This is a genomic window from Phaeobacter sp. QD34_24, assembly GCF_028890115.1.
Lineage (GTDB): Bacteria > Pseudomonadota > Alphaproteobacteria > Rhodobacterales > Rhodobacteraceae > Phycobacter.
This window is the reverse complement of the sequence record NZ_JARCJD010000001.1, coordinates 56,009-284,300: the sequence shown is the minus strand read 5'-3', so window position 1 is coordinate 284,300 and position 228,292 is coordinate 56,009. Positions and strand designations below refer to the sequence as shown.

The following is a 228,292-nucleotide window of genomic DNA, read 5'->3' as shown; positions in this document are numbered from 1 at the left end:
TGGATGAAGATAGCGACCGCCCCGTGGCCACCGCCTCGGGCGCCTTTACAGTGGAGAAAGGGTTTTGAAACGATCCCGTCCCGAACCCGTTCAAGTGGTCAAGCAACGCCGGGATGCCGCCCTTGCGGCCCTGGTCGAGTCTGTTCCCTATATCCGCTTCCTGAACATCACCTTCGACCGGCGCGGGGATGAGCTGACCTCGGTGCTGCATTTCGACGACAAGCTGATCGGAAACCCGTTTTTGCCGGCCATTCACGGCGGGGTCACGGCAGCCTTTCTTGAGGTGACCTCGGTGATCACGCTGAACTGGTCGCACCTGTGGCCAAAGATCGAATCCGGGGAACTCGACCCCGAGGATCTGGCGGCCGGGAAAATCCCGCGCCAGCCCAAGACCATCGACTTCACCGTGGATTACCTGCGCTCTGGCCTGCCGCGCGATGCCTATGCGCGCGCAACCGTGAACCGGGCCGGGCGCCGCTATGCCTCGGTGCATGTGGAGGCCTGGCAGGATCACAAGGACCGTCTGTTCGCCCAGGCCACCGGACATTTCCTGATCCCGCAGGACCCGGCGTCCAAGGCCTGATCTGGGGGAGCCCATGAGCGGAGCCGCCGAGGCGCCCATCACCCACGCAAGGGTGCTGAAGATCGCCGTTCCCATCGTGCTGTCGAATGTGACCGTGCCGATCCTGGGGGCGGTCGATACCGGTGTTGTCGGCCAGATGGGGCAGGCGGCCCCCATCGGCGCTGTCGGCATCGGCGCCGTGATCCTGGCGACGGTCTATTGGATCTTCGGCTTTCTGCGCATGGGAACCACCGGCCTTGCCGCCCAGGCGCGCGGCGCCGGGGATATGGCCGAGACTGGCGCATTGCTGATGCGAGGGCTGATCCTGGCCGGTCTGGCGGGCGCGGTCTTCATCCTGTTTCAATCGGCGCTGTTCTGGGGCGCCTTTGCCCTGGCCCCGGCCAGCGCCGAGGTCGAAACGCTGGCGCGGGACTACCTGACCATCCGCATCTGGGGGGCGCCCGCGACCATTGCGCTTTATGCCATCACCGGCTGGCTGATCGCTATGGAGCGCACCCGGGGCGTGTTCATCCTGCAGATCTGGATGAACGGGCTCAATATCCTGTTGGATCTGTGGTTCGTCTTGGGCCTTGGCTGGGGTGTGGAAGGCGTTGCGGCCGCGACCCTGATCGCCGAATGGAGCGGGCTTGCCCTGGGCCTGTGGCTGTGCCGCGATGCCTTTGGCGGCAATCAATGGCGGGATTGGGCGCGGGTGTTCGACCCCGTGCGCCTGCGCCGCATGTTGCAGGTCAATGGCGACATCATGGTGCGTTCCGTCTTGCTGACCGGATCCTTCACCACCTTTCTGTTCATCGGTGCGGACCTTGGCGATGTGCAGCTGGCGGCCAATCAGGTGCTGTTGCAGTTCCTGGAGATCACCGCCTTTGCCCTGGATGGCTTTGCCTTTTCGGCCGAGGCGTTGGTGGGCGGTGCCGTGGGCGCAAAAAGCCGCGCGCATATGCGTCGGGCGGCCTGGATGGCCTCCTCTTGGGCCATCGGTGCCGCCGGTCTTCTGTCGCTGGGGTTCTACATTGGGGGCGGCATGATCATCGACCTGATGACCACCTCGCCCGAGGTGCGCGCGGCGGCGCGATTGTTCCTTATATGGGCGGCGCTGGCGCCGATTCTGAGCGTCGCCAGCTACATGCTGGACGGGGTCTATATCGGCGCCACATGGACGCGGGACATGCGCATCGCGATGATCCAGTCGGTGACGCTCTATGTGATCTCGCTGCTGGTACTGGTGCCGCTCTTTGGCAATCACGGGCTTTGGGCGGCGCTGATGGTGCTGAATATGGCGCGCGCGGTGACACTGGCGCGGCGCTATCCCCGCTTGGAAGCGGGAATAGCTGCATAAGCCCCCTTAGAGCAGGGTTTCTATCGCCTCGGTCGGTCGCCCAATCACCGCACGCGTGTCTTTGATGGCGATGGGGCGTTCGATCAGGATCGGATGGTCTGCCATCGCCGCGAACAGAACCGGGGCGCTGCTGTCCTTGGTCAGGCCCAGCTCCTTGAAGGTCTTCTCGCCGCGGCGCATCATATCGATCACTGGTACGCCCAGGGCCGCGTGGACCGCCTTGATCTCGTCGAAGTTAGGCGCGTCTTTCAGGTATAGCCGAACCTGCACCTCTGCACCGCGCTCTTCCAATAGGGCCAGGCCCGCGCGGGATTTCGAACAGCGGGGATTGTGCCAATAGGTGATCACAGCCAGTCCTTTCTCTTGCTGCCGACGGCCTGTGCGACGGTGTCGAACCCATCGCGGTCCAGAAGCTGATCCAGCCCATGGGCAATCTCGCCGGCCAGCGACAACCCGCCATAGACCATCGCGGTATAAAGCTGCACCGCCGAGGCGCCCGCGCAGATCTTGGCATAGGCCTGTTCTGCGGTTGAAATACCGCCAACGCCGATCAGCGGCACCCGATCCTGCAACAGATCCGAAAGCTGCGCCAGAACGCGGGTGGAGCGGTCAAACAGCGGCGCGCCGGACAGGCCACCGGCCTCCCCCTTGTGGGCACTTTTCAGCCCCTCGCGCGACAGGGTGGTATTGGTGGCGATCACCGCGTCGATCCCGCTTTCCAGGGCGACGGCGGCGATATCCTCGATCCCTTCGCGGTCCAGGTCAGGGGCGATCTTCAGGAAGACGGGCACGCGGCGCTCCAGGTCATCACGGGTGTCAATCACCCCCGCCAGCAGCGCGGATAGCGCCGCCTTGCCCTGCAGATCCCTCAGTTTCTCGGTATTGGGGGAGGAGACATTGACGGTGGCGAAATCCAGATGCGCGCCGCAATGGGCCAGAACCCGGGCAAAATCGGCGGCGCGGTCGTCGCTGTCCTTGTTGGCGCCTAGGTTCAGCCCAATCACAGCATCGCGCGGACGCTGTGCCAGCCGTGCGCCGATCGCTTCCATGCCTTCATTGTTGAAGCCAAAGCGGTTGATGGCGGCGCGATCCTCAGTCAGGCGGAACAGGCGCGGTTTCGGGTTGCCGGGCTGCGGGCGGGGCGTTGCGGCGCCCACTTCGATAAAGCCAAACCCGGCGCGTGACAGGGGGCGCAGCGCTTCGGCATTCTTGTCGAACCCGGCGGCCAAGCCAACGGGATTGGGAAGAGCGATCCCCGCCAGGGTAGTTTTCAGGCGGGATGAGGTCACCGGGCCGGGCGTCGGCGTCAGACCCGCCTGCAGTGCCTTGATCGACAGCCCGTGGGCCACCTCGGGGTCGACGCGATGCAGGGCGGCGAGGGCCAGTTTTTCCGTCAGCTTCATCCGAAGGTCGCTCCGCCTTGTGCCGGGCTGGTGCGGATCAGGCGCGAGGTCGCGACCGCGGCCTGCCGGTGCACCACCGCCTTGCGGTAATCGGGATCCGTGACCATTTCCAGAAACGCATGGGCGGTCGGGTAGCGGGCGATGAACATCTCGTCCCAGGTCTCATCCGCGGGGCCGATCAGCGTTGTCTGCCAATTGCCGCGCCAGATGATGCTGGCGCCGAGGCGGGCGATGATCGGTCCGGTTTCGCGGCCATAGTTGGCGTAGGCCTGCGCCCCTGTCAGGCCCGCTTCAGCCAAGGCATGATCAGCCGGGTAGGCGGCCTGGTCGCGGAACTTCACCAGATTCAGCATCTCGATGGGCTGATCGCGATCCAGCGCCTTGAAGGCCTCGAATTGGGCCCGCTCCGGGTCAATATAGTGGCTCATGTCATCTCCTGTGGGAACTGATGCAGGCCCTCCACCAGCGGCAGCGGTTTGCTCCAGACGACCTCATCCAGCGTCATTTCACGGTAAAGGTGCGGGAACTTTGCGCCGCCGCGGGAGACCTCCCATTTCAGCGCATCGCCCAGGGCATCCGCATCCAGCGCCAGAAGGACTAGCCCCTCGGCGCCGGCGAAATGCTTGGCTGCAGTCTCGGCTGCCTGCTCTGCGGTGGAGAAATGAATATAGCCATCGGTGAGATCGATCGGCGCGCCACGGGTCTTGCCCGAAGCCTGGAATGCGGACCATTCGTCCGCCCGGAAGATTTTGTAGATCAGCATTTCTGTCTGATGCCCCGCGGGCCCGGTGGAATCAAGCCCGGAATATGGGCGCCCCATGCAGAGGCTGCCCTTAGGAAACCCGGTCTGGTTGTTATTCCCCTTTGACTGGCGTGCCATTTGGTCGCACCATTAGCCATACTAATACATCAGGGAGTTCCTTTCATGATTTCACGTTTTCTAGGCAGCATCGCGGTGCTGGGTCTGACTGCGGGCATGGCTGCGGCGGATTACAAGCTGACCATCCTGCACACCAACGACTTTCATTCCCGGTTTGAGCCGATCAGCAAGTATGACAGCGGCTGCCGCGAGGGGGACAATGCAGAGGGCAAGTGCTTTGGCGGTTCTGCCCGTCTGGTGAGCGCGATTGCCGAGGCACGCAGCCGCACCAACAATTCGATCCTGGTGGATGGCGGCGACCAGTTCCAGGGCTCGCTGTTCTATACCTATTACAAGGGCAAGGCCGCGGCCGAAATGATGAACAAGATGGGCTATGACGGCATGACGGTCGGCAACCATGAGTTCGACGATGGCCCCGAGGTTCTCCGCGGTTTCATGGATGCGGTGGGTTTTCCGGTGCTGATGTCCAATGCCGATGTCAGCCAGGAGCCCGCGCTTGCCGATGTTCTGAAGAAATCCACCGTGATCGAGCGCGGCGGAGAGAGGATCGGCCTGATCGGCCTCACCCCGGAAGATACCCATGAACTGGCCAGCCCCGGCAAGAACATCACCTTCTCCGATCCGGTTGCCGCCGTGCAGGCCGAGGTGGACCGGCTGACCGCCGAGGGCGTGAACAAGATCATCGTACTGAGCCACTCCGGCTATGGCGTGGATCAGCAGGTCGCCGCCCAGACCAGCGGCGTGGATGTGATCGTCGGCGGCCATACCAACACCTACCTGTCGAATGTATCCGACCGGGCGGCGGGTCCGTACCCGACCATGGTGAATGGCGTCGCCATCGTGCAGGCCTATGCCTATGGCAAGTTCCTGGGCGAGTTGAACGTGACCTTCGATGATGCGGGCAACCTTGTGGAGGCCTCGGGCGAGCCGCTGATCATGGATGGCAATGTGGTCGAGGATGAAGCCACCGTGGCCCGTATCGCCGAACTGGCACAGCCCCTGGACGAGATCCGCAACAAGGTGGTGGCCGAAGCCGCCGCCGCGGTTGAGGGCGACCGCACCATCTGCCGCGTTCAGGAATGCCAGATGGGCAACCTCGTGGCCGATGCGATGCTGGCCCGGGTCAAGGACCAGGGCGTTCAGATCGCCATCGCCAACTCGGGCGGGATTCGTGCCAGCCTTGAGCCGGGCGAGGTCACGATGGGTGAAGTGCTGACGATTCTGCCGTTCCAGAATACCCTTTCAACTTTTGAAATCAGCGGTCAGGATCTGATTGCGGCGCTCGAAAACGGTGTCAGCCAGGTGGAAGAGGTCAAGGGCCGCTTCCCACAGGTGGCCGGTCTGAAGTTCACCTGGGACGCGTCGGTGGCGCCGAACGAAGGCCGGGTCCAGGAGGTTCTGGTTGACATGGGCGACGGGTTCACGCCGGTCGATCCGGCGAAGACCTATCTTGTTGTGACCAACAACTACGTGCGCAATGGCGGCGATGGCTACAAGGTCTTCGCGGGTGATGACAAGAACGCCTATGACTACGGGCCGGACCTTGCGGATGTGCTGGCGGAGTATCTGGCAGCGCAGGGTCCCTACACCCCCTATACCGACGGGCGTATCGCGCAGAAATAAGCGGATCGTTCAAGAACACGCTACGCGCGGCACCCGTGCCGCGCGTTTCTCGTTGCCACCCGCTATCGTGCCGTTGCATCGGAGCGGGGGAATGGGCGCAAGAGAGTAGGGCCAGGGGCATGAGGCGGTGAATCTGGTAGGCCCGGCAGGATTCGAACCTGCAACCAAAGCGTTATGAGCGCTCTGCTCTAACCGTTGAGCTACAGGCCCGCCATTAGGTTTGGTTAGGCAATGGGTCGGCAGAGGTCAAGCGGTGATTTATGACGCTGTGCCAAGCCGATGAGGCCCCGAGGGGCAGCCGGTCGAACTGGGCGTGCGCAGAGGTCGCGCAATCCCTTGTTCCCTTCCGAAGCGCCTTGCGTTAAAGGCTGCGCAACACTTCCAAAGGAGCCAGGCGATGAGTAGCGGCAAGAACGGTTTGACCTATGCGGATGCAGGTGTGGACATCGATGCGGGCAATGCATTGGTGGACCGGATCAAACCGGCGGCAAAACGCACCAACCGTCCCGGTGTGATGAGCGGCCTGGGCGGCTTTGGCGCGCTCTTTGATCTCAAGGCGGCCGGATACAGCGATCCCATCCTGGTTGGCGCCACCGATGGCGTCGGCACCAAGCTGCGCATTGCCATCGACACCGGCGTGGTGGATGGCGTCGGCATCGACCTGGTCGCCATGTGCGTGAACGACCTAGTGTGCCAGGGCGCCGAGCCGCTGTTTTTCCTCGACTATTTCGCCACCGGCAAGCTGGAGACCGAAACTGCGGCCCGCATTATCGAAGGCATTGCCGAGGGCTGTGTGCGCTCTGGCTGCGCGCTGATCGGTGGTGAGACCGCCGAAATGCCCGGCATGTACCCCGAGGGCGATTTCGATCTGGCCGGTTTCGCGGTTGGCGCGATGGAGCGGGGCACGGCCTTGCCCGAGGGCGTCGCGGAGGGCGATGTGCTTCTGGGGCTGGCCTCGGATGGCGTGCATTCCAACGGTTATTCTCTGGTGCGCAAGCTGGTCGAACTCTCCGGCCTGGGCTGGGAGGCTGACTGTCCGTTCTCTGATGGGACACTGGGCGAGGCGCTGCTGACACCGACTCGCCTTTATGTGAAACAGTGCCTGGCCGCGGTGCGGGCAGGGGGCGTTCATGCGCTGGCCCATATCACCGGCGGCGGGTTGACCGAGAACCTGCCGCGCGTCCTGCCCGAGGGGCTGGGCGCCGATATCGATCTCGACAGCTGGGATCTGCCACCCGTGTTCAAGTGGATGGCGGAAACTGGCGGTATCGCCGAGGCTGAGATGCTGAAGACCTTCAACTGCGGCATCGGCATGATCCTGTCGGTTTCTGCCGACCAGGCCGATGCCCTGACCGAGGTGCTGCAAGACGAAGGTGAGACCGTGACGCGCCTTGGTACTGTGACCGCGGGCGCAGGCATGCGCTATTCGGGCAAGCTGCTGTGAGCCACAAGAAGGTTGCCATCCTGATTTCGGGCGGCGGCTCCAACATGGTGTCGCTGGTCGAGAGCATGACCGGGGATCACCCGGCCCGTCCCTGTCTGGTCCTGTCCAACAATGCCGATGCGGGCGGGCTGAAAAAGGCTGCAGCCGCGGGAATTGCGACCGCGGTTGTGGATCATCGCCCCTTCAAGGGCGATCGCGAGGCCTTCGAGTCGGAGCTGGTGAAGCCGATCCTTGAGGCGGGCGCCGATATCGTCTGCCTGGCGGGGTTCATGCGGGTGCTGACGGCGGGGTTCGTGTCGCAGTTTCAGGGCCGGATGCTGAATATCCACCCCTCCCTGCTGCCCAAATACAAAGGGCTGCACACCCATGCGCGGGCGCTGGAGGCTGGCGACGCGGAACATGGCTGCACGGTTCACGAGGTGACGCCTGCGCTGGATGATGGTCCCATCTTGGGCCAGGCGCGGGTGCCGATCCTGGCGGGGGACACGCCTGACGATCTGGCGGCGCGGGTGCTGGTCAAGGAACACCTGCTTTATCCGGCGGTGCTGCGTCGTTACGCAGCTGGCGACCGCACGCCGATCCTGATGGACTGATCCGCCGGGCATCAATTGCATTGCCCGATGCAAGGGCGTATCACCATCTGAAACGCCCGAAAGAACAAGAAAAGCCGCGACCGATGAAAACACTCACCACCACCGAAGAATTGACCGCCTTTTGTCAGGAGGCCGCCAATCACCCCTATGTGACGGTGGATACCGAGTTTCTGCGCGAGCGGACCTATTATTCCAAACTCTGCCTGATTCAGCTGGCCTTTGCCGGCAATGGGCAGGACGATGCGGTGCTGGTGGATCCCCTGGTTGAGGGCTTGTCGCTGGAGCCTCTTTACGAGCTGTTTCGCAACGAGGACGTGGTCAAGGTGTTCCATGCGGCCCGGCAGGATCTTGAGATCTTCTGGGTCGATGCGGGCGTCTTCCCCAAGCCGCTGTTTGACACGCAGGTGGCGGCCATGGTCTGCGGCTTTGGCGAGCAGGTGGGCTATGAGACCCTGGTGCGCAAGATCGTCAAGCAGGGCGTCGACAAGACCTCGCGCTTTACCGATTGGTCGCGCCGTCCTCTGAGTGATGCACAAAAGACCTATGCGCTGGCGGATGTGACCCACCTGCGCCGAATCTATGAACATCTGGCCGCAGAGCTGGACCGCTCGGGGCGCAGCCATTGGGTGGCAGAGGAACTGCAGGTGCTGACCGATCCCGCCACCTATGACATTCGCCCCGAAGAGGCCTGGCGCCGGGTCAAGACCCGCACGACTTCGGGTAAATTCCTGGCAGTGGTCCGGGAGTTGGCCGCCTTTCGCGAAGATCACGCGCAGCGCAACAACGTGCCGCGCAACCGGGTATTCAAGGATGATGCGCTGGTCGAACTGGCCTCGACCAAGCCGCGCACCGGCGCCGATCTGGGCGGCTCGCGCCTGCTGTTGCGCGAGGCCCGCAAGGGCGCCATTGCCGAGGGAATTCTGGAGGCGGTGGCGCGGGGCATCAATTGCCCGCCCGAACAACACCCCAAGCCCGACCGCAGCCGCGAGAAGCTGCAGGTCAACCCGGCTCTGGCGGATCTGCTGCGGGTATTGTTGAAGGCAAAAACCGAAAGCTCCGGGGTGGCAGCCAAGCTGATTGCCCCCAGCGCCGATCTGGACGCCATTGCCGGTGGGCAGCGCGATGTTCCGGCTCTGAGCGGGTGGCGGCGCGAAGTCTTTGGCGCAGATGCGCTGCGCCTGTGCGAGGGAGAGATCGCCCTGGCCGCGCAGGGGCAGAGCGTGAAGGTTGTCACGCTCTGATAATGGGGTCTCGTCGCGGTCACTTGTGGCCGCCGACGATGGTCTGATGCAATGTAACGCGCGACCGCGTCACTCTGCGCCAAAAGTCCAGAGGGTTTTGCCAAGAAATTCGCGTTCTGGCCACGCTTAGCGGCGGCGGCTTTCGCGGGCGTTGGTTGCACCGTTCACGCGGATCAGACGGACGCCGGCCAAGTCGCTGTTGGAATGGCTGGCCGCGGCGCGCAGCGTGCGGCTGAAGGTACTTCCTGCAGGGGTGCCTGCGATCGGATAGACAACCCGGAAATCATATTCCAGCACCGAAGGATCATCGTTTTCAACGGGGCGAAGCTCAACATCGAAGGCGCCCTGACGCGCGGCAACGCCAGTGGCGTAGATGATCGCGCCCGTGGGGGTCCTTTCGATCCTTAGCTCGCTCACCTCGGCAACCAGAGTGCTGCGATCCTCGGCCTTGGGTTTGTCGAAAATACCCAGACGGGTTTTTTGGGGGATCAGCGGATTGGCATCGCTTGAACTGGGCGCCTCTACCGTCCTGGAAGAGCCGAACCAGTTCGAAGGGTTGATGCGGGAATCACGCCAGCCGCCGCAGCCTGCCAGAACGATTGCACCGGCCAAGAGTAGTGAAAGGGGTTTGCGCATGATGTCCGCCCGTTTGAATTCTCCCTGTTTGTGGTTACCCCATTGCTGTCCCGTTGAAAAGCGGTTGAAAAGGCTCTTCGGGCGGCATAGGTGCTGAGCTGCCCGAAGAGCAACCAGACAGGGGTATCGTATCCATGGCCAGTCCCGCATTCGAAGAGATCGTCGAGGATTTCGAATTCCTGGAGGATTGGGAAGATCGCTATCGCCATGTGATTGACCAGGGCAAGGCAATGGCGCCGCTGGATGAGGCCTTCAAGGTGCCTGCCACCAAGGTTGACGGCTGCGCCAGCCAGGTCTGGCTGCATCCCAAGATCGAGGGCGGTGTCTTTCATTTCGATGGCGAGAGCGATGCGATGATCGTGCGCGGGCTGATCGCGGTGCTGCGCGCGCTTTACAACGGGTTGACGCTGGCAGAGGTACTGGCGGTGGATGCAAAATCCGAACTGGGGCGGTTGGGTCTGAACGATCACCTGTCGGCGCAGAGGTCAAACGGCCTGCGCGCCATGATCGAACGCATTCGAGAAACCGCCGCCGAGGCGCAGACTTGAGCCCCTCAAGGGCCAAGCTCTCCACTACCGCATATCTGTGCACGGTTAGCCCAAAAGACAGGCGGCAGGGGGCTCCCGCGCCTGAAAGCGCGCTGTCGCACGCAGTACAGCCTTGGGCCGGGCGCTGCGCAGGGCGCAGCGCGGTTGCGCCAGTTCGACCGGTGGACCTAGGCCGTGGCGCCTTCACCCGCCCAACGGGTGAGCGTGGTTTCAAGCTCCCCGTAGCCCGTATGACGATGCACGAAATCGAGCCCCATGCGCGCGGCGCAGTCCTGGGCCTTGGCCAGCAGGGCGGGATCGTTCACCTGTGACTGGTAGACAATAGTGGTGTAATTGCCAAAGATCATGTCGCGCAGCTCGGGGGCGCGGTCGAGGCCCATGGGGCGCCAGACAAAGGCGTCGAACTGCTTGACCAGGAAATCGGTCAGGTAGAAGGCGGTGATCTCTCCTGCCTCGGCCTGGGCGGCAAAGCGATCATTGCCTTCGAAGAAGGCATAGCAATGCGGGCCGGGCACCAGTTCGACGTTAAGCCTTTCGCAGAGCCGCGCCAGCGCGCCGCCGGTGCCGCAATCGGCATAGACCACGTAGATCCTGTCGTAGCTCTGGCGATGCTTGAGAACGGCATCCTCGACCGCATCGACGATCTGGTCGGGATAGAGATGCAGCTTGGCGGGCAGGCAGGTCAGATCCATGTGATCCAGACCGTTTTTTTCCTTGATGTCCAGAATTTCCCGGGCCAGGGCGCCGCAGCCGATCAACAGGATCCGGCCGGTCTTCTTCTCTGGTGCAGCGAGGCCCTGTTCCGCTAGAGAGGAGGTGTCCAGGCTGCGCCCGGAGGGGGGGACGAAGGCAGCCCGCTCTGTCAGGCGGGCTGCGCGTCCTTTGCGTGCCAAATCAGGCGCTCATCTGGTTGTGCTTGCGCGCCACGTACTCTTTGGCGGTCTCCACCGCGACGGCCGCATCGCGGCAATAGGCGTCCGCCCCGATGGCCTTGCCGAACTCTTCGTTCAGCGGTGCGCCACCGACCAGAACGATATAGTCGTCGCGTTTGCCCTGTTCGATCATCGTGTCGATCACCACCTTCATATAGGGCATTGTGGTGGTCAGCAGTGCCGACATGCCAAGGATGTCCGGCTTGTGCTCTTCCAGGGCCTCCAGGTAGCTTTCGACCGGGTTGTTGATGCCCAGATCCACCACCTCGAAACCGGCGCCTTCCATCATCATCGACACCAGGTTCTTGCCGATATCGTGGATGTCGCCCTTCACCGTGCCGATCACCATGGAGCCCATGCGTGGTGCGCCCGTCTCGGCCAGAAGCGGTTTCAGGATGGCCATGCCGCCCTTCATCGCGTTGGCAGCCAGCAGCACCTCGGGCACGAACAGGATGCCATCGCGGAAATCGGCGCCGACGATGGTCATGCCGCCGACCAATGCCTCGGTCAGGATCTTGTAGGGGGCCCAGCCGCGCTCCAGCAGGATATTCACACCCTCCTCGATCTCTTCCTTCATTCCATCGTAGAGATCGTCGAACATCTGCTGAACGAGTTCTTCGTCGTCCAGTTCCGCCAGGATGATTTCGTCTTCTTCGTCCGACATGACTCTGTTCCTTGACTGGCGGGGTAACCCCGGCTTGACCTTCTTTCCCGACTAATGGGCCAGAATGCCGCAGCGACACTGCATTATTTGCGACATTGCCTTTCGCTGAACCGACCTCTGGGCAGAAAACATGGCAGGGATAGGTGAATAAATCGCGAGGATTGTCCAAAAACGCCATGGGCGTTCTTTATTTGTTCCGATTGCTGTGGCATCCATGGGGAATGCAAAACCGTTCCGATCTTTCTCTTCTGCGCCTGAAAGCCCGCGCCAGCCTCAGCAACGCGGCGGGGCGGTTTGATCTGGCGCGCGCCGCGATTGATGACGGTTGGGAGCAGGAGGAGGCGCCAGGCTCCATTGCCACGGATCTGCGTCATGAGCAGGTCAAATCCCTGATCAGCTACAATCGCTCGCCGGATCTGCCCTTTGATCGCTCGATCAATCCCTACAGAGGCTGTGAACATGGCTGCATCTATTGTTTTGCCCGCCCAAGCCATGCCTATCTGGGCCTGTCGCCGGGGCTTGATTTCGAAACCCGTCTGATTGCCCGCCCCAATGCGGCGGCGGTTCTGCGGGCAGAACTGTCTGCAAAACGCTATACCGTGGCCCCGCTGGCCATCGGCACCAATACCGATCCCTATCAGCCCTGTGAGCGCGATCTGGAAATCACCCGCAACTGTCTGAAGGTCCTAAGCGATTTCAAACACCCGGTGGCCATCGTGACCAAGGGCGCATTGATCGAACGGGACATCGATATCCTTTCGCCGATGGCAGAGCAGGGATTGGTGCGGGTGGGGATCTCCGTCACCACGCTGGATCCGGAGCTGTCCCGTCGGATGGAGCCGCGCGCGCCTGCGCCTGCCCGGCGCCTTGCCGTGATCCGAAGGCTGGCAGAGGCGGGTATACCGGTGCGCATCATGACCTCCCCGATCGTTCCGGGGCTGACCGATCACGAGGTCGAGGCGCTGCTGGCGGCCGGAGCCGAGGCAGGCGCGGATGCAGCCAGCTGGATCATGCTGCGCCTGCCGCGCGAGGTTTCCAGCCTGTGGCAAGAGTGGCTGGAAGAACATGAACCGAACCGGGCGGAAAAGGTCATGGCGCGCCTGCGCGAGATGCATGGCGGGCGCGACTACGATCCCAGTTGGGGGCACCGGATGCGGGGCAGTGGCGAATATGCGGCGATGATCGGGCGCAGGTTTCGCACCGCTTGCAAACGCTTGGGGTTGAACGAAAAATCCCCCGCGCTGCGCTGCGATCTGTTTGAGAGGCCGCCGCAGCCGGGGGATCAATTGGCTTTGTTCTGAGCGATAGGCCGGGTGCGCCTATCCCCGGCGACGCCCCCGGCGGCTGCGGCGTTCCCCTGCTGCAGCGTCTTCACCGGTGCCATCGCTGGCCGAGGTGAAGGGGCCGAGAACCTCGACGATGCGGTCCAGGGTGGGGCGTTCGCCCCTGGGGCGGCTGTCGAGGGCGTCCCGCATATGCCGCAGGTGGTCGGGCATGGTGCCGCAGCAGCCGCCGATGATCTTGGCGCCGCAATCGCGCGCCATCACCGCGTATTCGCCCATCAGCTCTGGCGTGCCGTCATAGTGAATATGGCCATCCACATATTTCGGAATGCCCGCATTGCCCTTTGAGATGATTGGGCGCTCGGTGCCCTGGGCGACAAAGCCAAGGACCGTGCGCAGGATGTCCGACGCACCGGTGCCGCAATTGGCGCCAAAGGCCAGCGGCGCGTTGTCGAACTCTTCCACAAGCTTCGCCAGATCGGCAGAGGTGACGCCCATCATGGTGCGCCCGGCGGTGTCAAAGCTCATGGTGCCGCACCAGGGCATATCGGCGAGTTTGAAGGCCTCGGCGGCGGCGCGGAATTCTTCGGGGGCAGAGATGGTCTCAAGCCAGAGCACATCGGCGCCGCCTTCCTTCAGGGCATCGGCCTGTTCGTGGAACATCTCCACCGCCAGCTCGTGCGAGAGTTCACCCACGGGCTGCAGGATTTCGCCTGTAGGGCCGACGGAGCCCGCCACGGCGATCTTGCGCCCGGCCTTGTCGACCACCTCGCGGCCCAATTCGGCGGCGATGCGGTTCAGCTCCCGCACGCGGGTCTGGGCATCGTGCAGCTTGAGGCGCGCGGCGGTGCCGCCAAAGGAGTTGGTCAGGAACAGATCGCTGCCCGCATTGACCGAGCCCTGATACAGGGCCATGATCTTTTGCGGCTCATCGGTGTTCCACAGCTCGGGCGCATCGCCCGATTGCAGGCCCATGTTGAACAGGTTGGTGCCCGTGGCGCCATCGGCCAGCAGAACATCCTTGTCTTGCAGTAGCTGGGTAAAGCTGTCGGTCATTGCTCATCCGTCCGGTCACTGGTGTGCCACCGACAGGTCTGCCTTGTCGGTACTCGAATGGCTCCTCCTGTCACGGAGCGCCGTTCAGGGCAATTGCTTTTTGTTCAACGTCATCATGAATGCGAGCGCCCGAAAGTCTCTCTGCCACCCCGGCAAAACCGCTGGCGGCTGGCTGTTCCTCATGGGCAGAGACAGCGGGGGAGACGGGGCGCACCGGATCGGGCCGGTGCACCAGGCGCAGGATCTCGGCCAGGGACAGGGCCATCTGCCCCCAGGATGGCGCTGCGATATAGCGCGGCTCCCAGGTCGGGGCGAAGCAGGATTTGAAGCGGCGCAGGCCACGGTCGAACCGATGGGCCCAGCGGTGATCCGGGACAGCGGCCAGGGACAGGCGCGGCACTTCGGCGGCGGCTGCTGCGGCGATGGCGGCTCGTACCAGGGCGTGGCTGGTTCCATCGGGGGCATCGGGGCGGATACGGATCAGGTCCAGGCACCATTCGCCGTCGCTGTGATGCAGGCTGATGAAGCCCTCCAGGCGTCCATCCTTCCAGGCCAGGAAGATGTGCTGATGGGTCAGATAGCCGGGTTCGAAGCGGCCCATGGTGGTGCCATAGGCCTTGCCATGGGAGGTTTGCCAGGCGTGATCGATTTCCGCCATCTGGTCGATGGGCAGCGAGGCGGCGGCGGGCAGGGCGGTGACACCGGCCTTTTCCGCATGGCGCAGCTTGCGGCGCAACTGGCGGTGGGAGGAGCCGCTTTCGCTAAAGCTTGGCGGGCAAACAACGGCCTCTGCCGCCAGGCGCAGCACCTTCCAGCGTGCACGGCGGGCTTCGGTGCCGATGCGGGCGCTGCATTTGTAAAAGCAGACCGAGGCATTGCGCTGGCGGCCATAGGTGGCGAACGGGGCAAAGACTTCGCCGGTTTGACCCGACAACAGGTCGAAGAAGGCGATCGTGGATTGCGGGCTGTCCAGAACCGCCAGCTGGTTGAGGCCAAGCGCCTGAACATGGCCACCGTTCTGGCGGATGATCGCGGCCTCGGAGCAGGGGCGCCCTGCCGGGATCGCAGCTGCGGGGCGCTGTTGCGCGCCCAGAAGCGCTGCGTCCTCGGGCTGCGCGTTCTGCGCATCCGTGCGGCGCGGCAGCAGCATCATGGTGCAGGCCAGCGCCGCCGGCAGCGCGTAGTAGACAAGACGAAAGGCGATCAGGGCCGCCAGAAGGGCGCCGGTATCGGTTCCGGGCAGCAGGGCGCAGACCGTCAGCTCCAAGGGACCGGCACCGCCGGGCGCCGACGACAGGATCGCGGCACCAAGGGCGATGAAATAGACGGTTACAAGGGTGCTCCAGGCGACATCCACCGCGTCCGGCAGCAAGAGCCAAAGCGCGGAGCCGGCGGCCACCACATCCAGCGCCGTCCAGCCCAACAGCGCGGCCATGGCGATCAGCGAGGGCCAGCGCAGCTGCAGCCGGCCGATCCTGAGCGCCGGAAACAAGAAACTGGCCGCAACAGCCGCCAGAAAACCGCTCAGCAGTGCGATGCCCAGCCAGCCGGTGCCGGGCAAAACGGGCACGATCAGCAGCGCAGCCCCGCTGATGGCGGCGAGCGTCAGCATGAAGGTGAAGCCGACCAGGGCGGTGATCTGGGCCGCTTGTACCGGCTTCAGCCCCGGCATGAGGCGCCACCGGGCATAGGCGCCGGTGATCAGGCCAAATCCGGTTGCCTGGGAAAAGGCGATGGCGGCCATCCCGGCGCGCTGCGCACGCGGGCTGTCCAGACCTGTCCGCAGATGGCGATGGGCCACCGAGTCATAGCGCCCCAGCGCCCAGAAGCTGATGGCGGTGGCAAGGCAGGCTGCAGCCCATTTCCAGCCGGGCAGGGCGGCCAGCGTGGCCCCCAGATCCGCAAGCGAGGGCAGCCCGATACGGGCATCCAGCGCCCAGAGGCACAGCAGCGCCATCGCCACAGGCGCGGTCCACCGGAAGGCGGTACGGACCGATCCGGAAAGAGTGCGGTGTGAGTTGATCATCTGTGTCCCTGTTCAGGCGCCGCGCGGGCGTTGGGAGCACAGTAGCAAGAGGGGGTTCTTCTTCGGTTAACAGGTTTGGTAAAATCCCCCGGATCGCAATGCTGGCCCGGGCCTTTGGACGCGACACTTGCGACAAGGCCTCGGGCCAGAAGTCCAGTCCCCCGCAGCCCGCGCCCTAGGCGGCGCAGGCTGCGGGAGGAAAGCCGACTGTTAGCCCGCGTCTGCCAGGACCTGATCCTTGGCCGCCTGCAGCAGCTCTGCCATCTTGCGGCGGATGTCATCGGCGCTGACCTGACCCTCCAGATCGGCGGCGACCTTGCGCACCACATCCTCGTGGCCAGCCTCTTCGAAATCTGCGGTTACAACGGTCTTTGCGTAGGCTTCGGCCTCGCTTCCGGATTTGCCCAGCTTTTCTGCGGCCCAAAGGCCCAACAGCTTGTTGCAGCGGGCCTGAACCCTGAACTGCACCTCCTCGTCATGGGCGAATTTTGCTTCGAAAGCCTGTTCACGGTCGTCAAAAGTGGTCATTTGTCTCTCCCGTTTTGAATTCTCTGCAATTTACCATATGTGCACTCTATGACAGTTCCGCAATGGATCCGAGTCCGCAACGGACCCTCGGGCGATGTCGGCTGAGGAGGCTATTCACCCTGCAGTGCCAAGGCATCTAGACATCCCGGACAAGGACCAGGAAAGGCGCGACGTGCTTGGCTACAAGAGGGGCTTTGCGGCAAGCGCTGCCTCCTGTGACCGCGCGCCGCGCTTGCGGCGCAATGTCGCTTGCACTATGAGGGCGGCAAGAAAGCGGGAGGGATTCCCGTCACGCAGCCCCGAAAGGTCTCTCATGGCACGGCGCAAGAAGATTTACGAAGGTAAGGCCAAGACGTTGTTCGAAGGGCCCGAACCCGGCACCATCGTGCAGTATTTCAAGGACGATGCCACCGCGTTCAATGCCGAGAAACGCGATGTGATCGAGGGCAAGGGGGTGTTGAACAACATCCTGAGCGAATTCTTCATGCAAGGCTTGGGGCAGATCGGCGTTCCGACCCACTTCCTCAAGCGCCTCAACATGCGGGAACAACTGGTTCGCAGCTGCGAGATCATCCCGCTTGAGGTGATCGTGCGCAACTATGCGGCCGGAAGCATCTCCAAGCGCCTTGGCATCGACGAGGGTACCCAGCTGCCGCGTCCGATCGTGGAATACTGCTACAAGGATGACGCCCTGGGTGATCCGCTGGTGACCGAGGAGCATATCGCGGCCTTCGGCTGGGCCAGCCAGCAGGACATGGATGACATCCTGAGCCTGGCGCTCAGGGTTAATGACTTTCTGTCGGGTGTCATGCTGGCCGTCGGCATTCGCCTGGTGGATTTCAAGATCGAGATCGGCCGGGTCTATGACGGTGATTTCCAGCGTCTGGTCGTTGCCGATGAGATCAGCCCGGACAGCTGCCGCCTGTGGGATATCGAGACGGGGCGCAAGCTCGACAAGGACGTTTTCCGCCGCGATCTGGGCAGCCTGACCGACGCCTATACCGAGGTGGCGCGCCGTCTGGGCGTGATGCCGAACAACCCGCCTGCGCCCGGAAAACCGACCCTGGTCAACTGACCGGTCGGCCTGCGCAGGCAAGACCAGAAACAAGAAGCCCGCCACCGGGCTTTGCCATCAATAGCCAAGGGATGACGCGATGAAGGCACGGGTGCATGTGATGCTGAAGAACGGAGTTCTGGACCCCCAGGGCGAGGCGGTGCGCCACGCGCTTGGCGCCATGGGCTTTGACAAGGTCGAGGGCGTGCGCCAGGGCAAGGTGATCGACCTGGATCTCGCCGCAGGCGCCACCGAGGCGGATGTGACCGAGATGTGCGAAAAGCTGCTCGCCAACACCGTGATCGAATCCTACAGCATCGAGATGGTCTGATGAAGGCGGCGGTTGTTGTCTTTCCGGGATCCAACTGCGACCGGGATCTCGCGGTGGCTTTCGAACAGGCCGGTTTTGATGTCTCCATGGTTTGGCACAAGGACAGCGTGCTGCCCGAAGGCGTTGATATCGTTGGTGTTCCGGGTGGGTTCTCCTATGGGGACTACCTGCGTTGCGGCGCCATCGCGGCGCAGTCGCCGATCTGCCAGGCGGTTGTCGATCATGCAAATCGCGGCGGCTATGCCATTGGGATTTGCAACGGCTTTCAGATCCTGACCGAAACCGGCATCCTGCCCGGCGCGCTGCTGCGCAATGCCGGGCTGAAATACATCTGCCGCACGGTGGATCTGAAGGTGGAGACTACGAATAGCGTCTTTACCGAAGGCTACACTGCAGGCGATGTGATCGGTATTCCGATCGCGCATCACGATGGCAACTACTATGCCGACGCCGAAACCGTTGCCGCGCTGAAGGACCAGGATCGGGTCGCCTTCTCTTACGTGGACAATCCCAATGGTTCGGTTGCCGATATCGCCGGGATCCTGTCGGAGAACCGCCGGGTTCTGGGCATGATGCCGCATCCCGAGCGCGCCGCCGACCAGGGCCATGGCGGCACCGATGGAACGGCAGTCTTCCGCGCATTGACCGGTATCGTCGCCACGGCCTGACTTGAGGCAGGCGGAGAGGCGCAATAGGTTAAGACCTATGAGTGTTCCGCCTGACCCTTCTCGACAACCAACTGCCGTGCCTGCCGCGGGCACGCGTTCCGCTACGGGGTCGCGGACCATTTCCTGGCGTGCGCGCCTGGCGCTTTTGCTCTTCATGGTGGTGGCCGGCACCACGGTCTGGGTAACCAACCGGATGCTCAGCGACCGGTTCACCGAAAGCACCCGCAACCGGGCCGAACTGCGCCTGGCGCTTTACTCCGGCAACCTGGTCAGCGAATTGCGCCGCCATGCCATCGTGCCTCAGCTATTGGCGCGGGATCAGGCGCTGATCGCAGCCTTGCAAAGCAAGGATTTCTCTCTGTCCACGCAGCGGCTGATTTCCTTTGTTGAGGAAATCGGCGCGGCCTCGATCATGCTTCTGGCCAGCGATGGGCGGACCGTGGCCGCCACCAACCGCAACCGACTTGGCGAAAACCACCGCAATGCGGCCTATTTCGTGGATGCGGTGCGCTCAAAGGCGACGGTGTTCTCGGTGATCGAGCGTGAGGTCGGTGGCTATCGTTTTACCTATTCGCGGCGGGTGGTCGACACCACGGGCACCCTGGGTGTCATCGTGATCGAGGTGGACCTGCAGAAATTCGAACGCGCCTGGGCCGGGATTTCCGATGCGGTGATGGTCAGCGACAGCACCGGCCGGGTGGTGCTTGCGACCGAGGCACGCTGGCGCGGCAAGGAAGAGGGGGACGCGCTGAAGGTTCAGACCCCGGAAGGGGCCATCCAGCGCGCCATTCGCGCGACCGCCGATTGGACGGTTCTGCCGGCCGATGCCTACCTGCAGGGTGAGGCGGTGATGCGGCTGGAAACCCGGGTGCCGTTTCAGGGCTGGCGGCTGACCTCCTTTACCACCTATGCCTCGATCCGGGAGAAGGTGAACGCGGTCCTGGCGCTTGAAATCATGGGTTTCGCCATCCTGCTGGCGCTGGCCTTTTATGCCCTCAGCCGCAAGACGGCGCTGCGCATGGCGCTGTTCCAGCGCGAGTCGGCAGAGCTTCGCGTATTGAACGCCCGCCTGCAGCGGGAAATCGCCGAGCGGGAGCGAGTGCAGGAGACCCTTGCCGTGGCCGAACAGAGCCTGGCGCAAAGCTCGAAACTGGCCGCATTGGGAGAGATGTCTGCGGCCGTCAGTCACGAGCTGAATCAGCCCCTGGCGGCGATGAAGACCTATCTTGCCGGTGCCCGGCTTTTGCTCAATCGCAACCGCCCCGAAGAGGCGCTGGCCTCCTTCGGGCGCATCGATGACCTGATCGAGCGGATGGGCGCCATCACCCGGCAGCTGAAATCCTATGCCCGCAAGGCAGGCGATGCCTTTGCCCCTGTGAACATGGGGGATGCGCTGGCGTCGTCACTGTCGATGATGGAGCCGCAACTGCGCCAGCGGCAGGTGAAGATCACCCGAATTTTGCCGGATGAGCCGGTCTTTGTGATGGGGGACCGCATGCGGCTGGAACAGGTGATGGTGAACCTCTTGCGCAATGCGCTGGATGCCACCAAATCTGTAGACGACCCGGAAGTGGAGATCCTGCTGGCCGCCGGTGAAACAGCGACCCTGTCGGTGCGGGACAATGGCGCGGGCATCAAGGATTTCGACAACCTGTTCGAACCTTTCTACACCACCAAACAGCCCGGTGACGGGGTTGGCTTGGGGCTTGCGATTTCCTCGGGGATCGTAAACGACCTTGGCGGGCGGTTGATCGCGCGCAACGGGCAGAACGGCGGTGCCGTGTTTGAAATGCAATTGCCGATCCTGGTGGACGCGATCGAAGCCGCCGAATAGGCGGGGAGACAAATGGAGAGGCCCTCATGGCACAGGCTATGAAAATCGCAATCGTGGACGATGAACAGGATATGCGCCAGTCGATCAGCCAATGGCTGGCCCTCTCTGGCTATGACACCGAAACCTTTGCCAGCGCCGAGGATGCGCTGAAGGTGCTGGGATCGGATTACCCCGGTATCGTCATCTCCGACATCAAGATGCCGGGGATGGATGGCATGCAGTTCCTGAAGAAACTGATGGGCAGCGACAGCGCCCTGCCGGTGATCATGATCACCGGCCATGGCGATGTGCCCATGGCGGTCGAGGCAATGCGGGTCGGCGCCTTTGACTTCCTGGAAAAGCCCTTCAATCCGGATCGCATGTCGGAACTGGCGAAACGTGCCACCAATTCCCGCCGCCTGACGCTGGATAACCGGGCGCTGCGGCGCGAGTTGTCGGATGGCGGCCAGATCATGAAGAAACTCATCGGGATGAGCCCGGTGATGGATCGCCTGCGCGAGGATATCCTGGATCTGGGGCAGGCCGACGGCCATGTGCTGATCGATGGTGAAACCGGCACGGGCAAGACCCTGGTGGCCCATGCGCTGCATGCAGTTGGCAGCCGGGCGGGCCGGAAGTTCGTGCTGATCTCCTGTGCGGCGCTGGAAGAGGACGCGCTGGCAAAGCGCCTGTTCGGCCCGATGCAGCCCGAGGACAGCCTGCTGCCCGCCATCGAAGAGGCGCGCGGCGGCACCCTCGTCCTCGAGGATATCGAGGCGCTGAGCGAACCCCTGCAGGCCAAGCTGCTGAGCGTGATCAACGAGCAGGGCACACCGGGCGAAACCCGGATCATCGCGATCTCCAACCTGCAGGAAGCGGGCAAGACCTGCGAGGATGCCCTGCGCCCGGATCTGTTCTATCGCCTGGCGGCCCTGCGCATCACCGTGCCGCCCCTGCGCCAGCGCGGCGAGGATATCCTGACGCTTTTCACCCGCTTCAGCGAACAATTTTCCGAGGAATATGGCTGCGATGCGCCGCAGGTCACCGCGCAGGGGGCGGCACAGCTGCTGCAGGCGCCCTGGCCGGGCAATGTGCGCCAGTTGATCAACGTGGCCGAGCGCGCGGTGCTGCAATCGCGGCGCGGCTCTGGCACCATTGCCTCGCTCCTGATGTCCGATCACGAGGAAATGCAGCCGGTGATGACCACCGAAGGCAAGCCTCTGAAGGAATATGTCGAAGCCTTTGAGCGGATGCTGATCGACAATACCATGCGGCGCCACAAGGGCTCCATCGCATCGGTGATGGACGAACTGTGCCTGCCGCGCCGAACCCTGAACGAGAAGATGGCCAAATACGGCTTGCAGCGCTCCGACTACCTGGGCTGAACACCGCTTCTGAAAGCTGACTGGTGGTTTTGAAACCGGTGCATCGGTTCAGGGTGCTGACCCTTTTCTGAGTGTCCCATCCACCTGCGCACCCCGCACAGCGACCTCTGCGATGCGAAAGCAGGCGGCATTTGTTAACGAATACCGCCTATGGAAGAATAGTTTACAGTTTCACGACTGCCTGTTGCGAATGCCCATTGTCATTTCCCGGCGACAGGCCTTATGCTGAAAATGCGGGATATACGTGCCTTGGATGCACGTCCCCAGATGAGATTCGCTGCGTTGCGCTTTTGTCCGGCATGATCCGAGAAGGCTGACGCAGACCGATTTGCCCCGGAAAACGGGGCAGCCTAACACCTCTTCCGGGATATCCGGGAAGGAATAACATGGCAGGGTTCGGGACATCCCACCTGTCGGAGAAGAACCGCGATGACGCGCGCGCGAGCGAAGAGCATACAGGACAAAGGGCCGGACAGACGTTCCGGGATCCTCTCCTGCGGTGCGACGTCTCATATCGCCCTGACAAGACGCCCCCCAAGACATGCGCTCCCCCCTGGACAGGGAGGGTTTTCGTTTGCACTGGGCAGGTGCACCAAGGACACATGGCCAAGAAGATGCTTATCGATGCCACCCACGCGGAAGAGACCCGCGTCGTGGTGGTTGACGGAAACAAGGTTGAAGAATTCGATTTTGAATCCGAAAACAAACGCCAGCTTGCCGGCAATATCTATCTCGCAAAGGTAACACGGGTCGAACCGTCGCTTCAGGCGGCTTTTGTGGACTATGGCGGCAATCGCCATGGTTTCCTCGCCTTTTCCGAGATCCATCCCGATTACTATCAGATCCCCGTCGCCGACCGCGAGGCGCTGATGGAGGAAGAACGCGCCTATGCCGAGGCGATGCGCGCCCGCGACGAGGCCGAAGAGGAAAAGCCCTCCCGCTCACGCTCGCGCAGCCGGAAGTCCTCGCGCAGCAAGGCCGCAAAGACGACGTCGGCCGATGCGGTGGAGACCAAGGAGGTCGCGCAGCCCGAGGTGGACGAGGCCCAGCTTGACCAGGGCGGCGAGATCGCCGGCATGGAGACCATCGATCTGACTGCGGATGAATCCGTAGCGGATGCGACTCTTGCCGAGGTGCCCGAAGGGACCTCGCCGATGGAGCGTGTCGGTGAAACCCCGGTGGAAGAGCCGGAAGGGGAAGAGGGCAGCGTCGAGAGCGCAGCAGAGACCGCCTCCGATGACACGTCCTCCGACGAGGAAACCGCCGACGCCGCCGAAGCAGAGACTGCCGAAGAGGCTGCAGCCGAGGACGACACTTCGGCCGAGGAGACGACGGCGGATGCGGGTGACGACGGTGACGCGCAAGAGGACGAGACCGACGAGTCCGACGATGACGATGCGCAAAAGCAACCCGATGCGGCATCCAAGGATGAGAACATCGAATCCGTTGCCGATGACGATGACAGCGAGGACATTCGTCCGCCGCGCAAACCGCGCCCGCGTCGCTACAAGATCCAGGAAGTCATCAAGGTGCGCCAGGTTCTTCTGGTGCAGGTCGTCAAGGAAGAGCGCGGCAACAAGGGCGCGGCTCTGACCACCTACCTGTCGCTGGCGGGCCGTTACTGCGTGTTGATGCCCAATACCGCCCGGGGCGGCGGCATCAGCCGCAAGATTACCAATGCAGCCGACCGCAAGAAACTGAAGGACATCGCCACCGAGATCGACGTGCCCAAGGGCGCCGGCCTGATCGTGCGCACCGCAGGCGCCAAACGGACCAAGGCCGAGATCAAACGTGACTATGAATACCTGCAACGCCTGTGGGAGCAGATCCGCGAGCTGACGCTGAAATCCATCGCACCGGCCAAGATCTATGAAGAAGGCGACCTGATCAAACGCTCGATCCGCGACCTGTACAACCGCGAGATTGACGAGGTTCTGGTGGAGGGCGAGCGCGGCTACCGCATCGCCAAGGACTTCATGAAGATGATCATGCCGTCCCACGCCAAGAACGTGAAGAACTACAACGAAGCGCTGCCGCTCTTTGCGCGCTACCAGGTGGAAAGCTACCTGGCCGGCATGTTCAACCCGACGGTGCAGCTGAAATCAGGCGGCTATATCGTGATCGGCGTGACCGAGGCCCTGGTGGCCATCGATGTGAACTCCGGCCGTGCCACCAAGGAAGCCTCGATCGAGGAAACCGCGCTCAAGACCAACCTGGAGGCCGCCGAAGAGGTGGCCCGCCAGTTGCGCCTGCGCGACCTTGCCGGGCTGATCGTGATCGACTTCATCGACATGGACGAGCGCAAGAACAATGCGGCCGTCGAAAAGCGCATGAAGGACAAGCTGAAGACCGATCGCGCCCGCATCCAGGTGGGCCGGATTTCCGGTTTCGGCCTGATGGAGATGTCGCGTCAACGCCTGCGCCCCGGCATGATCGAGGCGACAACGGCACCTTGCCCCCATTGTCATGGCACCGGCCTGATCCGCTCGGACGATTCCCTGGCGCTGTCGATCCTGCGCCAGATCGAAGAGGAGGGCACCCGCCGTCGCTCGCGCGAGGTTCTGGTGAAATGCCCGGTGGCGATCGCCAACTACCTGATGAACCAGAAGCGAGATCATATCGCCCAGATCGAAACCCGCTACGGCATGTCGGTGCGGATCGAGGGCGACGTGCATCTGATCAGCCCCGATTTCGAGCTGGAGAAGTTCAAAACCGCGTCCCGCACCGTGCCCGCGGCCACTGCACCGGTGGTTTCGGTCGACACCTCGATCATGGATGAGGTGGATGCTGATGAAACCGCGTCCGAGGCCGTCGTCACTGAGGCAGAGGAAGCACAGCCCGAGGGTGACGGCGAGGCCAAGCCCAAGCGCAAGCGCCGTCGTCGCCGTCGCCGCAAGTCCGGCTCCTCCGAAGGGGGCAACGGCGAGAACGGGTCGGAAGAGAACGGCTCTGACGACAAGTCGGACGAGGGTGAGGCCACCGCTGAGCCGTCTGAGGTATCCGAACAGGAGGCTCAGGCCGCCGAAGGTCAGGCCACAGAAGGTCAGGCTGATGGTTCGGAAGAGGTGAGCGACGGCGAAGAGGCCACGCCGGAGGCCGAAGACAAGCCCAAGAAGCGCACCCGCAAGCGCCGCAGCCGCAGCCGCAAATCGACCGACAAGGACGCGGAAACCGAGGCAGCAGAGGCCGAACCCGCAGAGGCGGCAGAGGAAGACACGGCTGCACCTGCGCAAGAGACCCCTGTCGAGGAGGCTGCCGAAGCCGAAACCCCGGCTGAGGAAGCCCCCGTAGCCGACGCGCCGCAGGACGCTGTAGCCGAGGTCTCCGAGGCAGAGCCTGAGGTGGCGGAGGCAGAGCCTGCCGAAGCTGAGGCCGCAGAGCCGCAAGTCGAAGAGATCTCCGAACCGGAGGGGGGCGTCGAAGATGCGGCGCAAGCCTCTGATCAGGACGTGGAGCCCGAACCGGAAGCTGAGGCCGAGCCTGAGGCCGCCGAGGTTGCCGAGCCGGAACTGGCCACGGCTGATGCGGAACCCGCGCCTGAGGCGGAGCCGGACAGCCCGCCCAAGCCAAAGCGCCGCGGCTGGTGGTCGCTGGGCGGCTGATAAACGGAACAAAAGGCGGTCCTGCGGGCCGCCTTTTCTTTTGGAGCGAAACCCCATGGTTGATGACGACGATCTGTTGCAGGATCTTCTGGGCTGTGAAACCGCTGTCTGGCGAGCTCTGCAAAGGGGCGATGCAGCGGCAGACCGGGCGGCGCTTCACCCTGCGTTTCTGGGCGTCTATCCCAGCGGGTTTGCAGGGCGAGACGCCCATTGCGCCCAGCTGGCAGACGGGCCGACCGTTGCGCGCTTCACCCTGTCGCAGGCGCGGGTCATGGCCCTGGCTCCGGATTGCGCGCTGCTGGCCTATCGGGCCGCCTATCATCGCCCCGGGGACGAGGTGGAGCAGGCCATGTATGTCAGTTCAATCTGGAAGCGTGCTGAGGGGGCTTGGATCAATGTTTTCAGCCAAGACACAGAGGCCCTGCCAGAAGGCGCGGTGAACCCGCTGCCCTGAAACCCGCCCCCGGACTGGCCCGCGTCAGCCGCCCTTGCGAATCCGGTAGATCTGGTGGTCCGAACCGTCGCTTTGTCCCAGGAAGTCATGCCCCGCTTCGGCGCAGAAATGGGGGACATCCACAATGGCCGCCGGATCATCGGCCAGCACGGTCAGGACATCGCCTGGCGCAAGCGATTTCAGCCGCTTGCGGGCCTTCAATACGGGCAGGGGGCAGAGGAGGCCAATGGCGTCCAGGGTCGTGGTCTCGTTGCTCATGGCCCTGAGATAATCCCGCACTCACAGTCTGTCCACAAGGATGTGACCGCAGGTCCCCGTGACCTTTGGCTGCGGCTGGTCTAAGTGAGGGATATGTTTGGAATTGAGATCATCGACGCAGGACTGATTCCTGCCATGTTCGTGGCGCTGATGGCCGGGCTTATCAGCTTTCTGTCGCCCTGTGTGCTGCCCATCGTGCCGCCCTATCTGGCCTATATGAGCGGTGTCACCATCGGCGAGATGCAAGGCACGGACACCGCGCGGCGCAAGGTCATCGTCTCAGCGCTATTCTTCGTGCTGGGGCTGTCCACGGTGTTTCTGCTCTTGGGGTTCACCGCGTCTGCCTTTGGCGCCTTCGTGCTGCAGAATCAGGAGGTCTTCGCCAAGGTATCCGGCGTCGTGGTGATCGTCTTCGGCCTGCATTTCCTGTCGGTCTTCCGCATCCCGATCCTGGATCGCGAAGCGCGCATGAATGCCGGGGAATCCGGTGGATCGGCCGTGGGCGCCTATGTACTGGGCCTGGCCTTTGCCTTTGGCTGGACGCCTTGCATTGGGCCGCAACTGGGCGCGATCCTTTCGCTGGCGGCATCTGAGGCCTCTGTCAGCCGGGGCACGCTGCTGCTGGGCGTCTATGCGCTGGGGCTGGGCGTTCCCTTCCTCCTGGCGGCGATCTTCCTCAACCGCTCCATGGCGCTGATGAACCGGATGAAGCGTCACATGGGGCTGATCGAGAAAATCATGGGCGGGCTGTTGCTGTTCGTCGGCATCATGCTGGTGACCGGGCTATTCTCCACCTTCTCCTGGTGGCTATTGGAAACCTTCCCGGCACTTGCAACACTCGGGTAAGACCCTGCGCCTTGGGTCTTACTCTTGCCCAGATCCGCCGCTAGTCTGAGCGAAATCGGATGAGGCCGGAATGGGCAGAGCGGCAGATCAGGACAAGGCAAGGGGGCAGGGCGGTGCAGCAGTGCGCCGCCGCCACGTGTTCTATATCCCCGGCTATGACCCGATCCATCCGCGCCGCTACCGGGAGCTATACCGCAGCGAAAGCGCGGCGCAGGCCGGGATTTCAGGCTATGAGATCGCACAGCGTCCCAAACAGACAGGCGGACCCTATGGCTGGCATGTGACGGCCCATGTGGAGGGCGCCGCTGTCGAGGCGGACGTGGAGGTGCTGGTCTGGTCCGACATCGTGCGCGATAGCATGGCGGCCTCGATCCCGGCGACCTATCTGCAACTGCTGCGCACCGCCTGGATCTACATCTCCACCGGTGCTTTGTTCCGCCTGATGCGCCTGCGCAAGGGGCCGGTGATCGCAGCGCTTTACCCCGTGGGCATGCTGCTGCTGCAATTGCTGCTGGCCCTGGGCCTTGGTGCGCTGCTCGGCTCTGCGGCCGGGGGGCTTGCTGAATGGGGGTTTGTGCCGTTCCTTGGTGCAAAGGCGCTATCGATTGTCGGGCTACTCCTGTACCTCGGCACCTTCTGTGCCGTTTCGCTGCTGCTGCTGCGCTGGTTCAAGGCACGCGATGGCACGTTCTTTGCTTACTACCTGATGCATGACTACGCCTATTCGGCAGCCGCGCGCGGCGCCAACCCGCCCGAGCTTGAGGCGCGCATCACCGCCTTTCGCCAGTTGATCCGCAGCGCGATGGAAGAGAATGCGGTGGATGAGGTTCTGCTGGTTGGCCATTCTTCCGGCGCCCATGTTGGCGTTTCGGTTCTGGCGGATCTGTTGCGCGAAGGCCTGCCAGAGACGCGCCCGGCCTTGGGGTTTCTCAGTCTCGGGCAGGTGGTGCCGATGGTCTCCTTCCTGCCAGAGGCGGATCGCTTGCGCGGCGACCTGCGGTATCTCTCGGCCAGTGCCGATATCACCTGGGTCGACGTCAGCGCGCCGGGGGATGGCTGTGCCTTTGCTCTGTGTGATCCGGTTGCCGTCAGCGGGGTCGCGCCGAGCGGCAAACGCTGGCCGCTGGTGATCTCTGCCGCCTTCACCCAGACCCTGAGCCCCGCGCGCTGGAAGGAGCTGCGCTGGCGCTTTTTCCGGCTGCATTTCCAGTACCTCTGCGCCTTCGATCAGCCCGGCGACTATGATTATTTCAAGATCACGGCAGGCCCAATGACACTGGCCGACCGCTATGCGGGCCGCCAGCCGTCCAAGTCCCGGATCGAGGCTGCACGTTCCGGCTATACCTCGGTGAGGGCGCCATGACGCCGCGCCCGCCCAAACCACCTGCGCGGTCAGACAGGGTTTCGCTCTGGCGCTATGTGCAGCTCTTTCGCAAGGATATCCTGTCGGCCCAGCCGCAGCGGCTCTACCGGGCCTGGATGGCAGAGTTCCGCACGCCCTTTTTCCGCTCCTTCCTGCTCAATCAGCCGGATCTGGTGCGGACGGTGCTGAAGGATCGCCCGGATGATTTCCCGAAATCGAACCGGATCAGCGAAGGCCTGCGACCCCTGTTGGGCAATTCGGTCTTCCTGACCAATGGTGAGGTCTGGAAGCGCCAGCGCCGTATCATCGACCCGGCCTTTGAAGGGGGGCGTCTGAAGGAAACCTTCCCGGCCATGCGCGCCGCCGCCGAGGCGGCCGTGGAGCGGCTGAAAGGGCAGGCAGGCGAGGTGGAGATCGAGGCGGTGACCTCCCATGTTGCGGCGGATGTGATTTTCCGTACGCTGTTTTCCATCCCGATCGAGCACGCGGTCGCGGCGGAAGTTTTTGCGCGGTTCCGCGACTACCAGCGCAGCCAGCCGATCCTGAATCTCGCGGCCTTTGTGCCGGTGCCCGCCTGGATGCCGCGCTTCTTTCGCCGGGGTACCCGCCAGAATGCCGCCCGTATCCGCGATCTGATCACGCGGCTTACGGATGAACGCGCGGCTGCGATCGGGGCCGGTACGGCACCGCAGGATCTGGCGACCAAGATCATGACCACGAAGGATCCCGAGACCGGGGAGACATTCACCACCGAGGAAATGGTCGATCAGGTGGCGATCTTCTTCCTGGCGGGCCATGAAACCAGCGCCTCGGCCCTGGCCTGGACGCTTTATCTGATGGCGATCTACCCGGAGTGGCAGGAGAAGATCGCCGAAGAGGCCGCAGCCCTTGAGGACGACAGCTTTGCTGCGGTGTCCCGCCTGAGGATCAGCCGGGATGTTTTCCGCGAGGCGCTTCGGCTATATCCGCCGGTGCCGATGATGGTGCGCGAGGCCACCTGCCCGGAACAGTTCCGGGACCGAAATGTTCCGAAAGGCTCGCAACTGGTGCTCAGCCCCTGGCACCTGCATCGCCATGAACGGCTCTGGGACAACCCCGATGGGTTTGATCCTACGCGATGGGGAACGGAGAACGGCAAGACCTGCCAGCGCGAGGCCTATATGCCCTTTTCCGCAGGCGCGCGGGTCTGCACCGGCGCGGGTTTCGCCATGGTCGAAGGGCCGTTGATCCTGTCGATGCTGCTGCGCCACTACCGTGTCGCTCCGGTTGAGGGCAGGGAGCCTGTGCCCGTCGCGCATCTGACGGTGCGCGCAAGGGACGGGATCTGGTTGCGGCTGGAGCCGAGAAATTACACCGCCGACTGACGTTGTTGCAAATGCCGCAGGACGTACAGCCTTATAGCCGAGGCCAGCCCGCAGTCGGTCCCGCGCGACTCGTCAATTTCAGCCGCCAACTCGTTGATTGCGCGGCCTTCTTCGGCGGCAATGGCCCGGAAGGCGGCCCAGAATTCGTCTTCCAGTGAAACAGAGGTACGGTGACCGCGTAAGGTCAGGGAGTGTTTCTTGGGGCGGCTGTTCATGTCTCGCCCTGATCGTCCGTCCGAACCTCTGCCTTATGGCCGTCCAGACGTTTCTCTTCTTCGTCCCGAAGGTTGCGGTCGAGCTGTTTTTCCACCTTGCTGCGGCCGAATTTCACCGCGTTGGCGTCGGCGCGGGCCTTTTTCTCGGCCCGCGCCTTTTGCTTTCGAAACCGGTTCAGATTGACCGGCTCTGCCATCAGTCCTTGGGCCCGATCATTTGCTCGGGGCGGACAACCGCGTCAAAGGTGGCCTCATCCACAAAGCCAAGCGCGATGGCCTCTTCCTTCAGGGTGGTGCCGTTCTTATGCGCGGTCTTGGCGACCTTGGTGGCGTTGTCATAGCCGATGGTCGGGGCTAGCGCGGTGACCAGCATCAGCGATTCCTTCATCAGCTTGTCGATGCGCGGCTCGTTGGCCTTGATGCCATTGAGCATCCGCTCGGTGAAGCTGTCGGCCACATCGCCCAGCAGCTGCATGGACTGCAGCAGGTTGTAGGACATCATCGGGTTGTAGACGTTGAGTTCGAAATGGCCCTGGCTGCCTGCGAATTTCATCGCTGCATCATTGCCCATCACATGGGCGGCCACCTGGGTCATCGCCTCGGCCTGGGTGGGGTTCACCTTGCCCGGCATGATCGAGGAACCCGGCTCGTTCTCCGGCAGGATCAACTCGCCCAGACCCGAGCGCGGGCCGGAGCCCAGGAAGCGGATGTCATTGGCGATCTTGTACATCGCACCAGCAACCGACGCCAAAGCACCGGACATGAAGACCATGGCGTCATGGGCGGCCAGCGCTTCGAACTTGTTGGGCGCGGTCACGAAGGGCAGGCCGGTGATTTCGGCCATGTTCGCGGCGACCTTTTCGCCCCAACCGTGTTGGGTGTTCAGACCGGTGCCGACGGCGGTGCCGCCCTGTGCCAGCTCATAAATGCCGGGCAAGGCGGCCTCGATGCGGGTGATGCCCATGCGGATCTGATGGGCATAGCCGCCAAATTCCTGGCCCAGGGTCAGCGGGGTGGCATCCTGGGTGTGGGTGCGGCCGATCTTGATGATGTCCTTGAACTCTTCGGACTTGGCTTCCAGGCCCGCCAGCAGCTTGTTCAGCCCCGGCAGCAGGACGTCGCGCACCATCATCGCGGCAGCGATATGCATCGCGGTCGGGAAAGTGTCGTTGGAGGACTGACCCATGTTGCAGTGATCGTTCGGGTGCACCGGATCCTTGGAGCCGATCACGCCGCCAAGGATTTCAATCGCGCGGTTGGCGATCACCTCGTTGGAGTTCATGTTCGACTGGGTGCCGGACCCGGTCTGCCAGACCACGAGCGGGAAGTTGTCGTCGAACTTGCCCTCGAAGACCTCACCGGCGGCCTGGATGACGGCATCGGCGATCTTGGCGTCCAGCTTGCCGCTTTCCTTGTTGGCCATGGCACAGGCCTTCTTGATCACGCCCAGCGCGCGCACGATGGCGACGGGCTGCTTTTCCCAGCCGATGGGGAAGTTCATGATCGAGCGCTGCGTCTGCGCGCCCCAGTATTTGTCGGAAGGAACTTCCAGCGGACCAAAGCTGTCTGTTTCGGTGCGGGTGTTGGACATCTTGTCTCTCTCCGTCTCGTATGCCGTTGCATGCCGTTTAGCCCGCAGTCGCCGTGGAAGCAATCGGGCAGTTGCGCGCATCATAGGGAAACGCGCGACCGGGTATAGGGAGAATTACTGCGGGTCCATTGCCTGTTGTGTGGAATCGTCTAGAATTTGCCAAACACCCTGTCACGCGCACAGAAGGGAAAGCCGTGCTGAACCCTGTCATTCCTTCCATCTGCAGCGCTTTTGCGTCCATCGGGGCGATTGCCACCGGTCGGGCGCTTTGGTTGATGGGCCGCTTGGTCCCGCTTGTCCTGTTGGCCGTCCTGGGCGCTGTCCTGCTGGCAAAAGCCGCTCTTGCGGATGTTACGCCGTTTGTCGGCCGCTACGCGGGGTCGGTCGAGACGATCAACAGCGATGGCAGCGTCGAAGCGCGGGATATGAGCGTGTCGATTGATCAGGGGCGGTATGGGTTTCTCATCACGTGGAGCACCGTCTCCCTGCGCGAGGACGGGACGCGCAAGGAAAAGACCTATGAGGTCCGTTTCGTGGAAAGCGATCGGAGCGGGATCTATGCGGCGGCGATGGAGCGCAATGTCTTTGGACATGCGGTGCAGATGGACCCGATGAAGGGGCAGCCCTATGTCTGGGGGCGGATCACCGGCAAAACCCTGACGGTGTTTTCCATGTTCATTGCGCCTAATGGCGACTACGAGATGCAGCAGTATGACCGCACTCTCGCCGACGGTGGGTTGGACCTGCGCTATGTCGTGCATCGCAATGGGGCCCCGACGCGAACGGTATCGACCTTTCTGAAGCGGGTGGACTAACTGAAAGGGACGGATTGGACATGCGTTGATCGGGCCGGGTTGGCGGCAGCGACCGACCGGACATCACGCCATTCTGTGGCCTACTCAGTGCGAGTTTTGCTCAACACACGACTGACCACGCGCCGCAGTCAACTGGGCTGCCTGAGAGACTGGCCAATGCACTGATCCAGGCTAGGTTGCTGACGCGGGCAGGGCTGAAAGACCCCCCGAACGGCTGCCGGGGCTACTTGCGGAAACTGTCCAGCGACACCACGTCGGCGTCGGGTTTCGCAGCGGGTTTTTCGGCGCTCTTCTTTTTTTCCGGGGCCGTCGCCTTGATGTCCTCGACCGCTGTGTCTTCGTCATCGTCCTCGGCGGATTCAAACCGGAGGCCGAATTCGACCGAAGGATCAACAAAGGTTTGGATCGCGTCAAAGGGGATATAGAGCGGCTCTGGCGTGTCACCGAAGTTGAGCGTCACCGCGAACCCGTCGGGATCGATTTCGAGGTTGTCATACCAGTGCTGCATCACCACGGTCATCTCTTCCGGATACCGCTCACGCAGCCAATCGGCCAGTTGCGCGTCCGGATGGCGCGTATCGAAGGTGATGAAGAAATGATGGCTGCCGGGCAGGCCATGATCGGCCACACCTTGCAGAACGGTGCGAATGAGACCGCGCATGGCGGAATGCATCAGGTTGCCGTAGTCGATTTGCTGGGACACGTCTTGACCCCTTTTCCTTTGCCCCCAGCATAGGCGAATTTGCGGGAAACGAAATAGGCGCCGGAAGCGATTTCAAAAAAATGCTTGCCACTTGTTACCTTGCCCATAGGGCTGCAGGTTTCATCTTAGAGCAGGGATGCAATCTCAGGTCGTGACAGGGCCAGGCCCGCGCCTGCCATCAGAACCAGAAGCGGCATCAACTTGCCGCGTAAAAGCACGGAGGCCAAGATGGCAACAAGGGTCAGGATGGCAGCCTTGGCATCAAGACTGCTCCACTCGGGCACGGCAAAGGAAACCGGACCAAGGTGCACGGCAGACAGGCGGTCAAACAGCACATGGGCCATGAACCACAGGCTGAGATTGAGGATTACGCCGGTCACGGTGGCCGTGATGGACTGGAGCGCATTGCCCAGGCGCGGATGCCGTGCCAGGCCTTCGATGAAGGGGGCAGCCGTGAAGATCCACAGAAAACAAGGCACGAAGGTCGCCCAAAGCGCGACCACCCCCGCTGCCAGGAACATCGGCATGCCGCCTTGGGTCAGCCCTGCCAGCATGGCCACGAACTGGGTGACGAGAATCAGCGGCCCCGGCGTCGTTTCCGCCAGGCCAAGCGCATCGATCATCTGCCCGGCCGTGATCCAGCCGTGTTGTTCCACCACGGTCTGGCCCAGATAGGCCAACACCGCATAGGCGCCGCCAAAGGTGACAACCGCAAGCTTGGCAAAGAACCAGCCGATGTCGGCGAGAAAGCCGTTGTGCAACAGCTCAAGACTCAGCAGTGGCACCAGCCAGAGGGCTGACCAGAAAAGAACCGTTCCGAGGCTGGCTGACAGATCGGTTTCATAGGGCGCAGCAGCAGGCTCTTCGCGGTTTATGGGCTTCAGGAGCATCCCAAGCAGCCCGGCTGACAGGATCACCGCCGGAAAGGGCAGCCCAAGACAGAAAAGGGCGATGAAGCCAAAACAGGCCAGCCCCCAATCGACAGGGGCATGCAGTGCCTTTTGCCGCAATCGCCACAGGGCCTGCAGCACGATCACGATCACCGCCGCCTTGATCCCGGAGAATGCGGCCTGAACGGTCGGCAGCGTGCCATAGGCGGCATAGAGCCAGGTCAACAGGGCAATGACCAGGGCTCCGGGCAGGACGAACAGCAATCCGGCGAGGATCCCCCCGGCGACACCGCGTAGCCGCCAGCCGGTATAGGTGCACAGCTGCATGGCCTCGGGACCGGGCAGCAGCATGCAAAAGGACAGTCCTCGCAGGAACTCCGTATCGCTGAGCCAGGGACGTTGTTCCACCAGTTCGCGATGCATCAGGGCAATCTGCGCGGCGGGGCCGCCAAAGCTCATCAGGCCGATGCGCAGGAAAACGCGAAACAGCTCGGGAAAACCCGGGCCTTGCTCCTTGATGCCTCTGGTCACGTCGCTCTCCGGTGCTGTTTTGACCTGATCCGCCAAGGGCTATAGGCCAAGCCGGGGGTGGGAGACAGTGAAATCTTGTGCCGGGATCGGCGGCGCCCGATCCCTATTTCGCCCAGATGAGCCTTTCCCCGGTCAGGCAGATCGGCAGCGATTCCTCCGGAAGCTGACCAAGCTTCTCGAACATGGTCATGTAGTCCATGGTGGAGAAGATCTCCGCAACCTGGCCATCTGTCACCCGCGCGCTGATGTGCCCCGAAAAGCGGAGGCTCTGACCGGTTGCAACGGAGTCGGCATTGACGATCAATTGAAAGGCAATCCACTCCCCCTGTTCAATCGGGTTGGCATACTCGAAGACGATGTTCTGCAGCAGGTTGTTCAGCGCCCGGACCACTTCTCCGTAGTCGCTATGAGGCGTGCCCAAGTCGGAAATTGGTCCGTGCATCTTGGTGCCGGACTGTGCCAGTGCCTGAATGGCGGCTGTGTCGGCTTCTTCCCAAAGCTCGTGAAACCAGTGTTTCACAATCTCCAGGTTGCGGCTGGGAGGGGTCGTCATGAAGGAGTATCTCGATCAGTCATAGTTGAAGGTTCAACCTGATACTCTTTGCCAATACCGGTGTCGATGGGGGGAGGGGTGATTTTATTGGCAATTTTTGTGACTGAAAATCAATTAGATAGGGCCGATGCAGCAGGGCTGTGCGCAGGCCGACAGTGGCCTGTGCAGAAATCGCCGGGATAGAGCCAGGGTAGAAAACGCCGACGCAGAAGATGCCCCAGCGGCTGGCTTGCGCCTTACTGCTGCCAGTCCAGGCGTTGCCCGGTCATGCAGATGGGCATGGTATCCGTCGGCAGCATGCCCATCTGCTCCAGCAGTGAGATATAGTCGAAGTGATTGTATGCCTCGACAATCTTGCCGTTTTCAAAACGCGTCATGACCTGGCCTGTCACCTCAATCGGGGCGCCGGTGTCGGCCCGGGTGGTGCGCACGATCACGATGGCGGACAGCCAGTCTCCATCTTCGACGATCTTTGGCAGGAAGACCTTGAACTTGCCGACATGCGCCTGAAAGGCCATGACCAGATCGCGAAAGTCGTCGGTCCCCATCTGCATCTCCGGAACAACGCCGTTGGCGATTGTATCGGGCGCAAAATAGTCGCCAATCACGTCCAGGTTCCCCTTTTCCCAGACCTCGGTGTACCAGTTGCGCAAAACGTCGATGTTGCTCATGTCATGTCTCCGTGTTGTGAAGGAGGATCGGCGCAAAATCTGAATAAAATCTCAACGAGATACGTTCCCTCAAAACAGTGAGCGGGCATCTGCTCATATGTTTCCGGCAAGCGCTCTCCAAAAGGGAGGAGAGCCAGCCCAAGCGGGTTTGATCAAGGCAATGGGTGACACCGAATAGATGGGTGACACCGGCAATAGCGAACAGGATCACGGAAGAGGTAAAGTGCAGGTTTCTGTTGCCAGGTACCTGCGAACCCCGCCTTACGCGGCTAGGCATAAGGACTTAAAGTCGGTTCGACTCGAACTGCTTACGCAGCCAGAGCAACCGGAGCACGATTGTCGTTTGCAATTGTACTGTTTTCGCCGGTAACGGTGGCAGACAGCCGAGACAAAGCTAACCCCTTTAGACGTTCGTCGATCCTATTTCGGCCCCCCGGTTCTGAAAGCGCTCCCCAAACGAAGGAGACTGCCAGAAGGTTTATGGTGGAGCCGCCGGGTACCGCCCCCGGGTCCGATCCGCTTATTACGAGCGCGTTTATGTCCATAGTCCCACGAGGAGACAGAACGAATATAGGATCAGGCGGGGCGGAATAAAAGGGGCAACCGTAGCCCGGGCACAGGTTTTCCGGAGGCCGGTTTCTTGATCAGAAGGGCGGGATCAAGGGGGAGACGCAAGGGGCCGGTGTCACACCGCTTGCGCAGGCATGCGGGCGGCAAAGACGTCGCGGGCCAGCTTGCGGGTTTCGTCTTCCAGCTCTGTCAGGATCCTGTTGGCCGCGTCTCCATCACCGCCTTCGATGGCATCTGCGATGCCCTGATGCAGGGCGATGATGCGGGCGCGATCCCGTGCGGTGAAGGTGATCATGTTCATCAGGGGCTGCATCGCCTCGACTGCACCGGCAAGATGATAGGACAGCACCGGATTGTCCGCGCCATCCACCAGGGCACGGTGAAAGGCCACATCCGAGGCGCAAAAGGTCTCATCCGTCAGCCCCGGCTGGGATTGGCGTAGGATTTCGGCGCGCATGGCCGCCAGGTGATCCGGGGTACGCCGCAGCGCCGAAAGCGGGGCGCAGGCGCGCTCCAGCGCAAATCGCGCTTCGCAGGCGGTGTCGAAACTGACCGCATTCATCGACAATAGCAGCGTCGAGGTCGTGATCTGCTGGGCGTGGGCATCCTCGAAACTCAGCCGGTTGACAAAGGCGCCGCCGGCCGCGCCGCGCTGGGTGCGGATCAACGCCTGTGCCGCCAGCCGTTTCAAGGCTTCGCGTACCGTCGGGCGGGACACCGCGAAATGATCGGCCAGCTCGGCCTCGGACGGCAGCCGCTCATCCACGATCAGGGCACCGCTCATGATGGCATCCTTGATGGCCTCGGCGATCTGAACGGAGAGGTCATCTGTGCTTTTGGGGTCGATCTTCATCGGCGGATCCGCTGCGGTTTGCTGAGCCTACCGCCGTACCCGCAGGTATGACGGAGGCAGGGTGCAGAAATTATTTGTCAGACATTTAAAAGTCTGACATTTAAAGTTCAAGTCCTGAGTCGCGCTCTGCCGCCCCTGGGGCAGAGGCTCACCATTGCCTGGGAGGATTTGCAATGGCTCTGATCTCACCATCCCGTCGTCTGCGGCGCACACCCTTTTCCGAAGGTGTGGAGGCTGCCGGGGTCAAAGGCTACACGGTCTATAACCACATGCTGCTGCCCACGGTTTTCGAAAGCGTGGAGGCCGATTACCATCACCTGAAACGCCACGTGCAGGTCTGGGATGTGGCCTGTGAACGTCAGGTGGAACTGCGCGGGCCTGACGCCGGGCGGCTGATGCAAATGCTGACCCCGCGCGATCTGCGCGGCATGACGGCAGGCCAGTGCTACTATGTGCCGATCGTGGATGAAACGGGCGGCATGCTGAACGACCCCGTCGCGGTCAAGCTTGCGGATGACCGCTGGTGGATTTCCATCGCCGACAGCGATCTTCTCTACTGGGTCAAGGGTATCGCCAATGGCTGGCGCCTGGATGTGCTGGTGGATGAGCCGGATGTGTCGCCACTTGCGGTACAGGGGCCAAAGGCCGAGGAACTGATGGTGCGGGTCTTTGGCGAAAGCATCCGCAACATCCGGTTCTTCCGCTTTGGCGTCTACCAGTTCCAGGGCCATGACTTGGTGATTGCGCGCTCGGGCTATTCCAAGCAGGGTGGTTTCGAGATCTACGTGGAGGGCAGCGAATTCGGCATGCCGCTGTGGCGCAAGCTGTTCGAGGCGGGCGAAGATCTGGAGGTGCGCGCCGGCTGCCCCAATCTGATCGAGCGGATCGAGGGTGGTCTGCTCAGCTATGGTAACGACATGACCGATGACAACACGCCCCATGAATGCGGGCTCGGTCGGTTCTGCAATACCCATACGGCTATCGGCTGTATCGGTCGCGATGCGCTGTTGCGGGTGGCCAAGGAAGGGCCGGTCCAGCAGATCCGCGCGATCTCGATCCATGGCGATGCGGTGCCGCCCTGTGATCAGATCTGGCCGGTCTATTCCGGCGGGCGCCGGGTCGGGCGGGTGACCTCGGCAGCCTGGTCGCCGGATTTTCAGACCAATGTGGCCATCGGCATGGTGCGCATGACTCATTGGGATGAGGGCACCCGGCTTGAAGTGGAAACGCCGGACGGCATGCGCGCGGCCAGCGTGCGCGAGACATTCTGGATTTAGCGAAAGGGGAGATGGGCATGTTCAATGCATTGGTGGTGAACAAGGACGAAGAGAGCGGCAAGACATCCGCCGCGGTCGAACAGATCGGGCTTGACGATCTGCCCGAGGCCGAGGTGACGGTGGCGGTGGAATACTCCACCGTGAACTACAAGGACGGGCTCTGCATCGGTCCCGGCGGCGGGCTGGTGCGCAAGTATCCTCATGTTCCGGGCATCGATTTCGCCGGTACGGTCGAGGCTTCTTCCGATGATCGCTACAAGCCCGGTGACAAGGTGGTGCTGACCGGTTGGCGGGTGGGCGAGGCCCATTGGGGTGGCTATTCCCAGAAGGCCCGTGTGCGCGCGGACTGGCTGGTGCCGCTGCCCGAGGGGCTGGATACCCGGCAGGCCATGGCCGTGGGCACGGCCGGCTTCACCGCGATGCTGGCGGTGATGGCGCTGGAGGACCACGGGATGGAGAAACACCACGGCCCGGTTCTGGTGACCGGTGCTGCGGGGGGGGTCGGCTCGGTCGCGACCGCGATCCTGGCGCATCTGGGTTATGAGGTGGCCGCCGTCACCGGACGCCCCGAGACCGAGGACTACCTGCGCGGCCTTGGCGCGACACAGATCGTTGCGCGTGAAGAGATCAACGAGACGGTCAAGCGGCCGCTGGAAAGCGAAACCTGGGCGGGCTGCATCGATGCGGTGGGTGGTCCCATGCTGGCGCGGGTGCTGGGTCAGATGAAATACGGAGCCTCGGTTGCTGCTGTGGGGCTGGCTGGCGGTGCCAACCTGCCTGCAACGGTGGTGCCTTTCCTGCTGCGGGGGGTGAACCTCCTGGGCATTGATTCCGTGATGCAACCCTATGACAACCGCCTGCGCGCCTGGCAGCGGATCGCATCCGACCTGCCGATGGACAAGCTGGAGGCGATGATCCGCCCGGCAACCCTGAAGGATCTGCCGCAACTGGGGGCCGATATCCTGAAAGGTCAGGTCCAGGGCCGTGTGGTTGTGGATGTGAACGGCTGATAAGGCATCCAATGCGGGATGTGATCAAACACGCGGCCTATGCGCCGCGTGTTTTCCATTCTGGTAGGGTTCTGCACGGCTGTGCTTGACCTTCACGGGGAAGACCTGCATCCCTTTTGTGACCGATAATGTGGGGGGCAAAGATGGCTTTGGATATCGATTTTGTGCGTGGGCAGTTCCCTGCCTTTTCCGAACCTTCTTTGGAGGGGCAGGCCTTTTTCGAGAATGCCGGTGGCTCTTACACCTGCAAGCCGGTGATCGACCGGCTGACCCGGTTCTATACCCAGCGCAAGGTGCAGCCCTATGCCCCCTATGAGGCCTCGACTCTGGCCGGGACCGAAATGGACGAGGCGCGCCAGCGCCTGGCGGCGATCCTGGGCGTGCAGACGGATGAAGTCAGCTTCGGTCCCTCCACCACCCAGAACACCTATGTGCTGGCGCAGGCCTTCCGCCAGTTTCTGTCCCCGGGTGAGGCAATCATTGTCACCAACCAGGATCACGAGGCCAACAGCGGCCCCTGGCGCCGCCTGGCCGAAGAGGGGATCGAGATCCGGGAATGGAAGATCGACCCTTTGAGCGGGCATCTGGATCCAAGCGCTCTGGAAGATCTGCTGGATGAAAACGTCCGGCTTGTCTGCTTTCCCCATTGCTCCAACGTGGTGGGAGAGATCAACCCGGTGACCGAGATCACCGCGCTGTGCCATGCGGCGGGGGCCTTTGTCTGCGTCGATGGCGTGTCATATGCGCCGCATGGGTTGCCCAACGTCGATGAGCTGGGGCCGGATATCTATCTCTTTTCCGCCTATAAGACCTACGGGCCCCATCAGGGTGTGATGGTGATCCGCCGCGCCCTGGGGGAATTGCTGCCCAACCAGGGGCACTATTTCAACGGCGGTGTTCTATATAAACGCTTCACCCCTGCCGGGCCGGATCATGCCCAGGTGGCGGCGAGTGCGGGCATGGCCGATTACATCGATGCGCTCTGTGATCATCATGGCGGCCCTTCGGAAGGGGCCGTTGCCCGCGGCGCATTTGTGCATGACCTGATGCGGGCGCATGAGGTGGAGCTGTTGCAGCCGCTGCTGGACGCGGTGAAGGATCGCAATGATCTGCGCCTGATTGGCCCCTCGGATGCGGCCCGGCGCGCGCCCACCGTGGCCGTCGCCATCAACCGCCCCGGCGAAGAGGTGGCAAAGGATCTGGCCGCCCATGGCATCATGGCGGGGGGCGGCGATTTCTACGCGGTCCGCGCGCTGGAGGCGATGGGTGTAAACCCCGATCAGGGTGTCCTGCGGATGAGTTTCACGCATTACACCAGCAAAAATGAGGTGACCCGGCTGATCGAGGCTCTAGATCGCGTGCTGTAGCGTTTCTCAGCACGAAGGCCCACGTATATGAACAGCCAAACTCCGGTGATCTGGTGGATTCGCCGCGATCTGCGTCTGGCAGATAATCCCGCCCTGACCGCAGCCGTAGCGGGGCAGGCTCCGGTGATCCCGGTCTATATTCTGGATGACCAGGAAGCGGCACTTGGGGCCGCGCCCAAGTTCCGGCTTGGGCTGGGGCTGGAACATTTCGCCAGGACGCTGGAAAGCCGGGGCAGCCGCCTGACCTTTCGGCGCGGCGATGCCTTGGAGGCGCTGCAGGAGCTTATCGCTGAAACCGGGGCCGGGCAGGTCTATTGGTCGCGCCTTTATGATCCTCAGGCCATCGCGCGGGATACCGAAATCAAGGAGACCCTGAATTCCGCGGGTGTCGCGGCAATATCCTTTGGCGGGCGGCTGTTGTTTGAGCCCTGGACGGTGGAGACCAAGGCGGGCGGCATGTTCCGGGTCTATACGCCCTTCTGGAAGGCGGTGCGGAGCCGTGAGCCGGATGCCCTGCTGCCGGAGCCGGGCAAGATACCGGCGCCGGACACCTGGCCGAACAACGACGCATTGGACAGCTTTCAGATGGGGGCAGCCATGCGGCGCGGCGCGGCGGTGGTGCGGGCCCATTGCCGCATAGGCGAATCCGCGGCTCTGGAGCGATTGGAGGCCTTCCTGAGCAACGCGGTGGACCGCTACAAGGATCTGCGCGATTTCCCGGCGCTGGATGCGACCTCGGGCCTGTCTGAAAACCTTGCCTGGGGCGAAATCAGCCCGCATCGGATGTGGCATCTGGGACAGGCTGCGATGGCGCAGGGCGGCAAGGGTACCGAGCACTTCCTGAAGGAACTGGTCTGGCGCGAATTTGCCTATCACCTGATGTATCACACGCCCCATATCCTGAGTGAGAACTGGCGCCCCGAATGGAACAGTTTCGGCTGGAGCCAGGAGACCACCCCGGATGTGGAGGCCTGGAAGCGTGGCCAGACGGGATATGATTTCGTAGATGCCGCCATGCGCGAACTTTATGTGACCGGCAAGATGCACAACCGCCCGCGGATGATCGTCGCCAGTTTTCTGACCAAGCACCTGATGGTGCATTGGAAGCTCGGCATGGAGTGGTTCGCCGACTGTCTGGTGGATTGGGATCCGGCGGCAAATGCCATGGGCTGGCAATGGACCGCAGGGTCGGGGCCGGATGCGGCTCCGTTCTTCCGCATCTATAATCCCGAGGGGCAGATCGACAAGTTCGACGCCGACCGCCGCTATATCCGCCGCTGGATCGCCGAAGGCCAAAGCACGCCGCCGCAAAGCGCGCTCGGTTTCTTCGATGCGGCGCCACGCAGCTGGAAACTCTCGCCCGATCAGCCGCGCGCCCGGCCCTTGATCGATCTCAAGGCAGGGCGAGAGCGGGCATTGGCGGCCTATGGGGCGCATCGCGAGGGCAGGTAGCGGTCCTCGTGGCAAAACCTCAGGTTACCCCCCGTGACAAAACAATGAACTTTCTACGCAGCTCTTGTACCCCTGGCCGGAAAACGGGACAGTGCGGCTGAACCCGGATCCGCCAAAACCAGGGGAGTGAATGCCAATGCCCAATGGAGCCAGACTGATCGCAGCCCTGTCGATGGCGCTGCTTGCCTTTGTGGTGTCGGGCATGATCATGCCCTTGATGCCGGAGGGCACCGATTTTGGCTATTTCACCCATGTGAACATGGCGATCGGGGTTGTGACGGGCTGGGTCTTGATGGGACGGCGCGCCGGACATGGTTTGGTGCCTGCGATCAACAACGGTGTGACGGGGATGGCGGTGATGGTGTTCTGGGGGCTTTTCGCCCAAGGGGTGTGGGAGATGTTCCGCCTGGCGATGCGGCACCGCTACGATGGCCCGTTCGAGGCGCTGAGCGCGATTTTCACGATTGCGCTGGACTACTTCTTTGTGATGGCTGTGCCGCATGTGCTGGCGGCGCTGGTGATCGGTGGGGTTCTGGCGGGTCTCGCCACGGAAAATGCCCACAACCGCTGGCGCTGAACTCAATCACAATTCCAGCCCCAATCCTTAGCCCAAGCCGAAAGGAACCTGCCGGATGGCCGACTTCTTCTTCTATGGAACGCTGCGCCATGCGCCGCTCCTGGCCCTCGTGCTGCAAAGACCGGTGGATCGCCTCGGCGGGGAAGGGGCGACGCTGGCCGACCATTGCGTGCGCCGGGTGGCGGGGCAACCCTATCCGGTGATCGAGAGCTGCCTGGGCCAGAGTGCGGAAGGGATCGTCCTGCGGGGCCTGTCGCAGGCGGATCTGGAGGCGCTGCATTTCTACGAGGGCGGCTTTGGCTACACGGTGAAAACGGTTGCGGTGCACCTGCACCACGGCGAGACGATTGAGGCCCAGGTCTATTTCCCGATACCGGGGCAGTTGCCGACAGATGGCCCATGGGAGCTTGAGGACTGGGAGCGCGACTGGGCAGCCACATCGCTGCGCGCCGCGGAAGAGATGATGGCCTACCAGGGGCGAAAGACGCAGGAGGAGATCGCCAGGATCTATCCTGCGATGTTTCGACGGGCCTCTTCCTGGTTGGCGGCGCAGGCGCGCTCCGAGGATCCGGAGCATGATCTGTCGCAGGACGTGCGTGTGCACGCGCACAAGCGCGCCTATGTGAACTTTTTTGCGATGGAGGAGATGGATCTGCAATTCCGTCGCTATGATGGCAGTTTCAGCCCGGTGATCAATCGCGGCGTTGCCCTGGTGGGCCGGGCCACGGTGGTGCTGCCTTACGATCCGGTGCGTGACGAGGTGCTGTTGATCGAACAGTTCCGCGCCGCGACCTTCATCGCCGGTGAAAAACGCCCCTGGATGTGGGAACCGGTGGCCGGTCTGATCGATCCCGGGGAAACGCCGGAGCAGGCGGCCCTGCGGGAAGCACAGGAAGAGGCCGGGCTTCAGGTCACCCGTCTGGAGCCGGTGGGGGAGGTCTACTCTTCCAGCGGTTCATCGGGTGAGTTTCTGCATCTCTTCGTGGGGCTCGCGGATTTGCGTGCCGTGCAGGGCGGCGGCGGTCTGGACAGCGAAAACGAGGACATCCGCAGTAAAGTCATTTCGTTCCGGGAATTGATGGATGGGGTGGACAACTGTATCTATCAAGACATGCCTTTGGTGACAGCGGCGCTGTGGCTGGCCCGGCACCGGGAGAGACTTCGTTCACGAGACGGCCAGGGGGCGTGAGCCTGGCGCTTCACACCTTGTGATCGGGCAGGGGCTTGTCTAAGTCTTTTGGGAACGACTGAAAGGGATACCATGCGCATTGCACGTGACCTGGCCGATGCCATCGGCCATACGCCTCTGATCCGGCTCAACCGCGTCAGCGAGGAAACCGGCTGTGAAATCCTCGGCAAGGCGGAGTTCATGAACCCCGGCCAGTCGGTGAAGGACCGCGCCGCCCTTTACATCATCCGCGACGCCATTGCGCGCGGGGATCTGAAGCCGGGCGGCACCATCGTGGAAGGCACCGCCGGCAATACCGGGATTGGCCTGGCGCTGGTCGGGGCTTCGATGGGGTTCAAGACGGTGATCGTCATTCCCGAAACCCAGTCGGAAGAGAAAAAGGACATGCTGCGCCTCGCCGGTGCGCAACTGGTGCAGGTGCCCGCAGCGCCCTATCGCAACCCCAACAACTTCGTGCGTTACTCGGAACGTTTGGCCAAGGAACTGGCAAAGACGGAACCCAACGGCGCGATCTGGGCCAACCAGTTCGATAATGTTGCCAACCGTCAGGCCCATGTGGAAACCACCGGCCCCGAGATCTGGACACAGTCCGACGGCAAGGTGGATGGCTTCATCTGTGCGGTGGGATCGGGCGGTACCCTTGCGGGTGTGGCAGAGGCGTTGCAGCCCAAGGGCGTGAAGATCGGCCTTGCCGATCCCATGGGGGCGGGGCTTTACAGCTATTACACCACCGGCGAGATCGCCATGGAAGGCTCTTCCATCGCCGAAGGAATCGGACAGGTGCGCATCACCAAGAACCTGGAAGGCTTTACCCCCGATTTCAACTACCAGGTCCCCGATGAAGAGGCGCTGCCGTTTGTCTTTGACCTTCTCCATAATGAAGGGCTGGTGCTGGGCGGATCCTCGGCGATCAATATCGCCGGTGCGGTGCGCATGGCCAAGGACATGGGGCCGGGCAAGACCATCGTGACGGTGCTGTGCGACTATGGCACCCGCTATCAGTCGAAACTGTTCAACCCCGATTTCCTGCGTGAAAAGAGCCTGCCGGTGCCGGATTGGATGACCCATGCGCCGGCCTCGATCCCGGGCGTCTTCGAAGACGTTTGATGGGAATGGCGCGGGCGGGTTCCCTTTTTCGGCTGTGGCTCTATGGGCTGGCGCTGCTGATCGCCCTGGCCCTGCCGCTTTTTGCGCAGATCCCAGCCGGATATGCCGAAACGATCGACGCTTGGCAGAAGACAGCCAGCCGGGCCGAAGAGGTGATCGATACCAATCGGGCCTCCAGCGCGGCGCTGGAACAGCTGCGCAGCGAATTGGCGGGCTATCGGCAAGGCTTTCTGACCGCAGGCAGTGAAAACGCTGACCGTATCCGTACCCTGAAAGGGCAGCTGGAGGCGCTCGGACCGGCGCCGACTGAAGGGGAGGGCGAAGCCCAGGACATCGCCGCGTTGCGGGCCAGCCTGACGCAGCAATTGAGCGCCTTGCAGGTGCCGCGCGTGGTGGCCGAGGAAGCTTATCGCCGCGCCGATGGCTTGATCGCGGAAATCGACAAGATCGTGCGCGAGCGGCGCACCGAGCGGCTGCTGGAGCGTGGGGCATCCCCCCTGAACCCCGAGCACTGGCCCGGCGCTGTATCGGTCCTGGTGAGCATTGGCACGGCGCTTTGGCAGGAGACAGTTGTCCAGATCGTGCACGACACCACGCGCGAGCGGATCAATGACAGTCTGCCCGCCATTCTGGCGCTCGTGATCCTCTCCGCCTTGCTGCTGATGCGCGGGCGTCCCTGGGCCCGTGCGGCGGGGGACTACCTGCGTGAATTTGGCGGTATGGGCACAGGGGTGTGGAGCTTTGTGGTTTCGCTGCTGCAGGTGATTTTGCCTTTTGTGGGGATACTATTGCTGACCAAGGCCGTGGGGCTGGCGGGGATCCTCGGACTGCGCGGCACTCTGCTTGGCAGCTATGTGCCGCTTTGGGCGCTGCTGATCCTGTCGTTCCGCTGGCTGGGAGAGCAATTGTTCGTCCCTCGCGGTCGGCCGGATCTTCTGCCGGTGGCCGACAATCGCCGCAAGCAGGCCCGGTTGATGGTCGACCTTATGGCGCTGGTCCTGGTGTTGCAGGACGCGCTGGGGCGGCTGGAACAGATAGAGCGGATGTCACCTGAAGCCGAGGCGGTTCTGGCCTTTCCGCTGATCTTGGCGGCGTCCCTGCTGCTGGTGCGGCTGTTGCGGCTGACCATCGCATCGCGGGAGGCATCCAGGTCCGAGGTCGAGGACACGGTCGGTGCCGGTGGTAGCAAGATCGTTGCCCTTCTGCAAAAGGGCGCCTATGCGATTGCCATTCTGTCCCCGCTTCTGGCTTCGGCAGGCTATCTCAGCGCGGCTGAAGGGCTGGTCTATCCCACGATCGCGACGCTTGCCGTATTGGCCACCACGCTGGTGCTGCAGCGGTTCCTGGGGGATACCTATGGCTGGCTCAGCGGCCAGGAGCAGGCGGCTCAGGAGTCACTGTTCACGGTCATGGTCGGCTTTGGGCTGATTGTCCTGGTGCTGCCTTTGCTGGCCTTGATCTGGGGCGCCCGGGTTGCCGATCTGACCGAACTGTGGTCGCGGTTCCTTGTCGGCTTCAGCATTGGTGACACGCGGATCTCTCCGACAGCTTTTCTCAGCTTTGCAGTAGTCTTTGCCATTGGGTACACGGTGACGCGGATCGTGCAGGGCAGCCTGCGCAATTCGCTCCTGCCCAAGACCAATATTGATCCGGGTGGGCAGAATGCCATTGTTTCGGGGCTTGGCTATGTGGGGATCTTCCTTGCGGCGGTGGTTGCAATTTCGACCGCCGGCTTCGATCTGTCCTCCTTGGCGATTGTTGCCGGTGCGCTGTCGGTCGGGATCGGCTTTGGCCTGCAGACCATCGTTTCCAATTTTGTCTCGGGTATCATCCTGTTGATTGAACGGCCGATCTCCAAGGGGGATTGGATCGAGGTTGGCGGGCTGATGGGTTATGTGCGCGACATCTCTGTCCGCGCGACCCGGATCGAGACCTTCGACCGCACCGATGTGATTGTTCCCAACTCCGACCTGATCAGCGGGACGGTGACCAACTATACCCGTGGCAATACGGTCGGCCGGGTGATCGTGCCGGTCGGGGTGGCCTACGGTACCGATCCGCGCCAGGTGGAAGCGATCCTGTTGCAGGTCGCCGAGGCACATCCCATGGTCCTGTTGAATCCGGAGCCAAAGGTGATCTTCCAGGGGTTTGGCGCCGACAGCCTGGATTTTGAAATCCGGGCGATCCTGCGCGACGTGAACTGGGTGCTGTCTGTCAAATCCGACATGAACTATGAGATTGCCCGCAGGTTCGAGGAAGCAGGTATCGAAATTCCCTTTGCGCAGCGCGACATCTGGATTCGCAATCCCGAGGCGCTTGTTCCTGCGGCACAGGAGGCTGAGGACCGGGAAGACAGCCAGCAGCCTCCGGTACACCCCGAACTCTCCGAACTCCCGGAACGCCCGGATCTCGACGATGTCGACTCGGCTGAAGGTGAGACCGACAAGTAGGCTTGAAGCCTGCCGAATGAACGTTGCTTGGGTCGTGATCTGCAGGGATAATCCGCAAGTGGGATCCCTGCTTTGGCGCGAAATGCACCACCAACCGGATGAAAAGGGCCCGTGATTCGGGTCGGTTTTTCGGTTTATGTGTTCCAAATCAGAGACGGTACGGATATTGCTCTTTCATTGTCGCCGATAATGCGGTCCTGCGTCATATTGCAGGGTGATCGATTTGGTTGATTGTATGGGTTTCCCAGGCCGTCAATTGATATCCAGGTGGAAACAAAGAACCACCTGATCGGGGTGAGTTGGCGCTGTTTTTCTGCCAAAACGGCGCATATCTGCCCAATGTGCAGCAGGGCAACCGATTGTTGCAAAATGTATAAATCGCCCTGGAAACAATCTGAACCGCGCATTTGGTCCGGTGCAGGCCTTCTTCCGGGCTGTCGCGGCGATCCGGTAAAGTTTCGTTCAAATTTTTCTTTTGTCCGCCTCGGGGGCTGCAGTAGTTTGAAGATGCCCATTTGGGGGGGCTGTTGCTGCGTATGCCAGTAATTGGTGGAGGCGCTGTTCGCTGCGAACGCTGCTGTTTGGCGGTTGTGTCCTGTTGGATCGTGATTGGTGTCGAAGGTTGTGAAACCGGACACCGCGACCGCAGGCGCCTGTGCAGGTCGTGGACGCGCGCCCTGTGAACGGTTGCGCGCCGAGCTCCCTGATATTGGCTGGATTTAACGCCTTGCGCGCTGTTTCGCCGAAGAGGTTCGGCGCCTTTGCAGCGCATGGGGTATCAGGCGAATAGATGCGCCGATAAGGAGACTGTGATGGCTAAGAATTTCGACAACCCTTATTCGGCCAATCTGATTGGGCTGTGGGATTTCCGTGACGGGTATACCGAAGACGATACCGGTCTGGGCGACGGCATTGCCCAGGATGGGGCGGGCTCGCCCACAACCGGCTATGCCGGTGGCTGGATGGTCGGCAACGGCTCGGATACCCAGTTCACCGTCGATGGCAGCCAGGATGATCCCTTCGATCTGACCGAAGGCACGATCATCACCACGTTCCGCCCCAATGACGTTCCGGCTTCCGGCTCGCAGACCGTGGTGAGCCGCGGGCTTGAAACACCGGGCGACGCCGATGGCGAAAACTTCGAAATCCGCACCACATCGGACGGTGCGATCGAGGTGGTGCATGCGGATGGGGGCTCGTCGGTGCTCTTGTCCACGGATCCGGGTTTCTTCACCTCCGGTGATATCCTGACCGTGAAATACGCCTGGACCGACGGAGGGCAGACCATGGTGGTCGAGAACACCACCCAAGGGACCGTCGCCACCGCAGGGGATGATGTGGCCGGTATGACGCTGGATGTCGCCGGCGCCGGAGAGGACAGCTTCTCCATCGGCGCTGCCGGGGACGGGGCGCAGTCCTTCGATGGGATCATCGACTATGTGGCGGTTCTGGACGAGGACGTGATCGTTTCGGGCCTTGATGGCATTGTCGAAGGTGCTGCCACGGATGATCTGATCGATGCCGCCTACACAGGCGATCCCGAGGGCGACATGATCGATGCGGGCGACGCCATCGACCCCACGGTCGGTCCCGATGATGATCTGGTCAATGCCGGTGCCGGAGATGACACGGTCGAGGCCGGTGTCGGAGATGACACGGTTCATGGCGGATCGGGTGCGGATGTTCTGAATGGCGGAGTCGGTGACGATGTGATCGAAGGCGATACCGATGCGCCGGGTGCTGGCAGCAGCAGCCGCGAGGTGTTCCAGTGGGATCTGGCGCCGGATCCCGATGATGGCGGCGCGGTCGATCCCGACGATGATCTGACCGGCGGCTTCAGCCAGGATACCGGTTCGGTCACGGTCGATTTCTCCGTTCAATCGCAAAGCTCAGGCGTGGAAACCGAATTCGGCAACGCCACGCAGTTCGTCGGCAATATCGATACCGGCGGCAGCCCGGCGGATCCGAACAGCGGCCTGTCCTCCGTCATGAACGGTGACGGCAATGCGGCGACCTATCAGCTGGATTTCTCTGACTCTGTCGGCAATGTCTCCTTCCGCGTCAACGATATCGACGGCAATAGTTCGGTACAGATCACCGCCTATGACGCCAGCGGCAACCCGGTTGTGGTCAACCTGGCGGGTGGCCCGGCGTTGACCATGTCCGACACAGATGCGGTGGCTGGCGACGATACGGCGGATGTGTCGGTGCCCGGCACCTATGCCAGCAATGACAATGCCGACCATTCCCTGCTGGTCACCATTCCGGGGCCGGTCTCGCAGATCGTGATCGAACACAGCCAGCCCGGACCCAACAACAGCGGCATCGATGTGTCGGACGTCTATTTCGACGCGACCGACCCGGCCGCTCCGATCGTGCCCGGCGATGACACCATCGACGGCGGCGACGGTGACGATGTGATCATCGGCAATGGCGGTGATGACAGCCTGACCGGTGGCGATGGCTCCGACAGCGTCGATGGCGGGGATGGCGATGATGTCATTGATACCTCGGGCAATGAGCCGACGCCGCTGCCCGACCGCGGTTTCCCCGGCTACACGGGCACCACACCCTCGATCCCTCCGATCCCGGCGGACGCCGACCCGACCGACGACATGGATACCGTTGTGGGTGGCGCGGGCAATGACACCATCACCACAGGCGATGATGCCGACATGATCTCGGGCGATGGTGGCGACGATGTGATCGACGCAGGTATCGACGACGACACCGTCGATGGTGGTGACGACAACGATCTGATCACCGGTGGCGAAGGCTCCGACAGCCTGATGGGCGGCGCGGGCGATGATACCATCTATGGCGGATTGGACCCGGTCTTCCCCGATGGTTTGAACATCATGGACGATGGCGCCGATGGCCGCCCGGTGGATCCCGATCCCACCAATGGCATGGATACCATCGAAGGTGGTGCGGGCAACGATGTGATCTACGGCCAGGACGATGACGATGTCATCTCCGGTGGCGAAGGCGATGACACCATCGATGCCGGCATCGATGACGATGAGGTGACCGGTGGCGTCGGCAACGACATGATCACTGGCGGCCACGGCGCCGACACCCTCAGCGGTGATGCCGATCGTGACTACTTTATTGGTGGCACCGATGGCGACGTGGTCGATGGCGGCTCGACCGGCGACGACTATGACACGCTGGACCTGACCGGCGTGAACTTCGAGATCGCCTCGCGCACCCTGGATGCGGATGGCAACAGCTACTCCGGCACCATCAACCTGCTGGACAGCTCGGACGCGGTCGTCGGCTCCATGACCTACAGCGAGATCGAGCGGATCATCCCCTGCTTCACGCCGGGCACCCTGATCGCCACTCCGCATGGGGAGCGTAAGGTGGAAGAGCTGCAGGCCGGAGACCGCGTGATCACCCGCGACAACGGCATCCAGGAGATCCGCTGGGTCGGCACCCGCAGCCTCAGCCCCGCAGAGCTGAAGGGTGCTGCGCATCTGCAGCCGGTGCTGATCCGCCAGGGTGCTCTTGGCAACGGTCTGCCCGAGCGCGACATGATGGTCAGCCCCAATCACCGGGTTCTGGTCGCAAATGACAAGACAGCCTTCTACTTCGAGGATCGCGAAGTCCTGGTTGCCGCCAAGCACCTGACCGGTCTGGACGGGGTGGATGTGGTGGAAACCACTGCGGTGACCTACATTCACTTCATGTTCGATCAGCACGAGGTGGTGCTCTCCGATGGCGCCTGGACCGAAAGCTTCCAGCCGGGCGATCTGACCCTGCGCGGCCTGGATCTGGAGCAGCGCAACGAGGTGTTCGAACTGTTCCCGGAGCTGCAGACAGAGGAAGGCCGCGAGGCCTATACCTCGGCGCGCCGGTCGCTGAAGAAACACGAAGCCCGTCTGCTGGTACACTGACCCGGTTTCGCCTGTCGCCTGGGGAGGAACGACAGGTAGACCGCGCGGTGCAGGACATCGGCACATGGGAGGGGCAGGGCTGTCATGGCCCTGCTCTTTTTTGATCAGTTGGTGCTGAAACCCAGAGGTCCGGATTGGCCTGAAAGCTGCGGTGCCATACCCGGCGCCAATGCCCTCAATGGCCAAGTGTCGGGCGATGGACAGGCGCCTGTGGGGCCATGGCAGAACGCAAGCCGCCGCGACAGGGGCGCTTGGTTCCTCGGGAGTTGATCTTGCCGCGAGCGCGCTACTGACTGACGCCGCGCAGCAGTTCAATCAGCTTGTCGGCCTCGTCCTTGCCGAGCAAGGACTGGAATTCGGCATCTTGCTCTTTCACTTCCTGCCGGATCTGAAGCATCCGCTTCTTGCCAAGGGCCGTAGGCAGGACATTGATCTGGCGATGGTCAGCCTGTGCCACTTGCCGGTGTACCAGGCCGTCCGAAACCATCCGGTCCACCAGCTTGGTCAGGGTCGGTGGGTTCATCAGCACCACCTCGGCAAGCTGCCCCATGGTCAGCCGCTGGCCCGCTTCCAAGGTTTCAAGTATCCGCCATGCTTCGATCTGAATGCCGTGTTGCTTCAGGCGCGAGTTCAACGACGCGGCCACCTTTCGATGGGCTGCGGCCAGAGCATAAGACAGATAGTCCTGGATTGGGTTTTGACTCGTTTCCATCGGGGCACCTGCTTGTAACGTTTGGAATTTATTTGACTTGGAAAATAAAATCAATTGGTATGTAGCGGTTCCCGATCCGGCTGGGAAGGGCCGAACGACTTTGACGACCTTACCACGTGTTCCAACCGAACTTGAGGAGCTGCGCGATGATCCGATCTTGCGCGGCAAGGGGATCTTTCGCGTTGCCCTTCTCATTCCCCTATGCGGGGCTGCGGGTCTATGGGCGCCCTCCTGCATCTCAAGTGCGCAAGTGGCGGTCGAAGAGCTGAACCGGGCAAATGGCATTGATGGCCGCAAGGTGCAGCTGATCATGATAGATGCCGCCATGGAGGCGAGCATTTCGATCGAGGAGACGGTGAACGACCTGATCGAGACCAATTCGATCGATGCCATCGTCGGCATGCATATCAGCGCCATTCGCCAACGGCTCAGCAAGGTTGTCCGTCAACGCATCCCCTATATCTATACGCCGCTCTATGAGGGGGGCGAGCGGACAGAGGGGTTGTTCGCGATCGGTGAAACACCCGAAGAACAGCTCGGCCCGTCGATCGAATATATCCAAAACGCCTATCGACCGCGCAGCTGGGCTTTGATCGGCAACGATTATGTCTGGCCCCGGACCTCGCACAACTATGCCAAGACCAAGCTGCAGGAGATGTCAGTGGGCTTGGCCTATGAGAAATACCTGCCCTTTGGCCTGACCAGCATGAGCCGGTTTGTCGAGGAGATCTCGAACTCCGGTGCCGAAGCGGTGCTTATCTCTCTGGTGGGGCAGGACGCCGTTGCCTTCAACCGGGCCTTTGGCAATGCAAAACTGCACGACCGAATGGTGCGCCTGTCCTGTGCCATCGAAGAAAATGGCCTGTTGGGATGCGGGGCAAAGAACAGCAAGCGGTTGTTCGCCGCGTCGTCCTACTTTGGCACCCTGCCGACAGAGGCCAACCAGGCCTTCAAGGAGAAATACTACCGCGTGCACGGGGACCAGGCACCGGTGTTGAATGCCTTGGGACAGTCCACATACGAAGGGGTGCATTTCCTGGCCGGTCTGATGGAAGGACATGCCAAGATCTGGCGCGATCATACGGTGTCGGATGCCCTGCCTGTGGTGTACCGCAGTGGCCGGAAACTGCTGTCATCCAACGCAAGCGACCGGGCGCCTATCTATCTTGCACGCGCGGATGGCCTGCGGTTTGAGGTTATAAAAGAGATTTAAAACAGAGGCTTGATGAGGGATATTTTCCAATTCAATTTTTTACTTGAATTGGAAAATAAAATCTCCCACGCTTTGACCAACGAATGGATTGCGGGCCAGCGGGCCTGACGATCGGTCAAATGGGGAGAAATGCCTTGGCTTGGGTTATCCTGCTGGTTCTGCTGGTTGTTGTTGCGCTGATCGCGATCTGGTTTCTGCAAAGATACTACGCAAAGGCGACCCTGGACACTGCGCTGGTGCGCACCGGTTTCGGGCGCCGCCGGATCATCACCGACGGGGGCTGCCTGTCTCTGCCAATCCTGCATCAGGTTCAGAAAGTCTCCATGGGGGCGCTGAGTTTCAGCATCAGCCGCGTAGGGCGCGATGCGGTGCTGACACGGGACAAGATGCGCGCTGATGTGCAGTTCGAGTTCGAGCTGCGCGTTGCCCCGACAGAGGAAGGCATTGCAACGGCGGCGCAGGCGTTGGGCGCACGCATCGCCCGAGGCGGCGAAACGGTCCGGGATGTTTTTGCCGGTTCGCTTGTGGATGCCATCCAGCGTGCAGCGGCCATTCGCACCTTGGAAGAGATTCACCTGGACCGCTCCGGCTTCTCCGCCGATGTGGCCGAGGCCATCGAAGCGCAGGCTCAGAAACTGGGTCTCACGCTGGTGTCGGCGTCGCTGATTGCAGTGGATCAGAGCGATCTTGGCCAGTGGAACGAGAACAATGCCTTCAACGCGCAGGGCATGCGGCAACTGGCGGAATTGGTCGCCGAGCAGCGCAAGGAGCGTATCCGCATCGAAACAGAAGCCGAGGTCGCGGTGCGCGAAAGCCACCTGGCGCAGCATCAGCGGCAGCTGGAACTGCAGCGCGCCGAGCGCGAGGCAGAAATCGCACAGCAGGAGCATCTCGCGAAACTCGAAGCGGATGCGAAATCCCGCGAGGCCAGGGCGCGCGATGAAGCCAGGCTCGCCAGCGAAACCACGCGCATCGAGAACGAAAAACGCATGAAGGCAACGCAGGTAGAAACCGACGAGGCCCTGCGCAAAGCCGAGATGACAGCCATCCGGACGCTCGAAGAAGAGAAGATCGAGAATGATATCCTGATCGCGAGGAAACGCGCCCAGGAAGCCGAGGCGCGCGCCGAGGAAGAAACCGCCAAGGCCAAGGTCATCCTAGCCGCCGAAAGCGTGCAGGCCCAGAAAGAACGTGCCATTGCCGAACGGCAACGTGAGATCGCCCGCCTGAACCAGGAAAAGGAGCTGGAATTGGAGGGCGCCAAGGTCCGGCGCGATGTCGAGACGCTTCTGGAAAAGGCCAAGGCCGATGCAGCCGTGAAAACCAAGGCCAGCGAAGTGGAACGCGCCCGGATGGAGGCAGAGGCCGCAGGCCGCGTTGCGCTGAACCAGGCTGAAAACACGCTGGGTGAGGCTGTCATCCGGATGCGCCTGGAAGAGCGCAAGCTGGACCGGCTGCCTGAAATCATGACGCAGATGATGAAGCCGGTCGAAAAGATCGACTCGATCCGGATCAACCAGATTTCAGGCGTCGGAGGTGGCGCTGGCACGGGTGAAGGGGTTGATGGCGCCTTTGGCTCGGCCATGGAGCAGATCCTTGGCATGGCCGTCCGTCTGCCCGCGATGAAACAGATGGGCGAGGAGATCGGGCTTGATTTCGATGCCAATCTGGCCGGGCGCACCGCTGATTACGCCAACCGGATCAAAGACAAACCAAAAACCGAAAAGTGACGGAAAAACCGTCCAGCCCCCAACCGGAACGACAACAGGAAGGAAATTGATATGTCATTGAACCGCCGCACCTTTTTAGCCGGTACAGCAGCCCTTGCTGGTGCCTCTACGCTGCCGCGCGTCAGCCTTGCCGCCGATACCATCAAGCTGGGCTCGATCCTCGATACATCCGGCATCTTCGATGCCTATGGCAAGCCGATGGATATGGCCATGCGCCTGGCTGTTGATGAAATCAACGCAGCCGGAGGCCTGCTGGGCAAGCAGGTCGAGATCGCCGCCTATGACACGCAATCAGATATGGCGCTCTATTCGCAATATGCCCAGCAATTGACCCGCCAGGACAAGGTGGATGTGGTGCATGGCGGCATCCTGTCCGCGTCTCGCGAGGCCATTCGCCAGACGATGCGCAAGACAAAAACACCCTATTTCTACAACGTCCTTTACGAGGGCGGTGTCTGTGACCGCAACATCTTCATCAACGGTGTGACCCCGGCCCAGCAGGTCGAAGCGCTGGTGCCCTATGCCATGGGCAAGTCGGGCAAGAAGGTCTACATCCTCGCCGCCGATTATAACTACGGGCAGATCACCGCGCGCTGGATTCAGAAATTCGTGGCCGACAATGGCGGTGAAACCGTGGGCGTCGATTTCTTCCCGCTGGACGTCAGCGACTTTGGCTCGACCATCGCCAAGATCCAATCGGTTGGCCCCGATCTGGTGATCGCGCCGCTGGTGGGTGGTGCGCATCTCAGCTTCTTCCGCCAATGGGCGGCGGCGGGCATGAAGGACAAGATCCCGCTGGCCTCCACCACCCTCGGCGTGGGCAACGAACATAAAGTTCTGACCCCGGAAGAGGGCAACGGCATCATGGTCGCCTACAACTACAGCCAGGAGCTCGATACCCCCGCCAACACCGCCTTCAAGGAACGCTGGGCTGCAGCCTATGGCGATAGCAACCTGATCCATGAAATCGCCGTGTCCAACTATCAGGGCGTGCTGACCTGGGCGGAAGCGGTGCGCCAGGCGGGGTCCCTGGATCGTGACGCGTTGATTGCCGCACTGGAATCCGGCCTGTCGATCGAGGGTCCGGCCGGCAAGGTCACGGTTGATCCCAAAACGCACCACGCGGTTCTGGATGTCCATATCATGGAATTCGTAAACCAGGGTATGAAGGTGATCGAAACGCTGCCCCAGCGCCAGCCGGTCGATACCCAGGCTGTCTGCGATCTTGCTGCCAATCCGGGCGACAACACGCAGTACGAAATCGAGATCTGATCGCGTCCTCAGATCGCGCGCGGGGTGTTCTTGCCCCGCGCAACCATCCCATAGATCTCTCTTTTCAACGGAATCTCGCGCCAATGGATTTGTCCGTCGTCATTCTTGTCGAAATGCTCTACGCGGTTGCCTCCTTGATCCTTGTCAGCGCGGGCCTTGCGGTCGTGTTCGGCATGATGAAAGTGATCAATCTTGCCCACGGCGAGTTCATGATGATGGGCGGGTATGCGACCATCACCGCCGTAAACCTTGGTGTGAACATCTTTCTGGCGATGCTGGTGATCGCGCCAATCGTCGTGGGGCTGATCGGGCTCGCGGTCGAGCGGCTGGTGATCCGGCATCTCTACGGACGCTTGGTCGATACGATGCTGGCGACCTGGGGGTTGAGCCTGTTCTTCATCGGCCTGGCCACGATGATCTTTGGCAATACGACAACCGGGATTTCAACACCGATCCCCGGGTTCGCCATCGGCAACTATCAGATCAACGGCTATAATTTCTTCATCATCGTGGTCGCGGTGCTGTTGCTGGTCGGGATGCTATTGATCCTGAAGACAACACGCGCGGGGTTGATCGCGCGCGGCGCCATGCAGCGGGCCGACATGGCGGCGGCCCTGGGCTACAGCCCCGACCGTATCTACATGGCGACCTTCTTTTTCGGTTCGGCGCTGTCCGGGATGGCGGGGGCCGTGCTGGCCCCGCTGGTTGGCCTCGTGCCGACATCGGGTGGCGCCTATATCGCCAAGGCCTTCATCACGGTGATCGCGGGCGGGCCGTCGCTGATTGCCGGTCTCTTTTCCAGCGCCGGTTTCTTCGGCGTGGTGAACCAGTTTTTCACCTTCGCTGTCTCGCCGGTCATCGGTGAAGTCGCCTTGTTGGTTGCGGCTGTCGTTCTGCTGCGTCTTCTGCCGCAGGGCATCACCGGCAAGTTCTTCAAGGGGAAGCTCTGATGCAGGGAAGCCTCTCACAAGACGCCGTCAAGATCATCCTGGTCACGGCTGTGCTGATCTGGGTGATGCCGCTGCTGATCGGCACCTACACGCTGACGGTTCTGATCGTCTACGGGATGCTGGGCCTGAGCCTTGGCCTGATCTGGGGCTTCGGTGGTATCCTCTGTTTCGGGCAAGCGGCGTTTTTTGGCCTCGGCGCATATACTTACGCCATTGCCGCGATCAACCTGGGCGAAAGCACGGTCCCGATGATCCTGGCGGTCCTGGTCCCGGGCCTCTTTGCAGCGCTTCTGGGCGCCATGATGTTCTACGGGCGGCTGAATGATGTCTACCTCGGGGTCATCACCCTGGTTGTGACCCTGATCCTGTTCAAGTTCATCAACTCCACCGCCGGGCCGCAGTATGTGATCGGAACCGCGCGGCTGGGCGGGTTCAACGGCATCCCCGGTTTCCAGACCCTGAACGTCCCCGGAGACCCCGATGCCTACATCTGGGGTGACAGCTATTTCTATGTCTGCGCTGTTCTGTTGGGGCTGGTCTTCTTCCTGGTGACGGCCTTGCTGAGATCCAGCTTTGGCCGCATCGCGGTCGGCATCCGGGAAAACGAAACCCGCATGTCGCTGATGGGCTATGACGTGCGCGCCCGGAAAACCCTGCTGTTTGCCACCGGCGCTGCCATCGCCGGGTTGGCCGGCGCGCTGTTTGCGAATTGGGCAGAGATTGTCACGCCGAACCTGTTTTCCCTGGGCCAATCGGCCGAGATCATCATCTGGTGTATCGTCGGCGGTCTGGGAACGCGGCTGGGTCCGGTTCTGGGAGCCGCCGGTCTGGCCTATCTGAAGTTCCTTCTGGGGCAGCAGGCCGTGGTGGACAACACGCTGATCACTGGGCTGATCCTGGTGCTGTTCGTGCTCTTCCTGCCCAAAGGCGTCGTTCCGGCGCTGGCGGACCTCTGGAAGGTGAGCTTTGGCCGCCGACCCCTGGGGCGCATTCACCAGCAACGGCGCATGCGAAACCGGGAGCATCGCAATGGCTGAACTTGTTCTTGAAACCCAGGGACTGACAATGCGCTTTGGCGGTGTGGTCGCGGCCAATAACGTCGACTTCAAACTCCGCGCCCGCGAGCTGCGCTGCCTGATCGGCCCGAATGGGGCGGGCAAATCCACCTTCTTCAAATGCGTGACGGGGTTGCAGACGCCAACCGAAGGCGAGGTCTACATGCGTGGGGTCGAGACCACGCACTGGATGCCGCATCAGATTGCCTCCCTGGGTGTCGGCATCAAGACCCAGACACCCAACGTCATGGACAGTCTGAGCGTCTTTGAAAACATCTGGCTGGCAGCCCGGCGGTTTCATGAGCCACAGGAGGCCAACCGCAAGACGCAGGAGATCATCGAACGCCTGGCCCTGGGGGCGATCGCCCGCGACGATTTGGGGCGGCTGGCGCATGGCGAACGCCAGCGTGTCGAGCTGGGTCTGGTTGCCGTCGGGGATCCCTGGCTGGTGTTGCTGGACGAACCCGCGGCCGGCATGAGCGCCGAAGACGTGGAGCGCATGACCGCGATCATTCACGAACTGAACAAGACCGCCGCGATCATCATCGTCGAGCATGACATGCAGTTTATTCGCTCCATTGCCGAGGTGGTGACGGTTTTCCACCAGGGAGAAGTGTTGATGGAAGATCATGTGGACCGGGTCATGTCCGACCCAATGGTGCGCAACGTCTATCTTGGAAAGAAGGCCTGAGATGCGCGACGACGAACCCGAAATTCTTGCCGTCAAAGGCCTCTCAGGCGGATACGGAAAGGTGCCGATCCTGCACGGGATCGAATTCGCTGTTGCCGTAAATGAAGTCGTCGGGATCCTCGGCCATAATGGCATGGGGAAAACCACGCTGTTGAAGACCTTGATGGGGTTCCTGCCCGCCGGGTCCGGCACGATCAGGTTTCACGCGAGTGACATCACCGGCATGCCTCTCTTCGAGCGAGCCGGGCTTGGTCTGGGCTATGTGCCGCAGGGCAGGGGCATCTTCCCGCAGTTGTCCGTGCGCGACAATCTGCGCTTCGCCTGGCACGAGTACGCCGGAGCCTCCGAGCACGATGTCATGGAAAGCGTGCTGTCGGATTTTCCGCGCCTGCGCCCGCTCATGGACCGCGAAGGCGGCGCGCTTTCTGGTGGGGAGCAGCAATTGTTGGCGCTGGCCCGCTGCCTGATGGGAGATCCGGATTTCCTGCTGTTGGATGAGCCGACCGAAGGCATCCAGCCCTCGATCATCGAGGAAATGGGCGAAACACTGCTTACCCTGCGCCAAAACCGCGGGCTTTCGATCCTGCTGGTCGAGCAGAATTTCGACTTCATTTCAGACCTTTCGGACCGGGTGCTTGTCCTTGAACGGGGCCGCATCACCGGAGAGTTGAGCAAGGCGGATCTTTCCGACCAGGCCAAAGTTGATCAGTTTCTTGGTTTCGGAGCGGCCCGATCAACCCGTGGTCACGGCAACCGCCCCCGGACCGACTCCGCCGCCTCACATATCCAATTGAAACCCCAGGCAATGCCCGCGATTGAACCGGCTGCCGCAAGCGTGGTGACGAACATGACAATAAAACGACCGACACTGGCGCAGATGCGCGATATGGCCAGCCGGTTCGGGATGAGCCTTTCGGATGAGGATCTGGAAGAATACCGCGAGATCATCGAACCCTACATGCAGGCCTATGATCGCTTGGACGCGATGCCGGACTACCTCCCTGAGGTGCGCTACCCGCGCAGTCCCGGTCATTTCCCGAACCAGACCGAAAATCCTCTGAACGCCTGGTATGTCAAAACCGAAGTGCGCGGCGCGCCGGATGGTAAGCTGCGCGGCAAACGCATCGCGCTGAAGGATACCATCTGCCTGGCCGGCGTGCCGATGATGAATGGCTCGTCCATCATGGAAGGCTACACGCCAGAGATCGACGCCACCATCGTGACGCGCATGTTGGATGCCGGGGCGGTCATTGTCGGCAAGGCGCATTGTGAAAACTTCTGCCTGTCGGGGGGATCGCATACAAATGCCAAGGGGCAGATCCACAACCCCTGGAAGCGGGGATATATGGCGGGCGGCTCCTCGGGGGGCTCGGCTGCCTTGGTGGCCGCCGGAGAGGTCGATATGGCCATCGCCGGGGATCAGGGCGGCTCGATCCGCATCCCGGCTTCGAATTGCGGTGTCTACGGGATGAAACCCACGCATGGGCTTGTGCCATACACGGGCGCGATGCCGATCGAACAGACCATCGATCACCTTGGCCCCGTGACTAACACCGTGGCCGACAATGCCTTGCTCTTGGAGGTTCTGGCCGGTGCGGATGGTCTGGATCCGCGCCAGTGCAAGCCCACCGTCTACAGCTATACCGAGGCGCTCGGGCGCGGTGTGCAAGGGCTGCGCATCGGCATTCTCGAGGAAGGATTTGCCCACGAGAATTCGGAATTCGACGTGGATACCAAGGTCATGCAGGCCGCCGAGCGGTTCCGGGAGCTGGGTGCGCGTGTCGAGGAAGTGTCCATCCCCGAGCATCACACGGCCATGGATGCCTGGACCGCGATCACGCTAGAGGGGCTTCAGGACGGCATGATGTGGGGCAATTCCACCGGCACCAACTACAAGGGGCTGTTCCTGCCCTCGATGACCGATCACATGGCGCAATGGCAGGGGCGCGCGGATGAGTTGAGCCATTCGCTGAAGGCCTGCATGTTCGTGGGAGAGCATTTTCAACGGCAGTACCGGGGTCGCTTCTATGGCAAGGCCCAGAACATCATGCGGCTGTGCAACGAACGCTACATGGCGGCGCTCAAGCGGTACGATCTCCTGCTGATGCCGACCCTGCCGATCAAGCCGCAACCCCATCCGCCGGCCGATTGTTCGCTCAGCCTCTATGTGCAGCGGGCCTTTGAAATGGTTCCCAACACCGCGCCCTTCAACGGCGGCCTGCCTGCCATGAGCATCCCCTGCGGGCTGAGCGAAGGGCTGCCCATCGGCATGATGCTGGTCGGACCACACTATGGCGAGATGAAGATCTACCAGGCGGCGGATGCATTCGAACAATCGGGCGATTGGCGAAACATGTAAGGGAGGATCGACATGTCAATCCTGAGTGAAAGCCAGGCGGCGCGCATATCCGATTGGGATTTCAGGACCGAAACCTTGGTCGGCACGACCGCCCCGCAAGACGGCCAGTCCTATGTCCAGGGACCGTTACAGCCGTCATTGGCCTATATCACCATACCGCAGCTGTTGCGCGAAGCGGTGTCGCGATTTGGCCCGAGGGAGGCTGCGATTTTTCCCGAACAGGACCTTCGGCTGAGCTATTATGATCTGGACCGCGCCGTGGACGAGCTGGCCTCCGGGTTGTTGGCGCTTGGCCTGGAAAAGGGGGATCGCGTCGGGATCTGGTCGCCCAACCGGTTCGAATGGGTGCTCACCCAGTTTGCCACCGCACGCGTCGGGCTTGTGCTGGTCAACATCAACCCGGCGTACCGGCTGGGCGAGCTGGAATACGCATTGAACAAGGTCGCCTGCAGGGCTGTGATCGCGGCCAAGTCCTTCAAGAGCTCCGATTACGCAGGCATGATCCGGCAACTGGCCCCGGAACTGGACTCATGCGAGCCGGGGCGCCTTCAGTCTGCAAGACTGCGCCATTTGCGCAGTGTCATCCTGATGGATGATCACCCCGGCCCCGGTGCCTATTCCTTTGCCGAGCTCAGGAAACTTGGTGGCCCGGCCCAGCAACTGCGGATTTCCGAGATCGACAGGACCCTCGACCCCGATGACGCCATCAATATCCAGTTCACCTCCGGCACGACGGGGATGCCCAAGGGCGCAACGCTGTCTCATTACAACATCGTCAACAATGCCCGCTTTGTGACGGACCGTATCAACCTGAGCGAGACGGACCGGTTGGCAATCCCGGTGCCGCTCTATCACTGTTTCGGCATGGTGATGGGGGTGCTGGGCGCGGTCAGCAAGGGGGCGGCCATGGTCTTTCCCGGCGAAGGCTTCGATGCGGCCCAGACGCTTGATGTGCTGGCCAAGGAGCGCTGCACCGCTGTTTACGGGGTGCCGACCATGTTTGTGGCGATGCTGGAAAACCTTGAAGACAGCCCGCGCGATCTTTCCAACCTGCGCACCGGCATCATGGCGGGCGCCCCCTGTCCGGTAGAGGTCATGCAGCGCGTCAATACACAGATGAACATGAAGGAGGTCACCATCTGCTACGGGATGACGGAAACCTCGCCGGTGTCCTTCCAGAGCTTCGTGGATGATCCCACCGGCAAACGCTGTGAAACGGTTGGCCGGGTTCACCCGCATCTTGAAGTGAAGATCATCGGCGCGGACGGACATGTCGTGCCGGTCGGGACACAGGGTGAGCTGTGCACCCGTGGCTATTCGGTCATGAAGGGCTATTGGGAGGATCCGGAGAAAACCGCCGAGAGCATCGTGGATGGATGGATGCATACCGGAGATCTTGCGGTGTTCGATCAGGACGGATTCTGCTCCATTGTCGGGCGGGTCAAGGACATGATTATCCGGGGCGGCGAAAACATCTACCCGCGCGAGATCGAGGAATACCTGATGCGACACCCCGGTGTCAGCGATGTCCAGGTCTTTGGCATCCCCGACGAGAGGTTCGGCGAGGAAGTCTGCGCCTGGGCGATCGCAAAGCCGGGCATGGATCTGAGCGAAGAGGAGCTGCGTGCGGTGTTGCAGGGCCAGATCGCGCATTTCAAGATACCGCGGCACATCCGGATCGTGGATGAGCTGCCAATGACCATCACAGGTAAACCACAGAAGTTTGTGATGCGGGCCAGAATGATCGACATGCTTGGATAGCGGCTGTTTGCCTTTCTGCGGATGGGGCCTTGCCCGGGCAGGCTCAGCCGCGTGCGGCGCGCCAGGCGGCCCAGGCTTCGGGCGTGTCGAGATCGGTGATCGCATGGCGCGCGGGCAGGGAGACATATTGCACCTTGTCCCGTTTTAACAGCGGGCGCGCCCCTTGATCGCCTGAAATCTCGCAAAGGTCGGCAAAGCAGCGCTTTGGAAACAGCACCGGGTGACCTGCCTGACCGTCCTCGGATGTGGCCCGCAGAATCGGGCCGTCCCCGCCGTGAAAATGTGCCGCCACATGCATCAGATCCTGGGTTTCCACCTCGGGCATGTCGGCAGGCAGGATCATCACGCCTTCGGTGCCCGCGGGCAGCGCGGCGATGCCACGCCGGATGGAGGCGGCCATGCCTTCATCGGCGTCGGGCACCGGCACCGTGGTCGCCGTGCCAGTCAGGCCGGTGCGGGGATGCGCATCACTTGGCACCGTGACATAGACCGGCAACCCGGTCAGTGCCCCGCGGCGGCACATCAGGGACAAGAGCGGCTGGCCATCAACCTCTTCGGTCAGCTTGTCGCGCCCGCCCATGCGGGACGAGGCACCGGCTGCCAGCAGCAGGATCGCGATATGTGACATGGATCTTTCCCCGTCAGATGGCAGGTGTTCACCATCTGGCGGGATCTTGGGCGAAGGACCGGGCCAAGGCCAGCGTTTTTTCGCCGCAGGCGATGCCCCTGCAGGTTTGGCGGGGACATCCGGTTCAAGGGACTAGCCGCGCATGCGGGCGCCATCCGCGTCGAACAGGGGCGTGGTGATCAGCCGGGCCTTGTGCATCTTGCCGAGGATCTCGATCTCGACCTCCAGATCCTCTGCCACCCTGCCGGTGGGCAGAAACCCTTGCGCGATGGATTTCCGCGCATGGTGCGAATAGCCGCCCGAGGTGCAGAAGCCGACCACAGTGCCATCCAGCCAGATCGGCTCATAGGCGGTGACATCGGCATCATCGGCGTCGACCTCAAAGGCGCAGAGCCTGCGGGACGGGCCAGCATCCCGTTCTGCCTCGGCAGCGGCACGACCAATGAAATCCGCGTCCTTCTTGAAGGAGATGAAGCGATCCAGGCCGGTCTCGGCAGCGGTGTAATCGGGGGAGAACTCCCTGAGCCAGGCGCCGAAGAACTTGTCGAGCCGCAGCGACATCATCGCCCGCATGCCGAAGGGTTTCATGCCATGGGGCTGACCCGCCTCCCACAGCACGTTCCACAGCGCGCGCTGGCTGGGCAGGTCGCAGTAGATCTCGTAACCCAGATCGCCGGTGTAGCTGACCCGCTGCACGATGCAGTCGGCCATGCCGACGGTCATCGGCCGCACGTCCAGGAACTTCATGTCCGAGATATCCTGCCGGGTGCAGGCCTGCAGCACCTCGCGCGCCTTCGGACCTGCGATCTGGAAGCCGTTCACCCTGTCCGAGATATTCTCGACCGTGACGCCATCCTCTGCGTTCTGCTGGAACCAGCGCATGTGATAGGCCTGCGCCCCATAAGAGGCGGTCAACTGGTAGCTCTCCTCGCTGAGGCAGGAGATGGTGAAATCTCCGATCAGGCGCCCCTTGTGGGACAGCATCGGTGTCAGGCTGATGCGCCCGGGTTGCGGTACACGGCCTGCCATGATCCGATCCAGCCATGCGCGGGCATTGGGGCCGGTGACGCGGTATTTCCCGAAATTATGCACCTCGTTGATGCCAACCGCCTCGCGCACAGCCTTTACTTCGCGCGCTGTGGCGTCGAATGCGTTGGAGCGGCGGAAGGAGGGGGTCTCGTAGCGCGGCTCATCCCCTTCAGCGAAGTAGTTCACCACTTCCATTCCGTATTGCTGGCCCCAGACCGCGCCCATCCCGTCAAAAATGTCGTACATCGGTGTGGTGCGGAAGGGGCGCGCGGCCGGCAGCTCCTCGTTCGGGTAGGAGACCGAGAAGCGCGTCTGGTAGTTCTCCACCACCTTGGGGCGGGTATAACCCGGCGTGATCCAGTCGCCGAAACGGGCGCAGTCCATGGCGAAGGTGTCGCGCTCGCATTCGCCTTCGACCATCCATTGCGCCAGCATCAAGCCGACGCCGCCGCCCTGGCTGAAGCCTGCCATCACAGCACAAGCCGACCAGTAGTTGCGCATGCCCGGCACCGGTCCGACCAAGGGGTTGCCATCCGGGGCAAAGGTGAAGGGGCCGTGGATCACCGATTTCACCCCGGCGCGCTCCAGCGCGGGGAAGCGGCGATAGGCAAAGGCGATACTGTCCTCGATCTTGTCGAAATCATCCGGCAGCAGCTCGTGGCCGAATGTCCAGGGCGTGCCATCCACCGCCCAGGGTTTGCAGGGCTGTTCGTAGAACCCGATGCAGAGGCCGCGACCTTCCTGGCGCAGGTAGCTTTCGCCGGCGGGATCCATCACGTGTGGGTGTTCGCCGCCCGCATCGATGATGGCGGCGATTTCCGGCACCTCGTCGGTGACGATATACTGGTGCTCCATCGGGTGCAGCGGGAAGTAGACCCCGGCCATGGCGCCCACCTCGCGCGCCCAAAGCCCACCTGCGTTGACCACATGTTCGGCGTGGATGGTGCCCTTCTCGGTGACCACATCCCAGGTGCCATCGGGGCGCTGGTTGGTCTCGATGACCTTGCAATGGGTTTCGATACTGGCGCCGCCCATGCGCGCGGCCTTGGCATAGGCGTGGGTGGTGCCCGAAGGATCAAGGTGACCGTCCAGAGGATCATAAAGCGCGCCCAGGATACCGTCGGTATTGGTGATTTCCGACAGTTTCTTCACCTCTTCGGGGCCGATGATATCGGTTTCCAGCCCCATGAAGCGATGCTTGGCCCGCTCGGCTTTCAGCATGTCGAAACGTTCCTGGTTGTCGGCCAGGGTGATGCCGCCCACATGGTGCAGCCCGCAGGACATGCCGGTGATCTCTTCCAACTCGCGGTAGAGCTTGATCGTATAGCCCTGCAGCGCCGCCATATTGGTGTCGCCGTTGAGCGTGTGAAAGCCGCCCGCCGCATGCCAGGTAGAGCCCGAGGTCAGCTCGGACCGTTCGATCAGCATGACATCGGACCACCCCAGCTTGGTCAGGTGGTAGAGGACCGAACAGCCGACGACGCCGCCGCCGATGACCGCGACACGGGTTGTGGTTTGCATGACATTGCTCCCTGGCATTTCGCTTTGACCCCATTCTGGACAGAAGTGCACAGTAATCCAGTGGAAAAGCGACACCCCATGTCGCGGACAGGTCGCATGCGCAGTGGGCGATCAGTCTTCGGTGCGGAAGCGGCTGTTCTGAACGATCACGATTGCCAGCAGTGGCATCACCAGCGTCAGCACCGTGACGGTGATCAGGAGCGGCCCCAGCTGGCTGTAATCGGCTCCGGTGGTGACTGTACCGCTGGCGTCCTTCACCTCGCGCGTCACCACGAAGATCTGGTTGAGATATTTGGTCCCCAGGCTGGAGGCCGAAAGCGCCAGATTGGTGAAGGAGGCCATCACCGCAAAGAAGGTCGCCTTCAGGCCCGAAGGCGCGTTGCGCGCGATCCAGGCCAGCATCGGGATCATGGAAACCTGCCCCAGCGGCGATTCCACGGCCGTGTCCACCAGGGCGATAAAACGGGCATCGACGACACCATTCGTCATCGCTGCGGTCCATTCGTGTACCCCGTAGTAAAGCGCCAGATTGGGCAGGCTGAGGATGGCTTCGCTGATGGTCAGGAAGATCACGATCCAGGTGATCGAGTTGTTGGCCATCATTGGGCGCAGCACGATCATGCCCACGAGCGTCAGCAGCGAGGCGATCAGCGACAGCACCGAAAAGAACTGCGGATCGAAGCCCAGGACGTCGATCTCGAACCAGCCGGTGCCGGGGCCGCTCAGGGGTTTGGCGCGGTAGACGAAGATGATGATGGCGGTGCCGATCAGCGCGCGCGCCTGCGCCGGTGTCAGCACGGCAATCAACTGCCGCATCAGCACAAGCACGATGGCCATGGATCCGGCAAAGATCACCTCTTGCCCGTAGGCAAGATCACTGAGCCCGACACTGAGCGACAAGGCCACGAAGGCACCGCCACCGATGAAATACCACCAGTTCACCTCCACCGGATCCCGCGGCGGGTCCAGCCGCTGGCGGATCTCAGCCTGTGCCAATCCTTCACGGCGCAACGCCCTTGTTCGGCGCAATCGCTGCACAAGGGCCAGCGCCACGCCCGAGAGTGACAAGACCGGGACCAGCAGCGCCAGCATGTAGACATGGGCATAAAGCGCGCCTTTGTCGGCCTGGGGCAGCGCCTCGGCACCATCAAACAGCAGCACGTTGAAGGCCGCCGCCGCGCTGGATCCGCCGATCAGGGCCATGCGACCCAGGGTCTGCATGGTGGTATGGAGCGCGCGGGTCTCTTCCGCGGGCAGCTCGGCGCCGCTGCGATCCCGGTGCGGGACGGCCTCGACCGACATGGCATCGGCGACCACGTCCTGCAGTACGAAGCCGCAGGGCGCCAGGATGATTGCGGTCACATACCAGGCATTGACCGGCATCAGCGCCTGCATCATCTGCGGCAGGGTCAGAAGGGCGACAATGATGGCATAGCTGAGCGCCATCAGTGCAGCTCCCAGCAGGATCAGCAGGTATTTCCATCGCCAGATCAGATCGACGAGATGGCCGATCGGCATCTTCAGCGCCCAAGGGATCCCCACCCAGAACCCAAGCCCCGCCAGGAAAGCAGCAGGCAGGTCCAGGTATTCCTTGACGTAAAAGGCCCCCGCGACCGAGGTGATGCCCTGCGCGCCATAGGCGAAATAGATCAGGAGCGGCGGCAGGAAGGACCAGCGCATCTGCCGGGACAGATCCACCACAATGCTGTCGATCCATCGCCAGGCGCGGGTCATCCGTTCACTGTCCTCTCGCCGCTCTGATGTCCGTCTACGCCCCGGTTCATGCCAGCGGCCGGATCTTGAGACCGGTAAGCCGGTTGCCTTCGCGTGCCGTGACCTCAAAGCGGAAACCGTGGAAGGAGAAGACCTGGCCCACGGTCGGGATCATCTGCGCCTCGTGGATCACCAGGCCCGCGATGGTGTTGGCCTCCTCGTCGGGCAGGTTCCAGTCCGTTGCCCGGTTGAGGTCGCGGATGGTGGTGGCGCCATCGACCAGGAAATGACCGTCCTGGGTCTTCTTGGCGGGGGATTGCTCGGCCGGGTCGAATTCATCGGTGATCTCGCCGACGATCTCTTCCAGGATATCCTCAAGCGTGATCAGCCCCTGCAGGGCGCCGTATTCGTCGACCACCAGGGCAAAATGGCTGCGCATGCGCAGGAACTGCCGCATCTGCTCGTCCAATGTGGTGGTTTCCGGCACGAAATAGGGCGGCTTGGCCACCGAGGTGATCTGGAAATCGCGCAAGGCCGCCGCATCGCCGTCCGGCCCACCGATCTGAGCATACATGGTGCGCAACAGATCCTTGGCATGAACCACACCGATGATGTTTTCCTGCTCGTCCTTGAAGACGGGCAGGCGGGTATGGGGCGAGGTCAGGCATTGCTCCAGGATGGCTTGCGGGTCGGTATTGGCATCGATCATCTCGATGTTGGAGCGATGCAGCATGATCTCTTCGACAAAACGGTCCGACAGATCCAGCGCGCCCAGGATCCGGTCCCGGTCTTCCTTTTCCACCACCCCTTCAGAATGGCCAAGGTGCAGGGCACCGGCGATCTCTTCACGCACGGCCATGATGTGGCTGTTGGGGTCGATGCGCACGCCAAAGATACGCAGCACACCGCGCACCAATAGGCGCACCGCACCCACGACGGGGGCAAGCACCGTCACCAGAACGCCAATCACAGGGGCCACGGCAGAGGCGGCTTTTTCGGCGTTGGAAATGGCATAGGTCTTGGGCAGAACCTCGGCAAAGACCAGCACCAGAAGCGTCATGACCAATGTCGCCAGCGCCACGCCGCTTTCGCCAAGGGCACGGGTGAACAGCGCCGTGGCGAGAGAGGTCGCCAGAATGTTCACCAGGTTGTTGCCCAAGAGCACCGAGCCGATCAGCCGCTCGTTGTCTTCGGTGACGGCCAGCGCACGCTGCGCGCCGTGGGATCCCTTGTCGGCCTGGCTGCGCAGCTTCCCGCGCGAGGCTGCAGTCAGCGCCGTTTCGGAGCCGGAGAAGAACCCGGACAGGACCAGCAGCAGTACGATGGAGCCGGCGGTGAACCAGAAGGCACTGTCCAGCGTGAAGGGATCGGTTTCCATGTCAGGTTCCGTTTATCTAAGTGTCGTTTCGGTTATGGGGTGCCGACCGGTTTCGTTCAAGGGGGCGGGGCGCCAGTTGCGGTCGGGACCCTGCACTAGTCCTGATCCAGGCCGACCGGGCTTCGTGCAAGGGGGTGATGATCCAGGACCAATTCGCGGAGCCGGGCATCCAGCACATGGGTATAGATCTCGGTGGTTGCGATATCCGCATGTCCCAGAAGCGCCTGTATGGCGCGCAGGTCGGCACCATTGGCCAACAGGTGCGTGGCAAAGGCATGGCGCAGCGTGTGAGGGGTCACCTTGTCGGGTGCCACGCCGCCGGTGACGGCCAACTCCTTGATCAGCAGGTAGAACCGGTGCCGGGTCAGGTGGCCTGCCTTGCTGCGGGAGGGGAACAGGAAGCGCGACGGGCTGTGGCCCTTGGCTTCGGCGTCATCTTCTGCGGCGTCGCGTGCCTTCAGCCAGGCGGCCAGCGCATCGCGCGCCGGGGGCGACAGCGGCACCATGCGCTCCTTGCCGCCCTTGCCAAGCACCAAAAGCATGCGGGGATCGCCACGGGCGGCAGAGACCGGCAGCGAGACCAGCTCGCTCACCCGCATGCCGGTGGCATAGAGCAGCTCCATCAGGCAGGTGTTGCGCAAGCGATCCGCTGGCGTGCGGCCGGTCTGGCGCGCCGCATCCAGCAGGCGGTCGACTTCGATGACCTCCAGCGTCTTCGGCAGCGCCTTGCTGCGACCGGGCCCCTTGATCTGGATGGCCGGGTTGTCGTCGCGCCAGCCCTCCTCGAAGGCGAAGCGGAAGATCTGGCGGATCGCCGACAGGCGGCGGGCGCGGGTGGCGCGGGACAGGCCTTCGGCGTCACAGGTCACCAGGTAGGATTCGACCTGCTCCTGGGTCAGGCTGGCAAAGCCGGTGTCGCGCCGCTGCATCCACGCGGCCAGGTCCTTCAGGTCGCGCCCATAGGCCAACAGCGTATTGCGCGCGGCCCCCAGATCCGCCGCCTGCGCATCCAGAAACGTGGCGATCCAGGTCAGGTCATCCGGCGGGGCAGGCATGTCAGTGCCGCTCCAGCAGCATCAACTGCAAGGCGGCCCGGCGCGCGCTGTCTTCAAGCCCCAGGGTGCGAAAGGAGATCAGCGCGGCGGTCAGATCGCCAAGATTGCCCTCGGCCCCATGGGCAAAGAGGATCATGCTGCGAAGGATCGCCTCGCCCAGATGACCGGCATCCAAATGGTGGCGCAGCGACAGGGGCGCAATGGCCTGCTCCTGAAATCCGGCCGCGATTGCACGGGCCAGGTCCGACGGGGCCTGCTCCTGATCGGGGCGCCCCTGGGCAAGTGCCGCAAGAAACCGGTTCTCGGCGCTGTCGGACGGGGGCGTGCGGGCGGCCAGCTCATAGCTGGGCGCAAGCAGTCTTATGTGCCAGGCCCGTTCCGCCGCAGGGCCTTGCAGGCGGGTGCGGGACAGGTCGGCGGCAAAGAGATCGGCAAAGGCGACCTCGGTCCGAGAGTGTCTTGCCGCGGTCCAGGCCGCCTCTAGAGCCTTGCTCAGCGCGGTGCCAGTGGCGGGCGGCTGGCCATTGCCGCCCCGCAGGGCGGTCTCGAACTCCTGCAAGGCACGGACCCGGTCCCAAATCCCGCCCGAAGCGGCAGGTCTACGGGCGGTGAAAAGGCCCAGCAACTGGTTGGGGTTCAAGGCACCGATCCGGGTCAGGCGTTCTGCCGCTTCCAGCTGCGCCTTCCAGCCGGCGATATCCCGCAGGTCCGCAGCGGCAAAGACGCGCGCAAGCGGTGCCGTTGGAAGCCGTTCCCCGATGGCTTCGAACAGCCGGAAGGTCAGCGGATCCGGGGCGGCGGGCGCGGGCAGGAGCGGCGCCCCTTCAAAGATGTCCGGATTCAGAAACCGGTCCAGCACCGCAAGGCGCTCGGCTGGCAACAGCTCCAGCGCATGGGCGGATTCCAGCATCAGGGCGGCGGTTGGCCAATCCCCGCGTCGTGCAGCGCAGAACACGCGGGCGCCGTAGTCGGGCGCAAGATAGGGGCTGGCGGTCAGGGCAGCGCAGGCGCGATCCTCATCTCCGCTCAGCAGTGTTGCATCGAACCAGCGGGCAAATCGCGACGGGTTTTCCGTCGGCCCGGCCTGCTCTGCCAGGGCCTGGGCGGGGTCAATCGCACCAAGATCCATGAGCCGGTCAAGGCGCGCCAGCAAAATGGCGTCATCGCCGCCGGGCACGGGTCGGCTTTCGGACAGCAGCAGCGTAAACAGCAGTGATTGCATGGCGGGGCTGTTGCGCACCGGAACCTGGTCGATCAGGTGGGCAATTTCGTGCGGGTCGCTGCCGCGCCACAGATCGACCGGCAGGCCGGTGGCAGAGGGGGCCACCAGCCCGATGGGCGGCAGCAGGGCCTCAAGCGGGGCCACGGCGATTTCCGGCTGAGCGGCACTGCCTGCCACCGGCGGTTCCAGCAGCACGGTCTCGGGGATGGCCTGGGTGTCGGGCTGGCCCAGCCAATCGATCACGGTCAAAGGTTCTTCGGCCCGGGCCACGCCTGCAAGGAGACCCAGGCAGGCAGCCCCAGTCAGCAAGAGGTGCTGCCTAATCGGCATGCAGCACCACCGGCTTGCGAATCTCCTCGGTCGGGGCGCTGAAATCGGCGCCGAACCATGGGCCGACATAGGCATATGCCACCAGACCGATCGCGGCGAGGATGACGATGTAGAACAGATATTTGATCAAGCGCGCCATAGCGTCCCTGTTGCCTGCTTCTTTGTGTTTTGCTCAAGTTATATATGGCCTTTTTGATAATATCACGTCATTCACGGAAGAATGAGCGAAAAAGAGCAAACAGAAGAGACAGCGACGGTCGCGCCCGCTCCGGGGCGCCTCAACAAGACCGTCGTGATGGTGGGCATGATGGGTGCCGGCAAGACCGCCGTTGGGCGGGCCCTGGCCGCGCGTCTGGGGGTTCCGTTTCTCGACAGTGATCACGAGATCGAAGCCGCCGCCAATATGTCTATCCCCGAGATTTTCGCCCGCGACGGTGAGCCGTTCTTTCGCCAGAAGGAGCGCCAGGTGATTGCGCGCCTTCTGGAGGAGGAACGCGGGATCCTGTCCACGGGCGGTGGTGCCTTTCTGGCGGAAGAGAACCGCAGGCTGATTTCGCAACGGGGCGCCTCGGTCTGGCTTCAGGCGGATCTGGAGGTGCTGTGGAACCGGGTGCGCCATCGCGACACGCGGCCGCTGCTGCGCACCAAGGATCCCAAGGCAACGCTGCGCGACCTGTACGAGGCGCGGGTGCCGTTTTATGCCAAGGCCGACCTGACGGTGAAATCCGATGGCAAGGCCTCGATTGAAGAGATGGTCGATCGGGTGCTGAACGCCCTGAGGGAGCGACCGGATGTATTGGAGTGGAAGTGATGGAACGCGTGGTACATGTGCCCTTGGGGGATCGCGCCTATGATGTGGTGATCGGTCCCGGCCTGTTGCAGCAGGCGGGACAGCGGATCAAACCTCTGCTCAAACGTCCCCGGGTGGCGGTCCTGACCGATGAGACCGTCGCGGCATTGCACCTTGATACCCTGCGCGCGGGCCTGGCCGCGGAAGGCATCGAAATGGACGCCCTGGCGCTGCCGCCGGGCGAAAGCACCAAGGCCTGGCCGCAGTTCACCCGTGCGGTCGAGTGGCTGCTGGAAAAACGCGTAGAGCGCTCGGATGTCGTTGTGGCCTTTGGCGGCGGTGTGGTGGGCGACCTGGCCGGTTTCGCGGCTGCCGTGCTGCGGCGCGGGGTGCGGTTTGTGCAGATCCCGACATCGCTTCTGGCCCAGGTGGACAGCTCCGTCGGCGGTAAGACCGGCATCAATGCGCCCCAGGGCAAGAACCTGATCGGCGCCTTTCACCAGCCCTCGCTGGTCTTGGCCGATACCGAGGTTCTGGGCACGCTCACCGCCCGCGATTTCCTGGCCGGCTACGGCGAGGTGGTGAAATACGGGCTTCTGGGTGATGCGGAATTCTTCGACTGGCTGGAACAGCAGGGTCCGGCCCTGGCTGCCGGTGACATGGCCGCGCGGGTCGAAGCGGTGGCGCGCTCGGTGCAGATGAAGGCTGATATTGTGGAGCGGGACGAGACCGAACAGGGGGATCGCGCGCTGCTTAACCTGGGGCATACCTTCTGCCACGCATTCGAGGCGGCGACGGGCTATTCCGATCGGCTGCTGCATGGAGAAGGCGTGGCGATCGGCTGTGCGCTGGCGTTCGAACTGTCCTCGCGTCTGGGCCTGTGCAGCCAAGAAGACCCAAGCCGGGTGCGCGCGCATCTGAAGGCGATGGGCATGAAGGCGGATCTGGCCGATATTCCGGGCGATCTGCCGGGGGCAGAGGCGCTGTTGGACCTGATGGGGCAGGACAAGAAGGTGGTCGATGGCAAGATCAAGTTCATCCTGGCGCGCGGGATCGGCTCGGCTTTCGTGACATCGGATGTCCCGCGTGAGGCGGTCTTGTCTGTCCTGGAAGATGCCCTGGCTCTGCGCGCTGTCCCTGCCTGAAGGTTCACGTGGCCGGGGCCGTCAGCGGCCCTTGACCACCATCAGCTCGCCGATGTTTTCGGCCGTGATGTAGCCCGCAAGAGTGCCGGATTTTGTGACGACCTTCACCGCGGGGGCCCCGTGATGTAGGGCATCCAGCACGGTCTCCAGACCTGCGGTCAGCGGGACGGCTGGGATGTCGGTCTGCATGATCAGCGAGACCTGCTGCATGCGCGGCCTGTCCGTGGCCAGGGCCGAGAACAGATCGCTGCGGGTCACGAACCCCAAGGGGTGACCAGCGGGGTCCAGAACCGGAAATTCATGCTGGGTGGTGCGGATCACGGCGTTTGACGCGGTTTCCAGCGTGTCTTCGGGCGCAAGTGCTTCGAATCTGGTGATCATCGCATCGCGGGCCAGAAACTGGCGCGAGACGGCGCGCATGGCCACGTCCTGGTTTTCCGCATTGGCGGCAATGAAGACGAACCCGGCCACCAGCACCAGCACCGGATTGCCAGAGGTGAGGCCGAGATAGGCCAGGCCAATGGCGCAGATCTGCCCGGCGATGGAGGCGACGCGGGTGGCCTTCACCCGGTCCATGCCAAGGCAGAGCGCTGCGCGCAGCACCCGCCCGCCATCCATCGGAAAGGCAGGGATCAGGTTGAAGATCGCCAGGATCAGGTTCACCGCCGCAAGGCGACCAAGGAAATTCCAGATGGTGAAGGCCTGCGCCGGATCGGTCAGGCTTTCCAGCGTCCACTGACCTGCGCCGATCACCACCAGAATGGCCCAGATCGCGATATTGACCGCAGGGCCTGCAAAGGCCACCGCGATTTCATGCCAGGGGTTCGTGGGCATCCGCTCCAGCCGGGCGAGGCCGCCGATGGGCAGAAGGGTGATGTCCGGGGTGGCAATGCCATAGCGGCGCGCCATCAGCGCGTGTCCGAATTCATGCGCCAGCACGCAGGCAAAGAGCGCCAGCACGAAGGCGGTGTTCTCGATTGCGCCGGGCAGGCCCTGCTCTTGATAGGCGGAGATGCCGATCCAGGCCAGAAGCAGGAAGAAGGTGACATGGACCCTCACCTCGGAACCTAGCAGGCGACCTAGGGTGAAGGACCATGTCATGGGATCAATTCCTCAACAGAGGGGAAGGGGAGATCAGAACGGGATCTCGTCGTCGTCGATATTGTGGGAGGGGCCACCCTGGCCGCCGCCGAAGCCACCGCCGCCCTGTGGGCCGCTGTCGTAACCGCCCCCCTGCGAGCCACTGTCGTAGCCACCGCCACCATAGCCGCCGCCACCCTGGCCACCGCCTTCACCGCGGCCATCCAGCATGGTCAGGGTCGAGCCAAAGCCCTGCAGGACGACCTCGGTGGAATAGCGGTCCTGGCCGTTCTGATCCTGCCATTTACGGGTCTGCAGCTGGCCTTCGATATAGACCTTGGAGCCTTTGCGCAGGTACTGTTCGCAGACCCGCACCAGACCTTCGTTGAAGACGGCGACGCTGTGCCATTCGGTACGCTCACGGCGCTCGCCGGTGTTGCGGTCCTTCCAGGTTTCCGAGGTGGCGATGCGCAGGTTGCACACCTTGCCGCCGTTCTGAAAGGTCCGCACTTCGGGGTCGCGGCCCAGGTTGCCGATGAGGATGACTTTGTTGACTGAGCCGGCCATTTGGTCCTGTCCTTGTTCTTATCTGTGTTCTTATCCGATAGGCGCCGGGGCCGAGCCAGAGCGAATCTGACCCGGCGGCGCGTTGGCGTCACCCTACAGGCCCCCAAGCCGCGATGAAAGCAACCTTCTGGCAGGCGTCGGTGCGGATCTGTGGCATATCAATTGCTGGCCTCTCATCGGTCCTGCCGGGCGCAGATCTGCCGATCACAGCCAGATGGTTCCAATTCCCGGCAAATTGGCTATAGTCCGGCGCATAAAGAGCATGTTTTGTATAAATTGAGGCTGAGGAGTGTTTATGCCAAAGCTGAACGCGACCGGACAGGTATCACCCGGACAGGTATCACAGTGTCGGGCACTCAAAGCCCCCCGGTCGATCCCCTCTTTCATGCCCCGAACCACGGCCGGTGTTTCGATGGGCGTTTCTGCGGCGATGGTCGCGGCCTCTTTCGCCTTTTGTCTTCTTTTCGGGCAGGCGGCCCGGGCGGATATGTTCTCCACCAAGAACCAGCGCAGTCTTTTTGCCGCCCATACCCGGGTTCTGGATAGCCGTGCGGCGAAACAGTATGAGTATTCGTCGCGACTGAAACCGCCAACCTCTTACGGCGACGAGGCGGCCGGAAAGCTGCTCTATACCGGTAAATACCGGGGTGAATTCCTGCCCATGGCCCGTGCAGCCGCGCGCAAGCATGGGGTACCGGAAGGGCTGTTCCTGCGCCTGGTGCAACAGGAAAGCAACTGGGACCCGGAGGCAGAATCCCACAAGGGGGCCCTGGGGCTGGCACAGTTGATGCCGCAGACCGCCAAAACCCTGGGGGTGGATCCGACCGTTCCAGCGGAAAATCTGGATGGTGGTGCGCGGTATCTGGCGCGCCAGTTCCGCAAGTTCGGGTCCTGGCGGCTGGCGCTGGCGGCCTATAATGCCGGGCCGGAAGCGGTTCAGAAACACGGCGGCGTGCCCCCATACAGTGAAACCCAAAGTTATGTGAGAAACATCTGGGGCGGCTGATTTCCCGCCAGATTGGACCTGAGCGGAAGCGCTGTGGTGGCCACGCGTGGGCGGCAGGTTCACGGAGTGTTAAAAATAGTAAATGCCGCGTTAACTTCGATTCTTGGCCACGAAGTTGCCTGAATTGACTCTCAGAAAGCGGGCAGTTTCAGGAGGGCATAGGATGCGTGCACATAGCTTTGAAGATCGTCTCGACCGGATCGAATGGAAACCTTCCGCGGTGCCGACGCGTGAGATCGTAGACAGTGTGCTGGGTGCGGAGAACCGCCTGCGACCGCGCAGCGTGCTGAGCACTTTGGCCGGGGCGATCCTGGGCATCCTGATCGGGTTCGGCCTGCTGGGCATGGCCTCGCAGCAGTCGCCCTGGGGCCCTGAGAGCGGCACGCCGGGGCTGATCCTTGGAACGCTGTCGCTGGGCGGACTGGTGGTCTCGGTTGGTCTGGCGCTTTATGCCGCCTGCCGCAGCCAGAGCCACCCGCGACTGATGCAATTTGCCTCCATGAACCTGTTGATGATCGTGGTTCTGTTGCTCAGCTAAGGGGGATCCGGCGGCTGGTCGCATTTGGCTGAGTGGAATGGTCAGAAATTGCGTTTGATCAAGGTTTGACCTATGGGTTTGCTGGATCCTCCAGCCCATGACGCAAGAATCGAAAGTTCAGACCATGCCGCAGCAGCCGTTACGAAATCGGGCCGTAGGGGGCGTTGCCCTGTCGCTTGGGGTTCTGCTCCTTGGCGTACAGATGTCCTGGTCTGATGATCTGCCCAAGACCGGATTTGCGACGCTCGAGGCCTTGGGGGAGGCGCTGTTTCACGATCCCAACCTCTCGGCCAATCGCAGCCAATCCTGCGCAAGCTGCCATGACCCGGACTATGCGTTTACCGATCCGCGCCGGTTCGCGGATGGGGCCTTTTCTCTGGGGGATGATGGGCAATCGCTGGGCGATCGCAGTGCGCCCACAGCGAGCTACGCGGCATTTACTCCGCCGTTTCACCAGAGAGAGGATGGCGCCTGGGTGGGCGGCATGTTCTGGGACGGGCGCGCGGCCGGGCTTGCGGAACAGGCTGCGGGTCCGCCGCTCAATCCGATTGAGATGGGGTTGAAGGACGCGGCGGAAGCCGTTGCGCGCTTGGCCGAAAACCCGGATTATGTCGCGGGTTTTGACGCGCATTTCGGGGCAGGGGTGCTGGATGATCCGCAGGCGGGCTATCGCGCCATGACCGAGGCCATTGCCACCTTCGAACGCAGCCCCGTGTTTGCGCCTTTTGACAGCCGCTATGATCGCTTCCTGCGCGGCGAATTGGAGCTGACCAAAGAGGAAGAGCTGGGACGGCTGCTGTTCTTTTCCGCGCAATTCACCAACTGCAACCAGTGCCATCAACTGAGGCGCAGCGCGATTGATCCCAAAGAGACCTTCACCGATTACAGCTACCACAACATCGGGGTGCCGGAAAACATTCTGGGACGTGCTGAGAACGGTGTGCCGCCCGGCACCATCGACGAGGGGCTGTTTGCCAACCCGGCGGTGTCTGACCCCGCTGCGCGCGGCAAGTTCAAGACGCCGACCTTGCGCAATGTGGCGGTGACCGGCCCCTATATGCACAATGGGGTGTTTCAGGATCTGCGCACGGTGGTTGTCTTCTACAACCGCTACAACAGCAGATCCGACGCCGCCCAGATCAATCCCGAAACCGGTCAGCCCTGGGGGGAGATCCCGTTGGCAGAGACCCTGTCCACCAAAGAACTGACCCATGGTCCGGCGCTGGATGATCGCCGTATCGATGCGCTTGTGGCCTTTCTGAAGGCGCTGACAGACCAGCGTTACGAGGTCTACCTGGAGCCATAGAGGCCCACCGGGGGCAGAGACACCAGAAAACGGGCCAACGCGGGGGTCGTGCTGGCCCGTTATTCGTTCACTCGTTCATTGCCGGGGTCACTCGGCGGCGATCTTGATCACGGGGGTCATCCGCTCCAGCACTTCATCGCCGAGGTGACATTTGATCTGATGCCCGGCCTGCAGGTGGCGGACCGGCGGCACCTCGCGTTCGCATAGGCCCCCCGGCACTTCGGACTTCCAGCGGCAGCGTGTCTGGAACGGGCAGCCCGGCGGCGGGTTCATCGCGGAGGGGATGTCCCCTTCCAGGACGATATGCTCCTTCTCGACCGAGGTATCAGCGATGGGCACCGCGCTGAGCAGAGCCTCTGTGTAGGGGTGATAGGGCGGCGAGAAGACCTGATCGGTGTCGCCGAGTTCCACCACATGGCCCAGGTACATCACCATCACCCGGTCGGAGAGGTAGCGCACGATGGACAGATCGTGGCTGATGAACAAGAGTGTCGTCTTCTCGTTTCGCTGGATCTCCATCAGCAGATCCGTCACCGCCGCCTGTACCGAGACATCCAAGGCCGAGACGGGCTCATCCGCCACCACGATGCGTGCCCCACCCGCGAATGCACGGGCGATCCCGACGCGCTGTTTCTGCCCGCCCGACAGTTGCCGTGGCATCCGGTCGGCAAAGGCGCGCGGCAGTTTCACCAGGTCCAGAAGCTCCAGCATGCGGTTCTTGCGCTCGGCGTCGCTGTCACCGATCCCGAAAATCTCCAGCGCACGGGTGATCTGTCGCCCCACGGTCATCGAGGGGTTCAGCGTGTCAAAGGGGTTCTGGAACACCATCTGCACATCGGAAATGGTCTTGGTGTCGCGCGCCTCGATGGGGGTCTGTTCGATGTTCTGCCCATCCAGCAGGATTTCACCATCCGTTGCTGTTTCGAGCCCCATCAGAACCTTGGCAAAGGTGGATTTGCCGCAGCCAGACTCCCCCACGATGGCGAGGGTTTCGGATTCGCGGGCCTCGAACGACAGGGTCTCGTTGGCCTTCACCACCTTCCTGGCGCCGCCCCCGAAAAGGGCGTTGGCCGCCACCTCGTAGTATTTCTTCAGCTGATCCATCTTCAGGACCACCTTGCCGGGGGCGGTCTTTTCCTTCTGCTCCCCGACTGTGATTGGGGCATTCCAGTCGATCTCCTGGAACTTCAGGCAGCGGGTGGCGTGGCGATCATTGCCGGGCACATCGGCCATGGCGATATCGCCTGCATCGCAGCGCCCGGCCTCGAAATAATCGCAGCGCGGGCCGAAATTACATCCTTTGGGTCGTTCGTGGGGCAGGGGGAAGTTTCCGGGGATCGACACCAGCGGGCGCGCGTTCTTATCGGCGCCCGGCAGCGGGATCGAGCGGAACAGCGCCTGAGTGTAGGGGTGCTGCATCTCGTCGAAGACATCCTCGATGCTGCCGCGCTCCACCGCCTCGCCGGAATACATCACGCAAAGCCGGTCGCAGGTTTCCAGAACCAGGCCCAGGTTGTGGCTGATGAACAGCATCGAGGTGCCGTATTTCTTGCCCAGATCCTTGACCAGTTCGACCACGGCGGCCTCTACCGTCACATCCAGCGCGGTGGTGGGTTCATCCAGGATCAACAGCGCCGGTTTCGACATCAAGGCCATGGCGATCACGATCCGCTGCTGCTGGCCGCCCGACAGCTGGTGCGGGTAGCTGTTCAGCATGCGCTCGGGATCGGGCAGGCGCACGTCGGTGACCACCTCAAGGGCGCGTTTGTAGGCTTCATCCTCGCTGACGCCCTCGTGGATCATCGGCACTTCCATCAGCTGCTTGCCGATCTTCATCGCCGGGTTGAGGCTGGCCATCGGTTCCTGATAGATCATCGCGATCTCGTTGCCGCGAATGTCGCGCAACTCCTCGACGCTCATCTCGCCCAGATCGCGGCCCTTGAACTTGATCGACCCGCCCACGATGCGGCCGTTCTTGCCCAGATCCTGCATCACCCCAAGGGCAACGGTGGATTTGCCGCAGCCAGACTCGCCCACAAGGCCGACCGCCTCGCCGGGCATGACGGAGACGGAGAAATCCATCACCGCAGGGATTTCGCGCAGCCGCGTGAAGAAGGAGATCGACAGGCGGTCGATTTCCAGGATGGGGCCGTCGGAGTATTCAAGCTTGCTCATGTCATCAATCCCTCAGGCTTTCTTCACGCAACCCGTCCGCCAGCAGGTTCAGCCCCAGAACGAGGCTCAAGAGCGCAATGGCGGGCGGCAGGGCCGGGTGCAGGTAGACCGACAGAAGCTTGCGCCCCTCGTTGATGGTCGACCCCCAGTCGGGGCTTTCGGGCGGCAGGCCAAGGCCGAAGAAGCCCAGGGTTCCAAGCAGGATGGTGGTATAACCGATGCGCAGGCAGAAATCGACGATCAGCGGCCCGCGCGCATTGGGCAGCACCTCCCAAAGCATGATGTACCAGGGGCGCTCTCCGCGGGTCTGCGCAGCGGCCACGTAATCGCGCGTCTTGATGTCCATGGTCAGCCCCCGCACGATGCGGAACACGGTGGGGGAATTCACAAAGACCACCGAGACAAAGACCACAAGGATCCCGCCCGGAACATCAAAGAAATCAAGCGGCCAGACGTCGATCTTGGAGCCCGCCGCGTTGATCAGGCACATATACATCAGGAACAGCGGCACCAGAACCACGGCCAGGATCATGAGGTTCTTCTGTGGTTGGGTCCGATAGCGGGCGTTCAGCAGCACGCCAAAGAACACCATCGGGAAGGCAAAGAGCACCACCGCCATATACTGCGGCAGGCCGGTCGCCACGATTTCCGGCGTCACCAGCAGGTAGAACAACAGGATTACCGGGAAGGCGAGGATCAGGTTGGCAAGGAAGGACAGGAAGGTATCAAGTTTGCCGCCATAGTATCCCGCAGGCAGGCCAAGGGTGATCCCCACCATGAAGGCAAAGATTGTCGCAAGCGGCGCGATCTTCACCACCTCCCAGGCGCCTTTGACCATGCGGCTGAAGACATCGCGGGCAAGGTTATCCCCGCCCAACAGATACCAGGCGAAATCGCCTTCCTCGGCGCCGCGCAGCGGCGTGCCGGGGGCCTTGTTCTTCATGCCGGAAGCCTGCGCCAGGGGATCATGGGTGATGATCATGTCAAAGGCGCCGAAGATGCCGGTGAAGACCCAGAACATGACAAGGCCAAAGCCGATCATGCCGATGGGGCTGTCGAACAGTTTGCCATAAAGGCCAAGGCGGCGTTTGAAACTGATCGAGAGGGTGAAGAGCAGGATCAAGGCGATCCAGACCGGCAGCATCCGCTGCGCAAGCGCGCCGATGATGCCGGCACCCGTGCCCATGAACAGGCCCAGCACAATATAGGCCAGCAAGATAACGGCCGAGGCCAGGAAGGTGACGCGCACGGCGAGGGCAGCCAGCCCTTGCGGGCCAGCCGACAGGCTGAGCGTGCCGCCGACGTTGGTGATGGAGCGATCCTCTGGCGTCACGGCGCCGATGAGGATCCAAATTAGGATCGAAATGGCCAGCAGTCCCAAGGCCGCAAACAGAAGCGGGTTGAGAAAGGCGATCGATCCGGTCCAGCTGAGGGGGTCCATTGTCTTTCTCCGTCTTCAGGAAATGCGAATGCGCGGGTTGAGGTACACATAGCCGATGTCTGAAATCAGCTGCGTGATCAGCACCACGAGAACGGAGACGACCGACACGCCCAGGAGGAGTTCGATGTCGTTGTTGCCCGCCGCCTGCACCAGCGTCCAGCCAAAGCCCTTGTAGTTGAACAGGGTCTCGACGATCACCACGCCGTTCAAAAGCCAGGGAAACTGCAGCATGATCACGGTGAAGGGCGCGATCAGCGCGTTGCGCAGGGCGTGTTTCATCACAATGTTCGGGAAGCTCACACCCTTAAGACGCGCGGTACGGATGTATTGCGCCGTCATCACCTCGGTCATCGAGGCGCGTGTCATCCGCGCGATATAGCCCATGCCGTAAAGGGCGATGGTCAGCACCGGCAGCAGGAAGTTTTCAATGTTCGGGCTTTCCATGGCGCTGGTCGCGGTGCCCTTGAACCATTTGAGGCCGACGGCAGAGGATGAAAAGATCGCGATGAACAGGACGCCCGAGACATATTCGGGCGTGGCGGTCGTGGTGATGGCAAAGGTCGACAGGGTCCGGTCGGTGGCAGATCCTTCTTTCATCCCGGCCAGAACGCCGAGGATCAGCGCCGACGGCACCATGACCACCATCACCCAGAACATCAGGGTGCCGGTCAGCGACAGGCGGGTGGCGACGATGGAGCTGACCTCATCCTTGAACACGGTGGAATAGCCCCAGTAGCCTTGCAGGATGCCACAAAACCGCGGCGCTTCGGCCGGGTCCATCCCCGGTGTGATGCAGCGCCCGGTGACGGTGCCATCCTCGGCCACATGCTGATAGGAGGGCGCAACACCGATCCACTCCATGTATTTCTTCGGCGTGGATTGCAGGTAGCCGCCCTTTTCCAGCCAGCTGGCGACCGCCTCGTCCGACATGCGGAAATTGCCTTGGGTCTTGGCCAGTTTTTCTAGGTTCGGATAGAGGTTCGTCATGAAGAACACGACGAATGTCAGACACAGAGCGGTCAGGATCATGACCCCGACACGTCTGAGGATAAACAGTCCCATGGATGCCCCCGTTGGTGGCTATGCGCCTGGTACGTTGCCATGCGCTTGCTTGCGGGGCGCGGCTGCGCCCAGGTATTGGCTGTGGCCCGGAAGTCGCGGTGGTATGCGTCCAGCAGAAGCGGGCCGCGCGTCATTCGCGCGGCCCGGGTAGGGGGCTTAGGCCTTAAGCGCCCATTTGTAGATCTGCGGCAGATCGGCGATGTGCTTGTCGACACCCACCAGATTGTCCCGGTGGTGACGCATCGCCGTGCGCCAGTAGGGCTGGATGGTGACACCCTCGTCGATCATGATCGCCTGCAGCTTGCCCATCACCGCGCGGCGCTTGTCGGCGTCGGCGATCGAGTTGGCCTCGGCCAGCAGCGCGTCGAACTCGGCATTGGCAAAGCCGCTTTCGTTCCAGGCCTCGCCCGAGCGGTAGGCCAGCGCCAGAACCTGGGTGCCCAGGGGGCGGTGGTTCCAGTTGGTCGAGGAGAACGGATATTTCGCCCAGTCGTTCCAGAAGGTGGAACCCGGCAGGATGGTCCGCTTGACGTTGATGCCGGCATCACGCAGCTGGGCCGCCACCGCATCGGTGGTGTTACGGCGCCAGTCGTCGTCGATCGACAGAAGCTCGTGCTCGTAATCGCCCATGCCCGCTTCATCCATCAGGGCCTTGGCCTTGGCCGGATCAAACGGGATACGGGTGACGCTTGGGTCATGCTCGGGGTGCATCGGACCGACGTGGCAGTTGTCGGCGGGGATGCCGTAGCCGGACATGCCCAGTTCCAGGCAGACGCTGTTGTCCACGGCCATGGCCAGCGCCTGACGCACACGCTTGTCCGCGTAGGGCTTCATACCGTTCACTTCGGCCTGCTGGTTGGGGCGGATCACGATGGTAAAGCCCGAGGGGATTTCCGAGCGGGTCAGGCCGAGACCGTCGAAGATATCGACGTATTCGCCCACCGACTCCCAGTTCATGTCGATCTCTTCGGCCTCAAAGGCGGCCAGGAAGGCAGCCGGGTCGGTGCCGTAGTCGATGAATTCGATCCGGTCCAGATGGCCGCCCTTGCCTGCGGCATAACCCCACCAGTCATGACCTTCGTTGCGCACAAGGACGCCCTTGACGCCCACTTCCATGCTTTCGGGCAGCATGTAGCCGGTGCCGATCGGGTTCTCCAGCATGGTGGCCGCATCGTGGCTGGCGTGGGTGATCGCCGCTGGATAGTCGGCCATGCCGGGAATGATGGTGATGTCCGGAGTGTTGGTCTTCAGCAGCACCGTATGGCTGTCCACCACGGTGATGGCGCCATCGGCGGCCTTGCCGGTATCCGCGTCGATCAACGAAGCCATCCGACCGGCCATCGAATTGCCTTCGACGCTCTTGTCGCACCAGCCGGTGATGTTGCGCGCCACGTCCTCGGCGGTGAAGTCGTCACCGTTGTTCCACTTGACGCCCTTGCGCACATTCAGCGTGTATTCGGTGGCGTCGTCATTGGCGCTCCAGCTTTCCAGCAGCATCGGGCCGAAGGAGCCGTCGCTGTTGTACTCGACCAGATATTCCAGCCAGCCTGCGGTGAAGGTCGCAATCTGGGTCCAGTCAAAGGTCCGCGGATCCTTCAGCGCCCGCACTTCCATCTGCATGCGCAGGGTACCGCCCTTTTGCGCGTGGCCGTCGGCACGGGCCGGGCTGGACATGCCAATCAAACCGTAGGCCGCCGCGGCGCTGACGCCCAGGGCCGTGGTACGCGCCAGAAACTCACGCCGGTCCAGCTTGCCGGATTTCACTTCCTCAGCGTGCATCTGGGCCGCCCAATGGAGCGGCGCTGCTGTGGTGGTTTTGGTAGTCATGCGGATCTCCCTATTGCACCGGTCGAGGCTTAAGCCTGCTTTGCGTTGGCGATTATTGGGCCCGGAATTTCGTCCGGAATGGTGCTTAGCTATGTATATCGCCGTTTAACGCAACCATTCGGCATCATATCCCCTGTCAGGTCAATGCACAGATTCGGCGGAATGTGGTCAAAAAGCGACGTTTTTGGCGTCGCATTCCGATCTTGGCGTGATCCTCACCGGCGGAACTGGGCAGAAGTGCCCAGTATTGCGAGATAACACATATCCATAACCCGTATCCGGCGGCGGGATAACGCGCTGGCGCGCGGGAGTTGAAGCTGATTCTATGTGCTACCCGGGCAGGTCGGCCAGCCGCGCCGCCTTGCGCAATTTGCTAGGAGTCTCACCGGTGTGCTGGGTGATGAAGCGGGTGAAATAGGCGGCGCTGCCAAAGCCGAGTTGCACCGCGATGTCTCGCATCGGCAGATCGCTTGAGATCAGAAGGGTGCGGGCCGCGTGCAACTGGCGTTCGGTCAGCAAAGCGGCGGCAGTCTTGCCGGTTTCCGATTTGCAGACACGGGTAAGATGGGTCGGCGTCACCTGCAGCGCGGCAGCATGGTCGGCCATATTGGTGGGCTCGTCGAAAAACGAGACAACACGTTTGCAATAGGCCTGTGACAGACGCCGTGCCGCGCTCAGTTTCGGCGGCGGCAGCGGACCCGAGGGGGGCTGGCGACGCAGGTGGATGCTGATCAGATCGGTTTGCGCCTGCATGGCGCGCCGCCAGAGTGCCGGATGCGTGGTCTGCTCTACCGAGATTTCTTCTAGAAGACTGTTGAGGCGGGCCTGATCACGGGCTTCCTTGACCTTCACATGCATGGGATCGGAGGGCATCGAGACCGGAGTGTTTGCCGGAACCATCAACGCCTGGCCAAGACAGTGGCGCCCGAATTCAACCGACCACAAGTGACCGGCCGGAAAAAACAGAGCGTTATGGGCGCCAAATCCGCGTTGATGGCCGTCCATCAGGCAGCGTCCCTGACCGCGCGTGATCCAGATGAGCACGTGTTCCTTGCGGTCATGCGCCAATTCAGTCTGCCATGTGCCGTCCATAGCAAGGCGCGCAAGCGGAGAAACGCAGAGGTCCTCGGATGGTGTGGGATCGAAGGGCATTGAGGTGCCAGTTATTGAAAATTTTATGATCACAACTGTCCAACATGATTGCGATTCGTTCAAGTGCCGACAGAATCACGATAAAGACAGAAGTGCTGCGGGTTGAGCCTATCGCCTTGTTAAGAAAAATAGAAAAGTTGCTCAGCCCTGGGGGGTGACGGCCTGCCAGCCGGACATCCGGGCGCGGAACCAGGTGCGCTGTCTTTTTGCGAAACGGCGTGTGGCGATTGCAGCCTGCTCCTTGGCCTGCTCCAGCGACATCTGTCCCTCCACATGGGCCATCAGCTCGGGAACGCCGATGGCCTTGCAGGATGGTAGCGCGGGATCATAGCGGTCGCGCATGGCCTCCACCTCGTCCAGCGCGCCCTCGGCGATCATCAGGTCGAAGCGTCGCCGGATCCGCGCCTCCAGCCAGGCCTTGTCACTGTTCAGCACCAGGGCCGTGCAGGCGCTGAGCGGCAGCGGCGGGGGCGGGGTGTCGTCCTGCCATTCGGCAAGCGGACGCCCGGTTGCAACCAGGACCTCCCAGGCCCGCTGCACCCGTGCGCGATTGTTGAGGTCGATCCGCGCTGCGGTGGCCGGATCCAGGGCCCCTGTCAGGGCTGCAAGAGACAGGGAATCGCCTTGCGCGCGCACCTCGGACGGGGTTGCCGGGATCTCGGCCATGCCTTCGGTCAGGGCAGCAAAGTACAGCCCGGTGCCGCCGACGATAATGGGGCGTTCCGGGCCTTTCAGCAGCGGCAGCACCTCGCGCAGCCAATGACCGGCGGAATAACTCTGATCATAGGCCACATGCCCATAAAGCCGGTGTGGCGCGCGGGCCTCTTCCTCTACCGAGGGGCGCGCGGTGATGATACGCCAGCAATCGAACACCTGGCTGGCATCCGCATTCACCACAACCCCGCCCTGTTTTTCAGCGATTTCAAGCGCCAAGGCGGATTTGCCGGAGGCCGTCGGGCCTGCGATCAGGACCGGCTTGTCGGGGTCAATGGTCAGTTCTGTCATGCGTCCCGGATCCCGGCCTTGAAGATTTGTTGTATTCCGGGGAAGAAAAGGCGCCTGGCCTGCATTGATCCTGCCGGTGATTTGCTTCATTTTGCGCCGCAAACTAACCCCGTCATATTCCGGAGCGCAACATGCCCCTAGAAAACGATACACCGGCCGCCCCTTCGGCCGTGGCCTATAAACGTGTCATGCTGAAGATCTCGGGAGAGGCCCTGATGGGGGATCAGGGGTTCGGTCTGCACCCGCCCACGGTTCAGCGCATCGCTCAGGAGGTGAAGTCGGTCCACGACATGGGGGTGGAGATCTGCATGGTCATCGGCGGCGGCAATATCTTTCGCGGCCTGTCCGGTGCTGCCCAGGGCATGGAACGCACCACCGCCGATTACATGGGGATGCTCGCCACCGTGATGAACGCCCTCGGCATGCAGGCAGCCCTCGAAGGCCTGGGTGTCTATACCCGGGTGATCTCGGCCATTCCGATGGACCAGGTTTGCGAGCCCTACATTCGTCGCCGCGCCGTGCGCCACCTGGAAAAGAAACGGGTCTGCATCTTTGCCGCGGGCACCGGCAACCCCTATTTCACCACTGATACGGCGGCGACCCTGCGCGCCAACGAGATGGGCTGCGAGGCGATCTTCAAGGGTACCAAGGTGGATGGTGTCTATGACAAGGACCCGGTCAAGTTCGAGGATGCCAAACGCTATGACACCGTCAGCTACGACGATGTGCTGGCCAATCGCCTGGGCGTGATGGATGCCTCGGCGATTGCGCTGGCGCGCGACAACAGCCTGCCGATCATCGTCTTCTCGCTGGACGAACCGGGCGGCTTCCGCGGCATCCTTGCCGGTGAGGGCACCTACACCAAGGTTCAGGGCTGATCGGCACCGGTTGAGATTGGTAGAATGGTCGGCGCGCTCCTGCATGGGGGCGCGCTTTTCCTTTGCAGGGCAGACCTATCGGCGGTTTCGGGCCAAGATTGCTATACAATCTTGCGCCAATCGCTTATGAGCGGTGTAAAGACCGCCTCAAGTCAGGGGAGAGAGCAGAATGTCTGATGATTTTGAACTGGATACCGACGATCTGAAACGCCGTATGGATGGCGCCATGACCAACCTGCGCTCGGAATTTGCCTCCTTGCGCACCGGGCGTGGCTCCGCCTCGATGCTGGAGCCGGTGATGGTGGATGCCTATGGCTCGATGACACCGATCAACCAGGTGGGCACCGTCAACGTACCGGAACCGCGCATGGTCACCATCAACGTCTGGGACAAGTCGCTGGTGGGCAAGGTGGAAAAGGCGATCCGGGAATCCGGCCTTGGCATCAACCCGCAGCTCAATGGCACCATCATCATGCTGCCGATCCCCGAGCTGAACGAGGAACGCCGCCGCGAGCTGAGCAAGGTCGCCGGTCAATACGCCGAACATGCCCGCGTGTCGGTGCGCAACGTGCGCCGCGATGGCATGGACCAGATCAAGAAAGCCAAGGCAGACGGCATGTCCGAGGACGACCAGAAGTTCTGGGAAACCGAAGTGCAGGATCTGACCGACAAGATGATCAAGGCGGTTGATGACGCGCTGGAAACGAAGCAAGCCGAAATCATGCAGGTCTGACCAAGGACATGGCCGAACAGACGGACACGGCGCCCGACGGGAGCGCTTTGGGTCAGGGCGCACATCAGGGCCCGCGCCATGTCGCCATCATCATGGATGGCAATGGTCGCTGGGCGCAGTCGCGCGGGCGTCCGCGTCTGTTTGGCCATCACGCGGGGGCCAAACGCGTCCGTGAAATCGTCGAATGCTGCCCCAGCCTTGGGATCAAGTATCTGACGATATTCGCCTTTTCGACCGAGAACTGGAAACGGACCCAGGTCGAGGTCGCGGGCCTCATGAGCCTGTTTCGCCGCTATATCTCAAAAGAGATGAAGGCCCTTGCCGCCAAGAATGTGCGGGTGCGCTTCATCGGGGACCGGGTGCGTCTGGATGCCAAGCTGATCCAGCTGATGGATCAGCTGGAAACCGAGACGGCTCAGAATGACGGCACCCATCTGACCATCGCGCTGAACTATGGCGGCCGTGACGAGGTCGCCCGCGCCACCAAGCGCCTGGCGCAGGATGTGGCAGCGGGCAAGCTGTCGCCCGATGATGTGGACGAGGAAACCCTGCCGAAATACCTCGATACCCATGTGCTGCCGGATCCCGATCTTGTGATCCGCACCAGTGGCGAGGCACGGATTTCCAACTTTCTGCTCTGGCAGTCTGCCTATGCGGAATATGAATTCATCGACACGCTCTGGCCCGATTTCACAGCCGAGGAACTGGGCCGGTTGTGCCGACAGTATGGAACCCGGGATCGCCGGTTTGGCGCGGTGAAGACATGAGCGCGGGACGCTGGTCTGATCTGTTGCCGCGCCTGTTGTCGGCCATCGTCATGCTGGTTGTTGGCGCTGTCGAGATCTGGTTGGGCGGTATCTGGTTTGCGGTCCTGATCGCGGCGGCCTCTGGCGGGATGGTCTGGGAGTTGGTTCGGATGCTGCGCCCCGATGAGCCCGCTCAGGCCATGCAATTGGGTGTCATGTCGGCCGTTGCGGTGCTTGTCGCGACGCAGCTGCCACCGGTCTGGATCGGGCCGGTGTTGGTCTCTCCGGTCCTGTCGGGGCTGTTTCAGATGCCTGCTGCGGCGCGGGTGCGATACGGGCTGTTCTCGCTCTGGGTTCTCTGTGCTGGGTTTGCCTTTGTGTGGCTGCGCAACGAAATGGGACTGGCCTGGATCCTGTGGGTGATCGGTGTGGTGGTGGTGACCGATATCGCCGGCTACTTCGCGGGCAAGATCATCGGCGGGCCAAAACTGTGGCCGCGCGTCAGCCCCAAGAAAACCTGGTCGGGCAGTTCCGCGGGCTGGGTGGCTGCGGCTGTGACCGGCGGGTTGTTTGCCGCGTCGCTGGGATTGGCCCCGCTGGTGGCGGTGCTCCTGTCGGTTGCGACCTCGATGGCCAGTCAGGCCGGAGACATTGCCGAAAGCGCCCTGAAGCGGCAGGTCGGCGTGAAAGATTCCAGCGCGTTGATCCCCGGCCATGGCGGCTTGCTGGACCGTTTCGACGGGATGCTCGGGGCGGCTGCGGCCTTCCTGATCTATGTGACTTTTCTGGGATAGCCTTGTAGGGCAGGACCATGCGTAAAATCTCTATCTTCGGGGCCACCGGCTCGATCGGTCAGAACACCATTGACCTTATCCGGCGCGATCTGCGCCACTATGATGTTGTGGCCCTGACCGGGGGCGCCAATATCGCGCAACTGGCCAGGGATGCCATTGCGCTGAAGGCCGATGTGGCGGTCACCGCCTATGAGGATCGCTTGGAGGATCTGCGCACGGCGCTTGAGGGCAGCGAAGTCGAAGCCGCCGCAGGCGAGGCGGCGCTGATCGAGGCCGCGGCCCGCCCGGCAGACTGGGTGATGTCGGCGATTGTCGGAGCGGCCGGGCTGGCGCCGGGGCTGACCTCGCTGGAACAGGGGGCGACGCTGGCGCTGGCCAACAAGGAATCGCTGGTCTGCGCCGGGGAACTCTTGATGCGCACGGCGCTGAAACACGGCGCGCGGCTATTGCCCGTGGACAGCGAGCATTCGGCGATCTTCCAGGCGCTGGTCGGGGAAGAGACATCGGCTGTTGAACGGATTGTGATCACCGCGTCAGGTGGCGCCTTTCGCGACTGGCCGGTGGAAGAACTGGCGAAGGCGACCCTGGCCGAGGCCTCATCGCATCCCAATTGGGACATGGGGCAGAGGATCACCATCGACAGCGCCTCGATGTTCAACAAGGCGCTTGAGGTGATCGAGGTGAAGGAGTTCTTCGGCGTCACCCCCGATCAGATCGAGGTGCTGGTGCATCCGCAATCTCTGGTGCATGCGCTGGTGGGCTTTCGCGATGGCGCGCTGATGGCCCATCTTGGCGCCCCGGATATGCGCCATGCCATTGGTTATGCACTGAATTGGCCAAGCCGCAAGGAGCTGCCGGTGGCGCGTCTCGATCTGGCCGAGATCGGCCAGCTGGAGTTTCGCAGCCCCGATCCGATCCGCTATCCGGCCTTGACGCAGGCCTATGCGGTGATGGAGCGCGGCGGGCTGATGGGAGCGGCCTTCAACGGGGCCAAGGAACGGGCGCTGGATCTCTTCATCGAGGGGCGGATCGGTTTCACGCAAATGGCCGAGATCACCGAGACGGTTCTGGAGCGGTTGGGGGCACAAAACGGCCTTATTGAATCCGCAATGACCCTTGATAACGTCACCGAGGTTGACCATCTCGCCCGTCAAGAGGCCACGCGCGCCGCAGCAGAACGTACATAAGGAAAGACCTTGGATATCGTATCACTTCTCCCGCAGTTTGGCGGCTTTCTCTATGTTGTGGCCAGTTTCGTGGTGGCGCTGTCGGTGATCGTGGCGGTGCATGAATACGGCCACTACATCGTTGGCCGCTGGTCGGGCATCCATGCGGAGGTCTTCTCGCTTGGCTTCGGGCCGGTGCTGTGGAGCCGGGTCGACAAACGCGGTACCCGCTGGCAGATCGCACTCTTGCCCTTTGGGGGCTACGTGAAATTCCTGGGCGATGCGGATGCGGCTTCGGGGAAGGACACCGCCGCGATGGCCGCGGCGGCGGAGGATCCCGCGCGCCTGCGTCAGACCATGCATGGGGCTCCGCTATGGGCGCGCGCCGGAACTGTCGCTGCGGGCCCAGTGTTCAATTTCGTGATGTCCGTGGTGATCTTCTCGGCTCTGGCGATGACTGCGGGAACGGTCCGCGATCCGCTGACCATCGGGAAGCTGGTAGAGCTGCCCGGGATTGAGAACGGGCTGCGCGAAGGCGACGAGCTGATCGCCATCGAAGGGGTCGAAATCCCCTCCGACAGCGCCAGCATGTCCTGGAACGCCTTCCGCGAACAGCTACCCGCCGTGCAGCCGATGTCCTATGAGGTGCGCCGCGACGGCAAGCTCATGACGGTTGAGGGGCCGTTCCTGTCGCCGCCCCATGTTCTGGCCGTGGCGCCGCGCAGTGCGGCCTCTGATGCCGGGCTGGAACCGGGGGATGTGATCACGGCAGTGGATGATGCGCCGATTTTCTCCTTTGACCAGTTGAAGGTTGCGGTGGAGCAGGCCGATGGTCGCGCGCTGTCGCTTGATGTGTGGCGGTCGGGCCAGCAGCTGGAACTGACGCTGGCACCGCGCCGTACCGATGAACCCCAGGCCGATGGCAGCTTTGCAAGCCGCTGGCGGATCGGTGTGGTTGGCGGCCAGGCCTTTGAACCGGCGACCGAGGTTGCCGGGCTGGCAGAGTCCCTTGGGGCCGGTGTGTCGCAGGTCTGGTCGGTGATCGACATGTCGATCTCGGGTCTGACCCATATGATCACCGGGGCGATCAGCACCTGTAACCTGTCCGGACCGATCGGCATTGCGGAAACCTCGGGGGCGATGGCCAGCCAGGGCGCCGAGAGCTTCATCCGCTTCATCGCGGTGTTGTCAACCGCCGTGGGGCTGCTGAACCTGTTTCCCGTGCCTGCGCTGGATGGCGGTCATCTGGTGTTCTACGCCTATGAGGCCGTATCGGGGCGCCCGCCGAGCGATGCGGTGATGCGGATCCTGATGACGGTTGGCATTGCTGTGATTCTGTCCCTGATGCTGTTTGCCCTGGGTAATGATATCTTCTGTTAAGTTTTAGCTAATCGGTTTGGCGGAGCTGTGGCGCTGCCAAACTGTTGCCGCATTCCCGGGTTAACTCTTTCGCAATACGGGACGTCAGCGCTGCTGACAGGAGTGGAAAGGGAAACCCAATGCACGGCATTCTGACAATGGACCATGGTCTGGGTCTTCTGATGCGGTTGAACTGGGACCGACTGTTGTCGGTGGTGGCGATCTTCCTGGCGCTGACTGTCGGAGCCTGGCTCGGCTCCCTGTGAGGAAGCCGCCTGTTCGGCATTTCAATTCCGGCTCGGTGTTCCATTTCCGGCTGTATCACGGCCAATGGCAAGTGGGGCTTGCCAGAATGACCTCTGACTTTCCTTACCTTTTGGCCGGTTCACGCCTCAGGATGCTTTCTACGTTTTGACAATGGCCTGCAAACCCGATACGCACGATTGAAAGCTGCTTATAAAAATCGGGTTAAGACTGATGGTTCGGGGGAAAGTCGCAGGCACATCCTGCGGTGTGCGCACAAAGCGCACCAATATACTGTATAGAAGCGTTTCTGCAGCCGTTCTGGCTGTTGCCGTCGGGTTTGCCCTGACACCCACCTTTGCTGCGGCTCAGAGCTATCGGTTCAATGCCGTCCAGGTGGAGGGAAATCAGCGCATTCAAACCGACACGATTGTGGCCTATGCCGGGCTGGAGCGCGGCAAGGCCGTGAGCGCCGGGCAGTTGAACGATGCCTATCAGCGCATTCTGGCCAGCGGCGTGTTCGAGTCGGTGGATCTGGTGCCGCGCGGCAATACCCTGGTCATCAAGGTCACGGAATTCCCGACCATCAGCCGGATCAGTTTCGAGGGCAACCGACGGATCAAGGATGAGCAGCTGGAAGAGCTGATCGAGTCCGCGCCGCGTCGGGTCTTCAGTGCCGCTCAGGCAGAGGCCGATGCGGAAGTGATCGCCGCCGCCTATGGCGCCCAGGGTCGTCTGGCCTCTCGGGTGACGCCCCGGATCATCCGCCGCAGCGACAACCGTGTCGATCTGGTATTCGAGATTACAGAAGGCGATACCATCGAGGTGGAGCGGGTCTCCTTTGTTGGCAACAAGGTCTATTCGGATCACCGCCTGCGTCGGGTTCTCGAGACCAAGCAGGCGGGGCTGCTGCGCACCTTCATCAACAAGGATACATTGATTGAGGACCGCCTTCAGTTCGACCGCCAGGTGCTGCGTGATTTCTACCTGTCCCGTGGATATGTGGATTTCAACATCAACAGCACCAATGCCGAAGTGACCCAGGAACGGGATGCTGTCTATCTGGTGGTGGATATCACCGAGGGCCAGCAGTTCCGGTTCGGGAACATCACGGTCACCAGCGAGATTGCCGAAGCGGATCCGGATCTGTATTTCTCGGTCCTCAAGATCAAGCCAGGGGTGATCTATTCGCCGTTGCATATGGAGCGTGCGATCGAGAAGATGGAAACCCTGGCAACGCGCCAAGGGGTGGATTTCCTCAGGGTCGAGCCGCGGATTTCCCGCAACGACCGCGACCTGACGCTGGACGTCGAATTTGCCCTGGTGCGCGGTCCGCGTGTCTTTGTCGAACGGATCGACATCGAAGGCAACACCACGACCCTGGACCGTGTGATCCGGAAAATGTTCCGCGCCGTGGAAGGCGATCCGTTCAACCCTCGGGAAATCCGGGAATCGGCGGAACGGATCAAGGCCCTGGGCTTCTTCGCGCAAACCGATGTGGACGTGCGCGAAGGCAGCTCGGACAGCCAGGTGATTGTGGACGTCAACGTCGAGGAAAAACCGACGGGTTCATTGAGCCTGGGCGGCGCCTATTCGGTCAATGACGGCTTTGGTGTTAACATCGGGCTGACGGAAAACAACTTCCTCGGCCGCGGTCAACGCCTGTCCTTCTCGATCGCCACTGCACAGGAATCCGAGGAATATGTGCTTGGCTTCACCGAGCCGCACCTGCTGGGGCGTGATCTCAAGTTCGATCTGGATCTGGGTCTCTCCGAGACGGATTCGAGCTATGCCGAATACGATACCTCGCGCAAGTTCTTCCGCCCGGCGCTGACGTTCAATCTCAATGAAAACACCTCCTTCCAGATGCGCTATGAATGGGCGGCAAGCGAAATGGTCGGGCGGGCTGATGCGACCTATACCGGCGGCACCTATCCCGTGGCCGGGCCGATGGTGCGCAGCGAAATCAACCAGGGCGAAAAGAGCACGAGCCTGATCGGCTTTACCTATACCTACGACAGCCGACTGACCGGCCTTGATCCCAACAAGGGGTTCGTGGTCCAGACCGGCATCGATTACGCGGGGCTGGGGGGAGACAGCGAGTTCATCAGAACCTCGGCCAAGATCGTCGCGCAAAGGAAGATCCTGAACGAAGAGGTGACCCTGCGGGCCACTTTTGAGACCGGGGCGTTGAACTGGCTGGGCAATGACGACAGCCGCTCGATTGACCGCTTTGTCCTGGCACCCAGCATCATGCGTGGTTTTGAGCCGGGCGGGATCGGACCTCGGGATAGATCGCCGCGCGCCGATGGCGGGACCTATGACGATTTCCTGGGCGGCAACCTTTATGCGGTGGCGCGGTTCGATGCCGAATTCCCACTTGGCCTTCCCGAGGAGCTCGGCCTGCGTGGCGGGATCTTCTATGATGTTGGTAACCTCTGGGGACTGCAGGATTCGAATACGGCGGCCAGTGCGGGCAGCATCGTGGGGCAGAACGGCTCCTGGCGTCACGTTGTTGGCCTGTCGATCCTTTGGACCACGGCCTTTGGTCCGCTGCGGTTCAATTTCTCCAATGCCATCAAGAAAGAAGACTTTGACGAAGAGCAGAGCTTCGACCTCACACTGCAGGCACGGTTCTGATCTGTTGGGCTGGGTGACAGTCCGGCGGATCTGTGCCTGGGCGTTGGCCGAAAGGTCGGCGCCCTTTGCTATGTCCCAAGGGCGCTATCGCCGGGTGGCGGCCATTGCGCTTGCGATCAGTGCTTGCGCGTTGGTCCTCGATGCGGGCCAGGCCCAGGCGCAAGGCACAGCGGCCAATCGCATGCTGGGCATCACCATGGGGCAGGATCTGGACATCGGTGTGCCGCTCAGTGGCATCCTCACCATCCAGCCGGACCGGCTGTTCTCAGAAAGCGCCTTTGGGCAACGCATCAATCGCGAGCTGGAGGCAGAGGGCGCGGTGCTCACGGCCGAGAACAGGCGGGTGGAGGCCGAACTCAGGGCCGAGGAGTTGGAGCTCACCGAGCGCAGGCCGTCGATGGAGCCGGAGGCGTTCCGCGCCCTGGCCGATGCCTTTGATCAAAAGGTTCAGGAAACCCGCCGCACTCAGGTGCAAAAACTGCAGAAGATCAACCAGATGGGAGAAACGGCCCGGCGGGAGTTCTTTGTCGCCTCGCTGCCCATCCTGCAAGCTATCATGCGCGATAGCGGCGCGGGCGCCATTCTGGATCATTCCTCGGTCTTCCTGAGTTCCGAAGCCGCGGATGTGACGGAACTGGCGATCACGCGGATCGATGCGGTGCTGGGGGATGGCAGCGATATGGATCGCGAGACTACCGACCCCTGAGCGCAAGCGCATCGCAAACAGTCCTGCATGCTTGCCCAGATGGACCTGGCTTGATAGGGACGCAAAACGAAAACCAACGGGATACCCGCCATGACCGCCGATTTAAAAAGTGCCGATATTCACATGATCCAGCGGATCTTGCCGCACCGTTATCCGTTCCTTCTGGTGGATAAGGTGGTTGATATCGACGGCTATGCGTCGGCACGCGGGATCAAGAACGTGACCATGAACGAGCCGCATTTCCAGGGGCATTTCCCCGGTACTCCGATCATGCCCGGCGTGACCATCGTCGAAGCCATGGCGCAGACCGCCGGCGTGATGCTGGGCGTGGGCATGGATATGGTGGATACGGATCTGCTGATCTATTTCATGAACATCGACAAGTGCAAATTCCGTCGCAAGGTGGTGCCCGGTGACGTGCTGGAAATGAAGGTCGAAACCCTGCGCGGCAAGAAGGGCGGCAAGATCTTCAAATTCAAGGGGATTGCCTCGGTTGATGGGGAAACTGCCGCTGAGGCAGAGTTTTCCGCCATGGTCGATATTCAAAAGGATTGAGCCAGATGAGCCTGATCCATCCTTCCGCGGTGATCGAAGAGGGCGCCAAGATCGGCGAAGGCTGCGAGATCGGCCCCTTCTGCATCATTGGCGCGGGTGTGACACTTGCGGACCGGGTGGTGCTGAAGTCGCATGTGGTGGTCACCGGGGATACCGAGATCGGTGAAGACACCACCGTGTTTTCCTTCGCCGTGATCGGAGAAATCCCGCAGGATCTGAAATTCAAGGGCGAGAAAAGCCGCACCGTCATCGGGAAGCGTAACCGCATCCGTGAACATGTCACCGTGAATGCCGGCACCGAAGGCGGCGGCGGTGTGACCCGCATCGGCGATGACGGGCTGTTCATGGCGGGCTGTCACATCGCTCATGATGCGCAGGTCGGGGACCGTGTGATCGTGGTGAATTCGGCCGCCGTGGCCGGGCATTGCGTGCTTGAGGACGATGTGATCATCGGCGGTCTGTCCGGCATCCATCAATGGGTGCGGATCGGACGTGGCGCCATCATAGGCGCGGTGACCATGGTGACCAATGACGTCATTCCCTACGGTCTGGTACAGGCGCCGCGCGGCGAGCTGGACGGTCTGAACCTGGTCGGGCTCAAGCGTAAGGGCGTTGCGCGCTCTGACATCACCGCGCTGCGGGCCGCCTTTCAGATGCTGGCCCAGGGGGAAGGCACCTTTCAGGAACGCGCCCGGCGGCTGGGCGAGGAAACCGACAGCGCCTATGTGGAGGAGATCATCACCTTCATCAGCGGCGCAAGCGACCGTTCCTTCCTGACGCCCGGAGGATAAGTCCATGATCGCATTGATTGCCGGGCAGGGGGCGCTGCCTCTGGAACTCTGCAACCGTCTGGCAGAGCGTCCGCTGATCTGTGCCATGGCAGGCTCCGAACCCGATGCGCTGGATCCAGAAATCACCTTCCGGCTGGAACAGTTCGGCAGCTTCCTGGAGCGGCTGAAATCGGCCGGTGTGCAGGAGATCTGTCTGGCTGGTGCCGTGACACGGCCCTCAATCGACCCTAGCGCCATCGATGCGGCAACCCTTCCTATGGTGCCGGTGCTGCAGGGCGCGCTGACGGCGGGCGACGATGGCGCCCTGCGGGCGGTCATGCAGTTGATCGAGGCTTCGGGGTTCACCGTCCGCGCCGCCCATGAGGTGGCGCCGGATCTGCTGATGGCCCCGGGCGTGCCGACGCGGGTGCAGCCGGGCGAATTGGACAAGGCGGATGCCCTGCGCGGCGCAGAGATCGTCGCCGCCATGAGCGCTGCGGATATCGGCCAGGCCTGCGCGGTGCGCGCAGGGCAGGCCATCGCGGTCGAGACCCTCTTTGGCACCGACTGGATGCTGGAGACCTTGGCGCGTCGGCCCGACGGGCAGGGCGGCGTTCTGGTCAAGGCGCCGAAACTCGGCCAGGACCGGCGCGCGGATCTGCCCACCATCGGTCCGGAAACCGCGAGAAAGGCCGCCGCCGCGGGCCTTTCGGGCCTCGTGCTGGAGGCGGGCGGCGTGATCGTCCTGGATCAGGAGGCGGTGATCGAGACCTGCGACGCCTTGGGCCTGTTCCTGTGGCTGCGCGCGCCGGAATGAGCCTTCGGGTCTTCATCCTCGCCGGGGAACCCTCGGGGGACCGGCTGGGGGCCGCGCTGATGGCCGGTTTGAAGACCCTGGTCCCGGGTGTGTCCTTCGACGGGATCGGCGGCACCTTGATGGCAGAGCAGGGGCTCAGCTCCCGCTTTCCCATGAAGGAACTCTCGGTGATGGGGCTGGCAGAGGTGCTGCCGAAATATCGCCACCTGAAACGGCGTATCCGGGAAACGGCCGAGGCCGTTCTTGCGATGCAGCCCGATGTGCTGATCACCATCGACAGCCCGGATTTCTGCCTGCGCGTGGCAGGATTGGTGAAAGCGCAGAGCAACATCCGCACCGTCCATTATGTGGCGCCCTCGGTCTGGGCCTGGCGTCCGGGTCGGGCTGCGAAGATGGCGCGCTCTATCGATCACGTGCTGGCGCTGCTGCCATTCGAGCCTCCCTATATGGAGGCGGCAGGCATGCGGTGCGATTTCGTCGGCCATCCGGTGGTGGCGGAACCAAAAGCGACAGAGGCGGAGATCGCGGCGCTGCGGGCAGAGCTGGACCTTGGCGAGGCCCCGGTGATTCTGGCGCTGCCGGGATCGCGGCGATCCGAAGTGTCGCGGCTGGCGCCGGTCTTTGGCGAAGCACTGAAAGACTTTGTCGCCGCCCATCCTGCGTATCAGATCGTGGTGCCGACCGCGGGACCCGTTGCGGACTTGGTGCGAGAGCAGGTGGCGGATTGGCCCAAGGGCGTGCGCCTGCTCGATCCAACCGGTCTGGAACCGGCCAGGGCAGAGGCGCGCAAACGGGCGGCCTTTGCCATGGCGGATCTGGCGCTTGCGGCCTCTGGCACGGTTTCACTGGAACTGGCGGCGGCGCGTACGCCGATGGTCATCGCCTACAGGTTCCAGTGGCTCACCTGGCAGATTATGAAGCGCATGGCGCTGATCGACACGGTGACACTGGTCAACCTGGTCAGCGACAGCCGCGTGGTTCCCGAATGCCTCGGCCCGGATTGCACGCCTCACCGGATTGCCGGTGCCCTTTCGGATCTGTGCCGCAATCCCGAGGCGCAGGCCGCCGCCATGGCGCTCACCATGGAGCGCTTGGGCGAGGGGGGCGAAGCGCCCGGCCTCAGGGCGGCGCGGGCAGTCTTGGCGGGGCTTCAGTAGCCGCGCCAGATCCAGCCGCCGCCGAAGATCCGGCTGCTTTCGGTATCATAGAACACGCAGGCCTGGCCGGGAGAGACGCCTTCTTCCGGGGTCAGCAGCTCGACCTCGGCGGTGGTGTCCGACAGGGGGCGGATGATCGCCTCGCGCGGGGGGCGGGTGGAGCGCACCTTGACCGCCACATGCCATTCCTTTTGGCTGGTGAAGGGTTCGTCTCCCAGCCAGTTGATTTCCCGCACGGGAATGATGCGGGTGGCCAGCATCTCCTTGGGACCGACAACCACCTGTTTCTTGTCAACATCCAGCCGCACCACATAGAGGGGCTCGCTGAGACCGCCGATGCCCAGGCCCCGGCGTTGCCCGATGGTATAATGGATTACGCCGGTATGCTGGCCCAGGACCCGCCCGTCCGCATGAACGATCTCTCCGGGGTCAGCGGCACCGGGGCGCAGTTTCTCGATCACGCTGGCATAGTTGCCATCGGGCACGAAACAGATGTCCTGGCTGTCGGGCTTGTCCGCCACCGCCAGACCGTATTCAGCCGCCATTTCGCGGGTGGCATCCTTCGAAGGCAGATGGCCCAGGGGAAAACGCAGGAAATCCAGCTGTTCCGGTGTTGTTGAGAAAAGGAAATAACTCTGGTCCCGGTTGGCGTCTTCGGCGCAGTGGAGTTCGGCGCCCTTGGGGCCCATCTTGCGCTGGATGTAATGACCGGTGGCCATGCAGTCGGCCTCCAGATCCTTGGCGGTTTCCAGAAGATCCTTGAACTTGACCCGTTCGTTGCAGCGGATGCAAGGCACCGGTGTCGCCCCGGCAAGGTAGCTGTCGGCGAACTCATCGATAACGGCATCCTTAAAAATGTTCTCATAATCCAGAACGTAATGAGGGAAGCCGCGCTCTTCGGCGACGCGCCGTGCGTCGTGGATATCGATCCCTGCGCAGCAGGCGCCCTTTTTCGCAAGTGCCGCACCATGGTCGTAAAGCTGCAGCGTCACGCCGACCACATCATAGCCCTGATCGGCCAGATATGCTGCCACAACAGAGCTATCCACGCCGCCGGACATGGCAACCACCACTCGCGTTTCCGAGGGCGGTTTGGCAAAGCCAAGCGAATTCAGCGGTGCGTCATTGTCCAGCGCCATGGGGCGACTCCTTGGATCAAGGGAAAGGCGTTGCAGAATATAGGAAAATCCTAACGATCCTCAAGGGCGTGGTTCACGTGCCGTTAAGGACAATCGGCCAAACCTGCTTGGGCACCTAAATACGCAAATCCGCACAAGGATAAAGTGATGTTCTTGAAGAAAGTTGATGGACCCCGCGCCGTGACATTGCCGGATGGCACCATCATGACACGGGCGGATCTTCCGCCGAAGACCACCAAGCGTTGGGTCGCCTCGCGCAAGGCTTCGGTGGTCAGGGGGGTTCTCTATGGATTGCTTCCCCAGAACGAGGCGCTGAGTCTATATAGTCTGAGCGAAGAAGAGTTCCGCAGTTGGGTTGCGGCGGTGGCCGATCATGGTGAAGAGGCGCTGAAAACTACCCAATTGAAGAAGTACCGTAAGCCTTAGTGTGCGTTAGTATCCAAAAGATACCCCTCCACCAATCACTCATCCTGTGGTAGTATGTGTTAACCAGGTTGCTTTGTAGTTGAGATTTAACGATTATGGTAACGGGCCATTAACTATTTTCCAGCAAGGTTAACGCGACCTGAGGGAAACAGGATACAGGCGGAGATAAAAAACATGCGCATTCTGCTTGTTGAAGATGATCCAACCACTGCGAAAAGCATTGAATTGATGCTCACCCATGCGAACCTGAACGTCTACACGACGGATCTGGGGGAAGAAGGCATTGATCTGGCCAAACTTTACGACTACGACCTGATCCTGCTGGATCTGGGTCTGCCGGATATGAATGGCCACGAAGTGCTGCGTCAGCTGCGCATGGCGCGGATCGAAACACCGATTCTGATCCTCTCCGGTGCCGATGACACCGACAACAAGATCAAGGGATTCGGCTTTGGCGCGGACGATTATCTGACCAAGCCTTTCCACCGCGAAGAGCTGGTGGCCCGGATTCATGCGATTATTCGCCGCTCCAAGGGGCATTCGCAGTCGATCATCAAGACCGGCAAGATCTCGGTTAACCTCGATGCCAAGACGGTGGAGGTCGAAGGCAAGGCCGTGCATCTGACCGGCAAGGAATACCAGATGCTGGAACTGCTGAGCCTGCGCAAGGGCACCACCCTGACCAAGGAAATGTTCCTGAACCATCTTTATGGTGGCATGGATGAGCCCGAGCTGAAGATCATCGACGTGTTCATTTGCAAGCTGCGGAAGAAACTCAGCACTGCGACCGGCGGCGAGAACTACATCGAAACCGTCTGGGGCCGTGGCTATGTGCTGCGCGATCCGCAGGACGATCAGCTGGGCAATAGCGGCGAACAGCGCATGGCCGTTGGCGCATAACGCAGCCGAAAGTGCGACGTAGGATGAAACCCGCTTCGGCGGGTTTTTTCTATGCGCTGCAGCACCAAAAAGGCTGCGCGGATTACTGGACCTGCAGGCTGTTGCGCCCTATCACCTAGGACACAGCACAATGGGGGCCGGTGTGACGCAAGACCAACAAGCCGCAGCAATGGACATCACCGAAGCCGAAGCACGGGCGGAGTTCCTGTCCTTGCAGGAAAAACTGCGCGCGGCCGATCTCGCCTATCACCAGGACGATTCGCCTGAGATTTCGGATGCGGAATATGATGCGTCGAAGCACAGGTATCTTGCCTTGGTTGAGGCCTTTCCTGAGCTGCAAAAGGACGCGACCCAGCTCAATTCGGTGGGCGCGCCTGCGGCCTCGGGCTTTGGTAAGATCACCCATTCGATCCCGATGCTGTCGCTCGGCAATGCCTTCGAGGACGAAGACGTTGCGGATTTCGTGCGCAGTATCCGGAAATACCTGGGCCTTTCGCCGGATGCGCCGCTGTCCTTCACAGCGGAGCCTAAGATCGACGGGCTGTCGCTGTCGCTGCGCTATGAAGGCGGTCGTTTGGTGCAGGCGGCAACCCGGGGCGATGGCAGTGTCGGTGAAAACGTGACCGAAAACGCCCGTACCATCGCTGATATTCCCCAAGTCCTCGAAGGCGCGCCCGAGGTTTTAGAGGTGCGGGGCGAAGTCTACATGAGCCACGAGGCCTTTGCTGCCTTGAATGCGCGACAGGCCGAAAGGGGCGGCAAGAGCTTTGCCAACCCGCGCAACGCCGCTGCCGGATCGCTGAGGCAACTGGATCCAGAGATCACACGGGCGCGGCCCTTGCAATTCTTCGCCTATAGTTGGGGTGATCTATCCGCCCCTCTGGCAGATATGCAAATTGACGCCATAAACAGACTACGGTCCTTCGGCTTTTCCACCAATTCCCTGACCCAGCTGTGTGAAACGGTCGAGGAGATGATCGCCCATTACCGCAGCATCGAGGCGCAGCGGGCAACGCTTGGCTATGATATCGACGGGGTCGTCTACAAGGTGAACGATCTTGCGCTGCAGGGGCGGTTGGGATTCCGCTCCACCACGCCGCGATGGGCGATTGCCCATAAGTTTCCGGCAGAACTGGCCTGGACCCGGCTGGAGGCCATCGACATTCAGGTGGGGCGCACCGGGGCGCTCAGCCCGGTTGCGCGCCTCTCGCCGGTGACCGTGGGCGGAGTCGTGGTCTCCAACGCGACCCTGCACAACGAGGACTATATCGCCGGACGTGATTCCAAGGGTGCTGAAATCCGGGGCGGCAAGGACATCCGGGTCGGGGATTGGGTGCAGATCTATCGCGCCGGGGATGTGATCCCGAAAGTGGCCGATGTGGATCTCGGTAAACGTCCCGAAGACGCGGTGCGGTTTGAGTTTCCCCATGTCTGTCCGGAATGCGGCTCACCCGCGATCCGCGAAGAAGGCGATGCCGTGCGCCGTTGTTCAGGTGGCTTGATTTGCCCCGCGCAGGCCGTTGAAAAGATGAAGCATTTCGTCTCTCGTAGCGCCTTTGACATCGAAGGGCTCGGCAACAAGCAGGTCGAACAATTCTATGGCGACGGTTGGATCAGGGAGCCTGCCGATATCTTCACCCTGCGTGAGCGGTTCGGCTCCGGCATGCAGCAATTGAAGAACCGTGAAGGCTGGGGAGAGAAATCGGCCAGCAACCTGTTTGATGCGATCGATGAAAAGCGCAATATCCCGCTGGCCAAGCTGATCTTTGCCTTGGGCATTCGTCATGTCGGTGAGGTGGCCGGTCGCGATCTGGCGCTGCACTATATGGACTGGACCGCGTTGGTGGACGCGGCGGATGCGGCCCGTCCCGCCGCCTTGGCCCATCGGGCCGCCGATGAGGCAGAAGAGGCAGAGCGGATCGCAGCACAAGACGCGGGCCGCCGGGCCCGGATTTCGGAAACGCGGGCGGCGGCGATCACGGCCTGCGCGGTTCCAGCAGAGGCCCAATCTGCCTGGGATGATCTGGTTGGTACGGATGGTATCGGCCCGATCCTCGCGCTGTCGCTCTCCGATGCGCTGTCCAACCCGGAGGAACGGGCGGCGATTGATCGTCTGGTCGCGCATCTGACCGTCATCCCCCCGGAAGCCCCCGCCGCCGAAAGCCCGGTTTCTGGCAAAACGGTTGTCTTCACCGGAACCCTGGAAAAAATGACCCGGGCCGAGGCGAAGGCGCGGGCAGAGTCCTTAGGGGCCAAGGTCTCCGGTTCGGTCTCAAAGAAGACCGATATCCTGGTGGCAGGCCCCGGCGCCGGGTCCAAGGCGACGAAGGCCGCTGAACTGGGCATCAAGGTCTTGGACGAGGATAGCTGGCTGGAGTTGATCGAACAGTCATGAGCGGGCGCCCCGAGATCCTGTTTCCCCTGTTTGGTGCGCTGGATACGCTGCCGGGGATCGGTCCCAAGACCGCGCAGCATCTGGCGCAACTGGATGTAGAGACGCCGCGTGACCTGTTGTTTTCACTGCCATATTCCGTGCAGGACAGGCGCAGGCGTGACACCATCCAGGGGCTTGATCTGCCATCGGTTGCCACGGTTGAGGTTACCATCGGTAACCATCGCCCGGCACGCAACAAGGGCGGGGCCTATCGGATCACGGTGCGCGATGCCCAGACGGATTTCCAGCTGGTCTTCTTTCATGGCCGCAGCCGCTACCTGACCGCGCAATGCCCCGAAGGGGCGCGGCGGCTGGTGTCGGGGAAGCTGGAGCTGTTCGACGGCATCGCGCAGATGGTGCACCCCGATCATATCCTGCCGCTGGACGAGGCCGCGGATATCCCCGATTTCGAACCGGTCTACCATCTGACCCATGGGGTGACCCAGAAGACCATGTTCAAGGCCGCGCGCGGTGCCCTGAAACTGCTGCCGGATCTGCCGGAATGGATCGATCCGGGTCAGGTCGCCAAAGAAGACTGGCCTGGTTGGAAACAGGCAATGAACCAGGCTCATGAACCCAAGGGGCTGGAGGATCTGGCCGCCGATGCCCCCGCGCGGGCGCGGTTGGCCTATGACGAGCTCTTTGCGCATCAGTTGACCCTGGCCTTGGCGCGGCAGTCGGAACGCAAATCGCGCGGCATCCAAAGCCGGGCCACCGGAAAGCTGCAATCGCGGGTTCTTGCCGCCTTGCCCTATCGGCCCACGGGGGCGCAGCAGCGCGCGATCGAGGAAATCACCGCCGACATGGCATCCGATCAGCGGATGAACCGCCTGCTTCAGGGTGACGTTGGCGCGGGCAAGACTCTTGTCGGGCTGATGGCGCTGCTGGTCGCGGTAGAGGCTGGCGGGCAGGGGGTGATGATGGCGCCCACCAGCATCCTGGCCCAGCAGCACTATGAAGGGCTGCGTCCCCTGGCCGATGAGGCGGGCGTTGTTCTGGAACTGCTGACCGGCCGCGACAAGGGGGCAGAGCGCAAGGCCAAGCTTGCTGCCCTAACCCGGGGTGATATCCAGATCCTTGTCGGCACCCATGCGGTGTTCCAACAGGACGTTCACTTTGCAGATTTGCGCCTGGCAATCGTGGATGAACAGCATCGGTTTGGCGTTCGTCAACGTATGGAACTGGCCGAAAAAGGGATCGGCGCCGATGTTCTGGTGATGACCGCGACCCCGATCCCGCGGTCGCTGGCATTGGCCCAATATGGCGATATGGATGTCTCGGTGCTGGATGAAAAACCGCCGGGGCGCAAACCGGTGAAAACTGCGGTGATCAGCACCGAACGCATGGAGGAGGTGGTCAGCCACCTGCGTCACGCGATTGACGAGGGGCGGCAATGCTACTGGGTCTGCCCCTTGGTGGGCGAATCCGAGGTAATGGACCTGACCGCCGCCGAGGAACGCTTCAAACACTTGCGCGCGGTGCTGGGTGAGGGCCTGGTCGGCCTGGTGCATGGCCAGATGCCTCCGGCAGAGAAGGACGCCGCCATGGCCGCCTTCCAGAGTGGCGAGACCAAGGTTCTGGTGGCGACCACGGTGATCGAGGTCGGCGTGAACGTTCCCAATGCCACGATCATGGTGATCGAGCGGGCCGAGATCTTTGGCCTGGCGCAACTGCATCAGCTGCGCGGGCGGGTGGGGCGTGGCAGTGCCCAATCCACCTGCCTTTTGATGTATCAACCGCCTTTGAGTGATGGCGGACGGCGGCGATTGGAGGTCCTGCGGGAATCCGAAGATGGCTTTCGCATTGCCGAAACCGATCTGCAGATGCGCGGGGCCGGGGATATGATCGGCACCGCCCAATCCGGCCTGCCACGGTTCAGAATCGCTGATCTAGAGCGCCAGGCCCCGTTGATGGCTGTCGCGCAAAGCGATGCTCGGGCCTTGCTTGCCCAGGATCCCGGCCTGACCGGCGCCCGTGGACGTGCAGCGCGCGTGCTCTTGTGGCTGATGAAGCAGGATCAGGCATTCCGATTGATTTCAGTGGGTTAGCGCCCGATCTGAACAGTGGGAACGTCTTTTGTTCTCAAAAGTTCGCAAATGTTCTCAAAAAGTTCTTTACCTGTCGTCTCGTGTGTGAGAACAAAGTGGCAACAAGAGGGCGCAACAGCGTCTCACCCCAGACAGAGCCGGAGGAATGACCATGATCGCACAGTTGAAAACAACGCTGCAAAACGCGCAATCGACCCTTTTGCAAGATGCCATTGGTGTTGGTGCGCTGGCTGTGATGCTGGTGGCCGCGCTGCACCTGCCTGGTCTGCTTTGATCTGAGCCCCGAGAATTTCCTGCCTGAGCTGTTCATGGGGCCGCGCTTGCATCCTGTCCCGTATTGATGAGGGAGCACCTGCCTGTATCGCTACCCTTCCGGCGCATCCCGAATGCCGGAAAGCGCGTCCCACCCCCGCATGAAGAGCTTTTCTGCCGCCGCCATCTGCCCGGATGTGCGGCGGTTTTTTTGCGTGCCTCTGGGGGCGAGGTGTGGGGGCGGGGCAATGCCACTTGCGGAAAGGATTGTGCCGATCAGATAGTAAAGGCCATTCGCAAGCCGCCCCAGTGGCGCCCCTTCACGGTGATGGGGGAGGAGAGATCCTTCATCATGACAAACTCGCCACCGCCCATGTCGCGGCGATAGACCTGCATCAGGAAGGGGCCGGTGTTGCGTCCGGCCTTCAGGCCGACGCGGTCGTCAAAGATCCGGCGATTGCGGCAATTGCCCATGTTCCACTCCGGATCGGGCCCTTGCGGATGAGAGAACTTCTTGTTGTGGGTTGGCAGATAGCCATTGTTGTCAACCGCCGCCGAGAAGACCACCCGTGGATCGAGATCGAGCGCGGACTCCAAAAGGGGGGGCAACAGGCTGTCGGTCAGCTGCGTGAAACGGCTCATCACCTGTTGCGGGTTGGTGTTCGGGATCGGAACATAGGTGCGGTCAAACAGATCCGCCTCGGTAATACGTCCGCTTTCCAGAGCTTTTTCGAACAGCGTGCTAATGTTTGCAGCCATGTCGGTCACAAAGGTAATGAACTTCTTGTCGGTCGATTGACCGCCTGCGGCGATTGTGCCCTGCACCAGACGTTCAGAGGAAACCACCAGCTTTTCAATGCGTTCATGGGCGTTTTGAATGCCGCCTGTGGTTTCCTGAACCGAGACCTTGATCCGGTTGATATTGGGAAAACAGGCCTCCATGGCATCGCGGACGGTGGTGGCATCACCTAGGATTCGACCCGTCTCGCTGTTCACGTGCTGGGCGTCTTTCTCGATGCTGGCCAGGGAGGCATCGGTGTCGCGGGCCTGATCCAGGATTGCGCTGGCCGATTTGGAAATGGTTTCCGTCTCTTTATCCAGGGATTTGATCCAGGCGTAGAGGGCCTCGATGTTCTTGCTGATCTCGCTGGCCGCAACGGTGGTCCGCTTGGACAGATCGTTGATCGCCTCGGCGACGACGGCAAAGCCGCGCCCGGCATCACCCGCGCGCCCGGCCTCGATTTTCGCATTGATCGCCAGGATATTCACCTGGGCCGCGATGGCGGTGATCTTTTCGTTGTCCTTGCGCATCGCGTCGACCGTATCGGCGACGGCCTCGGTTCTGCTGTTGAGGTCCTGGACCCATTCGGCAACTTCCTGACCGCGGCCACTGCTTTCGCGCACCAGGGTGACAGAGTTCCGGACCGAATCCAGCGTTTGCTGGGCGGAAACCGTAACCGCGCCGACCGTGTCCATCACCTGAGCGTTGGCTTTGACAACCCGTTCCGCGCCCAAATCCAGTTGTTGCAAATCGTCAAGCTGGGCTTTGGATTTGCTTTCGATGGAATCCATAAACCCTGCAATATCAACGATTTCAAAGCCAAGTTGGGATGAAATCTCGGCAAGTTCGTTTAGATTGCTGTCGATTTTGGAGGTGGATTCTTGGGCGCAATGGGGCTGCTGCATTGGAACTCCGGGTACTCGCTACAGAATCCGAATACGCCGCACACAGTGAATTTTTCGTTAAGCGCAGCTTTCCTCGCTTTGCTGTTGCAGGGCTTCGAGGGTGGCATCCAGGGCCAGCATGATCGAGGCGTGGCGGTTCTTGAACTCACGCGCCGGGATCAGGACTTCCAACTCCTCAAAGGGGGCATCGGGGGTGGGGCCGCCTTCGGTCAGCATGGATTTGAGCTGGTCGCGGGCGGTCTTGATCGTCTCCAGGGAACAGCCAATGACGTGTTCCCCCACCACCGCAGCAGCGGCCTGACCCAGAGCGCAGGCTTTGACGTCCTGACCGAAGTCGGTGATCTTCCCATCCTCTACCTTCAGATCCACGGTCACCGTCGACCCACACAGGGGAGATCGCTTTTTCACGCTCACATCGGGGGTGTCCAGCCGGTCCAGATGCGGGATATCGGCGGCCAGGGCCAGGATCCTGGAGGAGTAGAGCTTGATCAGATCGGTTTCGCTGGACATGCGGGCCTCGGGCTTTCCCTTTGCTGGACTTCCTCATACATAGGGAGCGAACACCCAGATGCAAAAGGTTTTTGCCATGACTTTCGATCCTCAGACCCTGCGTTACGATGCCAACGGGCTCATTCCCTGCATCGCCCAGGACCATGACGGCGGCGAGGTTCTGATGATGGCCTGGATGAATGCGGAAAGCGTGGCGCGCACGCTGGAGACGGGCAAGGTCACCTATTGGTCCCGCTCGCGGCAGTCGTTCTGGGTCAAGGGCGAAAGCTCGGGCCATGTGCAGGAATTGGTGGATCTGCGGCTGGATTGCGACCGGGACTGCCTTTTGGCCGTGGTGCGCCAGACGGGGCCGGCCTGTCACACCAACCGCCGCAGCTGCTTCTATACCGCTGTGCGTGAAGGCGAAGAAGTGGAACTGATGAAACCCATGGTTTGAGGGGTTTCAGGCCAGTCCCACCATGCGACGGATATCCCGCGGGGTTGCACCTTCGGCGCGGTATTTGGAGATGGCGCGGGCATCGTCCCGCTTGGCCAGCCTCTTGCCCGCCTCATCCCGGATCAGCCGATGATGGTGGTAGACGGGCACGGGCAGATCCAGCAGCGTCAGCAGCAGCACCTGCAGCTGGGTGAAGTCGAACAGATCCTCGCCCCGCACCACATGGGTGATGCCCTGGTGCACATCATCCAGCGCCGAGGCCAGGAAATAGGCGATGATCTCTTCGCCCTTGCGGCACAGAACCACATCGCCGATCTCCTGCAGAGCACGCTGCGGGTCAAGATGATGGGTGCCCCTGTGGGCCTCGCCGGTTTCCTCAAAGGCTACGCTTTGGCCACTCAGGCGGGCAAGGGCGCGATCCAGATGCAGGCGCAGTGCATCGCCCGGTTTGCGATCCGACATGGGGCGGCTCTTGCAGGTGCCGGGATAGACATCATGCGCAACGCCTTCCTGGGGGGCGGAGAGGGCGGCCCGGATATCGGACCGGCTACAGGAGCAGGGGTATAAAAGCCCCATACTCTCAAAGGTTTCCAGGTATTTGTTGTAACCGTTCAGATGTTCCGACTGGCGCAGGATGGGGCCGTCCCAGCTGAGGCCGATCCAGCTCAGATCCTCGATCACCGCCGCATCCCATTCGGGCTTGGCCCGTTGCAGGTCGGTGTCTTCCATCCGCAACAGGAATTCACCACCGGCGGCGCGGGCCATGTCATGGGCGACAATGGCGGAATAGGCATGGCCCAGATGAAGCGGGCCGGTGGGCGAGGGCGCAAAGCGGGTCCGAAATGTCATTGCGCCCCTCGCATATCACGCAAACTGCTGCAGCCAGTCACTCCAGGCGGCCTTGGCGCGGTCGGTATAGGCCTTGTAGCGGTCCTTGCGACCCCGGCGCCCGCCTTTGAGACCATCGACCGGGCGGAACAGGCCAAAGTTCACGTTCATCGGCTGAAAGGTCTTGGCCTCGGCGCCGCCGGTGATGTGGTGGATCAGGGCGCCCATGGCGCTGTCCTGCGGCACCTCTGCCAGATCCTGCCCCAGGATTTCCGCGGCGGCCATGCGGCCAGCCAGCAGACCCATCGCGGCGCTTTCCACGTAGCCTTCCACCCCGGTGATCTGCCCGGCAAAGCGGATATTGGGTTTGGATTTCAGCCGCATCTGGCTGTCGAGCAGCGTGGGCGAGTTCAGGAAGGTATTGCGGTGAATACCGCCCAGGCGGGCAAAACTGGCATTCTCCAGCCCCGGAATCATCCGGAACACCTCGGTCTGGGCGCCGTATTTCATCTTGGTCTGGAAGCCGACGATATTGAACAGCGTCCCCAGCGCATTGTCGCGGCGCAGCTGCACCACCGCATGGGCCTTTACATCCGGCTGATGCGGGTTGGTGAGGCCCACGGGTTTCATCGGCCCGTGGCGCAGGGTTTCGCGGCCCCGTTCGGCCATCACCTCGATCGGCAGGCAGCCGTCGAAATACCCGGCGGTCTCGCCTTCGTGGAACTCGGTCTTGTCGGCGGCCAGCAGCGCGTCAATGAAGGCCTCGTACTGGTCCTTGTCCATCGGGCAGTTGAGGTAGGCGGTGCGCTCTTCCTCGGTTTCGCCCTTGTCATAGCGCGACTGCATCCAGGCCTTGGACATGTCGATGCTCTCGGCATAGACGATGGGGGCGATGGCGTCGAAGAAGGCCAGCGCCTCGGCCCCGGTTTCCGCCTGGATCGCCTTGCCTAGGGTTGGAGAGGTCAGCGGGCCAGTCGCAAAGATCCACTGGCCGTCGCTGGGCAGGTCGGTGACTTCCTCATAGGACACAGTCACATTCGGGTGGCTCTTCAACTTGGCCGTAATGGTTTCGGCAAAGGGATCACGGTCAACGGCCAGAGCGCCACCCGCGGGCAGGCGATGGGCATCGGCCGTGGTCATGATCAGGCCATCTGCTGCGCGCATTTCCCAATGCAACAGGCCAACGGCGTTCTGCTCGTCATCGTCCGAGCGGAAGGAGTTGGAGCAGACCATCTCCCCGAGGTTGCCGGTTTGATGGGCAAAGGTTTCCACCTTGGGGCGCATTTCATGCAGCACCACCTTGACGCCCATGTTCGCCGCCTGCCAGGCGGCCTCGGACCCGGCCATGCCGCCGCCCACGATATGCAAGTCTTGTGTCATGAGGTGCCACATAGGGCAGGGAGGGGCCTTGCGCAATATGACATGCGCGGGCGGCAGTATCCCCAGGAAGACTGAACCGGATGCACACCTCAGGGCACCACGCGCATTCTTTGATCTGCAGGGGGGGATTTTGGGGTCGCCGCGGCGGGAATGTCAGCCGGGGAGAGAGACCCGGATCGGAGGGACCTTCCGACGCAGCGACCCAAAATTGTGACCGGCTTGTGACCGGTGCCCAATCTTTGCCATGATCCTGCCTTTATTGAAAGACCGGATATGGAAACAATATCCTGTCAATCGTAAACAAAGACTGAACTTGGCTCAAATTTTCGGAAAAATCAGTCGGTGTCCCAGTTGGGTGGGCGTTTTTCGATAAAGGCATTGAGCCCTTCGATGGTGTCACTGTGCATCAGGTTTTCCACGATGACATCGCTGGTATAGGCATAGGCCTCTTCCAGCGGCATTTCCAATTGCCGGTAATAGGCTTCCTTGCCGATCTTGACGGCGGAGCCCAGCTTGCCGGCGATGGTTTCCGCCAGCTTCAGGGTTTCACCCTCCAGATCGCTCCCCGGAACCGCGCGGTTGATCAGGCCCAGCTCGGCTGCGCGGGTGGCGGTCATGAATTCGCCGGTGGTCAGCAGCTCAAACGCATGTTTGCGCGGGATATTGCGCGACAGGGCCACCATCGGGGTGGAGCAGAACAAGCCAATGTTGACACCATTGACGCCAAAACGCGTGTCATCCGCCGCCACTGCCAGATCGCAGGAGGCGACCAGCTGACAGCCCGCCGCCGTGGCAATGCCATGCACCTGGGCAATCACCGGCTGCGGCAGGCGCTGCAGTCCCAGCATGACAGAGGTGCAGCGGGCAAAGAGATCCTGGAAATAGGATTTGCCGCCATCCGCCGCTTCGCGCCCTGCTGTCATCTGGCGGATGTCATGGCCGGCGCAAAAGGCCTTGCCCGCGCCGGACAGCACCACCGCCTTGATGCTGCTGTCACCTTTCAGCGCGTCGATCTGCACCTGCAATGCGGCCAGCATCTCATCCGAGAGCGCATTCAGCCGCTCGGGCGCGTTCATCTGCAGATGGGCGATACCATTTGCGTCGCGACGTTCCAGAATTGTCATCTTGTCCTCCTGACCCTGTTTGGGGCAACTCTATGGTGGACAAGGGAGAAGGAAAAGCATGGGCTTGGCTTTTGATGCGGCGGGGCTGTCCGCCTATATGGCAGAGATTTTTCCGCAGGTGGCGGATGATTTCGCGGTGGATGAGTTGAGTGAGGCGGGGATCACCATGCGCCTGTTGACGGCCGAGCGGCACCTGCGTCCCGGCGGCACCGTCTCTGGCCCGTCCATGTTTGCGCTGGCTGATGTGACCGTTTACGGGCTGGTGTTGTCGCGGCTGGGGCGCAAGGCGCTGGCGGTCACCACGAACTGCTCGCTCGATTTTATGCGCAAACCCGAGGCGGGCGTTGATCTGGTCGCCAAGGGCACCCTGTTGAAACTGGGGCGCTCGCTGGCGGTTGGCGATGTGCATATGTTCTCGGCCGGGTCGGACAAGATGGTGGCGCGCTCCACCATGACCTATTCCATCCCGCCCGAGAAATAGCTTTTACAGCGCTGTTGCCAGCGGTTGTCCGACCTTAACGAGGGTTTCCAAGCCCTTGGCACTGTTGGCAATGAGGTCGTCTGAGAAGCGTATCTTGCCAGGTTCGAAGACAATCACGACTGTGGAGCCGCCGAACTTGAAGTAACCCTTTTCCTGCATCTTGGTGACGGTTCCGCTGGTCGTCGTATTGACGATGGAGCCGACACCAAAGGCGCCCACCTCGACGAAACACAGGGTGCCAGCGGTTTCGGTTTCGATCAGGGTGAGGCTGCGCTTGTTGTCGCCAAAAACGTCTGGCCCCGCGCCGAGGGCGATGGGGTTCACCGAATGCAGCGCACCGGGGATTTCCCGGCTGTCGACGATCCGGCCCGCCATCGGGAAGTGGTAGCGATGGTAATCCGCAGGGCATAGACGCACGATCGCCAGGGCACCGCCCATGAACCGCTCATGCAGGCCGGGCAGCATGGTTCGGATCGACATCGGATGGCCTTTCACCGGAACAAAGGTATCGCCGTCCAGTTCGGGGAACACCAGCACGCGGCCATCCGCAGGTGATACCACCTCTTCAGTATCGTCGCTGTAGGGGCGGCTTTCCAGGGTCAGGTGACGGACAAAGAAATCGTTGAAACATCTATAGCTTTCAATCGGATCGCGCGCCTCTTTCATGTCAATCGCAAGCTCTTCGATCACCGATGTGATCTTGCCCTTCGACAGGGGCGAGTCGAACCAGGCGCCAAACAGCCGACTGACGACGGAGGAGCGGAACAACAGCCGTTCAAGCAGGCTGGAGCCTGAGTCCTGGTAGGCCCAGCGGATCCATTTCTCGCCCAGGATCACCTCGTTGAAGATCTCGCCGGTCGCGCGGTCGACCACCTGGATGGAGTTCTGCGTCATAGTCCTGTCCTGCCTGTTGTGGCCCGTTGCTGGCCAAAGCGCCTAGCAGACCGCGTTCAAGGGGCACAAGCACAGAATGATCCGTTGCCCGGGCGGCGGCCGCTGGCGCAACAGGACATGAGCTGTTTTGTGTGAGGCTTTGCAGTGAGCAAGAAAGAGAAAACCCATGCAAGTCACGCAGATTGCAGAAGAAATCGTAGACCGGGAGGGTGATTATGTGAATGACCCGGACGATCCCGGCGGCGCAACCAAATTTGGCGTTACCATCCACACCCTGCGCCGCCTGGGCCTTGATCTGACCGGAGACGGGCAGGTGGGTCTTGCCGATGTGAAGGCGTTGAGCCGGGAGCAGGCGGTGGAGATCTTCGTCAAAGAGTATTTCGAGCGCCCGGGCCTGCACCGCCTGCCGCATTCTCTGCAAGACAGCGTCTTTGACATGTATGTGAACGCGGGCAGCAATGCGATCCGTATCCTTCAGCGCCTTCTGGTGCAGATGGGCTATGATGCGGCCGTCGATGGCGTCATGGGGCCGCAGACGGCGGCTGCGGCGCATCGTGCGGCGCGTGTCGATGCCTCTGCCTTGCGCGATGCCTATGGGATCGCGCGCCGCAGCTATTACTTCGACCTCGCCGACCGACGCCCCGCCAGCCGCAAATATGCCCGCACCCGTGCAGGCAACAAAGGCGGCTGGATCCGCCGGGCAGAGGCGTTCATGTCAGACAGGTACCACATGGATGCGGCCCAGTTTCGGGCGCGGGTCGCGGATTGGGAGAGGTAAGGCGATGATCATGGCGCTGCTCAAGTCCTTATTTGGAAATGATCGCAACCTGTTACGCGAGACCGTTGAGGTGTTCCGCGAAAATGCCGAGGGCGGGGCACAGCGTGCGCATCTCGATCGCAGCGCCGCCCTGCAGCAATTCGCAGCCGAGTTCGACCGTGCCGAGCGCAGTGGTTTTGACAGGGTGATGGATGGGCTGAACCGCCTGCCGCGCCCTTTGATGGCCTTTGCCACCCTGGCGCTCTTGGCGAGCGCAATGATCGAACCGATCTGGTTCGCACAAAGGATGCGGGGGCTTGCTCTGGTGCCGGAGCCGCTGTGGTGGCTGTTGGGCGTGATCGTCTCCTTCTATTTCGGAGCACGTCATCAGGCCAAGAGCCAGGACTTTCAACGCAGCCTCGCACGTGCTTTCAATCGGTTGCCGGTGGGAGTTCAGCTGCAGGAAACAGGCGCGCAAAAGACAGGCACGCAGCAGAAAGGCGCACAGGAGGCCGAGACGCGCCTTGCAGAGGCCGAAAATGCCGCCCTGCGCGCCTGGCGGCGCAGCGAAAAAGAGAGTGCTTCCCAATCTCTCAATGGCTGATCACGAAATCGTGTGCTGCGGCGGCTGGACGCGCCGAATGTCATTGGCGCGGCTTCTGCAAAATATTATAGACTGAGGCATGATTACAGAACTCGGTCACTTCGCCCTCGTCCTCGCCTTCATGGTGGCCATCGTCCAGATGGTTGTCCCCATGGTGGGTGCCCATAAACGCTGGCCCGGCTGGATGGCCGTTGCCGAACCGGCTGCGCAGGCGCAGTTCTTCTTTACCGCCTTTGCCTTTGCGGCGCTGGTCTGGGCCTTTGTCACCTCGGATTTCTCGCTGCGGCTTGTGACGCTGAACAGCCATTCGGCGAAACCGATGCTCTACAAGATCTCCGGCACCTGGGGGAACCACGAAGGTTCCATGCTGCTTTGGGTTCTGATCGTCAGCCTGTTTGGCGCACTGGCCTCGATCTTTGGCGGCGGCCTGCCGCAAACCCTGAAGGCGCGGGTATTGGCGGTTCAGGCGGCCATCGGGGTTGCCTTCTTTGCCTTCATCCTGTTCACCTCCAACCCCTTTCTGCGCCTGGCGGTGCCGCCCTTTGACGGGCAGGATCTGAACCCGCTGCTTCAGGATCCGGGTCTCGCCTTCCATCCGCCGTTTCTGTACCTCGGCTATGTCGGGCTTTCGATGGCGTTTTCCTTTGCCGTGGCGGCCCTGATCGAAGGGCGGATCGATGCGGCCTGGGGACGCTGGGTGCGGCCCTGGACGCTGGCGGCCTGGATCTTCCTGACCATCGGCATCGCGCTGGGATCCTGGTGGGCTTATTACGAGCTTGGCTGGGGCGGGTTCTGGTTCTGGGATCCGGTGGAGAACGCCTCCTTCATGCCCTGGCTCTTGGCGGCGGCACTGCTGCATTCGGCTATCGTTGTCGAAAAACGCGAGGCGCTGAAAAGCTGGACCATCCTCCTGGCGATCCTGGCCTTCGGCTTCTCGCTGATCGGGACCTTCATCGTGCGTTCCGGTCTTCTGACCTCGGTGCATGCCTTTGCCAATGATCCCGAACGTGGTGTCTTCATCCTGTTCATCCTGGCCTTCTTTACCGGTGGCGCGCTGACGCTGTTCGCCGCCCGGTCACAGGAAATGCAGGCCAAGGGTGTTTTTGGCATTGTCAGCCGCGAAGGCGCGCTGGTGGCCAACAACATCCTGCTGGCGGTCAGCTGCTTTGTCGTCTTCTTCGGCACGCTCTGGCCCGTGGTGGCCGAAATGGCCTTTGATCGTAAGCTGAGCGTCGGTCCACCCTTCTTCAACGCGGCCTTTACCCCCTTCATGGTGGTGCTGGGTGCGATCCTGCCTATCGGCGCCATGATGCCCTGGAAACGGGGGCGGATCGGGCAGACGGTCTGGTATCTGCGCTATGTGCTGGTGCTGTCGCTGGCCCTGGCGGTTCTCGCCTGGGCGATGCAGACGGGGCGTTCGGCGCTGGGGCCTGTGGGTCTGTTCCTGGGCGCCTGGATGGTCTTTGGTGCGGCGGCGGATCTGTGGTCGCGCACCGGGCAGGGGGGGCGTGCGGGACGTCTGCTGCGCCTGCCGCGCGCCGACTGGGGCAAGGCCGTGGCCCATTCGGGTCTTGGCATCACCATCTTTGCCATTGCAGGCCTCACGGCCTGGCAGGAAGAGGACATTCGCGTGGCCCAGATCGGGGAGCCGTTCACGGTGGGCTCCTATGAACTGGTGCTGGATTCGGTCGATCGGGCGCGGGGCCCCAATTACTACACCACCATGGCGACGGTCAGCGTTTTCCAGAGTGGGGATGAGGTCGCGGTGCTGCATCCGGAAAAACGGGACTACCCGGTTGCCAAGATGCCCACCACCGAAGCGGCGATCGACTACCAGATCCTGCGTGACATCTACGTGGTGATTGGCGACCAGCAGGACAGCGGCGGCTGGACCGTGCGGACCTATATCAAACCGCTGGCGAACTGGATCTGGGGCGGCTGTATCCTGATGGCTTTGGGCGGCCTTCTCAGCCTCAGCGACAGGCGGTTCCGGGTGGCGGCTGGCGCGCGCAAAAGCGCAGGCGGAGCAAAGGTTCCGGCAGAATGAGGGGCGCGGGCATGTTCAAGGTTGCCGTCACATCTTTGGCGCTGTTCGTGGCCGCACTGGGGGTGACGCTCCCCGGAGCCGCATGGGCGGTGCAGCCGGATGAGGTCCTGGCGGATCCGGTTCTGGAAGGGCGCGCGCGGGAATTGTCAAAGGATCTGCGTTGCCTGGTCTGCCGGAATGAGAATATCGACGAATCCAATGCCGATCTGGCCCGCGATCTGCGCCTTCTGGTGCGGGAACGGCTGGTGGCGGGGGACAGCGACGGTGAGGTCATCGATTTCGTGGTGGATCGCTACGGTGAATACGTGCTGCTGCGCCCCACCACCTCGGGCGCCAATTGGATGCTATGGGCCGCGGGGCCGTTGATGATGCTCCTGGCGCTGGGACTGGCTGCGGCCTATCTGCGTGGCCGTGCGCGGGCGCCAAAGACGGCCGAGGCAGGGCTCAGCCACGAGGAAGAGGTCCGTCTGCGGCAAATTCTGGACGAGTGACGCCGGGTCCATCTTTCCCGGCCCCTGGCTTTGCGCCACCATGGCGCAAAGCAAAGCGCGCGCGCCATCTGCACCGCGCGCCCGAAATGACAGATGAGGCCCCGTGATGGACTACAAAGAGATCCTCTATTCCAACGATGACGGTCTGGCGATCGTGACCCTGAACCGGCCATCGAAGATGAACGCCCTGACAGGCCAGATGCGGGCCGAGATCACCCATGCGCTGAAACGCGCCGCTGGCGAGGCACGGGCGGTTGTGCTGACCGGGGCCGGGGGCGCCTTCTGCTCGGGGCAGGATCTGAGCGATGCGTCAGGCTCGGCGGCTCTGGATATGGAGCGGACCCTCAGGGACGAATATACGCCCATGCTGGAGGCGCTCTATGACTGCCCTGTGCCCACCATGTCGGTGGTCAATGGTCCCGTGGCCGGGGCCGGGGCGAACCTGGCCTTGGCCGCAGATGTGGTGATTGCCACCGAAAGCGCCTATTTCATGCAGGCCTTTGCCCGTATCGGCCTGATGCCCGATGCCGGCGGCACCTGGTTCCTGCCGCGCCAGATGGGTCTGGCCAAGGCAATGGGCGCGGCGCTTTTTGCTGACAAGATCACCGCCCGACAGGCCAGCGATTGGGGCATGATCTGGGAAGCCGTTCCAGATGCAGAGTTTGATGCCCATTGGCGGGCGCGGGCGGCCTATCTGGCCAATGGTCCGACCAAGGCCTTTGGCGCCATCAAGACCGCGATCCGCGGCAGCTATGGCAAGAGCCTGCCGGAACAGCTGTCGGCGGAGGCGCATCTGCAGGGCGAATGCGGCAAGACCCGCGATTTCCTCGAAGGGGTCACCGCCTTCATGGAAAAACGTCCCGCGAAATTCGAAGGCCGCTGAAATCGCGCCCCGTGGGTCGAACTGTGGGTCGCACTGGCTTGAGGTTGCCCCACGGGGCGTATTCTGCCGCCTCACAGCGCCTTGATACGCGCGCCCCGGCAACCCTCGCCATGGCAAACATGGGCGCGCCAAACCCCGGTAACTCAGGGGGTTGGCGTCAGTTACGTAGGATAGCCTGAAGCCTGATCAACCGGCAGCGACCGGATAGGGGAGCAGGCGAATGTCCAGGGCCGGATCGAACTGGCCGTCCTGTGCCAGAATGCGCAGAACCTCGACCCCATCGGCATAGACGATGGCATCGCTGCCTCCGGATCCATTGGCTGCATTTTCGACTGTCAGTTCCGGCTCCCCGCCAGCGGCTGGATCGTAGGTGTAGACCAGCTGATCCTCTCCAAGCTGGAAATCGGTGATGGTCGCTGCGTCCTGACCTTCGAGCCAGGACCCGGTGATAAAGCGATCTGCGCCATCGCCGCCAGTGACCGTGTCATCCACGCCAAAGAGCAGGGTGTCGTCCCCCTGACCGCCATCGACGCTGTCACCGTTGCGATCCGGATCGTCGGTCATGTCGGTCCCCAATTGGCGCAGCAGATCCTGGGGGCCGTTTTCTGGCCCGGAGGCCTGCAGTTGCGCCTGTAGCAGTCCGGGCGGCAGCTGCCCGCTGGATATGATCAGATCCTGCCCCAAGTCGCCGTTCATGGTGTCAGAGCCGAGGCGATCGATCAGCACATCATGATCAGCGCCGCCGCGAATGAGATCGTCACCGCGCCCGCCGTTCAGGAAATCATCGCCATCGCCGCCAAAGACACTGTCGTTGCCGTCGCCGCCAAAAAGCGTATCCATTCCGTCATCGCCGAACAGCCGGTCGCCCCCGATGCGACCTTCCAGAGAGTCGTCGCCCTCCCGCCCCAGCAGGCTGTTGTCCTGCTGATTTCCGATCAGGATATCGTTGCCGTCGGTGCCCGCGAAGGTGTTTGGCGGCAGATCCGGGTCTTCCTGGCCGGGTGGCTCGTCCTGCCCAGTGGATGCCTGATCATCATCGTCGTCCAATATAATGAAACCGGCCACAAGGCTCAGTCCCAGCAAACCAATCCAAAGCACAATTCTTCCCCCAATAATGATGATTCTACTTAAAGTTTAATTGCTCGCAATTTGGGGGCAAGGCGAATTCGATATTCTTCGTTTTCTGTCTATGTCCTGAGAACAATAGAAATATTGAGTGTCAATTGTTCTTATTAAGGATACAGTGTCGTGTATCGCGGGTGTTTCTGAAACGAAAACCCGCTTAAAAAGAAAACGCCCCGCAACCAGAGGTGCAGGGCGGTTGTGTTCGAAATAGGCTCGATCAGCGGTTTTCGATATCCACGTAATCGCGCGCGGTCTGGCCGAGGTACAGCTGACGCGGACGACCGATCTTGTTCTGTGGGTCTGCGATCATCTCTTTCCACTGCGAGATCCAGCCGACGGTGCGCGACAGCGCGAAGATCGGTGTGAACATGGAGGTCGGGAAGCCCATCGCCTCCAGGATGATGCCCGAGTAGAAGTCCACGTTCGGGAACAGTTTCTTCTCGATGAAGTACGGATCGTTGAGCGCAGTCTGCTCCAGTTCCTTGGCGACCTGCAGCAGCGGGTTGTCCTCGACGCCCAGCAGCTCCAGGACCTCATCGGCGGACTGCTTCAGCACCTTGGCGCGCGGGTCGGTGTTCTTGTAGACCCGGTGACCAAAGCCCATCAGGCGGAACGGATCGTTCTTGTCCTTGGCGCGGGCCAGGAATTCGGGGATGCGATCGACAGTGCCGATTTCCTTCAGCATCTCCAGGCAGGCCTGGTTGGCGCCGCCATGGGCCGGACCCCAGAGACAGGCGATACCAGCAGCGATACAGGCAAACGGGTTGGCGCCCGAAGAGGAGGCCAGACGCACGGTCGAGGTCGAGGCGTTCTGCTCGTGATCGGCGTGCAGGATGAAGATCCGGTCCATGGCGCGGGCCAGGATCGGGTCGACGTGGTATTCCTCGGCCGGAACCGAGAAGCACATGTGCAGGAAGTTCGCCGCGTAATCCAGATCGTTGCGCGGATAAACGAAGGGCTGACCGATCGAATACTTGTAGGCCATTGCCGCGATGGTGGGCAGTTTGGCGATCAGACGGATCGCGGCCACTTCACGCTGCCAGGGATCGTTGATGTCGGTGGAGTCGTGATAGAAGGCGGACATGGCGCCGACCACACCCACCAGTGTCGCCATCGGGTGCGCGTCACGGCGGAAGCCGCGGAAGAAGTTGTGCATCTGCTCATGCACCATGGTGTGACGGGTCACACGGGTTTCAAAGTCTTCCAGCTGCGCGGCGGTGGGCAGCTCACCATAAAGCAGCAGGTAGCAGACTTCGAGGTGATGCGACTGCGAGGCAAGCTGGTCGATCGGGTAGCCGCGGTGCAGCAGCTCGCCCTTGCCACCGTCGATGAAGGTGATGGTGCTGTCGCAGCTCGCGGTGGAGGTGAAACCGGGATCATAGGTAAAGACACCGGCCTGGGCGTAGAGTTTGCGGATGTCCAGGACATCGGGCCCAACGGTCGGAGAGAAGATGGGCAGCTCATAGGTTTCGCCATTGAGGCTGAGCTGGGCTGTCTTATTGGTATCGGTCATAGATGTCCCTTCCTGTTACAGGCGCAAAAAGCCCGGATTTCATCCGGGTCTTGCGCAGGCAGCACCCACGCGATGCATCGCGCAGGTGAGGTCGTATCGGAACAGGCTTACCCAAGCGTTAAGGTAAGGGGTCAGCCTGCTGCTTCGGTCAAACGGGCCAGCGTTTCATCGCGGCCCAGAATTAGCATCATATCGAACACCGAAGGCGTTACCGCCCGGCCCGCAAGAGCTGCCCGCAAGGGGCCTGCCAGCTTGCCGAACTTGGTATCATGTGCTTCCGCAAATGCGTTCAGAAGCGCCTCCAGATCGTCACGGGTCCAGCTAGCACTTTGCAACTGCGGCGTCAATTCTTTCAGTATACTATCGGATACAGATGCCAGGGCTTTTGCCGCCTTCGCATCCGGCTCAATGGGGCGCGAAACAAGGACAAAATGCGCCTTCTCAAGAAGTTCCGGGAAAGTCTTGGCCCGGTCCTTCAAACAGTACATGGCGCGTTCAAGATCATTTGACTGAACGTCAGTCAGGGCTGCTTCGCCCGCCGCCGCCAGATAGGCGGTGATTTCCTGCCGCAATGCGGCGTCATCGCTAACGGCGATATGCTGGCCGCAGAGGTTTTCCAGTTTCTTGGTGTCGAACCGCGCCGGGCTTTTGCCGATACCATCCAGATCGAACCAGTCGCGTGCCTGGGTGTCGGTGAAGAACTCGTCATCGCCGTGGCTCCAGCCAAGCCGCGCCAGGTAGTTTCGCATGCCGGCCGCCGGATAGCCCATCGACTGGTACTCCTGCGCGCCCAGGGCGCCGTGGCGTTTGGAGAGTTTCTTACCGTCTGGCCCGTGGATCAGCGGGATATGAGCCCAGACCGGAATATCCCAGCCCATGGCCTGGTAGATCATCATTTGCCGGGCGGCGTTGTTCAGGTGGTCATCGCCGCGGATCACATGGGTCACGCCCATGTCGTGATCGTCCACCACCACGGCCAGCATGTAGACCGGTGTGCCATCCGAGCGCAGCAGAATCATGTCGTCCAGCTGGTCGTTGCGAATGGTCACATCGCCCTGCACCTCGTCGTGAATGACGGTTGTGCCCTCCTGCGGTGCCTTGATGCGCACCACATAGGGCGCATCCGGATGAGTCGCGGGATCCGCATCGCGCCAAGGCGAACGATACAGGGTGGATTTGCCCTCGGCCCGCGCCGCATCGCGGAAAGCCGCGATTTCATCCTGGCTGGCAAAACATTTGTAGGCCTTGCCCTCGGCCAATAGCTGGTGGGCAACCTCGGCATGGCGGTCGGCGCGGGCGAACTGGCTGATCACATCGCCATCGTGATCCAGCCCCAGCCACTCCAGCCCCTGCAGGATCGCTGCCGTCGCTTCGGGGGTCGAGCGTTCACGGTCGGTGTCTTCGATCCGCAGCAGGAATTTGCCGCCGCGCCCGCGCGCATAAAGCCAGTTGAACAGCGCGGTACGCGCGCCACCGATGTGCAGAAAGCCGGTGGGCGAGGGGGCGAAACGGGTGACGACCGGTTTGGACATGGAAGTGATTTACCTTTTGGTAACCATAGGGGGATTAGCGTTTCAGCCTGTCTACCCACCCGAAGGGTCAGGAGCAAGCATGGGAATGATGCGCATCCTGGACCAGCTGCTACAGGTTCAAAGGGGACATCTGCTGGCTTGGGGGCCAGTGTTTCTTGGGCTTGGAATAGGGGTCTATTTCGCTGTGCCGGTCGAACCGGGCGCACTGACCTATCTGAGCGTCGCGACCCTGGTCGGGGTGGGCGGCCTGTCGGTGCTGCATGCCAGTGCCATAGGATTGCTGGGCCGTGCCCTCCTGATCGCATTGATCGGATTTTCTGTTGCCGGGCTGCGCAGCCACTGGCTGGAGGCGCCGGTTCTGTCCTTTCGCTATTATGGCCCGGTGGAGGGGCGTCTTGTTCAGATCGATCGATCGGCTCGCGACCTGATGCGACTGACCCTGGATCAGCTGCGTCTCACGGATGTGCCTGGCCCCAAAACGCCTGAACGGGTGCGGATCACGCTTCTGACCGATGCCGCCTTGCCGCCGGTGGGCGCACGGGTTGCAACGACGGCGCATCTGATGCCGCCACAGGGACCGGTTGAACCGGGGGGCTTTGATTTCCGGAGATATGCCTGGTTCATGCAGCTGGGGGCAAGCGGCTACACGCGGGTGCCCGTTCTGATGGTTGATGCGCAGCCCCCGGAGATGAGCCTGGAGGGCCTGCGCCGGGATATCGCCCTGGGCCTGCGGCAGCGACTGCACGGGGCGAGCGGTGCGATTGCCGCGGCCATCACCACCGGTGACCGAAGCGGGGTCAGCCAGGAGACGCTGCAGGACCTGCGGGCAAGCAACCTTGCCCATCTTCTGGCGATTTCGGGCCTGCATATGGGGCTGGTCGCCGGATTCGTCTTTGCCGTCTTGCGGTTCGGTCTATGTCTGGTTCCGGCCCTTGCCCTGCGGATCAACGTCAAGAAATGGGCAGCTGCGGTGGCGCTTCTGGCGGCCTTTGGATACCTGGCCCTGTCCGGAGGCAATGTGGCCACCGAACGTGCCTTTATCATGGTGCTCGTGATGCTTGGCGCCGTGCTGATCGATCGGCGTGCGATTTCCCTACGGGCGGTTGCAGTTGCCGCCGTCGTTGTCTTGCTGAGGCGCCCGGAAGCCCTGCTCAGCCCGGGCTTTCAGATGAGCTTTGCCGCGACTGCCGCTTTGGTTGGTGTCTTTTCCGGGATCCGGGACCGCGGCTATTCCCTGGGGCCGAGCTGGCTGCGCCCGATTGTCGGCCTGTGCCTGTCCTCGCTTGTGGCCGGGCTGGCAACCGCGCCGTTTGGGGCGGCCCATTTCAACACCCTGTCTCACTACGGGCTGCTGGCCAATCTGCTGGCGGTGCCGGTGATGGGGCTGATCGTCGTGCCCGCGGCCGTTGCAGCCCTGATGTTGCTGCCGCTGGGGGCGGAGGAGCTGGCGCTGACGGTGATGGCCGCTGGATTGGACTGGATCTTGGCTGTGGCCAGCCATGTGGCGGCCTTGCCGGGGGCCGATCGCAGTATTCTGCAGCCCGATCCTTTGGTGTTGCCGCTGATTACGGGCGGTGGGCTGTTCCTGTTGATCTGGCAGGGCAGGCTTCGTGTTGCGGGCGTGTTGCCCATCCTTGTGGCAGGTCTCCTGTGGTCGCAGAGCCACCGCCCCGCCGCCCTGATTTCTCCGGAGGCCGGTTTGGTCGGGGTTCTGGGTCCGGACGGAAGGATGCTATCGCGCGAGAAGGCCAAAGGATTTGCCGCAAAGGTCTGGTTGGAGAATGACGGGGATCGCAGCAGCCAGAAAGCCGCCCATGCGCGCACGCCGACCGAGCCGTCACGGCCATGGCAGGCCTCTGTCGGGTCATTCCGGATGTATCACCTGGTGGGCAAGGGCGCAGCCGCTCAGGTGGTGGGGTGCACCGCGGACGAGATCCTGGTGTCGACTGTCGATCTAAAGATTGACGGTCCCTGTCTGGTGCTGGATCCACAGAGGATGCGCGAAACGGGCAGTATCAGGATCGAAGCCGATGGAACCCTGGTCACGGCAGCCGATCTTGCCGGGCGGCGCCTTTGGACAGGCCCGCAGGCGGGCGCAAAGGTGCGTAACTGAAGGCGTACTTTTCTGAGCCATCATGCCGAGACATATAAGCTGACGCCCCGGTCACACCGGGCCTCGTATCACACGGACGCCCGTATTGCGGCACTGGCAGCACTGGGCACGTCACCTGCCTAAAATAGACGGGTTGCGCCAGGGGCGTGTGATTGATCAATAGCTTCGGATCAACCCCACCAGGCGACCTTGAACCTTGACCTGATCCGCGGGGTAGCAGCGTGTTTTGTAGGCGGGGTTCGCGGCTTCCAGCTCAACCGTGTTGTTGTGGCGGCGGTAGATCTTCTTCAGGGTTGCCTCATGTCCTTCGACCAGGGCGACCACGATATCGCCATCGTCGGCGGTGTCGGATTCGCGGATCACCACGATATCGCCATCGTTGATCCCGGCCTCGATCATGGAATCGCCGCGCACCTCCAGCGCGTAATGGGCGCCATTGGCAGAAAGCATGGAACTGGGCACGCTCACCCTGTTGGAGATCTGGCTGATCGCCTCTATCGGAACGCCGGCAGCGATCCGCCCCATCACCGGCAGTTCCATCGCAGCTGCGGCCTGGGCAGCCATCGGCGCGGCGCCCTGGGCCGAGTGGTCATTGTCATCGGCACCACCTGCAATCACCCTAGGCGAAAACCCTGCGCCACCGCCCGCGATGCTGTCGGGGAGGCGGAGGATTTCAATCGCACGCGCCCGGTGCGCCAGGCGGCGGATAAACCCGCGTTCCTCAAGCGCTGTGATCAGCCGGTGAATGCCGGATTTGGAGCGCAGATCCAGCGCGACCTTCATTTCGTCAAAGCTGGGGGGCACACCATCCCGTTGCAGGCGTGTGTGAATGAACTCCAACAGATCCAACTGCTTTTGCGTCAGCATAACCGCCCCTTTGCGCCGTTGTGTTTTGTTTTGTTCTATTCATGTTCACGTTTTGTGTCAATAGAATGCGCGGCGGCTTTGGTGATTTTGCTCTCATTTTGCAATCAGAGGGTGATTTGCGGTCACAATTGCAGGTAGGAAACCCTGTCACCAACCGCGCGGGCCGGATCATGCGGCGGGCGGATCAACAGGGCGTTTGCCTCAGCCAGGATAGAGAGCAGAGAGCTGTCCTGCCGTTCAAACGCCTCGATCTGTCCCTGCTCCGTCAGAGTGGCCCGCATATAGTGTTCGCGCGGCCCGTTCCGGCTAAGCGGCGCTGCAAGGGTGGCAGTTTGGATCGCATCCTGCTGCGGCGGCAGCCCCAGCATGGCCCGCACCATCGGGGCCAGAAAGATATGGCCGCAGACCATGGCAGAGACCGGATTGCCTGGCAGCCCTGCCATTGCGGCACCATCCAAGCGTCCCGCCATCAGCGGTTTGCCGGGGCGCATCGCCACCTTGTAAAAGGACCGCTCCATTCCAAGGTCAGCGGCAACATCGGCAACGAGGTCGTGATCGCCAACCGAGGCGCCGCCGATGGTCACCACCAGATCGGCGCCTTTGGCCAGGGAAAAGGCCGTGCGCAGGGAACTGTGGGTGTCGCGGGCGATCGGCAGGATGCGCACATGGGCGCCCAATCCTTCGAGCAGCGCCTTCAGGCCAAAGGTATTGGAGGCAATGATCTGATCCGGGCCGGGGGTGCTGCCGGGCATGACCAATTCGTCACCGGTAGAGATCAACGCAATTTCGGGCCGCCGGGTGACGGGCACTTCGGCGATGTTCATCGCCGCGAGCAGGGCTATGTCAGAAGCGGTCAGGCGGCGGGGCGCCGCTACGGTCTGTCCGGCGCAAAAGTCGCCGCCACGGGGGCGGATGTTGTCGCCATCGCCGGGCTCATCGGTGATGGTGATTAGGTCGCCCTTGCGGGTGACATCTTCCTGGATGACCACGAAACCGGCGCCTTCGGGGATCGGGGCGCCGGTGAAGATCCGCACCGCTTGGCCTGCACCGACCACGCCTTCAAAGCGATGCCCGGCGGCGGCCTCGCCGATCACCTTGAACATGGCGTGCAGCTCGACTTCGGCGCCTTTGACGGCGTAACCGTCCATGGCCGACGCGGAAAAAGGCGGCTGATCCCGCCGGGCAGAAACTTCACGTGCCAATACCCGGCCCGATGCCTCTGCGAGGGGAACCATCTCGGTCTCCAGTGGAGACACCAATTTCAACAGATGCGCGCGGGCTTCACTGACTGAGATCATCTATGCCTCGTACCGGCCTGATTTACCGCCGTCTTTCAACGTGACGCGGATGCCGCCGATCTCCATAGCCTTATCCACGGCCTTGGCCATGTCATAGACGGTGAGTGCCGCGACGGAGACCGCTGTCAGGGCCTCCATTTCAACACCGGTCTGGCCGGTGGTCTTGACCGTGCCTTCGATCCGCACGCCGGGCAGGTCCGGATCCAGGGTCAGCTCCACCGCGACCTTGGTTACCGGCAAGGGATGGCACAGGGGGATCAGATCCGGCGTCTTCTTGGCCCCCATGATGCCGGCCAACCGGGCAACGCTGAGAACGTCCCCCTTTTTGGCGCGCCCTTCGGATATGATATCAAAGGTTTCCCGGGCCATCTTGATGTGGCCTTCGGCGGTGGCGATACGAGAGGTCACCGCCTTGTCCGAGACATCCACCATATGGGCATCGCCCTTGCCGTCAAAATGCGTGAGCGCCATCACATCGCCCCCGGCGTGAGAGGGTTGGCCAGCAGTTGCCGGGTTGCGGCGGCGACATCGTCCTGCCGCATCAGCGCCTCGCCGATCAGGAAGGTGCGGGCACCGTAGCGCGCCATATCGGCCAGATCCTGCGGGGTGAACAAGCCGCTTTCGCAGACGATGGTGCGATCCGCCGGAACCTTCCGGGAGAGCTCTCGCGTGGTATCAAGCGTGGTCTCGAAGGTCTTGAGATTGCGGTTGTTTATACCCATCAGCGGGGATTTCAGGGCACAGGCGCGCTCCAGTTCTTCGGCATTGTGCACCTCCAGGAGGACGTCCATGTCCCAGGCCATGGCGCAGTCTTCCAGTTCTGCCGCTTGCGCGTCTGAGACCGAGGCCATGATGATCAGGATGCAATCGGCGCCAAGGGCACGGGCTTCGGCCACCTGATAGGGGTCATACATGAAATCCTTGCGCAGGGCGGGCAGGGTGCAGGCGTCCCGCGCTTCGGTCAGGAAGGATTTTGCGCCTTGAAAACTCGGGGTGTCAGTGAGCACTGACAGGCAGGTGGCGCCGCCCTGCTCATAGGCCTGCGCCAGCGCGACCGGGTCGAAATCCTCGCGAATCAGACCCTTGGAGGGGCTGGCCTTCTTGATTTCGGCGATAAGCCCGTAGCCCTGGCGACCGGCACCGATCAACGCCTCGGCAAAACCGCGCACAGGTGAGGCCTCGCGGGCGGCGGCTTCCACCTCAGCCATGGGAACGGCGGCCTTGTCAGCGGCCACTTCTTCGAGCTTGTAGGCCTTGATCTTGTCGAGCACGTTTTCTGTCATAAGCTTGCCTCCCGTCAGGCGGCCCAGTCGATGGGCGCATGGCCGCGTTCTTGCAGCCAGGTGTTGATTGCCGAAAACGGCCGCGATCCGAAGAAGCCGCGTCGCGCCGATAGCGGCGAGGGATGCGCAGTCTTCAGGATCAGGTGATCGCCCGGATGAAGGTGTTTTTCAAGCCTTTGCGCCTGTTTTCCCCAAAACACATAGGCAGTAGGGCGCCCGGATGTGCGTTCCAGAACCTCGCGGACCAGTTGATCCCAGCCCAGATCCTTGTGCCCGTTGGCATCGCCCGCAGGCACGCTAAGGGCGGTGTTGAGCAACAACACCCCCTGGCGCGCCCAGGCGCGCAGATCGCCGTTGGGGCGTGAACTGTGAGCATCGCTCTGCAATTCCTTGAAAATATTGGAAAGCGATCGCGGCAGGGGCGTCACATCGGGTTCCACTGAAAAGGCCAGCCCATGGGCATGGCCGGGGGTCGGATAGGGATCCTGACCCAGGATGACCACCCGGGTGTCCTCGGGTTGGGTCAGTTCCAGGGCCGCGAACCGCTGCGATGCGGGGGGCAGGATCTCGCGCCTGTCCTGCCGCAAGGCGGTGTCGATTTCGGGCCAGCGGGTTTCGAAGAAGGGCAAATCGGCCCAGGCGCCAAGTCCGGTCGGCAGCGCCATCAGGTGGCCTCGGTGGTGATCCGGGCGACCGCTGCGATCTTCTCTTTGGCGGCGCCGCTGTCGATGCTCTCGCGGGCCTTTGCGACGCCTTCGCGCAGATCACCTGCAGCGCCCGCTACCACCAGGGCGGCGGCGCTGTTCAGCAGAACCGCATCGCGATAGGCCGAGGGCGCGCCGTCCAGCAGGGCGCGGAAGGCGGTTGCGTTTTCCTCGGGCGTGCCGCCGATGATGTCTTCAAAGGGATGCACCGGCAGGCCTGCGTCTTCGGGGTGGAGTTCCACATCGCGGATGCTGCCATCCACTTCCAGCGCCGCAACCCAGCTGACGCCGGTGATGGTCAGCTCATCGGTGCCGTCAGAGCCATGCACCAGCCAAGCGCGCTCCGATCCCAACTGGCCCAGCGTTTCCGCCATGGGCCGGATCAGGTCGCGGGAAAAGGCGCCGGTCAGTTGCCGTTTCACACCTGCGGGGTTTGTGAGCGGCCCCAGAATATTGAAGATCGTGCGGGTGCCGAGTTCTTGCCGCGTCGGCATCACATGGGCAATGGCCGGGTGGTGCATGGGCGCCATCATGAAGCCGATCCCGGCCTCTTTCAGTGATTTTTCAACCACCTGCGGGCCAACCATCACCTGAATTCCCATCTGCCCCAGGGCATCCGCCGCGCCGGATTTGGAGCTGAGGTTGCGGTTGCCATGCTTGGCCACGACGGTGCCTGCACCGGCAACCACAAAGGCGGTCGCGGTGGAGATATTGAGCGTGCCCTTGCCATCGCCACCGGTGCCCACGATGTCAATCGCCCCTTCGGGTGCGCGCACCGCATTGCATTTGGACCGCATCACCGCAGCAGCGGCGGCATATTCATCGACCGTTTCGCCACGGGTGCGCAGCGCCATCAACAGCCCGCCCATCTGGCTGGGCGTCGCTTCGCCCTCGAACAGCATGGCAAAGGCTTCTTCGGCTTCCGCACGGGTCAGGGGGCGATCGGCAGCGGCATCGATCAGCGGCTTCATCTGGTCGCTCATGCGGGCACCTTCATGTCATTGAGGAAGTTCTGGAGCAGGGCGTGACCATGTTCCGAGGCAATCGATTCAGGGTGGAACTGTACCCCGTGGATCGGCAGATCGCGGTGCTGCAGCCCCATGATGGTGCCATCCTCCAGTTCGGCCGTGACCTCCAGGCATGCGGGCAGGCTGTCGCGCTCTACGATCAGCGAATGATAGCGGGTCGCTTGGAACGGCGAGGGCAGCCCGGCAAACAGACCTTTGCCCTGATGGTGAACCTGACCCATCTTGCCATGGACGATCTCGTGGCAGCGCACCACCTTGCCGCCAAAGGCCTGGCCGATGGTCTGGTGCCCCAGGCAGACACCCATCAGGGGAATGCCCGCCTCGGCGGCGGCCAGGGTCAGGGGCAGGCAGATCCCGGCCTGATCGGGATCGCAGGGCCCGGGGCTGAGGAGAATGCCAGAGGGACGCAAGGACAGCGCTTCTTCGACAGATAGCGCATCGTTGCGGCGCACGTCCATTTCGGCCCCCAGCTCACCCAGATAGTGCACGAGGTTGTAGGTGAAGGAGTCGTAGTTGTCGATCAGCAGCAACATCTTGGCAGGCTCTTTTAAGGGTGGCGGGCAGGGCTTGCACCGCAGTATAGTTGTTGCGACATACATGTTCAGGCTTGCCCGGCAGCGTCAAGGGTGCGGCGCGTTTTTGATGTGGACGATCGGTCGCATTGGCATTGCGCCGACCGGAGGGCAGGCCGGAATGAAAACGAGAGGCGGAACGGGCATGCGGGGCTTTCTGGGCGGCGTTAGTATCGGAGCATTGGTGGCAGCCTGTGTTGCCGCAATGTGGTCGCTGTCGACCCCGTTGCCGCAGCAGATCGATGTCAGCGCGACCGGGCCAAGTACCGGCACTGCCCCGGCAGAGAGCGGACCTGCGCCGATGGGCACGCCGCAGGCGGATGCGGATCTGGTCGAGGCCGCACCGGCGGCTTTGGAAAACGCACCTTCGGATGATCTGAGCGCGATCGAACCCGCGGATACGGAACCCTCCGAACGTCCCGAAATTGGCAGTGCGGGCACAGTCGAGGGCACGGACAGCGGCGCGGTTCCCGTTGTGCCAGAGGCTCCGAAGGAACTGGACACCGCAAGCGGTAGTGAAGAGCCGGGTGCGCTGGCGCAGAGCGCCACCGGCGAGGACCCGGTCGATGTCTCAACCGCGACAGCGCCCACACCGGCTCCTTCGGTGTCTTCCCAGACAGGGGCAGAGCCACCGCAAGGGGATCAACAGCCGGTTCCCGGACCTGAAATTGCCGCACAACAGCCGCCTGTTACGGATCCCGGCCTGTCCGTTTCGCCTTCGATTGCCATGCCGCAACTGGGGAGCGCCCCGGCGCCGACCGCGCCGCCGGTGATTGGTATTACGCCGCCCGCGCCGCCGTCCTCCACCGAGGAAACGTCGGCCGAGGAAAAGATGGCCGAGGATGCGGGAATGTCCGAGGAGGATCAGGAGAGTGCCAAGGCAGAGGCACAGCCGGAGGAGGGGCGCGCGAACCGCATTGCAGCCCTGCCCACGGCGGATGCGCCGGACCGCGCCGGGACGCCGCGCATTGGCACCCCCGTTGTGCCCCTGACCGAACGTGACGAAGCCGCTGACAGCCTTGAGGAAAATACGGCGCAAACCCCGTTTGAGGCCAATTCGGAGCCCTTTGATCTCAGCGATGATCGTCCGCTGATGTCGATTGTGCTGATTGATGACGCGCAATCTGTCGGCGCCGAGGCGCTTGCAGAGTTTCCCTATCCGATCAGCTTTGCCATCGATCCGCAAGATCCGCGCGCGGCCGAAAAGATGGCCGAACGGCGCGCCGCCGGGTTTGAGGTCTTGATCCTCTCCGATCTGCCCCGCGAGGCGCAGCCGCAGGATGCCGAAACCGCACTGGCCGTCTGGTTTGACCTTCTGCCGCAGGCGGTTGGCGTGCTAGAAGGCGTTGCCAGCGGCGTGCAGGGCAATCGCCCGCTGGCCGATCAGGTGGCCGATGCGGTGCGCGCAGGCGGCTATGGGCTGGTCCTGCAGAACAATGGGCTTAATACGGTACAGAAACTCGCCCTGCGCGACGGCGTGCCCGCTGGCGTGGTGTTCCGTGATTTCGATGGAGCCGGGCAGAATCCGCGCGCCATGCGCCGTTTCCTGGATCAGGCGGCGTTCCGGGCGGGCCAGGAGGGTGCCGTGATCATGCTGGGACGGCTGCAGCCCGACACGATTTCGGCGCTGCTCTTGTGGGGGTTGCAGGACCGCGCCAGCCGCGTTGCGCTGGCGCCGATCTCAGCCAGCCTGCGGTCCAATCTGGCCGGGACCGGTCAGTAGGCAGTTAACCCACAGTCAGTCGTTTCAGCTGCTCTTAGCGGTTGCGGCTGCCGGTAAAACGGGCCGCATCTGCGGCAGCGCGGCGGATCGCATTGGATTTATGCACCGTCTCCATATATTCCGCCTCGGGGTCGCTGTCATAGACAACACCGCCGCCCGCCTGAATGTAGAGCGTCTGATCCTGCACGATGGCGGTGCGCAGGGCGATACACATGTCCATGTCGCCGCCTGCCGAGAAATAGCCGACCCCACCGCCGTAGACGCCGCGCTTTTCCGGCTCCAACTCGTCGATGATCTCCATCGCGCGTACCTTTGGCGCGCCTGAAACAGTGCCGGCGGGCATGCCTGCAAAGAAGGCGTCAAGGGCGTCCTTGTTCGCGTCCAGCTCACCGACCACGTTGGAGACGATATGCATCACGTGGCTGTAGCGCTCGATGATGAACTTCTCGGTCGGCCGCACGGTGCCGATCTTGGACACGCGGCCGGTATCGTTGCGGCCCAGATCCAGCAGCATCAGGTGCTCTGCCAGCTCCTTCTTGTCGGCCAGAAGATCGGCCTCCAGCGCCTTGTCCTCTTCGGGGGTGGCGCCACGCGGACGGGTGCCTGCGATGGGGCGGATGGTGACCTCATTGCCAAAGACCCGCACCAGGATTTCCGGGCTGGCTCCGATGACCTGAAAGCCGCCGAAGTTGAAATAGAACATGAAGGGCGAGGGGTTGGTGCGCCGCAGCGAGCGGTAGAGCGCAAAGGGCGGCAGCGGGAAGTCCTGTTTCCACCGCTGTGCCGGCACCACCTGAAAGATATCGCCGGCGCGGATATAGTCCTTGGCCTTCTCAACGGCTTCCATGTAGCCGGATTTGGTGAAGTTGCTGACCGGTGGTGCGATTTCATCCGCATCGCCCAGATCGCGGGTCTCGGCGGGCATGGCGCGTTCCAGATCGCGGACCGCGTCCATCACCCGCTCGGCAGCCTGGGCATAGGCGGCCTTGGCGGATTGCCCGCCTCCCACCCAGGCGGGGGAGACCACGGTGACCTCACCCTTGACGCCATCCAGCACCGCAACCACCGAGGGGCGCATCATGATCGCGTCCGGCAGGCCCAGAGGATCGGGGTTCACATCGGGCAGATGTTCCACCAGCCGTACCATGTCATAGCCAAGATAGCCGAACAGCCCGGCGGCGGCCTGGGGCAGGTCGTCGGGCAGATCAATCCGGCTTTCGGCCAGCAGGGCGCGCAGGTTGTCCAGCGGATCGCCGTCCTGCGCCTCAAACCCTTCGGCGTCAAAACGGGCCGAGCGGTTGATCTCGGACTGCGTGCCGCGACACCGCCAGACCAGATCCGGCTTCATGCCGATGATCGAATACCGCCCGCGAACCTCTCCGCCGGTCACCGATTCCAGCATGAAGGCGTCTTTCTGGGCGCCGGTCAGCTTCAGCATCAGCGAGACGGGGGTGTCGAGATCTGCCGCCAGCCGGGTATAGACCAGCTGGTTTTCTCCGGCATCATAGGCGGCGGCAAATGTGTCGAAATCGGGTATCAGAGCCATCTTGAGCTGCCTTGATCTGGGTCTGTGTCTTTACTGGAAGCTGGACTGAACCGCGTTCAATGCCTGCTGGTCGACGCGGGGGGCGGCGCGCAGCTGTGCATCCTCGGCAAAGGCTTCGAACAGCGCCTGGGACAGCGCCTGATCCAACTGGGCGCCCATGGCCTCGGCCAGCATCTGCATTTCGGGGCTGTCCTCGGCGGTCAGCACCTCATCGAGCCGCAGCACGACGGTGCTCTCCTCACCGCTGACAAGGCGCAGATCACCCGGCTCCATTTCAAAGGCGGCCAGCATCATGTTGACCGGGGTGCCATCGATATAGGCGGTGCGGGTCTGGCCGGTCTCGGTCTTGACCTCCAAGCCTTCGGGAAAGGCACCGTTTTCTTGCGCGTGTTTCAAGATCTCTTCGGCCTGGGCTGCCACGGCATCTGCCGCGCGGCTGGCGTTCCAGGCTTGGAATGCGTTTTCGCGTGCCTCTTCAAAGGGTTGCGGGCGCGGCGGCAGGATCTCGTCCAGGCGCAGGGCGAAGAGGCTGCCGTCGTCGAGGAAGGCGATGGAGGGGAAATCATCGATGGTGACCGCCTCGGCGGCCTCGCGGAAGCCATCGTAGCCCGCGATATCCTCGTCATTGCTGCCGGTCCAGTTGAGCGTTCCGATCTGCATGTCACTTTCGCCCGGCAGTTCCTCCAGGGTGACGCCACCGGCCAGCATGTCCTCGATGGGTTCTGCCTGCTGTTCGATCACGCGGCGGGCGCGGTCGGCGGCCAGTTCAGCGCGCAGCTCTTCCTTGGCTTGATCAAAGGTGGTTTCGCGTGCTTCCAGCTGGCCGTTTACCCGGAACAGGGCAGGGCCCAGGTTGGAGGGCAGGGGGCCAACCACGGATCCCACCTCGGCCGCAAAGACATCGGCGCCAGCCTCGGCCAGCTCTTCCACGGTCACATCGCCAAGATCGATATCCGCCAGGGAGAGGCCGCGATCCTGAACCAAAACCTCAAACGTCGTGCCGCCCACATCTAGCTGAGCGCGAGCGCTGGCGGCGCTGTCCGCATCGGCAAAGACCAGACGTTCCACCAGGCGCCGCTCGGGGACCAGGTAATCTGCGGCGCGGTCCTGATAGAGGCTCTGCAGGGCATCGTTGTCCACCTCGACCTGATCCAGGATCATCTCGGGGCTGAGGTGCACATAGGTCAGAACCTTGGTCTCGGGCAGGGTGAACTGGTCGATATTTGCCTCATAAAAGGCGGTCAGCTCTTCGTCGCCGGGCATCTGCATGGTGAGCGGCACCGCGTCATTCGACAGGCTCACGTAGGAAAAGCTGCGGCGCTCTCCGATATAGGCGACCAGGGTATCGCCCAGCACGGCGGGCATCTTGGCACCGGACATGATGGCGCCCTGCACCAGGGTGCGGGCGGCTTCACGGCGCAGGTCGTCCTCGAACTCGGCCTCGGTGAAACCGGCGTTATCAAGGGTAAAGCGATAGGTCTCCCGGTCGAACTCCCCGCTGGCATTCTGGAGGGCAGGCACCTGGGTCAGCTCTTTCAGCAGGTTCTCATCGCCGATGGAGATGCCAAGGCTGTCCACCTCGTTGTCGATGGCGGCCAGGGTGATCAGACGGCCAAGCACAACGCGATCCAGCCCCATCGCCGTAAGTTGCGACATGGGCATTGCCTGGCCGGTCTGCGCCTGCAGCGCGTTCTGTTCGCGCTGCAACTCGCGCATGTAGGCGTCGACCGTGACTTCCCGCTCTCCCACCAGGGCGACAGAGCTGAGCGAGCTCGAGAAATTGACCGCGCCAAACCCGGCAAGACCTACTATCAGCATCCCCATCAGGATCCAAACAAAGGTACGGGATAGATTCTTCATGCCTGCGGCCATTGTGCCCTCATTTCTGCCTGCTGCCCGCTGCAGGTGCATGCGGGCAGGGTGCCATGTGATTTCTCGGGGTTCTGCATACGCTGCCGCCCCATTGGGGGCAAGAACTACTGGTCGGATTGGCGGGACGGAACCGGATCAATCCGGCTCGAACGCGGCTAGCCTGTCAAACAGCTCGGCGATGCCCGCAGGGTCGACATTGGCAAAGGCGATGCGGAATTGACGGTGCCCCGCCGGATCGCCTTCGGGCATGAACATGGTGCCCGGCAACATCAGCACGGAGGCCTGCTGCACCAGCTGTTGGGCAATCGCGTCAGAGGACTGCGAAAACGGGTGCTCGACATAGGCGAAATAGGCGCCGCAGCCCAGCAGAGACCAGCCTTTCGCGGCCAGCTTGGGAAAGCCCTCCTCGATGGCGGCCTTGCGATCGAGGATGTCCTGACGTTCCCCGGCCAGCCAGTCCTGCAGGTTTTGCAGCCCCCAAAGAGCACCGATCTGACCCAGCTGCGCCGGGCAGATCGTGACAGTATCCAGGAATTTTTCCATCTCGAACAACCGCTTGGCCGAGGTCGCAATGGCGCCCACCCGGTGCCCGGTCAGCCGGTAGGCCTTGGAAAAGGAGTAAAGATGGATCAGCGTGTCGTCCCAGGCGGGATCCTGAAACAGGGCATGGGGCGGGCCGCTGCGGCTGTCGAAATCCCGGTAGGTTTCATCCAGGATCAAGGCAAACCCGCGATCGCGCGCCAGATCGAAGAAGGCCTGTACCAGCCCCGCCGGGTATTCAACACCGCAGGGATTGTTGGGCGTGACCAGCACGATGGCACGGGTTTTGGGTGTGATCAGCTGTGCGGCCTGCGCGGGCTCCGGGGTCATATCCGCGCCAACCTGCAGCGGCACGGCCCGGACACCGGCCATATCGAGCCACATTTTGTGGTTGAAATACCAGGGCACCGGGATGATCACCTCATCCCCTTCGGCGCAAAGGCTGGCGATGCTTGCGGCAAAGGCCTGGTTGCAGCCGGAGGTGATGCCGACCTGTGCGGGCTGGACCGCCGCGCCATAGTGGCTGTTGATTTGCTGGGCGAGTGCGGCGCGCAGGTCGTCCCGTCCCAGCACCGGCCCGTAAAGATGCGCCTCGGTCTGGGTCATCGCCGCTTCGGCAATGGCCTGGCGCAGACCCTCTGGCGGGGCTTCGGCCGGGGCCGCCTGGCTGACGTTGATCAGCGGGCGCGTTGCCGGGAAGGTCACACCCTGCAGCCAGCGCCGGGATTCGACGATCGGAGAGCAGAAGGTCGCTTCGGTGCGAGAGGCATGACGTGGCATGGCCGACCGGCTGGAGGTGTTCATGTGCAATTTCCTGTATTCAAAGCGCCGGGTCCAGGGCGCAAGTCAGAAACCATCTGTGGCATGCAACAGAGGGGCGCTCAAGAAAAAGCGCGCCCACTGGGCGCGCCTTTGGTGATCTTCATTGCGGCCCTAGCGGCTGCCATTTGATCAGTCGTTTCCGCGATAGGGTTCGACATATTGCAAGGCCATGTCCCAGGGGAAGAAGATCCAGGTGTCCTGGCTCACCTCGGTGATGAAGGTATCGACCATGGGGCGGCCCTTGGGTTTGGCATAGACGGTGGCGAAATGCGCCTTGGGGTACATCTGGCGCACCAGTTCCAGAGTCTTGCCGCTGTCCACCAGATCATCGACGATCAGGATGCCTTCACCGTTGCCCATCAGGCCTGCATCGGGCGCCTTCAGAACCTGTGCCTCGCCCTGGGCCTGGTGGTGGTAGGATTTGACCGAAATCGTATCGACGGTGCGGATGTCCAGCTCGCGGCTGACGATCATCGCCGGCGCCATGCCGCCGCGGGTGATTGCGACCACGGCCCGCCAGGCGCCATCGTCCGGCCCCTGACCATCCAGACGCCAGGCCAGCGCCCGGCTGTCCCTGTGGATCTGGTCCCAACTGATGTGAAACCCTTTTTCGTGTGGCAGGCGATCTGTCATCTTGCGTCTTGCTCCGATGGGATTGCGTCAGGTGTGGCGGTGTGGCTGGACGGATGGACCTGCGATCACTTGCTGATGTCAGGGGCGTCGACCGCCTTCATGCCCACCACGTGATAGCCCGCATCGACATGAAGGTTCTCACCGGTCACGCCCGAGCTGAGATCCGACAGCAGGTAAAGCGCGGATTTGCCAACGTCATCGATCGTCACGTTGCGGCGCAGGGGCGAGTTATACTCGTTCCACTTCATGATATAGCGGAAATCGCCGATGCCGCTGGCGGCCAGGGTCTTGATCGGTCCGGCAGAGATTGCGTTCACGCGGATGCCGTCCTTGCCCAGATCCTCGGCCAGGTATTTCACCGAGGCCTCCAGGGCCGCCTTGGCGACGCCCATGACATTGTAATGCGGCATCACCTGTTCGGCGCCGTAATAGGTCAGCGTCAGCATCGAGCCGCCGTCGGTCATCATCTTCTCTGCGCGGCGGGCCACGGCGGTGAAGGAATAGACCGAGATATCCATGGTCATCTGGAAATTGTCGCGGCTGGTATCCACGTAGCGGCCGCGCAATTCGTTCTTGTCGGAAAATCCGATGGCGTGAACGACAAAATCCAGCTTGCCCCATTTTTCCTGCAGGGTCTCGAACAGCGCATCCACCGAGGCCTCGTCCGAGACATCGCAGGGCAGAACGATGTCGCTGCCCAATTGCGCGGCGAGCGGATCCACGCGTTTCTTCAGAGCGTCCCCCTGATAGGAAAAGGCAAGCTCGGCTCCGGCATCGGCGCAGGCCCGCGCTATCCCCCAAGCGATGGACTTGTCGTTGGCCAGACCCATGATGAGGCCACGTTTTCCGGACAGCAGTTGACTGGGCATGCAGGTTCTCCGCCTGAAAATTTGAACTTTGGGACGTGTAATATGCCCGCGCGCCTGCATCAAGAGAGGATTAATAGGCCCCAAGCCCGGGGTCTTCCGACTGAAAAGCGTGCTTTTGATTGGCCGCATTGACGCAGGCGCTTACAGAGCCGTGCCTGCGCTTGTGCGCCCAATAGATGCCGCGTAGGGTGGCGCGCAAACAGGAATGAGGTTTCCATGTCAGAGCGGACCGGGCTATTTGCGGGCGACGACCCGTTTGAGATTGCGCGAAACTGGCTTTCAGAGGCCGAGGCCACAGAGATCAACGATCCCAATGCGATTGCCTTGTCGACGGTGGATCAAGATGGCCTGCCAAATGCGCGTATGGTCCTGTTGAAGGACATCGAAAAGGACGGTTTCGTTTTTTACACCAATTACGAAAGCGCGAAGGGCCAGGAGTTGGCGCATTCCGGCAAGGCGGCCTTTGTCATGCATTGGAAAAGCCTGCGACGCCAGATTCGGGTGCGCGGGGATGTGAGCCGGGAAGAGGGACCGCAGGCCGATGATTACTATCGGTCACGATCGCTCAAAAGCCGCCTTGGCGCCTGGGCCTCGCGTCAGTCGCAACCGCTGAGCAGCCGTGCGGCTTTGATGGCCGAGGTGGCCAAAGTGACTGCAATCAAGGGGCCTGATCCGGATCGTCCGCCGTTCTGGGGCGGTTTTCGAATTGTGCCAAGAGAAATCGAATTCTGGGCCGATGGTGCATTCCGGCTTCATGATCGCTTTGTCTGGCGTCGAAATTCGCCGGAAGATCAATGGAATGTCGAGCGATTAAATCCGTAAGTGTTTTTTCGCGGAGCATTAAATTCTCAACAAAGGGGAATTTTTTTATCTTGAACTCATATGCGGAAATCGCGCATCAAGCATCGAGAAAACCAATACGACGCGGCGGACGAGACTAGTGGCAGACGATCAAAGCAGCCTACGGCAAATCCAGGGTACGGTGAAATGGTTCGATCCGACAAAGGGCTACGGCTTTGTGGTGTCGGATGACGGCGGTCCGGACATTCTTCTGCACGTGAATGTCCTTCGAAATTTTGGACAGAGCTCCATTGCCGACGGGGCCGGTATTTCGATCCTGACCCATGCGACCGAACGCGGCGTGCAGGCGGTCGAGGTTCTTTCGATCGTGCCCCCAGCACGGGATGATGCGCCGGTGCTGAGCGATTTCATGGAACTCGACAGCGAGGAACTGCGCTCCCGTCCGCTGGAACCTGCACGGGTGAAATGGTTCGACAAGGGCAAGGGGTTTGGTTTTGCAAATCTGTTTGGCCGTGGCGATGACGTCTTCCTGCATGTGGAGGTGCTGCGGCAATCCGGGTTGGCGGATCTGCAACCGGGAGAAGCCCTGGCGCTGCGGGTGATCGAAGGCAAACGCGGCTGCATGGCCGTCGAGGTGCTGGCCTGGGAAGCCGCCATCACCAGCGATCTCGGGCTATAGCGCCATGAGGGGGCGGTCCAACGGCATGCTCCGCTGGGTCGCCGTTTGGCTGCTGTGCACCATGGCAGCCCCTGCATTGGCGGCGCAAGACTGCGTGCGGCACCGGGTGGATCTGCGCGGCGACTGGGGACAGGCGGCCTTTACCGTTGAAATCGCCGATACCGAGCAAAGCCGGGCGCAGGGGCTGATGTTTCGCGACAGCCTGGCGCGCGGTGCCGGCATGCTGTTTGTCTATGAACGTCCCGCCCGCGCCGCCTTCTGGATGAAAAACACCCTCATTCCCCTGGATATCCTGTTTCTGGATGAAACCGGCCGGGTCACCTCGGTGCATGCCAATGCGATACCGCATGATGAGACGCCGATTCCAGGTGGGGATCGGGTCTTTGCGGTGTTGGAAATCAACGCCGGATTGGCGCAGCGCTATGGCATCGGACCGGGCAGCGAGATGCGCCACGAAGTTTTTTCCAACAACACGCCGGTTTGGCCCTGTTAGGGCTTTTCAAACCTGATCCACATCGCTAGGAAAGCGCACGGTCCGGGGCGTGGCGCAGTCTGGTAGCGCACCTGTTTTGGGTACAGGGGGTCGTGAGTTCGAATCTCGCCGCCCCGACCACTTCTTCCTACATGTTTGGTGATGATCCGCTGATCCCAGCTCCGCCTGGGGCAGGGGAGCGGCGTTTGCGTGGTCCGCCCAAAGGTCCACCAAACGGGAATCACTTTGATCTTGGTGCTGGGTGCTTTGCGGATACCAGATCTTGTGTTAACCTTGTGTTAACCATGTGGCGCGAACTGGCGCCAAATGGTTACCCGTTTTGCTTTTATGGGGTCAGGTGTGCTGATGAAACGATGTGCATTTGGGCCACGGGTCGGCCAGGAGTAGGCCGCTTGCGAAAGTGACAGGCCAGGGAGGGCCGGTTACGTGCATGACGGGGTCGCAGTGTAGGTGGTGTAGGATGATCGTATTAGGTGCTTGCGGCAAACCATTAGGGTTTCGCAACAAATTCTAGGCAAGGCCTTCGGGTCTTGGCCGGTCGGCGTGTCAGCAAGTTTGCGCGGGTGAATCACTTCGGGTTTCCGCGGCATTTTTTGAGTCCTCCGGTCAACTGAAAAATTGGTAAGTAATAGGTAAATTTTGCGTTGACCCTGTGGGCGCGAATACGTCAGATTGTGGAAGCTGCTTGTAGCGCCACAAGATCTGGTGGGGATCCTCGGCGCCGCAACAAGACTAAACATTTATAGAGATCCGAAGTTCGGGGCAGGTGTGGGGCCTTCGCGGCATGCTGTGAATGAGCGCATGCAGCGGTTTCTATTGTGTTTGGCTGTGGCAAAGGCGGGCGGATGGCCGCTGACAAAAAGACGGACAGAGCGAACTCAAAGGGGCAGAGCATGAAAATCGAACGCAAGTTTACCAAGGCCGGGCAGGACGCCTATTCAGAGCTGGATTTCATCTCTGCCACGTCTGAGATTCGCAACCCGGATGGCACCATCGTCTTCCGCCTGGAGAACATCGAAGTTCCGGCGGACTGGAGCCAGGTTGCAAGCGACGTGATCGCGCAGAAATACTTCCGCAAAGCCGGTGTGCCGAGCCGCCTGAAGAAGGTGCGCGAAAAGGGGGTGCCGGAATTCCTGTGGCGCTCGGTTGCGGATGGGGATGATGTCGAAGTCGGCGGAGAAACCTCTTCAAAACAAGTGTTTGACCGTCTTGCCGGCGGCTGGACCTACTGGGGCTGGAAGGGCGGCTATTTCTCCTCCGAGGAAGACGCGCGCGCCTATTACGACGAGATGCGCTACATGCTGGCGACCCAGCGCGCCGCGCCGAATTCGCCGCAGTGGTTCAACACCGGCCTGCATTGGGCCTATGGCATCGACGGCCCGGCGCAGGGTCACCACTATGTGGATTACAAGACCGGCAAGCTGACCAAATCCGACAGCGCCTATGAACACCCCCAGCCGCATGCCTGCTTCATCCAGTCGGTCTCTGACGATCTGGTCAATGACGGCGGTATCATGGATCTGTGGGTGCGTGAGGCGCGCCTGTTCAAATACGGCTCCGGCACCGGCACCAACTTCAGCCACCTGCGTGGCGAGGGCGAGCCCCTGTCCGGCGGCGGCAAATCCTCGGGCCTGATGGGTTTCCTCAAGATCGGTGACCGGGCGGCCGGCGCGATCAAATCCGGTGGCACCACCCGGCGCGCCGCCAAGATGGTGATCGTCGATGCGGACCACCCGGATATCGAGGATTTCATCCAGTGGAAGGTGATCGAAGAGCAGAAGGTTGCCTCGATCGTCGCGGGGTCGAAAATGCACGAGCAGATGCTGAACGGCATCTTTGCCGCGATCCGCGAATGGGACGGGCTTGAGGCGGATGCCTATGAACCAGCCAAGAACGACGGGTTGAAGAAGGCCATTCGCGAAGCCAAGAAGGTCGCGATCCCCGAGACCTATATCAAGCGGGTCCTAGATTATGCCAAGCAGGGCCACACCTCGATCGAATTCCCGACCTATGACACCGACTGGGACAGCGATGCCTATTCCTCGGTTTCGGGTCAGAACTCCAATAACTCGATCCGGGTCACCAATGCCTTCCTGCATGCGGTGGAAAAGGACGCCGACTGGGAACTGATCAACCGCACCGATGGCCGCGTTGCCAAGACCGTCAAGGCGCGCGATCTGTGGGAGAAGGTCGGCCACGCCGCCTGGGCCTGCGCCGATCCGGGCATCCAGTTCCACGATACCGTGAACGACTGGCATACCTGCCCCGAAGACGGTGAGATCCGCGGCTCAAACCCCTGTTCGGAATACATGTTCCTGGACGATACCGCCTGCAACCTGGCCTCGCTGAACCTGTTGACCTTCCTCAAGGACGGGCAGTTCCAGGCCGGTGACTACATGCACGCCTGCCGGTTGTGGACGCTGACGCTGGAAGTCAGCGTGATGATGGCGCAGTTTCCGTCCAAGGAGATCGCCCAACGGTCCTATGACTACCGCACCCTGGGGCTGGGCTATGCCAATATCGGCGGATTGCTGATGAACATGGGCTATGGCTATGACAGCGACGAGGGGCGCGCGCTTTGTGGCTCGCTCACCGCGATCATGACCGGCGTTGCCTATGCCACCTCGGCTGAAATCGCATCGGAACTGGGCCCGTTCCCCGGGTTTGACAAGAACCGCGACCACATGCTGCGGGTGATGCGCAACCACCGCACCGCCGCCTATGGCAAGACCACGGGCTATGATGGCCTGTCGGTGCCGCCGGTGCCGCTGGACCTGAAGAACTGCCCGGATGCACGGCTGACCGATCTGGCCGCAGGTGCCTGGGACGAAGCGCTGGAGCTGGGCGAAAAACACGGCTACCGCAACGCCCAGGCCACGGTGATCGCGCCGACCGGCACCATTGGCCTGGTGATGGACTGCGACACCACCGGGATCGAGCCGGACTTTGCTCTGGTGAAGTTCAAGAAACTGGCCGGTGGCGGCTACTTCAAGATCATCAACCGCTCGGTTCCTGCTGCTTTGGAAGGGCTGGGCTATACCTCGGCCCAGATCGAAGAGATCGTCTCTTATGCGGTGGGCCATGGCACCATCGGCAATGCGCCGGGGATCAACCACACCTCGCTGACCGGTCATGGCTTTGGCCCCAATGAGCTGGCCAAGATCGACGCGGCGCTGGAATCGGCCTTTGATGTGCGTTTCGTCTTCAATCAGTGGACGCTGGGCGAAGAATTCTGCACCGGTGTGCTGGGGATCCCGGCGACCAAGCTCAACGATCCGACCTTTGACCTTCTGCGTCACCTTGGCTTTACCAAGGCAGATATTGACGCTGCCAATGACCATGTCTGCGGCACCATGACCCTGGAAGGGGCGCCGCACCTGAAGGAAGAGCATTATCACATCTTCGATTGCGCCAACCCCTGTGGCAAGAAAGGCAAGCGTTATCTGAGCGTTGACAGCCATATCCGCATGATGGCGGCGGCGCAGAGCTTTATTTCGGGGGCGATCTCCAAGACGATCAACATGCCCAATGACGCCACCATCGAGGATTGTCAGAAGGCTTACGAGCTGTCCTGGTCGCTCGGCGTCAAGGCGAATGCGCTCTATCGTGACGGCTCCAAGCTGAGCCAGCCGCTGGCGGCGGCCTTGGTCGAGGATGACGACGAGGCGGCAGAGATCCTGGAAAGCGGTAGCCAGCAGGAGAAGGCCGTCACCCTGGCCGAGAAGATCGTCGAGAAGGTGGTGATCAAGGAGGTGGTGAAGTCCCACCGCACCAAGATGCCCCACCGCCGCAAGGGCTATACCCAGAAGGCCGTCGTGGGGGGCCACAAGGTCTACCTGCGGACCGGTGAATATGAGGATGGCAACCTCGGTGAGATCTTCATCGATATGCATAAAGAGGGCGCCGGCTTCCGCGCGATGATGAACAACTTCGCCATCGCGGTATCGGTCGGCCTGCAATACGGTGTGCCGCTGGAAGAGTTCGTCGATGCCTTCACTTTCACCAAGTTCGAACCGGCCGGCATGGTGCAGGGCAATGACAGCATCAAGAATGCGACCTCGATCCTGGATTATGTCTTCCGCGAACTGGCGGTGAGCTACCTGGACCGTACCGACCTGGCCCATGTGAAGCCCGAAGGCCCGGCCTTTGACGACATCGGCCGTGGCGAGGAAGAAGGCGTCTCCAACCTGACCGAGCTGAGCGAAAGCGCCGCGACCCGGTCGCTGGAGGTTCTGAAACAGATCTCCTCCACCGGCTATCTGCGCAAGCGTCTGCCGCAGGAATTGGTGGTGCTGAACGGCGGTCAGACCGCGCTGGACGGGATCACACCGCTGGGTGGCGCTGCCGACCCGGTCACCGCGCTGCAAACGCTGGTGCCAGAGGTGACAGAAACCGCTTCGGTGACCGAAACCACCTCGGTCACGGTCAGCGGCATGGATGCGCGCACCAAGGCCAAGATGCAGGGCTACGAGGGCGAAGCCTGCGGCGAATGCGGCAACTACACCCTGGTGCGCAATGGCACCTGCATGAAATGCAACACCTGCGGCGCCACTTCGGGCTGCAGCTGATCCGGCATCCGGGGCGAGTGCGCTTGCCCTGAACGCCAAGAAGGCCCAGGCAATAAACTCGGGCGGTAGACGTAACGAGCCTGATTGGCGAAACTCGCCCCTTCCGGAATCGGGAGGGGCTTTTTCAATTTCGCGGGCTGTTCAGGAGGATTGCGAGCGGGGCTGAGCCTAGCGTTTTGCGTGCCACTCTTCCCAGACGAAGGCATAGCTCCATGCCGCCTTGTGGGTCTCGCCAAGCTGCGCGATAATCCTGTCGCGGGCGTCGATCAGCGATGGTTCAAACAGGTGGAACTGAACCTGGAGGCGGTCGATACGCCCGATCAGATCGGCATCAATCAGCGCCGGAAGCAAATCATACTCCCCGCCTTCGATGTTGATCTTGGCGAGGGCGATGCGTTGATCGGAAAGGTGGTCGTCAAAGAACTGTTGAACGGGAACAATTCTGGCGCTGAAGCTGCGCTGGTGATCGGCAACGGAGGAAGACGCGTCTCCCTCGTCCGACAGGTTCAGCGTCCCCTCTGCCGCGCCTAGCGCATAGTCCTGGACATGCACACGATCATCAGCGGCAAACTTCTGGCGCAGGTTTTCGGCAAAGGTCGGATGGGGCTCGAAGATATAGACCGTGCAATCGGGTTGCGAGGCCAGAACCGTATCGGTCCATTCCCCTTTGAAGCCACCGATATCCAGGACAACGGAACCGGCTGGCAGGTCGGGGTAGGTGGCAAGAAACCTGACGGCCTTGTCCTTGCGGAATTGTTTGAGCGCATCATAGAACACCCCCTTCCAGGGGTTGCGACGACGATCCAGCCACTTCTTCAAGGATGCCACGGTCTGCCTCCGATACCTGCTTCCCCTCCCGTGTATGCCGGGAGGGGGCGTTGCACAAGAATGATGCCGGGAAATGCCGGATTTCGCTGCATTCGGGCAGGGATATCCCTGGTGTTCAGGTGGTGGGGAGGTGGATCTTGAACCTGTTGCGCAGCGCGCGATCCAGATCGGGGGCAAATCGCGCGGGGCTTTGCCGCGACAGGAGCTCTTCCTTGCGTCTGCGCGCCTTGTCGATCAGCTCCGGCTTGTCGTTCTCGGCCCATTCTTTCGGGGAGGTTCGATCGCCAAGGCTGGGATAGACATGGTCGCGCTGCATGCGTGAAAGGGTCTGATCGGTGCCAAGGTAGTGACCGCTGCCGCCCAGACAGACCTCGGCGATCTGATCCAGGGCAAGGGTTTCGTCAGTCACTTCGATCCCGCGCACGCAGCGCAGCGCCTGACCGATAAGATCGTCGCCCAGGATCAGCGATTCATGGCAAAACCCCAGCAGGGAGGCATGCATGCCTGCTGCTTCGTAGATCATGTTGACGCCCGAAAGACCGGCCATGACATTGGAGCACATCTGCTCCCATCCGGCTTGCATATCCGGCAGCTTGCTATCGGCGATGCCCCCCGCCGCGCCGCCGGGAAGGCCGTAAAACCGGTGCATCTGCCCGCAGCCGGCACTCAACAGCGCCTGTTCTCCGGAACCGCCGGTCATGGCGCCGGTGCGCAGGTCCAACCCAAAGGGCCAAGTGCCAAAAATCGCAGGATAACCAGGGCTTATGGCGTTTACGTAAACCAATCCGGCCAGGCATTCCGCCACTGCCTGAACGATCGCCCCGGCCACGGTCGAGGGGGCCGTGGCGCCGGCCATACCGGCTGACAGCAACAGCACCGGCATGCCGTGGCGAATGCATTCCTCCATCACCAGGCAGCTTTCCGTGGCGAACTTCATCGGCGGCACCACGAAACAATTGCTGTTGGAGACAAAGGGCCGTTCGCGCCATTTGTCTTCGCCGCCTGCAATCATGTGCAGCATCTCCATGGCGGGGGCGACGTGGCTGGGATCGGTGAAGGAGGTGCCCACATGTTTGAACGTGCCGGAACAGCAGGCATAGATGGTGTTCAGGTCCATCTCCTGATTGTCGGCGATGTCGCGGCAGACCATGGGGCGTTGGACAAAATGGATATTGTCCAGCGCATCGCAGATCCGGGCGGCGTCATGCAGATCCTGAACCGTGGAGTCGCGATAGAACCGCCCCTCCACATCGACCATATGGACCGCGGCACCTGCGGTGCCGTAATGGACACGGGTGCCGGACAGGTCGAGGTCGGTTCCCCCGTTGCGGCTGCACAGGGTGACCGAACGGTTGGCGATGGCCAGGGTGTCTTCCACCAAGGTGCGGGGGAACCGCAGGCGCCCGTCGCTGCCAAGCGTGCAGCCCGCTGCGGTCAGGTAGTCGATCCCGCTTTGCGGCGCGTCGGCAAGACCGATCCTTTCCAATGCGTCCAAGGCGGCATGGTGGATCCTTTCGACCTCGGCCTGCGTCATCGGGGAATAGGTGCCGCCGGTCAGGCCGGGGTGGATGGGCCGCAGATCCTGGGCAAGCGGTGCGCGTCGGGCCGCGCGTCGGGCGGCGCGTCCACCGCTGCGGGTTGTGGTGCGGGTAGGTGAGAGTTCTGTCATGTGGAGCCTGTAAATGCGAGTGAGGGGGCAGATTTGAACGACGGCGGTTCAACGCCGTTCCGGCCGACCTCGCGCAGCACGTCCCCGGCTGGCGCCGATGGTGCGCCAGACGAGGTTGATACGGCTGCGTTCTGCCTGCATCACATGCTCCTTTCTGTGAGCTTCAGTGTTGCAGGCCATTCGGGAAAAACTATCGCGTTTGCGACGGCTGTGAAAAAAGCGTCATCTTTTTCAGCCTCCGGGCGCGCGACACCCTTCCGTTTGGGGTTGGAGGTCGGATCCGGTCGACTGAGTTTTCGAAAATTGAACACATATTACCGGCCTGATCCCGTGTCTTGAGTGCTAGGATAGGTTGCATCCCGGACATGGTGTGGAACAATCTCTTAACCATTATTGGCTATAGAAATTGGGGGGCGCAAAATCGCGCTGGCCCGGGCACAGGATCGGGGTCGATAGGATGTCTGCCGTGTTATCAGGTGGTTTCAAATCTCTTAATCTGAGCGCCTGCGCGGTGGGTGTCAGCCTTGGACTTGCGATTGCGGTGCCTGCGGGGTCCGCGGATTGGTCCAGATCCTTTGTTCACGCGCCTGCAGCGCGGGATCACTCCGAATTGGTGAGGTCTTTTGCACCTCTGAACGAACCGATGTCGACACGGGGCGCCACGGGGTTTCAGGCCGGGTTTGATCGGGATTACGGCGATCTGGTTCTTGGCGGATCCTTCCAACAGGGGCGTGTGCCGGACAGTTTCGGCCCCGGCTTGCAGGACGACAGCCAGATGCTGCAGCTGCGGGCGGGGATCGATCTTGGCCGTACGCTTGGCTATGTGACCTTTGGCGAGCGACAGCAGGGATCCGACCAGGAGCGCAATCAGGTCATCGGGCTGGGCGTGCGGGTGTCGGTCAATCGCATCCTGCAGATGAGCGGTGAAATCTTGCATCATGCGCCTGCCTCTTCGCCGAATGGAGCGGCCTTGGGCGATGAAACCCTGTCTTTCCGCGCCGCCTTTCGCTTCTGACCGTCCGGCCTGCCTCATCGGGTGCACGATAGGGGCATGTCACTTGATTTTCCTTGGCGTGGTGTAACTGACGTGCTAACCGGACTGCATGACCACGTCTGAAACCCTCATTATCTGCTGCTGCATTACCTGCTGAAATCCACAGCGGGCTGGTTTCGTCGTTCCCTTCCAAGTGACAAATTGCTAAGCCCGCGCTGCGCGCCCTGCGCATTGGCTTGATGCCTGCATGCCCGTGCCCGTCCTAGGAGCTGTCATGACGACCGACACCGTAATCAAACTGCACAACACCAAGACCCGCAAGAAAGAGGTCTTTACCCCGATCGATCCGGAAAACGTGCGGATGTATGTCTGTGGTCCGACCGTCTATGACCGGGCGCATCTGGGCAATGCCCGCCCCGTTGTGGTGTTTGACGTGCTCTACCGGCTGTTGCGCCACGTCTATGGCGCCGATCACGTGACCTACGCGCGCAATTTCACCGACGTGGACGACAAGATCAACGCCCGCGCCGCCGAAAGCGGCCGCCCCATCGGAGAGATCACCGCCGAGACAACCCAATGGTTCCTTGATGACATGGGCGCGCTTGGCGCGCTGGAGCCGAACCACATGCCGCGCGCAACCGAGTATATCCCGCAGATGATCACGATGATCGAGGATCTGATCGCCAAGGGCCACGCCTATGCAGCCGAGGGGCATGTGCTGTTCGCAGTCGACAGCTGGCGCGAGGGCTACGGCAAACTCTCGGGCCGGTCGGTGGATGACATGATCGCGGGCGCACGGGTCGAGGTTGCGCCCTACAAGAAGAACCCGATGGATTTCGTGCTGTGGAAGCCGTCAAGCGAGGATCTGCCCGGCTGGGAGAGCCCCTGGGGGCGCGGTCGGCCCGGCTGGCATATCGAATGCTCGGCTATGTCCTATGAGCTATTGGGCGACACCTTCGACATTCACGGCGGCGGCAACGACCTGATGTTCCCGCACCATGAGAACGAGATCGCCCAAAGCTGCTGCGCCCATCCCGAAGGGGAATTCGCGCACTACTGGCTGCACAACGAGATGCTACAGGTCGAGGGCAAGAAGATGTCGAAATCGCTCGGCAATTTCTTCACCGTGCATGATCTGTTGGAGCAGGGCATTCCCGGCGAGGTGATCCGCTTCGTTTTCCTGTCGACACATTATCGCAAGCCGATGGACTGGACCGAGAAGAAGGCGAAGGAAGCAGAGAAGACGCTGCGCAAGTGGTACGCGCAAGCGGCAGAGGCTCTTCCAGGCGGGCAGCCGGAACCGCATGTCGTTGATCTCGTAGCGGATGATATCAACACGCATGGCGTTTTGGCAGAGTGCCACCAATTCTCACAGGCCGGAGACTTGGTTGCGCTAAGGTCCAGCATGGAACTGCTTGGATTGCTGGGCGAGGATATTCCGGATTGGGTGAAGGCGCCAGACGTGGAGCTTTCCTCCCACGAGGCGCGGCTGTTCAAGGCGCGTCAGGCGGCCATGGAAAGCAAGGACTTTTCCGAAGTGGATCGTTTGAAGACGGCCTATACGGAGGCCGGGCTTGAGGTCCGCATGAGCAAGACCGGTGTTGAACTGGTGCCGGGGGCAGGGTTTGATCCGGCCAAGCTGGACAACCTTTGACCCACAGACGCCCACCCCGGGCCGGGCGCTGCCCGGCAAACAGAATGAGGCAGGAATGACCAAGGAACGTCTTTACCTTTATGACACCACCCTGCGGGACGGGCAGCAGACCCAGGGCGTGCAGTTCTCCACCGCCGAGAAACAGCAGATCGCCAAGGCGCTGGATGATCTCGGCATCGACTATATCGAGGGCGGCTGGCCCGGTGCCAATCCCACCGACAGCGCCTTTTTCGAGGTGGCGCCCAAGACCCGCGCGCGGCTTGCCGCCTTTGGCATGACCAAACGGGCAGGGCGCTCGGCCGCAAATGACGATGTGCTGGCGGCGGTGATGAATGCAGGCACCGATACGGTCTGCCTGGTGGGCAAGGCGCATGATTACCATGTGACGGCGGCCCTCGGCATCAGTCTTGAGGAAAACCTGGACAACATCGGCGCCTCCATCGCGCATATCGTCGCCGAGGGGCGTGAGGCGCTTTATGATGCCGAGCATTTCTTCGATGGCTACAAGGACAACCCGGACTATGCCTTGGCGGCCTGTCGCGCGGCGCTGGAGGCTGGCGCGCGCTGGGTGGTGCTCTGCGACACCAATGGCGGCTGCATGCCGGCCGAAGTGCATCGCATCGTCACCGAGGTGATCGCTGCAGGGCTTCCCGGTGATCGTCTGGGGATCCATACTCATAACGACACCGAAAACGCCGTGGCCTGTTCGCTGGCGGCGGTGGATGCGGGCGTGCGGCAGGTTCAGGGGACGCTCAACGGGCTGGGGGAGCGTTGCGGAAATGCAAACCTGACCACGCTGATCCCGTCCTTGCTGCTGAAAGAACCCTATGCGAGCAGCTTTGAGACGGGCGTTTCGCGAAAGGCGCTGAAAGGTCTTACACGGCTGAGCCGGATGCTGGATGACATCCTGAACCGGGTGCCGATGAAACAGGCGCCTTACGTGGGGGCCTCTGCCTTTGCTCATAAGGCGGGGCTGCATGCCAGCGCGATCCTGAAGGATCCCTCCACCTATGAGCATATCCAGCCCGAACTGGTGGGTAATGCGCGCATCATTCCGATGTCGAACCAGGCGGGCCAGTCCAACCTGCGCAAGCGGCTGACCGATGCGGGGCTGAGTGTCGCAAAGGGAGATCCCGCGCTGGCGCGAATCCTGGAGCGGATCAAGGCGCGCGAGGATGAGGGATATTCCTACGACACTGCCCAGGCCTCGTTCGAGCTGTTGGCGCGCGAGGAATTGGGCCAGCTCCCGAGCTTCTTCGAGGTGAAACGCTACAAGGTCACGGTCGAGCGGCGCAAGAACAAGTATAACAAGATGATAAGCCTCTCGGAGGCGGTCGTGGTCGTGAAGGTGGACGGCGAAAAGCGCCTGTCGGTCAGCGAATCCATGGATGAAACCGGCAGTGATCGCGGCCCGGTGAACGCGCTGGCCAAGGCGCTGGCCAAGGATCTGGGGCGCTATTCCGAGGTGATCGACGATATGCGCCTGGTGGATTTCAAGGTGCGCATCACCCAAGGCGGCACCGAGGCGGTGACGCGCGTAGTGATCGACAGTGCCGACAACCAGGGCCGCCGCTGGTCCACGGTCGGCGTCAGCCCCAACATAATCGACGCCTCATTCGAGGCGCTGCTGGACGCAATCCGCTGGAAACTGATCCGCGATTGCGCGAGCGAGGCATGACTTCTGCGCTGGTCAGGATGGCCATCATCGGGGCCGGCGTGATGACGGCGCTGCCCTTTGTGCTGATCCTGTCCGACCGGCCCGCAGGGGGGCGGCCCGCCGATCCGCAGGCGGGGCTGGATTTCTCGGGCCTGTCTGCGGGCCAGTCTTCGGGGTCACAGATGCCCGATCCCACATCAGTTGCCATGCGGGATGGCTATGATCTTCAGGTCCGCAGCTATCGCAACGGGCCGGGGCCGCTGGTGGTACTGGTGCATGGGTCCGGCTGGAACGGCTTGCAATACGCCAGCCTTGCCCCGCAGATCGCGGGGCATGTGCTGGTACCCGATTTGCGCGGACACGGGGGCGCTCCTGGGCGGCGCGGTGATGTCGCATATATCGGCCAGCTGGAGGACGATCTGGCGGATCTGATTGCGGCCAGGGTTGAACCCGGCCAGAAGGTTGTCCTGCTTGGGCATTCCTCGGGCGGCGGGTTGGTGGTGCGCTTTGCCGGGGGAGATCACGGCGCGATGATCGATCGCGCGGTCCTGCTAGCCCCGTTTCTGAAGCACAATGCGCCGACAACGCGCAAGAATTCAGGTGGTTGGGCGAGGCCGTTAACGCGAAGGATTGTCGGCCTGTCGATGCTGAATGCCGTCGGGATCACCCGGTTCAACCATCTGTCCGCGATCGAGTTCAACATGCCGCAAGAGGTCCTGGACGGTCCGTTTGGGCATCTGGCGACGACCAGCTACTCCTTCAGGCTCAACACCTCATACGCGCCGCGTGGCGACTACTTGCAGGACATCAAGTCCTCGCCGGACTTCCTTGTGATCGCAGGGGAAAAGGACGAAGCCTTTGTGGCGGAGGGATACGAAGCCCTGATGACACCGGTCAACCCACGGGGCCGCTATGTCACCGTGCCGAATGTCGGGCATCTCGGTATCGTCGATGCGCCCGAAACCGCAGCATCCGTGAAGGAGTTCCTGGGTGGAATTTGACGACGATCTGAAGGGATGCGCGGATCTGCTGTACCAGGGAGACCCGGATCGCTTCATGGCCACAATGGCCGCTCCGCTGGCGGCGCGTCCGCTGCTTTTTGCACTCTATGCCTTCAACCTGGAACTGTCGCGGGCGCCCTGGGCCAGCCAGGAAAGCATGATTGCGGAGATGCGCGTGCAATGGTGGCGCGATGTGGGAGCAGAGCTTGCAAGCGGAGGGGCGGTCCGCCGTCACTATGTGGCGACACCGCTGGCGCGCCTGCTACGGCCTGACTTGGCGCAGCACATCGATGCCATGGCAGAGGCGCGGCGCTGGGATATCTACCGTGACCCTTTCGAGGATGAAGCGGCTTTCGAGCGCTATATCGATGCGACCTCGGGCAGCCTGATGTGGATGGCGGCGGCGTCGCTGGGCGAAGCCGAGGAAGCCACGGTTCGTGCCTTCGGGCGCGGGGTCGGGATTGCCAATTGGCTGCGCGCCATCCCCGAGCTGGAGAAACAGAAACGCGTCCCACTGCTGGATGGTACCAGTGAAGGGGTGCGGCGCCTGGCCGAACAGGGGTATCAGCACATCCTGGATGCAACCCGGACGCGGGCCTCTGTGTCGAAGGAGGCAGGTGTCGCCCTCCTGGCGGGATGGCAGGCGCGGGAGATCCTGAAGCAGGCAATCAGGGAACCGGAACGGGTGGCGGCGGGTCGGCTTGGAACCAGTGAATTCCGCCGCCGCGTTGGGCTGATGGGGCGAACCGCATTGGGGCGTTGGTAGCCCCTTTTAGGACGTGCAAAAAGCCGCCCTCGAGAGGCGGCTTTTCTATTTTTGCCAAATGCTTGCGCGGCGATTTAGATCTGCTTGGGGCGCAGGATCAGCCACAGAAGCGCACCACCGGCCAGAACCAGGAAGGGGGCCATGGCCATGTTGACGGCACTCCAGCCGTCCACCGGATTGCCGCCCGAGCAGTTCATCAACCCACCCGATGCAAGAGAGGCCATGGTGACACCGCCAAAGACCAAGAGATCGTTGAGCCCCTGCATCCGGCCGCGCTCATGCGGCTCATGGGCGCCGGCCAGCATGGTGGTGGCGCCGATAAAGCCGAAGTTCCAGCCAATCCCCAGGAGAACCAGCGCGACAAAGAAGTTTTCGAGATCGACGCCGTTCAGGGCAACGGCTCCGGCACCGGCAAGGATGAACAGGCCCGCCGCGACGATTTTATGCACGCCGAACCGCGCGATCAGATGGCCGGTAAAGAAGGAGGGCACATACATGGCCAGCACGTGGGCTGTCACCACATCCGCGGCGTTGCCCTCGGTAAAGCCGCAGCCCACGACCGCAAGCGGGGTCGAGGTCATCACCAGGTTCATCAGAGCGTAAGAGACCATGGCGCAGATCACGGAGACAGCGATCACCGGCGTTTTGAGCAGTTCAATGCGGCTGCGTCCCTTGGGGGCGTCCTGGCTTGGCACGGGCGGTTTCGGGATGTTGAGAAACAGGAACAGCCCGGCGCCAAGGATATTGACCGCGATCACCGCCATATAGGTGCCCATGAAAGGCACCACAAAGGCCTGGCTGGTGGCCTTGACCAGCTGCGGGCCGATAATGGCAGACAACAGCCCGCCCGCCATCACGTAGGAAATCGCCTTGGGGCGGAATTCTTCTGATGCCGTGTCGGCGGCGGCAAAGCGGTAAAAGCCATGCGCGCTCATGTAGACGCCGGTCAACAGGCTGCCCAGAAGGAAGATCGGGAAGGACCCCAGATAGAGCCCATAGGCCCCGACCACACCGCCCAGCGCGCCAAACATCGCCCCGGTAAAGAACCCGGCGCGACGGCCCCAACGCTGCATGATGGCAGAAATCGGCGTCGCCGCCATCATCGAGCCGGCAACGATCAGGGAGATCGGCAGCGTCGCAAAACAGGGGTTGGAGGCGAGAGACTGTCCCGCCAGCCCGCCAATGGTGAAGATCATCGGCATCTGTGCGCCGAGGAAGGCCTGCGCCATCACCAGGATGGCAACGTTCTTCTTGGCGACTCTGTCGTCGGGGGTGGTCATGCTATGCGTCATGTGGGATGCGTAACCTTGAATGTGTGCCGGAACAAGCCGCCTTGCGCTGCTGATGCACAACGCACAGGTCTATGTGCATTAGATAACAGGTGAAGGAACAGGCGACGTGTCGTCACAAGGGGATCTAAACTCCGGCATTGGCCGCATCATCCACAGCGATGCCTGCGTCGCTGAGGGGGCCGCTTGGCTGTCGGATCACGATCCGCGCTTTGCCCAGGCGCTTGAGCAGACCGGACCACTGCCGCTCAGGCGCAAGCCGGATGGCTTTGCCGAACTTCTGAGCGCCATTGTCAGCCAGCAGGTGAGCGTGGCGTCGGCGCGGGCCATATGGGCGCGGATGGAAGATGCGCAATTGACCGCGCCCGAGATGATCATGCGCGTCTCTGATGATGAATTGCGCGCAGCGGGTCTGAGCCGACAAAAGATCCGCTATGCTCGCGCACTCTCCGAGGCGGATATAGATTTCAATGATTTGCGGGGGAAACCTGATGCAGAGGTCGTCAGCATTCTGACCCAGGTCTCCGGTATCGGCGTCTGGACGGCCGAGATCTACGCGATGTTCTCGCTGGGGCGAGCGGACGTCTTTGCGCCCGGCGATCTGGCCCTGCAAGAGGGTGCGCGGATCCTATTCGACCTGCCCGAGCGCCCCAAGGAACGTGCCCTACGCCAGATGGCGCAAGGCTGGTCACCCTGGCGCTCGGTTGCGGCGCGGCTGCTCTGGGCCTATTACCATGTGGCAAAGGACAGGGAAGGGATCCGATGACACGTGTTTTGACTGCAGGCCGCAAAGAGCCGCTTTCCGGCTCAACCCGCTCGGTTGTGGTGTTTCTGCATGGCTATGGCGCCAATGGTGCCGATCTTCTGGGGTTGGCAGACCCCTTGGGTGAACATCTGCCCGACACATTGTTCGTGGCGCCCGATGCGCCCGAGAACTGCGCCGGGGCGCCCTTTGGCTATCAGTGGTTCCCGATCCCCTGGATCGATGGCTCTTCTGAGGAGGAAAGCATGCGCGGCATGCAGGCGGCGGTGGAAGATCTCAATGCCTTCCTTGACGCGCTGATGGTGGATGAGGATGTGCTGCCCGAACAGGTGGTGCTGTTTGGGTTCTCGCAAGGCACCATGATGAGCCTGCATGTGGCGCCGCGCCGCGAAGACCCGATTGCCGGGATCGTCGCCTTTTCGGGCCGTCTCTTGGGGCCGGATACTTTCAAGGACGAGGTCGTCAGCCGCATGCCGGTGCTTCTGGTGCATGGCGATGCCGATGACGTGGTGCCGGTGCAATCTCTGCCCGAGGCCGCCGAGGCGCTGCAGGAGGCCGGTTTCCAGGATGTCTTTGCCCATATTCAAAAGGGCACCGGCCATGGCATTGCTCCGGATGGGTTGAGCGTGGCGCTGGCCTTCATGCGGGACAAGCTGAGCCTCTGATCGGCTATTGTGCGGAGTTCAGGACGGGCGGCGGGGCTTTCGGCTCTTGCCGCCCTTTCTGTTTTGTCCTGCCTCAATTGCCTTTGCCTCGGCCCGCCTGGCCTGTGCCTTGCGGTTTGGCACATGCGCGGGTTTTGGCCGTCCGGGCACCTTGGGTGGGTCAAGATCCGCCCATGCGCCCTGTGCCAGCCCATCCAGGCTCCAGGCGCCGATGGCAGAGCGGATCAGTCGCAGGGTGGGGTGGCCGACCGCGGCGGTCATCCGGCGCACCTGGCGGTTGCGCCCTTCGGTGATCGTCAGTTCCAGCCAGCTGTCGGGCACTGATTTGCGCACCCGGATCGGCGGTGTGCGCGCCCAAAGGCCGGACGGCTCTGAAATCAGGCGCGCCTTGGCGGGCCGTGTCATACCGTCTTTCAGCTCGATCCCCTTGCGCAGGGCCTCCAGCGCGGCGTCATCCGGGGTGCCTTCCACCTGAACCCAATAGGTTTTTGCCATCTTGTTGCGCGGATCGCTGATCCAGGCCTGCAGGCGGCCGTTGTCCGTCAACAGCATCAATCCCTCGCTGTCGCGGTCCAGCCGACCGGCAGGATAGACGCCGGGGCAGTCGATGAAATCGCTGAGCGTCTTGCGCGGGGCGCCTTCGGTGCTGCGGTCGGTGAATTGCGGCAGCACGTCATAGGGTTTGTTGAAACGAATGAGCCGGGTCATGTGGCCCGCAATAGGCCCGGCTTGCGCGGGGTGCAAGGATCTTGGGCAGATCCGTTACCGCAGTGTCATGGAATCGCTTTATCCACAGCCCCGAGATGTTGTGGCGCGCAAAGGGCTTGCCAGCTTTCCAACGCGATATATAGTCATTCATAGACTGGGGCGGGTTCCCCGCTCTGGTGCCAGGAAACCGGCAGACAGGGCGAGGAAGACGTTTAGAATGGACGGCGATTTCAGAAACGAGTTTGTACGCGATCCGGGTGCCTTGAAGCATCATCCGGCACTGGTGCTCAATGCGGATTACCGGCCCTTGTCCTACTATCCCCTATCGCTTTGGCCCTGGCAGGACGCGGTCAAGGCAGCCTGGCTGGATCGGGTGGCGATCGTGGCGGAGTATGACACCGTCGTGCACAGCCCCAGCACCGAAATCCGAATACCTTCGGTCGTTGTCCTGAAAGACTATGTGAAACCTCAAAAGCGCGTGGCCTTCACGCGCTTTAATTTGTTTCTGAGGGACGAATTCTGCTGCCAATACTGTGGCGCACGGGGGGATCTGACCTTTGACCACGTGGTTCCGCGCGCCGCCGGGGGCGTGACCAGCTGGGAAAATGTTGTGGCGGCCTGTTCCAAGTGCAATCTGCGCAAAGGCTCCAAGTCCTTGCACCGGGCGGGCATGCATCTGCGCAAAGCTCCGAAACGCCCCGGCGCCGAGGAGCTGCGCAATATCGGTCGCAAGTTTCCACCCAACCATCTGCATGACAGTTGGATGGATTTCCTTTACTGGGGCAGCGAGCTGGAGGCCTGATCCTCAGGCGGGCTGGGCCGCGCCTGAGCGTTGCAGCATCCCGAACAGGTCCCTCGGATCATCCGGGTCGGCCAGCATGTCCAGCTCGATGTAAAAGGCACTGTCCTTGATCCGGTCACGGATGTAGCGCAACGCGCTGAAATCCTCGATGGCAAAGCCGACACTGTCGAACAGGGTGATCTGCCGCGCATCGCGCCGCCCGGGTTTTTGCCCGGTAATCACTTGCCAGAGTTCGGTGACCGGGAAATCATCGGGCATCTGCTGGATCTCGCCTTCGATCCGGGTTTGCGGCGGAAATTCCACAAAAACCTCGGATCGGTTGAGGATGCCCGGCGCCAGTTCCGTCTTGCCGGGGCAATCGCCGCCGATGGCGTTGATGTGCACACCGGGGCCAACCATGTTGTCACTCAGGATCGTGGCATTCTGCTTGTCGGCGGTGCAGGTGGTCAGGATCTGGGCGCCTTCAATGGCCTCTTCGGCACTGGCGCAGAGAACTACCTCCAGGCCGGAACCCGCCAGATTGCGGGCGCATTTCTCGGTGGCCTTGGGATCCTGATCGTACAGACGGACAGACTTCAGCCCGCAGATCGCCTTCATCGCAAGGCTTTGAAACTCCGACTGGGCGCCGTTGCCGATCATCGCCATGGTATCAGCGCCCCTCGGCGCCAGATACTTGGCGGCCATGGCTGAGGTTGCCGCCGTGCGCAGGGCGGTCAGCAGGGTCATTTCGGTCAGCAGCACCGGATAGCCGGTGTAGACATCCGCCAAGAGGCCGAATGCGGTCACCGTCTGAAGTCCCTCGGCAGTGTTCTTGGGATGGCCGTTGACGTATTTGAACCCGTAGGCCTCCCCATCCGAGGTGGGCATTAACTCGATCACGCCGACGTCTGAATGGCTGGCCACGCGCGGGGTCTTGTCGAACAGTTCCCAGCGGCGGAAATCCTCTTCCACGTAAGTGGCCAGATCGCGCAGCATCTGCTCGATCCCGACGTGATGAACAAGGCGCATCATGTTGTCGACGCTGACAAAAGGCACCAGGGCTTTGTGGGAAGGCTGGGTCATTGGTAGCTCCGTGTGGGGCGGTCGAAAACGCGGCGGCCGAGCGCCGAGGCACAGAGATCGACCATCAGATGCGCGGTACGCCCGCGTTCATCAAGGAAGGGGTTGAGTTCGACAAGATCGAGGGAGGTCATCAGGCCGGAATCATGCAGCATTTCGCAGACCAGATGTGCTTCGCGCACTGTCGCGCCACCGGGAACCGTGGTGCCAACGGCGGGCGCGATGGAAGGATCAAGGAAGTCCACATCCAGCGACACATGCAGCATACCGTTTTGGGCGGCCACCTGATCAAGGAATGCGGTCAAAGGCCCCTTGATGCCGTTTTCATCGATATCGCGCATGTCATGGCGGCGGATCCGGCTGCTTTCCAACGCCTGTCGCTCGGCCGGGTCGACCGAGCGGAGACCGATCATGCAGACATTCTCCTCCGGGACCGGGTGCTCTACCGGCGGGAAGCCATCAAAACCACCTTGCCCGGTGACATATCCGACCGGCGTGCCATGCAGATTGCCGCTGCCGGTGGTCTGCGGCGTGTGGAAATCCGTATGGGCATCGAGCCAGAGCACGAACAGTGGGCGCCCGGCGCGGGCGGCGTGGTTGGCCGCCCCCAGAACGGAGCCAAGCGACAGCGCATGATCGCCGCCAAGGAAAATGGGCAGGCCATTGGGCAGGCTCTCTTCTGCGGCGCGTGCCAGGGCAGTGGTCCATGCAATCGTGCGATTGAGACCGTAAAGCCGCGCCGTGTCGTCATCCGGGGTATGAGGGTCGGGCGCCAGGTTGCCCAGGTCGGTGACACTGTGGCCAAGCTCCGATAGCGCCCCGGGCAGGCCCGCAGTGCGAAAGGCATCGGGTCCCATCAGGCAGCCGGCGCGGCGCTTGCCGCTGTCGACGGGCGCTCCGATCAGAATACAGTTTTGAATGGACACGAAGTCTGGCTCCCGCTGAAAATTGTCATGGGGGCCAGAAAATATCCGTTTTGGGGTGGATGTAAGTCCAATAATTGGTCATATTGATCGCCGAATGATTGTTTCGGAGGTCCAAGTGGACAAAACGGATGAGCGCCTGATCTCTGCGCTGCGCCACAATGCGCGGGCGTCCCTGTCTGATCTGGCGTTGCAGTTGAACCTGTCGCGAACCACGGTGCGCGCCCGGATCGAGCGGCTGCAATCGCGCGGTGATATCCTCGGTTTCTCTGTGGTGTTGAAAGAGGACGTGTTGCGCGACCCGGTGCGGGGGTTGATGATGATCGGGATCGAAGGGCGCGGCGCCAGCCGGATCATCCGTCAGCTGCAGGGCCTGCCAGAGGTGCGCGCCATTCACACCACAAACGGGCGCTGGGACCTGATCGTGGAACTGGGCACGGAAACGCTGGAAACGCTGGATCTGGCCTTGACGAAGATCCGCAACTTCGAAGGCATTGCCAATAGCGAGACCAACCTCCTGCTGGCCACCAAGAAGGACAGCTGAACTTGGGCGGGATTAGCGGCTGTGGCGGGCGGCGGCGATCCAGATCAGCGCCAACCCAAAAGAGATTACCGCATTCCATCCAGCCATCGACAGGCCGAACATCTCCCAGGGGATCTCATCGCAGCGCACCAGGGGGGCGGCCATGATCTGCTCCATCAGCTGTTCCGGCGTCAGGCCGGAGACAGGACCGGAGGTGCAGGTGCTTGGCCCTTCCCACCAGCCTTGCTCGACCCCGGCATGAAAACCGCCGATGGCAGAGGTTGCCAGGGCGGCCAGCGCGCCAAGATAGGGCAGGGCGGCCCCGGACAGGATCAGGGCGAGGGCACCAATCGCAATGGCGGCCCCATGGGGATAGCGCTGCCAGTAGCACATTTTACAGGGCGGCATGTCGCCGATGTATTGAAACCCGAATGCACCCAGCAGCAGTGCTGCCGAGCCTCCAGCCGCCAGAAGGATCAGGAAGGATCTGAGTGTCATAGATATCTCACAACAAGGAAGCCGCCGAACAGAAGCACAAGAAACAGGGTGAACACAAACCCCAACCGCCGTTCGATAAAGCTGCGCACGGGGGCGCCGAACAGGCGCAACAGTGCGGCGACCGCAAAGAAACGCAGGGCCCGCGCCAGGATGGAGGTGGCCAGGAAGGTAGCCAGCGGCATGCCGGTCCAGCCCGACATGATGGTGATCACCTTATAGGGGAAGGGTGTGATCCCCGCCGCCAGAACGGCCCAGAAGCCAAAATCATTGAACCGGGTGTTGAAGGTCTCCATCGCATCCGCCTTGCCCATGGCCTGCAGGATCGGCTGACCGATGCCTTCGTAGAAGAAGGCTCCGATGGCATAGCCCAGAAGCCCCCCCAGAACCGAAGAGACCAGCGCAACCAGGGCAATCAGCCAGGCGCGCGATGGGCGCGCCAGGATCATCGGGATCATCAGCACATCCGGTGGAATCGGAAAGACCGAGCTTTCCACGAAAGACACCGCCGCCAGCCACCACAGCGCATAGCGGTGATCCGCCAGTGCCATCGTGCGATCATATAGGCTGCGTAGCATGTCTCTACCCGCTTGTTTCCGCTCTGAGGGCCGAGGTTGCATGGCCCCGCGGCAAGGTCAACACGCAGCAGGCCTGCCGATGGAATTCCGCAGATTTCTGCTGCCGTTTCGATCTTTGTCTCTGGACCTATCCTGCTGCCTTGGGTAACAACAGCTCCGAGGCCCAAGTGGCGGAATGGTAGACGCAGGGGATTCAAAATCCCCCGCCTTTGCGGGCGTGCCGGTTCGAGTCCGGCCTTGGGTACCAGCCTCAACTCCCACCTAGATTATCGAATGCACGCGCATTGGCGCCATGGATCTGCGCGCCATCGTGCGGTGTATTTATCCGTAATATCAGGGAAATGCCGGGCGCGGTTGGATCTTTGCCCGAAAGTGAAAGGGGCGCCCGGGTGGGGCGCCTCTTATCTGTCTGAACTGCCGAGCGGCCCGATGCTTAGCCAAGCATCTCTTTTGCCTTGGCAACGGCGGCCTCTGCGGTGATGCCGAATTTTTCGAACAATTCACCCGCCGGAGCCGACGCCCCAAAACGGTCCATGCCGACGAAGGCGGCTTTCTTCTCCTGACCACGTTCACCCAGCAGCCAACGGTCCCAGCCTCCGGCACGCACGGCAGCCTCGATCCCGACGCGGACCGGGCCTGCGGGCAGGACCTTGCGGCGGTAGGCTTCGTCCTGCTGTGCGAACAGCTCCATGCAGGGCATGGAGACGACGCGGGTGCCGATGCCTTCGGCTTCCAGCTTGGCCTTGGCCTCCATTGCCAGCGAAACCTCCGAGCCGGTGGCGATCAGGATCACCTGGCGCTTGCCTTCCGCCTCGGCCAGGACATAGGCGCCCTTTTCGGTGAGGTTGCTCAACTTGTGCTCGGTCCGGACGGTGGGCAGGTTCTGACGGGTCAGCACCATCACCGAAGGGGTTTCCTTGGCGGTGACGGCGATTTCCCAGGCCTCTGCCGCCTCAACCGTGTCGGCGGGGCGGAACACATAGGTGTTCGGGGTCGCGCGGCAGATCGCCAAGTGCTCCACCGGCTGGTGGGTGGGACCATCTTCACCGACGCCGATCGAATCGTGGGTCATCACAAAGACGGTCGGGATCTTCATCAGCGCCGCCAGGCGCATCGAGGGGCGCGCATAATCGGTGAAGCAGAAGAAGGTGCCGCCATAGGGGCGCATACCGCCGTGCAGGGCCATGCCGTTCATTGCCGCGGCCATGCCGTGCTCACGAATGCCCCAGTAGACATAGCGACCCTTGCGGTTGTCGGTGTCAAAGACGCCCAGATCGCCGGTCTTGGTGTTGTTGGACCCGGTCAGGTCGGCCGAGCCACCCACGGTTTCCGGCATCAGCGGGTTGATCACCGCCAGGGCCATTTCGCTGGCCTTGCGGGTGGCAACCTTCGGCTGCTCTTCGCTGACCTGCTTTTTCAGCGCCTTGATGGCGGCAGACAGCTTCTTGGGGGCCTCCAGCGCATAGGCACGGTTGAACCGATCCTGTTTCTGCTTGGAGATCTCGGCAAAGCGGGCCTCCCAGGCGGCGCGGTCGGCTGCGCCACGAGCGCCGATGGCTTCCCATTGTGCCTTGATATCAGCGGGCACTTCGAAGTCACCCAGCGGCGCGCCATAGGCTTCCTTGGCGGCCTTCAGCTGCTGCTTGTCGGTCAGTGCGCCGTGCCCCTTGGAGGTGTCCTGCGCCGCGTGGCCCAGGGCGATATGGGTCTTGCAGGCAATCATCGACGGTTTCTTGGTCTTCTTGGCGGCGGTGATGGCCGCATCGATGGCCTCGGGATCGTGACCGTCGATTTCCAACACCTGCCAGCCCGACGCCTTGAAGCGCTGCACCTGGTTGGTGCGGTCCGACAGCTCGACGGTGCCGTCGATGGTGATGTTGTTGTTGTCCCAAAGGACGATCAGCTTGCCCAGCTGCTGGCGTCCGGCGATGCCGATGGCCTCCTGGCTGATGCCCTCCATCAGGCAGCCGTCGCCGGCGATCACATAGGTGTAATGGTCAACGATCTTCTTGCCGTACTGGGCGCGCTGCATTTCCTCGGCCATGGCAAAGCCCACGGCATTGGCAATCCCCTGACCCAACGGGCCGGTCGTGGTTTCCACCGCGTCGATCAGGAAGTTTTCCGGGTGGCCCGCCGTCAAGGCGCCCATCTGGCGGAAGTTCTTGATCTGCTCCAGCGTGACCTGTGCGTCCCCCATGAGATAGAGAAGCGAATAGATCAGCATCGAGCCATGGCCCGCAGACAGGATGAACCGGTCCCGGTCGGCCCATTTGGGTGCGGATACGTCGAATTTGAGATGTTTTTCAAACAGGACGGTGGCCACATCGGCCATGCCGATCGGCATGCCGGAATGGCCGGAGTTGGCGGCAGTAACGGCATCGAGGGTCAGGGCACGGATGGCCGCAGCCTTGTTCCAATGATCGGGATTCGCGTTGCGCAGGGCTGTCAGATCCACTGGACTGTTCCTTTAGGTTGGCAGGCAGATTGCGCGCTGAATACCAGTGATGCGGCAAAGATCAAGCATTCGCAGGGCTTTCTGTGAACAGAACGCGAAGGTTCGCCTGCAAGTGCTTGAAAGCAAACAGGGGGTGTTTTACTCCTGCATTGGCTAAGGTGAGTATGGTTTCGCGTCTTTGGTGTGATTCGCAGTGAGATGCAGCGAAGCCGTGAACGCTGGCGCATTTGAAACGGGTGCGTTTTGACTGGGACGGGGCAACTGAGACAGTTTTGCTGGGGCAGTCCAACCGGGGGCAGCCTGCCTGGGACGGTGGCAGGGGCTCAGTCGAAACGGCGCAATTGGAAAATGCGTGCGGGCGCGCCAGCGATGTGGACGGGTGAGGAACAGGCATGAACCAGATCGAAGATTTGCAGGGGCGTATCCTGGCCGCGATGGAGCGGATTGGCGCCGGTGTCGGAGCGCTTGAAGAGGCTAGGTCCTCGGCCGAGTCACGGGCGGTTGCGGCGGCTGATACCAGCGCTCTGGAAGAGGCTTTGGACGAGGAGCGTATCGCCAACGCCCAGTTGACCGAACGGGTCAAGGTTCTGCGCGCCCGCCAGAAGGAGCTGGAGCAGCAGGCGCCCGGCGGTACGGGCGACGAGGATATCGCCGCCCTGAAGGCCGAGCTGGAGCTTCTGCGCAATGAGGCGGGCAACTCCCCCGAAGCAGCAGCCCTGAAACAGGAGGTGTCCCGGCTGAAGTCGCAGTTGGAGGCCACAGCCAATTCCGCCGCGACCGACAAGGAAGCGCTGGAAGATCAGATAGAAGAGTTGCAGGCCGCAAATGCGGCGCTGACCGCGCGTCTGGAAGGTGGGGAGGCGCCCGCTGCGGCGCCGATGGACAGTCCGGTCGACGCCGAAGGTGCCGATCAGATGCTGGTGCGGCTCGACACCGAATTGCAGCAGCTGCGCCTCGCCAATGAACAATTGCGCACCTCAAACGCGGCCCTGCGCGAAGCCAATGCCGAGGGACTGGGCGATCCGGGGCTGATCAACGCGGCCATGGCGGCTGAAATCGACGGTCTGCGGGCCGCTCAAGCCAGTGACAAGGCGCAGGTCAATGCGGTGCTGGCGCGGCTTGAGCCTTTGCTTGCCGGTGCGCCCAACCTGCCCGAAGGAGAGGAAGTCTGATGCCCGAAGTGACCATTCATATTGGCGGCCGTGGATTCGAGGTCTCCTGCCAGGAGGGTGAGGAAAGCTACCTGCACTCGGCGGCAAAGATGCTGGATGACGAGGCGCAGGTGCTCTCGGATCAGATCGGGCGCATGCCCGAAGCCCGGATGCTTCTGATGGCGGGCTTGATGCTGGCGGATAAGACCGCCGCCGTCGAGGACCGCATCAAAGAGGTCGAAGCGGTCCTGGCTGAACGCGACGCTGAACTGGCCCAACGTACCGCTGAATTGGAAGAACTGCGCAATGCGCCGCCGCCCGAACCCGAACGTGTTGAGGTGCCCGTGGTGCCGCCGCAGGTGGAGGAAGGCCTGGCAGAGGTTGCCGCCCGCGCCGAGGCGCTGGCCCAGCAGATCGAGGAAAAGGCCGCCGCCGCGCAGTAGTCGATCTCTATGAACAGAGTCTGCATGCGGGCATATATTGCCTGATAGAAAAAGGCCTGTCGCGCGATCTGCGGACAGGCCTTCTTCATGTCGTATTGCGTGCGCCAGCCTCAGCCGTTGGCTTCGCGGATCTTGTCTGCGGCGGCCTTGTCGAAGCTAACGCCGTTTTGCTCGAACATGCCATCGAGTTCACCCGACAGGGTCATCTCGGTGATGATGTCACAGCCGCCCACGAACTCACCTTTGACATAGAGCTGCGGAATGGTAGGCCAGTCGGAATACTCCTTGATGCCCTGGCGGATTTCCTCGTCGGCGAGAACGTTTACATCGGTGTAATCCACGCCGATGTAGTTCAAAACGCCTGCCACGCGGGAGGAAAAGCCACACTGCGGCATTTCCTTGGTGCCTTTCATGTAGAGCACCACATCGTTGCTTTTGACGGTTTCGTCGATACGGGTCTTTGCGTCACTCATTGGGATCTTCCTTGAATGTCTGGCGTGTCTAGTTTCGGTGCAGGAAGCGCCGATTGATTTCCGAATTGGCTTCTTTCAGCCTTTGGTCTTCTCGCTTTACGCGTTCCACAAGATCAAAATCGGTGGCCTCCATTCCGAGTTCAGGAACTCGCTCGTGTTGGCCTGATTTTGGTTGCGCATGGGACAGGGGGCGCCGTTTACCGCGTTTTGCAAAACTCTGGACGACTAAAACCAAAACGAGCAGCGCCGCCCATGAGCATCCAGAGTTGCGTTGTCATTCCGGCGCCTTGGTGGTCAGGGCCAGGGCATGCAGCTCACCATTGGAACCGTCCATCTTGCCCTTCAAGGCCGCATAGACGGCTCGCTGCTGCTGCACGCGGTTCTTACCGCGAAAGCTTTCGTCGATGACCATCGCGGACATGTGCACGCCGTCGTTGCCGCCGACCTGGATCTGTGCGTCAGGAAAGGATGCGCGCAGAAGTTCTTCGATTTCATGGGCCTGCATGGGCATTGCGTTGGGTCCTCGTGTCTCTGTTCGCTGAAAATGTAAGGCTGTCGGGGGGGCAGTTCAAGCCGGGAGATGCTCCCGCCCCGCAAGCCCGGATTGACCACCCGCGCTTGCGAGTTGGGCCCGGCAGCGCGCGTCGCGCGCTGCCGGGCCCAAGGCCGCTAAGGGGATCTTGCCATGGGCAAGGCACCTGCGGGCGCGGGAGAGCGCCCCTGTTCGGTTTTAATCAGGCGACAGCCGCAGCAAAGCTGCTGCGGAAGATCTGCGACAGCTCGTCCAGTGGTGCTTCGCTGCCGCCGAGTTTCACGGTCTCGCCGGTAAACTTGCCAACAGTCGTGACGGCAACACCGGCCTGACCAGCGGCCAGCATCAGCGCCTCGGCCTGGTCGAAGTTGCAGGCGACCAGATAGCGCGCCTGATCCTCGCCAAAGAGGCTGGGCGTGTCGCCCGCGTCGATCTGAACGCCGACGCCTGCCGCTTCGGCCAGTTCAAAGGCAGCCAGCGCCAGGCCGCCATCGCCGATATCGGTGCAGGCCTTGATCAGCTCGCGGTTGGCACGAATGAATTCGCCATTGCGTTTCTCGGTGTCCAGATCAACCGCCGGGGCATCGCCCTCTTCACGGTTGAAGACCTCGGCCAGAAGGGCCGATTGACCCAGGTGGCCGGTGGTTTCCCCGATCAGCAGGGCGATGTGCCCTTCGCGCGCCTCTCCGATGATGGCCTCTTCGCCCTCGGCGATCAGGCCCACGGCACCGATGGTGGGGGTGGGCAGGATGCCCTGACCGTCGGTTTCATTATAGAGCGAGACGTTGCCAGAGACGATCGGCATGTCGAGCGCTGCAACCGCCTCGCCGATGCCCTTGATGGCGCCAACGAACTGGCCCATGATCTCGGGCTTTTCGGGGTTGCCGAAGTTGAGGTTGTCGGTGGTCGCAAGCGGCAGGGCGCCCACAGCACAGAGGTTGCGATAGGCTTCGGCCACCGCCTGTTTGCCACCCTCAACCGGGTTCGCCTTCACGTAGCGCGGGGTCACGTCCGAGGTGAACGCCAGCCGCTTGCCGGTGCCATGCACACGCACGATGCCCGATCCCGCACCGGGGCGGCGGGCGGTGTCGCCCATCACGGTGGTGTCGTATTGTTCGTAGACCCACTGTTTGCCCGCGTAGTTGGGCGAGGAAATCAGCGCCTTCAGCCCGTCGATGGGATCGATGGTCGGCACATCCTCGTCGCTGAGCGCCTCTGCCGCCGGGGTTGGCACCCAGGGGCGGTCGTATTCGGGCGCCGAGGAGGAGAGTTTCGACAGCGGCAGATCCGCTTTCACCTCATTGTTGTGCATGATCAGGAAGCGGTCTTCGGCGATGGTTTCACCGACGATGGCGAAATCCAGGTCCCATTTCTCGAAGACGGCCTTGGCCTCGGCCTCTTTTTCGGGCTTCAGCACCATCAGCATCCGCTCCTGGGATTCCGACAGCATCATTTCATAGGCGGTCATGCCCACTTCGCGCTGGGGAACGCATTCCAGGTTCAGCTTGATGCCCAGCTCGCCCTTGTCGCCCATTTCCACGGCCGAACAGGTCAGGCCCGCGGCGCCCATGTCCTGGATCGAAATCACCGCGCCGGTCTGCATCAGCTCCAGCGTCGCCTCCATCAGGCGTTTCTCGGTGAAGGGGTCGCCAACCTGAACGGTGGGGCGCTTTTCCTCGATGGTGTCGTCAAATTCCGCCGAGGCCATGGTCGCCCCGCCGACGCCATCGCGGCCGGTCTTGGCGCCAAGGTAAACCACCGGCATGCCAACGCCCGAGGCGGCCGAATAGAAGATGCTGTCGGTCTTCACCAGGCCCGCAGCAAAGGCATTCACCAGGCAGTTGCCGTTATAGGCCGGGTGAAAGCGAACTTCGCCGCCCGCGCAAGGCACCCCGAAACAGTTGCCATAGCCGCCGATGCCTTCGACCACACCATTGACCAGCTGGCGGGTCTTGGGGTGGGAGGGTTCACCGAAAGAGAGCGAGTTCATCGAGGCAATCGGCCGGGCCCCCATGGTGAAGACATCGCGCAGGATGCCGCCGACACCGGTTGCCGCGCCTTGGTAGGGTTCGATGTAGGAGGGGTGATTGTGGCTTTCCATCTTGAAGACCACCGCATCGCCATCGCCGATATCGACAATGCCCGCGTTCTCACCGGGGCCACAGATCACCTGCGGGCCAGAGGTCGGCAGGGTGCGCAGCCATTTCTTGGAGGATTTATACGAGCAATGCTCGTTCCACATGGCGGAAAAGATGCCGAGCTCGGTAAATGTCGGCTCGCGGCCAATGATCTCGAGGATCAGATCGTATTCCTCGGGTTTCAGTCCGTGGCTCTCAATCAGTTCCGGCGTGATGGCTGGTTCCTGCATCCGTGTCTATCCCCAGTGGCTGCGATTGCGCGCCTTTTAGGCCAAGCGGAGGCGCGGGGGAAGGGCAAAGCGTTGCCAAGAGGCACGGCAGGGCGTTTGGTCGCGAAAAGAGCCGCAAAACATGCTGGATCGTGATCCAAGGTCGCACAGAGGGCCTTTGGCTGATCCGCAGTATGCTACCTGCTTCATTTTCGGGCACAGATGTCTTGGCGGCACATGAAACCGGCCATTAATCGTGCAGTCATGAAATCCGATTAATGCGTGGCGACCGGCGGCTTGCCAAGCGCAGCGTTGGACGCTTCAGTCATGCCCAGAATTGGAAGGCCGCTGGAATCCGTGAAGTCGGTGCGCCAAAAAAAAGGCCGAGCACTAAGCTCGGCCGAAGTCCAACAGGGAGGTATGAAGCGCGCCGAGGCGCCGTCTTCATGAGGGTCATTTAGGGATTGCCTCCTGCCGCATCAAGATTTTTCCGTCTCGAATTGAGTCATTCCTGCTATGCAGTTTTTGCATGGCTTTTGGCCGAAGGGAAATTGCCTAGAGTTTCCCCAACTCTTTCATATGTTTACGATGTGCCATGATCTCGGTCTGCACAAAATCGCGGAAAGCGGAAACCCGCTGCGAGTGGCGCAATTCTTCCGGATAGGCAAGGTAAACCGGCACGCCGCTGGTGTCCTCATGGGGCAGAACCTGCACCAAATCGGGGAAATCTTCGGTGACATAGTCGGGAAGAATGCCGATTCCGAGATCATGCAGCACCCCCTGCAGCACGCCGAAATAGTTGTTCACCGACAGCATGGACGCCGGGCTATGGGTGATCAGTTTCTGCACCAGGACGGCTGCCGATCCCACCTGGGCAGAGTTCTGGTTCTGGCAGATCAGCCGGTGGTCCTTGATGTCCTCGACGGTTTCAGGCGTGCCGTTACGGTCGAGATATGCGCGGGATGCATAAAGGCGCATCTGAACGGTCATCAGCCGCTTGCGCACCAGATCGGCCTGGCTCGGTTCCTTCATGCGGATGGCGACATCGGCTTCGCGCATGGGCAGATCCAACACCCGCTCTTCCAGCATCAGGTCGATCTTGAGGTTGGGGTATTGTTCAAAGAGTTTCGTCAGGCGCGGCGCCAGCCACAGGGTGCCAAAACCAAAGGTGGTGGTCACGCGCAGCTCGCCAAAGACCTCTTCCTCGCTGTCCCGGATTCGGGCCGAGGCGGCTTCGAGCCGCTTGGACATGGATTTGGTGGCATCGAACAGCAGCTCACCCTGTTCGGTCAGGATCAGCCCGCGGGCGTGGCGGTGAAATAACGTGACGTTCAGGCTTTCTTCCAACGCGCGGATCTGGCGGCTGACGGCGGATTGCGACAGGTTCAGCTTGTCACCGGCATGGGTCAGGCTGCCAACGTCGGCAACGGCGTGAAAAATTCTAAGCTTGTCCCAATCCATATTCGTTACTTTCGCTTTGGTACTATTACACTACATGAAACTCTACATCGGGATCAATTTCCGATCGTAGGCGTACCTTACGGAAAGGATATTGACAAAGATCTCGATACAGGTCAGCATTTGTGACCTAATATCGATCGAACAGATTGCAAGCCACTTTTGGTTGGGAGGACCGGATGAGCACGCAAAAGATCTCGCTGAATGACAAATATGATCTGAGCAAATCGCCCGTGATGCTGAACGGCACCCAGGCTCTGGTGCGTCTGATGCTGATGCAAAAGGCACGGGATGAAGCGGCCGGATTGAACACCGCCGGGCTTGTGACCGGCTATCGCGGATCGCCCCTGGGCGCCGTCGACATGCAGATGAGCCGCGCCGAAAAGCAGCTGAAAGAGGCTGATGTCACCTTTCAATACGGGCTGAACGAAGACCTGGCGGTCACGGCGCTTTGGGGGGCGCAGCAGGCCGAGATTCGCGGTGAAGGTAAATTCGACGGTGTCTTTGGTCTTTGGTATGGCAAGGGGCCGGGCGTGGACCGGGCCGGGGATGCCTTCCGCCATGCCAATATGGCGGGCACTTCGAAGAACGGCGGCGTGCTGGTTGCCATGGGCGATGATCACACCGGCGAAAGCTCGACCGTGCTGCATCAGTCCGAATGGGCGCTGATGGATGCCTATCTGCCGATCCTGAGCCCGGCCGGCGTGCAGGAGATCCTCGATTACGGTCTCTATGGCTATGCGCTGAGCCGCTATTCGGGGCTTTGGGTGGGGCTAAAGACCATGAAGGACACCATCGAGGTTACATCCGTGGTGGATGCCAGCCCCGATCGCGTGCAACTGGTGCTGCCGAAGTTCGACATGCCTGCCGATGGCTTGAACATCCGCCTGGTGGATGACCGGTTCCAGCAGGAAGACCGGATCATCGATCAAAAACGCTTTGCCGCCGAAGCCTTCAGTCATGCAAACAAGATGGACAAGCGCGTCTGGGGCAAGCCCGGCGCCAAGATCGGTTTTGTCGCGGCGGGCAAGAACTGGCTGGATCTGGTGCATGCGCTGTCGCTGCTGAATATCGACGAAGCCATGGCCGAACGGTTAGGGATCACCACCTATAAGGTCGGGCAGGTCTGGCCGCTCGACATGAAAGGGTTCCACGACTGGGCGGAAGATCTGGATTTGATCGTGGTCGTCGAGGAAAAGCGCAAGCTCATTGAAATTCAGATCAAGGAAGCCTTGTTCGAAGACCGTCACAGCCGGGTCTATGGCTGGCACAAGGGCGGCGGTGCAGGCTCGATGCACGGGCCGGAGCTGTTCCCGACCCGCTATGCGCTGGACCCGATCATGATCGCCGAGAAACTGGGTGAGATCCTGATCGAAGAAGGCCGCGACACCGAAGCAATCCGCGCAGGGCTGGCCAGCCTGGACGAGGCACGCCGCGCCGACAACGCCGAGGAAATCGCAGCGCGGCTGCCTTATTTCTGCTCGGGCTGCCCGCATAACTCCTCGACCAAGGTGCCGGATGGCAGCCGTGCCTATGCGGGCATCGGCTGTCACTTCATGGTGCAGTGGATGGACCGCAATACGCTGGGCTTTACCCATATGGGCGGCGAGGGTGCCAACTGGATCGGCGAGGCGCCGTTCTCCAAGCGCCAGCACGTGTTCCAGAACCTGGGTGATGGCACCTACAACCATTCGGGCGTGCAGGCGATCCGCGCGGCACTCGCCGAAGGCACCACCATGACCTACAAGATCCTCTACAATGATGCGGTGGCCATGACCGGTGGCCAGGGCAACGAAGGGGGGCTCAGCGCCTATCGCATCGCACATGAGCTGAAGGCCATGGGGGTCAAGCGCCTTGCCATCGTCTATGACGAGAAGGAAGAGATCGATTTCAAACAGTTCCCGGCCGGTGTGACCACCCATGAGCGGGCCGAACTGATGAATGTGCAAAAGGAGCTGGAGAAGGTCGAGGGCGTGTCCGCCATCATCTATATCCAGACCTGCGCCGCTGAGAAACGCCGCCGCCGCAAGCGGGGCCGGTTCCCCGATCCCGATCAGCGCGTCTTCATCAACTCGGATGTCTGCGAAGGCTGCGGCGATTGCGGGGTGCAATCGAACTGTGTCTCTATCGTGCCAAAGGAAACCGAGCTGGGGCGCAAGCGGGCGATCGATCAATCCTCCTGCAACAAGGATTTCTCCTGTCTCAACGGCTTCTGCCCCTCCTTCTTGACCGTGGAGGGCGCCAAGATCCGCAAGGAAGCGACGGCCGAGTTGAAGCTGCCCGACCTGCCGCAGCCCGATCTGCCTAAGATCGACGGCACCCATAACGTGGTGATCACCGGTGTCGGCGGTACCGGCGTTGTCACCATCGGCGCGGTGCTGGCGCAGGCGGCCCAGATCGATGGCAAGGGGGCCGGCATGATGGAAATGGCAGGCCTCGCGCAGAAGGGCGGTGCAGTGCATATCCACTGCCGGATTGCCGAACGCCCCGATGATATCAGCGCCATTCGCGTGGCCACTGGCGAGGCCCATGCCCTCATTGGCGGTGATCTGGTGGTGAGCGCAGGCGCCAAGACCATCGGTCTGATGCGCACGGGGCAGACCGGTGGTGTGGTGAACAGCCATGAGATCATCACCGGCGATTTCACCCGCGACACCAACTTCCAGCTGCCCACCGACCGTTTGGAGGTGGCGTTGGAGGCGCGTCTGCGCGAGCGGCTTGATCTGTTTGATGCCTCCGAACTGGCGCGGGTCACCATGGGAGACTCGATCTTCTCCAACATGATGGTCTTTGGAGGCGCCTTCCAGCGCGGGCTGATCCCGGTTAGCCATGAGGCGATCACCCAGGCAATCGAGCTGAACGGGGCTGCGGTGGAAAAGAACCTGCGGGCCTTTGAAATCGGTCGCTGGGCGGTGCTGCATGCGGAAGATGTCGCCAAGCTGATCAAGCCTGCCAATGTGGTGGAACTGCCGAAATCGCTGGACGAGAAGATCGCCTTCCGCGTCGAACACCTGGTGGCCTACCAGGGCAAGGGGCTGGCGAAACGCTACATGAAGATGCTGGACGGCATTGCCGATGCACGGCTGAAGGAAGCGGTTGCCAAGGGCTATCACAAGCTTTTGTCTTACAAGGATGAATATGAGGTCGCCCGGCTGCTGCTGAGCAGTCGTGAAAAAGCGGAGGAGCAGTTCGAGGGTGATCTGAAGATCTCTTACAACCTCGCGCCGCCGATCCTGGGCGGCAAAGATGCCAACGGTCGCCCGAAAAAGCGCCGCTTTGGTCCTGGCATGGAGCGCGGGCTGAAACTGCTGGCCAAGTTCAAGGGGCTGCGCGGCACGCCGCTTGATATCTTCGGCTACACGGATGAGCGCAAGATGGAGCGCGCGCTGATCAAACAGTATGAGCGCGACATGAAGGACTGGCTGGCAAAGGCCGCGCCGGAGAACATGGATCCGCTTGTTGCGCTGGCTGAACTGCCGCTGCAGATCCGCGGCTTTGGCCCGGTGAAGATGGAGAATGAGCAGAAGGCGGCCAAGCGGCGCGAAGAGCTGCTTGCCGTGCTACGCCAGGGTGGAGATCCAGTGAAAAAGGCTGCGGAATAACGCGGTAGGGCGCTCCCGCCCGTCGCTGGGCGCATGCGAAATGCGCCGCTCCCGTTGGGCCCGGCGCCGCGCTACTGCGCGGCGCTGTTGCGTCTGGAATGGGAGAGAGGGTCACAGGACTGTTACGCTGGGCGGATAAGGTGATATCCCGATCCGGTCACTGCCCGTGATCGTGCGAAGAAAGACCTGCCCCATGCCCAGCCCGCGACAGATCGCCCGTGAGATTTCCTACGCCCATTCGGCGCAGACCCGGCCCGGACGGATGGTGATCCGGCTGATGGAGAACAGCACCGGCCGGCTGGGCCTTATCCGCCGCGCGCGCGGGTACGAGCAGGAGGTCGCCAATGGCCGCAGCTTCTGGAGCGTGATCGCGGAGCGCTACGGTCTGTCACTGGAGGTGATTGGCGGGGCGCTGAGCAATATCCCGCGCGACAGGCCTGTCGTCCTGATCGCCAATCACCCCTACGGAATCCTCGACGGGTTGATGATGGGGCATATCCTGGCCGAAACCCGCGGTGATTTCCGGATCATGGCGCATCAGGTCTTTGGCAAGGCAGAGGATCTGAACCGGGTGATCCTGCCGATCGATTTTGCCGAAACCAAGGAGGCGCTGCGTACCAACCTTGAAACCCGCAAGCTGGCGCTGGACTATCTGGGGCAGGGCGGTGCCATCGGGATCTTTCCGGGTGGCACGGTTTCGACGGCGGCGACCCCCTTTGCCCATCCGATGGATCCGGGCTGGCGCAGCTTTACGGCCCGCATGATCGCCAAATCCGATGCGGTGGTGGTGCCGCTCTATTTCGAGGGCCACACCTCGCGGCTGTTCCAGATCGCCAGCCACCTGCATGCGACCTTGCGGATGGGGCTGTTGATCAAGGAGTTCCGCCGCCGCGTGGATACGCCGGTGCGCGTGGTGATCGGCGAGGCCATCACCCGTGACAAACTGAACCCATTGGCCACAAATGCCAAAGCAATGATGGATTTCCTGCGCAAAGCCACGTATGAGCTGTCTCCAACTCCCGTGGATCCGGGCCTGCACGGTTTTGAATTCGAAGAAAAACACCGCGCCTGACCGGGCTTCCACCTCAATTGCGTCGCGAAAGTGAAACATGGCGGTAGGTATCTTTGATTCTGGCCTGGGTGGTCTCACGGTGCTGAATGCCGTGCAGAAACGCCTGCCGGAGGTTGATCTGATCTATTACGGCGACAATGCCCACGCGCCCTATGGCGTGCGGGATGCGGAGGACGTGTATCAGCTGACCAAGGCCGCCGTTGAAAACATGTGGGCAAAGGGCTGCGATCTGGTGATCCTGGCCTGCAACACCGCCTCGGCCGCCGCATTGCGGCGCCTGCAGGAGGGCGGCCTGCCGCCGGGCAAGCGGATCCTTGGCGTCTTTGTGCCGCTGATCGAGGCGCTGACCGAACGGCAATGGGGCGACAACTCTCCGCCGCGTGAAGTCGCCGTAAAGCACGTTGCGCTGTTTGCGACCCCTGCAACCGTGTCCAGCCGGGCCTTTCAGCGGGAACTTGCCTTTCGCGCCATTGGCGTCGATGTGGAGGCGCAGGCCTGTGGCGGTGTCGTCGATGCCATCGAGGATGGCGACATGATCCTGGCCGAGGCGCTGGTGCGCAGCCATGTGGAGGCCCTGCAGCGCAAGATGCCCAAACCCGAGGCCGCGATCCTTGGCTGCACCCATTACCCCTTGATGGAAAAGACCTTTCAGGAGGCGCTTGGCCCCGAGGTGAAGGTGTTCAGCCAGGGCGATCTGGTGGCCGACAGCCTGGCCGACTACCTGCAGCGGCATCCGGACATGTATGGGTCCGGCAAGGCGGGGTTCTATACCACCGGTGATCCGGGCCGCGTCAGCGCCCGGGCGACGCAGTTCTTGCGACGACAAATCACCTTCGAAGCGGCCTGAGCGCCCGCACGCCCCCGATCCGTGTTCGCGCGCGTGACTTTTTCCTATCCTTGCCGCGATTTGCTGCGGTAAACATCCTTCATAATTCAAGACATGAGGTCTGACATGACCCACAAAGTGGCTATCCTTGGCGCCAGCGGTTACACCGGCGCGGAATTGGTGCGGCTGATTGCCCAGCACCCCAGCATTGAAATCGCGGCACTTGCGGCGGAACGCAAAGCGGGCATGACCATGGCAGAGGTGTTTCCGCATCTGCGCCACATGGATCTGCCGGCCCTGTGCAAGATCGAAGAGATCGATTTCTCGGCCATTGACCTGTGCTTCTGCGCCCTGCCGCATAAGACCAGCCAGGAAGTGATCGCGGCCCTGCCGAGCGATCTGAAGATCGTCGACCTGTCCGCCGACTTCCGGCTGCGGGATCCGGCCGACTATGAGAAATGGTACGGAAACCCCCATGCGGCGATCAAGCAGCAGGAAGAGGCGGTCTATGGCCTGACCGAGTTCTACCGGGACGAGATCCGTGCGGCGCGGCTGGTCGCCGGGACCGGCTGCAATGCGGCCACCGGCCAGTTTGCGCTGCGGCCCCTGATCTCGGCCGGGGTGATTGATCTGGATGAGATCATCCTGGATCTGAAATGCGGGGTCTCCGGTGCCGGGCGGGCTTTGAAGGAAAACCTGCTGCATGCGGAGCTCAGCGAAGGCTACAATGCTTACGCCCTGGGGAGCACCCACCGGCATCTGGGCGAATTCGATCAGGAGTTTTCCAAACTCGCCGGGCGTCCGGTGAAGGTGCAGTTCACGCCGCATCTGCTGCCGGTGAACCGGGGGATTCTCGCCACGGTCTATGTAAAGGGCGATGCGGAGGCGATTAATGCAGCCTTCATGGCGGCCTATGCGGATGAACCTTTCATCGAGGTCCTGCCCTTTGGTACCGCCCCCAGCACCCACCATGTGCGCGGCTCGAACTTCTGCCACATCGGCGTTGCGGCGGACCGGATCCCAGGGCGGGCCATCGTCTTTGCGGCGCTGGATAACCTGACAAAAGGTAGCAGTGGCCAAGCCTTGCAGAATGCCAATCTGATGTTAGGTGTGGAAGAGACTGCGGGCCTGATGATGGCACCGCTGTTCCCCTAAGCGACGGACCCAGCCAAAGATAGGGAGCTAAGGTCATGAAAAACCTCAAGAAGCAGCGCCGCATTCAGGTTATTGCGCTTGCCACTGTGGCCTTGATCGTTTCCACCGGCTTGATCGGCTACGCGATGCGGGATGGGATCAACTATTTCCGCTCGCCCAGTCAGGTGGTCGCCGAACCGCCCACCGGCGACGAGGTGTTCCGCATTGGCGGCCTGGTCGAAGAGGGCAGCATCGTGCGCGGGCAGGGCGAAAGCATCCGCTTTTCCGTGACCGATGGCGGCGCCACGGTGCCTGTGGTTTACACCGGCGTGCTGCCGGATCTGTTCGAGGAGAACCAGGGCATGGTGGGCACCGGCCGCTATGTGAACGGTGTGTTTGAAGCCTCTGAGATCCTGGCCAAACATGATGAGACCTATATGCCCAAGGAAGTTGTGGACGCGCTGAAAGAGCAGGGTGTCTATCAGGAGCCAGAGGCCTGATCGTGTTCACCGATGGATCAAGGAAATGCGGGGGCCAATGGCCCCCGTTGTTCTTTCTGCAGTCGGTGTGTGACGCTCTTACGGGAAGAGCTTTTTCACGTAACCGGGCAGGGCAAAGGCGGCCTTGTGGACCTCGGGGGTGTAGTAGTCGGTTTGAATCCCGGCCGCGGCAAAGCGGTTTTCCAGATCCGCCAGCGTGATATCGCGTGCCGCCTTGGAATGGCTGCCCCAGCCAAAGGCCATCGGCCCGCCCGCATAGGTGGGGATGGTGGCCAGATAGCAGCTGTGATCGGCAAAGAGCGCCTTGAAGGCCCGCATGGTACCGGTCAGCTCCTCCCCTTGCATGAAGGGTACGCCATTCTGGGTGACGATGATGCCATCCTCGGTCAGGGCGCGGGCCGCGTGGCCGTAAAATGTATCGGTGAACAGCACTTCGCCGGGGCCGATCGGATCGGTGGAATCGACCACGATCACGTCGAACTTCTGATCGGTTTCGCGCATGAAGGCGGCGCCATCGTTGATCACCAGGTTGAGGCGCGGATCATCAAAGGCGCCCTGGCTCAGCATCGGCAGGTATTCCTTGGAGAAATCCACCACACCGGCGTCGATCTCGACCATGGTGACATGCTCGACCGAGGCGTGGCGCAGGGCCTCGCGGGCCATGCCGCCGTCACCGCCGCCAATGATCAGCACCCGTTTGGCGGCCCCATGGGCCAGGATCGGCACATGGGTCAGCATCTCGTGGTAGATGAAGTTGTCGCCTTCGGTGGTCTGCACCACGTCATCCAGGGTCAGGATGCGGCCGAATGTGCCGTTCTGAAAGACTTTCAGGCGCTGATGCTCGGTCTTGCTGTCGTATAGCATTTCCTCCACGCGCAGGCTCTGCGCGTAGTGATCGTGCAGGCGTTCGGTGATCCAGGTCTCGCTCATGCCGCGACCTCCTTGGCGATCAGCTCCTCCCCGCGCAACAGCTCGCGGACCTCGACATGGGCGGTCTCGAACGCCTCTTTCAGCACATCAACCGCGCGCCAGGGATCCGCATCGCCACACATGAAGACGTCGAATGCGCCATAGCCGATTTCCGGCCAGGTGTGCACCGAGATATGGCTTTCCGCCAGAACGGCGACGCCGGACACGCCCTGGGGCGAGAATTTATGGGTATGGATGTGCAGCAGGGTGGCGCCGCAGACCTCGACACATTTGCGGAAGGCGTTCTGGATGCGCGCCTCGCAATCCAGGCCGGTGCCCTTCATCACTTCGATGATCAGATGGGTTCCGGCAAACACCTTTCCATCGCGGCGGATGAAATGGTCTTCGCGGTCGCTGTCCACAACGGTTTCTAGCATCGCAGCGGTGACACTGCGGGCGGTATCTTCCTCTTGGGCGCCTGTCTCCAGACCGATCCCCAGTTGGAAGAGGTTGGCGTCTGTCATGACACTCCCCTTCGTTCCAGTAGATGACAATCCAGCCGGTCCTTAGCGCCCCCCCGGATAAGAGTCCGGGGTTGGGATCGGTACCGAAAGTGAGGGGCATCTAGGCGCCATGCGGGATTCGATCAAGGGTAAATTTCCGGTGATTGGCGCGGGGAAAGAAAAAAGGCCGGGGAACAAGCCCCGGCCGTCAGGTGGTTCCGTGCCCCGGGGATCAGGGGCGCCAGAACGGAAGAGTGGCTTCATAATGGGCTTCTGCGCGCGTCAGGCCGATGTCCTGGAGCAGTTCCTGGCTCAAACCGCGCAGCTGTTTTCGGCTGCGATGGCGCAGCGACCATTTGGTAACCAGAACAGCGACCTCTACCGCAACCTGCGCCAGCACCGGCAGGGTGGGCTGGGTGTTCAGGAATGTGATGTTCGGATGGGCGGTGGGTGCGTGCTGTGTCATGGTCTGATCCTCAATTGTATTGATACAATCCTGTGTTGTTGCTACGATTGTCTGATACAAAACCCCGACTCACCTGTCCAAGGAAGCATTGTAATGGGTACAATTTGGGCGCCGTCCCTGGGTGACAAACCTGGGCCAAAGTACCAGCGTGTCGCCGATACAATCCGCACAGCGGTGGAAAACGATACATTGCGTATTGGTACAAAGCTGCCGCCGGTGCGGGAGCTGGCCTATCAGCTGGGGATCACGCCGGGCACGGTTGCACGGGCCTATACCTTGCTGACGGACGAGGGGCTGTTGCAGGCCGAGGTAGGGCGGGGCACCTTCGTGGCCGAGCGGCAGACCAAGGTGATGGATGACGTGTGGTCGCGGGAATTGCACCTGATGGAACGGCGCGACCCCAATCATGTCAGCCTGTTCAGCCCACGCCTCGCCGATGTGGGGCAGGTGGCGGCCATTCGCGCCGCCATGAAGAAGGTTGCCATGGCCGATCCCCTGACCTTTTTGAACTACCCGACCCGCGATGCCTATCGCCCGGTGCGTGAGGCGGTGGTGCAATGGCTTTCGGACCAGCCTCTTGGGCCGCTGGATGAAAGCCAGGTGGTGCTGACCCATGGTGGCCAGAACGGCATTCTGACGGTGATGCAATCGGTGCTGAAGGAGGCTCAGCCGACGCTTCTGGTCGAAGACCTCTCCTACGCGGGATTTCGCCGCGCGTCAGAATTGCTGCGGGCCAAGGTGGTTGGGGTCGGCATGGACGAACATGGGATCCGGCCGGATGCGCTTGAACGTGCGATCCGAAAGACAGGCGCCACGGTTCTGTGCACCAGTCCCGAAGTGCATAATCCCACCGGCCTGTTCACGCCGCTGGAGCGACGCAAGGAGCTGATCAAGGTCGCGCGCCGCCATGATCTGCAGATCATCGAGGATGACTGTTACCGGATGGGAGATGCACGGGCGCCCAGCTATCGCGCCCTGGCACCCGATATCACCTGGCATGTATGCTCGATTTCCAAGATCCTGACGCCGGCCCTGCGCGTGGGCTTTGCCCTGGCGCCCAAGGGACACGCGCATGAGCTGCGCCGGGCGGCGGAATACAGCTATTTCGGCCTGTCGCAACCGCTTGCGGAGCTGACCCGGATTCTTCTGTCGGATCCGCGCAGCAAGGATCTGGCCAGGGAGGTGCGCAGGGAAATGGCGAAATACGTCCGCGTGGCGGTGAATGCGCTGGGGGCCTTTGAGATCAACTGGAACGATGAGGTGCCCTTTCTCTGGCTGAAACTGCCCTCCGGCTGGCGATCTGCGGCCTTTACCCGTGCCAGCGAAGCGGCGGGGGTGCAGATCCGGTCGGCGGATGAATTCGCCCTGCGGGACGGGCGGGCGCCCAATGCCGTGCGCATTGCCATCAATGGGCAGGTGTCGCTGGCACGGTTTGAGGATGCAATGCTGCGTCTGCGCGCGCTTTTGGACAATCCGCTTGAACAAATCAGCGTTTGACGTGGGGTATCTTGATACCTATTTTTTAAACCACTGAAAACGAACAATAAATACTTGTTCTGGGTGGTTGACCTGTCGCCTTTGTCCCCGTAAACCCCGTCCATCGAATTCAGGCCGGCGCGCCCGCGCTGTGTCTTCACGACAAACAGGATAGACCTGCCATGAAAACCTTCTCTGCTACACCGGCAGATATCGAGAAGAAGTGGATCCTGATCGACGCCGAGGGCGTTGTTCTGGGTCGTCTTGCCTCGATCGTTGCCATGCGCCTGCGTGGCAAGCACAAAGCCTCGTTCACGCCCAACATGGATATGGGCGACAACGTCATCATCATCAACGCCGACAAGGTGCAGATGACCGGCAAGAAGCGCGAAGAGCACTTCTACTGGCACACCGGCCACCCGGGCGGCATCAAGTCCCGCACCAAGCAGCAGATCCTGGAAGGCGCGCACCCCGAGCGTGTTGTCTACCAGGCCGTCAAGCGCATGCTGCCGGGCAACCGCCTGTCGCGCCAGCAGATGACCAACCTGCGCATCTATGCCGGTGCCGCGCACCCGCATGAGGCCCAGGCCCCCGAGGTTCTGGATGTCAAATCCATGAACAAGAAAAACACGCGGAGCTGAGACCGATGGCTGATCAGATCAACACTCTCGAAGAGCTGGGCGCCGTTGCAGGCGTGGAAGCTGTCGCTGAAGAAACCATTTCCCGTGAGCCCGTCCGTGACGAGCTGGGCCGCTCCTACGCCACCGGCAAGCGGAAAGACGCGGTTGCCCGTGTCTGGATCAAGCCGGGTTCCGGCAAGGTCGAAGTGAACGGCAAAGAGCTGAACAAATACTTCGCCCGTCCGGTGCTGCAGATGATCCTGCGCCAGCCCTTCACCGTTGCCGGTGTCGAAGATCAGTTCGACGTCTACGCAACCGTCAAAGGCGGTGGCCTTTCCGGTCAGGCCGGTGCTGTCAAGCACGGCATCTCCAAGGCGCTGCAGCTTTATGATCCCGCCCTGCGCGGTGCGCTGAAGGCGGCAGGCTTCCTGACCCGCGACAGCCGTGTCGTTGAACGTAAGAAGTTCGGCCGCCGCAAGGCCCGTCGCTCCTTCCAGTTCTCCAAGCGTTAATCGCTGGACGACAAAGATCGAAAAGGCCGCAGTTCACGCTGCGGCCTTTTTCTTTTGTGCACCTTCAAGACTGTGTTGGGCAGGACCTATTGATCCGGCTCTATCAGCCCCAGGCCACGCAGGTAGATCATGATGCCGCTCTCCAGCAGATCTTCGGGCGAAAACGGCGACGTGGAGCCGGGGGCGTTGCGGGCATAAAGCTCCACCACCCCATGGCTCAGCGCCATGATATGCGCCGAGAACATCGAGGCGGGCGGGCGTTTCTCTGCCGGGATATGTTTGCCAAGGTCGTCCGCGGCCTGCTCCAGAATGCGACGCGCCCGTGCGGCGGCATCGGCCAGTTCCGGCGTGCGGTTCACCGAAATCCCGCTTTCGAACATGGCGATGTAATGGCCGGGGTGTTTGCGGGCAAAGGCCAGATAGGCGCGCCCGGTGGCCTCGAAGGCCGCCAGCGCCGAAGGTTGGTATTTCTCATAGGCGTGCTGCATCAGGTCGGCGAACATCTGGAAACCCTGTTTCGCGGCCTCGGCGATCAGATCCTCGCGTCCTTCGAAATGGCGATAGACCGCAGCCGGGGTGACCCCGGCCTGTTTCGCCGCTTGCGACAGGGTGAAGCCCGTCGGGCCCTTTTCCTCGATCAGGCCAAGGGCGGCCTCCACCAGGGCCTGGCGCAGGTTGCCGTGGTGGTAGCCCCGTTTACGCATGCCAGATGTCCGGGCCGCCGCAGATCAGCGGATCGACCGCGCCCAGGGCCTTGGGGTCCTTGTTGTCGTAGTCGATCTGATGCAGGACCGCGCGGATCGCCGCCAGCCGACCGCGGCGTTTGTCATCGCTGCGCACCACCGTCCAGGGCGCAATCGCGCTGTGGCTGCGCGACAGCGTCTCTCCGATGGCATCGGTATATTGATCCCAGCGCGCCAGACCTTTGACGTCGATCGAACTCAGCTTCCACTGTTTCAAGGGGTCGCTTTCGCGCGACAGGAAGCGGCGCAGCTGTTCGGCGCGTCCCACGTTGAGCCAAAGCTTGAACAGGTGAATGCCGTCCTCCACCAGCGCCTCTTCGAAGCTGGTGACCTGGTGAAAGAAGCGCTCGCGCTGCTCATGGTCACAAAAGCCAAAGACATGCTCCACCACGCCGCGATTGTACCAGCTGCGATCAAAGAAGGTGATTTCGCCACCAGAAGGCAGATGGTCGATATAGCGTTGGAAATACCACTGGCTCTGCTCGGCCTCGGTGGGTTTTGACAGCGCGACAACCCGCGCACCACGTGGATTAAGGTTTTCCCGAAAGCGTTTGATTGTACCGCCTTTTCCGGCTGCGTCACGGCCTTCGAAGAGGATGCAGATACGGGCACCTGTGGATTTGACCCAGGATTGCAGCTTGACCAGTTCGATCTGCAGCGCGGCGATGTCGGCCTCATAGCGCTTGCGCTTGAGCCGCGCGTCATGCGGATAGCCCGGATCCAGCACATCGTCTTTCTTTGCTGTCGCAATCGCGTTGCGGATCTGGTCCGGGGCACCGGTCTGGTAATAGGCACTGATGGCGCCGTCAAAGGGCAGTGTCATTGGCAAGCCTTCCTCTATCCCCTTCTATATAGGCGATTATGCCGGGAAATGTGAGCCCGTTTCACAGCAAACCGGCGCGCTGTGCCGCACGGTCCACGGCGGCCGCGACCTCGTCGGTGGCCACGTGATGCGGCATATGGCCGATGCCCGGCAGCAGGGTCAGCCGTGCATCGGGCAGATCCTGAACCAGCCGATCCGCATGGATCTGGTGGCCGACCGTGGTGTCGGCATCGCCGTGCAGCAGCTCTGCCGGGGCGCTGATCCGGTGATACTGCGGCGCCTGCGCCTGGATATCGCGAAAGAGATTTGCCCGCTGCCGCGCATTGGCGCGCAAGGAGCCGCGTCTGAGTGTCAGATCGGTGCCGAAATGGGCGGCATAGCCTTCGGGAACGCCTTGCGGGGCAAAGACCTCCTCCAAGGCCCGCGCCATCGTGCGTTGCGGCACAAAGGCCGACAGCAGCGGCACCAAAAGGCGGCTGCCCAGCGGCGATGAGGTCACACGATAGAAGGGATCAAGCGATCCGTCCCAAGGGTGCGACACCCCCGAGATAGACACCAAGGCGGCCAGGCTGTCCGGGTGGTGCACCCCCCAGGCCAGGGCCACGCCGGCGCCATAGCTTTGGCCCAGAACGATAGGGCGCGTGGCCCCGAGTGTCGTGGCGGCCTGCTGCAGAACCTCGGCCTGTTCGCGCAGGCTGGCGCCCCTGTGGTGCAAGGGATCGGAGTAGCCAAGACCGGGCCGGTCGAACATCAGCACCCGATAGCGATCCGCAAGCGCAGGGGCGAGGCGAAAGCTCATGTCGCGGGTGCTGCCGTTGGAGCCGTGGATCAGCACCACATCTGGCGCCCTGCCTGCGGGTTGGCCCATCTCGACCGCATGCACCCGGGCGTCTCCCAGCTGGAGAAACTGCCCTTCGGGTGGATGTGATCTGTGGGCACGATAGCTGCGGCGCGCGCCTTGCAAGGCCGTCGCGCCCACCCCCGCAGCCAAGGCAAAACCGAGGGACAGCAAGGGGTTATTGCCCGATGTTGTTCAGATCGAACGGCGTGCTCTGGTAGATCTGGTTGATCCAGTTGCCGTAAAGCAGATGCGCATGGCTGCGCCAGCGGTTCTGCGGCGCGCGGCTTGGATCATCATTGGGGTAGTAGTTCATCGGCACGTTGATCTCGGTACCGTTCTCCACATCCCTGTCGTACTCCTGCTTCAGCGTGTCGCTGTCATATTCGAAGTGGTTGAAGATGTAGAGCGCGCGATGGCCGGGGTCCTCTACCAGGCAGGGGCCGACCTCATCGCTGCCCAAGAGGGTGATCAGCTCCGGGTGGCTGTCGATCTCATCCTGCTTCATCTCGGTCCAGCGCGAGACCGGAATGACGCAATCGTCCGAAAAGCCCCGCAAATAAGGCGAGGCGGGCACCAGGTTCTGGTGCCGGAAACAGCCAAAGGCCTTGTGGTCCAGCAGGTGTTTCTTGACCCCGTGGAAATAGTTGATCATCGCCATGCCACCCCAGCACACGCCGAAGGTGGAGTGCACATTGGTCTGGGTCCACTCGAAAACCTCGCACAGCTCGTCCCAATAGGTGACATCGGTGAAGTCCAGATGCTCGATCGGTGCGCCGGTGATGATCAGCCCGTCGAAGCGTTCGTCCTTCATCTCCTGGAAGGGACGATAGAATTCGGCCATATGTTCGGCCGCCGTGTTGCGGGTCTGGTGTTCCGTCATGCGGATCAGAGACAGTTCGATCTGCAGGGGTGTGGCGCCAATCAGCCGGGCAAACTGGTTCTCGGTCTGGATCTTCTTCGGCATCAGGTTGAGCAGGCCGATACGCAGGGGGCGGATATCCTGACGCGCCGCCTGATCCGGCGACATGACCATCACGCCTTCGTTCGTCAGAACGTCATAGGCGGGCAGGTCAGAAGGGATCTTGATGGGCATGTCGGGTCCTTGAAGGTCTGTATCGTGGTAAAGAGGGATTGAGATAGGGCGCCTAGGCGGCGGCCTCAAGAGTGGCGGCGATCAACTCTATGAAACCGGCCTCGTCCTTGACGGCGCTGATCTGGTCGGCAGTGACGGTGATACCCCAGTTCTGCGCCATCGCCTGATAGCGCGGCTGGCGGTGGGCCAGCGCCTGGGCATAGGTCCAGCGGATGAAGGCATCGGGATCAACATCTGCCTCTGATAGACTGTTTTTGCTAAGATAGTCTTCCCAGACACGGGTCAGGAATTCCGGCTGGTAGGACATCGGTTTCGGGGCGCGGTCAAAGCGGCGCACCAGTTCTTCGGTATGGGCATCGTCGCCCTTGATCCAGACCATCAGCGTATGTTTGGCGAGTTCCGACAGGACCGGATCATTCGGGTCCTCGGGATCCACCCATTCGCAGATGGATCCGCCCGTGTCGCAGATGAAATGCGGATAGTCATACAGCCGCCCGGCCCGATCGATGAAGTATTCGGTATCCAGGAGCGCGTGGATTTCGGCCTGGCGGAACTGGTCCTGGCGGCGGCGGTATTCCTCCATCGCAAGGCCGCCCTTGGCCGGGTCGCCGGGTTTGCCAAGATAGGAAGAGACCGGCGTCAGGTTGTCAAAGGTGATGTTTGAGCCGATGTAGATGGAATCTGACAGCAGCAGATCGCGCAGGAAGGGGACCTTCATCGCCTCGGCCTTGGCATTGTCGGCGATGTATTCGCCCATGTAGCGGGTGCCGATGCGGTAATCGATCGAGTAATGGAACCAGCCCCCGGCGCCGCGCAGGATATTGCTGACATAGGTCTTGCCGAGACCTGACATGCCAAAGAACAATACGCGCTTGTTGGGGGCGTCGCGCCAAGCCTGGGCGGAAGAATAGAGCATGGGTGGTCCGGATCTGAGTTGCAGTCGTCGCGCCTTGCTAGCCAGTGCGGGCCTCCGGGTCAATTCCGCCCGCGCAAGCGGGGCAGGGGAATACGCCCGTTGAGAAGGAGAAGGCCCAAGGACAGCAGGCCAAAGCCGACAAAGGCCTGGGGGTAAAGCACCTCACCCAGCACCAGGGCGCCCAGAAGGATCGCAACCGGCGGGATGATCAGCGTCACCAGCATCAGGTTGCCACTGCCCGCCATGGCCAGAACCCGGTAATAGAGCAGATAGGCCCCGGCGGTGGCAAAGACGGCGTAGTAGAAGATCGCGCCCCAGGTCACCGGGGCCAGATCCAGGCTTGGCACACCATCCACCAGCAGGGTAACGGGCAGCAGGGTCAGCGCCGAGGTGGTCAGCATGCCCGCTGCGGCCACTTGCGGCGCCATGCCGGACAGGCGTTTGCGAGCCCAGACGGCGGCCAGGGCATAAGAGAGCGTGCCCGCAAGAACCGCCAGTTGCGCGGTGCTTCGAAGATCCAGATTTGCAAAGCTATCAAGCCCGATCGCCATGGAGACGCCCAGAAACCCAAAGCTGACCCCCAGGACTCGTCGTAGGCTCAGCCGCTCATCCGCAAAGAACAGCGCGGCCATCAAGACGCCAAAGATTGCGGTCGTCGCATTGAGAATCGAGGTCAGGCCGCTTTCGATATGGAGTTGCCCCCAGGCCATCAGGGCGAAGGGCAGGACATTGTTCAACAGCCCCATCACCAGGAAATCTCCCCAGATCCGCGGAGCGCGGGGAAGCGGCAGGCGCATGAGCAGAATAGCAACCCACAGGACCAGGGCGCCCCAGCCGCAGCGGTGCAGCACCGAGGTGAGGACCGGAACCTCGTTCAGGGCCAGCCGGATCGACAGGAAGGAGGCGCCCCAGATCAGGCCCAGAAGCAGCAGTTCGGCCCAGGCGCGCGGGGACATATGTGTTTGATCGGTCATGACCTCCACTGTGGCGAACCCCGCCCGCCAGAGCGACCCGTTTCTTGCGGATCTCTTCCGTCGGCTTGGGGTCGGCTGTCTCCTTAGCCTAGGTTCGCCTTGCGGGGGCGCAGCTTGCCCGCCGCATCCAGGATATTGATGTAATTGGCGGCAAAGATCACGGCGGCGCCCAGCAGGGTCCAGATCACCAGCTCTTCGCCATAGATGACCATGGCGAGGATGGCGATGGCGGGCAGGCGGGTGAAATCGATCGGCATCACAACGGTTGCGGGCGCCAGCGACAGGGCGGTGGTCAAGCAGAAATGCGCGGCAAGGCCGGCAAGACCAATCAGCACCAGCCAGGGCAGGGTCGCTGCATCCGGAATGGCGATGTCTCCGTCCCAGCCGCACATCACCAGGCCAAAGACCAGCTGCATCGAGGTCAGCCAGAACAGGATGGAGGCGATACTTTCGTGGCGGGTGAGCCTTTTGGTGAAGATCGCGGTCAGGGCAAAGAAGATTGCACAGGCCGCCGCCATGGCGATGCCGGGGGTGAGCGTTTCGGGAGAGGGTCTTGCAACGATCAGGATGCCGATGAAGCCCAGCAGCGCCGCACCGGCGCGAACCCTGGTCATCCGTTCACCCAGCATCAGGGGGGACAGCAGGATGACCCAGATCGGGGAGGTGAACTCCAGCGCAAAGACCTGCGCCAGCGGAACGACGGTCACCGCATAGAACCAGAGGTTCTGACCGGTGAAATGGGCCAGATTACGCATTGCGTGCAGTCCCATTCGATCCCGGCGGACCTGATGCCATTTGCCGGTCAGCGTCAGCACTAGGGTCACGACGACAACACCCACAAGGCTGCGGTAGGTCATGATTTCGAAGGTATCGAGGGTGAGCCCCGCTTCACGGCCCGCAATGGCCATCGAGGAAAACGAGACGATCGCCCCTGTCATCCAAAGGGCAGCCTTGACGATCTCGCTGGGGGGCGTGTGCATTTCTGTGCTTCCTTGGTGACTGCCGCGCAAAAAAGTGGCAATTCACCCGGAAGGTCAAGCGGGAATGTGGCAGCCGCAGGAGCAGGCAGAGGGGATATCGCGTCGATCAAACGACGATCTGCCGGGCCGCTGATCACAATCGAGTCGCGGCCCGGGCAGGGGGGAGATCACTCCCACTCGATGGTGCCGGGCGGTTTCGAGGTGATGTCATAGGTGCAGCGGTTGATGCCCTTGACCTCGTTGATGATCCTGGTGGCGGTCTCGCCCAGGAATTCGTGGCTGAAGGGGTAGTAATCCGCTGTCATGCCATCGACCGAGGTGACCGCCCGCAGGGCACAGGCGTAATCATAGGTGCGTCCATCGCCCATCACGCCGACGGTGCGGACCGGCAGAATGGCGACGAAGGCCTGCCAGATCTCGTCATAAAGCCCATGCTTGCGGATCTGGTCGATATAGACGGCATCGGCCTCGCGCAGGATCTCCAGTTTTTCGCGGGTGATTTCGCCGGGGCAGCGGATCGCCAGGCCCGGCCCCGGGAAGGGGTGGCGGCCAATGAAGCTGTCGGGCAGGCCCAGCTCGCGGCCCAGCGCGCGGACCTCGTCCTTGAACAATTCGCGCAGGGGTTCGACCAGCTTCAGGCCCATCTTTTCCGGCAGGCCGCCCACATTGTGGTGCGATTTGATCGTCACCGATGGGCCGCCCGAGAAGGAGACGCTTTCGATCACATCCGGATACAGCGTGCCCTGCGCCAGGAACTCGGCGCCTTCGATGGTGTCGGCGTGTTTCTGGAACACGTCGATGAACAGCTTGCCGATGATCTTGCGCTTGGTCTCAGGGTCGCTCTGTCCGTCCAATTCGCCGAGGAACAGTTCCTGCTCATCCGCGTGGATCAGACGCATGTTGTAATGGTCGCGGAACATGGTGACGACCTCTTGGGCCTCTCCCTTGCGCAGCAGGCCATGATCCACGAAAACGCAGGTCAGCTGATCGCCGATCGCCTCGTGGATCAGCACCGCAGCGACCGAGCTGTCGACGCCGCCGGACAGTCCGCAGATCACCTGCTTATCGCCAACCTGATCGCGGATCGCCTGGATCGCCTGTTCGCGGTAGGCGCCCATGGTCCAGTCGCCGGTGAACCCGGCCAGTTTCACGAAGTTTTCGTATAGCTTCGCCCCGTTGGGGGTGTGGTGCACCTCGGGATGGAACTGTACCGCATAGAAGTTGCGACCCACATCCGCGGTGATGGCAAAGGGCGCATTGGGGGAGGTGCCGTAGACCTCGAACCCCGGTGCGATCTCGCTGACGTGGTCACCGTGGGACATCCAGACCTGTTCGCGGTCGCTGTCATCCTGGAACCAACCCTCCAGCAGAGCCAGGGAGTTTACCGTAGGCGTTACATAGGCGCGTCCGAATTCGGCGGTGCCGTGCCCGGATTGTACCTTGCCACCCAGCTGGTGCATCATCACTTGCTGACCGTAGCAGATGCCGAGGATCGGAACGCCGTAGTCGAAAATCTCTTGCGGCGCACGGGGGGATCCGTCGCGGGTGACGCTGTCGGGTCCGCCGGAGAAGATCACCGCCTTGGGCGCCATCTCGCGCACAAAGTCCATGGTGACATTCTGATAGGGGTGGATTTCGCAATAGACGTTCAGCTCACGCAGGCGGCGCGCAATCAGCTGCGTGACCTGGCTGCCGAAGTCGATGATCAGGAGGCTGTCGTGTGATGTCTGGCTCATGTCTGGCTCTTAGGGCGAGACAGGCCGACTGGCAAGGGGCAGAACGCCCCATCGCGCGGTTTTGCTGTCACCCGGCCGGTGTTTGAACGCAATCTGGCCAAGTTCGGCTGGATCGGCGGGGCGTAGCGGGCGGGGGCATAGTATTGGACATCTATGCCTAGAGATTTTTGACGCTTTGATGTCGGTTTTCAACCGGATTGGCCGTTATCCTTCGGCGTCGGCTGCGGGCAAGCGGATAACTAGGGGCTCAACAACACGCCTGTGATGAGGAATTAAAATGGCTGAAGCAGCGCCGCGTCGACGCAGCCGCGGGGGCGGGGGTGCCGCCCGCCGCGCCGAACGTTCAAGCATCAAGATCGAAACCGCCAAATACATCGAGCGGAACATCCCGAATTTCGAGGTGCTGAGCCAAGAAGCCATCGAGATCATCGAGGCAAACGCCGAAACCATCCTCGAAGAGGTCGGCGTCAATTTCGTGGACAATCCCGCCGCCTTGGAGCTTTGGCGCGAGGCCGGGGCAGATATCCAGGGCGAACGGGTACGCATCCCGCGCGGTCTTGCCCGTAAACTCTGTGCGACCGCGCCCTCCAGCTTTACCCAGCATGCCCGAAACCCCGAAAAGAACGTGGAAATCGGCGGCCGCAATCTGGTGTTGGCCCCGGTCTATGGCCCGCCCTTCGTGCGCGACGCCAAGGGGGGACGCCGCTATGCGACGCTGGAGGATTTCCAGAAGTTCGTGAAACTCGCCTATATGTCCAAATGGCTGCACCATTCGGGCGGCACGGTCTGCGAACCGACGGATGTGCCGGTGAACAAGCGCCATTTCGACATGCTGCTGGCCCATATGACGCTGAGCGACAAGCCCTTCATGGGGTCGGTCACCGAACCCAATCGCGCCCAGGATTCGGTCGATATGTGCGGCATCCTGTTCGGCAAGGACTTCGTGCAGGACAACACGGTGATGACCTCGCTCATCAACATCAACTCGCCGATGACCTTTGACGACGTGATGATGGGCGCGCTTGAGGTTTACGCCAAGAACAATCAGGCCTGCATCATCTCGCCCTTCATCGTGGGCGGGGCCATGGCGCCGGTATCGGTCGCGGGCACGCTGACACAGGTCCTGGCCGAGGTTCTGGCCGGTGTCGCCTATAGCCAGCTGATCCGCCCCGGTGCGCCGGTGATCTTTGGCGCTTTTGTCTCTTCCATCGACATGAATTCCGGAGCACCCACCTTTGGCACGCCCGAAGCCTCGCTGGTGACCTATGGCGCCGGGCAGTTGGCGCGTCGGCTGGGGCTGCCGTTCCGCTCGGCCGGGTCGTTCTGCGGCTCCAAGCTGCCCGATGCGCAGGCGGCTTATGAGACAGCTAATAGCCTCAACATGGGGCTGCTGTCCGGCGTGAACTTCATGCTGCACGCCTGTGGCTGGCTTGAAGGCGGTCTGGTCGCCGATTTCGAGAAATTCGTCATGGATGCCGATCAACTTGGCGCGCTACACGGTCTGGCGCGGGGGATTGGCGTCACCGAGGAAGACCAGGCGATGGATGCGATCCGCGAAGTGGGCCCGGGCGGGCACTATCTTGGCTGTGCGCATACCCAGGCCAATTTCAAGAGCGCCTTCTGGAAATCCGACCTGTTGGATTACAAGCCCTTCGAGACCTGGGAGGAAGAGGGCGCGCGTGACACCTATGCGCTGGCGACTTCCCGCGTCGATCGCCTGCTGTCCACCTATCAGCCTCCTGCGATGGATCCGGCAATCAAGGAAGCGCTTGAAGCCTATGTTCTGGAGAAGAAGGCCTCCATGCCGGATTCCTTCCTCTGATCCCGCACAGGGCAGGCAGATCAAATGGGGCGGTGGTCTTAGGGCCATCGCCTTTTTTCAGGGCTTCAGTCTAGGCAGCCTTGCATTGGCGCAGCAGGTTCGCCTCTCCCATCAGGGCGATCAGCACGTCGATATGGCGTGCCATCGTATAGGCCGCATCCCCCGACAGGCGCCGGTCGTTCAGATCGTATTCCAGATCCAGAAGTTTCAGAATCGCCGCCGTTGAGTTGGGCAGCGACCCGTAGCCGAGCAAACGGTGCAGGCTTTGGCTGCGAACATAGGTGCTGGCGCCGATCCTGGCGGTTCTGACCAGCAGGCGCGGGCGGCGCAGGGCCGCGAGACGGCTGAGAACATCTTGCATCGGAAAGCTCCTTTCCCAATGGGCAATGATGCTCGTCATAACACAACCTAAGCGGGTGTTGCCGTGCCGTGACTTTCGGCGTGCGCTCTATTGTCAGTTGATTGAACCGAAATTGGAAACAATGATGGGGAGTCGCGAAGTTTTGTTCAAAAACAGGCGAGTAGGCTGCCATGTCTCTGTGGGTAACTGCGGGGACGATATGTGGACTATTCCTCTGAGTGACGATTGGGGATCTTACTCATGTGCACATTATCTGTTTCCAAATTACCGGATTGGGTTCCCGAAGACGCCTTGCGCTATCTGGAGCATACGGAATCCGGGCAATCCATCAGGCAACTGGCCCGCCGGGCCGGCTGCCATCCGTCAACGGTCCTGCGCCAGGTGCGGCGGATTGAAAATCGCCGCGATGATCCATTGGTGGATGGCGCCTTGTCGGAACTGGCCCGCTGGAATGTCAAAACCGGGGCGGGTTCAAACGGAGGGGCAGCACGGGCCGTCGAACTTGAGACTCATTCGGCAGAGGTGCTGACGCGCCTGGGCCAGCCGGGCGCCGTACTGGCGGTTGCGGAGGGGATGGAAAACGCGGTGGTCCTGCGAGAGGGCGACCCGGTTGAGGCCAAACTGCCGGTGCCCCGGGCGCTGGCCGGTGCCATGGCCCTGCTGGGATGGATCTCCTGCACCCGCCCCGGCCGGTTGAGCCGATATCAGATCACCCAGAATGGGCGCAATGCGCTGACCCGCATCGTTGCCCAGAACGAAAACAAGGCCCGCACTCGGGCAGAGCATGCGGAGGGACGAAAAGCGCGGTCGGGACCGGCGCCGACACCGGGCCTGCGGCGGCAACGCTACAGTGGCGCAGAGACGCCGCTGGATATGCTGGCCCGGCTGATGGACAAGAATGGCGACCCCTTCTTGCCGCCGGATCTGGTGCTGACGGGAAAGCGGCTTCGCGAAGATTACGAAGTGGCCCAGGTCGGGCAGCACCTGGCGCAAGGGGCGGCCTATTTCGGCGCCGACGACTGCAGCACCGGTGACAATCGCGGCTGGTCCAGCCAATCGGCGCGGGAGGCACAGAACCGGGCGATGGGGGCCTTGACGGCCCTGGGTCCGGGACTCAGCGATATTGCGCTCAGGTGTTGCTGCTATCTGGAGGGGCTGGAAGCGGCGGAACGGCAACTGGGCTGGTCGGCGCGCTCGGGAAAGATCGTGTTGCGGATCGCGTTGCAACAATTGCAGAGCTACTATCAAGCTCAGGACGGGGAAACCGGCGGAGGCCACCGAAGGATTGGCTAAGCGCCTCTTGGTCTTTGATTTTCCGGGTAAGGGAGGCAGTGTCCCTGTCCGTGGAACGGCACGGATGGCATAATTTACCCTTGCAGGTGTGCGTGTTTCGTATAAGCGTTGGTTATGAATTTTACCCTGCGACAGCTCACCTATTTCCGCGCTCTGTGCGAGCAGCGCAATTTCGGCCGCGCGGCCGAAGCCTGCCATGTGTCGCAACCGGCCCTGTCGGTGCAGATCCGTGCCCTGGAAGATGCCATGGGCGGCCCCTTGGTGGAGCGGCGCGCCCGCGATGTGGTGATGACGCCCCTGGGGCGCCAGGTTCTGGGGCAGGCCGAGACCGTTTTGCGGGCGGCCGAGCAGCTTGCCCGGATGGCAAAGGAGCAAAGCACTGGAAGGCGCAGCCTTGCTTTGGGGGTGATACCCACATTGGCGCCCTATCTGTTGCCCGGCATTCTTGCGCAACTGCGGGCAACCGATTTGCAGCTGTCGGTTCAGGTGCGCGAGGCAACGACCGAAGGCTTGCTGACGGGTTTGCAGATCGGTGAATTGGATGTTGCGATTCTGGCCTTGCCCAGCGGCGGCCACGGGCTGATCGAGAAAGAGCTGTTCGTGGATCGGTTTCTGCTGGCCGGCTCCGCCAACCGGCTGGCCCAGATCAATGCGGATGGCGCGGCGATTCGCCCTCAGGATTTGAGATCGGAACAGTTGATGCTGTTGCAGGATGGGCATTGCCTGACCGATCAGGCGCTGGAGGTCTGCGGGATGCAGCGGAACGCTCCGGAAATCAACATGGGGGCCGGGTCCTTGGGAACCTTGTCCCGTTTGGTCGCAGCGGGTTTTGGTCTGACACTGATGCCCGAAGTTGCGCTGCAGGTCGAATGCAGTGCCACCAAGGGGCTGCGGGTTCAGCGCTTTCCCGGTCCGGAACCGTTCCGCCGGATCGGCCTGGTGCGCCGCGATACGACAGAGGCCGGGGATTGGTTCGACCAACTGGCGGACGTGGTGCGCGCGGTCGGGCAGGAGATCGTCGCGCAAACCCGAGAGGGAGAGGTCCAAGAGGGCTGAACCCGGTATGAAAACGGGCACCCGATCGAGTGCCCGTCAAAGTGATCTGATAGCCGTTGCTTAGGCGGCAACTTCCGATTTGGCCGTCTTCAGATAGGAAAGAACGGTTTCGGGTGAGGAGACGCCATAGGGGTCTTCGGCGTGGTTGTCGCACAGGCCGGGCTCTTCGAACCAGGCTTCGATGACGCCGCTGTTCACCACCGCTGCATAACGCCAGCTGCGGGCGCCAAAGCCCAGATTGTCCTTGGCCACCAGCATGCCCATCTTGCGGGTGAATTCACCGGATCCATCGGGAATGACCTGCACGTTTTCCAGCTTTTGCGCTTCGGCCCATTTGTTCATCACGAAGCTGTCGTTGACCGACATGCAGTAGATCGCATCAATGCCTTCCGCCTGAAAATCGCCAAAGCCGTTTTCATAGCCGGGCAGCTGGTAGGTCGAGCAGGTCGGGGTAAAGGCGCCGGGCAGGGAGAACAGCACAACGCGCTTGCCTGCAAAGTAATCGGCAGTGGTCTTGTCTTCCCAGCGGAATGGGTTCGGACCTTCGATCGACTCGTCGCGCACGCGGGTGTGGAAGGTGACGTCGGGGAGTTTGACACCAGCTTTCATCGGGGATCTCCGTTCATAAAAATAGGTTATGGATGCTGACTTATTAAACTATCAAAAGTGCCACAACCGGAAATGCCGCAACGCAGAATTGAGTAACTTGAATTTGAGGAGATGCGGCTAGCATAGCAGCTATGCACCATGTGAGAATGCGACAGGCTGAATTGGCCGTGTCATCCTCATGTGGCTATGCTAAACGAGGACGCAAACAGTTGCCGCAAGGGAAAAGCCCCGTGAGAGACCTGAAAATCCCCGCGCAGCGCCATCCGGAAAAGGCGCACCGCCCCGACAATGCTCAGCCGAAAAAGCCAAGCTGGATTCGCGTCAAGGCGCCCGGTGGCAAGGGCTATGCGGATACCCACAAGATCATGCGGGAAAATGGCCTTGTGACCGTCTGCGAAGAGGCAGGTTGCCCAAACGTGGGCGAATGCTGGAGCCAGGGCCACGCCACCATGATGATCATGGGGGAAGTCTGCACGCGGGCCTGTACCTTCTGCAACATCGCAACCGGCAAACCGCCAGAGGCATTGGATGTGTTCGAACCGGGCCGGGTGGCCCATGCGGTGGAGAAACTGGGGCTGAACCATGTGGTGATCACCTCGGTGGACCGCGACGATATCGAAGATGGCGGGGCCGACCATTTCGCCCAGACCATTCGCGCCGTGCGCCATCGCAGCCCCAACACCACGATCGAGATCCTGACCCCGGATTTCATCAAGTGCGCGCCGGAAGTGCTTGAAACCGTTGTCGAAGCCCGACCCGATGTGTTCAATCACAACCTTGAAACCGTGCCTGGTCTTTACCCCGAGGTCCGCCCCGGCGCCCGTTATTTCCACTCGCTGCGCCTGCTGCAGCGGGTGAAGGAGCTGGACCCGTCGATGTTCACCAAATCGGGGATCATGGTCGGCCTTGGCGAAGATGCGCAGGCGGTGAAACAGGTGATGGACGACATGCGCGCGGCCGATATCGATTTCCTGACCATTGGCCAATACCTGCAGCCAACACCGAAACACCATGCCGTGGATCGTTTCGTGACCCCGGAAGAGTTCAAGACCTACGAAAAAGCGGCCTATGGCAAGGGCTTCCTGATGGTCTCGGCAACGCCGTTGACGCGGTCCTCCTATCACGCGGGGGATGATTTTGCCCGCCTGCGGGAGGCACGCAACGCCAAGCTGGGCCTTGCATGACGCCGCAGTGCCTGGCGCAGCTAACAAAGCTGCGCCATGACCTTCACAAGATCCCGGAAGTCTCTGGGCAGGAAGAGAAAACAGCCGCATTCGTTGCTGACTATCTTACCGGTTTTTCCCCGGATGACCTGTTGACCGGCCTCGGCGGTCATGGGGTTGCAGCGGTTTTTCAAGGCGCTGCAGCCGGGCCGACTGTCTTGATCCGCTGTGAATTGGACGGGCTTCCGATTGAAGAACAGTCAAAGGCACCCTATCGATCCACTCATGCGGGGCGCGGGCATCTTTGTGGCCATGACGGTCATATGGTGATGGTGGCGGGGCTGGCAGAGCATCTCGCGCAGCACAGGCCGCAACGGGGACGGGTGGTGCTGCTGTTCCAACCGGCCGAGGAAACCGGCAAGGGCGCCGCAGCAGTCATTGCAGATCCGCAGTTTGAACGGATAAAACCCGACTTTTCCTTTGCGCTTCACAACTACCCGGGGCTGGCCGCCGGTCAGCTTGCGCTCTGTGTCGGACCTTCGAATTGCGCGTCGCGCGGCATGCGTATTCGTCTCTCTGGCAAGACCTCCCATGCGGCGGCACCGCAGGACGGGCAGTCGCCTGCCGGGGCAATGACCGCGTTGATGCCCGCCCTGGTCGCGCTTGGGGCAGGCGGCGCGATGACGCCGGACTATGCCCTTGTGACCCTGACCCATGCCTGGCTCGGGGAGGCGACCTTTGGCATTGCCCCGGGCGAGGCTGAAATCTGGGTCACCCTGCGCACCGTGACCAATGCGCGGATGGCAGATCTTGTCACCCGGGCAGAGGCGCTGGTCCAAAGCGTCTGCCGGGATGAGGGGCTCGGTTTCTCGATCGCCTATGATGATGTCTTTGACGCCTGCACAAACCATCCGGAGGCGTCGAGCCTTTTGACAGGTGGCGCAAAAACAGCGGGTTATGAGATGGAGTTGTGGCAAGTTCCACAACCCTGGTCCGAGGATTTCGGGCAATTCGGCACCGTGTCGAAAGCAGCCATGTTCTGGCTGGGTGCGGGACAGGACATGCCGCAGCTGCACAACCCGGATTATGATTTCCCCGACGAGATCATCCCGGTGGGCGTTGCGGTCTTCACTGCTGCCATTGACGCGCTGTTGAACGAAACGCCGTCGGGAAACGCCTAGTCGTCGAGGAAACGGACCTTGCCGATATGGGGCAGGTTCCGATTGCGTTGCGCAAAATCGATGCCATAGCCCACGACGAATTCGTCCGGGATCTCGAAGCCGATCCAATCGGCACGGAAATCCACTTCGCGGCGCGAGGGTTTGTCCAGCAGGGCAATGGATTTCAGCCGCGCGGGCTTGCGGCTGGTCAAGAGGTTGATCACATGGTTCAGCGTATGGCCGGTGTCGACGATATCCTCGACCACCAGCACATCGCGCCCTTCAATGGCTCCGCGCAAGTCTTTGAGAATACGGACCTCCCGGCTGCTTTCCATGGCGTCCCCGTAAGAGGAGGCCTCCAGGAAATCCACCTCGATCGGCAGATCCAGCTCACGCACCAGATCGGCGATGAAGACAAAGCTGCCGCGCAACAGCCCGACCACGACCAGCTTGTCGGTATCGCCGAATTCCTTGTGGATCTCGGCGCAAAGCTCTTCGATGCGCGCGGCAATGGCCTTGGCTGAAATCATCACATCGATGACATATGGACGCTGTGACATGGCTGCCCCCTTGAAATTCCCGCGTGTTCATAGGACATGACGCGGCACGATCATAGCAGGAATATTGCCACAGCCATGCCCACCCATTCGGAAAACCGCCAGCTGCCCTATTCGGCGCAGCAGATGTACGATCTGGTCGCGGATGTGGCACAATACCCGAAATTCCTGCCCTGGTGCGCCGCCGCCCGGATCCGCAGCCGTACCCCCCAAGGCGCGGCCGAGGTGATGGAGGCGGATCTGGTGATTTCCTTCAAGGTGTTCCGGGAACGGTTCGGCAGCCGCGTGGTGCTGCATCCGGACGAACACAAGATCGATACCGAATACCTGGATGGGCCGTTTCGCTACATGAAATCCAACTGGGCGTTTTCGGATCGGGCAGATGGCGGCTGCGATGTGGCGTTCTACGTGGATTTCGAGTTCAAGAATGCGGTGCTGCAGGGCATCATCGGCGTGGTGTTCAACGAGGCCATGCAGCGCATCGTGCGGGCCTTCGAAAAGCGCGCAGCAGAGCTATACGGATAATCCACTCACACCGCAGGGGATGAAGCCACGGCGGCTTTGCCCCTGTTTTCTCAGTGCTCTTTCATAACAAAAGGCAGGCCCATTTGACCGGACCTGCCTGATATTCTTGATTGCCAGCGGTCAGGTCAGCTGGACAGATCGTAAGCGCGCTCGCCGTGGGCCGAGATATCGAGGCCGTTGGTTTCGCTTTCCGCATCCACCCGCAGGGTGGTGATGGCGGCAACCACTTTGACCAGAACGATGGTCACGACGGTGGTGAAGATGCCAACCACAGCCAGACCACCCAGTTGCGCGGCCCAGGTGCCGGCACCGAAGACAGCGATCATGATGGTGCCGAAGATGCCGCCGACACCGTGCACGGCAAAGACGTCCAGCGTGTCGTCGATCTTCAGCACGTTGCGCACCAGGTTCACCGCTTCCTGACACAGGATACCAGCGATGGCGCCGATGATCAGGGCCTCTACCGGGCCGACAAAGCCGCTGGCCGGGGTGATCGAGGCCAGACCTGCAATGGTGCCGGTGACGATACCCACGACCGAGGCCTTGCCATATTTGATCTTCTCCCACAGCGCCCAGGTGAGCGAGGCGGTCGCGGCAGAGATATGGGTCACGGTCAGCGCCATGGCGGCACCACCATCGGCCGCCAGCTGCGAACCACCGTTGAAGCCGAACCAGCCGACCCAGAGCATCGCGGCACCGATCACCACGTAACCGGGGTTATGCGGCGGGGTGGTGCGGTTCTTGCGCGGGCCAAGGACAACGGCGATGATGATCGCGGCCAGACCTGCGGTTTCATGCACCACGATACCGCCGGCAAAGTCGCGCACGCCGATCTCGCCAAAGATGCCGCCATCGGCCAGCATGCCACCGCCCCAGATCCAATGCACCACCGGCGCATAGCACAGGAGCATCCACAGGCCGGAGAAGGTCAGCACAAAGCCAAATCCCACACGCTCCACATAGGCGCCGACGATCAGCGCGGGCGTGATGATGGCAAAGGTCATCTGGAAGGCAAAGAACAGCACCTCGGGCAGGGTGCCGGACAGGCTGTCCGCATCAACACCGCTCAGGAACATCTTGTCCAAGCCGCCCCAATAGCCGCTGGTGCCACCGCCAAAGGCGATGGAATAGCCGAATGCGAGCCACAGGACGCTCATCAAACAGGCAATTGCATAGCAATGCATGAAAACGCTGAGCACATTTCGGGCACGAACCAGCCCGCCGTAAAACAATGCGAGACCCGGCAGCGTCATGAAGAGCACCAAAGCCGTCGCCACAATGATCCAAGCTGTATCAGCTCCGTTCATTTTGCGTTCCTTCCATCCAGATTGAGGGGTTGGACGCTGTCAAAACCTATGAGTGATGCAAAAAGAAGCAGTGACAGGCTTGGCTGTGCTGTTTTATGGGGCTTTTTGTGAAGTGATTAAAAAATGTGCATAGTTTTGGGTCCTATGCTTGTTTTCTATTCAGGCTTAGAAATGGCTGCTTTCAGCAGGGTCAGCGCGTGATCGCGGCTGGCCAGGCGCACCTTGTCTCGGCCCAGGGGGCCAAATTCTATCGTCTGAGAAAAGGTGTCCTGGCCCACGAAGGCCAGCGCGAAACAGACGCGGCCCTCGGGCTTGAACTCCGATCCGCCGGGCCCTGCGATACCGGTGACCGAAACTGCCAGGCTCACACCGGCGCGATCCCGCGCGCCTTCTGCCATCTCGACGGCAACCTCCTCGGAGACCGCGCCGACAGCCTCCAGCGTTGCGCTTTGCACGCCCAGCATCTGTTGTTTGGCGGCGTTGGAGTAGGTGACAAAGCCCCGGTCCAGAACCGATGAGGATCCCGGAATGTCGGTCAGCGCCGCCGCTACCATGCCGCCGGTGCAGCTTTCGGCGGTGGCGATCGTAAGGCCCTTTTCTGTGGCCGCTGCAATCAGCGCTGCGACGTCGATGCTCATAGTCCCAGAACCCCATGGGAGAACCCTGCCAGCAGGATGACACCGATGGCGGCCAGAAGGCCTGCAATCACATCGTCCATCATCACGCCGAAGGGGCCCTTCTTGCGATCGGCCCAGCCAACCGGGCCGGGCTTCAGGATGTCGAACAGCCGGAACAGGACAAAGGCAGAGACCCAGCCGGGCCAAAGCGCGGTGATTTCGATCCCATGCGCCCAGGCCGGATAGGAGATCGCCCAGATGGCCAGCAGCTGCCCGGCCACCTCATCCATCACGAATTCCGACGGGTCCAGATCCTCCTGGCCCCGGGTCATCTCTGCAGCAGCCCAGAACCCGATGAGCGTACACAGGATGGTGACCAGGGCGAGCAGGGGAAAGCCGCCGACCTGATGCAGCCCATAGGCCAGCGGCAGCGCGGCGAGGGATCCCCAGGTGCCGGGGGCAGGGCGCAGATAGCCCACGCCCAGAACGGTTCCGATTACGGTTGCGATCTTCATGGTTTCACCAATGCAGCAGTTGCCAGCGCAGCGATGCCCTCACCGCGCCCGGTGAAGCCCAGCCGCTCCGATGTGGTGGCCTTCACGGATACCCGGTTTGCATCGATGCCAAGGATCCTTGCGATCTCATCGCGCATCTTTGCTGCATGCGGGGTGATCTTCGGGTATTCGCAGACCAGGGTGCAATCGACATTGGAGATCTCAAACCCCTTTTCGCCCGCAAGCTCTGCCGCATGGCGTAGGAAGATCTCGCTCGCAGCGCCCTTCCACTGCGGGTCCGATGGCGGGAAGTGGCGGCCGATATCGCCTTCGGCCAGGGCGCCATAAATGGCATCGGTCAGCGCATGCATGCCCACATCCGCATCCGAATGCCCCTGCAGGCCCTTGTCATGGGGGACCTTTACCCCGCAGAGCACCACATGATCACCGGGGCCGAAACGGTGTACGTCATATCCATTGCCCAGCCTGATATCCATTCTGCTTCCCTTGGTTCTACCGGCCTGCTGCCCGGTCAATATGGCTTCGGCCCGGGCAAAATCCGCAGGGCCGGTGATCTTGATATTCTCCGCCTCGCCCGGAACGATGGCGACGTCAAGCCCGGCATGGCGCGCCACCTCCACGTCATCGGCCGCCCCGCCGGGATGGGCGCGATGGGCGGCGAGGATGTCATCATAGCGAAAACCCTGCGGGGTTTGCGCCGCATAGAGGCCGGTTCGGTCGCGGGTGCCGGTCACCCGGTGATCTTCGCCCGTCCACAGCGCATCGGTGACGGCAAGGGCCGGGGCCGCTGCCACGGTATCCTCCAGCCGCTGCAGAATCGCCTGGATCAGGGCGGGGCTTACACAGGGGCGCGCGGCATCATGGATCAGGATGCGTGACACGCCGGTGCCTTCCAGCGCCAGCAGTCCGTTCATCACCGAGGTCGCCCGGCTGTCACCGCCCTTTGCAAGGAGGATCCCTTGATCCGTGCTGAATTCCTCCCAGGCCTGCGTGTCATCGGGCGACAGGACCAGAACGATGCGATCCACGTCGGCCTGGCGAAACGCCTCCAGCGTCCAATCGATCACGCGGCGGCCTTTCAGGGGACGCCATTGTTTTGGCAGCCCGCCTCCGGCACGGGTTCCGCGCCCGGCGGCAACGATAAGGGCGGCAGTGGTCATAAGAAGCTCTCTCCAGCGGTTGATCTTGTGTTTATGGCGTGCCAATTGCCGAGGCAATCTCCCAGGTCACGGTGATTAAAAATTAGGCAGTCGGTCTGGAATCTCGGATCCAAAACGGCCATTTGAATTTCCAATACCCCGACCTTCGGTTAGAAAAGTCACAAATGCACAAGGATTAGGCAGTTGTCCTTCACCCTCGGATCCACCTCTTTGACACCACCGATCGCGCTGGCCCCCATGGCCGGTATCACGGATCGCCCATTTCGCGATCTGGTGCGGTCTTTTGGTGTTGGTCTGATGGTCAGTGAAATGGTCGCCAGCCAGGAGATGGTGCAGGCCAAGCCGGGCGTGCGGGAGCGGGCCGAGCTGAGCGCGGATGTGGAGAACACCTCGGTGCAACTGGCCGGACGCGAGGCGCATTGGATGGCCGAGGCCGCGCGCCAGGTGGCTGATCGCGGGGCGCGGCTGATCGATATCAACATGGGCTGCCCGGCCAAGAAGGTGACCAATGGCTATTCCGGCTCGGCGCTGCTCAAAACCCCGGATCACGCGCTGAAACTGATCGAGGCGGTGGTCGCGGCGGTCGATATTCCGGTGACCCTGAAGACACGGCTGGGCTGGGATGAAAACAGCTTGAATGCCGCCGATGTGGCGCGCCGGGCGCAGGAGGCCGGGGTGCAGATGATCACCATCCACGGGCGCACCCGCTGCCAGTTCTACAAGGGGTCGGCGGATTGGGCGGCGATTGGCGCCATCACTGAGGCCGTTGATATTCCGGTTCTGGCCAATGGCGATATCGTGGATCCAGGCACCGCCCGTCAGGCGCTGCAGCAGTCCGGTGCCGATGGCGTGATGATCGGACGCGGGGCGCAGGGGAAACCCTGGCTACTGGCGGAAGTTGCCGATCAGCTGTGGCAGAGCGGGGCTCCGCAAATTCCCGAGGGGCAGGATTTAATCGACATGATTTCAGGGCATTACGACGCAATGCTGAATTTTTACGGAGTGGACCTGGGGCTGCGCGTCGCGCGCAAGCATCTGGGCTGGTACATGGATGAGGCCGGGACCGGCGCATCCCTACGGCGTGCGGTTCTGACAGAGCGTGATCCCCGCCGTGTTCTGTCCTTGCTGCCCGCGGCGCTCAGCAATCAGGATCAGGAGGTTGCAGCATGAACGACGGCAGCGTGATTGAAAATGGCGCGCTTTGGGCTTCGCTGCCGGTTCCGGCCTTCCTGATCGATGGCGACAACCTGATCGCGGATGTCAATTCTGCCGCCGAAGGCTTCCTCAATACCTCCCACAAGGCCCTGATCGGGAGCCCGGTTTGGAACCAGTTGAAATTCGAGGCCCCCATCGCCGATGCCTTTGAACGCAGCCGCGCGGCGGGTACGCCTCTGTTTGTGAATGACATCGATGTGGGCGCGGCCAACCGTGCCCCCCTGCAATGTGGGGTGCAGATCGCGCCCGTGAACGGTCACACGGGCATGATGCTGCTGATGCTGTCGCCACGGGAACTGGCCGGGCGGATGACGCAGAACCATTCCGCCAAATCCGCGGCGCAATCGGCCATCGGCATGGCGGAAATGCTGGCCCATGAGATCAAGAACCCATTGGCCGGCATCACCGGGGCTGCACAGCTTTTGAGCATGAACCTCTCGGCCGAGGATCTGGAACTGACCGATCTCATCGTCAGCGAAAGCCGCCGGATCGTGAAGCTGCTGGAGCAGGTGGAGCAATTCGGCAATCTCTCGACCCCGGATTTCAAGCCGGTGAACCTGCATGACGTGCTGGATCGCGCAAGGCGCTCCGCTCTTTTGGGGTTTGGCGCCAATATGACCATCACCGAGGAGTATGATCCCTCCTTGCCGCCAGCCTGGGGCGATTCCGATCAGCTGTTGCAGGTCGTGCTGAACCTATTGAAGAACGCCTCCGAAGCTGCTGGAAAACAGGGCGGAAATATTCGAATTCGCACCTTTTACGAACATTCCTTCCGGCTGCGGCGCAGCGATGGCACCGGCAAGCTGTTGCCGCTGCAGATTGAAATCATCGACGATGGCCCGGGGCTGCCAGAGCATATCCGGGACGATATCTTCGATCCCTTTGTGTCGGGCCGGGAAAACGGCACCGGCCTGGGGCTCGCGCTGGTGAGCAAGATCATTTCAGAACACAACGGTTGGATCTCCGTCAGCTCCGTTCCGGGGCGCACGGTTTTCCGGCTGTCTTTGTCGCGCGTGCCGCGCGGCGACCAATCGCAGGAGAGTTGATCCATGGATGGCACAGTTCTGGTTGCCGATGACGACCGCACCATTCGCACGGTTTTGACGCAGGCGCTCACGCGGGCGGGCTGCAAGGTGCATGCCACCTCCTCCCTGACCACGCTGATGCGCTGGGTTGGAGAGGGCAAGGGCGATGTGGTGATCTCGGATGTGATGATGCCCGATGGCAACGGGCTTGAGATGTTGCCCAAGATCGCAGAGGACCGTCCCGGTCTGCCGGTGATCGTGATTTCGGCGCAGAACACCATCATGACGGCGATCAAGGCGGCAGAGGCTGACGCCTATGATTACCTGCCAAAACCCTTTGACCTGCCCGAGTTGATGAAACGCACGGCAAAGGCCTTGTCGGAGAAACGAACCTCGGCAAATACGGCCCGTCCCGAGGCCGAGGAACGCCCCGAAGAGCTGCCCTTGGTGGGTCGGACCGAGGTCATGCAGGCGCTTTACCGGTTGATCGCACGGGTGATGAACACCGACATGCCGCTCTTGGTGACAGGCGAAAGTGGTACCGGCAAGTCATTGATCGCACGCGCAATTCATGATTTCTCCGATCGGCGCACATTGCCCTTTGTGACGGCAACAGCCGGTGATCTGATCGAACTGGAAGGCCCGTCGCGGCTCTTGGGGCAGGTCAAGGGGGGGACCCTCCTGATTGACGAGTTGCTGGATCTGCCGGACGAGGCGCAGGCCCGTTTGGTGCGGATGATGGATGCAACCGGCGATCACTCGCCGCGGTTCATGGCAACCAGTCAAAAGGACCTGTCGCCGGAAATGGAGAATGGCAGCTTGCGCGCGGATCTCTATTATCGCCTCTGCGGTACCGAGCTGCATGTGCCCTCGTTGCGGGAACGGGTGGAGGATATCGCGCTTCTGGCTGAGCACTTCCTGATCCGGGCCGAAAACGAAGGCGCGCCGCACCGGACGCTCAGCGAAGATGCCCGCGAGTTGCTGCGCCACTTCCCCTGGCCGGGGAATGTGCGCCAGCTGGAAAATGTGGTGCGCCGCCTGGCGCTGACCGCCCGCAGCGAGGAGATCGGGAAATCCGATGTGGCTGCGGCCCTCGGGCCCCAGACGGGCGCGGAACCGATGGTCAGCGGTGCGGTCAATGAAAAGCTGACCGAATCCGTTGCCCGCCACCTGCAGCGCTATTTCGACCTGCACGGGGATATGTTGCCGCCGCCGGGGCTCTACAGTCGTATTTTGCGTGAAGTCGAGACGCCCTTGATCGAGATTGCCCTGGCTGCAACCGGCGGCAATCAGGCAAAATGTGCAGAACTGCTGGGCATCAACCGAAATACCCTGCGCAAGAAGATTACCGATCTGGATATTGAGGTGACACGGCGCCGGAAACTGATGTAATATCGCCACAGGAACGTGGCCGCGCCGCACTTCACTGGGGCGGGCCACGACATGTGGCGCTTGGCCGGTTTGGCCATACATCAGAATGAGGGCAGCCAGTGGCTCATAAGTCACATTCAAGGGGTGGGTTTCAGACACTGGCGGCGCTGGACCGCTGGCGCAAGACCCGCAAGGCCCGCAATATCGGCACCCTTGGCCTGGTGCTGCTGGGGCCGATCCTGGCGCTGGTCACATTCTTGATCTTCGGCCCCTTGGGGCATGGTGCGTCCTCGCTGTCGCTGCGTTTGATCCTGCTGGCGGATATGGTCTATATCATGGCCATCGCGGCGCTGGTGCTCACCCAGATCGTGCGCCTGTTTTCTGCCCGCCGCGCCAAATCCGCCGGATCCCGGCTGCACCTGCGACTGATTGGGGCCTTCGGGTTTCTGGCGCTGGTGCCAACGGTCATCGTGGCGATCTTTGCCATGCTGACGGTCAATGTCGGGCTTGAGGGCTGGTTCTCGCAACGGGTGCGCCAGGTGATTGGGACCTCATTGGCCGCGGCCGAGGCCTATCAGGTCGAGCAACGCCGCGATCTGGCCGAGGATGGCACAGCCTTGGCGCGCTATATCGACAACAGCCGGTCGCGCAGCTTCTTCATGAATGACGCCGAATTGCGCCAGGTGCTGTCCCAGGGGCAATTGCAGGTACAGCGCGGTCTGCGCGAGGCCTATGTGATCGACGGGCTGGGAGAGATCCGCGCGCGGGGTGAGCGGTCCTATGAATTCGATTTCGAACAGCCCGGTTCCGCCGATATCGCGCAGGCAACCGAAGAGGGGATGAGCATCATTCAGGATTGGGACAACAACGAGTTCCGCGCCATCGTCCGCCTGAATGCCTTTGTCGATCGCTTCCTCTACATCAGCCGCGATGTGGATGGCGAGTTGCTGAACCTTTTGGATGACACCCAGCAGACGGCGAATCTATATCAGCAGCTGGAAAAGGAGCGTGGTCGCGTTCTCTTCGAATTTGGCCTTCTTTACATAGGCTTCGCGCTTATTCTTATTCTGGCTGCCATGTGGTTGGGCATGTGGTTTGCGGAACGTCTATCCGGCCCCGTGGGGCGGTTGACCGTTGGCGCGCGCCGGGTCGGAGGTGGCGATCTGGACGTTCAGGTCCCCGAGGAGCAGGGCGAGGACGAAATTGCCCAATTGGGGCGGTATTTCAACAGGATGACGCGGGAACTCAAGCGCCAGCGCGAAACGCTGCTGGAAAACACCGACCAGATCGAACGCCGTCGTCGGCTGTTTGATTCTGTGCTCTCCTCTGTCACCTCTGGCGTTGTCGGACTGGATCCGGAGGGGCGCGTCACCTTTGTGAACCGCTCGGCCGAACGGCTGCTGGATTGGCATGGGGACCGGCAATCGCTGGCGCTTGCGGTCGCGGTGCCTGAATTCGGCCCGCTGTTCGAGAACCTGAAGGACAGTGGCGCCGAAACCGCTCAGGAAGAGATCAAGGTGACGCGGCACGGGCGGCTTGAGAACCTGCTGGTGCGCATGTCCTTGCGGCTGTCCGATCACGGCATGCTGGAAGGATATGTGGTCGCCTTTGACGATGTGACCGATCTGGTCAGCGCACAGCGGATGGCGGCCTGGGGCGATGTCGCCCGCCGGATCGCCCATGAGATCAAAAACCCGCTGACCCCGATCCAGTTGAGCGCGGAACGGATCAAACGCAAGTTTGCGCCGAAACTTGGCGAGGAAAACAGCGATCAGCTGCAGTCGATGACCGATGTAATTGTGCGCCAGACCAATGACTTGCGGCGCATTGTCGATGAGTTCTCCAAATTCGCCCGCATGCCTGAACCCGAGCGCCGCAAGGAAAACCTGGTCGGGCTGGTTCGCGATGCTGTCGTTTTGCAGCAAACCGGCCAGCCGGGCGTGCGGATCACGGCCGATTTGCCAGGGGATGCGCTGTGGGCGGATCTGGATGCCACCATGATCGGCCAGGCCCTGACCAATCTTATCAAGAACGCAGGAGAGGCAATTGAAAGCCTGAAACAAAAAGGAGCGCCCGAGGATTTCGATCCGCAAATTCGGATCGCGGTGCGAACGGGTGACAAAGGAGGATATGAAGTGACAATAGCGGACAATGGGATCGGGCTACCGGAAGACCGTGCGCGGCTTTTTGAACCCTATGTGACCACCCGCAACGAGGGGACCGGCCTGGGGCTGCCCATCGTGAAAAAGATTATTGAAGAACACGGCGGTACGCTCACCCTGAGCGATGCGCCGGTGTTCGAAGGACAAAGCCATTTCGGTGCCATGGCGGTGATCCGCCTGCCGCAAGCGCTCAGCAGCGCGGAGGCAAACAGGAATACAGTGAAAGTAGGTCTGACATGAGTGACATTCTGATTGTTGACGATGAACGCGACATCCGCGAGCTGATCTCTGACATCCTAGAGGATGAAGGCTATTCGACCCGAAAGGCCGGGAATTCGGACGAATGCATGGCCGAGGTCGCGGCAGAACTTCCGGCGCTGCTGATCCTCGACATCTGGCTCAAGGACAGTCAGATGGACGGCATTGATATTCTGAAAACGGTCAAGCGGGATTACCCGGAAGTGCCCGTCGTCATCATTTCCGGGCATGGCAATATCGAAATCGCGGTCGCGGCGATCAAACAGGGGGCCTATGATTTCATTGAAAAGCCCTTCAATATCGACCAGTTGATGGTGGTGATCCGTCGGGCAATGGAAACCTCGCGCCTGCGCCGCGAAAACACCGATCTGCGCCGCAAGGAAACCGGTGCCTCAGAGATGATCGGAAATTCCGCAGCCTTCCGCGCCCTGGTGGCGCAATTGGACAAGGTGACGAAATCCAACGGTCGCGTGATGCTGACCGGGCCGGCCGGGGCCGGTAAGGACATCGCTGCGCGCTATATCCATTCAAACTCGAGCCGGGCCTCTGCGCCCTTTGTGACAGTGAACTGCGCCAGCATCGAACCCGAGCGGATGGAAGAGGTGCTGTTCGGGCGTGAAACCGCGGAAACCGGCGTTGAACCCGGGTTACTGGAGCAGGCCCATGGCGGCGTGATCTTCTTTGACGAGGTCGCCGATATGCCGCTTGGCACCCAGTCCAAGATCCTGCGTGTTCTGGTCGATCAGCAGTTTCAGCGTGTTGGCGGCACCGAGAAGGTGCGCGTGGACCTTCGGGTTATTTCTTCCACGAACAAATGTTTGGAGACGGAAATTCAGGCGGATCGCTTTCGTCAGGAGCTGTACCACCGTCTGAACGTGGTGCCGATCGCTGTGCCCTCCCTGGCGGATCGGCGCGAAGATATCCCGGTCTTGGCGGAGTATTTCATCCGCGGTTTCAACAGCGCGCAGGGCCTGCCTCTGCGCGAGTTGACGGAAGAGGCCATTGCCCTGATGCAGACCATGGTGTGGCCCGGAAACGTGCGACAGTTGAAGAACCTTGTGGAGCGCATTCTGATCCTGGGCGACGGGACGGGGCCGATCGAGGCCCGGGACCTGCCGCGCGAAGAGGAAAAGGTGGTCGACGATGGCCGCGTGGTGCTGTCGGGCGCCCTGGCCACCTTGCCGCTGCGCGAAGCACGGGAAGCCTTCGAGCGCGAGTATCTGCTGACGCAGATCAATCGCTTTGGCGGCAATATCAGCCGCACAGCCTCATTCGTGGGAATGGAACGCTCGGCGCTGCATCGGAAACTGAAATCGCTTGGCGTGGTGACCTCGAACAAGGCCGGCGCAAGGGTGGCCCATGTGGAGCAGGAAGAGGACCTGGTCTGAGGGGTAGGCGGCCCAAACCAAATCCGAAGATAATCCCAAGAGGGCGGTGAAAGAGGGCTGTAACTGGCTGCCCCTTTCAGGTCCGCGTCACGCCTTGGCCTATGGCCGGGCCGCCAGGTGTTCGGGGTGGCGTCGTACCTTTGTAAGAGAGGCCGATGTCAGAGGGGTGGAAGAATGTGCAGCTGGCCATCGGGGCTGCGCCAGACGCATGTTCCTTCGGTCAGAACCGGCTGTCGTTGCGGTTCTGACGCTAGGCGCTGGCCGACCTCAGCCTGGCTGCAACGCTGCAAAGGTACCTGCTGATAGCCTTTCTGCGCCATGCAGCTTTGCTCCAACCGCTTGCGCAGCCCGAGATTGACATCAACCGTATAGGTGGTGCCTTGAACCCAATAGCCGGGGCGCGTCCAGCAGTTGCCATCCACGCACTGGCGGACCCCCGGATAATACCTGTCGGGGGTGTGGCGGATCTCATTGGCGACAGGCGCCTGCTTCAGGGCCTCGGTCATGCAGCCAAGCGTATCCTTTTCGACCCGGCCCCGGTCTGTCCCTTCACGGTGATAGACCGGGATCGGCCCACAGGCCGTGACAGCTGCCACAAGCGTGAGAAAGAGCCAATTCGCAAGACTGTGCCGTATAACGCTCATGCGGAGAGGATGGCGGAATTATGCTGACAGTACAATTGATTTGACCCCTCCCGCGGCATCTGTCATTCAAAACCGGCAGGATCGCGCCCAAGGGAATGGATCATGAAGGTTATCATCTGTGGTGCCGGCCAGGTCGGCTGGCAGATCGCCCGTCATCTGTCCGGGGAACACAACGATGTAACGGTCGTCGACAACAACGCTGAACTGGTCCGCCGGGCAACCGATACGCTGGATGTTCAGGGGGTTGCGGGATTTGCCTCATACCCGGACGTGCTTGACCGTGCCGGTGCGCGCGATGCGGATATGATCATTGCCGCCACCCATTCGGACGAGGTCAATATGGTGACCTGCCAGGTGGCGCATTCGGTGTTCTCGATCCAGCGCAAGATCGCTCGCTTGCGGGCCAGAAGCTATCTGACCGCGATCTACTCCGACCTTTACCGGCGGGACCATTTGCCTATCGATGTGGTGATCAGCCCCGAACGGGAAGTGGCCGCCGCTGCGATCCAGCGCCTGTCGGCGCCGGCCGCCTTTGATACCGAGACCTTCATGGGCGGCAAGGCGCAGCTCCTGGGTATTCGGGTCGATGAAGATTGCCCGGTGGTGAACACACCGCTGCGGCAGTTGACCGATCTGTTATCCACCCTGCGCGCCATCGTGGTGGGCGTGCGCCGCGAGGGCACGCTTTTCGCCCCAGAGCCGGGCGATCAGCTGTTCGTCGGTGATAGCGCCTATGTGTTCTGCCACGCCGAAGACGTGAGCCGCACGATTGAAGTCTTTGGCAAGAAAGAGAAACGTCAGGATCGTCTGGTCATTGTCGGGGCCGGGAACGTTGGCCTTGAGGTGGCCAAGGCGCTGGAAGGGCGAACCGGGCGCGTGCGCGCCAAGGTGATCGAAAAGAGCCGCAAATGCGCCGAGCGGGCCGCAGAGACCTTGGAGCGTACCATCGTGCTGCATGGCGACGGGCTGGACCGGTCGCTGATGGTGGAAGCCGGGATCGACCGGGCCGATGCGATGCTGGCCGTCACCGATGACGACAAGACCAATATGCTGGCAGCGGTGCGGGCCAAGGCCGAAGGCTGCCCCTTTGTGGTGGCGCTGATCAACGATCCGACCCTGTTGCCGCTGATGTCCCATCTTGGGATCGATGCCTTCATCAACCCCCGTGCCACCACGGTGAGCTCGATCCTGCAGCACATCCGCTATGGGCGGGTGCGCCAGGTCTATTCCATCGGCGATGCGGAGGCCGAGGTGATCGAGGCCGAAGTCATGGGCACATCGCCCCTGGCCGGTCAGGCCATTCGCGATATTCCCTTTCCCGAAGGCGTGTTGGTCGGCGCGGTCCAGAAGGGCGGTGAAGTGCTGCCGCCCAGCGGGGGCTTGCGCATCGAAGAGGGCGATGTGATCGCGCTCTTTGCCATGGCGGATGATGTGCCGGAGGTCGAGCGGCTGATGCAGGTCTCGATCGACTATTTCTGATATGAGACGTCGGGATAAGGCTCCGGGCGGGCTGTTGCGGCTGCCATTGTTCCTGCTGATCTGGGCAGTCACCTGCCTGGCGATGTGGGTGCCTGCCACCCATGCGGTCATTCTGAACGATCATCCGACCTCGCAGAGTTTCTTTTTCTCCGGGCTCCTGGGCCTTTTCATGGTGTCGGTGATCGGGCTGTCCTTGGGCAACAGACGGCCCAGGTACGGCATGCCCGGGCAACTGTTGTCCTTGCTGGCCAGCTTTGTGGTTTTGCCGCTGTTCCTGGCTGTACCGGTTCAGGATACGCTCAAAAACACAAGCTATCTGAACGCCTATTTCGATATGGTGAGCGCGATCACCACCACCGGCGCCGATGTTTTTGCCGATCCCGGCCGCCTGCCGCCCAGTCTGCACCTGTGGCGTGCCATGGTCGGCTGGCTGGGTGGTCTGTTGATGTGGATCGCCGCGTCCTCGATCCTGGCGCCGATGTTCCTGGGCGGGTTCGAGGTCACCGCGCGGGGCGAACCTGGCGGCGGCGGGGCGACGCCCTCGAACATGCAGCAAGCAGACCCGCGGCGGCGGTTGCTCTCGGTCGTGCGTACGCTGACCCCGGTCTATGCCGGGCTCACCCTGGTTCTGTGGACGCTCTTGATGATGAGCGGCAGCAAAGCGCTGCCGGGATTGACCCATGCGATGTCGGTGATGGCCACATCGGGCATTTCCGCGATTGGCGGTACTGAACATGCGCAAAGCGGTGTGATCGGCGAGATGGTGATGTTCCTGTTCATGTTCTTCGCCCTGTCCAGGCTGACGTTTTCCAGCGATACGGTCAGCAGCGGCGATGGGCGGTTGGATCGCGATCCGGAATTCCGCACCGGGCTGCTGATTGTCTTCGGGGTGCCGATGCTCCTGTTCCTGCGGCACTGGTTGGCGACCCTCGAAGTGGCCGGTGGCGAAGACCTGGGCCAGGCGCTCAGGGCCTTCTGGGGGTCGATGTTCACGGTCATGTCCTTCCTGTCAACCACCGGCTTTGAAAGCGCCGATTGGGACACCGCGCGGGAATGGTCCGGCCTGGATACACCGGGCATGATCCTTCTGGGACTGGCGCTGATCGGCGGCGGGGTGGCGACAACCGCGGGCGGGGTCAAGCTGTTGCGGGTCTATGCGCTTTACCTGAACGGATTGGGAGAGATGGAGCGCCTGGTGCATCCATCAGTGGTCAGCAGCGAGGGTGGCGGCAACAGGCGGCTGCGCAAGAACGGGGCCTTTGTGGCCTGGGTATTCTTCATGCTCTTTGCCCTGTCTCTGGCGGTGATCAGCACGGTTCTAGCCGCCTTGGGTACCGATTTCGAAACCTCGCTGGTCCTTGCGATCGCCGCCCTGTCCACCACCGGGCCGCTGGTGGAGGTGGCTGCCAATGATCCGATCCTGTTGTGGCAATTGGCCCCTGCGGCCAAGTTGGTTCTGTGCCTTGCAATGGTGCTGGGGCGGCTGGAAACCCTGGCCATCATCGCTCTTTTGTCGCCAAATCTCTGGCGCAGTTGATCAAAGCCCGTTAACCTGCGAAGGGATTGGGGCTTTTTGGCTGGAATCCTGATTGCTCTGCGTCCATAGTTGGACAGTATTTCGCGCGTTGGTCCGCAGCGCGTCACAAGAAAAAAGGCGAGATAACAATAATGGCTTCGGACAGACAGAATCTTCAGGATGCCTTCCTGAATCACGTTCGCAAAACCAAGGTTCCGGTTACAATTTTCTTGATCAACGGGGTTAAACTGCAGGGTGTCATCACCTGGTTTGACAATTTCTGCGTTCTTCTGCGGCGCGACGGACAGTCGCAGTTGGTCTATAAACATGCGATTTCGACAATCATGCCGGCACAGCCGATCAGCCTATATGAAGGCGAAGACGCCTCTTGATGGAGCATGACAGGAAGCGCACCCGCGCCTGGGTGCTGCATCCGGACATTAAGTCGGATAAATATCGCCGCGACGCCGAGCCTGCCCTGGCCGAGGCGGTTGCCCTTGCACAGGCCTTGCCCGATCTTGATGTGATCGGATCTGAAGTGGTGCGTCTGCCAAAGGCCCATGCGGGCATGTTGTTCGGTTCGGGCAAGATTGAAGAACTCTCCCAACGTCTGAAATCGCAAGAGGTCGAACTGGTTCTGATCGACGGGCCGGTCTCGCCCGTGCAGCAGCGCAATCTGGAAAAGGCCTGGAAGGTCAAGATTTTGGACCGTACCGGGCTGATCCTCGAGATTTTCTCGGATCGCGCGCGCACCCGTGAAGGCGTGTTGCAGGTTGAAATGGCCGCTCTCAGCTATCAGCGCACGCGCCTGGTGCGGGCCTGGACCCACCTGGAGCGGCAGCGCGGTGGCCTTGGCTTTGTCGGTGGTCCCGGCGAAACCCAGATCGAAGCCGACCGGCGCGCCATTGACGACCAGCTGGTGCGCCTGCGCCGTCAGCTGGACAAGGTGGTGAAAACCCGCACCCTGCATCGCGAAGCCCGTGCCAAGGTGCCGTTCCCCATCGTGGCGCTTGTCGGCTATACCAACGCCGGGAAATCGACCCTGTTCAACCGGCTGACCGGGGCCGAGGTGATGGCCAAGGATATGCTCTTTGCCACCCTTGATCCGACAATGCGCCGGGTGGTTCTGCCCGATGGTCCCGAGATCATCCTCTCGGATACGGTGGGGTTCATCTCGGATCTGCCGACCGAACTTGTTGCCGCCTTTCGTGCCACGCTGGAAGAAGTGCTGGCTGCGGATGTGATCCTGCATGTACGCGACATCAGCCACGCGGAAACCGATCACCAGGCGGAAGACGTTGAAGCGATCCTGTCCTCATTGGGGGTGGATGAGAACCGCACCCAGATCGAGGTCTGGAACAAGCTGGATAACCTCACCAACGAAGAGGCAGAGGCGCGGCGGCAACGGGCTGAACGGGAAGAGGACATTCACGCGATCTCGGCCCTGACGGGCGAGGGGATCGACGGGCTGCTCGCTGATATTGCGGAAAAACTGCAGGGCAAAAAGCACCAGGATGTAATCAATCTGGCATTTTCGCAGGGAAAACAGCGTGCGTGGCTGTTCGCCCAGGAGGTTGTGGTCTCCGAAGAGCAGAGCGAGGACGGGTTCGTGGTCACGGTGCTGTGGACCCCCAGGCAGAAGGCGCAATACGACGCGCTCTAAGCTCTAAGCTCTAAGCTCTAAGCTCTAAGCTCTACCTCGTGCCTTCGGCTCGGGCCTGTGCCGCGATGGTCAGGGCTGCGATGATGGGGCCGATCAGCTCAAAACCGGCGGTGGTGCCGATGGCAAGCGCCATGATCGTGGGGGCAAACTCCGGGAATTGTTCGGAGGCGGCCAGCGCCATGCCGATGGCAACGCCGGCCTGTGGCAGCATGGCAGCTCCGTAGTAGGGGCGCTCCTGCCTTGGCGCCTGTGCCAGCGTACCGCCGATCCAGCCGCCGATGATGCGACCAAGGATCCGCAACAGGGCATAACCCACCCCAACCAAACCCAGGCTCGCCAGCGCCGAAGGATCCAGCGTCGCCCCGGCCAGCACGAAGAAGATGATCATGAAGGGCCATTCGAAATTGCGGATCTCGTGAAACGCCCTGGTGTGATGATGCGCCAGGTTCACGATCACCGCGCCCACGGTCATGCCGGCGATCAGGTAGGACAGGTCCAGCATTAACGACAGGCCGGCGGTTAGAAACACCAGGGATAGCGCCTCGATCCGCAGCGGCTCCCCATCCGACAGGCGCCCAGTCAGCAGGGCGCCAGGCACACCGATCACACAGCCGAGGGCGATGGAGCCAAAGACCTCATATGCCGCACGGGCCAAGGTATCGCCGCCAGTGCCAATCCCGCTGAACAGCTGGATCATCACCAGGGCGGCGCTGAAGGCCAGCAAGCCCCACGCATCATCTATGGCGACCAAGCCTTTGAGTGTGCGTGTAAAACTGCTGTCCTGACCGGATTGGTCTATGACATCATAAGTGGCGGCCGGGTCGGTCGCGGTGGCCAGCGCGCCAAGGACAATCGCCAGCGTCAGCGGCACGCCAATGAGCCAGAGACCGGCGCTGACGACCAATTGGGTTACCAGCACGACCGACAGCGACACCACCAGGACAGTGCGACCATGCTGGCCAAGATTGGCAAGTGACAACTCGCTGCCCAGAAGCAGCGCAACCGCGCTGAGGGCGACAACGGCGACCACGGGATATAGCGTGGTGATCGTCTCCGGCAAAAGCCCGAAGCCCGCCTCGCCAACCAGCAGGCCAAAGCCAAGCAACAGGGTCACGCGCGGCAGGCGTAACCGGCGTCCGATCCGATCCGCCGCCAGACCGGCAAAGAACAACAGGCCAAGGACGATCAGGGGGACGGCTTGCTCTTTCATTTACGGGGCAGTCCTCGGTTCGATCCGGGTGACACCGACGGCGGCCGCATGGGCGAGATCTGGATCCAGCGACATCGGAACATATTCGCCCCGGCGCCACAGCTGTGCCATGTCGTCATAGTGACGGGACAGAAAATGCCCCGATTGTCCGGTCGCGGTGATGAAGACCGAACTGTCCGGATCGGCAAAGTCGTAAACGCCGCGATAGCCGGCCGCATGGACGTTGTGAAACGGTTCGGAATCCTCGCCCGAGGTGCGGCCGCGCTGCAGGGTATTGTCGCCGCCGCTGGTGGATTGGCGTATATTCACGAAAAAGCGCAACAGCGGCACTTCGCCCAGCACCTCGTGATCGTGGGTCGCCTGATGTGCATCCCCCCAGCGTAAGGATTCCAAGGCGTTGCCATAGCGTTCTTCGATCCACAAAAGCGCATCGTCCAGCGCGAGACGGGCCATATCGGTGCAGTTTTCATTGGGCGCGCTCTGGCGCACATCGCACCAGGCGGCGGCGCCGTCGATGTTGCGGTAGACCCGTTCGATGAACAGCGGTTCCACATGGGCGAACTCCTCGGCCAAGGGACCCAGATCATCGGCGATCAGCCGGGCCTGCAACGCCCGCAGCCAGGCCGCATAGATCAAGGGTTCCGGCAGGTGCTCGTTCATTTCTCCGTTCCACTCGGACAGCAGGGTCAAGGCCTCGTGGCGCTGCCGTTCGCGGCTACCTTCAGCAGCGGCCTCGCCGGTGAACCACAGATCGGCACCAATCAGCGGCAACAGCGCCCGCGCCGAGAAGGAGACCGTATCCAGCTGCGCTTCGATGAAACTGTCGCGGGTGTGGACTTCGCGGCTTTGCATCAGCTTGCGCCAGCGATGAATGCGCTGGGTGTCGCCCCAGTCATAAGAGACGTGATTGGGGAAGGGGCGTTCCAGCACCTTGTTGTTGGTATTGCCCAGGATGCCACCGCGGGGGCTGACAAATTCAGGGTTCGCGGCATAGGGCGCGCGCCCCTGCCAGAGGTTTTCCCGTCGCCAGCCCTGGCTGGGCAGGCGTCCCTGGCTCTGGTGACGCGCATCGCGCTGCGGGATGGCGCCGACGGTTTTCAGGGCAATGGTTTGCCGATCGGCCAGAACCAGGTTTTGCGACGGGGCGATATAGGCTTCACCCGCTGCGATGGCCTCGGTGACCGAAGCGCTCCGCATCAGCGCGATCGCCGCGCTCATCGAGGTATCCTCTGCGCTAAGCGCCGTCCAGCCCAGGCTGATCACATGGCCCGGCGGGGTGATGGCCGACAGATCGAACTTCGATCCGGGCAGAACCGGGCCATTGTCTGTCCAGCGCAGGGTCAGGGTGACGGGGGGCGCATCCTTGATGTTGATGATCGTCTTCCGGGTGATAAAAGGCTTGTAACCATTTGGGCTCAAGTATTCTTCCGGGTTTTCCGGGTTGATCTTTTCGACCCAGAGATCCTGATCGTCCATATAGGAGGATGTGATACCCCAGCCAAGTTGATCCGATCGTCCGGTGATCACCGCGGGCACGCCGGGCAGGGTGCCGCCGATGAGACCACCGCTGGCAAGCTCCAGCCGCGCCAGATACCAGATCCCCGGCGCGCTGAGGCCCAAATGCGGATCATTGGCCAGCAGCGTGCCCCCGGTGGCCGAGCGGCTGGGATCGGCGGCCCAGGCATTGGAGGCGCCGCCCAGACCGCGCGGTGCCAGGGGGAACAGCATGGGCAGGCGATCCGTGCCTCCCGCGGGCGTCGCATCGGCATAGCGCGGCAGATCCGGGAACAGGGCGGCATATTCGGGCAGGGCGGCAATGCCGGACCCGGGCGCATCGGGCAGGATGTCCTTCAGCCGTTCCGGGGTTGTCAGCGCCAGGGAGGTGCGGGCGCGCAGGATTTCCTCGCGCATATGGCCCGACAGCTGCAGCGCCATCAGCTTCATCACGGCAAGGCTGTCGGCGGGCTGCCATGGGGCGAGCGGCATGTTGAACAGGAACATCTCCGGCGCGCCGCGGCCCAGGGCCTGCTCGTTGATCTCTAGCAGGCGGGCGTTGACACCGGCGGAATAGGCCTGCAGCGCCGCCAGGGTGTCCGGCGTCTGCACCGCCAGCGACCGTTGCGCCAGGCGATAAAGATCGAGACGGCGCAGGAAGGTATCGACCTCGACCGTGCGGTTGCCGAAAATCTCCGACAGGCGCCCCTGGGCCGTGCGCCGCATCACCGCCATCTGCCACAGCCGATCCTGCGCATGGGCATAGCCAAGGCCGAAATAGACATCTTCATCACCGGCGCCCGGGCTCGCAAAGATATGTGGGACATTCGCATTATCGCGCACGATCTCGACCGCTGCGGTCGGGCCCGGCAGCGCGATGGTCTTGTTGTAGTCCGGCAGGGATTGGGCGGCAAAGTAGTAGGCCAATAAAACAGCCGCCAGCGATACCAGAATCAACGTGGCGGTCAGCCGCAGCAACCAGCGAAAAAGGAGAGCCATAAAGGGTTTATTCCATTCGATTTATCGATTTGACACCGTGCCAGCATTGAACCCGGCGCCGCCAGTGCTAGGGTAGCGGCAACATAAGCCAAGAAAGCACGAGGGAAAAGCACATGGCGAAAGCGGCATTTCTGGGATTGGGGGTCATGGGCTATCCGATGGCGGGCCACCTGCAGTCGGCGGGGCACGCGGTGACGGTCTACAACCGGACAGCAGCCAAGGCAGAGGCCTGGGCGACGGAACACGGCGGTGCCAGTGCCCCCACACCGCGCGAGGCGGCGGCCGGCGCTGATTTCGTGATGTCCTGTGTCGGCAACGATGATGACCTGCGGTCGGTCTGCCTCGGCGAAGATGGCGCCTTTGCCGGGATGGCGCCCGGCGCGATCTTTGTCGATCACACCACGGTTTCAGCCAGCGTCACGCGGGAACTCTATGAGGCGGCGAAGGAAAAAGGGATCTCCTTCGTGGATGCGCCGATTTCAGGCGGTCAGGCGGGGGCCGAAAATGGCGTTCTCTCGGTGATGTGCGGCGGTGATGCCGAGGCCTATGCCAAGGCGGAACCGGTGATCGATGCCTATGCGCGGATCTGCCGTCGTATCGGCGAAACCGGGGCCGGTCAGATGACCAAGATGTGCAATCAGATCGCCATCGCGGGCCTGGTGCAGGGGCTGGCCGAATCGCTGCATTTTGCCGAAAAGGCGGGCCTCGACGGGCGCGCGGTCGTGGAGGTGATCAGCCAGGGGGCCGCCGGCAGCTGGCAGATGGCCAACCGCTATGAAACCATGCTGGATGACCACTTTGACCATGGGTTCGCGGTGGACTGGATGCGCAAGGATCTTGGGATCTGCTTGGATGCGGCCGATGAAACCGGTGCCAGCCTGCCGGTGACGGCGTTGGTCGATCAGTTCTACAAGGACGTGCAGAAGATGGGCGGCGGCCGCTGGGATACCTCCTCTCTGTTCAAACGCCTGCGCAGCGCGGGTTGAGAAACCAAAGATAACATACTGAAAAGGCGTGCCTCTTTCGGGCGCGCCATTGTTTTTAAAGAAGGTTTCCCGAAGATCAGGGAATGATACGGGTGTATTTGGTGCCTTCCAGCGTGGCACCGATCCGCAGGCCCGCCTGGGCAAAGACCGCTGCCAGGATCGGGGAGGTCAGCGTATTGGTGTCCGCCGCCAGGGAGTTGCCATCGTCGCGCACCACATATTCCAGATCGGCGCCAGCGGCCCAGCCGGAAGAGCGACGGAACCCGGCCAGGGCGTTGTCGGTCATGAAGAACAGCACATGCGCATATTGCTGCGCGCCGATCTGCAGGCCGGCATTGCCCTTGACCGTGGAATAGTAATCCACCGTGACGCCATTGATCCGGAGCGCCCCGCGCCCATAGGCGCCGCCAACCAGGAAGCCGGCTTCCGTCACCAGCGGCATCACCAGCATGCCGGTGGATTTTTCCGCCAGATCGATGGTGTTGGGGTATTCGCGGTACATCTGGTTGAGGGTGGCATCGACGCGGGCATCGATGGTTGCCGCGTTGCTATTGCCAACACCGTTTCCGCAGGCGGCCATGGCCCCGGTCCCGGCCAATAGACCCAAGGTGAAACCACGGCGTGTGACGCCGGATGTGAACTGTTTGCTCATGTGAATTGCCTGTCGCTCTGAGTGTCGAAGCTTTTTGGTCGAAGCTGCATCGTGCAAGGCCGGTTGACCGGCTCTGGCGGGACTATAAGCAGAAAGCCGCCGCCTGTCATCCACCACCTTTCCGGGTGGCAGATCCTCGGCGGCTTTCTGCTGCGGGAACGCCTGTCAACCGTTCAGGATACGCGCTGTTTCAGGTGCGAAATAGGTGAGGATCCCATCGCAACCAGCCCGTTTGAAAGCCAAAAGGCTTTCCAGCATCACTTGCTCGCCATTGATCCAACCGTTCTGCGCGGCGGCCTGGATCATCGCGTATTCGCCAGAGACCTGATAGGCGAAGGTCGGGGTGCCGAAGGTCGTCTTCACCCGGTGGCAGATATCGAGATAGGCAATGCCGGGCTTGACCATGACCATATCGGCGCCCTCCTGCAGGTCGCGCTGGATCAGGCGCAGCGCCTCATCGGAATTGCCGGGGTCCATCTGATAGGTCTTCTTGTCGCCCTTCAGCGCGCCAGAGGCGCCGACCGCATCGCGGAACGGCCCATAGTAGCCGGACGCGTATTTCGCGGAATAGGACAGGATCGAGACATTGCGGTGTCCCGCCTGTTCCAGCGCATTGCGCATCGCGCCGATCCGCCCATCCATCATATCCGAAGGGCCGATGATATCGGCGCCCGCATCGGCCTGGGCCAGGGTCATCTTCACCAGCGCCTCGACGGTTTCGTCGTTCATGATCTCGCCGTCGACCACAAACCCATCGTGACCGTTGATGTTATATGGGTCCAGCGCCACGTCGGTCATCACTGCAATCTCCGGCACCACCGCCTTGATCGCGCGAATGGCGCGGTTGCACAGGTTGTCGGGGTTCCAGGCCTCGGCGCAGTCTTCGGTCTTGAGGCTTGGATCCGTATAGGGAAACAGGCAGATCGCCGGAATGCCTAGCGCCTGTGCCTCGATCGCGGCCTCGGCGATCTTGTCCACGGAGCGGCGCACCACGCCCGGCATGGAGACCACGGGTTCCTCGATCCCCTCACCATCGCGCACGAAGACCGGCCAGATCAGATCGTCCGTCGTCAGGGTGTTTTCACGGACCAAACCGCGGATTGCAGGTGTTGTCCGGGTGCGGCGCAGGCGGGCGGCGGGAAAGGCGGCGACAGTCGGCTTCATCTGGATCTCTCGTCTTGTTTGCTGCTCTTGGGTCGCATGGAACACGGCGCCCTTGCAAGTGGCACATTCGTCGCGAACATGCGGTCGCATGCTGCGGGGCTTGTGCAACCGGGCTGACCGGTTGATATAGGGCGCCACAGGAAAACCGTTCACAAAGGGGCGCCGGGGTGGATCTGCTGCAGACATTGACCGAGATGATCGATCTCAGATCCTTTTCCAACCTCTGGTATTGGATTGCCTTGGCCGTGATGTGGTCGTCGGCAAGCCATTGGATCCTCGGCGTGCCCTTCGACATGGTGCATCGCGCCCGCAAGGCCCAGGGGCAGTCGGCACAGGATCTTGAGGATCTGGTGCGGATCAATGTCAACAGGATCCTTTATGTGGCTGAAAATGCTGGAATTTGGCTTCTTGGGATCGCCTGTTTCGTGCTCTCGTCACTGGCCACCTTGGGGTTCTTGCTGATGGTGGAGTTCGCCCAGGCCGTGTTTCTGCTGATGTTTCCCATGGCCATCGTGGGGCTGATCAACCTGATCACGGCCCGTGCGATCCGCGCCGATGACCCACGGGAGGAGGCGCTGTATCGCAGGCTTGCAACCTCCCGCTTTGTCATCCAGTTCCTTGGCATGATTTCGATCTTCGTGACCGCGATGTGGGGTATGTATCAGAACCTTCACTTAGGCGTTTTTGGGTAACCCGCCGCTACGATGCGTTTGAAAAAAGGGAGACAGGTAGCATGACGCAGCGTGCAGTGACCATGGGCGGCGCGCCCGAAGGCTATGACGCCCGGCTGATCCTGAAAGAGGTGGAGAAATCCGGCGGTCCGGTGCTGCATGTTGCCCGCGATGACAAGCGGATGGAGGCGATGCGCGCCGCATTGGCGTTTTTTGCCCCGCATCTGCCGATCTTTGTCTTTCCCGGCTGGGATTGCCTGCCGTACGATCGCGTCTCTCCCAATGCGGATATCTCTGCCGCGCGCATGGCTACGCTGGCCGCGCTTGTGCATCAGATGCCGAAAGAGTTCGTGCTGCTGACCACGCTCAATGCCGCCAGCCAACGGGTGCCCGCACGCTCGGTCCTGCGCGAGGCCGCCTTTACCGCCCGGGTGGACCAGCGGATTGATGAAGAAGCGCTGCGCAACTTCCTGGTTCGAATGGGGTTTTCCCAAAGCCCCACGGTGATGGAGCCGGGCGATTACGCCATTCGCGGGGGCATCATCGATATCTTTCCGCCCGGCGACGCAGGCCCGGTTCGGCTGGATCTGTTTGGCGATGTTCTGGATGGGGCACGCCGGTTTGATCCGGCCACGCAACGGACCACGGAAAAGCTGGACCTGATCGAGCTGGCGCCCGTCTCCGAGGTGATCCTGGACGAGGCGGCAATCACCCGCTTCCGGCAGAACTACCGTATCGAATTTGGCGCGACCGGAACCGACGACCCGCTGTACGAGGCGGTAAGTGCGGGGCGTAAACATCAGGGGATCGAACATTGGCTGCCGTTCTTTCATGAAAACCTGGAAACCCTGTTCGACTATCTGCCGAAGGCCTCGATCACGCTGGACGATCAGGTGACCCCGGCGCGGCTGGCGCGCTGGGACAGCGTTGCAGACCAGTATGAGACCCGCAAGCTGGCGATGGCCCAGAAGGGGCGGATGGATACGGTCTACAAGCCGACCCCACCGGGCCTTCTGTACCTGGACGATGCGGCCTGGGAGGCGGCAACAGCCGATCACCGCACCATACAGTTCCACCCTCTGGCGCAGGCCTCTGGCCCGGGTGTGGTGGATGCCGCCGGGCGGATCGGGCGCAATTTCGCGCCGGAACGGCAGCAGGAAAACATCAGCCTATTCGGGGCCTTGGCGGATCACATTAAATCCCGCATGCAGAAGGGGCCGGTCGTGATCGCCTCCTATTCCGAAGGGGCACGCGAACGGCTCACGGGATTGATCGAGGATGAGGGCCTGGCCGAGGCAATCCCGGTGATGGATGGCACCCGCATTGGCAAATCCGGCCTGCATCTGGCGGTCTGGGCGCTGGAACACGGGTTCGAAGCCCCGGATATGACGGTGATCTCGGAGCAGGATGTGCTGGGGGACCGGTTGATCCGCGCGCCGAAGAAACGCCGCAAGGCGGAAAACTTCCTGACCGAGGCGCAGTCGCTCTCTCCCGGGGATCTTGTGGTGCATGTGGATCACGGGATTGGCCGCTACATGGGGCTGGAGGTGATCACGGCGGCCGGGGCGGCGCATGAATGCCTGGCCCTGGAATACGCCGAAGAGGCCAAGCTGTACCTGCCGGTGGAGAATATCGAACTCCTCAGCAAATACGGCCACGACGAAGGGCTTCTGGACCGTCTCGGCGGCGGCGCCTGGCAGGCCAAGAAGGCCAAGCTGAAGGAACGCATCCGCGAGATGGCCGACCGGCTGATCCGGATCGCCGCCGAACGTGCCCTACGCAAGGCGCCGATCATGGATCCGCCGCCGCACGCCTGGGAGGAGTTCTCGGCCCGCTTCCCCTATCAGGAGACCGACGACCAGCTGACCGCGATCAAGGACGTGATGGAGGATATGACCTCGGGCCGCCCGATGGACCGGCTGGTCTGTGGCGATGTTGGCTTTGGCAAGACCGAGGTCGCCATGCGCGCGGCCTTTGTCGCGGCCATGTCGGGTGTGCAGGTGGCGGTGATTGCGCCCACAACCCTGCTGGCACGGCAGCACGCGGCCTCATTTAAGGAGCGTTTCAGGGGCTTTCCATTGGAAGTCAGGCAGTTGTCGCGTTTTGTTAGCGCCAAGGACGCCGCCAAGACCCGGGAAGGCATGGCACGCGGCACCGTCGATATCGTGATCGGCACCCATGCGCTTTTGGCCAAGGGGATCAAGTTCCAGAACCTCGGGTTGCTGATCATCGACGAGGAACAGCATTTCGGGGTTGGTCACAAGGAACGCCTGAAACAGCTGCGCAGCGACATCCACGTGCTGACCCTGACGGCAACCCCGATCCCGCGGACCCTGCAGCTGAGCCTGACGGGCGTGCGTGACCTGTCGATCATCGGCACCCCGCCGGTGGACCGGCTGGCGATCCGCACCTATGTCAGTGAATTTGACGCGGTCACCATCCGCGAGGGGCTCTTGCGCGAACATTATCGCGGCGGGCAGAGTTTCTACGTGGTGCCGCGTATTTCGGACCTGGCAGAGATCGAGGAGTTCCTGATGCAACAGCTGCCCGAACTCACCTATGTGGTGGCCCATGGCCAAATGGCGGCCGGCGAGCTGGATGACCGGATGAACGCCTTCTATGACGGCAAATACGATATCCTCTTGGCCACAACCATCGTAGAATCCGGCCTCGACATCCCGACCGCCAACACCATGGTGGTGCATCGCGCCGATATGTTCGGCCTGGCGCAGCTCTATCAGATCCGCGGCCGGGTGGGGCGCTCGAAAACCCGCGCCTATGCGTACCTCACCACCAAACCCCGCGCGCGGCTGACCGCAACGGCCGAGAAACGACTGAAGGTCCTGGGCTCGCTCGACACGCTTGGTGCAGGTTTTACCCTTGCAAGTCAGGATCTTGATATCCGCGGTGCAGGTAACCTCCTGGGTGAGGAACAGTCCGGCCAGATGCGGGATGTGGGCTATGAGCTTTATCAATCCATGCTGGAAGAGGCGATCGCCAAGATCAAATCCGGTGAGCTGGAGGGGCTATCGGAGACCGAGGACCAATGGGCACCGCAGATCAATCTGGGCGTGCCGGTGCTGATCCCCGAAGACTACGTGCCCGATCTGGATGTGCGTCTTGGCCTTTATCGCCGCCTGTCCTCGCTCACCACCAAGGTAGAGCTGGAGGGGTTTGCCGCCGAACTGATCGACCGTTTTGGGAAATTGCCGAAAGAGGTCAATACCTTGCTGCTGGTTGTTCGCATCAAGGCGATGTGCAAACGGGCCGGGATCGCAAAACTGGATGGCGGGCCAAAGGGCGCAACGATCCAGTTCCACAACGACAAGTTCGCCTCTCCCGAAGGGCTGGTTTCCTTCATCCAGGATCAAAAGGGGCTTGCCAAGGTCAAGGACAACAAGATCGTCGTGCGGCGGGACTGGAAGAAAGAGAGCGACAAGATCAAGGGCGCCTTTGCCATTGCCCGGGACCTTGCCGAAAAGGCCATTGCAGAAAAGAAGAAGGCCAAGGCGAGCGGTCAGTGAACCCTGGCAGGCTATGGGATAAAACGCCTCTCCACACTATGGGAGAGGCGTGACCATCATCCCCGAGACAGGTTAGCGGTCTTCCACCCGGGCCATGTGCAGCATCACGAAAAACCCGACTGTGGCCATGGCAAAGATGCCTGCGGTCAGCGGCACCAATGAGCCGTCGAACAAAAGGCCGACAGGCGCCGCAATGGCGGCTGCGGCGACGGTTGAAATCGCGCCCATGACAGAGGCCGCCATGCCGGCGATATGGCCCATCGGCTCCATCGCCATGGCATTGAGATTACCCAGGGTGACGCCCGCCATGAAGAACACGCTGGTCTGCCAGGCCACAAATAGGCCAAAGGCCAGGCTATCGCCCAGGGGCAGCATTTCCAGCACCAGCATTGCCGCGGACAGAAGGATCTGCGCCGCCAGCGCCATGGTGACCATCCGGCGCATGCCCAGGCGCACCACCAGAACCGCGTTCAGCAGGCTCCCGGTGCCCGAAACGAGGGCGATGGCAAAGAACCAGAAGGGAAAGCTCTCGGCCCGATCAAACACCACGTCATAGGCGGGCTGGACCAGGGTGATCATGGTGAACAGCATGCCCAGGCACAGGCATTGCGCCAGGATCGACAGGCGCACGGTGGGATGGGCGATCATTTCCTGCAAGGCCGCCAGCATCAGGGCAATGCGCATCGGGCGCCTATCGCTTTGGGCCAGGGTTTCCGGCAGGCGGGCACCGACCCAAAGGGCGATAATCACCGCAAAACCCGCAAATGCCAGGAAAATACCGCGCCAGTCGGAAAGCAGGATGATCCCGGTGCCAAGCATCGGCGCGATGGCGGGCACCAGGGTGAAAATCATCATCGCGATGGAGACGACCCGCGCCATTTCGCGCCCTGAATACATGTCCCGCACCACGGCCATGGCCACAACCCTTGGCCCGGCGGCGCCCAAGCCCATGGTCAAACGCGCCAGCAGCGCCAGCTCCAGCGACTGCGCCGCCCAGGCCGCGAAGGCGGAGAGGATATAGAGGAGCACACCCGCAAAAATAACGGGTTTGCGGCCAAAGGCATCGGAAAGCGGACCCGTGAAGAAGGTACCGATCCCCATGCCCAGAACAAAGGAGGTAATGATCAGCTGGGCGCGGTTCACATTGTCGGGGCTGAGTGTCTCCCCGATTTCCGGCAGGGCCGGCAGCATGGCATCGATCGAAAAGGCAATGGTGGCAAACATCATCGCGATCAAGGCGATGAATTCACCTTTGGACATCGGGTTTGCACCCGATTTGGAAATGGAATCTGACATAAGTGACCTCTTGCGCCACTTCGAAAGGATGCGGAAATCGGATCCAATTCGGGCGGCGCCTAGGGGCCGGTATCACGTTTTCTTGAGAGGGGCCAGAACACCCATCGCACAGGGTTCTGTGCATTGCTGTTGGGCGATCAAGCCTTGCGCTCAGTTCTGGCCGGGCTCAAAGGGCGCGGGATCCGGGCAATCATCCTCGTTGGCCGGACCGGGAGGATCGGCGCTGTTGTGGCGGCCAAGGTGGGCCACCAGCCATTCGCTGTGCTCTTCGCGTTTTTGGATCTGGTAGAGCGCGAATTCACGCACGGCCAAGGCAAAAACACCAAGCCCGCTGCAGATCAGGATAATCGTTCCGATCTTGCCGGCGGCCGTGACTGGCACAAAATTTCCGTAGCCCACGGTGGATATGGTCACCACAGTGAAGAACAGGCTGTCCAGCCAGTTCCAGCCTTCGGCGTAATGGAAGAAAACCGTGCTGAGCGCGATGATCCCGATCAGGGTCGCAAAGATGCTGGAACGTTTGAACTGCATGACCTCTAGAGCATCACTCGGCTTGGGGCGCGGCCTTTATCTGCTCCATGATATCGGCGATGACCTGCTTCCACAACTCGGGCGGCTGGGCGCCGGGAACTGCGTGCTGATTTGCCACAACGAAGGTC

The 228,292-nt window shown here is 61.9% G+C and carries 206 protein-coding genes, 3 tRNA genes, 1 other RNA gene and 1 pseudogene (2 of these 211 cut by a window edge); 112 read left to right on the top strand and 99 right to left on the bottom strand.

What is annotated here, in order from left to right; all coding sequences use genetic code 11:
* The 3 genes in view from PXK07_RS01315 to PXK07_RS01305 are tightly spaced (at most 13 nt apart) and all read left to right on the top strand, a layout consistent with a single transcriptional unit that may run on beyond the window.
* Positions 1–68, top strand: the end of a protein-coding gene (locus PXK07_RS01315; protein WP_274846378.1) for a PaaI family thioesterase. The gene continues 355 nt to the left of window position 1, outside the view; the window shows 68 of its 423 coding nt (coding positions 356–423); its start codon lies off the left edge, out of view; the stop codon is at positions 66–68.
* Positions 65–583: a PaaI family thioesterase gene (locus PXK07_RS01310; RefSeq protein WP_274846377.1), complete on the top strand. Its 519-nt coding sequence runs from the start codon at positions 65–67 to the stop codon at positions 581–583. The genes PXK07_RS01315 and PXK07_RS01310 overlap by 4 nt, the downstream gene beginning before the upstream one ends.
* Positions 584–596: 13 nt before the next feature.
* Complete coding sequence (locus PXK07_RS01305; protein WP_274846376.1) at positions 597–1,919, top strand: MATE family efflux transporter; 1,323 nt, start codon at positions 597–599, stop codon at positions 1,917–1,919.
* Positions 1,920–1,925: 6 nt separating this feature from the next.
* On the opposite strand, the gene arsC is transcribed toward PXK07_RS01305, so the two are convergent.
* The 4 genes from arsC to PXK07_RS01285 are packed head-to-tail and all read right to left on the bottom strand — an operon-like array spanning position 1,926 to position 4,085.
* Positions 1,926–2,267: an arsenate reductase (glutaredoxin) gene (arsC, locus tag PXK07_RS01300; protein ID WP_274846375.1), complete on the bottom strand. Its 342-nt coding sequence runs from the start codon at positions 2,265–2,267 to the stop codon at positions 1,926–1,928.
* Positions 2,264–3,322: a quinone-dependent dihydroorotate dehydrogenase gene (locus tag PXK07_RS01295; RefSeq protein ID WP_274846374.1), complete on the bottom strand. Its 1,059-nt coding sequence runs from the start codon at positions 3,320–3,322 to the stop codon at positions 2,264–2,266. The genes arsC and PXK07_RS01295 overlap by 4 nt, the downstream gene beginning before the upstream one ends.
* Positions 3,319–3,750: a DUF1330 domain-containing protein gene (locus PXK07_RS01290; RefSeq protein ID WP_274846373.1), complete on the bottom strand. Its 432-nt coding sequence runs from the start codon at positions 3,748–3,750 to the stop codon at positions 3,319–3,321. Before PXK07_RS01290 ends, PXK07_RS01295 begins: the two co-directional genes overlap by 4 nt.
* The gene (locus tag PXK07_RS01285; RefSeq protein ID WP_274846372.1) at positions 3,747–4,085 is read right to left on the bottom strand and encodes a DUF952 domain-containing protein; all 339 of its coding nucleotides are present in this window, start codon (positions 4,083–4,085) and stop codon (positions 3,747–3,749) included. The genes PXK07_RS01290 and PXK07_RS01285 overlap by 4 nt, the downstream gene beginning before the upstream one ends.
* Before the next feature lie 162 nt (positions 4,086–4,247).
* Here PXK07_RS01285 and PXK07_RS01280 point away from each other — a divergent pair, with 162 nt between their 5' ends.
* Positions 4,248–5,825: a bifunctional metallophosphatase/5'-nucleotidase gene (locus PXK07_RS01280; protein ID WP_274846371.1), complete on the top strand. Its 1,578-nt coding sequence runs from the start codon at positions 4,248–4,250 to the stop codon at positions 5,823–5,825.
* Between the two features lie 134 nt (positions 5,826–5,959).
* Here the strand turns inward: PXK07_RS01280 and PXK07_RS01275 are convergent.
* Positions 5,960–6,035 (bottom strand) — tRNA-Ile (locus PXK07_RS01275).
* Positions 6,036–6,222: 187 nt separating this feature from the next.
* Here PXK07_RS01275 and purM point away from each other — a divergent pair.
* The 3 genes from purM (at position 6,223) to rnd (ending at position 9,103) form a co-directional block, all read left to right on the top strand.
* A complete protein-coding gene (gene purM / locus PXK07_RS01270; protein WP_274846370.1) occupies positions 6,223–7,269 on the top strand; it encodes a phosphoribosylformylglycinamidine cyclo-ligase in 1,047 nt (348 codons plus the stop codon).
* Positions 7,266–7,862 carry a phosphoribosylglycinamide formyltransferase gene (purN, locus tag PXK07_RS01265; RefSeq protein ID WP_274846369.1) on the top strand — a complete coding sequence of 199 codons (597 nt, stop codon included), beginning with the start codon at positions 7,266–7,268 and terminating at the stop codon, positions 7,860–7,862. Before purM ends, purN begins: the two co-directional genes overlap by 4 nt.
* Positions 7,863–7,945: 83 nt before the next feature.
* Complete coding sequence (gene rnd, locus PXK07_RS01260) at positions 7,946–9,103, top strand: ribonuclease D (protein ID WP_274846368.1); 1,158 nt, start codon at positions 7,946–7,948, stop codon at positions 9,101–9,103.
* A gap of 126 nt (positions 9,104–9,229) precedes the next feature.
* Here the strand turns inward: rnd and PXK07_RS01255 are convergent, their stop codons facing one another.
* Positions 9,230–9,739, bottom strand: coding sequence for a hypothetical protein (locus PXK07_RS01255; RefSeq protein ID WP_274846367.1), 510 nt, complete (start codon positions 9,737–9,739; stop codon positions 9,230–9,232).
* A gap of 134 nt (positions 9,740–9,873) precedes the next feature.
* Here PXK07_RS01255 and PXK07_RS01250 point away from each other — a divergent pair, with 134 nt between their 5' ends.
* Positions 9,874–10,287, top strand: coding sequence for a SufE family protein (locus PXK07_RS01250; protein ID WP_274846366.1), 414 nt, complete (start codon positions 9,874–9,876; stop codon positions 10,285–10,287).
* A gap of 167 nt (positions 10,288–10,454) precedes the next feature.
* On the opposite strand, the gene PXK07_RS01245 is transcribed toward PXK07_RS01250, so the two are convergent.
* Both PXK07_RS01245 and PXK07_RS01240 read right to left on the bottom strand, forming a co-directional pair.
* Positions 10,455–11,180, bottom strand: a complete 726-nt coding sequence (locus tag PXK07_RS01245) for a DUF1638 domain-containing protein (RefSeq protein ID WP_274846365.1) — start codon at positions 11,178–11,180, stop codon at positions 10,455–10,457.
* 1 nt (position 11,181) lies between these two features.
* Positions 11,182–11,883, bottom strand: coding sequence for a corrinoid protein (locus PXK07_RS01240; RefSeq protein ID WP_274846364.1), 702 nt, complete (start codon positions 11,881–11,883; stop codon positions 11,182–11,184).
* Between the two features lie 221 nt (positions 11,884–12,104).
* Here PXK07_RS01240 and PXK07_RS01235 point away from each other — a divergent pair, with 221 nt between their 5' ends.
* Complete coding sequence (locus tag PXK07_RS01235; RefSeq protein WP_274846363.1) at positions 12,105–13,184, top strand: PA0069 family radical SAM protein; 1,080 nt, start codon at positions 12,105–12,107, stop codon at positions 13,182–13,184.
* An 18-nt stretch (positions 13,185–13,202) separates the two neighbouring features.
* Here the strand turns inward: PXK07_RS01235 and bmt are convergent, their stop codons facing one another.
* The 3 genes from bmt to PXK07_RS01220 all read right to left on the bottom strand — a co-directional run bounded on the left by bmt (position 13,203) and on the right by PXK07_RS01220 (position 16,776).
* On the bottom strand, positions 13,203–14,222 hold the full coding sequence (bmt, locus tag PXK07_RS01230) for a betaine--homocysteine S-methyltransferase (RefSeq protein ID WP_274846362.1): 1,020 nt from the start codon (positions 14,220–14,222) through the stop codon (positions 13,203–13,205).
* Between the two features lie 70 nt (positions 14,223–14,292).
* On the bottom strand, positions 14,293–16,248 hold the full coding sequence (locus PXK07_RS01225; protein ID WP_274846361.1) for a phosphatidylglycerol lysyltransferase domain-containing protein: 1,956 nt from the start codon (positions 16,246–16,248) through the stop codon (positions 14,293–14,295).
* 210 nt (positions 16,249–16,458) lie between these two features.
* Entirely contained in the window at positions 16,459–16,776 is a 318-nt protein-coding gene (locus PXK07_RS01220; protein WP_274846360.1) for a DUF1476 domain-containing protein, read from the bottom strand.
* 313 nt (positions 16,777–17,089) lie between these two features.
* Between PXK07_RS01220 and purC the strand changes: the two genes are divergently transcribed.
* From purC to PXK07_RS01185, 7 genes are all read left to right on the top strand, one after another.
* A complete protein-coding gene (purC, locus tag PXK07_RS01215; RefSeq protein WP_274846359.1) occupies positions 17,090–17,851 on the top strand; it encodes a phosphoribosylaminoimidazolesuccinocarboxamide synthase in 762 nt (253 codons plus the stop codon).
* Positions 17,852–17,930: 79 nt separating this feature from the next.
* Positions 17,931–18,161, top strand: coding sequence for a phosphoribosylformylglycinamidine synthase subunit PurS (purS, locus tag PXK07_RS01210; RefSeq protein ID WP_274846358.1), 231 nt, complete (start codon positions 17,931–17,933; stop codon positions 18,159–18,161).
* Positions 18,161–18,829 (top strand): phosphoribosylformylglycinamidine synthase subunit PurQ, encoded by a 669-nt coding sequence (gene purQ, locus PXK07_RS01205; protein WP_274846357.1) that lies wholly within the window; start codon positions 18,161–18,163, stop codon positions 18,827–18,829. The genes purS and purQ overlap by 1 nt, the downstream gene beginning before the upstream one ends.
* Positions 18,830–18,983: 154 nt before the next feature.
* A complete protein-coding gene (locus PXK07_RS01200) occupies positions 18,984–20,663 on the top strand; it encodes an ATP-binding protein (protein ID WP_274846356.1) in 1,680 nt (559 codons plus the stop codon).
* 26 nt (positions 20,664–20,689) lie between these two features.
* A complete protein-coding gene (locus PXK07_RS01195) occupies positions 20,690–22,027 on the top strand; it encodes a sigma-54-dependent transcriptional regulator (protein ID WP_274846355.1) in 1,338 nt (445 codons plus the stop codon).
* Positions 22,028–22,629: 602 nt separating this feature from the next.
* A complete protein-coding gene (locus PXK07_RS01190; RefSeq protein WP_274846354.1) occupies positions 22,630–25,629 on the top strand; it encodes an Rne/Rng family ribonuclease in 3,000 nt (999 codons plus the stop codon).
* A gap of 55 nt (positions 25,630–25,684) precedes the next feature.
* Positions 25,685–26,083: a nuclear transport factor 2 family protein gene (locus PXK07_RS01185; RefSeq protein WP_274846353.1), complete on the top strand. Its 399-nt coding sequence runs from the start codon at positions 25,685–25,687 to the stop codon at positions 26,081–26,083.
* Positions 26,084–26,107: 24 nt separating this feature from the next.
* On the opposite strand, the gene PXK07_RS01180 is transcribed toward PXK07_RS01185, so the two are convergent.
* Entirely contained in the window at positions 26,108–26,341 is a 234-nt protein-coding gene (locus PXK07_RS01180) for a sulfurtransferase TusA family protein (protein ID WP_274846352.1), read from the bottom strand.
* A 93-nt stretch (positions 26,342–26,434) separates the two neighbouring features.
* On the opposite strand from PXK07_RS01180, the gene PXK07_RS01175 reads away from it, so the two are divergent.
* The 3 genes from PXK07_RS01175 (at position 26,435) to PXK07_RS01165 (ending at position 29,914) form a co-directional block, all read left to right on the top strand.
* Positions 26,435–27,187, top strand: a complete 753-nt coding sequence (locus tag PXK07_RS01175; protein ID WP_274846351.1) for a cytochrome c biogenesis CcdA family protein — start codon at positions 26,435–26,437, stop codon at positions 27,185–27,187.
* Between the two features lie 70 nt (positions 27,188–27,257).
* On the top strand, positions 27,258–28,550 hold the full coding sequence (locus PXK07_RS01170) for a hypothetical protein (RefSeq protein WP_274846350.1): 1,293 nt from the start codon (positions 27,258–27,260) through the stop codon (positions 28,548–28,550).
* Positions 28,547–29,914, top strand: coding sequence for a cytochrome P450 (locus PXK07_RS01165; protein ID WP_274846349.1), 1,368 nt, complete (start codon positions 28,547–28,549; stop codon positions 29,912–29,914). Before PXK07_RS01170 ends, PXK07_RS01165 begins: the two co-directional genes overlap by 4 nt.
* Here the strand turns inward: PXK07_RS01165 and PXK07_RS01160 are convergent.
* Genes PXK07_RS01160 through fumC form a run of 3 tightly spaced genes read right to left on the bottom strand, consistent with a single transcriptional unit; the run spans position 29,899 to position 31,720 of the window.
* Entirely contained in the window at positions 29,899–30,129 is a 231-nt protein-coding gene (locus PXK07_RS01160; RefSeq protein ID WP_274846348.1) for a ribbon-helix-helix domain-containing protein, read from the bottom strand. The two genes, PXK07_RS01165 and PXK07_RS01160, sit on opposite strands and share 16 nt — an antisense overlap.
* Complete coding sequence (locus PXK07_RS01155) at positions 30,126–30,326, bottom strand: DUF4169 family protein (RefSeq protein WP_274846347.1); 201 nt, start codon at positions 30,324–30,326, stop codon at positions 30,126–30,128. The genes PXK07_RS01160 and PXK07_RS01155 overlap by 4 nt, the downstream gene beginning before the upstream one ends.
* Positions 30,326–31,720, bottom strand: a complete 1,395-nt coding sequence (fumC, locus tag PXK07_RS01150; protein WP_274846346.1) for a class II fumarate hydratase — start codon at positions 31,718–31,720, stop codon at positions 30,326–30,328. The genes PXK07_RS01155 and fumC overlap by 1 nt, the downstream gene beginning before the upstream one ends.
* 275 nt (positions 31,721–31,995) lie before the next feature.
* Between fumC and PXK07_RS01145 the strand changes: the two genes are divergently transcribed.
* Positions 31,996–32,535 (top strand): hypothetical protein, encoded by a 540-nt coding sequence (locus PXK07_RS01145; RefSeq protein ID WP_274846345.1) that lies wholly within the window; start codon positions 31,996–31,998, stop codon positions 32,533–32,535.
* Positions 32,536–32,758: 223 nt separating this feature from the next.
* On the opposite strand, the gene PXK07_RS01140 is transcribed toward PXK07_RS01145, so the two are convergent.
* From PXK07_RS01140 to PXK07_RS01115, 6 genes are all read right to left on the bottom strand, one after another.
* A complete protein-coding gene (locus PXK07_RS01140; RefSeq protein ID WP_274846344.1) occupies positions 32,759–33,238 on the bottom strand; it encodes an SspB family protein in 480 nt (159 codons plus the stop codon).
* A 125-nt stretch (positions 33,239–33,363) separates the two neighbouring features.
* Positions 33,364–34,587 carry a chromate efflux transporter gene (chrA, locus tag PXK07_RS01135; RefSeq protein ID WP_446728340.1) on the bottom strand — a complete coding sequence of 408 codons (1,224 nt, stop codon included), beginning with the start codon at positions 34,585–34,587 and terminating at the stop codon, positions 33,364–33,366.
* Positions 34,588–34,762: 175 nt separating this feature from the next.
* Complete coding sequence (locus PXK07_RS01130) at positions 34,763–35,212, bottom strand: nuclear transport factor 2 family protein (RefSeq protein ID WP_274846342.1); 450 nt, start codon at positions 35,210–35,212, stop codon at positions 34,763–34,765.
* Positions 35,213–35,448: 236 nt separating this feature from the next.
* Positions 35,449–35,883, bottom strand: a complete 435-nt coding sequence (locus tag PXK07_RS01125) for an ester cyclase (protein ID WP_274846341.1) — start codon at positions 35,881–35,883, stop codon at positions 35,449–35,451.
* 222 nt (positions 35,884–36,105) lie between these two features.
* Positions 36,106–36,483, bottom strand: a transfer-messenger RNA (tmRNA) gene (ssrA, locus tag PXK07_RS01120).
* A gap of 85 nt (positions 36,484–36,568) precedes the next feature.
* The gene (locus PXK07_RS01115; protein WP_274846340.1) at positions 36,569–37,306 is read right to left on the bottom strand and encodes a FadR/GntR family transcriptional regulator; all 738 of its coding nucleotides are present in this window, start codon (positions 37,304–37,306) and stop codon (positions 36,569–36,571) included.
* 173 nt (positions 37,307–37,479) lie between these two features.
* Here PXK07_RS01115 and PXK07_RS01110 point away from each other — a divergent pair, with 173 nt between their 5' ends.
* From PXK07_RS01110 to PXK07_RS01075, 8 genes are all read left to right on the top strand, one after another.
* The gene (locus PXK07_RS01110) at positions 37,480–38,583 is read left to right on the top strand and encodes a dimethylsulfoniopropionate demethylase (RefSeq protein WP_274846339.1); all 1,104 of its coding nucleotides are present in this window, start codon (positions 37,480–37,482) and stop codon (positions 38,581–38,583) included.
* 17 nt (positions 38,584–38,600) lie between these two features.
* A complete protein-coding gene (gene acuI, locus PXK07_RS01105) occupies positions 38,601–39,593 on the top strand; it encodes an acryloyl-CoA reductase (RefSeq protein WP_274846338.1) in 993 nt (330 codons plus the stop codon).
* Positions 39,594–39,736: 143 nt separating this feature from the next.
* Positions 39,737–40,960, top strand: a complete 1,224-nt coding sequence (locus PXK07_RS01100) for an aminotransferase class V-fold PLP-dependent enzyme (RefSeq protein ID WP_274846337.1) — start codon at positions 39,737–39,739, stop codon at positions 40,958–40,960.
* 27 nt (positions 40,961–40,987) lie between these two features.
* Positions 40,988–42,412: a cryptochrome/photolyase family protein gene (locus PXK07_RS01095; RefSeq protein WP_274846336.1), complete on the top strand. Its 1,425-nt coding sequence runs from the start codon at positions 40,988–40,990 to the stop codon at positions 42,410–42,412.
* Positions 42,413–42,548: 136 nt separating this feature from the next.
* Positions 42,549–42,989 (top strand): TrgA family protein, encoded by a 441-nt coding sequence (locus PXK07_RS01090; protein ID WP_274846335.1) that lies wholly within the window; start codon positions 42,549–42,551, stop codon positions 42,987–42,989.
* 55 nt (positions 42,990–43,044) lie between these two features.
* A complete protein-coding gene (locus PXK07_RS01085) occupies positions 43,045–44,178 on the top strand; it encodes an NUDIX domain-containing protein (RefSeq protein ID WP_274846334.1) in 1,134 nt (377 codons plus the stop codon).
* Positions 44,179–44,250: 72 nt separating this feature from the next.
* Positions 44,251–45,285 carry a cysteine synthase A gene (locus tag PXK07_RS01080; RefSeq protein ID WP_274846333.1) on the top strand — a complete coding sequence of 345 codons (1,035 nt, stop codon included), beginning with the start codon at positions 44,251–44,253 and terminating at the stop codon, positions 45,283–45,285.
* Positions 45,286–45,290: 5 nt separating this feature from the next.
* Complete coding sequence (locus PXK07_RS01075; RefSeq protein WP_446728341.1) at positions 45,291–47,735, top strand: DUF3772 domain-containing protein; 2,445 nt, start codon at positions 45,291–45,293, stop codon at positions 47,733–47,735.
* Between the two features lie 134 nt (positions 47,736–47,869).
* Here the strand turns inward: PXK07_RS01075 and PXK07_RS01070 are convergent, their stop codons facing one another.
* On the bottom strand, positions 47,870–48,373 hold the full coding sequence (locus tag PXK07_RS01070) for a hypothetical protein (RefSeq protein WP_274846331.1): 504 nt from the start codon (positions 48,371–48,373) through the stop codon (positions 47,870–47,872).
* A gap of 174 nt (positions 48,374–48,547) precedes the next feature.
* Here PXK07_RS01070 and PXK07_RS01065 point away from each other — a divergent pair, with 174 nt between their 5' ends.
* Positions 48,548–51,634, top strand: a complete 3,087-nt coding sequence (locus PXK07_RS01065) for a Hint domain-containing protein (protein WP_274846330.1) — start codon at positions 48,548–48,550, stop codon at positions 51,632–51,634.
* Positions 51,635–51,920: 286 nt separating this feature from the next.
* On the opposite strand, the gene PXK07_RS01060 is transcribed toward PXK07_RS01065, so the two are convergent.
* Positions 51,921–52,400 (bottom strand): MarR family winged helix-turn-helix transcriptional regulator, encoded by a 480-nt coding sequence (locus PXK07_RS01060; protein ID WP_274846329.1) that lies wholly within the window; start codon positions 52,398–52,400, stop codon positions 51,921–51,923.
* A gap of 46 nt (positions 52,401–52,446) precedes the next feature.
* Here PXK07_RS01060 and PXK07_RS01055 point away from each other — a divergent pair, with 46 nt between their 5' ends.
* The 8 genes from PXK07_RS01055 (at position 52,447) to PXK07_RS01020 (ending at position 63,377) form a co-directional block, all read left to right on the top strand.
* Positions 52,447–53,559, top strand: coding sequence for a substrate-binding domain-containing protein (locus PXK07_RS01055; RefSeq protein ID WP_274846328.1), 1,113 nt, complete (start codon positions 52,447–52,449; stop codon positions 53,557–53,559).
* 134 nt (positions 53,560–53,693) lie between these two features.
* On the top strand, positions 53,694–55,289 hold the full coding sequence (locus PXK07_RS01050) for a flotillin family protein (protein WP_274846327.1): 1,596 nt from the start codon (positions 53,694–53,696) through the stop codon (positions 55,287–55,289).
* 51 nt (positions 55,290–55,340) lie between these two features.
* A complete protein-coding gene (locus tag PXK07_RS01045; RefSeq protein ID WP_274846326.1) occupies positions 55,341–56,561 on the top strand; it encodes an urea ABC transporter substrate-binding protein in 1,221 nt (406 codons plus the stop codon).
* Between the two features lie 83 nt (positions 56,562–56,644).
* Positions 56,645–57,511 carry an ABC transporter permease subunit gene (locus tag PXK07_RS01040; protein ID WP_274846325.1) on the top strand — a complete coding sequence of 289 codons (867 nt, stop codon included), beginning with the start codon at positions 56,645–56,647 and terminating at the stop codon, positions 57,509–57,511.
* The gene (locus PXK07_RS01035) at positions 57,511–58,548 is read left to right on the top strand and encodes a branched-chain amino acid ABC transporter permease (protein WP_274846324.1); all 1,038 of its coding nucleotides are present in this window, start codon (positions 57,511–57,513) and stop codon (positions 58,546–58,548) included. The genes PXK07_RS01040 and PXK07_RS01035 overlap by 1 nt, the downstream gene beginning before the upstream one ends.
* Positions 58,541–59,257 carry an ABC transporter ATP-binding protein gene (locus tag PXK07_RS01030; protein WP_274846323.1) on the top strand — a complete coding sequence of 239 codons (717 nt, stop codon included), beginning with the start codon at positions 58,541–58,543 and terminating at the stop codon, positions 59,255–59,257. The genes PXK07_RS01035 and PXK07_RS01030 overlap by 8 nt, the downstream gene beginning before the upstream one ends.
* A 1-nt stretch (position 59,258) precedes the next feature.
* Complete coding sequence (locus tag PXK07_RS01025) at positions 59,259–61,616, top strand: amidase (RefSeq protein ID WP_274846322.1); 2,358 nt, start codon at positions 59,259–59,261, stop codon at positions 61,614–61,616.
* Positions 61,617–61,628: 12 nt separating this feature from the next.
* On the top strand, positions 61,629–63,377 hold the full coding sequence (locus PXK07_RS01020) for an AMP-binding protein (protein ID WP_274846321.1): 1,749 nt from the start codon (positions 61,629–61,631) through the stop codon (positions 63,375–63,377).
* A 43-nt stretch (positions 63,378–63,420) separates the two neighbouring features.
* Here the strand turns inward: PXK07_RS01020 and PXK07_RS01015 are convergent, their stop codons facing one another.
* The 7 genes from PXK07_RS01015 to PXK07_RS00985 form a co-directional block, all read right to left on the bottom strand.
* A complete protein-coding gene (locus tag PXK07_RS01015; protein WP_274846320.1) occupies positions 63,421–64,005 on the bottom strand; it encodes a nucleotidyltransferase family protein in 585 nt (194 codons plus the stop codon).
* 132 nt (positions 64,006–64,137) lie between these two features.
* Positions 64,138–66,555 (bottom strand): GcvT family protein, encoded by a 2,418-nt coding sequence (locus PXK07_RS01010; RefSeq protein ID WP_274846319.1) that lies wholly within the window; start codon positions 66,553–66,555, stop codon positions 64,138–64,140.
* A 111-nt stretch (positions 66,556–66,666) separates the two neighbouring features.
* Positions 66,667–68,289, bottom strand: a complete 1,623-nt coding sequence (locus PXK07_RS01005; protein ID WP_274846318.1) for a hypothetical protein — start codon at positions 68,287–68,289, stop codon at positions 66,667–66,669.
* A gap of 46 nt (positions 68,290–68,335) precedes the next feature.
* Positions 68,336–69,646, bottom strand: coding sequence for an HlyC/CorC family transporter (locus PXK07_RS01000; protein WP_274846317.1), 1,311 nt, complete (start codon positions 69,644–69,646; stop codon positions 68,336–68,338).
* 95 nt (positions 69,647–69,741) lie between these two features.
* Positions 69,742–70,701 carry a site-specific tyrosine recombinase XerD gene (locus PXK07_RS00995; protein ID WP_274846316.1) on the bottom strand — a complete coding sequence of 320 codons (960 nt, stop codon included), beginning with the start codon at positions 70,699–70,701 and terminating at the stop codon, positions 69,742–69,744.
* A 1-nt stretch (position 70,702) separates the two neighbouring features.
* Complete coding sequence (locus PXK07_RS00990) at positions 70,703–72,253, bottom strand: hypothetical protein (RefSeq protein WP_446728336.1); 1,551 nt, start codon at positions 72,251–72,253, stop codon at positions 70,703–70,705.
* Positions 72,243–72,392, bottom strand: coding sequence for a hypothetical protein (locus tag PXK07_RS00985; RefSeq protein ID WP_274846314.1), 150 nt, complete (start codon positions 72,390–72,392; stop codon positions 72,243–72,245). The genes PXK07_RS00990 and PXK07_RS00985 overlap by 11 nt, the downstream gene beginning before the upstream one ends.
* Positions 72,393–72,473: 81 nt before the next feature.
* Between PXK07_RS00985 and PXK07_RS00980 the strand changes: the two genes are divergently transcribed.
* Positions 72,474–73,064, top strand: coding sequence for a shikimate kinase (locus PXK07_RS00980; protein WP_274846313.1), 591 nt, complete (start codon positions 72,474–72,476; stop codon positions 73,062–73,064).
* Positions 73,064–74,188 carry a 3-dehydroquinate synthase gene (aroB, locus tag PXK07_RS00975; protein ID WP_274846312.1) on the top strand — a complete coding sequence of 375 codons (1,125 nt, stop codon included), beginning with the start codon at positions 73,064–73,066 and terminating at the stop codon, positions 74,186–74,188. The genes PXK07_RS00980 and aroB overlap by 1 nt, the downstream gene beginning before the upstream one ends.
* Positions 74,189–74,209: 21 nt before the next feature.
* Here the strand turns inward: aroB and PXK07_RS00970 are convergent, their stop codons facing one another.
* Positions 74,210–75,289 carry a site-2 protease family protein gene (locus PXK07_RS00970; protein WP_274846311.1) on the bottom strand — a complete coding sequence of 360 codons (1,080 nt, stop codon included), beginning with the start codon at positions 75,287–75,289 and terminating at the stop codon, positions 74,210–74,212.
* A 33-nt stretch (positions 75,290–75,322) separates the two neighbouring features.
* Complete coding sequence (ssb, locus tag PXK07_RS00965) at positions 75,323–75,835, bottom strand: single-stranded DNA-binding protein (protein WP_274846310.1); 513 nt, start codon at positions 75,833–75,835, stop codon at positions 75,323–75,325.
* Positions 75,836–76,265: 430 nt separating this feature from the next.
* Here ssb and PXK07_RS00960 point away from each other — a divergent pair, with 430 nt between their 5' ends.
* From PXK07_RS00960 to PXK07_RS00950, 3 genes are all read left to right on the top strand, one after another.
* The gene (locus tag PXK07_RS00960) at positions 76,266–76,841 is read left to right on the top strand and encodes a lytic transglycosylase domain-containing protein (RefSeq protein ID WP_274846444.1); all 576 of its coding nucleotides are present in this window, start codon (positions 76,266–76,268) and stop codon (positions 76,839–76,841) included.
* A 163-nt stretch (positions 76,842–77,004) separates the two neighbouring features.
* Complete coding sequence (locus PXK07_RS00955; RefSeq protein WP_274846309.1) at positions 77,005–77,379, top strand: hypothetical protein; 375 nt, start codon at positions 77,005–77,007, stop codon at positions 77,377–77,379.
* A gap of 202 nt (positions 77,380–77,581) precedes the next feature.
* The gene (locus PXK07_RS00950) at positions 77,582–78,685 is read left to right on the top strand and encodes a cytochrome-c peroxidase (protein WP_274846443.1); all 1,104 of its coding nucleotides are present in this window, start codon (positions 77,582–77,584) and stop codon (positions 78,683–78,685) included.
* 87 nt (positions 78,686–78,772) lie between these two features.
* On the opposite strand, the gene PXK07_RS00945 is transcribed toward PXK07_RS00950, so the two are convergent.
* The 6 genes from PXK07_RS00945 to miaA all read right to left on the bottom strand — a co-directional run bounded on the left by PXK07_RS00945 (position 78,773) and on the right by miaA (position 87,347).
* Entirely contained in the window at positions 78,773–80,860 is a 2,088-nt protein-coding gene (locus PXK07_RS00945; protein ID WP_274846308.1) for a dipeptide ABC transporter ATP-binding protein, read from the bottom strand.
* A 4-nt stretch (positions 80,861–80,864) separates the two neighbouring features.
* Positions 80,865–82,301 (bottom strand): ABC transporter permease, encoded by a 1,437-nt coding sequence (locus PXK07_RS00940; RefSeq protein ID WP_274846307.1) that lies wholly within the window; start codon positions 82,299–82,301, stop codon positions 80,865–80,867.
* A gap of 15 nt (positions 82,302–82,316) precedes the next feature.
* Positions 82,317–83,363 (bottom strand): ABC transporter permease, encoded by a 1,047-nt coding sequence (locus PXK07_RS00935; protein WP_274846306.1) that lies wholly within the window; start codon positions 83,361–83,363, stop codon positions 82,317–82,319.
* 156 nt (positions 83,364–83,519) lie between these two features.
* A complete protein-coding gene (locus PXK07_RS00930) occupies positions 83,520–85,190 on the bottom strand; it encodes an ABC transporter substrate-binding protein (RefSeq protein ID WP_274846305.1) in 1,671 nt (556 codons plus the stop codon).
* A gap of 330 nt (positions 85,191–85,520) precedes the next feature.
* Positions 85,521–86,195 carry a helix-turn-helix transcriptional regulator gene (locus tag PXK07_RS00925; RefSeq protein WP_342456557.1) on the bottom strand — a complete coding sequence of 225 codons (675 nt, stop codon included), beginning with the start codon at positions 86,193–86,195 and terminating at the stop codon, positions 85,521–85,523.
* Positions 86,196–86,483: 288 nt separating this feature from the next.
* Positions 86,484–87,347, bottom strand: a complete 864-nt coding sequence (gene miaA, locus PXK07_RS00920) for a tRNA (adenosine(37)-N6)-dimethylallyltransferase MiaA (protein WP_274846303.1) — start codon at positions 87,345–87,347, stop codon at positions 86,484–86,486.
* Positions 87,348–87,478: 131 nt separating this feature from the next.
* On the opposite strand from miaA, the gene pyrH reads away from it, so the two are divergent.
* The 13 genes from pyrH to lpxB all read left to right on the top strand — a co-directional run bounded on the left by pyrH (position 87,479) and on the right by lpxB (position 99,911).
* A complete protein-coding gene (gene pyrH, locus PXK07_RS00915) occupies positions 87,479–88,225 on the top strand; it encodes a UMP kinase (RefSeq protein ID WP_274846302.1) in 747 nt (248 codons plus the stop codon).
* Between the two features lie 169 nt (positions 88,226–88,394).
* Entirely contained in the window at positions 88,395–88,958 is a 564-nt protein-coding gene (frr, locus tag PXK07_RS00910; RefSeq protein ID WP_274846301.1) for a ribosome recycling factor, read from the top strand.
* 8 nt (positions 88,959–88,966) lie between these two features.
* Positions 88,967–89,725 (top strand): isoprenyl transferase, encoded by a 759-nt coding sequence (locus PXK07_RS00905; RefSeq protein ID WP_274846300.1) that lies wholly within the window; start codon positions 88,967–88,969, stop codon positions 89,723–89,725.
* Positions 89,722–90,498, top strand: coding sequence for a phosphatidate cytidylyltransferase (locus PXK07_RS00900; RefSeq protein ID WP_274846299.1), 777 nt, complete (start codon positions 89,722–89,724; stop codon positions 90,496–90,498). The genes PXK07_RS00905 and PXK07_RS00900 overlap by 4 nt, the downstream gene beginning before the upstream one ends.
* A gap of 17 nt (positions 90,499–90,515) precedes the next feature.
* Positions 90,516–91,685: a 1-deoxy-D-xylulose-5-phosphate reductoisomerase gene (gene dxr / locus PXK07_RS00895; protein ID WP_274846298.1), complete on the top strand. Its 1,170-nt coding sequence runs from the start codon at positions 90,516–90,518 to the stop codon at positions 91,683–91,685.
* A gap of 9 nt (positions 91,686–91,694) precedes the next feature.
* A complete protein-coding gene (gene rseP, locus PXK07_RS00890) occupies positions 91,695–93,044 on the top strand; it encodes an RIP metalloprotease RseP (protein ID WP_274846297.1) in 1,350 nt (449 codons plus the stop codon).
* A gap of 119 nt (positions 93,045–93,163) precedes the next feature.
* Positions 93,164–93,289: a hypothetical protein gene (locus tag PXK07_RS00885; RefSeq protein WP_274846296.1), complete on the top strand. Its 126-nt coding sequence runs from the start codon at positions 93,164–93,166 to the stop codon at positions 93,287–93,289.
* A 211-nt stretch (positions 93,290–93,500) separates the two neighbouring features.
* Entirely contained in the window at positions 93,501–95,906 is a 2,406-nt protein-coding gene (gene bamA, locus PXK07_RS00880) for an outer membrane protein assembly factor BamA (protein WP_274846295.1), read from the top strand.
* Positions 95,907–95,976: 70 nt separating this feature from the next.
* Positions 95,977–96,612, top strand: coding sequence for an OmpH family outer membrane protein (locus PXK07_RS00875; RefSeq protein WP_274846294.1), 636 nt, complete (start codon positions 95,977–95,979; stop codon positions 96,610–96,612).
* 90 nt (positions 96,613–96,702) lie between these two features.
* Positions 96,703–97,167, top strand: coding sequence for a 3-hydroxyacyl-ACP dehydratase FabZ (fabZ, locus tag PXK07_RS00870; RefSeq protein ID WP_274846293.1), 465 nt, complete (start codon positions 96,703–96,705; stop codon positions 97,165–97,167).
* A 5-nt stretch (positions 97,168–97,172) separates the two neighbouring features.
* Positions 97,173–97,958, top strand: a complete 786-nt coding sequence (lpxA, locus tag PXK07_RS00865; protein WP_274846292.1) for an acyl-ACP--UDP-N-acetylglucosamine O-acyltransferase — start codon at positions 97,173–97,175, stop codon at positions 97,956–97,958.
* A gap of 4 nt (positions 97,959–97,962) precedes the next feature.
* The gene (locus PXK07_RS00860; RefSeq protein ID WP_274846291.1) at positions 97,963–98,754 is read left to right on the top strand and encodes an LpxI family protein; all 792 of its coding nucleotides are present in this window, start codon (positions 97,963–97,965) and stop codon (positions 98,752–98,754) included.
* Positions 98,751–99,911 carry a lipid-A-disaccharide synthase gene (gene lpxB, locus PXK07_RS00855; protein WP_274846290.1) on the top strand — a complete coding sequence of 387 codons (1,161 nt, stop codon included), beginning with the start codon at positions 98,751–98,753 and terminating at the stop codon, positions 99,909–99,911. The genes PXK07_RS00860 and lpxB overlap by 4 nt, the downstream gene beginning before the upstream one ends.
* On the opposite strand, the gene mnmA is transcribed toward lpxB, so the two are convergent.
* Positions 99,905–101,050 carry a tRNA 2-thiouridine(34) synthase MnmA gene (gene mnmA / locus PXK07_RS00850; protein ID WP_274846289.1) on the bottom strand — a complete coding sequence of 382 codons (1,146 nt, stop codon included), beginning with the start codon at positions 101,048–101,050 and terminating at the stop codon, positions 99,905–99,907. The genes lpxB and mnmA overlap by 7 nt on opposite strands.
* Before the next feature lie 147 nt (positions 101,051–101,197).
* On the opposite strand from mnmA, the gene sciP reads away from it, so the two are divergent.
* From sciP to PXK07_RS00825, 5 genes are all read left to right on the top strand, one after another.
* The gene (sciP, locus tag PXK07_RS00845) at positions 101,198–101,476 is read left to right on the top strand and encodes a CtrA inhibitor SciP (RefSeq protein ID WP_274846288.1); all 279 of its coding nucleotides are present in this window, start codon (positions 101,198–101,200) and stop codon (positions 101,474–101,476) included.
* Positions 101,477–101,650: 174 nt separating this feature from the next.
* Positions 101,651–102,376 (top strand): response regulator transcription factor CtrA, encoded by a 726-nt coding sequence (ctrA, locus tag PXK07_RS00840; RefSeq protein ID WP_274846287.1) that lies wholly within the window; start codon positions 101,651–101,653, stop codon positions 102,374–102,376.
* Between the two features lie 169 nt (positions 102,377–102,545).
* Positions 102,546–104,771, top strand: coding sequence for an NAD-dependent DNA ligase LigA (ligA, locus tag PXK07_RS00835; RefSeq protein WP_274846442.1), 2,226 nt, complete (start codon positions 102,546–102,548; stop codon positions 104,769–104,771).
* Positions 104,768–106,858 (top strand): ATP-dependent DNA helicase RecG, encoded by a 2,091-nt coding sequence (recG, locus tag PXK07_RS00830; RefSeq protein WP_274846286.1) that lies wholly within the window; start codon positions 104,768–104,770, stop codon positions 106,856–106,858. Before ligA ends, recG begins: the two co-directional genes overlap by 4 nt.
* Positions 106,859–107,003: 145 nt before the next feature.
* Entirely contained in the window at positions 107,004–107,132 is a 129-nt protein-coding gene (locus PXK07_RS00825; protein WP_274846448.1) for a hypothetical protein, read from the top strand.
* Positions 107,133–107,386: 254 nt separating this feature from the next.
* On the opposite strand, the gene PXK07_RS00820 is transcribed toward PXK07_RS00825, so the two are convergent.
* On the bottom strand, positions 107,387–108,682 hold the full coding sequence (locus PXK07_RS00820) for a methyl-accepting chemotaxis protein (RefSeq protein ID WP_274846285.1): 1,296 nt from the start codon (positions 108,680–108,682) through the stop codon (positions 107,387–107,389).
* Positions 108,683–108,853: 171 nt separating this feature from the next.
* The gene (locus tag PXK07_RS00815) at positions 108,854–109,306 is read right to left on the bottom strand and encodes an iron-sulfur cluster assembly scaffold protein (RefSeq protein ID WP_274846284.1); all 453 of its coding nucleotides are present in this window, start codon (positions 109,304–109,306) and stop codon (positions 108,854–108,856) included.
* A 58-nt stretch (positions 109,307–109,364) separates the two neighbouring features.
* On the opposite strand from PXK07_RS00815, the gene hisI reads away from it, so the two are divergent.
* Positions 109,365–109,742, top strand: a complete 378-nt coding sequence (gene hisI / locus PXK07_RS00810; RefSeq protein ID WP_274846283.1) for a phosphoribosyl-AMP cyclohydrolase — start codon at positions 109,365–109,367, stop codon at positions 109,740–109,742.
* A 6-nt stretch (positions 109,743–109,748) separates the two neighbouring features.
* On the opposite strand, the gene gluQRS is transcribed toward hisI, so the two are convergent.
* The 3 genes from gluQRS to PXK07_RS00795 all read right to left on the bottom strand — a co-directional run bounded on the left by gluQRS (position 109,749) and on the right by PXK07_RS00795 (position 113,074).
* Positions 109,749–110,591 (bottom strand): tRNA glutamyl-Q(34) synthetase GluQRS, encoded by an 843-nt coding sequence (gene gluQRS / locus PXK07_RS00805; RefSeq protein WP_274846282.1) that lies wholly within the window; start codon positions 110,589–110,591, stop codon positions 109,749–109,751.
* 15 nt (positions 110,592–110,606) lie between these two features.
* Positions 110,607–111,950 (bottom strand): methylenetetrahydrofolate--tRNA-(uracil(54)-C(5))-methyltransferase (FADH(2)-oxidizing) TrmFO, encoded by a 1,344-nt coding sequence (gene trmFO / locus PXK07_RS00800; protein ID WP_274846281.1) that lies wholly within the window; start codon positions 111,948–111,950, stop codon positions 110,607–110,609.
* 335 nt (positions 111,951–112,285) lie between these two features.
* Positions 112,286–113,074 carry an enoyl-CoA hydratase gene (locus PXK07_RS00795; RefSeq protein ID WP_274846280.1) on the bottom strand — a complete coding sequence of 263 codons (789 nt, stop codon included), beginning with the start codon at positions 113,072–113,074 and terminating at the stop codon, positions 112,286–112,288.
* A 58-nt stretch (positions 113,075–113,132) separates the two neighbouring features.
* On the opposite strand from PXK07_RS00795, the gene PXK07_RS00790 reads away from it, so the two are divergent.
* On the top strand, positions 113,133–113,555 hold the full coding sequence (locus PXK07_RS00790) for a PaaI family thioesterase (protein WP_274846279.1): 423 nt from the start codon (positions 113,133–113,135) through the stop codon (positions 113,553–113,555).
* 3 nt (positions 113,556–113,558) lie between these two features.
* Here the strand turns inward: PXK07_RS00790 and asd are convergent, their stop codons facing one another.
* Positions 113,559–114,449, bottom strand: coding sequence for an archaetidylserine decarboxylase (gene asd, locus PXK07_RS00785; RefSeq protein WP_274846278.1), 891 nt, complete (start codon positions 114,447–114,449; stop codon positions 113,559–113,561).
* Positions 114,450–114,615: 166 nt separating this feature from the next.
* On the opposite strand from asd, the gene PXK07_RS00780 reads away from it, so the two are divergent.
* The 5 genes from PXK07_RS00780 (at position 114,616) to PXK07_RS00760 (ending at position 119,231) form a co-directional block, all read left to right on the top strand.
* Positions 114,616–115,227 (top strand): holin-associated N-acetylmuramidase, encoded by a 612-nt coding sequence (locus PXK07_RS00780; RefSeq protein WP_274846277.1) that lies wholly within the window; start codon positions 114,616–114,618, stop codon positions 115,225–115,227.
* A 10-nt stretch (positions 115,228–115,237) separates the two neighbouring features.
* Entirely contained in the window at positions 115,238–115,810 is a 573-nt protein-coding gene (locus PXK07_RS00775; protein WP_446728337.1) for a holin family protein, read from the top strand.
* Positions 115,811–115,889: 79 nt separating this feature from the next.
* Positions 115,890–117,857, top strand: coding sequence for a heme lyase CcmF/NrfE family subunit (locus PXK07_RS00770; protein WP_274846275.1), 1,968 nt, complete (start codon positions 115,890–115,892; stop codon positions 117,855–117,857).
* Positions 117,858–117,868: 11 nt separating this feature from the next.
* Positions 117,869–118,348 carry a cytochrome c-type biogenesis protein gene (locus PXK07_RS00765; protein ID WP_274846274.1) on the top strand — a complete coding sequence of 160 codons (480 nt, stop codon included), beginning with the start codon at positions 117,869–117,871 and terminating at the stop codon, positions 118,346–118,348.
* 106 nt (positions 118,349–118,454) lie between these two features.
* Positions 118,455–119,231 carry an enoyl-CoA hydratase-related protein gene (locus tag PXK07_RS00760; RefSeq protein ID WP_274846273.1) on the top strand — a complete coding sequence of 259 codons (777 nt, stop codon included), beginning with the start codon at positions 118,455–118,457 and terminating at the stop codon, positions 119,229–119,231.
* 186 nt (positions 119,232–119,417) lie between these two features.
* Here the strand turns inward: PXK07_RS00760 and PXK07_RS00755 are convergent, their stop codons facing one another.
* The 3 genes from PXK07_RS00755 to gltX form a co-directional block, all read right to left on the bottom strand.
* Complete coding sequence (locus tag PXK07_RS00755) at positions 119,418–120,329, bottom strand: calcium-binding protein (protein ID WP_274846272.1); 912 nt, start codon at positions 120,327–120,329, stop codon at positions 119,418–119,420.
* Between the two features lie 244 nt (positions 120,330–120,573).
* The gene (gene gltA / locus PXK07_RS00750) at positions 120,574–121,869 is read right to left on the bottom strand and encodes a citrate synthase (RefSeq protein ID WP_274846271.1); all 1,296 of its coding nucleotides are present in this window, start codon (positions 121,867–121,869) and stop codon (positions 120,574–120,576) included.
* Between the two features lie 131 nt (positions 121,870–122,000).
* On the bottom strand, positions 122,001–123,401 hold the full coding sequence (gene gltX / locus PXK07_RS00745) for a glutamate--tRNA ligase (protein ID WP_274846270.1): 1,401 nt from the start codon (positions 123,399–123,401) through the stop codon (positions 122,001–122,003).
* A 79-nt stretch (positions 123,402–123,480) separates the two neighbouring features.
* Between gltX and PXK07_RS00740 the strand changes: the two genes are divergently transcribed.
* The gene (locus PXK07_RS00740; RefSeq protein WP_274846269.1) at positions 123,481–125,514 is read left to right on the top strand and encodes a ComEC/Rec2 family competence protein; all 2,034 of its coding nucleotides are present in this window, start codon (positions 123,481–123,483) and stop codon (positions 125,512–125,514) included.
* A 156-nt stretch (positions 125,515–125,670) separates the two neighbouring features.
* Here PXK07_RS00740 and lexA read toward each other — a convergent pair whose 3' ends face one another.
* From lexA to PXK07_RS00705, 7 genes are all read right to left on the bottom strand, one after another.
* A complete protein-coding gene (gene lexA / locus PXK07_RS00735; protein WP_274846268.1) occupies positions 125,671–126,381 on the bottom strand; it encodes a transcriptional repressor LexA in 711 nt (236 codons plus the stop codon).
* Between the two features lie 122 nt (positions 126,382–126,503).
* Positions 126,504–127,679 carry a molybdopterin molybdotransferase MoeA gene (locus tag PXK07_RS00730; RefSeq protein ID WP_274846267.1) on the bottom strand — a complete coding sequence of 392 codons (1,176 nt, stop codon included), beginning with the start codon at positions 127,677–127,679 and terminating at the stop codon, positions 126,504–126,506.
* Positions 127,680–128,150, bottom strand: coding sequence for a cyclic pyranopterin monophosphate synthase MoaC (moaC, locus tag PXK07_RS00725; RefSeq protein WP_274846266.1), 471 nt, complete (start codon positions 128,148–128,150; stop codon positions 127,680–127,682).
* On the bottom strand, positions 128,150–128,962 hold the full coding sequence (gene trpC, locus PXK07_RS00720; RefSeq protein ID WP_274846265.1) for an indole-3-glycerol phosphate synthase TrpC: 813 nt from the start codon (positions 128,960–128,962) through the stop codon (positions 128,150–128,152). The genes moaC and trpC overlap by 1 nt, the downstream gene beginning before the upstream one ends.
* Before the next feature lie 14 nt (positions 128,963–128,976).
* The gene (locus PXK07_RS00715) at positions 128,977–129,627 is read right to left on the bottom strand and encodes a uracil-DNA glycosylase (RefSeq protein ID WP_274846264.1); all 651 of its coding nucleotides are present in this window, start codon (positions 129,625–129,627) and stop codon (positions 128,977–128,979) included.
* Positions 129,627–130,649, bottom strand: a complete 1,023-nt coding sequence (gene trpD, locus PXK07_RS00710; protein ID WP_274846263.1) for an anthranilate phosphoribosyltransferase — start codon at positions 130,647–130,649, stop codon at positions 129,627–129,629. The genes PXK07_RS00715 and trpD overlap by 1 nt, the downstream gene beginning before the upstream one ends.
* Complete coding sequence (locus PXK07_RS00705) at positions 130,646–131,227, bottom strand: anthranilate synthase component II (protein ID WP_274846262.1); 582 nt, start codon at positions 131,225–131,227, stop codon at positions 130,646–130,648. Before PXK07_RS00705 ends, trpD begins: the two co-directional genes overlap by 4 nt.
* Positions 131,228–131,387: 160 nt before the next feature.
* On the opposite strand from PXK07_RS00705, the gene PXK07_RS00700 reads away from it, so the two are divergent.
* On the top strand, positions 131,388–132,989 hold the full coding sequence (locus PXK07_RS00700) for a divergent polysaccharide deacetylase family protein (RefSeq protein ID WP_274846261.1): 1,602 nt from the start codon (positions 131,388–131,390) through the stop codon (positions 132,987–132,989).
* Between the two features lie 34 nt (positions 132,990–133,023).
* Here PXK07_RS00700 and trpE read toward each other — a convergent pair whose 3' ends face one another.
* From trpE to fabI, 5 genes are all read right to left on the bottom strand, one after another.
* Entirely contained in the window at positions 133,024–134,535 is a 1,512-nt protein-coding gene (gene trpE, locus PXK07_RS00695; protein WP_274846260.1) for an anthranilate synthase component I, read from the bottom strand.
* 30 nt (positions 134,536–134,565) lie between these two features.
* Entirely contained in the window at positions 134,566–136,407 is a 1,842-nt protein-coding gene (locus PXK07_RS00690) for a peptidylprolyl isomerase (RefSeq protein WP_274846259.1), read from the bottom strand.
* 135 nt (positions 136,408–136,542) lie between these two features.
* Complete coding sequence (locus PXK07_RS00685; RefSeq protein WP_446728338.1) at positions 136,543–137,751, bottom strand: aminotransferase; 1,209 nt, start codon at positions 137,749–137,751, stop codon at positions 136,543–136,545.
* 147 nt (positions 137,752–137,898) lie between these two features.
* On the bottom strand, positions 137,899–138,402 hold the full coding sequence (gene gpt / locus PXK07_RS00680; RefSeq protein WP_274846258.1) for a xanthine phosphoribosyltransferase: 504 nt from the start codon (positions 138,400–138,402) through the stop codon (positions 137,899–137,901).
* 65 nt (positions 138,403–138,467) lie between these two features.
* Positions 138,468–139,271 carry an enoyl-ACP reductase FabI gene (fabI, locus tag PXK07_RS00675; RefSeq protein ID WP_274846257.1) on the bottom strand — a complete coding sequence of 268 codons (804 nt, stop codon included), beginning with the start codon at positions 139,269–139,271 and terminating at the stop codon, positions 138,468–138,470.
* Between the two features lie 210 nt (positions 139,272–139,481).
* Here fabI and pdxH point away from each other — a divergent pair.
* The 5 genes and pseudogenes from pdxH to PXK07_RS00650 form a co-directional block, all read left to right on the top strand.
* Positions 139,482–140,093 (top strand): annotated as a pseudogene (gene pdxH / locus PXK07_RS00670) (pyridoxamine 5'-phosphate oxidase); the annotation flags it as partial.
* Positions 140,094–140,211: 118 nt separating this feature from the next.
* The gene (locus tag PXK07_RS00665; protein ID WP_274846256.1) at positions 140,212–140,751 is read left to right on the top strand and encodes a cold-shock protein; all 540 of its coding nucleotides are present in this window, start codon (positions 140,212–140,214) and stop codon (positions 140,749–140,751) included.
* Positions 140,752–140,776: 25 nt separating this feature from the next.
* On the top strand, positions 140,777–141,244 hold the full coding sequence (locus tag PXK07_RS00660) for a DUF192 domain-containing protein (protein WP_274846255.1): 468 nt from the start codon (positions 140,777–140,779) through the stop codon (positions 141,242–141,244).
* A gap of 43 nt (positions 141,245–141,287) precedes the next feature.
* A tRNA-Pro gene (locus PXK07_RS00655) sits at positions 141,288–141,364 on the top strand.
* Between the two features lie 773 nt (positions 141,365–142,137).
* Positions 142,138–145,812 (top strand): vitamin B12-dependent ribonucleotide reductase, encoded by a 3,675-nt coding sequence (locus PXK07_RS00650; RefSeq protein WP_274846254.1) that lies wholly within the window; start codon positions 142,138–142,140, stop codon positions 145,810–145,812.
* Positions 145,813–145,980: 168 nt separating this feature from the next.
* Here PXK07_RS00650 and PXK07_RS00645 read toward each other — a convergent pair whose 3' ends face one another.
* Complete coding sequence (locus PXK07_RS00645) at positions 145,981–146,640, bottom strand: FkbM family methyltransferase (RefSeq protein WP_274846253.1); 660 nt, start codon at positions 146,638–146,640, stop codon at positions 145,981–145,983.
* 115 nt (positions 146,641–146,755) lie between these two features.
* Entirely contained in the window at positions 146,756–148,309 is a 1,554-nt protein-coding gene (locus PXK07_RS00640; protein ID WP_274846252.1) for a trimethylamine methyltransferase family protein, read from the bottom strand.
* 643 nt (positions 148,310–148,952) lie between these two features.
* Between PXK07_RS00640 and PXK07_RS00635 the strand changes: the two genes are divergently transcribed.
* The 5 genes from PXK07_RS00635 (at position 148,953) to PXK07_RS00615 (ending at position 154,381) form a co-directional block, all read left to right on the top strand.
* Entirely contained in the window at positions 148,953–149,324 is a 372-nt protein-coding gene (locus PXK07_RS00635) for a hypothetical protein (RefSeq protein WP_274846251.1), read from the top strand.
* A gap of 253 nt (positions 149,325–149,577) precedes the next feature.
* The gene (cysS, locus tag PXK07_RS00630; RefSeq protein ID WP_274846250.1) at positions 149,578–150,957 is read left to right on the top strand and encodes a cysteine--tRNA ligase; all 1,380 of its coding nucleotides are present in this window, start codon (positions 149,578–149,580) and stop codon (positions 150,955–150,957) included.
* Positions 150,958–151,012: 55 nt separating this feature from the next.
* On the top strand, positions 151,013–152,635 hold the full coding sequence (cimA, locus tag PXK07_RS00625; RefSeq protein WP_274846249.1) for a citramalate synthase: 1,623 nt from the start codon (positions 151,013–151,015) through the stop codon (positions 152,633–152,635).
* The gene (locus PXK07_RS00620; protein WP_274846248.1) at positions 152,632–153,615 is read left to right on the top strand and encodes an alpha/beta hydrolase; all 984 of its coding nucleotides are present in this window, start codon (positions 152,632–152,634) and stop codon (positions 153,613–153,615) included. Before cimA ends, PXK07_RS00620 begins: the two co-directional genes overlap by 4 nt.
* The gene (locus PXK07_RS00615) at positions 153,605–154,381 is read left to right on the top strand and encodes a squalene/phytoene synthase family protein (RefSeq protein WP_274846247.1); all 777 of its coding nucleotides are present in this window, start codon (positions 153,605–153,607) and stop codon (positions 154,379–154,381) included. Before PXK07_RS00620 ends, PXK07_RS00615 begins: the two co-directional genes overlap by 11 nt.
* Positions 154,382–154,455: 74 nt before the next feature.
* Here the strand turns inward: PXK07_RS00615 and PXK07_RS00610 are convergent, their stop codons facing one another.
* Positions 154,456–155,673 (bottom strand): MFS transporter, encoded by a 1,218-nt coding sequence (locus PXK07_RS00610; RefSeq protein ID WP_274846246.1) that lies wholly within the window; start codon positions 155,671–155,673, stop codon positions 154,456–154,458.
* Between the two features lie 106 nt (positions 155,674–155,779).
* Here PXK07_RS00610 and PXK07_RS00605 point away from each other — a divergent pair, with 106 nt between their 5' ends.
* The gene (locus PXK07_RS00605; RefSeq protein WP_274846245.1) at positions 155,780–156,436 is read left to right on the top strand and encodes a DNA-3-methyladenine glycosylase family protein; all 657 of its coding nucleotides are present in this window, start codon (positions 155,780–155,782) and stop codon (positions 156,434–156,436) included.
* Positions 156,433–157,098, top strand: coding sequence for an alpha/beta hydrolase (locus tag PXK07_RS00600; RefSeq protein ID WP_274846244.1), 666 nt, complete (start codon positions 156,433–156,435; stop codon positions 157,096–157,098). The genes PXK07_RS00605 and PXK07_RS00600 overlap by 4 nt, the downstream gene beginning before the upstream one ends.
* A gap of 18 nt (positions 157,099–157,116) precedes the next feature.
* On the opposite strand, the gene PXK07_RS00595 is transcribed toward PXK07_RS00600, so the two are convergent.
* A complete protein-coding gene (locus tag PXK07_RS00595) occupies positions 157,117–157,806 on the bottom strand; it encodes an rRNA large subunit pseudouridine synthase E (protein ID WP_274846243.1) in 690 nt (229 codons plus the stop codon).
* Between the two features lie 217 nt (positions 157,807–158,023).
* Here PXK07_RS00595 and PXK07_RS00590 point away from each other — a divergent pair, with 217 nt between their 5' ends.
* On the top strand, positions 158,024–158,608 hold the full coding sequence (locus PXK07_RS00590; RefSeq protein ID WP_274846242.1) for an HNH endonuclease: 585 nt from the start codon (positions 158,024–158,026) through the stop codon (positions 158,606–158,608).
* A 3-nt stretch (positions 158,609–158,611) separates the two neighbouring features.
* On the opposite strand, the gene PXK07_RS00585 is transcribed toward PXK07_RS00590, so the two are convergent.
* Positions 158,612–159,670: an ornithine cyclodeaminase gene (locus PXK07_RS00585; protein ID WP_274846241.1), complete on the bottom strand. Its 1,059-nt coding sequence runs from the start codon at positions 159,668–159,670 to the stop codon at positions 158,612–158,614.
* Entirely contained in the window at positions 159,667–160,593 is a 927-nt protein-coding gene (rocF, locus tag PXK07_RS00580) for an arginase (protein WP_274846240.1), read from the bottom strand. The genes PXK07_RS00585 and rocF overlap by 4 nt, the downstream gene beginning before the upstream one ends.
* Before the next feature lie 115 nt (positions 160,594–160,708).
* Here rocF and PXK07_RS00575 point away from each other — a divergent pair, with 115 nt between their 5' ends.
* Positions 160,709–161,134 carry an Lrp/AsnC family transcriptional regulator gene (locus tag PXK07_RS00575; protein ID WP_274846239.1) on the top strand — a complete coding sequence of 142 codons (426 nt, stop codon included), beginning with the start codon at positions 160,709–160,711 and terminating at the stop codon, positions 161,132–161,134.
* A gap of 12 nt (positions 161,135–161,146) precedes the next feature.
* Here PXK07_RS00575 and PXK07_RS00570 read toward each other — a convergent pair whose 3' ends face one another.
* Entirely contained in the window at positions 161,147–161,611 is a 465-nt protein-coding gene (locus tag PXK07_RS00570; protein WP_274846238.1) for a disulfide bond formation protein B, read from the bottom strand.
* The gene (locus PXK07_RS00565; RefSeq protein ID WP_274846237.1) at positions 161,608–162,186 is read right to left on the bottom strand and encodes a YqaA family protein; all 579 of its coding nucleotides are present in this window, start codon (positions 162,184–162,186) and stop codon (positions 161,608–161,610) included. The genes PXK07_RS00570 and PXK07_RS00565 overlap by 4 nt, the downstream gene beginning before the upstream one ends.
* Before the next feature lie 161 nt (positions 162,187–162,347).
* Between PXK07_RS00565 and PXK07_RS00560 the strand changes: the two genes are divergently transcribed.
* A tRNA-Leu gene (locus PXK07_RS00560) sits at positions 162,348–162,433 on the top strand.
* Positions 162,434–162,619: 186 nt separating this feature from the next.
* Here the strand turns inward: PXK07_RS00560 and tkt are convergent.
* A complete protein-coding gene (gene tkt, locus PXK07_RS00555; protein ID WP_274846236.1) occupies positions 162,620–164,641 on the bottom strand; it encodes a transketolase in 2,022 nt (673 codons plus the stop codon).
* Positions 164,642–165,033: 392 nt separating this feature from the next.
* Between tkt and PXK07_RS00550 the strand changes: the two genes are divergently transcribed.
* On the top strand, positions 165,034–165,813 hold the full coding sequence (locus tag PXK07_RS00550) for a colicin transporter (protein WP_274846235.1): 780 nt from the start codon (positions 165,034–165,036) through the stop codon (positions 165,811–165,813).
* A complete protein-coding gene (locus tag PXK07_RS00545) occupies positions 165,813–166,235 on the top strand; it encodes a cell division protein ZapA (RefSeq protein ID WP_274846234.1) in 423 nt (140 codons plus the stop codon). The genes PXK07_RS00550 and PXK07_RS00545 overlap by 1 nt, the downstream gene beginning before the upstream one ends.
* 110 nt (positions 166,236–166,345) lie before the next feature.
* On the opposite strand, the gene grxD is transcribed toward PXK07_RS00545, so the two are convergent.
* The 4 genes from grxD to PXK07_RS00525 form a co-directional block, all read right to left on the bottom strand.
* The gene (gene grxD, locus PXK07_RS00540) at positions 166,346–166,708 is read right to left on the bottom strand and encodes a Grx4 family monothiol glutaredoxin (protein ID WP_274846233.1); all 363 of its coding nucleotides are present in this window, start codon (positions 166,706–166,708) and stop codon (positions 166,346–166,348) included.
* Between the two features lie 274 nt (positions 166,709–166,982).
* Positions 166,983–167,219 carry a BolA/IbaG family iron-sulfur metabolism protein gene (locus PXK07_RS00535; protein ID WP_274846232.1) on the bottom strand — a complete coding sequence of 79 codons (237 nt, stop codon included), beginning with the start codon at positions 167,217–167,219 and terminating at the stop codon, positions 166,983–166,985.
* A gap of 223 nt (positions 167,220–167,442) precedes the next feature.
* A complete protein-coding gene (gene purL / locus PXK07_RS00530; RefSeq protein WP_274846231.1) occupies positions 167,443–169,608 on the bottom strand; it encodes a phosphoribosylformylglycinamidine synthase subunit PurL in 2,166 nt (721 codons plus the stop codon).
* 534 nt (positions 169,609–170,142) lie between these two features.
* Positions 170,143–171,048, bottom strand: a complete 906-nt coding sequence (locus PXK07_RS00525) for a LysR family transcriptional regulator (RefSeq protein WP_274846230.1) — start codon at positions 171,046–171,048, stop codon at positions 170,143–170,145.
* A gap of 176 nt (positions 171,049–171,224) precedes the next feature.
* Here PXK07_RS00525 and PXK07_RS00520 point away from each other — a divergent pair, with 176 nt between their 5' ends.
* The 5 genes from PXK07_RS00520 to ccmE all read left to right on the top strand — a co-directional run bounded on the left by PXK07_RS00520 (position 171,225) and on the right by ccmE (position 178,179).
* Positions 171,225–174,647 carry an indolepyruvate ferredoxin oxidoreductase family protein gene (locus PXK07_RS00520; protein ID WP_274846229.1) on the top strand — a complete coding sequence of 1,141 codons (3,423 nt, stop codon included), beginning with the start codon at positions 171,225–171,227 and terminating at the stop codon, positions 174,645–174,647.
* 193 nt (positions 174,648–174,840) lie between these two features.
* Positions 174,841–175,719: a lysophospholipid acyltransferase family protein gene (locus PXK07_RS00515; protein ID WP_274846228.1), complete on the top strand. Its 879-nt coding sequence runs from the start codon at positions 174,841–174,843 to the stop codon at positions 175,717–175,719.
* Positions 175,720–175,756: 37 nt separating this feature from the next.
* A complete protein-coding gene (murI, locus tag PXK07_RS00510; RefSeq protein WP_274846227.1) occupies positions 175,757–176,566 on the top strand; it encodes a glutamate racemase in 810 nt (269 codons plus the stop codon).
* A 105-nt stretch (positions 176,567–176,671) separates the two neighbouring features.
* Positions 176,672–177,700, top strand: coding sequence for an N-acetyl-gamma-glutamyl-phosphate reductase (gene argC, locus PXK07_RS00505; protein WP_274846226.1), 1,029 nt, complete (start codon positions 176,672–176,674; stop codon positions 177,698–177,700).
* A gap of 35 nt (positions 177,701–177,735) precedes the next feature.
* Positions 177,736–178,179 carry a cytochrome c maturation protein CcmE gene (gene ccmE, locus PXK07_RS00500; protein ID WP_274846225.1) on the top strand — a complete coding sequence of 148 codons (444 nt, stop codon included), beginning with the start codon at positions 177,736–177,738 and terminating at the stop codon, positions 178,177–178,179.
* A 78-nt stretch (positions 178,180–178,257) separates the two neighbouring features.
* Here ccmE and speE read toward each other — a convergent pair whose 3' ends face one another.
* The 3 genes from speE to PXK07_RS00485 all read right to left on the bottom strand — a co-directional run bounded on the left by speE (position 178,258) and on the right by PXK07_RS00485 (position 180,057).
* On the bottom strand, positions 178,258–179,109 hold the full coding sequence (speE, locus tag PXK07_RS00495) for a polyamine aminopropyltransferase (RefSeq protein ID WP_274846224.1): 852 nt from the start codon (positions 179,107–179,109) through the stop codon (positions 178,258–178,260).
* On the bottom strand, positions 179,106–179,612 hold the full coding sequence (gene speD, locus PXK07_RS00490) for an adenosylmethionine decarboxylase (RefSeq protein ID WP_274846223.1): 507 nt from the start codon (positions 179,610–179,612) through the stop codon (positions 179,106–179,108). The genes speE and speD overlap by 4 nt, the downstream gene beginning before the upstream one ends.
* A 211-nt stretch (positions 179,613–179,823) precedes the next feature.
* Positions 179,824–180,057: a DUF1127 domain-containing protein gene (locus PXK07_RS00485; RefSeq protein WP_274846222.1), complete on the bottom strand. Its 234-nt coding sequence runs from the start codon at positions 180,055–180,057 to the stop codon at positions 179,824–179,826.
* Positions 180,058–180,150: 93 nt separating this feature from the next.
* Here PXK07_RS00485 and PXK07_RS00480 point away from each other — a divergent pair, with 93 nt between their 5' ends.
* From PXK07_RS00480 to rpsI, 3 genes are all read left to right on the top strand, one after another.
* Complete coding sequence (locus PXK07_RS00480; protein WP_274846221.1) at positions 180,151–181,554, top strand: aminotransferase-like domain-containing protein; 1,404 nt, start codon at positions 180,151–180,153, stop codon at positions 181,552–181,554.
* A 161-nt stretch (positions 181,555–181,715) separates the two neighbouring features.
* Positions 181,716–182,174, top strand: coding sequence for a 50S ribosomal protein L13 (rplM, locus tag PXK07_RS00475; protein WP_274846220.1), 459 nt, complete (start codon positions 181,716–181,718; stop codon positions 182,172–182,174).
* Between the two features lie 5 nt (positions 182,175–182,179).
* Complete coding sequence (gene rpsI / locus PXK07_RS00470; RefSeq protein WP_274846219.1) at positions 182,180–182,665, top strand: 30S ribosomal protein S9; 486 nt, start codon at positions 182,180–182,182, stop codon at positions 182,663–182,665.
* Between the two features lie 86 nt (positions 182,666–182,751).
* Here rpsI and PXK07_RS00465 read toward each other — a convergent pair whose 3' ends face one another.
* The 8 genes from PXK07_RS00465 to guaA form a co-directional block, all read right to left on the bottom strand.
* Complete coding sequence (locus PXK07_RS00465; protein ID WP_274846218.1) at positions 182,752–183,369, bottom strand: TetR/AcrR family transcriptional regulator; 618 nt, start codon at positions 183,367–183,369, stop codon at positions 182,752–182,754.
* Positions 183,362–184,231 carry a polyphosphate kinase 2 gene (ppk2, locus tag PXK07_RS00460; RefSeq protein WP_274846217.1) on the bottom strand — a complete coding sequence of 290 codons (870 nt, stop codon included), beginning with the start codon at positions 184,229–184,231 and terminating at the stop codon, positions 183,362–183,364. The genes PXK07_RS00465 and ppk2 overlap by 8 nt, the downstream gene beginning before the upstream one ends.
* A 61-nt stretch (positions 184,232–184,292) precedes the next feature.
* Complete coding sequence (locus PXK07_RS00455) at positions 184,293–185,243, bottom strand: alpha/beta fold hydrolase (RefSeq protein ID WP_274846216.1); 951 nt, start codon at positions 185,241–185,243, stop codon at positions 184,293–184,295.
* Between the two features lie 4 nt (positions 185,244–185,247).
* A complete protein-coding gene (metA, locus tag PXK07_RS00450) occupies positions 185,248–186,165 on the bottom strand; it encodes a homoserine O-acetyltransferase MetA (protein WP_274846215.1) in 918 nt (305 codons plus the stop codon).
* Positions 186,166–186,217: 52 nt separating this feature from the next.
* Positions 186,218–187,081: an ATPase gene (locus PXK07_RS00445; protein ID WP_274846214.1), complete on the bottom strand. Its 864-nt coding sequence runs from the start codon at positions 187,079–187,081 to the stop codon at positions 186,218–186,220.
* A gap of 59 nt (positions 187,082–187,140) precedes the next feature.
* Entirely contained in the window at positions 187,141–188,055 is a 915-nt protein-coding gene (locus PXK07_RS00440; RefSeq protein ID WP_274846213.1) for a DMT family transporter, read from the bottom strand.
* 83 nt (positions 188,056–188,138) lie between these two features.
* The gene (locus tag PXK07_RS00435) at positions 188,139–189,035 is read right to left on the bottom strand and encodes a DMT family transporter (protein WP_274846212.1); all 897 of its coding nucleotides are present in this window, start codon (positions 189,033–189,035) and stop codon (positions 188,139–188,141) included.
* Between the two features lie 167 nt (positions 189,036–189,202).
* Positions 189,203–190,771 carry a glutamine-hydrolyzing GMP synthase gene (gene guaA / locus PXK07_RS00430; RefSeq protein WP_274846211.1) on the bottom strand — a complete coding sequence of 523 codons (1,569 nt, stop codon included), beginning with the start codon at positions 190,769–190,771 and terminating at the stop codon, positions 189,203–189,205.
* A gap of 277 nt (positions 190,772–191,048) precedes the next feature.
* Between guaA and PXK07_RS00425 the strand changes: the two genes are divergently transcribed.
* Positions 191,049–192,593 carry a trimethylamine methyltransferase family protein gene (locus PXK07_RS00425; protein ID WP_274846210.1) on the top strand — a complete coding sequence of 515 codons (1,545 nt, stop codon included), beginning with the start codon at positions 191,049–191,051 and terminating at the stop codon, positions 192,591–192,593.
* Between the two features lie 70 nt (positions 192,594–192,663).
* Here the strand turns inward: PXK07_RS00425 and PXK07_RS00420 are convergent, their stop codons facing one another.
* Positions 192,664–192,954: a DUF6477 family protein gene (locus PXK07_RS00420; RefSeq protein ID WP_274846209.1), complete on the bottom strand. Its 291-nt coding sequence runs from the start codon at positions 192,952–192,954 to the stop codon at positions 192,664–192,666.
* A gap of 240 nt (positions 192,955–193,194) precedes the next feature.
* Here PXK07_RS00420 and PXK07_RS00415 point away from each other — a divergent pair, with 240 nt between their 5' ends.
* Positions 193,195–194,247: a DUF6456 domain-containing protein gene (locus tag PXK07_RS00415; protein ID WP_274846208.1), complete on the top strand. Its 1,053-nt coding sequence runs from the start codon at positions 193,195–193,197 to the stop codon at positions 194,245–194,247.
* A gap of 114 nt (positions 194,248–194,361) precedes the next feature.
* Positions 194,362–195,303: a LysR substrate-binding domain-containing protein gene (locus tag PXK07_RS00410; protein ID WP_274846207.1), complete on the top strand. Its 942-nt coding sequence runs from the start codon at positions 194,362–194,364 to the stop codon at positions 195,301–195,303.
* Positions 195,304–195,363: 60 nt separating this feature from the next.
* Here the strand turns inward: PXK07_RS00410 and PXK07_RS00405 are convergent, their stop codons facing one another.
* Positions 195,364–195,912, bottom strand: a complete 549-nt coding sequence (locus PXK07_RS00405; protein WP_274846206.1) for a peroxiredoxin — start codon at positions 195,910–195,912, stop codon at positions 195,364–195,366.
* Between the two features lie 230 nt (positions 195,913–196,142).
* On the opposite strand from PXK07_RS00405, the gene lipA reads away from it, so the two are divergent.
* Positions 196,143–197,096, top strand: a complete 954-nt coding sequence (gene lipA, locus PXK07_RS00400) for a lipoyl synthase (protein WP_274846205.1) — start codon at positions 196,143–196,145, stop codon at positions 197,094–197,096.
* Entirely contained in the window at positions 197,093–198,256 is a 1,164-nt protein-coding gene (locus tag PXK07_RS00395; protein WP_274846204.1) for an amidohydrolase, read from the top strand. Before lipA ends, PXK07_RS00395 begins: the two co-directional genes overlap by 4 nt.
* Here the strand turns inward: PXK07_RS00395 and hpt are convergent.
* Positions 198,253–198,795, bottom strand: coding sequence for a hypoxanthine phosphoribosyltransferase (gene hpt / locus PXK07_RS00390; RefSeq protein WP_274846203.1), 543 nt, complete (start codon positions 198,793–198,795; stop codon positions 198,253–198,255). The genes PXK07_RS00395 and hpt overlap by 4 nt on opposite strands.
* A 75-nt stretch (positions 198,796–198,870) precedes the next feature.
* Here hpt and PXK07_RS00385 point away from each other — a divergent pair, with 75 nt between their 5' ends.
* Positions 198,871–199,317: a type II toxin-antitoxin system RatA family toxin gene (locus tag PXK07_RS00385; RefSeq protein WP_274846202.1), complete on the top strand. Its 447-nt coding sequence runs from the start codon at positions 198,871–198,873 to the stop codon at positions 199,315–199,317.
* Between the two features lie 125 nt (positions 199,318–199,442).
* On the opposite strand, the gene PXK07_RS00380 is transcribed toward PXK07_RS00385, so the two are convergent.
* The 4 genes from PXK07_RS00380 to PXK07_RS00365 form a co-directional block, all read right to left on the bottom strand.
* On the bottom strand, positions 199,443–200,624 hold the full coding sequence (locus PXK07_RS00380; RefSeq protein ID WP_274846201.1) for an ammonium transporter: 1,182 nt from the start codon (positions 200,622–200,624) through the stop codon (positions 199,443–199,445).
* Between the two features lie 155 nt (positions 200,625–200,779).
* A complete protein-coding gene (locus tag PXK07_RS00375; RefSeq protein WP_274846440.1) occupies positions 200,780–201,256 on the bottom strand; it encodes a CinA family protein in 477 nt (158 codons plus the stop codon).
* 2 nt (positions 201,257–201,258) lie between these two features.
* Positions 201,259–201,756 (bottom strand): phosphatidylglycerophosphatase A family protein, encoded by a 498-nt coding sequence (locus PXK07_RS00370; RefSeq protein WP_274846200.1) that lies wholly within the window; start codon positions 201,754–201,756, stop codon positions 201,259–201,261.
* Entirely contained in the window at positions 201,753–202,916 is a 1,164-nt protein-coding gene (locus PXK07_RS00365; protein WP_274846199.1) for a bifunctional 2-C-methyl-D-erythritol 4-phosphate cytidylyltransferase/2-C-methyl-D-erythritol 2,4-cyclodiphosphate synthase, read from the bottom strand. Before PXK07_RS00365 ends, PXK07_RS00370 begins: the two co-directional genes overlap by 4 nt.
* 183 nt (positions 202,917–203,099) lie before the next feature.
* On the opposite strand from PXK07_RS00365, the gene dusB reads away from it, so the two are divergent.
* From dusB to ntrX, 5 genes are all read left to right on the top strand, one after another.
* Entirely contained in the window at positions 203,100–204,086 is a 987-nt protein-coding gene (dusB, locus tag PXK07_RS00360) for a tRNA dihydrouridine synthase DusB (RefSeq protein WP_274846198.1), read from the top strand.
* Complete coding sequence (locus PXK07_RS00355; RefSeq protein WP_274846197.1) at positions 204,083–205,177, top strand: two-component system sensor histidine kinase NtrB; 1,095 nt, start codon at positions 204,083–204,085, stop codon at positions 205,175–205,177. Before dusB ends, PXK07_RS00355 begins: the two co-directional genes overlap by 4 nt.
* Positions 205,178–205,180: 3 nt before the next feature.
* Positions 205,181–206,548 carry a response regulator gene (locus PXK07_RS00350; RefSeq protein WP_274846196.1) on the top strand — a complete coding sequence of 456 codons (1,368 nt, stop codon included), beginning with the start codon at positions 205,181–205,183 and terminating at the stop codon, positions 206,546–206,548.
* 98 nt (positions 206,549–206,646) lie between these two features.
* Entirely contained in the window at positions 206,647–208,929 is a 2,283-nt protein-coding gene (locus PXK07_RS00345) for a sensor histidine kinase NtrY-like (RefSeq protein ID WP_274846195.1), read from the top strand.
* Positions 208,926–210,335, top strand: coding sequence for a nitrogen assimilation response regulator NtrX (ntrX, locus tag PXK07_RS00340; protein WP_274846194.1), 1,410 nt, complete (start codon positions 208,926–208,928; stop codon positions 210,333–210,335). The genes PXK07_RS00345 and ntrX overlap by 4 nt, the downstream gene beginning before the upstream one ends.
* A 158-nt stretch (positions 210,336–210,493) precedes the next feature.
* Here ntrX and PXK07_RS00335 read toward each other — a convergent pair whose 3' ends face one another.
* Complete coding sequence (locus PXK07_RS00335; RefSeq protein ID WP_274846193.1) at positions 210,494–210,841, bottom strand: hypothetical protein; 348 nt, start codon at positions 210,839–210,841, stop codon at positions 210,494–210,496.
* A gap of 240 nt (positions 210,842–211,081) precedes the next feature.
* On the opposite strand from PXK07_RS00335, the gene trkA reads away from it, so the two are divergent.
* From trkA to hflX, 4 genes are all read left to right on the top strand, one after another.
* Entirely contained in the window at positions 211,082–212,458 is a 1,377-nt protein-coding gene (gene trkA, locus PXK07_RS00330) for a Trk system potassium transporter TrkA (protein WP_274846192.1), read from the top strand.
* A gap of 1 nt (position 212,459) precedes the next feature.
* Complete coding sequence (locus PXK07_RS00325) at positions 212,460–213,995, top strand: TrkH family potassium uptake protein (protein ID WP_274846191.1); 1,536 nt, start codon at positions 212,460–212,462, stop codon at positions 213,993–213,995.
* Positions 213,996–214,126: 131 nt separating this feature from the next.
* A complete protein-coding gene (hfq, locus tag PXK07_RS00320; protein ID WP_008204623.1) occupies positions 214,127–214,366 on the top strand; it encodes an RNA chaperone Hfq in 240 nt (79 codons plus the stop codon).
* A complete protein-coding gene (gene hflX, locus PXK07_RS00315; protein WP_274846190.1) occupies positions 214,366–215,637 on the top strand; it encodes a GTPase HflX in 1,272 nt (423 codons plus the stop codon). The genes hfq and hflX overlap by 1 nt, the downstream gene beginning before the upstream one ends.
* 31 nt (positions 215,638–215,668) lie before the next feature.
* Here the strand turns inward: hflX and PXK07_RS00310 are convergent, their stop codons facing one another.
* Positions 215,669–216,847, bottom strand: a complete 1,179-nt coding sequence (locus PXK07_RS00310) for a cation:proton antiporter (RefSeq protein ID WP_274846189.1) — start codon at positions 216,845–216,847, stop codon at positions 215,669–215,671.
* Positions 216,848–219,340, bottom strand: a complete 2,493-nt coding sequence (locus PXK07_RS00305; protein WP_274846188.1) for a penicillin acylase family protein — start codon at positions 219,338–219,340, stop codon at positions 216,848–216,850.
* A gap of 83 nt (positions 219,341–219,423) precedes the next feature.
* On the opposite strand from PXK07_RS00305, the gene PXK07_RS00300 reads away from it, so the two are divergent.
* Positions 219,424–220,326, top strand: coding sequence for an NAD(P)-dependent oxidoreductase (locus PXK07_RS00300; RefSeq protein WP_274846439.1), 903 nt, complete (start codon positions 219,424–219,426; stop codon positions 220,324–220,326).
* A 76-nt stretch (positions 220,327–220,402) separates the two neighbouring features.
* Here the strand turns inward: PXK07_RS00300 and PXK07_RS00295 are convergent, their stop codons facing one another.
* On the bottom strand, positions 220,403–220,978 hold the full coding sequence (locus PXK07_RS00295) for a lipid-binding SYLF domain-containing protein (protein WP_274846187.1): 576 nt from the start codon (positions 220,976–220,978) through the stop codon (positions 220,403–220,405).
* Positions 220,979–221,143: 165 nt separating this feature from the next.
* Positions 221,144–222,142 carry a porphobilinogen synthase gene (gene hemB / locus PXK07_RS00290; RefSeq protein WP_274846186.1) on the bottom strand — a complete coding sequence of 333 codons (999 nt, stop codon included), beginning with the start codon at positions 222,140–222,142 and terminating at the stop codon, positions 221,144–221,146.
* A 167-nt stretch (positions 222,143–222,309) separates the two neighbouring features.
* Between hemB and PXK07_RS00285 the strand changes: the two genes are divergently transcribed.
* A complete protein-coding gene (locus PXK07_RS00285) occupies positions 222,310–222,834 on the top strand; it encodes a component of SufBCD complex (protein WP_274846185.1) in 525 nt (174 codons plus the stop codon).
* A 41-nt stretch (positions 222,835–222,875) separates the two neighbouring features.
* Positions 222,876–226,337 (top strand): transcription-repair coupling factor, encoded by a 3,462-nt coding sequence (gene mfd / locus PXK07_RS00280; RefSeq protein WP_274846184.1) that lies wholly within the window; start codon positions 222,876–222,878, stop codon positions 226,335–226,337.
* Positions 226,338–226,409: 72 nt separating this feature from the next.
* On the opposite strand, the gene PXK07_RS00275 is transcribed toward mfd, so the two are convergent.
* From PXK07_RS00275 to PXK07_RS00265, 3 genes are all read right to left on the bottom strand, one after another.
* Complete coding sequence (locus PXK07_RS00275; RefSeq protein WP_274846183.1) at positions 226,410–227,633, bottom strand: MFS transporter; 1,224 nt, start codon at positions 227,631–227,633, stop codon at positions 226,410–226,412.
* A 150-nt stretch (positions 227,634–227,783) separates the two neighbouring features.
* Positions 227,784–228,164, bottom strand: coding sequence for a potassium channel family protein (locus tag PXK07_RS00270; protein ID WP_274846182.1), 381 nt, complete (start codon positions 228,162–228,164; stop codon positions 227,784–227,786).
* 13 nt (positions 228,165–228,177) lie between these two features.
* Positions 228,178–228,292: the 3' end of a DsbA family oxidoreductase gene (locus PXK07_RS00265; protein WP_274846181.1), read on the bottom strand. The gene runs 554 nt beyond the window's last position; 115 of the gene's 669 nt are visible here — the last part of the coding sequence; its start codon lies off the right edge, out of view; the stop codon is at positions 228,178–228,180.

Excerpts from the sequence above, each read along its gene's own strand:
- PXK07_RS01305 (WP_274846376.1), top strand. The coding sequence starts at position 597 with ATGAGCGGAGCCGCCGAGGCGCCCATCACCCACGCAAGGGTGCTGAAG.
- PXK07_RS01295 (WP_274846374.1), bottom strand. The coding sequence starts at position 3,322 with ATGAAGCTGACGGAAAAACTGGCCCTCGCCGCCCTGCATCGCGTCGAC.
- PXK07_RS01290 (WP_274846373.1), bottom strand. The coding sequence starts at position 3,750 with ATGAGCCACTATATTGACCCGGAGCGGGCCCAATTCGAGGCCTTCAAG.
- PXK07_RS01285 (WP_274846372.1), bottom strand. The coding sequence starts at position 4,085 with ATGCTGATCTACAAAATCTTCCGGGCGGACGAATGGTCCGCATTCCAG.
- PXK07_RS01280 (WP_274846371.1), top strand. The coding sequence starts at position 4,248 with ATGATTTCACGTTTTCTAGGCAGCATCGCGGTGCTGGGTCTGACTGCG.
- purM (WP_274846370.1), top strand. The coding sequence starts at position 6,223 with ATGAGTAGCGGCAAGAACGGTTTGACCTATGCGGATGCAGGTGTGGAC.
- rnd (WP_274846368.1), top strand. The coding sequence starts at position 7,946 with ATGAAAACACTCACCACCACCGAAGAATTGACCGCCTTTTGTCAGGAG.
- PXK07_RS01255 (WP_274846367.1), bottom strand. The coding sequence starts at position 9,739 with ATGCGCAAACCCCTTTCACTACTCTTGGCCGGTGCAATCGTTCTGGCA.
- PXK07_RS01250 (WP_274846366.1), top strand. The coding sequence starts at position 9,874 with ATGGCCAGTCCCGCATTCGAAGAGATCGTCGAGGATTTCGAATTCCTG.
- PXK07_RS01240 (WP_274846364.1), bottom strand. The coding sequence starts at position 11,883 with ATGTCGGACGAAGAAGACGAAATCATCCTGGCGGAACTGGACGACGAA.
- PXK07_RS01235 (WP_274846363.1), top strand. The coding sequence starts at position 12,105 with ATGCAAAACCGTTCCGATCTTTCTCTTCTGCGCCTGAAAGCCCGCGCC.
- bmt (WP_274846362.1), bottom strand. The coding sequence starts at position 14,222 with ATGACCGACAGCTTTACCCAGCTACTGCAAGACAAGGATGTTCTGCTG.
- PXK07_RS01225 (WP_274846361.1), bottom strand. The coding sequence starts at position 16,248 with ATGATCAACTCACACCGCACTCTTTCCGGATCGGTCCGTACCGCCTTC.
- PXK07_RS01220 (WP_274846360.1), bottom strand. The coding sequence starts at position 16,776 with ATGACCACTTTTGACGACCGTGAACAGGCTTTCGAAGCAAAATTCGCC.
- purC (WP_274846359.1), top strand. The coding sequence starts at position 17,090 with ATGGCACGGCGCAAGAAGATTTACGAAGGTAAGGCCAAGACGTTGTTC.
- purS (WP_274846358.1), top strand. The coding sequence starts at position 17,931 with ATGAAGGCACGGGTGCATGTGATGCTGAAGAACGGAGTTCTGGACCCC.
- purQ (WP_274846357.1), top strand. The coding sequence starts at position 18,161 with ATGAAGGCGGCGGTTGTTGTCTTTCCGGGATCCAACTGCGACCGGGAT.
- PXK07_RS01200 (WP_274846356.1), top strand. The coding sequence starts at position 18,984 with ATGGTGGTGGCCGGCACCACGGTCTGGGTAACCAACCGGATGCTCAGC.
- PXK07_RS01195 (WP_274846355.1), top strand. The coding sequence starts at position 20,690 with ATGGCACAGGCTATGAAAATCGCAATCGTGGACGATGAACAGGATATG.
- PXK07_RS01190 (WP_274846354.1), top strand. The coding sequence starts at position 22,630 with ATGGCCAAGAAGATGCTTATCGATGCCACCCACGCGGAAGAGACCCGC.
- PXK07_RS01185 (WP_274846353.1), top strand. The coding sequence starts at position 25,685 with ATGGTTGATGACGACGATCTGTTGCAGGATCTTCTGGGCTGTGAAACC.
- PXK07_RS01180 (WP_274846352.1), bottom strand. The coding sequence starts at position 26,341 with ATGAGCAACGAGACCACGACCCTGGACGCCATTGGCCTCCTCTGCCCC.
- PXK07_RS01175 (WP_274846351.1), top strand. The coding sequence starts at position 26,435 with ATGTTTGGAATTGAGATCATCGACGCAGGACTGATTCCTGCCATGTTC.
- PXK07_RS01170 (WP_274846350.1), top strand. The coding sequence starts at position 27,258 with ATGGGCAGAGCGGCAGATCAGGACAAGGCAAGGGGGCAGGGCGGTGCA.
- PXK07_RS01165 (WP_274846349.1), top strand. The coding sequence starts at position 28,547 with ATGACGCCGCGCCCGCCCAAACCACCTGCGCGGTCAGACAGGGTTTCG.
- PXK07_RS01160 (WP_274846348.1), bottom strand. The coding sequence starts at position 30,129 with ATGAACAGCCGCCCCAAGAAACACTCCCTGACCTTACGCGGTCACCGT.
- PXK07_RS01155 (WP_274846347.1), bottom strand. The coding sequence starts at position 30,326 with ATGGCAGAGCCGGTCAATCTGAACCGGTTTCGAAAGCAAAAGGCGCGG.
- fumC (WP_274846346.1), bottom strand. The coding sequence starts at position 31,720 with ATGTCCAACACCCGCACCGAAACAGACAGCTTTGGTCCGCTGGAAGTT.
- PXK07_RS01145 (WP_274846345.1), top strand. The coding sequence starts at position 31,996 with ATGGGCCGCTTGGTCCCGCTTGTCCTGTTGGCCGTCCTGGGCGCTGTC.
- chrA (WP_446728340.1), bottom strand. The coding sequence starts at position 34,587 with ATGAGCTTTGGCGGCCCCGCCGCGCAGATTGCCCTGATGCATCGCGAA.
- PXK07_RS01130 (WP_274846342.1), bottom strand. The coding sequence starts at position 35,212 with ATGACGACCCCTCCCAGCCGCAACCTGGAGATTGTGAAACACTGGTTT.
- PXK07_RS01125 (WP_274846341.1), bottom strand. The coding sequence starts at position 35,883 with ATGAGCAACATCGACGTTTTGCGCAACTGGTACACCGAGGTCTGGGAA.
- PXK07_RS01115 (WP_274846340.1), bottom strand. The coding sequence starts at position 37,306 with ATGAAGATCGACCCCAAAAGCACAGATGACCTCTCCGTTCAGATCGCC.
- PXK07_RS01110 (WP_274846339.1), top strand. The coding sequence starts at position 37,480 with ATGGCTCTGATCTCACCATCCCGTCGTCTGCGGCGCACACCCTTTTCC.
- acuI (WP_274846338.1), top strand. The coding sequence starts at position 38,601 with ATGTTCAATGCATTGGTGGTGAACAAGGACGAAGAGAGCGGCAAGACA.
- PXK07_RS01100 (WP_274846337.1), top strand. The coding sequence starts at position 39,737 with ATGGCTTTGGATATCGATTTTGTGCGTGGGCAGTTCCCTGCCTTTTCC.
- PXK07_RS01095 (WP_274846336.1), top strand. The coding sequence starts at position 40,988 with ATGAACAGCCAAACTCCGGTGATCTGGTGGATTCGCCGCGATCTGCGT.
- PXK07_RS01090 (WP_274846335.1), top strand. The coding sequence starts at position 42,549 with ATGCCCAATGGAGCCAGACTGATCGCAGCCCTGTCGATGGCGCTGCTT.
- PXK07_RS01085 (WP_274846334.1), top strand. The coding sequence starts at position 43,045 with ATGGCCGACTTCTTCTTCTATGGAACGCTGCGCCATGCGCCGCTCCTG.
- PXK07_RS01080 (WP_274846333.1), top strand. The coding sequence starts at position 44,251 with ATGCGCATTGCACGTGACCTGGCCGATGCCATCGGCCATACGCCTCTG.
- PXK07_RS01075 (WP_446728341.1), top strand. The coding sequence starts at position 45,291 with ATGGCGCGGGCGGGTTCCCTTTTTCGGCTGTGGCTCTATGGGCTGGCG.
- PXK07_RS01065 (WP_274846330.1), top strand. The coding sequence starts at position 48,548 with ATGGCTAAGAATTTCGACAACCCTTATTCGGCCAATCTGATTGGGCTG.
- PXK07_RS01045 (WP_274846326.1), top strand. The coding sequence starts at position 55,341 with ATGTCATTGAACCGCCGCACCTTTTTAGCCGGTACAGCAGCCCTTGCT.
- PXK07_RS01040 (WP_274846325.1), top strand. The coding sequence starts at position 56,645 with ATGGATTTGTCCGTCGTCATTCTTGTCGAAATGCTCTACGCGGTTGCC.
- PXK07_RS01035 (WP_274846324.1), top strand. The coding sequence starts at position 57,511 with ATGCAGGGAAGCCTCTCACAAGACGCCGTCAAGATCATCCTGGTCACG.
- PXK07_RS01030 (WP_274846323.1), top strand. The coding sequence starts at position 58,541 with ATGGCTGAACTTGTTCTTGAAACCCAGGGACTGACAATGCGCTTTGGC.
- PXK07_RS01025 (WP_274846322.1), top strand. The coding sequence starts at position 59,259 with ATGCGCGACGACGAACCCGAAATTCTTGCCGTCAAAGGCCTCTCAGGC.
- PXK07_RS01020 (WP_274846321.1), top strand. The coding sequence starts at position 61,629 with ATGTCAATCCTGAGTGAAAGCCAGGCGGCGCGCATATCCGATTGGGAT.
- PXK07_RS01015 (WP_274846320.1), bottom strand. The coding sequence starts at position 64,005 with ATGTCACATATCGCGATCCTGCTGCTGGCAGCCGGTGCCTCGTCCCGC.
- PXK07_RS01010 (WP_274846319.1), bottom strand. The coding sequence starts at position 66,555 with ATGCAAACCACAACCCGTGTCGCGGTCATCGGCGGCGGCGTCGTCGGC.
- PXK07_RS01005 (WP_274846318.1), bottom strand. The coding sequence starts at position 68,289 with ATGACCCGCGCCTGGCGATGGATCGACAGCATTGTGGTGGATCTGTCC.
- PXK07_RS01000 (WP_274846317.1), bottom strand. The coding sequence starts at position 69,646 with ATGGAAACCGATCCCTTCACGCTGGACAGTGCCTTCTGGTTCACCGCC.
- PXK07_RS00995 (WP_274846316.1), bottom strand. The coding sequence starts at position 70,701 with ATGCCTGCCCCGCCGGATGACCTGACCTGGATCGCCACGTTTCTGGAT.
- PXK07_RS00990 (WP_446728336.1), bottom strand. The coding sequence starts at position 72,253 with ATGCCGATTAGGCAGCACCTCTTGCTGACTGGGGCTGCCTGCCTGGGT.
- PXK07_RS00985 (WP_274846314.1), bottom strand. The coding sequence starts at position 72,392 with ATGGCGCGCTTGATCAAATATCTGTTCTACATCGTCATCCTCGCCGCG.
- PXK07_RS00980 (WP_274846313.1), top strand. The coding sequence starts at position 72,474 with ATGAGCGAAAAAGAGCAAACAGAAGAGACAGCGACGGTCGCGCCCGCT.
- aroB (WP_274846312.1), top strand. The coding sequence starts at position 73,064 with ATGGAACGCGTGGTACATGTGCCCTTGGGGGATCGCGCCTATGATGTG.
- PXK07_RS00970 (WP_274846311.1), bottom strand. The coding sequence starts at position 75,289 with ATGACATGGTCCTTCACCCTAGGTCGCCTGCTAGGTTCCGAGGTGAGG.
- ssb (WP_274846310.1), bottom strand. The coding sequence starts at position 75,835 with ATGGCCGGCTCAGTCAACAAAGTCATCCTCATCGGCAACCTGGGCCGC.
- PXK07_RS00960 (WP_274846444.1), top strand. The coding sequence starts at position 76,266 with ATGGTCGCGGCCTCTTTCGCCTTTTGTCTTCTTTTCGGGCAGGCGGCC.
- PXK07_RS00955 (WP_274846309.1), top strand. The coding sequence starts at position 77,005 with ATGCGTGCACATAGCTTTGAAGATCGTCTCGACCGGATCGAATGGAAA.
- PXK07_RS00950 (WP_274846443.1), top strand. The coding sequence starts at position 77,582 with ATGTCCTGGTCTGATGATCTGCCCAAGACCGGATTTGCGACGCTCGAG.
- PXK07_RS00945 (WP_274846308.1), bottom strand. The coding sequence starts at position 80,860 with ATGAGCAAGCTTGAATACTCCGACGGCCCCATCCTGGAAATCGACCGC.
- PXK07_RS00940 (WP_274846307.1), bottom strand. The coding sequence starts at position 82,301 with ATGGACCCCCTCAGCTGGACCGGATCGATCGCCTTTCTCAACCCGCTT.
- PXK07_RS00935 (WP_274846306.1), bottom strand. The coding sequence starts at position 83,363 with ATGGGACTGTTTATCCTCAGACGTGTCGGGGTCATGATCCTGACCGCT.
- PXK07_RS00930 (WP_274846305.1), bottom strand. The coding sequence starts at position 85,190 with ATGACTACCAAAACCACCACAGCAGCGCCGCTCCATTGGGCGGCCCAG.
- PXK07_RS00925 (WP_342456557.1), bottom strand. The coding sequence starts at position 86,195 with ATGGACGGCCATCAACGCGGATTTGGCGCCCATAACGCTCTGTTTTTT.
- miaA (WP_274846303.1), bottom strand. The coding sequence starts at position 87,347 with ATGACAGAACTGACCATTGACCCCGACAAGCCGGTCCTGATCGCAGGC.
- pyrH (WP_274846302.1), top strand. The coding sequence starts at position 87,479 with ATGCCCCTAGAAAACGATACACCGGCCGCCCCTTCGGCCGTGGCCTAT.
- frr (WP_274846301.1), top strand. The coding sequence starts at position 88,395 with ATGTCTGATGATTTTGAACTGGATACCGACGATCTGAAACGCCGTATG.
- PXK07_RS00905 (WP_274846300.1), top strand. The coding sequence starts at position 88,967 with ATGGCCGAACAGACGGACACGGCGCCCGACGGGAGCGCTTTGGGTCAG.
- PXK07_RS00900 (WP_274846299.1), top strand. The coding sequence starts at position 89,722 with ATGAGCGCGGGACGCTGGTCTGATCTGTTGCCGCGCCTGTTGTCGGCC.
- dxr (WP_274846298.1), top strand. The coding sequence starts at position 90,516 with ATGCGTAAAATCTCTATCTTCGGGGCCACCGGCTCGATCGGTCAGAAC.
- PXK07_RS00885 (WP_274846296.1), top strand. The coding sequence starts at position 93,164 with ATGCACGGCATTCTGACAATGGACCATGGTCTGGGTCTTCTGATGCGG.
- bamA (WP_274846295.1), top strand. The coding sequence starts at position 93,501 with ATGGTTCGGGGGAAAGTCGCAGGCACATCCTGCGGTGTGCGCACAAAG.
- PXK07_RS00875 (WP_274846294.1), top strand. The coding sequence starts at position 95,977 with ATGTCCCAAGGGCGCTATCGCCGGGTGGCGGCCATTGCGCTTGCGATC.
- fabZ (WP_274846293.1), top strand. The coding sequence starts at position 96,703 with ATGACCGCCGATTTAAAAAGTGCCGATATTCACATGATCCAGCGGATC.
- lpxA (WP_274846292.1), top strand. The coding sequence starts at position 97,173 with ATGAGCCTGATCCATCCTTCCGCGGTGATCGAAGAGGGCGCCAAGATC.
- PXK07_RS00860 (WP_274846291.1), top strand. The coding sequence starts at position 97,963 with ATGATCGCATTGATTGCCGGGCAGGGGGCGCTGCCTCTGGAACTCTGC.
- lpxB (WP_274846290.1), top strand. The coding sequence starts at position 98,751 with ATGAGCCTTCGGGTCTTCATCCTCGCCGGGGAACCCTCGGGGGACCGG.
- mnmA (WP_274846289.1), bottom strand. The coding sequence starts at position 101,050 with ATGGCGCTGGACAATGACGCACCGCTGAATTCGCTTGGCTTTGCCAAA.
- sciP (WP_274846288.1), top strand. The coding sequence starts at position 101,198 with ATGTTCTTGAAGAAAGTTGATGGACCCCGCGCCGTGACATTGCCGGAT.
- ctrA (WP_274846287.1), top strand. The coding sequence starts at position 101,651 with ATGCGCATTCTGCTTGTTGAAGATGATCCAACCACTGCGAAAAGCATT.
- ligA (WP_274846442.1), top strand. The coding sequence starts at position 102,546 with ATGGACATCACCGAAGCCGAAGCACGGGCGGAGTTCCTGTCCTTGCAG.
- recG (WP_274846286.1), top strand. The coding sequence starts at position 104,768 with ATGAGCGGGCGCCCCGAGATCCTGTTTCCCCTGTTTGGTGCGCTGGAT.
- PXK07_RS00825 (WP_274846448.1), top strand. The coding sequence starts at position 107,004 with ATGACCATGATCGCACAGTTGAAAACAACGCTGCAAAACGCGCAATCG.
- PXK07_RS00820 (WP_274846285.1), bottom strand. The coding sequence starts at position 108,682 with ATGGATTCCATCGAAAGCAAATCCAAAGCCCAGCTTGACGATTTGCAA.
- PXK07_RS00815 (WP_274846284.1), bottom strand. The coding sequence starts at position 109,306 with ATGTCCAGCGAAACCGATCTGATCAAGCTCTACTCCTCCAGGATCCTG.
- hisI (WP_274846283.1), top strand. The coding sequence starts at position 109,365 with ATGCAAAAGGTTTTTGCCATGACTTTCGATCCTCAGACCCTGCGTTAC.
- gluQRS (WP_274846282.1), bottom strand. The coding sequence starts at position 110,591 with ATGACATTTCGGACCCGCTTTGCGCCCTCGCCCACCGGCCCGCTTCAT.
- trmFO (WP_274846281.1), bottom strand. The coding sequence starts at position 111,950 with ATGACACAAGACTTGCATATCGTGGGCGGCGGCATGGCCGGGTCCGAG.
- PXK07_RS00795 (WP_274846280.1), bottom strand. The coding sequence starts at position 113,074 with ATGACAATTCTGGAACGTCGCGACGCAAATGGTATCGCCCATCTGCAG.
- PXK07_RS00790 (WP_274846279.1), top strand. The coding sequence starts at position 113,133 with ATGGGCTTGGCTTTTGATGCGGCGGGGCTGTCCGCCTATATGGCAGAG.
- asd (WP_274846278.1), bottom strand. The coding sequence starts at position 114,449 with ATGACGCAGAACTCCATCCAGGTGGTCGACCGCGCGACCGGCGAGATC.
- PXK07_RS00780 (WP_274846277.1), top strand. The coding sequence starts at position 114,616 with ATGCAAGTCACGCAGATTGCAGAAGAAATCGTAGACCGGGAGGGTGAT.
- PXK07_RS00775 (WP_446728337.1), top strand. The coding sequence starts at position 115,238 with ATGGCGCTGCTCAAGTCCTTATTTGGAAATGATCGCAACCTGTTACGC.
- PXK07_RS00770 (WP_274846275.1), top strand. The coding sequence starts at position 115,890 with ATGATTACAGAACTCGGTCACTTCGCCCTCGTCCTCGCCTTCATGGTG.
- PXK07_RS00765 (WP_274846274.1), top strand. The coding sequence starts at position 117,869 with ATGTTCAAGGTTGCCGTCACATCTTTGGCGCTGTTCGTGGCCGCACTG.
- PXK07_RS00760 (WP_274846273.1), top strand. The coding sequence starts at position 118,455 with ATGGACTACAAAGAGATCCTCTATTCCAACGATGACGGTCTGGCGATC.
- gltA (WP_274846271.1), bottom strand. The coding sequence starts at position 121,869 with ATGACCGATACCAATAAGACAGCCCAGCTCAGCCTCAATGGCGAAACC.
- gltX (WP_274846270.1), bottom strand. The coding sequence starts at position 123,401 with ATGTCCAAACCGGTCGTCACCCGTTTCGCCCCCTCGCCCACCGGCTTT.
- PXK07_RS00740 (WP_274846269.1), top strand. The coding sequence starts at position 123,481 with ATGGGAATGATGCGCATCCTGGACCAGCTGCTACAGGTTCAAAGGGGA.
- lexA (WP_274846268.1), bottom strand. The coding sequence starts at position 126,381 with ATGCTGACGCAAAAGCAGTTGGATCTGTTGGAGTTCATTCACACACGC.
- PXK07_RS00730 (WP_274846267.1), bottom strand. The coding sequence starts at position 127,679 with ATGATCTCAGTCAGTGAAGCCCGCGCGCATCTGTTGAAATTGGTGTCT.
- moaC (WP_274846266.1), bottom strand. The coding sequence starts at position 128,150 with ATGGCGCTCACGCATTTTGACGGCAAGGGCGATGCCCATATGGTGGAT.
- trpC (WP_274846265.1), bottom strand. The coding sequence starts at position 128,962 with ATGACAGAAAACGTGCTCGACAAGATCAAGGCCTACAAGCTCGAAGAA.
- PXK07_RS00715 (WP_274846264.1), bottom strand. The coding sequence starts at position 129,627 with ATGGCGCTGCCGACCGGACTTGGCGCCTGGGCCGATTTGCCCTTCTTC.
- trpD (WP_274846263.1), bottom strand. The coding sequence starts at position 130,649 with ATGAGCGACCAGATGAAGCCGCTGATCGATGCCGCTGCCGATCGCCCC.
- PXK07_RS00705 (WP_274846262.1), bottom strand. The coding sequence starts at position 131,227 with ATGTTGCTGCTGATCGACAACTACGACTCCTTCACCTACAACCTCGTG.
- PXK07_RS00700 (WP_274846261.1), top strand. The coding sequence starts at position 131,388 with ATGAAAACGAGAGGCGGAACGGGCATGCGGGGCTTTCTGGGCGGCGTT.
- trpE (WP_274846260.1), bottom strand. The coding sequence starts at position 134,535 with ATGGCTCTGATACCCGATTTCGACACATTTGCCGCCGCCTATGATGCC.
- PXK07_RS00690 (WP_274846259.1), bottom strand. The coding sequence starts at position 136,407 with ATGGCCGCAGGCATGAAGAATCTATCCCGTACCTTTGTTTGGATCCTG.
- PXK07_RS00685 (WP_446728338.1), bottom strand. The coding sequence starts at position 137,751 with ATGAACACCTCCAGCCGGTCGGCCATGCCACGTCATGCCTCTCGCACC.
- gpt (WP_274846258.1), bottom strand. The coding sequence starts at position 138,402 with ATGACAGATCGCCTGCCACACGAAAAAGGGTTTCACATCAGTTGGGAC.
- fabI (WP_274846257.1), bottom strand. The coding sequence starts at position 139,271 with ATGCCCAGTCAACTGCTGTCCGGAAAACGTGGCCTCATCATGGGTCTG.
- PXK07_RS00660 (WP_274846255.1), top strand. The coding sequence starts at position 140,777 with ATGCTCCGCTGGGTCGCCGTTTGGCTGCTGTGCACCATGGCAGCCCCT.
- PXK07_RS00650 (WP_274846254.1), top strand. The coding sequence starts at position 142,138 with ATGAAAATCGAACGCAAGTTTACCAAGGCCGGGCAGGACGCCTATTCA.
- PXK07_RS00640 (WP_274846252.1), bottom strand. The coding sequence starts at position 148,309 with ATGACAGAACTCTCACCTACCCGCACCACAACCCGCAGCGGTGGACGC.
- PXK07_RS00635 (WP_274846251.1), top strand. The coding sequence starts at position 148,953 with ATGTCGACACGGGGCGCCACGGGGTTTCAGGCCGGGTTTGATCGGGAT.
- cysS (WP_274846250.1), top strand. The coding sequence starts at position 149,578 with ATGACGACCGACACCGTAATCAAACTGCACAACACCAAGACCCGCAAG.
- cimA (WP_274846249.1), top strand. The coding sequence starts at position 151,013 with ATGACCAAGGAACGTCTTTACCTTTATGACACCACCCTGCGGGACGGG.
- PXK07_RS00620 (WP_274846248.1), top strand. The coding sequence starts at position 152,632 with ATGACTTCTGCGCTGGTCAGGATGGCCATCATCGGGGCCGGCGTGATG.
- PXK07_RS00610 (WP_274846246.1), bottom strand. The coding sequence starts at position 155,673 with ATGACGCATAGCATGACCACCCCCGACGACAGAGTCGCCAAGAAGAAC.
- PXK07_RS00600 (WP_274846244.1), top strand. The coding sequence starts at position 156,433 with ATGACACGTGTTTTGACTGCAGGCCGCAAAGAGCCGCTTTCCGGCTCA.
- PXK07_RS00595 (WP_274846243.1), bottom strand. The coding sequence starts at position 157,806 with ATGACCCGGCTCATTCGTTTCAACAAACCCTATGACGTGCTGCCGCAA.
- PXK07_RS00590 (WP_274846242.1), top strand. The coding sequence starts at position 158,024 with ATGGACGGCGATTTCAGAAACGAGTTTGTACGCGATCCGGGTGCCTTG.
- PXK07_RS00585 (WP_274846241.1), bottom strand. The coding sequence starts at position 159,670 with ATGACCCAGCCTTCCCACAAAGCCCTGGTGCCTTTTGTCAGCGTCGAC.
- PXK07_RS00570 (WP_274846238.1), bottom strand. The coding sequence starts at position 161,611 with ATGACACTCAGATCCTTCCTGATCCTTCTGGCGGCTGGAGGCTCGGCA.
- PXK07_RS00565 (WP_274846237.1), bottom strand. The coding sequence starts at position 162,186 with ATGCTACGCAGCCTATATGATCGCACGATGGCACTGGCGGATCACCGC.
- PXK07_RS00550 (WP_274846235.1), top strand. The coding sequence starts at position 165,034 with ATGAACCAGATCGAAGATTTGCAGGGGCGTATCCTGGCCGCGATGGAG.
- PXK07_RS00545 (WP_274846234.1), top strand. The coding sequence starts at position 165,813 with ATGCCCGAAGTGACCATTCATATTGGCGGCCGTGGATTCGAGGTCTCC.
- grxD (WP_274846233.1), bottom strand. The coding sequence starts at position 166,708 with ATGAGTGACGCAAAGACCCGTATCGACGAAACCGTCAAAAGCAACGAT.
- PXK07_RS00535 (WP_274846232.1), bottom strand. The coding sequence starts at position 167,219 with ATGCCCATGCAGGCCCATGAAATCGAAGAACTTCTGCGCGCATCCTTT.
- purL (WP_274846231.1), bottom strand. The coding sequence starts at position 169,608 with ATGCAGGAACCAGCCATCACGCCGGAACTGATTGAGAGCCACGGACTG.
- PXK07_RS00525 (WP_274846230.1), bottom strand. The coding sequence starts at position 171,048 with ATGGATTGGGACAAGCTTAGAATTTTTCACGCCGTTGCCGACGTTGGC.
- PXK07_RS00520 (WP_274846229.1), top strand. The coding sequence starts at position 171,225 with ATGAGCACGCAAAAGATCTCGCTGAATGACAAATATGATCTGAGCAAA.
- PXK07_RS00515 (WP_274846228.1), top strand. The coding sequence starts at position 174,841 with ATGCCCAGCCCGCGACAGATCGCCCGTGAGATTTCCTACGCCCATTCG.
- murI (WP_274846227.1), top strand. The coding sequence starts at position 175,757 with ATGGCGGTAGGTATCTTTGATTCTGGCCTGGGTGGTCTCACGGTGCTG.
- argC (WP_274846226.1), top strand. The coding sequence starts at position 176,672 with ATGACCCACAAAGTGGCTATCCTTGGCGCCAGCGGTTACACCGGCGCG.
- ccmE (WP_274846225.1), top strand. The coding sequence starts at position 177,736 with ATGAAAAACCTCAAGAAGCAGCGCCGCATTCAGGTTATTGCGCTTGCC.
- speE (WP_274846224.1), bottom strand. The coding sequence starts at position 179,109 with ATGAGCGAGACCTGGATCACCGAACGCCTGCACGATCACTACGCGCAG.
- speD (WP_274846223.1), bottom strand. The coding sequence starts at position 179,612 with ATGACAGACGCCAACCTCTTCCAACTGGGGATCGGTCTGGAGACAGGC.
- PXK07_RS00485 (WP_274846222.1), bottom strand. The coding sequence starts at position 180,057 with ATGACACAGCACGCACCCACCGCCCATCCGAACATCACATTCCTGAAC.
- PXK07_RS00480 (WP_274846221.1), top strand. The coding sequence starts at position 180,151 with ATGGGTACAATTTGGGCGCCGTCCCTGGGTGACAAACCTGGGCCAAAG.
- rplM (WP_274846220.1), top strand. The coding sequence starts at position 181,716 with ATGAAAACCTTCTCTGCTACACCGGCAGATATCGAGAAGAAGTGGATC.
- rpsI (WP_274846219.1), top strand. The coding sequence starts at position 182,180 with ATGGCTGATCAGATCAACACTCTCGAAGAGCTGGGCGCCGTTGCAGGC.
- PXK07_RS00465 (WP_274846218.1), bottom strand. The coding sequence starts at position 183,369 with ATGCGTAAACGGGGCTACCACCACGGCAACCTGCGCCAGGCCCTGGTG.
- ppk2 (WP_274846217.1), bottom strand. The coding sequence starts at position 184,231 with ATGACACTGCCCTTTGACGGCGCCATCAGTGCCTATTACCAGACCGGT.
- metA (WP_274846215.1), bottom strand. The coding sequence starts at position 186,165 with ATGCCCATCAAGATCCCTTCTGACCTGCCCGCCTATGACGTTCTGACG.
- PXK07_RS00445 (WP_274846214.1), bottom strand. The coding sequence starts at position 187,081 with ATGCTCTATTCTTCCGCCCAGGCTTGGCGCGACGCCCCCAACAAGCGC.
- PXK07_RS00440 (WP_274846213.1), bottom strand. The coding sequence starts at position 188,055 with ATGACCGATCAAACACATATGTCCCCGCGCGCCTGGGCCGAACTGCTG.
- PXK07_RS00435 (WP_274846212.1), bottom strand. The coding sequence starts at position 189,035 with ATGCACACGCCCCCCAGCGAGATCGTCAAGGCTGCCCTTTGGATGACA.
- guaA (WP_274846211.1), bottom strand. The coding sequence starts at position 190,771 with ATGAGCCAGACATCACACGACAGCCTCCTGATCATCGACTTCGGCAGC.
- PXK07_RS00425 (WP_274846210.1), top strand. The coding sequence starts at position 191,049 with ATGGCTGAAGCAGCGCCGCGTCGACGCAGCCGCGGGGGCGGGGGTGCC.
- PXK07_RS00420 (WP_274846209.1), bottom strand. The coding sequence starts at position 192,954 with ATGCAAGATGTTCTCAGCCGTCTCGCGGCCCTGCGCCGCCCGCGCCTG.
- PXK07_RS00415 (WP_274846208.1), top strand. The coding sequence starts at position 193,195 with ATGTGCACATTATCTGTTTCCAAATTACCGGATTGGGTTCCCGAAGAC.
- PXK07_RS00410 (WP_274846207.1), top strand. The coding sequence starts at position 194,362 with ATGAATTTTACCCTGCGACAGCTCACCTATTTCCGCGCTCTGTGCGAG.
- PXK07_RS00405 (WP_274846206.1), bottom strand. The coding sequence starts at position 195,912 with ATGAAAGCTGGTGTCAAACTCCCCGACGTCACCTTCCACACCCGCGTG.
- PXK07_RS00395 (WP_274846204.1), top strand. The coding sequence starts at position 197,093 with ATGACGCCGCAGTGCCTGGCGCAGCTAACAAAGCTGCGCCATGACCTT.
- hpt (WP_274846203.1), bottom strand. The coding sequence starts at position 198,795 with ATGTCACAGCGTCCATATGTCATCGATGTGATGATTTCAGCCAAGGCC.
- PXK07_RS00385 (WP_274846202.1), top strand. The coding sequence starts at position 198,871 with ATGCCCACCCATTCGGAAAACCGCCAGCTGCCCTATTCGGCGCAGCAG.
- PXK07_RS00380 (WP_274846201.1), bottom strand. The coding sequence starts at position 200,624 with ATGAACGGAGCTGATACAGCTTGGATCATTGTGGCGACGGCTTTGGTG.
- PXK07_RS00370 (WP_274846200.1), bottom strand. The coding sequence starts at position 201,756 with ATGAAGATCGCAACCGTAATCGGAACCGTTCTGGGCGTGGGCTATCTG.
- PXK07_RS00365 (WP_274846199.1), bottom strand. The coding sequence starts at position 202,916 with ATGACCACTGCCGCCCTTATCGTTGCCGCCGGGCGCGGAACCCGTGCC.
- PXK07_RS00355 (WP_274846197.1), top strand. The coding sequence starts at position 204,083 with ATGAACGACGGCAGCGTGATTGAAAATGGCGCGCTTTGGGCTTCGCTG.
- PXK07_RS00350 (WP_274846196.1), top strand. The coding sequence starts at position 205,181 with ATGGATGGCACAGTTCTGGTTGCCGATGACGACCGCACCATTCGCACG.
- ntrX (WP_274846194.1), top strand. The coding sequence starts at position 208,926 with ATGAGTGACATTCTGATTGTTGACGATGAACGCGACATCCGCGAGCTG.
- PXK07_RS00335 (WP_274846193.1), bottom strand. The coding sequence starts at position 210,841 with ATGACCGAGGCCCTGAAGCAGGCGCCTGTCGCCAATGAGATCCGCCAC.
- trkA (WP_274846192.1), top strand. The coding sequence starts at position 211,082 with ATGAAGGTTATCATCTGTGGTGCCGGCCAGGTCGGCTGGCAGATCGCC.
- PXK07_RS00325 (WP_274846191.1), top strand. The coding sequence starts at position 212,460 with ATGAGACGTCGGGATAAGGCTCCGGGCGGGCTGTTGCGGCTGCCATTG.
- hfq (WP_008204623.1), top strand. The coding sequence starts at position 214,127 with ATGGCTTCGGACAGACAGAATCTTCAGGATGCCTTCCTGAATCACGTT.
- hflX (WP_274846190.1), top strand. The coding sequence starts at position 214,366 with ATGGAGCATGACAGGAAGCGCACCCGCGCCTGGGTGCTGCATCCGGAC.
- PXK07_RS00310 (WP_274846189.1), bottom strand. The coding sequence starts at position 216,847 with ATGAAAGAGCAAGCCGTCCCCCTGATCGTCCTTGGCCTGTTGTTCTTT.
- PXK07_RS00305 (WP_274846188.1), bottom strand. The coding sequence starts at position 219,340 with ATGGCTCTCCTTTTTCGCTGGTTGCTGCGGCTGACCGCCACGTTGATT.
- PXK07_RS00295 (WP_274846187.1), bottom strand. The coding sequence starts at position 220,978 with ATGAGCAAACAGTTCACATCCGGCGTCACACGCCGTGGTTTCACCTTG.
- hemB (WP_274846186.1), bottom strand. The coding sequence starts at position 222,142 with ATGAAGCCGACTGTCGCCGCCTTTCCCGCCGCCCGCCTGCGCCGCACC.
- mfd (WP_274846184.1), top strand. The coding sequence starts at position 222,876 with ATGACGCAGCGTGCAGTGACCATGGGCGGCGCGCCCGAAGGCTATGAC.
- PXK07_RS00275 (WP_274846183.1), bottom strand. The coding sequence starts at position 227,633 with ATGTCAGATTCCATTTCCAAATCGGGTGCAAACCCGATGTCCAAAGGT.
- PXK07_RS00270 (WP_274846182.1), bottom strand. The coding sequence starts at position 228,164 with ATGCAGTTCAAACGTTCCAGCATCTTTGCGACCCTGATCGGGATCATC.